Genomic DNA, 230,686 nt, shown 5'->3' on the forward strand with positions numbered 1-230,686 from the left:
TTATGAAATCGTGGATAATTCCGTCGATGAAGCACTCGGCGGATTTGGCGACCATATCATTGTCAAAATACATAAAGACAACAGTATATCTGTTACAGACAAAGGCCGGGGGATGCCAACAGGCATGCATAAACTCGGAAAACCAACGGCGGAAGTCATCATGACTGTTCTCCATGCAGGAGGGAAATTCGGTCAGGGAGGCTATAAAACGAGCGGCGGTCTTCACGGTGTCGGTGCATCGGTTGTAAATGCCCTTTCTGAATGGGTGACTGTCACCATTCACCGCGATGGGTTTACGTATCAGCAGCGGTTTGAAAATGGCGGAAAACCAGTTACAACGCTTGAGAAGATCGGGAAATCAGCCAAAACGGGCACAATTATTCACTTCAAGCCGGATCCCGTTATCTTCAGCACTACGACCTATAATGCCGAAACATTAAGCGAGCGCTTACGCGAATCAGCCTTTCTTTTAAAAGGCTTAAAAATAGAACTGATTGACGACCGGAACCAGACGAAAGAAGTCTATCATTATGAAACCGGAATTGAAGCCTTTGTATCCTATCTTAATGAAGAAAAGGATTCCCTTCATAACGTCGTATTCTTCGAAGGGATTCAAAACAGCATTGAAGTGGAATTTGCCTTTCAGTTCAATGATGGCTATTCGGAGAATATTCTCTCTTTCGTCAATAACGTGCGCACGAAAGACGGCGGCACACATGAATCCGGATCCAAGACTGCGATGACACGCGCTTTTAATGAATACGCCAGAAAGATAGGGATTTTAAAAGAGAAAGATAAAAACCTTGATGGGTCTGACATTCGCGAGGGCCTTTCAGCCATAGTTTCTGTCCGCATACCGGAAGAGCTTCTTCAGTTTGAGGGACAAACCAAAGGAAAGCTTGGAACGAGTGAGGCAAGATCAGCGGTAGATGCTGTTGTTTCAGAAAACCTTGCCTATTTCCTTGAGGAAAATCCGGAAACGAGCACGCTTTTAGTCAGAAAAGCCATAAAGGCCTATCAGGCAAGAGAAGCTGCCAGAAAAGCGCGCGAAGAAGCAAGAAGCGGGAAGAAACGAAAGCGGTCTGAAGCGACGCTGAGCGGGAAGCTGACGCCAGCACAGTCAAGAAACCCCCAGAAAAATGAACTGTACCTGGTGGAAGGAGACTCTGCGGGAGGCTCAGCAAAGCAAGGGAGAGACCGGCGCTTTCAGGCAGTTCTTCCTTTGCGCGGAAAAGTGATTAACACCGAAAAAGCGAAGCTTGCGGATATTTTCAAAAATGAAGAGATCAATACGATTATTCATGCGATCGGCGCAGGTGTCGGTGCAGATTTTCAGGTGGACGACTGCAATTACGACAAAGTTGTCATTATGACGGATGCCGACACAGACGGCGCGCATATCCAGGTGCTGATCCTGACTTTCTTCTACCGTTATATGAAACCGCTGATTGAAGCGGGGAAAGTGTTTATTGCCCTGCCTCCCCTGTACAAGGTGAGCAAAGGCACCGGAAAAAAAGCGGTAATCGAGTATGCCTGGTCTGATGAAGAACTTCAGGGCGTACTGAAAAAAGTCGGCCGGGGATATATGATTCAGCGCTATAAGGGTCTTGGCGAGATGAATGCCGACCAGCTCTGGGAAACAACTATGGATCCTGCGACAAGAACGCTTATCAGGGTGCGCATTGATGATGCTGCACGTGCTGAGCGCAGGGTGACAACCCTTATGGGTGATAAAGTAGAGCCAAGAAGAAAATGGATTGAAAGCAATGTCGCATTTGGTCTTGATGAAGAAACAAACATTCTTGAAAACGAAAACTTATCCGTCACAGAGGAGGAATAACAGATGACACAACAAGAAAAATACCGCGATCTCCCTCTTGAAGATGTGATAGGTGACAGGTTCGGCCGCTACAGCAAATACATTATACAGGACAGAGCGCTGCCTGATGCCCGTGACGGTCTGAAGCCTGTACAGCGCAGAATTCTGTATGCCATGCATGTTGACGGTAATACAAACGATAAAAACTTCAGAAAATCAGCAAAAACGGTCGGTAATGTAATCGGCAATTATCATCCTCACGGAGACACATCTGTTTATGATGCAATGGTGAGGATGAGCCAGGACTGGAAAGTGCGCAATCTCCTGATTGAGATGCACGGCAACAACGGAAGCAACGACGGTGACCCGCCTGCTGCGATGCGTTATACAGAGGCGCGTCTCTCACCAATTGCATCTGAGCTGCTAAGGGACATCGAAAAACGCACAGTCGAATTTGTGCCGAACTTTGATGATACAAGCAGTGAACCGCTTGTTCTGCCTGCCATGTATCCAAACCTCCTTGTAAACGGGTCCACGGGGATATCAGCAGGTTATGCAACAGACATTCCGCCTCACCATCTTGGAGAGGTCATTGATGCTGTGATGAAACGCATTGACAAACCGGATTGCACCGTTGACGAGTTGATGACTGTCATAAATGGCCCCGATTTTCCGACCGGAGGCATTATCCAGGGAATTGACGGCATTAAGAAAGCGTATGAAACGGGTAAAGGGAAAGTCATTATCCGTGGAAAAGCAGAGATTGAGAGCGTCAGGGGCGGCAAACAGCAGATTGTCATTACAGAAATTCCATTTGAAGTGAATAAGGCAAACCTTGTGAAGCGCATGGACGAGTTCAGGATTGAGCGAAAGCTTGACGGTATTGCCGAGGTGCGTGACGAAACAGACCGGACCGGAATGAGGATTGTCGTCGAACTGAAAAAAGACGCTGATGCACAGGGAATTCTGAATTACCTGTACAAAAACAGCGACCTGCAGGTTCCTTATAATTTTAATATGGTGGCCATACATAACAGACGCCCGACACTCATGACGCTGCCTGCGATTCTTGATGCATATATTTCGCATCAGAAGGAAGTCATTACAAACCGCTCCAAATACGATCTTGAAAAGGCAAGAGAGCGCCAGCATATCGTCGAGGGACTCATTAAAGCCCTGTCTATCCTCGATGAGGTGATTGCTGTTATCAGGGCATCCAAGGACAAGCGGGATGCAAAGGATAACTTAATTGCAAAGTTTGCGTTCACGGAAATTCAGGCTGAAGCTATAGTATCCCTTCAGCTTTACCGGTTAACAAACACGGACATCACGGCTCTTCAAAACGAAGCGAAAGAGCTTGATGAAAAAATAGCACAGCTTCTTGAGATCCTGAACAATGAGAAAAAACTGTATCAGGTGATTAAAACGGATTTGAAAAAAATCAAAAAAACTTATGCCGATGATAGACGCTCTGTCATTCAGCATGAGATACAGGAAATAAAAATCAATCTTGAAGTGATGATTCCGTCAGAAGACGTCATTGTTACAGTAACGAAGGACGGCTATATCAAACGTACGAGCAGCCGTTCATACTCAGCATCAAACGGCCAGGATTTCGGCATGAAAGAAACAGACAGACTGCTCGGGAAATTTGACATAAATACTACCGAAACCATTCTGCTGTTCACAAGCAAGGGCAATTATATATACTGTCCGGTGCATGAAATTCCTGACATCCGCTGGAAGGACCTCGGCCAGCATATTGCCAATCTTGTCAGCCTGGAGCGGGATGAACAGCTGATTAAGGCCATGCCTGTTAAAGATTTTGAAGCCGCGCAGTACCTGCTCTTTGTCACAAAGAACGGGATGGTCAAGAAAACCGAACTGAAATTGTATAAGGCCCAGCGGTACTCAAAAGCGTTAATGGCTGTCAATCTTAAAGGCGATGACGAGTTAGTCAATGTATTTATGACATCCGGAAACGATGATCTGTTTTTAGCAACGCAGTTCGGATACGGTTTGTGGTTTGCTGAAGAAGAAGTCAGCATTGTCGGTGCAAGAGCGGCAGGAGTAAAAGGAATGAATTTAAAAGAGGGAGATACAGTAGCAGGCGCTGCGGTTTTCCCAGCAGGAGACATTCCGCAGGTTGTCATTGTCACACAGCGCGGCGCTGCAAAGAAAATGTCGCTTAAAGAATTTGAAAAGACTTCAAGAGCCAAGCGCGGATTAATCATGCTGAGAGAGCTGAAGAACAATCCTCACAGAGTCGTTGGCATGCACCTTGTCGATCCGTCCAGCAAACTGATGCTGAAGACAGAAAAAGGGCATACAGAAGAAGTTCACGCAGCACAGCTGCGCGCAAATGACAGATACAGCAACGGATCCTTCTTTATCGATGAAGGAGACTCAGGGTCAGTTAAAGAAGTCTGGGTGCCGGTCACCCAATAAATGAAAAGACATCCCTAAAATAAAAGGGATGTCTTTTTTGCGTCTTATTTATTTTTAGAGAAGTATTCAGTAAACGCGTGCATAATCTCAATTCCCTGATACAAAAATAGACTGAAGGCTGTTAATGAAAAACCAGTCACCATAATAAGTCTCATCCAGAACATCGCAATTCCCTCCTTTTTTAAAGATTCTAGGGTCTTAGCGATGTATGGCCATAATAGGAGGACTGGTAAAAAACAGACAGCAGAAATTTCTTTAACAGGCCTGCTGAAGCTGACAAAGCAGCAATCACCGCGGCCGCTAAAAATACAGGTACCAAGCTTGACTCGCTTTGGTCCATGCTGAAAGGCATTTTCTCGTATTCAACTTTATCCGCTGAAAACAGCTGAACATGTTCTTCAACGTCAAAAGCCGGCGTCTTTACGGGATGATGCTGCACATGCGGCGAAACCCCGGTCAGGAGAAGGGCAATGAGAAATAGAAACATCGTGTGTCTCATAACATTCCTCCTTTTAAGTCGTGCAATCGAATATACATAATCATAACGCATTATAGCGGATTCGAACAGTGGAAACTTTTTTCGTTTTTACTGTGCAAATCGACAATTTCTGATATACTTTATCTTTGGAATGTTAGAAAACCTGACATTAATTCAGAAAATTCTTTACTTCGGAGGTTTTATATGGATTTTTTAAATGGAATAATTTCCGGCGGGAATACAATTTTGTGGTCATACTTGCTGATCTATATGCTTGTAGGACTTGGTTTGTATTTCACAGTCCGATCAGGATTTGTCCAGTTCCGCTACTTTGGTGAAATGTTCAGGCTTTTAAAGGAACCTGCAATGGTATCCAAAGAAGGAAAAAGAGGCATTTCATCTCTGCAGGCATTCTTTATCAGTGCAGCGTCAAGGGTTGGCACCGGTAACTTAGCTGGAGTAGCTATTGCCATTGCCGTCGGAGGACCGGGAGCGGTTTTCTGGATGTGGCTGATTGCGCTGGTCGGAATGGCTTCAAGCTTTGTAGAAAGCACTCTCGCTCAGGTATATAAAGTAAAAGACGGAGATCAGTTCCGCGGCGGACCCGCTTACTATATGGAAAAAGCGCTGAACGCCAGATGGATGGGCATCTTTTTTGCCGTTTTAATTACATTATGCTTTGGTCTGATTTTCAATGCTGTTCAGGCCAATACAATCGCTCTTGCATTTGACAGTGCCTTTCAAATTGATAAAACCGTCATGGCTATCATCCTTGCGGTCTTCACGGCCATCATTATTTTTGGAGGACTTAAGCGGATAGCCGCTGCTACTCAAATTATAGTACCTGTCATGGCCCTTATTTACATAGGCGTTGCGCTTGTTGTTGTGATTATGAACATTACTGAGGTGCCGGCAGTTATTGGTGTTATTTTTGCCAACGCATTCGGATTTGAGCAGGCAGTCGGCGGCGGTATTGGAGCTGCTGTTGAGAATGGCATTAAGAGAGGACTGTTCTCGAATGAAGCGGGTATGGGTAGTGCACCGAATGCTGCCGCTACGGCAAACGTTTCGCATCCTGTTAAACAAGGCTTCATTCAGACTCTCGGTGTCTTCTTCGACACGATTATCATTTGCAGCACGACAGCGTTCCTGATCCTGCTGTTTGACACGACTCCGGATTCTTCGCTTGATGGAATACAGATCACGCAGGCAGCCCTTCAGTCACATATAGGAGACTGGGCAGGTACGTTCCTTGCTGTAGCAATTCTGCTGTTCGCATTCAGTTCGGTTATCGGAAATTACTACTACGGGGAAACAAATATTGAGTTTCTTAACGGAAGCAAGACGGTGCTTTTTATCTACCGTTTAGCTGTAGTCGGTATGGTTATTTTCGGTTCTGTATCAGGCTTCCAGCTAATCTGGGATATGGCTGACCTGTTTATGGGTCTTATGGCAGTTACGAACCTGATCGCCATTGCCATCCTTTCAAAAATTGCTTTCGCTGTCCTGAAAGATTACAGCCGTCAGCGAAAAGAAGGCAAAAATCCTGTATTTAAAGCAAGCTCCATTAAAGGGCTAAAACATACAGAATGCTGGGAAGACGATGAGGTTTAACCCCTGAATAAGAAACATAAGAAAAAGCACACCTTTCAGTTTTTGAACGGTGTGCTTTTTCTTTTGAAAAGAGTAGGCCTGCAGACTAAGAGCAAGCCAATTTTTATTTAGAAGGAATAAGGGGCTTTGTCAAATGTCCTGCTGTGTAAATGGCGAAGAGTTTGTGAAAATGTGAACAAACTTTATCAATTTCATGATTTCTATCGTCCTGCGGATGAATTTGGGCTAAACTAATCAATAGAAGCAGTTCATTCCAATCTTGTATGTGAAAACATTCACAAACATTTGTTTTGATTATCCTGATTAGAGGAAAAGAATGGGTAAACTGCTATACATTGCGTGATGTAAGGGGGAAGGAAGATTGTTTGAGTATGATCCGGTATTATACAGCAGAATTTTGACAGGATTGACACTTGCATTTCACACGATTTTTTCCACACTTGGAGTCGGTGTGCCGCTGCTCATTGCTCTTGCAGAGTGGATCGGCATCAGAAGGAACGATGGCCATTATCATCTGCTTGCAAGAAGATGGGCGAGGGGCTACATCATCACAGTTGCTGTAGGGGTTGTAACAGGAACGGCAATAGCCCTTCAGCTAAGTCTGCTGTGGCCGAATTTTATGCAGGTTGCCGGTCAGACAATCAGTCTGCCGCTGTTTTTGGAAACCTTCGCGTTTTTCTTTGAAGCTATTTTTCTTGGCATCTACCTTTATACATGGGACCGCTTCAAAAAGAAAATCTACCATTTGCTGCTGCTGATCCCGGTGGCTCTCGGAGCGACGCTTTCCGGTTTCTTTATCACAACAGTAAATGCCTTTATGAACGCTCCGCTAGGATTTACGATGGAAAACGGAGTTCTGAAAGGCGTTAATCCTTTGCTTGCGATGTTTAACCCTGCAACGCCGACAAAAATGGCGCATGTGCTGTCTTCGGCTTATTTAACATCTGCCTGCGTGCTGGCAGCGATTGCCGCATTTATGATTCTCAGGGGCAGAGAGCATGTGTATTACAAAAAAGCACTAAGTCTCTCCATGACTGTAGCTTTTGTCTGTGCAATAAGTACGGCCGTCATTGGTGACTTATCAGGAAAATATTTAGCAGAATACCAGCCGGAAAAACTGGCTGCTGCTGAATGGCATTTTGAAACAGCGGAGGAAGCTTCTTTAATTCTCGGAGGAATACTCGATGAAAACAACGAGGTCAAATATGCACTTGAGATTCCGTATGCTTTGAGCATTCTTGCCCACGGAACGCCTGATGCAGAGGTTACGGGACTTGAAGAGTTTCCGGAAGAAGAATGGCCTCCGCTTGTCGTCCATTATTTCTTTGATCTGATGGTCGGAATCGGCATGTTTTTGGCGCTTGTATCCTTCGTGTTCATGGTCATGAAGTGGCGGAAGAAGTCAAATGAGCTGAACCGGGTCCTTTTATGGCTGATTGTCAGCACTGGTCCTCTTGCCATGCTTGCGATCGAAGCGGGATGGTTCTTTACGGAAGAAGGCAGACAGCCGTGGATCCTAAGAGGCTACATGACAACGGCGGAAGGTGCGACAACGTCAGGCTATGTTGATATCATGCTGTATTTGTTCATCGCCCTGTACGCGGTGCTTGCTGTCTCGGCAGCAGCTGTGCTTCGCCGCACATTTAAAGCAAATCCTGCTGAACGCGAGCTTGAAAAATTAGGAATGAAATAGGAGAGGACAAGATGGATTATGAACTGATTGGAATTACCGTGCTCTGGACATTTTTGTACGGTTACCTTATTGTCGCGTCCATTGATTTTGGTGCAGGCTTTTTTAATTACTATTCTGCACTGACAGGACGGGGGCCGATTGTAAAAAAAGTGATTAACCGGTATTTGTCTCCGGTCTGGGAAGTGACGAATGTATTTCTGATTTTCTTCTACATCGGACTGGTCGGATTTTTCCCGTCGCTTGCCTTCTACTACGGTACAGCCTTACTTGTGCCAGGGAGCATTGCCATCATTCTGATTGCACTGCGCGGTTCGTATTATGCGTTTCATCACTACGGAAACCGAGAAAATCTCTGGTATCAGTTTTTATATGGCGCGACAGGCCTGCTGATTCCGGCATCACTATCTGTTGTGCTTACACTGTCTGAAGGCGGCTTTATTGACGTCAGCGGGGATGAGGTGCAGCTGAATTATGCAGAGCTCTTTACGAGCACGTATGCGTGGGCCGTAGTCTTTCTGGCGATTGTAAGCGTGCTGTATATCTCTGCAAGCTTTCTGACGTTTTATTCTCATAAAGCGGGAGACAGCAGTGCCTTCAGCCTTCTGCGCAAATATGCGCTGTTCTGGAGCGGCCCGACTATTCTTGCAAGCTTGCTTGTATTTGTGTCCCTAAGAGAGCATAATCCGGATCATTTTCAGCGGATGCTGGATATGTCCTGGCTCTTCGGATTATCCCTTTTATTTTTTGCTGGTGCCGTGTATCTGATCTGGAAAAAGAAGCGTTTGGGCGTTTCGTTCATCTTGGTCATGCTGCAGTTTGCGGCGGCATTTTACGGGTACGGGGCATCCCATTTGCCGTATGTGCTTTATCCGTACGTCACGATCTACACAAGCTTTACAAACGACACGATGGCACTGGCGCTTATCCTTGCTTTTATCGCAGGATTGATGCTTTTAGTACCGTCTTTATACTTGCTGATGAGGCTGTTCCTTTTTGATAACGATTATGTGAAAGGCAAAAAATAGGAGGGATACCATGCAGACATTTTTGATCATGGTGGCACCGGTTCTAATTGTCGCAGTGACCGTTACAGGATTATTTGTCTGGGGTGCTTACGCAAAAGAGCCCTATGAAAAATAAAATGTGCAAAGGCTAATAACAGGCTTAAGACGCATAAAGGAGTCCGTGTCATGCAGCTGAAACATTTAGCTTCAAACCATAAAAAACATATCTGGCTACTCCGGGTGCATGCTGCATTAACAGGTGCAGCCATTATTGCACAGGCGTGGCTGTTCGTCAGTGTGACAGACGCCGTCTTTTTAAACGATGCGCCGTTCCGGGAAGTTGTTCCTGATCTATTTATTTTGCTCGCCGTGTCTCTATGCAGAGCAGGATTTATGTATTTCGGCAACAAAACCGGGGTTTCATTAGCGGCAGCTGTTAAGAAGGATGTTCGGTCATTGCTTCTCCAAAAGATGTCCAAAGAATCTGTTTTGAGCTCTTCGGGCGGACAGACCGGCAGAAAAGTAAACGTTCTGCTGGATGCCGCAGATGAAATCTCGCCTTATTTCAGCACCTATATTCCCCAGATGATCCAGACGGGAATCATTCCGCTGATGATGGCCGCTGCCGTGTTTACACAGCATGTTTATTCCGGCATCATTCTGCTTGTAACAGCCCCCTTTATTCCGCTTGCCATGGCACTTGCAGGCAGGAAGAGCAAGGATAAGGCAGACCAGCAGATGGAGAGGCTCTCGCAATTTTCCGGCCATTTTCTTGATGTTCTTCAGGGGCTTGTGACGCTGAAGGTGCTGGGACGTTCAAAAGAGCAGAAAGAAAAGATCGCAGAGAGCAGCCTTGAAATCCGTGACGCCACGATGCAGGTTTTGAAGGTGGCATTTCTTTCAGCGCTCTCCTTGGAGTTTATTTCAATGCTCAGCATTGGACTGATTGCCTTTGAACTTGGCCTGCAGATTGTTGTTTTTCAGACTGTGACATTCTTTTCTGCCTTCTTTATTCTCATACTTGTTCCTGATTTCTACCTGCTTCTAAAAGATTATGGAAGTGCTTTTCATGCAGGAAGAGGAAGCATGGGTGCTGCGAAGCTGATTGCGGAGGAGCTTGATGAGCGGGATGTTGCTTTAGAATGGGGAAATCAGAAGCTTGGTGATGGTCCGCCTGAGCTTCATCTGCAAAAGGCTTCTTACTCATATAAGAACAGTTCATTTGCCTTGAAGGACATTGATGTTCACCTTAAACCCTGTGAAAAAGCAGCGATTGTCGGGAGTAACGGTTCAGGCAAGACGACCCTGCTTCATATTATCGGCGGACTGATTCAGCCTGATGAAGGACGGATAATCATTAATGGCAAAGAGCGCGGAGCTTATGATGAAATGAGCTGGTTTGGTAGCATGGCTTACATCTCTCAGCATCCGCATATCTTCTCCGGGACAATCGCAGAAAACATAGCCATTGGTCAGAGGAAAAGTGCGTGCCGTCAGGAAATTGAGGATGCCGCCCGCAAAGCGGGTCTTGCTTCCATGATTGAAGCTCTCAATCACGGGTTTGATACGGTCATCGGCGAAGGAGGAAGGGGTCTGTCAGGAGGCGAAAAGCAAAGACTTGCTCTCGCACGGGCATTTCTGAAAAAACCTGCATTTATCCTGTTTGATGAACCGACTACAGGCCTTGACCTTCATACAGAAAAGATTCTCCAGCAGTCGATAAAAGAGATCGGGGAATGCGCGACCGTGGTTACCGTGGCTCACAGGCTGTACACAATAAAAGATGCAGACATTATTTATTATATGGAAAACGGAAGACTCGCTGCCCGGGGCACTCATTTGGAACTGCTGGACCGTTCCGAGTCTTACCGCAGCATGTTTCATATGCAAAGAAAGGAGGCTGCGGCCAAGTGAAAGACATTTCTCATATCGTAAGGTTAATGTGGAATGAAAAAAGGGATATATGGCTTACCGTCTTATTGGGCTTCCTTGCAGGTATAACGGGTATTGCCTTATTTGCATCAAGCGGCTATTTAATATCAAAAGCCGCTCTGCTGCCGCCTCTTTACACACTGACAGTTATGCTCGCGCTTCTGAAGCTTGCGGGTATTGCGAGAGCACTCAGCAGATATGCAGAGAGACTTGTCTCCCACAGGGCAACCTTTACCATTTTGAAAGATGTGCGCGCCTCCTTTTACGAAAAACTGGAACCAATGGTCCCGAGGATTTTCAATACGTACCGGAGCGGTGATTTGCTTTCAAGGATTGTTGGAGATGTAGAGAACCTGCAGAACTTTTTCCTGAGGGTGTTTTATCCGCCGGTTGTCTTTCTGTTTGTCTTTTTAAGCACGATTGCTTTTGTATCGTTTTACTCCGTCCCGATTGCCTTGATGCTTTTAGCGGGTATGGTGCTGACAGGAATGGTGATCCCGGCATACTTTGCTTATCGTCAAAAAAAATGGGATGACTCTGTCCGGGACATGAGAAGCCTGTTCTCATCAGAAGCGGCTGAATTTTACTATGGTTACAGAGATTTGAACATCTATGGCCAGACGGCAGAAAAAGAGGAAAAGCTCCGCAGGCTTTCTGATTTGCTTGCAGATAAACAGGCGATATTAGATAACAGGGTGAATCAGACACAATCAATTAACACTGCGATTACGGTCATTATAAACTGCGGAATTTTAGCACTCGGGGCTTACCAGGCAGCAGCGGGAGAGCTGAACGGTCTGTATCTTGCTATGCTTGTGATGATTTCACTCAATGTATTTGAGTTTGCTGTTCCGATGGCTGCCTTTCCAGTTTATTACGAGGAGAGCAGGCGCGCTTCTAAAAGATTGTACTCATTCCCAGAAGAGCCGGTCTTACAGGAAGAAAAGAAGCAGGCTGACATCACACAGGATGGGTTCTCTATTCACGTAAAGAATGTTCATTATTCTTACGGCTCAGCGGGTTCCGGTCTAAAAGGTGTTACTGTCGCGTTTCCGCAAGGTTCAAAAACGGCCGTTGTCGGACCATCCGGTTCCGGAAAATCGACGCTGCTGATGCTGTTAATGAAAATGTACGAACCGGAATCTGGAGAAATTACCTTGAATGAAAAGCCGCTTGCTGACATCATCAGTGAGAGCCTCTGGGAAGGATGCAATATTGTTCTGCAGGACAATCACTTTTTTTACGGAACCATCCGTGAAAATCTGCTGATCGCTGTCAAAGAAGAAGCAGAGGACGCAGATCTGCTTCACGCATTGAAGGAGGCAGGCCTTGAGAACAAGCGGCTTGATGATCTTGTTCTTGAAAAAGGCGATAACCTGTCAGGCGGTGAAAAACAGAAGCTTGCCATCGCAAGAATCCTGCTGAAGAAAGCGGGTCTGTGGCTGCTTGATGAACCAACAGCTTCAATGGATCTACTGTCAGAGCAGAGTATTCATAACACATTGTTTGAGCATGCCCGGAATCAAACACTCATTCTCGTCAGTCACCGTCTGACAGGCCTTGAGAAGATGGACCAGATCATTGTTATGGATCAGGGGTGCATTCTTGAAAAGGGACCTTATGAAGAACTCATGAGGAGAAAAGGTTATTTTTACGGTTTGAAGCAAATTGAACAAGAAGTACTCGTATAAAAGATAAAATCCCTCTCGGTTATGAGAGGGATTTTTTGCGTCCTACTGTCCTTTCGACAGCAGGCTGTCTTCTTGGAACTTCTCTGGAGGCGTTTCAAAACCGACAGAGGTCTGTAAATCAAGTATTTCAAAAGTAACTTCAAAGCTTGACGCAGCATCATTTAGCGGGAAAGTAAACGTTTCAGCACCACTAGAGGCAATAAACAGCTTCTCATCTGATGCCAGTTTAACTCCATCCTGGAAATAAGTGATTTGTGCTTTGAAGGCAACCTGTGATTGATCGGAAGCAGCAAAGGTGATTTTATCTTTTTGAATCGTTTTTAATTCAGGCCCTGTAAGAATTCTGTCACGGTCAGCCTTTATGCCTGTTTCTTTTTCAAGATAAGCAATCAGCTTTTTGTTCTCAAGCACATTAGGAAGCTCCTTGTTTTCATGCTGTGTCATTTGATAGAAGGGCTCATTACTTGATAGAACATCGCTTTTGCTCGTTTTTCTTCCTGAACCGTACAACAGCACATAGTCATCAGCCATAATTTCCTGCGGATACCACATATGATCTCCATCTGAATAATTCCAAAAAGCATCCCACCGTACAGGGGCATCTTCAAGACCTCTGAGTTTGCTCCACTCAGAGAATGGAAAGTGATGGCTTTTTATATAGTGATAGGCAAAATGATGCCCGTATTCATGTGAGAGAGTATCTCTGTAGGAGGAGGCATCGGTTTGTTTGTCGCCATGATAGAGAGTAATCGTGTCTGTTAACGCGCTAAATCTTCCTTTTGCCGCTGAACCGTTTAAAGAACCACCTTGAATTCGCACTTCCTGGAGGAGAGAAATTTCTTTTCCGTGTTTATTTTGAATCAATTCTTTATATAGTTCTTTCAAATTTTCTTCATCCCATTTTTCGCTGTAGCTTACAAACATAATACCCTCCGGAGATTGATAGCTTGCATGATAGTCTGAATCATAAACAAGCGGGTCAAGGCTTAACAGAATAGGGAGGGATAAGAGCAAAAGCACATACTTCATCATTGTGTTCACTCCTCTCTGACATGAGTGTATCACGTTCATTGCGGCCAGGGGATTTCCAATACTTGTATGTAAAGAAAACCATGATAAATTTCCCAGAAATCTTTATCTGTTTGATAAGAATCTGACACAGCATGTTTATACGGCATACATAATCATCCAGTAAAGTAAAAGTTGTGAATATGAGACATAAGAAGAAGGAGACGATGGAATGATGAAAAAATGGGCAGCCGGAGCGGGAATGGCTATCATGTTGCTTGGAGGGCCGCTGCTGCAGCCGACAGCAGCAGATGCTTCAGCAGTAAAAGTTGAAAATGTTGCACACAGGGGTGCGTCTGGCTATGCTCCTGAAAACACGATTGCAGCTTTTGACAAAGCGGTAGAAATGAAAGCCGACTATATTGAGATTGACGTGCAGCAGTCTAAAGACGGCGAACTGGTCATTATTCATGACACTACAGTAGACCGGACGACAGACGGAAGCGGTAAAGTGAAGGATCTTACATACGATGAGCTCAGCAGGCTTGATGCAGGCAGCTGGAAGGGCGAAGAATTTACCGGAGAAAAAATCCCCACGTTTGATGAAATTCTTGACCGCTACAGAGGCAAAACCGGCATCTTAATTGAGCTCAAAGCACCTGAGCTTTATCCGGGAATTGAAGAAAAAGTAGCTGAAGAGCTTCAAGAACGCAACATGGACAAGCCCCAAAATGAAAAGATCATTGTTCAGTCGTTTAACTTTGACTCGATGAAAAAGATGGATGCCTTGCTGCCTAAAGTACCAATCGGCGTGCTGACATCATCCATACTTCATACAACTGATACGGCTCTGAATGAATTCAGTACATATGCAGACTACTTTAACCCAAACTACGGCATCGTTTCGAAGGATTTAGTAGCAAATGTGCATGAAAAAGGCATGAAAATCCAGTCCTGGACCGTTCGCACACAGGAAACAGCCGATTTTCTGCTTGAGATGGGTGTAGACGGAATCATTACGGATTATCCTGACTATGTTGATCCAAGAAAGTAAGAAGATTAGCCGGCTCTCTAAAGAAAAGAGGCCGGTTTTTTGCTTTAGCAGAAAAAACAGCTGGAAGGGTGTGCAGATTATAAAAACTAATAAAACAATGTTCTAAATAATCAGTTTAAATTGACTCTAGCCAAGAGAGATGAAAACCATTAGTTTAAAGGCTTCAGCAAGTTGTAAAAAGCACCAGAAGAAACAATTCAATCATAAAAACGTTATGTAAACTGAGCTGGAATTAAAGAAGAGATACTTGGAATTAGCTCATTAAATAACGTGCATAATCAAGAGCTTAAATCCAACGAAAAAATAACATCAGCTGAAAATATGCTTAAAACATATGTGAATTGCATTAATTGAAATATTGTAGTGATCTGCAGAAAAAATCTTATGAATTTAAAGAGAAATGTGTGCAGCAGATACAATGAGTCAAAGACGTTATTTTTTCTTTCTGTCTCATTCACTTAAGTTTACTTGTTATTTGAGACTGGAAATAACACTTTATATGTAGCTGTCTATAATTTATATTATGTAAACCGGACAATTGTTAATTAAAAAGAGGTCAGAATCACCTCTTTCTAAATTTATATATTGTATTTTGTTCTCCAGTTCTTAATTGTTTGCGGTTTTACATGTAGGATGCTGCAGATTTCTTCTATTGATTTATTTTGTTCGTTAAGCTTTTTAAACAATTTTAGACGTTCGTTCACTGCTGTTTTTGTCATTTTAAGAGGCCGATCATTTAATTGTTCTAAAGGAATTTCATCTAATCTAAACTCGTTAAATTTCCTTGTTAAATATATGGTTTTATTCCTGTAAATCCATTCTCCGAACAATTGAATGGTTCTTGCACCAGTTAGAAAAAGTCTGCTGATATTTTCCTTATTAATCAAAAAGGGTTCAAAACCATTCTCTTCAAGTAAATCATTTAAACTAAAGATAAACTCTTTTGATCCGCTAACAAAGCTTATTTGTTTCTTTTCATGATTCACGTACCCATCTCCATCAAAATACCCTCTAATAAAATGACTTATGTACTCTTCTGGTACATAAGGGAATTTAACAGATCCGGACTTATTAGAAGTAAAACCGTGTAAATCAATCAGATCGGATTTCATTATTTTGCTGTTCAGATTTAATATAAACACCCCAGTTTTTTTATTTTGTACAAGAGGCTGATCGGTATTCAGTTCTTTTTTAATCAGATTTAAAATATAGCTCTCCTTTTGAGAAATACTGATTTGCTGCAGCTTATCATGAATGCATCCGTCAGCAGCAAAAAAACCGAGCAAATATGCCATTGTTGGACTCCATTGCTTGAAGTAATGCTCATTAAAGACATACTTCCTCTTCCAGCTCCCCCTCGGACGCATTTCAACGTCATGTTTTGAAAGAATATTGCGTATGCTGCCTGCTGTAACACCTGCCAGTTCGGCGATTTCCGAGGTGCTCTTGCCATCTTTGTAAAGCCTGATCACTTCTTCACTTTCAAGCAAACATTTCCTGTTTTTAGATGCTGACACGACATAACAGCCTCCAGTACAAATGGTTTTCGGTTCATTCTTATTATACCGAACATTTGTTCTTTGTGTCTATTTTTAGCATTTTTCTATGTAAACGACAGTTTTTTTATTATGGAAGTCGAACAAAACAGAGGTGATTTGTATGCTGTCAAAAAATAATCAAATGAACCGCGATCAGCTTGAGTTAAGCAATTGGAGCAGATACGCCATTGTTGGACTCCCTTGTTTGAAATAATGCTCATAAAGAAAAGAAATAGCGTCAGGAAAATGCGGCTTTACACCGACAAGGAAATTCCAAATTAAAAAGCCCAACTTCTCTACAATTCAAAACAGAGAAATTGAGCTTTTCAGTACCTTCATTTATTTATCGAATTCATTAACTGGAAAAAGTATTCAGATTGATGAGTCTTATTTAGGTTATACCAAGACTGCAATGCATCTGGTGTTAATACATCTAATTTTGTCAGTACCTCCATTGCAAATTCCAGAGGAGCTATTCCTGATGCCGTAACTAAATTCTCATCAGATACCGCAGATCCCAACTCATAGACCTTTTCTCCTTTATAGTTAGGACATATCATTTTAGTATATTCCAAGTTATTACTTGTATGCTTTCTGGCATCTAAGTATCCCATGTTCGCAAGGCCCTCAACTGCACCGCAAATTGCAGCAACAATCGTGCCAAGCTTTAAAGCTACTCCAACTCTTTCCAAGATTGGCTGATGTATATCTTCACTCCAAGTAGTTCCTCCAGGCAAGATTAAAAGGTCGTTACCCTCGAGTGTACATTCATCAAGGGAGATATCTGGTTTTATGCTCAGTCCTCCCATTGTAGTAATCACTTCTTTATTAGCCCCTACTGTCATTACTTTTAAAGGTGCTGCATCTTTTTTGAAATATCTTCCTGAGTTTAATTCAGCGATTAAATAGCCATATTCCCAGTCCGACATGGTATTAAATACATAGAGAAAAGCTCTTTTTGTTTGCATCGAATAACACTCCAATCACAGTTGATAGTGCCAGTATAAAATAACTTCCCTGACAGGTAGCGTCAGGGAAGTTATTAAACTTGATGAAATTCGATTAATTCCGTCAGAACTTCAATCAGTCTTTCCTTAAGACTCCTTGGCTCTATAACTTGAATTGATTTATTGTACGGTAAAAGTAAATAAGGTACATATGTATGGAGCACATCTTTTTCAAGAAGAAAGACGGCTTGATTGGAAGTCCGTTCTTGTAAATAATGCTCTAAAAACCAATGCTGGCAAATATCAGCCAATACACTTTTTTTTCCGCTAATAACCAAGGAAATGATTTCTTCCTTACCTTCTATCGTTGGAAGAAGGCCTTTTGTGAAAACGTCCCGTGCTGAAAAATTTTCTGGCCGGTTAAATTTATTTTCGGACAGCATTAGACTTTCCATTCGATCTACTCTAAAACTGCGTAGATCATTTCTAAGATGACAGAATCCAATCACATACCATTTAGTATTCCAATAAATCATTTTGTACGGATCGATCAATCGATCATTTAATTGCTTTTCGCCACTTTTACAATAAAGAAAAGTTACTGAGTACCCGTCAGCTACGGCCTGCTGCAGCTCCTTCAAAAAAGGTTCCATAGAGTGTGGACTTAATCGATTTATTACTTCTAGACTAGTTACATGCTGGTTTATCTTTGTTTCCTGCTCTTGATTTGAGTATTTCCTTAGTTTTGAAATGGCCCTATGTAGTGCCTCACCACCATAATATCCGGCTTCGTCTGCAAAAACACTAGCGTGAAAGAGTGATGTTTGTTCCTCAGAATCAAAAAAAAGAGGAGCCTCAATAAAGTTGTTTAATAAAGTGTACCCACCGTTATGTCCTGGTTCTGAAATGACAGGTACGCCACTTATTGAAATGGTATCCATATAACGATACACAGTCCTTATATTCATCTCTAACTTTTCTGAAATTTCTTTTGCAGTCACTTTTTTACCTGAGCGAAGCATCCATAGAATGGCTAACATATTGTCAGTTTTAGGCATGTGATTCCACCTCTATATAAAATTTTTTCCAATTATCGGTTCTTTTTTTAACGAACATTTGTTCTTATGTCCTATTTTTAGCACTTTTCTATCTAAACACAAGAAAAAAGCCCCTTCCAGGAGCTCTTTATCTCTTATCCCAAACCTCTTTCAGCATATCCCTGAAAAGTTCATTTAATTGGGCGGTGGGATCCTTCTTGACCGTCCTCCACTGCTCTGCAGCAAGCTTCAGCCGGCTTATTTCTGCATCAAGGAACGAATTGATCACATCTATTCTAGGTTCTTTATCAAGTTCGTCTCCTTTTATTTTTCTTGCAAGCAGGATGAGTATCTCCTGCTTAAGCGGACTTTCAGGCAGCAATTCAAGTAGAGTCTGGAATTCCATCGGCGGAAATTCATTCTTTTCTTCAATCCATTTGGCTGCAAGCACCGGGCGAAGCACATAAAAGTATTTTTTGATTTTAACGGTGCTTCCCTGCAAATAATCCCTGTAGTTCCCGCTTGCCATATTCAAATAATGATACATCGCAGACTGCGGGGTAAAAACGCTGTCCTGTATCTCAGCCATCCGCTCAAGGGCTGTATAGGCACGATAGTAGATAATCGGCGACTTCATCCATTCCATGAGCGGCGGATTGGATTTTCTGAATAGCTTCAGCGCTTTTGTCAGATCCCAGCCAGACACATCAAGAAGATCATTGATAGGTCTTTCAATCACGTCACGGTTTGAACCGACTCCGACCGGATCAATGCTTAAGTAATGCTCGGGCTTGTGTATGTAGAGAAACCGTACGTCATAATCACTGTCCTTTGAAGGGAATCCCCACGCTCTGCTGCCTGATTCACAGGCATAGAGGATTTTAACCTCATTTGTTTCCTCTATATCAAGTAAAACCTCAAGAATTTGTTCTCTCATTGCTGTTTCTCCTTATGTGTTTGTTAATAGTATACACCTTAAAAGGAAAGAGATGGAAACAAAAAAAGCCGCCGCAGCAGCTTTTTACACTGTTTATTTTAAAGTTGGCAGCAATTCATCGAGGCACTCAAACTGAGACGACATCCCTTCAACAACGCCCATTTCAGCAACTTTCTTAAGCTCTTCCTCTGTAGCGAATTCTGACACAGCAATTAATTTTGTGAGATCTCCGTGATCTTCAAAATACATCGTAATCACCATTTGCGGCATTTGCTCTGAAACGGCGCCTGTTTCATCTGAAAATGCATCCACATAAACAATCTTCTCAGGGACCGAGATTTCTTTGTAGGTTGCAATTCCCCATGATTCCATACCGTAAAAGTCACCCTGCTCTTTGTCTTCGCAGCGCATGCAGTAATGCCAGACGCCTCCAGGTTCAAATTCAAACCGTTTGTTTGCAGTACTCCACCCTTTAGGCCCCCACCAGGCTGCAAGCAGATCAGGTTCGGCGTATGCTCTGAAAACAAGTTCTCTTGGAGCATGAAACATTCTTTCAATAATCAGTTCTTTTCCCTCGACTCTTGAGACAACTGAAGCCGCACTCTTATTTACTGACATGGAAATTCCTCCTTTTTGTTGCATACCTTACTCACATTCGAGCTGCATAAACGAATTCCTGCACAAATATTTATGCGCAAAATAAAAAACCCTCCATGATCAGAGAGTTTTTGGAAAAAATGAATCAGCTTTCTTTTACTTGAACGGACGGCTTTGCAATCACGTGCTCTTCTTTTAATTTGAACAGCGGCATGATCAGCATCGTGCCAAGCAGGAACAAAACGCCGGATACGGTATAAACGCCTGAAAGACTCAGCGGATTTTTAAGGAGACCCGACAGCGACATGCCTGCAACCATCATCCCCATGAAGAGCGGGTTGAGAACCCCATTGACGCGTCCTACAAATGCTTCGTCTGTATTTTTTAGAATCAGCGTATTGATGCCGATGTGGATGCACGGGAAGAAAAATCCGTTAAGCAGCTGAAGGCCGATTGTCAGCGGGAAGCTTGTGGACCAGCCTATGCTGATGGTGAAAATCATGCTTGAGAAAATACCTAAAGCAAGCAGCTTTTGAGGTGAAATTTTCTTTGAGAAGGCAATGACAATTCCCCCTCCGGCAAGCATCCCAATTCCATTGGCCATGATCAGCCACTGCAGGTAGTCTTTCGTCAGACCGAGATTTTCAATCGTGATAAAAATCATCAGCGGCGAAATCAAGCCGACAGCAAGACCGCAAACCGCAAATACTCCGCCCATTGTCGTCAGAACTTTTTTGCCGATGACATAACGGAATCCGTCTGCAAGTTCCTTTTTAAAGCTTGTTTCGTCATCTGATTTGACTTTTTCAAGATCGCGGGGCAAAAACGTCAGAACAGCAGCGGACAGCAAAAACATGACTCCCATGACTATAATGGATGTGTAAATGCCGTATGACTGGTATACTATGGTGCCAATGACTGGGCCGATTACCATGAAAACAGCCATCAATGACTGGAAAATAGCCATTGCAGACTGCAGCTGGTCTTCAGGAACGTGCTGCTTCAGCAGTCTCATCGCTGAAGGCATCGAAAACTGTGACAGGATCGCTGAAACGAGCGTTGCAAAGAAAATAGCATGCCATGATCCGTATATAAGAGTTAATAAAACAACAAAGATAGATACAGCGGACAGTACGTCACACCAGACCATTGTCAGTTTCGGTTTCCACCTGTCAGCAAACGTTCCGCCTATGATGGAAAAAATAAAGATTGGTGCAAACTCGGCAATGGAAATAAGCGACACATAGACAGGATCGTTATTCGTAAGCTCTGTTACATACAGTAAAATGGCAAAGTTTCGAATCCAGATTCCAAGCTGCAGCAGGAAGTTGGATCCCATGATCGCAAGAACAATCCGGTTTTTGAATAAATTTCCTGAAGGGGTGCCTTTTGCGGGCATTGCTTCAGTCAAACTGTTTTCCATACTTATCATGCCTTTCAAGCTTAATGTAAGTCTTTTACATGATTTCCGTTTCTGCAGAAGCTAAGACAAGTGACGTCGTACTTATTCGCGCTTTAGTCTTAATCTCCCTTCAGATTTAATAAAGAATAATCACAATGAAGATTATATACGAAACTCATAACGTTTAGATACTAAATTTTTCAAAATAAAAAAAGGGACAAAGCCCTTATTTTACCTTTTTTACAAGTCCATGCCATACGCTGTGAACATCGGTGCATATCGCAGCGGCATCCTGCTGGATCCATCCGTTCACGTCTCTCAGGCGTCTTTCATTTTCTGAGACCGGCACAATCCCTTTACCGATTTCAAGCATAATGATGATGGTTTCTTGTTTCCGTTCAAGCAGTTCATTTAATAGTTCGCTGTATTGTGTTCTTACTGCCTTTAAATCTGTCAAATCCTCTGTCCCAATCCATTGTTCAAAGCCTTCAAGAACAAGAGGACCATCATCGATCTTTTTCCAATCAAGCAGATGGTTCCCGCTGTAAGCAGTAATCCACGCTGCATGGGGCCATCTGCTTTTCACATAGGCTTTTTTCCCGCTATAGGCTCCTCCGATAATGAGATGCACGTCCATCCCTCCTTCCTTTCTTCAGCCTTTAAAATAACTGCTTTACCAAATGGTGCTGAGATGTGCCAGAATTCAGGAGTGTTCAGAAAAGAAGAAACAATCTGTCTGATTACTCCTCCGTGTGTGACGATTACTGCTGAATCAAGTTCTCCTTCTAGAAGTTCTTCTAAAAAAGACGATACTCTCTCCTGAAATGAAATGCCTGTTTCTCCGCCTGGAGGGCCGGTGCTTTCCCAGTTGTCGAGCCATGAGGAATACATGCTGCTGTGTTTCAAGTCTTCATACGTCCTCCCTTCCCATTCCCCGAAATGAAGTTCTCTTATGCGGGCATCATATGTAACCGGCTGATGGGGAAAAAGAAAGGCTGCTGTCTCCCGGCACCTGAGGAGGTCGCTTGAATACACGTTTGCAGTGCTGTATTCATGTAGAAATGTTTTTAATTGAATATACTCCTCCAGAGAACCGCTGCTCACCGGGAGGTCGCTGTGTCCTAAATACCTTCTCTCTGCATTCCACTGCGTCAAACCATGCCGAATAAGAAAAAGCTGAACAGTACGCCCAGATTCCAAATCTCTGCCCCCTCAATAGAGGCACCGGCAGTGTCTCCGTTTATTCCTTGAAACTGCTTTTCTGACCACCGGCCGAAAAGAAAACAAAAAAGAATCTGCAGCAGAAACATCATGCAGAATATCCAATTGAAAACCATAAATGGCAGGAGCCAGCATGCGGCAATGATCAGTTCTTTCATGGAGAGATGCTGTTTCCAAAAAGAAGCCATTCCGCCAGTCTGAAAAGCTTTAAACCCATACAGATGCATTAATACCTGAAGTCGTGACAGCATGGGAATGACAATCAGATAGATTCCTGAATGGTCAATGGCAAGCAAATTGTGTACAAACGCCATTTTCCAGCCTAATAAAAAAATCACGGCCAGAACGGCAAAACTGCCTGCACGTGAATCTTTTAAAATCTCTCTCTTCTTCTTCACATCTCCATTTGATCCCGCTGCGTCTGCAACGTCCATAACGCCGTCAAGATGAAGGCCGCCTGATAAGTAAACCCAGACACTGATCAGCAAAAGTGACAGCATGGACGCAGGCAGGATATCGTTCAGCAGCTGGAAAAGCACAAACATGCTGGCTCCTATGACAAGCCCTGAAACGGGAAAGAAACGCAAAGCCCATTTTAGTGTTTTTTCATCCATGCCGTACTCGATCCTGAGGGGAATTCTTGTCAGAAACTGCAGAGCAAGAATTCCCCCATAAAAAACTTGTTTCATTGATTATTTCCTCCCCAGACCCCTTCAGGGTAATGACCATCTTTCTTCCAGACAACAGGCAGGCCGCATACGGCTTCATAAACATTATCCGCTGCATGGACGGCTAGTTTATGAACCGACTCAAGACATTGAATATAGTGGTCTGCAACTCTGTTTTTTAAAGGGATTCCTTCGTTTACATCATTTGATACTAAAAACAGATGAAGGTTTTTTCTTTTAGAGATGCTCAGCAGGTTTTTGAAACGGGCTGCTGTCTCCTGGGCAGACAATTGCTCTGAGAACATGACATTGCTTGTCCAGACCGTCAGACAGTCTATTAAAACAACTGCAGAATCGGGAATTCTTCCGGCTGCCACGTCTATGTGCAGCGGCTCTTCGATTGTTATCCACCTGTTTCCTCTGTCCTGTTGATGAATGGAAATACGTTCTGGCATTTCGCTTTTCCTTGCAGTGGCTATATAAAAAGGCTTCCTGTCCCCTGCGGCGTCCGCTGCCATTTGTTCTGCCAGTCTGCTTTTTCCTGAGCGCGCACCTCCTGAAATAAATGTCAGCACGACGCATTTCTCCATTTTCTTAACGCTTTAAGCAAAACCATGTTCTCCTCTCTCGTCCGGACAGCCAGCCTTATAGCGCTGCCTTCAATCAGCGGGAAATTAACGGTGTGCCGCACAAGTATTCCTTCTCCTGCTAGAAAAAGCAGAAGCTGTTCGTGATTCTGAAGGAGCGGATCACGCAGCAAATAGAAATTGACAGTTGTATCAGACACTTGGAACTTCATTTTCAGGAGTTCATTTCTTACGTACTGCCATTCTTCCGCGAGCCATTCTTTAGCTGCAATCAGGAAGTCCTTTGTATCCGGCAGCGCATGTATGACCGAAAGAGCCATAGCATTGACGCTCCAGGGGACTGAAAGGGACTCGAGCTTTCGTATGATTTGCTCGTGAGCAAGCACATAACCGAGCCTGATGCCAGGAACGGCAAAGATTTTGGTCAGTGACCTCAAGAGGATGAGGTTTGGAAATGCTCCCAGTAAATGAGCAAGGCTGGAGCCCGAAAAATGAACAAAAGCTTCATCAACGACTATATATTGACCCGCTTGTTTTGCTGTTTCAAGCAATCTGACAATCTTATCTTCAGGAAGCATTTCTCCTGTGGGATTATTAGGACGGCATAGAAATAATAAGTCGGTATCCTGTATGAAAGCTTCAGATTCTATTAGATCCTCATAGCTGAAGTGTTTTATGTGAAGCTGATGGATCCGGCATGCCCGCTCATACTCGCTGAAGGCCGGCTGAAAGATGCCGGCCCTCTTCCCTTTAAACATATGGGCAACTAAGAAAATAGCTTCTGCCCCGCCGTTTGCAAGCCAAATATTTTCCGTCTTTACGTCTTCAATAGAAGCAAGAATTCCCCGTTCCTCTATATAAGCAGGGTCAGGATATACTGAGCTTTTTTTAAGAAGGCTTTTCTGCATGGATTGCAGGACGGTGTCAGGGATGCCAAGCGGATTTAGATTGGCGCTGAAATCAAGCAAATCGCTGCCTTCGTCAATTCCTTTCATTGTCAGCAGATTCTGAATGGCAGTTGAATTCCCCCCATGCTGAGGCCACATATTATATCCTCCTTAACATGAACAAGCACAGATAGATTGCAAGAAACACAACCCATGCGCCGTTCATTATTTGTATTGATTGTTTGATGTGGACGGGCAAAAGACTTGTCTGCGCATCACCGAGCTTTGCACGATGTGAAACCGCTCCTGAATACGTATTCCTTCCTCCAAGCTGAATGCCCAGCAGTCCTGCAGTCATCGCCTCCGGCCAGCCGCTGTTTGGACTTGGATGCTTTTTGGCATCCCTCCATGTGATATGCCAGCCGTTTCGTCTTTTCATTCCCCTGATAAAAAAACTGCCTGCCCACATGCAAAAGGCGCATAGTCTTGCTGGCAGAAGATTCATAAGATCATCAAGTCTTGCGGAACCAAACCCAAAATCACGGTATCTCTCATTTTTGTAGCCAACCATTGAATCGAGGGTATTAACCGCTCTGTAGGCAAGGGCAAGCGGTGCTCCGCCAACAATAGCGAATACAAGAGGACTTATGATCGCATCAACTGTGTTTTCGGCTACTGTTTCCGCCGCTCCTCTTGTGATTTCACCTGAAGGCAAATCGGCAGTATCTCTTCCCACGATTTCGCTCAGTTTTTTCCGAGCTTTTGAAAGATTGCCTTCTGCAAGAGGCTTATAAACCTCCAGTGCAGCTGTCTTCAGTCCTTTAATCGCCATAGTTGTAGAAATCAAATAAACCTCTGCACATAAGCCTGCTGCGCAGTGGATGGAATAAAGCCACTTCAGGAGAAACATGGCTGTGATAAATACCGCTGCAGGCAGACAAATGGCAAGCAACATTCCTTTTCCTTTTTTCCAGTAACCTTTGTTCAGGATCCTCTCTGCTTTGCGGATGATCTTTCCAAAAAGAACGACCGGATGAGGCAGCCATTTAGGATCTCCGATGATCAAATCCAGCAGCACGCTCCCTGCCACCAGTAATAGAGTATGTTCAGCAAATGGCTGCAAAGGAATTCTCCAGTCTTTTCAGAGCCTTCATGATCAGCGCATCAGCAGCCTCCATGACGGAAGGGTCATCCGGTTTGCTGCTGCTATAAGCTCCTGCCGCAAGCTCAGGCTCTGCATTCGGAAACAGTCTTGTCATCCCGGCATTCATCTTAAGGGTGAGATTTATTAGTCCGATGTCGCTGACTGGAGCATCTGTTAAAAGGGCTGCACTCAGGATGCTGTCCGAATAGGAAAGGATGATGAAAAACGTGTTCATCGACTCATTTTTAATAAAATGATCAGGGATCCTGTTATGATTGCAGATGAAAATGTTGTTTCCAAGTGACCACAGGATAAGCTGTGCGGCTGTTTCTTTCTGTCCGCTGTTTACTTCCAGGCGGCTGGACCAGTGCAGGCCGCTGCCTTTTGGTCCTGTTGTCAGCATTCGAAATGGCTGTTCCATCGTGATGATTGGCGGAGTTCCCTGGTCAATATGCAGCGCCGAAAGCAAATCACTCCGTTTTCCTTGCAGGTAATCCGGCGATAAGGTAATATGCGGCTTTGGAGCAGCAGGATGGGACGAAAAGTGAAGAGAAAGGTCATAAACATCAGAGAATGTTTGCTCATTTTCTTTTTTCAGTCCGTCGTAGCATCCTGCAAGCACCCCCCGATTAAGCAAGGCAATTTGATCCGCATAAAGCGAGGCAAGATTCAAGTCGTGAAGGATGGCCAAAATGGTCAGGCTCATTTCCTTCTGCAGTGTTTTCAGCAGTTCAAGAAGCTCCTTTGTGTGTTTTATATCCAGATGATTTGTCGGCTCATCGAGCAGCAGAAGCTCAGGCTCCTGGGCGAGAGCTTTTGCGAGAAGCACCCGCTGTTTTTCTCCGCCGCTTAACGCATGAAAGGGTCTATTTCTGTACGGCCAGACAGCCGTCTGTCTCATCGCTTTTTCCGCCGCTTTCCTGTCTGCATCAGAATGTTCTTTAAAAAACATCCCTTTTTGATGTGGGTATCTTCCGAGCATCACGATTTCCTCTGCAGTGAAATCGAGCCCAGATTGATTTTCCTGCGTCATGACGGCCGTTTTTCTTGCAAGTTCCTTTTGCGAGTAGGAGGAAAGCTTTTTTCCATCTAAAAAGATGGCGCCATTTCTTACAGGCAGCGCTCCCATGATCAAGCGGATCACCGTCGTCTTTCCGCTGCCGTTTGGTCCTGCCAGCGCTAAGAAATCACCTTTCTTAATGGTGAAGGAAAGATCATGGATGACTGTTTTTTTAGCATCATAGCCCCCTGAAAGGTTTTTCACTTGCAGCATAGAGCCTCCTCCTTTCTCATCCGTGCTTTTGTCTCCGGTTCTTCACCAGCAAAAAGGTAAAGATGGGTGAGCCGATCAGGGCTGTGATCACACCGATCGGCAGCTCCTTCGGTGAAATGATGGATCTTGCAAGCAAATCCGCAAGCACCAGATATCCGCCGCCAATCAGCATAGACAGCGGGAGAACGTGCCGGTGGTTTGGCCCTGCAAGCAGTCTGACGAGATGAGGAATCACAAGACCGACAAAGCTGATGGCCCCGGAAACAGCAACGGCGCTCCCTGTAAGGATCGACGCGGCTATTAAAATAATCGTTTTTTTCGTTTTTACATTCATCCCGGCAAACTGCGCAGACTGCTCGCCAAGTGCCAGATTGTTCAGTTCCCTGTAATGATAGAGGATGATCAGTGCACCTATTATAAAAAAGGGGAAAATCAGCTGAACATGCCCCCATCCTCTCATTGAGACACTTCCCATGATCCAATAGAGAATTTGACTGATGTCCTCACGCGGAACAAGCGCGATTAGCAGCGAGATAAAGGCACTGATAAAGGAAGAAACAATAATGCCTGCAAGGATAATGGTTTCATTCGTCAGCTTTCCGCTTGCCAGCTGGGTGAGAGCAAAAACAATGAGCAGCGTGATCATTCCGAAAAGGACAGCTATGACCGGGAGCGTAAAATGGCCTAAAACCGTCAGCTGAATTTGGAAAAAGATAATGATGACTGCCCCGAGCGAAGCTCCTGACGAAACACCGATTGTATAAGGATCTGCAAGCGGGTTCTGCAGCAGCCCCTGGAAAGCCGCTCCCGCCAACGAAAGAGAGGCTCCAACAAAAAAGGCAAGAAGCACTCTTGAAAACCTGATTTCCCAGATAATCATTTCTGTGCTCTGCTCCCCGTTATAAAGAGGTACATGAAAGATCTTGCCGGCAAGAATGTTTAAAATATCAGGGACGGTCACTTGAACCGCCCCAGCCAAAACTCCTAAAAGGATGCTGCATGCTGCAAAGCAGACAGCGCCTATCATCAAGAGCCAATTTCTATTTCTTGAAGATGTCTGGATAGATAAGTCTGCCAAGCTCTTCAGCTCCATCCGCAAGACGAGGTCCCGGACGGGTGACCAGGTCACTGTTTACATCAAACACTTGTTTCGACTGAACGGCTTTAATGGAGTTCCACCCGCTTCTTGAAAGAACTTGCTCTGCTGGGTTTTCAACATAGTAGCCATACGTTGTGATGATGGTATCCGGATTGCTGCTGACGATCTTCTCTTCATCCATTTTGACCCAGCCTTCTTCAGAAGCCGCTACGTTCTCTGCGCCGATCATCTCAAGCATTTCGTTCATAAAGGTTCCTTTGCCTGTCGTGTAGATCTCAGGCTGAGGCGACACTTCAATCCAGACGCGTTTCGGATCTTTTACCTCTTTGGCTTTTTCTTTTATGGAAGCAACTTTCTTGTCCATATCATTTATGATGCTGTCTGCCATATCCAGCGTGTCTGTTGCTTTTCCGATAGTTCTGATAGCCGTGTAAACTTGATCAAATGAAGTCTGTGAACCAACGATGAAAACCTTTATGCCCGCAGCTTCATACTGCTTGATGATTTCGCCGTGATTTTGTGCATGGTAATCCTGCAAAAATGCGATATCAGGCTGAAGGGCAATGATTTTTTCAGCATTCATGTCCTGGGCACCGACTTTTTCTTTTTGTGCAGCTGCTTCCGGATAATTGTCATAGTCGGATACTCCGACAATTTCATCCCCGAGTCCAAGAGCGAAAAGGATTTCCGTCGTGCTCGGAAGCAGGGACACGATTTTCTCCGGCTTTTCCTCTAAGGTTATTTCATTTCCTGCATCATCTGTGACCGTTACTGGAAAAGAAGCTTCACTTTTTTCAGCCTGCTCTTTCTTTGTGCCGGCAGGCTGTGTTTGGTCTCCTTGTGCACAGCCGGAAAGGATGCCTGCAAGAAGCATCAGGATCAGGGTTATTCGAGTAAAATATGTAGGTAATTTCATAGGTTTTTCCGCCTTTATTCAATTTTTTAAATATGTTCTTTTGAAACACCTGCAGAATCAAACGTGGCCATGTTCTTAACCATGTCTGATGCTGCCTGGACAAAAGGGAAAACAAGGGCAGCCCCGGTCCCTTCTCCAAGCCGCAGTCCCATTGAAACAAGCGGTTTTTTGCCCAGCCTGTCCAAAATTAAAAGGTGCCCAGGTTCAACCGACAGGTGTCCTGCAATCATATAATCCTTAGCATGTTCCGTTAAATGTGCTGCCAATAGAGCTGCAGTCGTGCAAATGAAGCCATCGAGCAGAACAGGAATCCTGCGGTAAGCTGCAAAGAGCATGGCTCCTGCCATTGCGCCGATTTCAAATCCGCCAACCTTTGAAAGAACATCCAGCGGGTCATTTGGATTCGGCCTGTGAAGCTCGAGCGCCCTGCGGATGATCTCTGATTTAAACGAAATTTGTTTCGAATCAATGCCTGTTCCTCTTCCAGTCAGATCTTCCGGTTTGATTCCGGTCAGGGCAGCTGAAATGGCGCTGCTCGAAGTTGTGTTGCCGATGCCCATTTCACCGGGAATCAGCAGCTTTGCGCCCCTTTCAATGGTTTCTTCCGCGAGCCTCATTCCCATTTGAATGCTCCTAAGTGCATCTTTTCGCGACATGGCAGGCTCAGCTGCGAAATTTTTTGTGCCGTATCCGATTTTCTCGGTTCTTACACCGGGTATGTCTGCTTTAACGCCTGCGTCCACGATTTCAAGGAGTCCGTTTACGCGCTTTGTGAACACATTAATTGCAGCTCCGCCTGCTAAAAAATTTCTGACCATTTGACCTGTCACTTCCTGCGGATAAGCAGAGATGCCTTCTTCAGCAATCCCATGGTCCGCTGCAAAGACAATCACGCCAGGAGGTGAAACATCGGGTTTTACTTCTCCTGTCATTTCTGCTAACTGTACGGCTAATCGTTCAATTTCACCGAGACTTTGTAAAGGTTTGGTCAGTGTGTTTATGTATGCTTCTGCCTCCTGTCCCTTTGCTTTGTCTAACGGTTTTATCGCATCAATAATCTGATAAACATCAATCATTTTTTTCACCTCCTTTTCATGATTTCATAGATTCTATCTAAATCCAATGCAGCTCTTACATGATCTGCAAGCCTGTCAAATTCTCTTTCTTTCAATTCGCGAAAGAAGAGCGAGCGCTTAATCGGCTGCAGCCCTTTTTTGCTCCGGAGCCTGTTCAAAAAGCGCCATCTGAATGCGTCGTTGTGAAACACATCGTGCAAATAAGTTCCCATTGCGTGACCTTTTGTGTACCCTTCACCGGTCCCTTTCTGGATTGAAAATGGTGAAGGAGCATCAGACAGCAAAGTTTGTCCCATGTGAATCTCGTAACCTGAAAGAGTAAGGTCTTCATATCCTGAGACGGCACAAGGTCCTTCCGTCCGAATGGTTTTCTTATCCGCATACAGGACAGTTGACACAGGGAAAATGGCAAGCCCGTCCTGTTCTATAATGCCGGATTCGACGCCTACTGGATCAGACAGTTTTTCTCCCATCATTTGATACCCGCCGCATATCCCGATGATATGGGTTCCATTTTTATAAGCAGACAGCACTTTGTCAAAAAGTCCGGTCTCTTTTAAAAAATGAAGGTCTTCAGCTGTGTTTTTACTGCCTGGCAGGACAATAAGATCAGGCCGGCCAAATGCAGAGGCTTTTCTGACAAAGCGGATATTCACATCAGGCTCCAGTCTAAGAGGATCGATATCTGTAAAATTAGACAGTCTTGGGTAGGCAAGAACTGCAACATCCAAATCTCCCTCAAGATTTGTGCCTTGGGAGTACTGATTGAGGACGAGAGAGTCTTCGCCATCAATTTCAAGGTCCGGTATAAACGGGAGAACACCAACAACGGGTATTCCTGTGTACTCCTCAAACCATTGGAGCCCCGGTTTAAGCAGGTCAAGATCTCCCCTGAATTTATTAATAACAACTCCGGCAACCCGTTTGCGGTCTTTTTCCGCAACAAGCTGGAGCGTTCCGACAAGACTTGCAAATACCCCTCCTCTATCGATGTCTCCAACTAGTAAAACAGGGGCATCCGCAATCTCTGCAACGCGCATGTTGACAAGCTCACGGTCATTTAAATTGACTTCAGCAGGAGACCCCGCCCCTTCAATCACGACCGCGTCATACTTGCTTATCAGGTTGTGCAAAGAATTTTTTATCGCATTAAGACCAAGGTTGAAAAAATCCTGCCTGTATGCTCCGGCGTTCATGACTGCAAAGGGTCTGCCGTGAAAAACCACCTGGGATTCCATTTCACCTGAGGGTTTAATTAAGATCGGATTCATGTCAGTGTCAGCTTCTATTCCTGCTGCTTCTGCCTGAATACCCTGTGCTCTTCCGATCTCTTTGCCGTCTTTTGTTATGTATGAATTTAATGCCATGTTCTGTGATTTAAAGGGAGCCGTTTTATACCCGTCCTGACTTAAAATCCTGCACAGTGCGGTTGTCAGAATGCTTTTGCCTGCATCCGAATGAGTCCCCTGAATCATGAGTCGAAGCGCCTTTTTTTCCCCATTTTCATTAATATTCAATTCCATAAATGGCGTCGACACCTTCATCGTAATAATGCTTTTCAACGTCGATCACAGAGACGAGATCAGCTATTTCCCTGATTTCCTTTTTGGCGTTTCTGCCTGTCAGGACAAGGTGGACATGAGGGGGACGGTTTTGAATGGTCCAAATGACGTCTTCAAGAGGCAGAACATCGTCCACAGGAAAAGTCTGAATGGCAAGGGCATTATTGATTTCGTCAAGAATGACAACATCAGAGTCCCCGCTCAGAATGGATTCTTTTGCTTTTATCCAAGCCAGTTTTAAAGCTTCCCGGTGAATCTCGGGTGTTTTAGTCCAGGTAAACCCGGCCCCGAGCTGCTGAATACTGACTCCGGGCAGAGCATTCAGTATCGTTCTCTCGCCGTAAGTCCGCTCAGGTGATTTAATAAATTGCAGGATGGACACGTTCATTTGTCTTCCGGCAGCCCGCACGGCAAGACCAATTGCTGCTGTCGTTTTTCCTTTTCCATTGCCTGTATAGACCAGCACTCTTCCTTTTTCATTTTTTATCGCCATACATCCATCTCCCATCTTTTTTGCCAATATAAAAAGGCCCTGACTGAAGACAGTCAAGGCCTAAATAAGCATAGTGAACTAACGCATACAGGGGTCCTGACTCGTTCTTCCCACCGAAAAACAAGCAAAAATCAATTAAAGCAGGTCTCCTGGCTTTGCGCTTCATCTTGTTACTTGAGCCTTCCCGACATTAGAGTCAGTGGCGATTCAGTTCAATCTGCGCTTACAGTAGCGGGGGCTGCGCCGGATTTCCACCGGCTTCCCTATTATCCTGAGTATTCAGGCACTTTAAAAGAATCATATTTTTTGTTCATTGTAATCTATAAAACTGGAAAAGTCATCAAGATTTTTTTCATGTTGTTGTTTTTTCTCTTAATTCGGCTTTCTCAATCTCCAGTCTTTTTGTCGTTTCCAGTTGAAGAACGTTACCGAATGCAATCTGGATTTCCTTTTTGAACAGCGGCCCGTCATAGACGAATGTATGGTATTCACCTGCCTCGCCCATAGGGCATATCTCTGTTTCTAAGGCGCGGTCAATAAATCGCTGATTAACCTCCATTCCGAGCCAGGATGGATCAAGCTTGTCATCTCTAACTCTGATTACAGCGGCTTTATATCCGCTTTCCGCAAATTGCTGAAGGGCATATATGGCGTTCTCTTTTTCCATCCATAAAGGGTAAAGCGGTTCAAGGCCCGCTGCTTCAGAGGCTTTTTCGCCCCACTCCCGGTGCTCCTCCAAGTAAAGGTCGCCGAAAGCAATACTTGTCAGGCCGTATTGTTCCTTCAACTCTTTCAGCGCACCGATAAAGTGATCCGTATAGCTATCATAGGTGCATGATATAAAATGCACCGGTATTTCAAGCGCAAGACTTTGCTGTTTGATCGCATCTATTTTCTCTCCGTGCCCGAATGTTCTTCCTGTTTCAGCCGGAACCGTCGTTATAAGGCATGCGATTTCATGCCCCTCGGCTGCAAGTTTATGAAGGGCCATGCATCCGTCTTTCCCTCCGCTCCAGGATACAGCTGTTTTCTTTTTCATTCACGTCCACCATCCCATCAAGAGTATAGCCTTGATTATGATGGGTTCAGAATGTTTAGTCAAAAAGAAAAATAGACAGCTTTGTCTATTTCACTGCCAATTTTAAGGCTGTCCTGTACAGCAGCTCTGTTCCAAGCGATATATCTCCCATCGTTGAAAACTCCTTTGGATTATGGCTGATGCCGTCTTTGCAGCGGACAAAAATCATCCCGTAATCACATTCATAAGACATCGCGAGTGCATCATGAAAAGGTCCGCTCATCAGTTCAGGCGCATCCAGACCAATCTCCTTGCTCGCTGCCCTCATAGTATTCATAATGTCCTCCGAGCAATAGCGCGGTTCACTGTTTGTGTCTTCAGAAACCGTATATGTCAGTCCGTGATCCTCGCAGATCAAATGCAGCCGTTTTCTCAACTGATTTTCTATGATATTTCTTCTTTCCATTTGAATATCCCTGAGATCTACCGTAAACATCACTTTTTCAGGTATGATGTTCCGTGAATCAGGAAAAACCTTCAGGCTCCCGACGGTCCCCACTGTGGGTGCAGATGGATCTTCTGAAGCGAGATCATTCAGGGCAACTATGACCTTTGCCGCTCCAACTAAAGCATCCTGTCTCATGTGCATTGGCACAGAACCGGCGTGGCCTGCAAAGCCTTCAAGCTCAACTGTCAGCCATAGCGGTCCCGAAATGCCTGTTACAATCCCGACTGGTGCATCCTTCGCTTCCAGAACCGGTCCCTGTTCAATGTGCAGCTCAAGGTAGGCTGAAATGCTTCCAGGAGAGTACTCTGACTCCTTAAATCGCTCGGGATCACATCCGAACGAAAGCAGCGCATCCCGCCGTGTTATGCCATCTTTATCCTTCCGGTCAAGTTCTCCCTCTTCCAGTTTGCCGAGAATCCCTCTTACACCAAATAATCCTTTATTAAATCGCGCTCCCTCTTCATCACAAAAAGCAGCAACTTCAATTGGCATATCCGGTTTCACTGAATTCTCCTGCAGCGTCTGAACTGCTTCGATTGCCCCTAGAACACCGATGACTCCATCAAATCTTCCGCCATAAGGCTGCGAATCAATATGGGACCCGAGCATAAGGACAGGTGCTTCAGCTCTTTTTCCCTCAAGCCTGCCAATCAGATTTCCAAAGTGATCAATCCGTGCGGCAAGGCCTGCTTCCTCCATCCAGCCTTTGACTGTTTCCATTGCCTGTTTATCTTCTTTTGACAATGCGAGCCTTGAAACTCCGGTTTCGCCAATTCTTCCTATTTCAGCGAGTTTATGAATTCTTTCTTCTAATCGGGTTTTATTGATGGTCAGTGTCTGTTCAGGCATGTATGACCCTCCTTTAAAAGTAATAGAATATTCTGTCTTTATACTATAGGAAAACGGAGCTCTTTTCATTTTTCTAAATGTAAAAGGATTCAACCTAAGTTCTTACACTTTGTCCATTTCTGCCGTTCTATTGTGCTTTTCCGGTGAAACCGATAAACTATAAGAGATAACGAATATCGGCCACTGGAGGTCTTCTTTTCATGAAAGCAAGGTATGAACTTGATAAAATGCAAATTACATTAAGCAATGTGACTCTGAGGCATTTTGCGGACAGTTATGTTCTGCTGAAAGCAGCAGATGAAAATAAGAATGAAGTCACGATAAAGCTCTCTCACGATCAGGCTGATTTCCTTGAAGCTGAATTCAGAGAATTGAACCGCAGGAGAAGAACATACTCTGAAGTTTATCGGGAGATTGATGAGGAAGAAGATTCTTATAACTTGTTTTCACCGGAATTTTTAACTGAAGAATAACAAAAAGGATGTCTGGGGCCGGACATCCTTTTTTTGCGCTTAAAAACAGCAGACAAGTTTCCCCCGGACGGGCATATAGTATGGTAATCAACTGCTCTGGGAGGGAAAATATGAGATTTGTAGTTATAAGAAAAAAATGGATTGTGATTGCTGCTGTTCTTTTTGCGGTTATTGGCTCCGGAAGCTGGTTTTATCTGAATCAGGATGCAGCTGAGGTCATTTCCGCCCAGCATGCAGATGAGAAGGCAGAAATCCATATGGTGACCGGAGAATTCACATCTAAAACGGATGACGGGCGAAAAATTGAGGCGTACCGTTTTGATCCCGGCTCAATTACAATTCAAAAAGGTGAAGCCGTTACGTTGACCATCCACGGAGTAAATGGCGCGGAGCATCCCTTCAGGATTGAAGGAACAGACATAAAAGGTGTGGTCAAAAAAGGTGAAAAAGCGGTCATACCTTTAAAATTTGATGAAGAAGGAACCTACCGCCTAATTTGCGATACGCATTCCAGCCATGGCCAGGGTGCGCCGATGATTGCTTATATTGTTGTGGATTAATCCAGCACAAAAGAGAGCTGCGAAAACTACAGCTCTCTTTTTATTTCCAGGTAAAGGGCAGGTTCCGATTGTGTGAGTTTTCGATTCAGCTAAGTGCAGCAAAGCTGGTTTAACAACACAAACTCAGCTGCAGGAAGCCACGTAAGTGCTGCAAAGCTGGTTTAACAACACAAACTCTGCTGCAGGAAGCCGCATAAGTGCTGCAAAGCTGGTTTAACAACATAAACTCAGCTGCAGGAAGCCACGTAAGTGCTGCAAAGATGGTTTAACAACACAAACTCTGCTGCAGGTAGCCGCATAAGTGCTGCAAAACTGGTTTAACAACACAAACTCTGCTGCAGGTAGCCGCATAAGTGCTGCAAAGCTGGTTTAACAACATAAACTCAACTGCAGGAAGCCACGTAAGTGCTGCAAAGATGGTTTAACAACACAAACTCTGCTGCAGGAAGCCGCATAAGTGCTGCAAAACTGGTTTAATAACACAAACTCAGCTGCAGGTAGCCGCGTAAGTGCAGCAAAAACAGTTTATCAACAAAAACTCAGTTACAAGGAGTCACATAAGTGCTGCAACATTTATCTGTCTCCCGAAGCTAAACAGCATATTCCGCGTTTCTTACGTTTCCTCCCCAAACACAGCAATGCTCTGCCGGACTGTTTTAAAAGCAGTGCCGTCCCATTTCAGAACATTCATCATGTACCCCAGACCATCAGCGCTGTATCTGCCTGCGATGTTCTGATAGGTGTCCAGTTCGTAAATGCCGTCACGCTCAAAATCAACAGGATACAGTCCTGAAAGCGGGGCGACCCACCCTTCAACAGGCTTTTTCAGTGTCCCGTCACTGTTATAGATCTCGTTCAAGTACTCTTTTCCTTTATACTGCAGATCGAGCAGATACTTTTTTTGCGGATTTGCGCTTGTCACCTTTGCTTTAAATTGATCAAGGTAAGTAACGGTATAGGTGTTTGATTTGTTGAATGATTCATCATCGAAGATCAGTTTATATTGTCCTTTTTCATAGGTGTATATATAAGCATAAATGAGGCCTCCGCTTCCTCCTGTATTAATGATGACGAGGATATCGTCTTTTTTATCTCCCGTGAAATCTCCCAGAAATATGGTTGGATCATATCCTGCGTTTTCTTTTAGCGGGATTTTCTGAACTTTTCCCGTGGCGCCGTTTCTTATATTGAGGGTGATGTTTTGCAAAAACGGACTGTCCGGTGTTTGTGATGCTGTCAGAAAGACGGTATCCGGTATGCCGTCTCCGGTGACATCCCCAACTGCTTCTGCAGCAACAAATCTTGCTTCTTCTTTGTAAAAGTCCTTGAAATAACGGCTTCTCCCCTGAAAGTATCCTGCTGGAAACCAGCCATTAGCTCCATGTTTCAATACGAGCACATAATCATCGTTGTAGAGTCTATAGGCGGCTGCAACTTCCAGAGCATGGTCGCCATCAAAGTCAGCGGCAATCACTGCCTTCCGCATAGCTGGTTCAGATATTTCGAGCACGCAGGCGCCCAAAGGCAGAAATGGGAGAACAATCGCAGTATAGTCAGCTTGATACATGCTGCACCCCGCTTTTTTCAGATTTGATACTTTATCCTATGCTCTTTTATAATGAGATAGGTACATAAGTGGAAATGACGCAAAGGATGAGATTTATATGAAAAAGATCGTTGTGATCGGTGCAGGTATTTTAGGTGCATCGGCAGCTTATCATTTAACAAAGCTTGGAGCGCAAGTGACGATAATCGACCGGAAAGATGCAGGTCAGGCAACAGATGCAGCTGCAGGCATTGTCTGTCCCTGGGTTTCACAAAGACGTAACAAAGCCTGGTATCAGCTTGTCAAAAAGGGTGCCCGCTATTATCCCGAGCTGATTGATGCACTCGAGGAGGACGGTGAAACCGGTACTGGCTATAAGCGCGTAGGAGCTCTCGTTCTTCAGCAGGACCCTGAAAAAATGGAGAAAATCATCGTGCGTACGGAAAAAAGAAAACAGGATGCTCCTGAAATCGGTGAACTTATCCCGCTGACAAAAGAAGAAACAAAAGAGAAGTTCCCTCTTCTCTCAGAAGAGTATTCATCTGTTCATGTAGAAGGGGCGGCACGGGTAGACGGCAGAGCATTAAGAGATGCGTTACTTCATGCTGCTCAGAAAAACGGTGCAAAGCTTATTAGTGGCGATGCTGCCCTTATCTTTCAGCAAGGCAAGGTAACAGGAGCACGTGTAAAGGAAGAAGCAATTGAAGCCGACGAAATCATTGTCTGTGCGGGAGCCTGGGCGAATCAAGTGCTTCAGCCCCTCGGCATCCATTTTCAGGTTAGCTATCAGAAAGCGCAGATTGCTCATTTTAAAATGGAAGCAGAACACACTTCAGACTGGCCTGTTCTTATGCCCCCCGCCAACCATTATCTTCTTGCTTTTGATGATGGGAGGATTGTGGCAGGAGCCACACATGAGGATGATGTGAAAGGTTATGATACAAGAGTGACAGCGGGAGGAATGCTTGATGTTTTTTCAAAAGCCCTTAATGTCGCTCCAGGACTTGAAGAAGGCACATTTCTCGAAGCAAGAACCGGCTTCAGGCCGTTTACCCCCGGGTTCTTGCCTGTTATCGGGCGGATTCCTGAATGGTCCGGTCTCATTGTCGCAAATGGTTTAGGGGCATCAGGACTGACGATGGGTCCATACCTCGGGCTTGAGCTTGCAAGACTTGCTCTTGGTTTAGAACCTGAAATCGATTTAGCGGATTATCCAATTACGGGTGCATTGGAAGAGTGAAAAAAAATCCCCCAAAAAGTCATAATCGACTGCTTGGGGGATTCATTTTTTTATCGCTTTTTTTAGATCAGACCTACCAGCTTCAAACCGATGAAAACAAAGATCCAGCTGTCAAGACGATCAAGAATGCCGCCATGACCCGGAAGAAGCTTTCCGGAATCCTTCACTTTAAAGTGGCGCTTCAAAGCAGATTCGACAAGATCTCCTACCTGACCGGCAATGGAAACGATGAAAATCAGCAGAAGCGTTTCTCCGTAAGAAGCAAATGGATGGAAACTTGCCTGCATAACAAGACCAATGATAAGAGCAATGATAATTCCTCCGACAGACCCTTCGATGGTTTTATTCGGGCTCACGTTTGGCGCAAGTTTACGTTTGCCAAATTTTCTTCCGACAAAATAGGCGCCTGAATCCGTTGCCCAGATCGAAATCAGTACTGCAAGCGTCCAAATCAAGCCTTCATCAATTCTTGCCTCAGCTAAAAACACAAATCCAAATCCGATGTAGAGAACACCTATCAGGAGCGTGCCTGCTTTTTCAATGGAATATTCAATGTTAAAGATGGTTGAGGTTAAGAAAAACAAGACCAGTGCCAGCAGCACTTTAATCTGAATGATTTCAAATGTCACATTCAGAAACGGCAGCAGCGGCAGGAACAAAAGGACAATCCCGATAATCCCCACAAAATACTTCGTGCCGTACTTTCTGATTTTGATAATGGTCGTTAATTCATGAAAGGCGATAATGGCCAAAATCAGTGCCAAATAAGTAAACCAGAATGCCCCTACATAAAAGGGAATCATGAACAGAATTAAGATAATGATGCCTGTAATCACACGTTCTTTCATTCTTTGCTACACTTCCTTATCTTTTTTTCCATTAATTGATTGTACTATAAAGAAAGGAAAAACGAAAAACAATTCTTTGAAAAGGTCATATTAATTCGCTTTTCATTAATAATCATGCAGTCTGACCAATGAAAAAAACATGCAAGTGGATCTTTGCATGTTTAAGTCGCTTCATTTGAGCTTATAGGTAGAGTACCCGTTTTGCTTCCTTTATATTTACTTGCTGCACCGATGCTCCAAATTACAGCATTAACAGATAAGATTGCCAGGGTGATGATGCCGTCCCAAAATAGCCAGCTGTTTAACGAATAGACGGAAAGCTGCACCATTGTCTGCTTCAGAAGCACGTAAAGCCCCGGAAGACTGTACAAGAACAATAATCCTGCTGCTATGATGCCGCCTATAAGGTAACATGATGCAAAGCTTTTAACATAGGACATTTCTTTTACGGATAATTCTTCTTTCAGGCTTTCTCCACGATCTTTTTTCCTCATATACCCCGTCATTATTTCTTTTGCATAACCGTGGAGGCTTGGCATGTTCAGCTTGTTCATAATCAGGAAATAGATATCTGTCCGCAAAAAAATCAAAAGCTGCCAGGCAAATCTCATCACAAGAAGCAGCGTAATCATTTTCAGTAGCTTCAAGGCAAATCCTGCAGCTGCCATCTGACCGGCTAACGATAAAAAGAGAAGAAAAGAATCAACAGCCATTCCTGCAGCATAGGGCAAATACCTTTTCTGCTTGGAAACGGACCAGAGCCCCGTCATATCTGCTTCGACCACAAGCCAGTAAAATCTCAGGCTCAAATTAAATTTAACTGGTATGCCGAGTCTTAAAGCAGCTAAATAATGGCCCAGTTCATGAAGAATGGTCAGAGGCCAGGATATGAAAAATAATAACAATAGACTGAGCCCTGTTGCTTCTGCTGCCCAAAAATCTTTGTAGACAGGACGCAATTCGGGAATACCTGCAATCATACCTATACTGAGAAGAAAAAACAGGACATAACATACTTGACTGATCGGGTGAAAGATGACGGAGGCTGCAGCAGAAAGAGATTTGCTGACAGGTTTTTCATCTGGCGGTATTAAAAACACTTTCCCGTCAATCGAATAGATCAACTCAAGCTCATGAAGAGTTTCGACAAAATCTAAAACATCCGCATCCATTTGTTCGTTTCTCAGCTGTTCAGAGATTTCGTTCAGCGTTTTGACACCGTCCAGCAAATGGATGATGTGCACAGCTTCATAAGGGACCCGGATAAATGTACCGCTGACTGGGTCTCCTACTGTAAATTCTTCTCCGTCTGCCTGAACAGAAAGTTTAGCCGTTACTTTAGAATCTAATGTTATATTCATTCAGACCCTGCTTTCTTTAGATAATTCCAGAATCATATTCAGGTCTGCAGGCTCATCTGAGTTCATATCCCCATTGCACGTCGGGCAGCCTGATGCTTTTTTCCACTGAGTTTCAGATAATCGTTCAAATGAAAGACTGCTGATCTCAAGAGACGAAGATTGATTGTCGGCCCTATCATATCCCGCAATTTGTTTAGCCAGTTCATTTGTTACCAGACCGGTGATCATCGCGATATTAGGAGCAAATGCTGTGTTTCTCTTCTGAAAAGAAGCCCCATACACAGCTTTTAGCTGGTGGATAAATTCTGGCGCCTCCCGTAAACTGTTCAGCAAGTAGCAATCAAAGCACCCGTTTTCTTCACCAGGTACATATTTTTGGAGAATAATACTTGTGTGTCCAATGCCTCCAAGAATGTAAGGCTTGCCTAATTTGACACAGGCAAAATTCACCCATCTTGTAGATAATATGCTTGGCTGATCGATCCCGTTTATGACAATATCCGATTCCCTTATGACTGGCAGCAAACTCTTTGCATCTTCAATTTTCACATTATGTACTTCAATATCAATTTCACTGTTAATCTTTTTTAAGCGATCACTTGAAGCCTCTGTTTTAAGTTTTCCAATGTCGTCTTCACAGTATAGAAACTGGCGGTTAAGGTTGCTGAGTTCAACCGAATCATAATCAAGCCCAATAATTCTGCCTGTTCCCATTCCTGCAAGGGCAGCTGCTGTTAAACTGAAGCCTCCGAGTCCAAGCAAGGCAACCGTTGTATGTTTAAATGTCTCCTGGTAAGTGAATCTGCTTTTCTTTAGAGTTGAAAAATTGGAAAAGTAGTTAAGATTTGAACGATATCTTTCCCGTTCATTTTCATTTAGAGACGTGTATTTGACTGCAGAAGCATCTTCAACAAGTCCATATTCATCAAGGTCATTCAAAATTTCAAGCAAATCCGCATGATCTATGTTCATTTCATTTGCAAGCTCCACCGTATTTCGTGTTCCGTCCATCAGGTTCAGCAGATCCCGGACACTTCCATCAAGATCTTCAAGTTCAAGATTGCCATCCTCTTTGCCGATCTGGACTTTGCCGTCAAATACGATGATCGGGGTATATATTGTTTTTAAGACAGGGTTCATCTGCTTTTTCAGCTCCTTCATACTAAAAAAGGCTTTAGGGACTCTGATGCTTGTCCTAAAGCCTTTTATTCATTACGCGTGATGGTTTACAAGAGCAACCAGCTTTTCAACCTTTTTGATTTTAATTTTCTTCATCCTGACAGCCTCCCCTGTTTTTATTTAATCCATATTTATGTAAATATTGAATTATAATGTAATAGTAAAAAATAGTGGAAATTATGTCAATATTTGAATTATTTCATTTATAATGACTTTTTACCTGTTTGGAAAGCTTAAGAGAAAAGAAGAATAGAAAAAATTTTAATAATTACCATTTTCTTCTTGCAGGATGAATAGATCATGTCTAAATTAATTTATGTCAGTATAGTTGTTTTCTCATAAAAAATGATTCTTTTTTCCTGCGCCATTCCGACCTTTTTTGCATAAAAAAACCGCCTGCATTCAAGCAGACGGCTCCGGGTATGTATTAGTTTGACTCTTCTTCTTCCATCATCTGGTCAAATTCAGACGAAACTTTGTCGAATTCTTCGTCTGTTTCAATCGCAGAAAAATCGCCTTCTTCATCAACCTTCAAAAAGTAAATATCGATATCTTCATCTGTGTCTTCCTGAATTTCTTCAACAAACCCTACTGCCACGTACTCTGATCCTTCAACAGTCAGCACGCCAAGCACCTCTACCTCGTGCTCCTGATTGTTCTCGTCGCTAATTGTAAAGATTTCTCCAATTTCAATCGGTTCCATGTTTTTGAACCCCTTTCAAGCATTCTTCTTGCATTCATTTTATTATACCATTTGTTTCTTGCAGAAATACAGCTCAGACAGCCGCTCTTTTTTGAACCACAGTTGTTTTTTCTTCCTTAAACACGATGTAAAAGTAAATGGCGCCTGCTAGATAAATGATGCCGGTCAGGCTGAAAACATTGGCATATCCCCAATAGGAGCCATATTCAGCGACAACATAAGCAGACACAGGACCCATCGCCGCCCAGCCGAATGAAAAAGCCATCTGGCTTAAGGAATTTGCTATTCCTTTTTGATGATCCGGCACTTTTCTCATCATGAGGGAGGTTTGTATCGGATTGCCTGCGTTCATCAACGCCTGGCGGAATAGAAATCCGATGACGGCAAGATAAATGTTTGTTGTAAATCCAGTAATCAGCAAAAATGGCAGGGACAGCAGCTGCAGCAGGACAACCGCCTTTACTTCTCCCATTCTGCTGACAATCGCAGGTCCAATCAGCATTGCGACCGCGGTTGCGCCTTGACCGAGCGAGAGGATAATTCCAATGGCAGAAAAGGAAATGTCAAACCGGTCTGCAAAATACAGATTTAAATACGGGATGACAAGACCTGATCCAAGCCCGATGATGGCCTGTGCGCCAACAAAGAGGATGACCAGCTTCCAATTCTGATTGCCGTCCGCTGTTTCTTTTAGCTTTTTAGGTTTCTGCCGTTTTCTTTCTTCTTTCATCAGAAGAACAGGAAAAAGTCCTGCCAGGTAAACACCGCTTCCAATCAGCAGTGTCAGCCTCAAACTGTCTGTTGATTGCAATCCTGCAAACGTAAAGAGGTCAGTCAAAACTCCGCCGGCAAGATTGCCGATGACGCTTGCCGCCATCATCACCGCAAAGTGAAAACTGAAAAGCTTGCTTCTTTCCTTTTCAGTTGAATTTTCGGCAAGCCATGGAATCATGGACACCTGAATAAAAGACATGAAAATACCGCTGCCAAATGCGAATACAAGCAAAAGGAGCTCCCATTCTATTACTGACCTGCCTATCATCAGAACAGCAGAAAGAGCCGCCCCGACAGCCATCATATTTTTCCTTCCCTTTCGGTCACTTAAAAAACCTGCAGGAACAAGAAAAAACGTCTGAGCAAGAGCAGTCAGGGCAATGACGTTTCCATTGGTCTGTTCACTGTAGCCAAGATCTTTCAAGTACAGGTTATAAAGGGTCATAAAAATACCCATTCCAATCTGAATGAGAATATTAGCCATAAAGGCCAATTTGACGTTGCTGCTGTAAGAGCCATAATCTGTTTTAAAACCCCGGAAATAAGTGATCATCAAGATATTTCGCCTCACTAAATAGTTCATCTTCTATTATCATAAGACAATCTCCTGAAATCGCCTATCTTTATTTTCTTAAAAATAAAAAAACATCCAGCCCAGCCGGATGTCTGTTTTTCTTATTTATAAAAAACCTTCTCAACATTATATTTCGCCTGAAGCTCATTGATCAGATACGTTTCGTAAATTTCGCGTTCCATCGGGCTTTCAACGATGCAAACGGCAATTTCGTGCACTTCATCGCGGTGATTTTTGATTGGAGAAACCTGATCCTCAAAATGCTTTTTAATGCGCTGTCTAAGCTTGCGAGCTTTTCCTACAAACAAAAGCTCATCGTTAATATTAAAGAACATAAAAATTCCGCCTTTATCGCGGGGAATTTTATTGTAATCTGAAAAGCCGTATTCGCTGCTGAGAGGAGCTTCTACAGGCTGTCCTTTTACAGGGTTTCTTGTCAGTACAACGTCTGATCTTGGTATATCGATTTTTATCATTAATTACACTTCCTATATTCTTGTTTTTAAAACAACTTATGTATTATCTCATATTGGCGCATAGGATTGCTACCGTTTTTAATAAATGATTTTGCGGCCGTCAATCAGGTAAAAATGCTTGTCTTTTTCAGCAAACTGCACATTTTCTCCTTTTTCAACCCTTTCAAAAACAGATGACGAAACGGCAAACACCTTCCCGGTCGATAACCTTACTCTATACACGGCCTTTTTTTGAACATTGATTCCTGTTTCTGCTATGGAATCTTCCCGGATTTTTTCCATGATCTCTCCGCTGAGCGTGTTAACCGTCAATTCTTTTTCTATAAAGCCTGTCCACGCCAGATACAGGCAAAATCCAGTCAGAAACAGAACAGCTGTATGGAAGAAAACTCGCATGTATAATCACCTCTTTATAGTTATACCCAAAAAGAAACGCTGCAGACTCAGTCCGCAGCGCTCTTAAGCTTTATTTCTTTCACTTGCTGCCGGAGGTCATCCGGCCACCATGCACCGCAGTCATCCGAAACCACACAGGCAGCGCACTTCTCTAAATCGTACACTTTCATGCCCGTGATAGGCGGTGCGTAAAGGTGAAGAGTTATCAGGCCGGTATTGCCGGCTTCAGCCATTTTGTGGACGCCGAATTTGGGTGCAAAAAAGGTCTTTCCTTCTCTTTTCAGTTCCGTGAAGAGTTCAGAAGGAAGTGCTTCGCCTTTTACCTTATACACCGTATTTCTGGACACACCGTTTATAACCTGTATCCATCCGAATGAATACCCGTGGTCATGAGGTGCACACTCAAGGTCAGACCAGTTCATGACAAGCAGTTCAAGGTGTTCATTTTTATAAAGAAGTTTTCTGTAATATGGTTTGCTCCTGTCCTCTTTTATGAGAGGCATCAGCTCCTCTTTTTGAATGTTTAATCCAATCAGCGCTTTATAAAGCTCTTCCTTTGAAGCTGTTTTTACGCCATCCAGGATAAAGGTGATTCTTTCTGAAAGATTCAGGTGGCATCCCTCCCGCATTTTTAAGCCTTACTCCATTCCTATGCTCAGAAAACTTATCCTTATGAGGCTTCTGCATGTGATATGATGAAGGATGCAGAATATTTAACAGTTAGGAGCATGAACGTGAATTCGAAAGAAACGCAAGAACAAATCATCCGCAACTATCAGCGGGATGAGCAAATGATGGTCCTTGTCTTTGCCCAGTGGTGCGTAAATAATGACCTGAACCCTAAAGAGCTGTATGCGCGTGCCTACCCTGCCCAACTTGAAAATGCCGAATTAAAACAAGCAATCGAGCTCACTGTCCCGAAAGAGGAAGCAGGAGAAATAGCGGATCATACCCTGCTTGGCGTCCTGTCCCTATTCGGAAATGATGATTTGGCCTTTGTCGTAACAGATGAAATCTCAAAAAGAAAAAAAGGCTAAAAAAAAGATCCCGATTATTTCATCAGGGATCTGAACGTTGCATCTGCTTGTTTCTTCACTTCAGTCTGCAGTTTCTTCCATTGAAGAAAGACTCTGAATTCATCCTTTGTTTTTTCTGAACGCGAGGCGGTTATAACGAGCTCCCTCACTTCTTCATCTTCATGATGTTTGCCCATATTCTGTCCCTCCTGAAGCATGTTTCTAAATGATTCGTTTTAAAGAACGGTTTTATGGGCATATTTTTTTATCGAATGCTAAAAACCTGGAGCTGACAAAAGGCTCCAGGTTTTTTGGTTATTCAGTGATTTCAGAAACAAGGATGCTGCAGACCCTCTGGAACTGTCCCTCTTCGGCACAGCCCTTCCCCCGCTCAAGCTCATCAAGCATACTTTTAGCTTTAGAAAGATACGTTATTCCATCTTTCATTTTCTCTTTATAGGCTTGAGTCGTTCGGTCAATTTCAGCAGAAAAGGCCTCATCCGTTCCTGGTGCAATGCACAAATCATACATATCGACAATTTCATCCGACTCTTTTTCCGGTTCATATTCATGCGGGGCCGTACTGTCAAAAATCGCAAGGCCAAGCTCCCGCAAAATGACCATATCAAGACTGTTCGGATCAAAACCGCAGTGATAAATTTCCACATCGAACCCTTTGTCTGCTCCTGCAGCGGCAATTTTTTTCAGCATTGTTGATTTACCTGACCCTGCTCTGCCTTTAATAAAATAGCGTTTTTTAATGTCTGCTGTAAGATTTGGGATAAAATCTGCAGCTCCATCCGGGGTGGCTGCTCCCAAAAATCGATGTTTGACCACAGCGGTTTTACCAGCAGTCTGTTCTCCGTAAAAAGTTTGTATCAAACGCTGTGCCAATTGATCTGCTTCTGAAAAGTCCATTTGTGAAATGTAAATATCCTCTATATCATCATGAGCTTTTAGCGAGGCAGAAAAAGCGGCATAAGCCTTTTCATATTCAGCAGCCACTCTTGCTGTAAGGACCCCTTTGCGATCTGCAGGCAGCAATTGGTTGTTTTCAGTCTCCATAACAATCACCTGGATGGCATCTGCAGAAACAAATTTTCTGATTTCTGACACGTCGCAATCTAAAAGAGCAATACCCTTATCTGTCAAAAGCAGCCCTTCCAGCCAATCCGGATGAAATGGACAGTGGAGGATATCAAGTGATTCCCCGTTCGCTCTCAGAGTTTCGCTGACAGACTGAATACATAAAGACCTGGCTCCTCTTGACCCGCCTTCTAATAAGAACACCTGGTTTATGCCCTCCAGTACGGATTCGTACAGACTGTAGTAGCCCTTCGCTGTATTGCCGCAGGGGAAGTAATGATGCGGTTTTCTGCTCATCCAATCATCCTCTCACCTTTTCTGTTAACATATGTAACAGATTGGGATGGGTGAACGCCTAAAAACAAAAGTGGAAGCGCCTGCGCTTAACGAAAACTAACTTAAAGGTAATTCTACAATAAAGGCAGTTCCTTCATTTTCCTTACTATTCACATGAATCAGTCCGCCATGCAGTTCAACAATAGCAGCAACAATTGATAGTCCTAGTCCTGTTCCCTCAACTGAACGCGTCCGGGCGGTATCTGCTCGATAAAAACGATCAAAAATTTTTTCTTTCTCTTCATCATTCAATCCGATCCCCGTATCTTCAAAAGTGACCAAAACAGATTTTTCTTTCTCTTCAATCGATATCTCAATACTGCCATGGGTTTTATTGTATTTGACGGCATTGGTTAACAGATTATCCCAAACCGTATAAAGTAAAGAAGGGTCCCCGACAATTTCAACATTTGGCAATGTAAAACCGAGGCTAATCCCTTTTTCACCCATTAGCCACTTATAGCTTCTCACCAGTTCCTTCATTTGCTCGCCAACATTAAAGGATTTTCTTTTCATGATATCCTGATCGCGATCTAACGAAGCAAGAAGTAATAATTGTTTCGTAAGTGTAGAGAGCCTTTTAATTTCCCCATTGATGATAGAAATGTAATTGCTTTTTTCTTTTGGACTTATTGATTCACTTTCCAATAGGTTTGTATACCCTTTTATATTGGATAGAGGTGACTGTATATCATGAGAAATATTCGAAATGAACTCTTTCCTCATATCATCCATTTGTTCCAGTTTACTTGCCATTTGCAAAAAACTTCGTGAAAGCTCTCCTAACTCATCATCACGAGTAATATCAATGTCAACATTAAAATTCCCATCAGCCAGTGACTTTGTGGCTGTTGTAAGTTTTGAGATTGGATTCACTAAATATTTTGCAGTAAAAAGAACCATAACGATACTCATAACAATCATCAATGCAAGCAGCCACGCAAATAAAATGTGCATTTCGTTAAAAAGGAGCTTAATATCCGGTCTAAGGAAAAGAGCATACTTTTCCTTATTATGTGTTAACGGTACACCAATCGTATTCTTCAATTCGTTTGCAAAAAAACCTGTGACGAATGTTCCCTGTGGAAAATTTAGAATACCGTGAAAAATATCACCGTTTAACACTTGTTCTTTAGCGGAATTAGACAGAGTATTTTCCCTAAATGGTGCACCGAAATAAGATTCCTTTCCAGAAATGTCAACCAAGAAAATTTGATACCCGGTCGAAGAGATATTATTCAAATAATCCTTAAGATTTATATCAGGATGGTTCTCGGCAAATTCAGCAATATTTAACGCGATTTTTGTGTTTTTTTGATCATTGTAAGGTTTTAATTTTTGCTGATAATACGTATTGGAGATTAAAAAAGCAACTATCCCGCTAAAAATCATAATGCCAATAGTAATGACAACAAACTTCACATAGAGAGATTTCATCTGCGATTTGCCTCCAGCGAATATCCAACTCCACGCACTGTCTTAATTTGAACATCATCCGTCAATTTAGAAAAACGTTCTCTTAACCTTTTTACATGAACATCAACAGTTCGTTCATCCCCTTCATAATCCAACCCCCAAATATGTTCTATTAGTTGATGACGAGAAAATACTTGCATGGGATTTAAAGCCAGAAAATACAGCAGTTCGAATTCCTTTAAGGGTAAAAGAATTGTTCGATTCCCAATTTGAACCTCATAGTTTTTTTTATTTATCGCTGTATTACCTAAGTAAATTATAGATTCTTCTGAGTGTTTGTCGTATCGTCGCAATAAAGCTTCTATTCTAAAGTGTAATTCTTTTGGCTCAAATGGCTTGACCAGATAATCATCCGTCCCGGATCTAAATCCTTCTTCTTTATCCTCAATTTGATTCTTTGCTGTTAAGAGGATTACTGGTATATCATATTCCCTTCGAATCTCCCTTGTTAATGCATACCCATCCATAAAAGGCATCATCACATCCACTACTGCTAAATCACATGCTTCTCTATTAAGAACTCCTAATGCTTCAGTACCGTCTTTTGCCTGAAATACTTTATATCCAGCTTCGGTTAAGTGAATATTTACTAGCTGTAAAATATTGATATCGTCATCTGCAATCAGAATAGTTGTCATTCTCTATTCTCCTATTTTATTTTGATTAAATATTATTGCTTCATTTAAAAGGACATTTAGTAAATAATAACAAATAAACAGCCCAGCAGAAATATGCAGGCTGTTCCTTTGCATTTTACTTGCATTAAAGATTCTCTAGCTTTCAGAATGTTAATTTCCGCTCTGCAAAACCATTCCATCACTCATTTTGATGACATGGTCAACATATGAAAGCAATTCTTCGTCATGGGTAACCATCAATACAGTAATGTTTAATGATTTAGTTAAATCTTGAATTAACGACATAATGTCTTGAGATCTTTTTGAATCTAAACTTGCAGTCGGTTCATCTGCAAAGAGAATATTAGGTTTATGGATCATCGCACGAGCGATTGCCACTCGTTGTTTTTCCCCGCCCGATAATGAAGATGGATAAGCCTTTTTCCGATGATCCATTTCAACTAGTTTTAGGATTTTATTAACTTCTCTTTTTTGTTCATATTTCTTTAATTTAGATTCAGAGACCTCAAGCATCAGCATTAGCTGTTCTTCAACTGTAAGAAAAGGAACAAGATGTGCAAACTGAAAGACAAAACCAAATTTGCTTGCCCGTATTTTTCGAACCTGTTCAGAACTCATAGAAGTCATATTCTTACCATCAAATACAACGTGCCCATTTGATGGAGGCTGCAGTCCTGCAGCGATTGTAAGGAGAGTACTTTTACCAGAGCCTGAGGCACCCACTAATGCTGTTACCTCTCCTTCTTTAAGAGAAAGGTTAATTCCTTTTAGGATTTCTTCCTCTATCTCACCAGTAGTAAATGTTTTTCTTACTTCATCAAGTGTAAAGATTGTCATATTAAGCCTCTCCTTGCTGTATTGCCTGCAATGGTTCGATCTTTTTGATTTGAATACCTGATAGTGTAGCTCCAATAAATCCTATCATCAGGAAAATGACAGATAATTGTGCTGTTGTTTCAAAAGTTAAATGGAATGGCATTCCTTCAGGCGCAGCCATACTGAAAACTTGACTAAGAGTTATAGACATAATAAGTGCAATTGATGTAATAAAAAACATTTGTGTCCACATCATTTTAAATAGTCTGCTTGTTTTTATACCAATTGCTTTTAAAATACCGTATAAACCGATTTTCTGAACGTTCATCATGTAGAAAAAGATAGCAAACAGCATTCCGCTAATGACAACTAAAAACCAGACAATCATATTTAAAGACATCTGTTCTGCATTATAACTTGGAATTGTCTGGAGGAAATCTTTGTTTGAAAATGATTGTAAACCAGTGAATTCTTGTGAAGAATCTCCTCCCGGTATGAAAATCAATTGCATCTCCGTCATTCGATACATTTCTTGATAATTCTTCATCTGTATATATGCAACAGGGGTATGACTATATTTCTTTTGATCAACAAAACCCTTTACGATAAATTCACCGCTAAATTGATTATTAGTCAAGGTATCTCCAACCTTTATACCTTTATTCTTCAATGAGCTATCTACTATAATTTCCCCATCTTTAACATCTTCAAATAACTTTGAATCAGTGGATGCAACAAAGGCGACACTTTGTTGTTTATCATCTTTGTCATTTAGAAAACCCATTTGAATAGAAAAGGCCACAGCATCTTTTTGTTTGTTTAGTATTTCTTTTTGTATATCACTGTCTATTCTAGATAGGTTATAAGTTTCCTCAGCGTCTTTATTCATATAAAATTGCCCTTTTGGTAAATCTTTAATGAGGGCAGCATTGTCTTGCGATAGTCCATTTGCCAAACCAGATATGATAAATGTTAATAAACTTACGAGAAAAACAATTGAACCTAAAATCAAAAATCTCACTTTATTTTTCTTGATTTCTTTCCATGCAATATTCATCTTTCATTTCCTCCCATCTCTTCTTGACATCCATAGTTTATTATTCGAATATGAACGGAAGATGAACAGTAAATTACATTTGAAATGAATATTAATGAATAATGAAAAGAAAAAACCTGCATGGCTGCAGGTTTTAACAAAGTGTATCTATTCCGTTTTTTCTAATGCTTCTGCCAGCTGAAAAAGGAAGCTGTAGAGCTTTTCAAACATTTCTTCGAGTGCATCCTCTTCGCTGAAGTCCGCGAGCAAGGCGCTGTCAAAATTGACATCCCACATTCCGTCCTTATCATTGAAAAGAACCTCAAATTTCTCAGAATCACCACCGGCTTTTTGCAGGAAGTATTCTTTTAGCGCTGTTCCTTTTGCCTTTTTATATTTTAAACCAAGCAGGAACTTATAGGTTGAAAACACGTCATCATGCTCAAATGAAATGTTTTCTGCCCCGACATAGTCAAACCAGTCAGATTCAATATAGATGAATTCCGATTTGTTTATTTTCACATATGTTGCTTTTTCCTTAAGGAAGGATTCCGGATTCTCAGCAGAGATCAGCTCTTCTGTTTCCTTGTTTACGCGCTCAAGATACGCTTTTGCAAAACGCGGAAAATCGGGTTCCTCAACTTTTACGTTCTCTGGCAGAAAACCGTTCTTCTCTGCATACATTTTTTCTGTGGTATAGATTCCAATCGCATCCGTTTTTTCCTCGATCAGATGCTGGATATACGTTTTCATTTTATTTTGCAGCATAGTTCATATCCTCCATTACTTCCAATTCACTTCTTATCATAACCCAACAGCAGACAAGATGAAACAAAGAGAGAATCCTACCCGCGGATTCTCTCTTATGTGTAATTATCCTGAAGCGCTTTTCCGAGCAGTTTCTGGCATCTGTCAAGCTCGGTTTTCAGCTGCTTTTTATATAGCTTTGCTTTTTCGTAATCCTCGAATTGATAATATACGACCTCCTGAAGCTTCATCCCCTCTTTTTTCCGCTTGACCTGTTTTAAAATGCCGTCTTCGATCAGTTCGTGCAGGGACTTGTAAACCTCTGAATGATTTGGCCTGTATCCGTAAATTCTGAACTCATCGCGCAGAACATCAAGAAGCTTCAGGCCGTAGAGTCTGTCCTGCTCTGTCATACGAATCATATAAAGCTTTAAAAAGGCTCTTTGCTTCAGCAAAAAACCGCTGGCACTTCTCTTCTCGCCCATTGAAGACATCTCCTTTTACAGTTTTACATGTTCTAACTATTCAATGTTTTATAAGAAATTCCTGCATCTTAAGGGAAAATAAGCCTTTTGACCCTTTTGAAACCTGGGCGAGGTTAAAATTATAGGGATATTGGAATTTTGGTACGTGTTTTTATTTATCATTGATTATTTGGAACATAGTTTTAGAAGAATGATAAAGTCGGTTTTCTTTTACTTATGGTCGTTTTTATCCTAGTAATTTCTGAAGTAAAATAACTGTTGATTATTTAGAACATGGTTCAATTAATAAACGCTTACAAAAGAAAAGGACCTGATTGAATCATCAAGTCCTTGGTGTCTATTCGTTTTTTTCAATAAAGTATGGATTAAATCCGAGATTTTTTCTCATTTCATCGGTAATTTGCAGATCCTCTGCAGCAGCTGCTGATGCATTTTCATTTTCTGCCTGAATGCTTCCATCGTAATGCATAGGTTTTTGTTCCATAAGAATGACCACTCCTGCCCTTTTTGTGTAAATTATACCATGTTAACCCAAAAATATCCTTATTAATAAGTAAATATTCCTGAAAATGAACAGGGTATTCAAATTACTGTTAGAGTGCCCTCAGTTCGTTGTATCAATCAAAAAAAGACAGGGAAAAATTCTCCTGTCTCCTGCTTCTTATTCCAATGTGTGATCTTTGAACCTTGCCTGATCCTCTTTGCTCCTAGTCCCTTTCTCTACATGCTGCGTTTCTTCTCCCATTCCCTTTAAAAAGGTAATGAGCAGGGTCACTGCCCGGTTCACTTCAGGATCTTTGAGAGATTTCGCGAGATCGAAATAGCCTGTTTTTTCGTTCGTTTCTTTGTTTTCAGCCACTCTTGCAATTCCGGAGTTCACCTTCATTAAAAATGGTTCAAGCTGTTTGACGTTTATCATGCCGAGAACGCCGGTCATCAGAAGCAGATTTTTTATAGTATTTGCTGTTTCTTTGTTGTCAGCGGTTTTTACAAGAATGTCCAATACTTTGTCACCTTGCCCAAAAAGGCCATTCATAAGCGAGAGTATGCCTTTATCCTGCATATGATGAAGGATTTCAAGTGTGTCCTTAATCACTTCTTTATGAGTGATCAGGGCATCTTCGATTTCTCTTAAATCCCTGCTTCTTTTTTCTTCGTCCGATAATTCCTGCCGGACAATGGTTTTAGTTGCTTTTGCCACCGTTTTTCCCCTCCTTTTGAACGAGATCTCCCGGAAATACGTAATCTTTCCGCCCCCACTTTCGTTCAACTTCAACGCCTCTCTGAGGATTTGGATGACCGAAGCGGAAGTTGGTCCGCGGCAGAGGATTCACTCCTTCTGTCTCAAGAACTTCCAGTTTAGCCTTTACCTCTTTGTAGGCAGGTGTGTCTGTATCTTTGTCCGCATAGCTGCTTGTGATCAGATTGATCGCCGACTCACCTGAGTCATTCATAGGCAAATAAACTTCTTTCCCCTTCACCCTGTCTGTAACAACGCACTGCACTTTCACCTTGCCATATGGCGAAATGAGCCTTACTAGAGAGCCGTCTTTGATTCCGCGCTCCGAAGCGAGTTCTGGTGAAACTTCAAGGAAGGTCCGAGGTGTTTTGGATGTGATTCCTTTGGATTTGTATGTCATATTCCCTTCATGGAAATGTTCCAGCAGACGGCCGTTATTGACATGGATGTCATATTCATCGTCAAATTCAACCGGTCTTGTCCATTCCACCGGATGGAGGCGCGCCTTTCCGTCGGGAAAAGGAAACTCATCCAAAAAGAGGACGGGTGTATCTGTACCGTCGGGCTTTACCGGCCAGACGAGACTGCTGTAGCCTTCAAGACGTTCGTATGTGACCCCTGCAAAAAGAGGAGCAAGCTGGGCTGCTTCAGCCATGATGTCTGAAGGGTGATCATAGGTCCACCCTGCGCCAAGCTGATTGGCCACATCCATAATGATTTTCCAGTCAGGTTTGGAATCTCCGAGAGGTTCCAGCACTTCGTAGAGTCTTTGAACTCTCCGTTCTGTGTTTGTGAAGGTCCCTTCTTTTTCAAGACTTGGACTTGCCGGCAGGACAACATCTGCATATTCGGCCGTTTTTGAAAGAAATAAATCCTGCACAACAAAAAAGTCGAGCTTTTCATAAGCGGCATGAACATAGTTCATATTGGAGTCCACTATACCCATTTCTTCCCCTTTTAAATACATCGCTTTCACACTGCCGTCATGTATGCCGGCAACCATCTCATGATTGTTGAGGCCAGGCTCGGCCGGAAGCTCCACTCCCCAGGCTCTCTCGTACTTTTCTCTGACAGAACCGTCCGTTATTTTTTCGTAGGACGGAAGCCGGTCAGGCATGCTTCCGAAGTCGCTTGCCCCCTGAACGTTATTATGGCCTCTCAGCGGATATGCTCCTGTATGCGGTCTGCCGTAATTCCCTGTTACAAGAAGCAGATTGGAAATAGCCGTGCTTGTATCACTTCCTCCTGAGTGCTGCGTCACGCCCATGGCCCACAGGACTACCGTGCTTTCCGCTTCATAAATCATCTTTGCGATTTGAATCATCTGCTCTTTCGGAATTCCTGAAAGCTTTTCTGCTTCATCCAGTGTGAATTTCTTGATGCTTGAGAGATAGTTTTCAAATCCGTTGACTCTATTACTCAGAAACTGGTGGTCTTCCCATCCCTGTTCAATAATGTAATTTGTTACGGCTGACAGCCAGACAAGATCCGTTCCGGAAGCAGGCTGGATAAACAGATCAGACCGCTCTGCCATTTCATTCTTTCTGAGATCCGCGACGATCAGCTTTTGGCTGTTCAGCTTGTTGGCACGCTTTACCCTCGTTGATAGCACGGGATGAGATTCAGACGTGTTTGAGCCGATGATCAGGACCAGTTCTGCCGCTTCAATGTCTTTGATTGTCCCAGAGTCGCCTCCGTACCCGACTGTGCGGAAAAGGCCCATTGTTGCCGGAGTCTGACAGTATCTGGAACAGTTATCAATGTTATTCGTCCCTATGACTGCTCTTGCAAGCTTTTGCATCAAATACGATTCTTCATTCGTGCATTTGGAGGAGCTGATGAAGCTCAGGGCATCCGGCCCGTGCTCGTTTTTAATTTGAGTGAACTTTTGTGCAATCAGGGTAAGAGCTTCCTCCCATTGAGCTTCTCTGAAGTGGTTTCCTTCACGGATCAGGGGCTTTGTCAGCCGTTCTTCACTGTTTACAAAATCCCAGCCGAATTTTCCTTTGATGCACGTGGAGATTCCGTTTGCAGGAGCATCCGGATGAGGTTCCACTTTTAGGATCTTCCTGTCTTTTGTCCAAATGTCAAAGCTGCATCCGACTCCGCAATAGGTGCAAACCGTTTTGGTTTTTTTGATTTTTTCATCTCTCATGGCAGATTCCATGTCTGAAATGGCGAGGATCGAGCCGTAGCCTGTTTCCACATTTTTCGTCAGTTCAATCATGGGACGGAGAGTCTGTTTGCTGATTCCAGTCAAATATCCGGCTTCCCCGATCATGCCTTTTTCCATCATGGCATTGCACGGACACACGGTTGAGCAATGGCCGCATGAGACGCATGAAGATTCATTAATAGGCACATCACTGTCCCAAATGACACGGGGCTTCTCACGCTCCCAGTCAATGGAAAGCGTTTCTGTTACCTGAACGTTCTGGCACGCTTCAACACATCTCCCGCACAGTATGCATTGATCAGGGTCATATCTGTAAAACGGGTTGGACGTATCTTCTTTGTATGGTTTTTGGGAAAAAGGAATGCTCTGATGATTAATTTTCATCGCTTTTACCGTATTATGTATGTCGCATCCGCCATTGTTGTAGTCGCAAACCGTGCAGTACAATTCATGATTGTGCAGGATTCTGTCCATCGCGATGAGCTGTGCCTCTTTCACCTCAGGAGATTCTGTGTCCAGTACATCTCCGGGATGTACCTCAGTGGAACAGGCTCTTTTAAATTCACCGTTCACCTTAATAAGGCATGTATCACACGTCTCGATCGGCCCCAGACTCTCGTGGTAGCAAACGGCTGGAACGTCTGTCCCGTGACTTTTTAACAGCTTGAGAGCTGTTTGATTTTCATCAGCATAAACCGCCCGTTCATTTACTCGGATAAACTGTTTTTCAGGCAAAAGAACCTCTCCTTTCAAAGAAACATCTCCCTGTAATTCTTTCTCCATCGATTGAATTCCTTTTCGGTAACTTTTGAAAGCGTTTACTTAACAAAGGTAAACAAAACCCGGGCATGTTCCCGGGTTTATCCGCCGCTCACAGGCGGTATAAAGGCCACCGTATCTCCGTCTTTCAGCACGGTGCTTTCATCTGCAAATTCTTCATTCACTGCGATCATCGCCGTATGAATGCCCTTAAGCTTGTAGGTTTCAGAGATAGACTCTTTCATTTCACCTGCCGTCATGCCGGCAGCCTGAATCTGAACGGTGCTTTTTCCGGCCTGGTCCCCAAGATGGGCGAAAAGAAGAATAGTAATCATGCGAGCTCTCCTTTCCCGGGTTTGCCTTCCGGATAGGATTCCGTTTGCAGCTGGTTCCCGATCCATTCCGTGCCGTCATCCCAATGCTCTTTTTTCCAAATAGGGACAATTTCTTTAATCCGTTCAATCGCGTATTCATTGGCTTCATAGGCGGCCTTTCGGTGAGGCGATGAAACGGCAATGACGACAGCTGCTTCGGAAATTTCAAGCCTGCCTGTTCTGTGGGTAATGGCAGCTGCCGTTCCCGGCCACTTTTCACTTATTTCTTTTCCGATTTGCATGAGCATTTTTTCCGCCATCGGCTTATATGCCTGGTATTCAAGATACAACGTTCTCTTTCCATTTGTCATTTCGCGAACCGTCCCGATAAAAATGGTGATTGCACCGGCATTTCGGTTTGCTACTTTGTTTGCTGTATCTTCTGCTGATATCGGCTTTTCTGTCAGTTCAAATAGACTCTGATTCATATTGTTTTTTCACAACCTTCACTAAAAATTCCAAGTAGAGGTGTTCCTCATCATGAAAACTGAAAACAGGCACGCTGGTTTGAACCATTTCCTTCTTATCTGCAATAACGCAAACGATTCCATTCAGTTCAAGAAGACTTAGGTCTCGTTCGGTCCGTATGCAGACGGCTTTAGGATACGGTGCATGTTTATAGCCTTCAATTAAAATTAGATCCAAATCAAGCAGGCTGTAAATGTTCAGCAGTTCTTCAAGCGTCCATGATCCAGAACCTAGCGACAGCTGAAGAACGCCGCCTCCCTCAACTCCTGCAAGCTTTGAGCCTGCCTCTAAATGCTTTCCGCTGTCCTTTTCCATCAACGCCTTATCTGGCGCTCCGCCGTGGCCGTGATGCTTGATGGTGCCGGTTTTAAGAGATTCACGCTGCGCTCTCTTAATCAGCTTTTCCATCACAGCCGTCTTTCCCGAATTCTGAAAACCTGCTATCTGAAGGATGGCGCGGTGTTTTCCCACTGGCGTTCACTTCCTTTTTGATCGTCAAGTAAAAGAATGTCCGCCTTCATTCCTGCTTTGTACCCTCTCGTTCCGCCCGGAAGGACAATCAGGGCATTTGCATCTGCCAGCGAAGATACGGCGCTTGACTTGTCGAATCCTGATGGCACCGCTTTTATCACTCCGTCTTCATAGACGATGGTTCCGCGGACAAACCTTGTAAAGGGATTTGCCTTCTCAAAATCAGAGCCCAAAACGGCCTTTTCTTTTCTGATGTGGGGTCGGCTGCTGAAGCAGCAGAACCTGATCACAGGCCTTACAAACATTTCAAAACCGACGAAACAGGCTGAAGGATTTCCCGAAAGACCAAAGAGGAGCTTCCCGCGATGTTCAGCCACCGTCGTTACGCTTCCTGGTCTCATGGCGATTTTATTAAAGAGGACAGATGCGCCGATTCTTTTATATATATCAGGCAAATAATCATAGTCACCGACAGAAACTCCGCCTGTCGTCAGCAGCACATCTACTTTTGCGAGCGCGTGCTGAACGGCCTCTGTGCACTGATTAAGGTCATCGCTGAATTTGCCGAGGTAAAGAGGTACTCCTCCTGCCCGTTCAATTTGGGAGAGGAGCATATATGTATTGCTGTTGCGGATTTTCCCGTCCTCGAGGGGTTCATCAGGGTTCAGAAGCTCACTCCCTGTTGCAAGAACGCCTATAACCGGTTTTTTAGCAGCAGGAACCTCTGCATACCCGAACGCTGCCAGAAGGGCTGATAATCCAGGTGTAATAAAAGAGCCTTTTTCAGCTAGTACTGTACCGCTCCTGGTGTCTTCTCCCCGGAAGGAAATATTTTCGCCTGGTTTCATCTCTCTCTTTAATTCCACTTTTGACCCGGCAAGCGGTTTTGTCAGCTCAAGCATAACAACGGCATCAGCCCCTTCAGGGAGCTTTGCGCCAGTCATAATTCTTACTGCCTGCATGTATCCGATACTTCCTTCAAAGACAGATCCGGCACCGATTTCTCTGACAACTTGAAAGACTGCTCTCTTTTCTCCTGAGAGTCCTGCCGTATCAATAGATCTGACAGCATATCCATCATAGGGGGAACGGTCAAACGGCGGAACATCATGTTCTGCAACGAGATCTTGTGCAAGAAATCGGCCATAAGACTCCTCAAGAGGAATATGCTCCGCGCTGCCGCAAACGGCATGTCCCATCACTAGATTTACAGCTTCCGAGACTGGGATCGGGGTTCTTATTTCAATCATGGCTACCCTCCTATATGTGACATTTCAACCTTTTGTCTGGCTTCTTTCGTATTCATCCGTTCATCTGAGTAACGGTCATGGCGGAGATTCCAAACGTTCGCAATCTCTGCTTTTAGCATTGCGTCATCCATATCTGAACGAAGCAATGATCTTAAGTCATGCCCTCTTGAAGCAAAGAGGCATGTGTAAAGAGTTCCCTCAGCTGAAATCCTGGCCCTCGAGCATGATGAACAAAAGGAATCCGTTACAGATGAAATGACGCCGATCTCACCGGAACCGTCCATGTATTCGTACCTTGAGGCAACCTCGCCCGGATATGCCGGCGGTACAGCCTTTAGAGGGAATTTTGCATCAATGATCTTGATTATTTCCTGCTTTGATGTCACGTGGGAGAGCTCCCACCCGTTTGCATTGCCGACATCCATATATTCGATGAACCTCAGCGTGTGTCCTTTTTCTTTAAAAAAAGAGGCCATGGGCAGAATCTCCGTCTCATTTACACCTTTTTGGACAACCATGTTTATTTTCACCGAAAGTCCGGTTTCTGCCGCTGCCTCAATTCCTCTTAGCACCTGGGCTGCTTCGCCTCTCTTGCCGTTCATGGAAAAAAAGAGCTCAGGATCCAGCGCGTCAAGACTCACGGTTACTCTCTTTAACCCGGCTTCAGCAAGCTCAGAGGCAAACGTTTTCAACAAAGATCCGTTTGTGGTCAGTCCGATGTCCTCTATTCCGTCGACATTTCTGAGCATGGCAATCAAGACCGGAAGTTCTCTCCTGAGCAGAGGCTCGCCTCCCGTAAGGCGGATTTTCTTCGTACCGAGAGAAGCAAAGATCTCAGCCAGTCTATGAATCTCTTCAAATGAGAGAATGCGGTCGGATGACAAAAAAGGATAATCACTTCCGAAAAGATGCTCCGGCATACAGTAGCTGCAGCGGAAATTACATCTGTCTGTAACAGAAATGCGCAAATCTCTTAACGGCCTGTCCAATGAATCCAGGATCATCTCTTTTCCTCCTTTCTATGAAATCTTGATTCTATTGGAATGCGTATATATATTTAATGAACTGTTCCGGATAAACCCTACCGCTGTGATGCCAAGTTCCTCTGCCAGATTCAGTGCAAGCGTTGTTGGTGCTGATTTTGAAAGCACAATTTCACAGCCTATTTTTGCGGTTTTGAGAAGAATTTCAGAGGATATTCTTCCGCTGAAAACAAGAATTTTCCCTCTCGTGCTGATTGCGTTTTTTAAACAATAGCCGTACAGCTTATCAAGGGCATTGTGCCTGCCGATATCCATTCTGCTTACGATTATGCCGTTTTCGTCGCAAAGCGCTGCATTATGAACGCCTCCTGTACTTTGAAATATGTCCGCAGTGCGCTGCAGTTCATTCATCAGGGAAAAGCACGCATCCGCATGAATCGCTGTAGTCTGTTTGAGAGGTTTTACGACTCTGGCATCGTTTACAAAAACAAAGCCCGGCCTGCTCATGCCGCAGCACGATGTAAGATAGCGTTTGTTCTGCATATGGATGAAGCTGTTCTCTTTTGAAAGGGTGACATGGGCAAATCCCTCTTTTTCCTGAATCCATATTTCCTTGATGTCTTCAAGCTTTGAAATAAAGCCTTCAGATGCCAAATAGCCAATCACCATATCTTCGAGATATTCTGGAGAGCTGACCATTGTGACAGCCTCTTCCCCGTTCAGTTTAACAGTGAGGGGATATTCCGTCACAATCTCATCTTCTACCTGAGCCGCATTGCCGCGGGCCAGTTTTATGATGCTTCTGGTTTCCGTTACTGGCTTCATGCTTGTCCCCCCATTCCCTGCCATACTTTGTCCTAATGATAATCCAACAGCCTGTAATTGAAAAGCAGAAAGGGGTCTCCTTTTTAGGAAACCCCTGAAAAATCAACCTTTAAACGGCTTCATATTTTTCCCGTAAAAGATTTCATCCATTTCAATTTTCAGTCTGTCCGTTATTTCGTTCCGTTCGTTTTTCGTCAGCTTGTCCTTCGTATAGCCGAACAAATAGTTGTTCAGGTCAAACTCCTTCAGTTTGCATTTCGTATGAAAAATATTCTGGGGATACACGTTCACGTCGATCATGTCGTACGCCTCTTTTACCGATTGGGGTATGTAGTTCTGAATGGAATTAATGTCATGGTCGATAAACAGCTTTTCTCCATTGATGTCGCGCGTGAACCCTCTGACCCGGTAATCCATTGTCATAATATCCGTATCAAACGAATGGATCAGGTAGTTCAGGGCTTTCAACGGTGAGATTTCTCCGCAAGTAGATACGTCTATATCTGCTCTGAAGGTACTGATTCCTTCATTCGGATGATATTCAGGATACGTATGAACCGTTATGTGGCTCTTATCAAGCTGCATGACCACAGAATCAGGCAGCGGTCCCGGAGATTCGGCATAGGACTCTTCAGGCACTTCGACGACAGGTCCTTCAGATACAAGAATGGTCACACTTGCACCCTGAGGCACATAATTCTGCTGGGCAATATTCAGTACATGAGCGCCGATAATATCTGTCACATTCTTTAGAATCTTCGTCAGCCGTTCGGCATTATACTGCTCGTCTATATAGTTTATGTAGGCTTCCCGTTCTTCTTTTGTTTTCGTATAGCAAATGTCATACATGTTAAAGCTTAGCGATTTCGTCAGATTGTTGAATTCGTGGAGCTGGACTCTCTGCTCAGACACAGGCTTATTCCCCTTTCTTCGCTGAATCTCTGATGCACATACGTTTTTATATTACCCACTTTGCCATTCAGCAAACGAACTCTTTTTCATTTCATTTTTTAAAAGCGTGATGATCGCCAATGCTTGCAGGTGCAGATTTTCATATGAATAGTTATAGAAACACTAGATTGGAGATGGTGATGACGTGTCTAACCAAAGAAAAAGACAAAGAAGACCGCGCTGTATTTTTCCGGAATACAGATGGTGCGGCCCAGGGTGCAGCGGACCGGGTATGCCGATCAACGATGTGGATGCATGCTGTCAGAAGCACGACCTGTGCCTCGACAGCGGGCGTTCATCCTGTGATTGTGATCGCGCTTTTGTTGAATGCCTCCGCCCAAAAATGAACCGGGAAACGGAGAAAGGCCGCAACGCTGCATTTATGTATAAAATCATGAAGCTGAAAATGATGTTTACGTGCGGCAGATAAATTTCTTACTCAACAACCGAGGGATTTTTCATAGAATACAGTAATTGTGTCCGGAATGAGGTGATGGCATGAATGAAGAAAAAAAGAGCCTTGATGTTTTCGGCGCCTGGCTGATTGTAGCCGGCACCATGCTGAATGCTTCCCGTGAAACCATCGCACTTACCGGTGCTGAGCAGGCTGCACTTAGAGCAACGGGAGCAGGAAACGCCGTTGAAGCATCCGGCAACGCTCTTCAGGCAGCTGTCAGATCCGGTGATCCCGCCAATCGTTTAAGTGCTCTTGGTGCTTGGGTCCAGTCCGCAGGAAATACCGCCAATGCTGCAGCGAGAATCCCCCTCCTGTCAGGTGACCTGCAGGAAGGGTATCAGCTTGATGTGCTTGGAAATGCTGTTCAGTCAATCGGTGCCGCGACAGAAGCCATTGCTTCGTCGTCCGCCCAGGACCGCCTCTTTAGAGAACAGCTGACCGCAGGATATTTGCTGATAGCGGGAGGCGCGGTCATTGATGCCATAAGCGGCGTGTATTTTTTAAAAGAATTATCACAAAGAGGCCGGGCACTCGGCTGGTTTGGGGGATATCTGCAGGCAACGGGAGCTCTCCTTGCTGCCGATGCCCTGACAAATGAACCATAATGGAAACCGCTCTCTGGCATTCCATTATACATGCTTCAATAAAAAGGCTGTTTAGGAAAGATCATCCAGGGTAAAAGGAGAGTACAAACAACAAATTTAGGAGGAACTCCAATGAACTGGAAGAAAAAAGGACTAGCTGCAGGAATGACTCTCGCCATCATGCTAAGCGGACTTGCCGCATGCAGCGAGAGCGAACAGGATGAAATGGATAATGAAATGGAAGAAGAAGTAAACGAAGAAACTGACAGCGATGTCATTGATGAAGATAAAGAGGAAATGGAAGAAGAGGGGCAATGATGCCCCTCTTCTTTTTATTTGAAAGCTGCTGTGGAGTTCTGGGTGTATGCAGGAGATTGCGGCACTTTCGTGACTATATTGAACTGAGTTTGTGCTGTTAAACTGATTTTGTAACACTAAGTCGACTTCGCTTAACCTAGTTTATGTTGTTAACCAGAGTTTGCAGCACTAAGCTGACTTCGTTCAACCGAGTTTGTGCTGATAACCTGACTTTGCAGCACTAAGTCCACATCACTCACCTGAGTATGTGCTGCTATCCAGAGTTTGCAGCACATATGTGACTCCATTGATCAGAGTTTGTGCTGTTAAACATTTTACAGCACTCCTCCTCTCCTCCAATCCAGCAACCTCACTCCTCCCTGAAAATAGTCACATCCGAATGCCGCTTTTTCATTTGCGCGGCTTTTTTCCGGTTTTCTGCACTTTCAAACAGGATGTCGAAATCATAATCTTCCGGATACAGCTCGCTTGCGGCAATGTGGAGCTGAATGCGTTTGTGGTTTATGGTTTGTTTTTCCCCCTTTACAAAGACGATGTAGTTACCGGCTTTATCAGGGCCGCTGTGAACGATTGCGTAGTCCCCTGTTGCTTTAATCTGTACGTTGTCTCCCTGACTGTAGGTTTCATGAACAGGTTCATCCTTTTTTATACGCTTCGGCCTGTGCTTCAGGACGGACATTTGCTTTTCAAGCTCTTTGCGTTCTAAAAGATCATAGCTTTCCTTTGCATACTTTTTCTCTTCCTTGTATGTGATCTGATGGGCTTTTTCAATCAGCTCAGGATGCATGCCGAGGCGGAGTGCGATGGAAAATGCCTGGCTTTCTCCCCCCTGGCCGATTTTCAAGCGGTAGGTGGGTTTAAGAGTCTCCAGATCAAATTCCATAGATCCATTCATAAATCCATCTGTACTGTCAGCAAATTCTTTTATTTCGCTGTAGTGCGTTGTCGCAAGCAATGTTGCGCCTTTTTGATGAATTTTCTCCAGGATGACCTGCGCAAGGCCCATTCCCTCTCCCGGGTCTGTACCTGAACCAAGCTCATCAAGCAGAACAAGTGTGTATTCGTTTGTCTGCTTTAAAATTGAAATGATATTGGTCATGTGGGAGCTGAATGTGCTCAAGTTCTGTTCTATGCTCTGCCCGTCCCCGATATCAAGCAGAATCTGTCTGCAGATTCCGACTGAACTGCCTTTTTCTGCAGGGATGTGAAAGCCCGACTGAGCCATTAAAACGAGCAGGCCGACGGTTTTAAGAACGACCGTTTTACCGCCCGTGTTCGGACCCGTGATTACGAGAGACTGGAATTCACTCCCTATTTCAATTGTAAGGGGAACAGCACCAGAGCCAAGCAGGGGATGTTTTGCACGAATGAGAGAAATCCCCTTTTCTTCATGAATAGTCGGAGATGCCCCGTCTATTGATCTGCTGTACTTTGCTTTGGCAAACAGAGAGTCATAATGCACCATGACTTCAATGGACTGCAGCAGCTCTTTTTCACTTGCTTCTGCAAGTCCTGTTAAGTAGCTCAGTACCTTCTCTGTTTCGATTTCTTCCTGCGCTGTTAATAAATCAATGTGATCCTGCAGGGCTCCTGCCTCCTCAGGTTCAAGATAGATGGTTGATCCTGATGCAGATGTATCCAGAATCGCCCCCTTTATTTTTCCTTTGTATTCCCTTTTTACCGAAAGACACAGCCTCCCTCCGCGTTCACTGATCGTGCTGTCCTGCAAGTAGGTTTTGTATTTTGGCGATTTCACCATGCTGTTCAGTTTTTCTTTCAGTCTGTCAAGTGCGATTGATAGCTGCTTTCTTATTTTTAAAAGGTCTTTACTAGCAAGATCATCCACCATACCGTTTCGGATGCAGCGGGTAATCTCAGCAGCCAAATCCGGGAGTTCCTCAATTCCGTATACATAAGAAGCCACTCTAGGTGCGAGCGTTTCTTTATCTTTCATAAATCTTTTCATTTTCAGACAATCTTCAATGAAGGCAAGAAGCTGCGTCAAATGGTGAGGCCGGAAAGGTGTTCCTTTATGCAGCATGCCTGTGATTCCTTCTATCCCTTCAAGACCTGAAACCGGCACACTTGAGCTCTTTTCCAAAATGGCGCAGGCTTCATCCGTTTCCGCAAGCAGCGCGCGGATTTGCTTTGCATGAAACAGCGGCTGCAGACTCCTGATTCTTTTTCTCCCTGACTCTGTCATCGCAAAAGCAGCGGCTGTTTCCTTAATTGTTTCATAATTTAAAATGTCAAATGTATGCTGATTCAATGGGTTAACCTCCAAATAGTAAATGAACACAAAAAGCCGCAATGAACAAACCTGTTCATTGCGGCTGAAATGGTTAATGGAATGCTTTCATTTTCCATACTGCTCTCATCCTTTACTGGAAAAAAGAAAAAACTGTGCAAATAGACACAGCCCCTGAGCAGATCCCTCTCATATGCTATGATTTGTTCTTAACTTATCCTTCTTGCGCATACTTAAAGAAGCACAGCAAATTGTAAAAATTTGCGCGCCGGCGCATGAAAGACCGTATGAAATTACGGATTAGTTAAGAACGGCACCTAACATATAACAAAACCCCTTTTTGAGGATGATGGTATGGAAAATAAGAATAAAAGCTACTTATAATGTATGCCACAGAGCCACTTTTGTCAAACTCACTTACAACGGTACATTTGAAATGTTCCCTTTCTTATTATAAGATGAATGACATCTGCAAAAAAAGACTTCAGGAGGTGCAGAAATGGATTATACAGTGAATCATATGGGAGACAGTACGGTGGTCATTGAGTTTGGAAAAACGATTGATCAAAAAGTGCACGAGCACGTTCAGCAGGTGTTCTCATTCTTTGAAAAAAAATCGCCCGACTGGATGATTGAGTGCATTCCTGCTTTTACTACGGTTGCCATCCTTTATGACCCTGTCAAAGTGTTCAGCCATACGAAAAAAGCACTTCCCCATGAAACGGTAAAAGACTACATAACAGAAACATTAAGAAACGTAAGCACGCTGCAACCCGCTGATGGAAGAAAGGTAGAAATCCCTGTTTGCTACGGAGGCGAGTTTGGCCCTGATCTGGCATTCGTTGCAGAACATAACAGCCTGACTCAGGATGAAGTCATCAGGATTCACTCAGGAACAGAATATTTAGTCTACATGATCGGCTTCGCTCCTGGTTTTCCCTACATCGGCGGGATGTCAGAAAAAATTGCCGCACCGAGAAAAGATACGCCCAGATCGAAGATTCCTGCAGGATCAGTAGGAATTGCAGGAAATCAAACAGGCATTTATCCGATTGAAACGCCAGGAGGATGGCAGCTTATCGGACAGACTCCCCTCCCGCTTTTTCAGCCTGAAAGTGAATCTCCGAGTCTACTAAAAGCTGGAGATATAATTACATTTAAGCCTATTACAGCTGAACAATTCAAGGAGGAGAAGAGACCATGACCATGCTTGTTAAAAAGCCGGGTCTCCTCACAACCGTGCAGGACATCGGACGCTACGGCTATCAAAAATACGGAGTCATTGTAAGTGGATCTATGGATACCCTCTCCCACCGGATTGCTAATCTCCTTGTTGGAAATGATGAACATGAGGCTGTCATTGAAATGACGATGATCGGCGCGCGGTTTGAGTTTCAGGACGATGCACTGATCAGTATATGCGGCGGAGATTTTTCCCCGACCATTGACAGCAGGCCCGTAAAAATGTGGAGACCCGTTTTAATCAGAAAAGGAAGCATTCTCTCTTTTGGACATGTAAAAAAGGGCTGCAGAGCTTACCTTGCTGCTGCAGGCGGTTATCTTACACCAAAAATCATGGGAAGCAAATCAACTTATTTAAGAGCCGGAATCGGCGGTGTTGACGGCAGAGCACTGGAAACCGGAGATGTGATTGAAATCGGCGGAAGGTCACCGTTTGCTGACTTCTGGTTCTCACAGCTTCAGAAAAGAGAGCCTTATACAGAACTTCACTGGTCCGTTTCTCCGGAATTTCATCCTTTCGTCAGAGAAGAAGAAAAAGTACAGCTGCTGAAAGGAAGACAATACGGCGATTTTTCAGAAGAAAGCAAAAAAGCACTGTTTTCTGAACCGTTCAAAATCACGCCGCAGTCAGACAGGATGGGCTACCGACTGGAAGGTCCGAAACTCAGCCTCCAGAAAAAAGAAGAAATGATTTCTGAAGCCGTTAGCTTCGGTACCATCCAGGTTCCGTCAGATGGAAATCCAATTATCCTGCTTGCAGACAGGCAAACGACCGGAGGCTATGCGAAAATCGGCCAGGCAGCATCCATTGATCTTCCGTACCTCGCCCAGTTAAAGCCTGGAGATTCTATTCACTTTAAAGAAATTTCTATAGATGAAGCCCAGAAGCAATTGCTCGAAAGAGAAAAAATGCTTCATCATTTTAAAGAAGGACTGCATCTGAAATTACATGCCGGGAGATGAGACTATGCGGAAAGTAGATATTAACTGCGACATGGGAGAAAGCTTTGGTGCATACACCATCGGAAGCGATGAAGACATACTTGAATTTATCACTTCTGCTAACATAGCATGCGGTTTTCATGCAGGTGATCCCTCCACTATGAGAAAGACTGTGCAGCTTGCACTTAAAAAAAACGTGGCAATTGGAGCTCATCCCGGTTTTCAGGACCTTGCGGGTTTTGGAAGAAGAAACATGGATTTAACGCCGCAGGAAATTTATGATCTCGTCGTCTATCAAATCGGATCGCTTGCTGCTTTTACCGCTTCAGAAGGCGGAAGAATGCATCATGTTAAGCCCCACGGGGCACTTTATAACATGGCATCTGTAGACCGCCCTATTTCTGAGGCGATCGCTGAAGCTGTTTACAAAGTAAATCCTGAGCTTATTCTTTACGGACTTTCAGGAAGCGAGCTTGTAAAAGCCGGAGAAAGAATCGGGCTGAAGACGGCAAATGAAGTCTTCGCTGACAGGACCTATCAAGATGACGGCACTCTTACTTCTAGAAAAAATCCACAAGCACTTATAACAAATCATCAATCAGCTGCAGATCAGGTCATCCAAATGGTTCAGGACGGCACTGTGATTTCTGCTGCTGGAAATACCGTATCCCTGAAAGCTGATACAATCTGCATTCACGGTGACGGTACACATGCACTTGAATTTGCACGCTACATAAACGCAAGACTTTCTGAGTCGGGCATCAGGATTCTTTCCACATTAGACGTATTAACATAAGATTCTGGAGGTACAGCGATGAAACAACAATCGAATTTCAGCCTGCTTCTTGGAGCTGCATTCCTGATGGCGACATCTGCCATAGGACCAGGCTTTTTAACTCAGACCACCCATTTTACACAGGCCCTTGCCGCAAGCTTTGGTTTTGTCATTTTAATGTCCATCTTAATTGATATTGGGGCTCAGCTTAACATCTGGAGAATTATTGCGGTATCAGAAAAACCCGCACAGGAAATCGCGAATGCCGTCCTTCCAGGTCTTGGAACGTTTCTTGCCATTTTGATCGTTCTTGGCGGACTTGCTTTTAATATCGGGAATATCGGCGGTGCGGGACTTGGAACAAACGTCATCTTCGGCGTTTCGCCTGAACTCGGCGCCCTGCTCAGCGGAATTGTTGCCATCGGTATTTTTCTGGTTAAAGAAGCGGGGAAAGTGATGGACCGGTTCGCTCAGGCAATGGGCTTTATCATGATTGCCCTCACTGTATATGTGATGTTTTCTGCACAGCCGCCGGTCGGAGAAGCAGCCGTTAAAACGTTTGTGCCTGATGAAATCGATTTTCTAGCCATTGTAACACTTGTCGGCGGAACGGTCGGAGGATACATAACGTTTGCCGGAGGACACCGTCTTTTAGAAGCCGGAATTAAAGGAAGAGCTGCTCTTCCTCAAGTAACAAAGAGCTCGGTCTCTGCCATCGGGATTGCGTCCCTGATGAGGGTTTTCCTTTTCCTTGCGACACTTGGCATCGTTTCTCAAGGGCTTCAGCTGGATCCTGCAAACCCTCCTGCATCTGTCTTTAAATATGCTGCAGGCAACGTGGGCTACAAAATCTTCGGTGTCATCATGTGGGCAGCAGCCGTCACATCTGTCGTCGGCGCAGCTTATACATCCGTATCCTTCATCCGGACATTCAGCCCTGTTATTGAAAAATACCACAAATGGTTTATTGTCGGTTTTATTGCCATTTCAACTGCCGTATTTGTCAGCATCGGCCAGCCGGTAAAAATCCTGATTTTAGCCGGTTCCCTGAACGGATTAATCCTGCCTCTTGCCCTTGGCGTCATGCTGGTTGCGGCTCATAAAGTAAAGCTGGTCGGTGATTACAAACACCCTGTCTGGCTGACTATTTTTGGCGCTTTAATTGTTGTTGCCATGGCGATCATGGGAGGGTATTCACTCTTCACAGGACTTCCTAAATTGTTCTAAACAAAGAAAAAAGCCCTCACAGGCTTTTTTTCTTTGTTTATTTTCCGAGTTTTTTTTCAAATTAGATTTATTCCTCATGATCCGTTCGCCATTCATACGTTTTTGCAAGGCCATCTAGCAGAGAATGCCGGTTTTTCCATCCAAGTTCCCTTTCTATTTTCCCAGTATGAATGCATCTTCTTTGGACGGCATCTCCCCTTCGATCAGGTACAAACGTATTACCGAGTCTGTCTTTTGCTGCTGCTTTTTTTATATTCGCTGCCAGTTGTAAAATACTTGTTTCTGTACCTGAACCAACATTATATTTTTCACCAAGTGCAACATCTGATACAGCAGCTAGAATTGTCGCATCCATTGCATCCTCAATATACGTAAAGTCACCGGTCTGCTTTCCATCTCCGAATATTTCAAATGAGTGATCGTTTTTGGCTGCATCGATAAATTTAGCAATAACTCCGCAATATGGATTTGATATCTGCTGACCAGGACCGTAAACATTTGAAAAGCGGAGAGTTGTGACAGGCAATTGATACATATTAAAATATACGTCGCAATAATGCTCGACTGTAAACTTGCTTGCTGAATAAGGCAGTTTAATATTGTAATAGGTTTCAGGAGTAGGAAGAATCTCGGCATTTCCGTATACATAGGCTGTAGATGCATAAACAAACCTCTTCAGCTGCGAGGATAATTCTTTTGACTTTCTTAAAAGTGTGAATCCCCCAACGGCGTTTGTGTGAAAATCGGAAAAAATGTTTTCCCCAGAAAAGACAAGATTTGTGCAGGCAAAATGAAAAATATAGTCCACTTTAGGAAGAATTTCATCCAGCACATTTTCATCCGTTATACATGCATTATAAAAGGTGATTTGATTTGACTCAGGGATGGATGACAGCGAACCCGCAGACAGATTGTCCATAATAAATAAGTGATCTGAAGTTGGAAGCAGTGTTTTTACAAGCTGTGAACCGAGAAAGCCTGCTCCGCCTGTGACAAGGACATTTCCGAACATGTCAATCCCTCATTTCTTTTCACGACAATAAATTGGAGAAATAGTTGGCAGAGTGACACCTGAACAGTAAAATCGGACTTATAACGGGTAAAAAAGATTGCTTCAGCAATCCGCACTCCTTTCAATTTAGTGACGGACTTTTCACTCATTAGTATTTGATTTATGAATGAAATGGCGGTTTTATGTGATAATTTTTGCATTAATATCTTGGAAGTTATTAGTGCATCATAAAACAAAGTCTTACGTAACTGCTGCTGATATGTATGTAGATTTTAATATTATATAAAAAACACAGCCAAGTTTTTCTCTATTCCGGGTTTGGAAAATTTAAGCTGTCTGCTGAAAAAACAGTAAACCCCCGTCTGCCCAAGCAGTCGGGGGTTCATTTTTACAGATCTGTGACGACAATATAGGATGCTTTAATGGGTCCGTGCACACCAACAATTAAATTGAGTTCAATATCCGCACTGTTGCTCGGACCGGTAATAAAGTCTGCGCATGATGCTAAATGCTCCCCGTTTTTCAGGAGGTTGCGTATATGTTCAGCGGCTTGAGTCAGTCTTGGTACAAGTGTGCTCAGGGGCACAATACATAAATAGGTCTTTGGCAGAAGATGAATCGACCTGCCTTTATCTCTGCTGCTGAACTGGACAACTGTTCCGGATTCAGCAAGCGTTAGATCGCTGAAAGCAATCCCGATGTCTGCGCGTTCGCACGCAGTGATGTTTTCGTCACCAAGTTCATGGTTCCATTCATGAACGCTGATTCCCTTCTCCTTCCACAAAGCCATGTAGTCGCCCAATGATCCAAAGCGAGAATCCTTCGGAATAACTGCCGACTTTGCACCGTAGTCATTAATGACATGCAGCACTTTTTCTGAAAGACCTGCTGTGTCCGTTTCAATATACTGCGTATGAATAAGCAAACATTGTTTTTTCAAAACGTCCGCAAGCTCTTCTTGGCTGCTGTTTCGATATACATCCCATTGGGGATTCGTCTGCCAGTCCGGTTTCGCAACTCCGGACGATCTTCTGCTTCTGCCAAGCTTTGCTGCAACATTTTCAAGGAAAGAGTTCCGATTTTCAATGGTGCCTGTTTTCATCACGTTTCTCCTCCCTCTTTTTCATCCAATCTCTGAATCTTTCTTTGCTTGGTGCCGGGAAATCTCTCACATCCGTCCACGGCTTGATTGGACCCGGGCCTTTTTTGACCATGCCCGAGCTTGTAAATGGAGACATAACAGCAGATGCGGATTTCGTACCCGCGCTGTAAATGCCCGGAGAACTTGCGGCTAGCTGATAGCCTTTCATCGCAAGTTTTTCGCCGAACGCGGATCTGCCGTCCTCTTCTACCATTTTTCTTCTATGTTTGATTAATAGCTCATGCAGCGGTATTTTCACAGGACAGGCATCCGTGCAGGCTGCACAAAGCGAGGAAGCATATGGAAGTTCCTTATAATCGTCGTACCCTCCGAGCAGCGGCGACAGGACAGCTCCAATCGGGCCTGCATAAATCGATCCATACGAATGCCCTCCAATATGGCGGTAAACCGGGCATACATTGACACATGCCGCGCATCTTATGCAGTGAAGCGCACTCTGAAACTCGGTGCCGAGAATAGCAGATCTGCCGTTATCGACAATCACAAGGTGAAACTCCTCAGGTCCGTCGGCATCACCGTCATCTCTTGGCCCTGTCAAATTCGTGATGTAGCTCGTCAGTTTTTGACCGACAGCACTGCGGCAAAGGAGACTCACAAGCACATCCAGCTCCTCAAAAGTCGGGACAATCCGCTCCATTCCCATGACGGTAATCTGTGTTTTCGGCAGTGCCGTGACAAGGCCGGCATTTCCTTCGTTAGTGACAAGACAGATAGATCCTGATTCCGCCACGGCGAAATTGCATCCTGTAATTCCAAGATCTGCGCTCAGGAAATCCTTCCGAAGCTGTTCTCTTGCAAACAGGGCAAGCTCTTCAGGAAGCTCGGTTTTGTCGTATCCCCGTTTTTCTTTAAAGGTATCACGGATTTGTTCCTTGTTTTTGTGCAGGGCAGGCACAACAATATGCGAAGGCGGATCATGATCATCAAGCTGCAGGATGTATTCTCCGAGGTCCGTCTCAATAACCTCGCACCCTGCTTTTTCAAGCGCTTCATTCAGATGAATTTCCTCTGTGACCATGGATTTGGACTTCACGATTTTTTTTGCCTTTTTTTCTCGGGCTATTTTAGTCACATATTCGTTTGCTTCTTCTTTCGTAGAAGCAAAAAATACGTGACCTCCCCTTTTTGATACATTCTCGCTCAATTGCTCTAAATAGAAGTCAAGATTTTGAAGAGTATGTGTGCGGATCTCTTCACCAAGTTTTCTCCATTCTTCCCAGTTGCCGAGCTCTTCTGTTGCCTGCAGCCTCCGCCCCTGCATCCTCTCCTGGGCAGAAGCGACCGCTTTTCTCATAAACGGATTATTGACGCCGCTTTCAACCCGATTGAAAAAGGAGTCATTGCCTATTTTCATCGGCATTTCACTTCACCCCGCTGTTCAGCACTTCAGCTATGTGCATGACTTTAATAGGAATGCCTTTTCGGTTGATTCTTCCGCCGATGTTCATCAGACAGCCGCAATCAGCTCCAATCAGAACATCAGCGCCGGTTTCCTGAATATGAGTGACTTTCTCATCCACCATCTGTTCTGAAATCGGAACCATTTTCACCGAAAATGTACCTCCAAATCCGCAGCAGTCCTGGCTGTTTGGAAGTGGCGTCACTTCAAGGCCGTCAACATGCTGCAGCAGCTTGTCCGGTGCGTCTTTCACGCCGAGAAGGCGGGTCATGTGACAGGATTTGTGATACGTCGCATGTGCAGGAAGGCTCGCTTTTACATCTTCTATTTTCAGAACCTCTATTAAAAACTGCGTCAGTTCATAGGATTTCTTAGATAATTGCCGGGCCCGGTCTCTCCAGAGAAAATCCTCCTTGAAAAGCTCCTCATACTCATGCAGCATCGCCACACATGAGCCTGATGGACCGACAACATAATCTGAGGCCTCAAATACCGAGATCATATGCTTGGCGACTTCACGCGTTTCTTTATGATAGCCGCTGTTATAAGCGGGCTGGCCGCAGCACGTTTGTGCAGCCGGAAAATCAACCTCGCACCCTTGCTTTTCAAGAAGTTCGACCGTGTTTTTTCCTACGTTTGAATAAAAGACATCTGCAAGGCATGTGATAAACAATGATACTTTCACTGGTTCCCCACCTCATTTGCAAGAATTTTCTTACTTTTAGTATACATGAACATCGAGGTCTTAACGAAGGAAAAGCGAAAGCTGCCTGAGAAGGGCAGCTTTCTGATTGTTTATAATTTCATCGTTTTGCTGTCTGATAGCTCTGCAGCGCGCTTTTGCCCTGTAGCCACGATGTAAATCGCTGCCATCGCGATGGCGACGGCCACATAGGACCCTAAATTAAAGATGCCTTTTTGCGAATACCAGACGATTGAATACCCAACCGCCCCTGATAAAAGCGCGTAATACGTAAACGGGAAGATTGTTTTTCTGATGACAAGACCTTCTTTTCCAAACAAGCCGACGACGGCAGATGCTGCTACAACGTTATGTACGCAGATCATGTTTCCAGCTGCTCCTCCGACTGCCTGAAGCGCCACGATCCAAGTAGGATTCACGCCGATTTTCGAACCTACATCATATTGGAAAAGACTGAACATCATGTTGCTGACTGTGTTGCTTCCAGCGATGAACGCCCCGATTCCTCCGATAAAAGTAGCAAAGAACGGCCAGAATTCCCCTGCAATGGCAGCTGCCCCATTTGCAAGTTCAATCGGCATTTTATCAAATCCTGCAGCCCCGCCGCCTGAATTGATAAATACCTGAACCATCGGAACTGTAAATATAAGCGCAGTAGATGCGGCGAGAGTCGTTTTGGCGGATTGTGACCACGCACTTTTGTATGCGCTTCCATTCATGCCGTGCAAAAAGTACGTGATGAGTGATACAAGGATAAAGATCGTGCCAGGAAGATAAAGCGGCTGAAAGCTCGCGCTGACTTCAGAGCCGAACATGTTGGGAAACGCAACGACCCATGACTGGAGCCAGCCCATGATAGGAAGCGTTTTTAATCTTGAAAGAACAAGGAAAAGTCCAACTAGAACATATGGAGCCCAGGCCATCATCATGCTCATGCTTCCGCTTTTGTGTGAAATATCCTTGATTTCAAGTGATCCGCTCCACTCAGGATCCCACTTTGATTTCGCCTCAAAATCCCATGCTTCTTCTTTTGGAGGCATAAGAAACCCTTTTTTTGCTGCAAATACCACGATGGCAAGACCGGTCAGGCCTCCGATCATGGAAGGAAACTCAGGACCGAGAGTATTGGCAGTAATGACATATGGAATGGTCATGGCAAACGCCGAGAAAAGGGCAAATTTCCAGACCTTTAACCCTTCAGCAAACGATTTGTTTTTTCCAAAATATCTCGTCATAAGGGCAACGACAAACAGCGGAATCAGCGTACCCGCTATCATATGAAGAATGGCAACCTGTCCTCCAATTGCGGTAACAAGAGCGAGAAAGTCCCCGGTTATGGATGTGTCTGCAGAAAGTCCAGTTTGCACACCCACAAGCATTGGCGTGCCGACTGCACCGAATGAAACGGGCGTACTTTGGATCACCATGCCCGCAATAACGGCTGCCATTGCCGGAAATCCGAGACCGACCATGAGCGGCACTGCAACTGCTGCAGGCGTGCCAAATCCGGATGCTCCCTCGATAAAGGAACCGAACAGCCATGCGATGATAATCACCTGGATCCGTCTGTCAGCCGAAATATCTGTGAATCCCTGGCGGATCGTTTTTATTCCGCCGCTTTCCTGAAGTGTGTTCAAAAGCAGAATGGCACCGAAAATGATGTAAAGAAGTGTTCCTGCGACCACCAGTCCATTGACAGATGCCGCTGCAACTGTTGCACCAGGCACCTTCCACACGAACAACGCAAGCGCAATCGCGGTTATGTACGAAATTGGCATTGCTTTGCTTGCCGGCCATCTTAACCCTACGAGAAAAATTCCTACTACTAAAATCGGCAAAAGTGATAATAGTCCCAACATACCCGTGCTCACTGACATTCCCCCTTTTTCTGTTTCGTATTGCGCAACACAATTTCACTTCGTTTGCGAGGATGCAACATGTTATATAACAATAATTAAAATTGTTGTATAACACACGCCGCCTCACATCTATTATACAAACTGGACGCTTAATTACAATAATATTTAGAAAATTAACATAACTATTTTGATGCAAAAAAAGGGCCCGTTTTCGCTATAGTAAAAAAACGGGCAATCAAATGCTTACTTCTCATAACCTAATCTGGCTGAAATCAGTTTTCCGGTCTCAAGCATTCTTGGCACAAGCGTTTTCAGCCTGTCGTGAGACATTCTTGTCGTTGGTCCGGAAATGCTGAATGCAGCGATGACCTGACCTGAATGGTCAAAAATCGGAGCTGCAATACAAGTGATGCCGGATTCATTTTCTTCCAGATCAAGAGCAATTCCCTTTTTCTTTACTCTGGAAAGCTCCTGAAGAAAATCATCCCTGTCAATGATTGTATTCGGCGTATGAACAGGCAGACCTTTCCGGTCGAGGATATCCTGGACCGTTTCTGCAGGAAGGTGGGCAAGAATGGCTTTTCCGACAGACGTGCAGTGCATCGGTGCACGCTTGCCGACCTTAGAGTGCATTCTCAGCGTTTCACTCCCGTCAAGCTTCTCAATATAGACCACTTCACCCTGATCATATACGACAAGGTGGATCACCTCATTTGTTTCCTGCTCGAGCTTCATGAGGTGAGTTTTCGCTTCTGCTCTTAAATCAATGGAATCAAGCAGCTTTGTGCTGATTTCGAGAAATTTATAGCCGAGCCTGTACTTGCCGGTCTCCTCGTTCTGTTCGGCATATCCGTATTGGACTAAGGTCGCAAGAATCCGGTAGACAGAGCTCTTGTTAATATCCATCTGCCCGGCGATTTCGGTTACGCCAAGACCGCTCTTTTTCATGCTTATAAGAGCGATAACGTCCAGTGCCCTGCCGACTGACTTCACCATGTTTTCCCTTTCCATACTGTTCACCCCGGGTGCGCGTTTTCATTACGAAGACAGGAAATGTTAGCTTTTTACACTCTCACGTGCTTCAGAAAATGAGTTTCTCAGTGTGCCGATCCCCTCAATGCTGCATTCAATGACGGATCCCGCTTTAACAAATTCTGCTCCGACCGGACTGCCGGTCAAAATCACATCCCCCTCATTAAGCGTCATGACATTTGAGAGGTACGAAATCATTCTTTTTATAGGAATGATCATTAAATCCAGCGGGCTATCCTGCTTCAATTCCCCGTTCAGCCTGGCTTGTACATTCACAGTAAACGGATCGAGTTCCGTTTCAATCACAGGGCCAAGAGGTGTAAAAGTATCAAACGATTTCCCGATCGTCCAGTGTCCATCCCCATGGAAAAAAGCAGGCGCTGTCACATCATTTCCGACTGTATAGCCGAAAACATGGTCGAGTACTTCATCTTCTGACAGATTCTTTGCTTCTTTTCCAATAACAACGGCAAGTTCAGATTCAAACTTCACTTCCTCTGTGCCGGCCGGAATCACAATTTTTTCATCGGGACCGATGACAGATGAAACCGGCTTGAAAAAGAAGACGGGAATGTCAGGGAGTACTTCAGGCAGATCCCGCTGATCGGCAACAAAATTCGCACCGATGCCGATGATTTGGTTTGGTCGAAGCGGTGCAAGCAGCTGTACTTCTGATACATTCAAAACACGCCCAGTATACTCCCACTCTGAAAATAGGTTCCCGTTTATTTCTTTTATTTCTGAATCCAGCAAAACTCCTTGGCAAACAACGGAGTCAGCCGTATAACGGACAAATTTCATGATGATGCTCCTTTCTGTGAGAGAAGCGGGACAGATGCTGCCCCGCTTCAATGATTAGTTTTTAACAGCAAATTTCGCTTTTGCTTCAAGACGGCGGCGGTGAAGAATCGGTTCTGTATAGCCATTCGGCTGATCATATCCTTCAAACACAAGGTCACAGGCGGCCTGGAAGGCAACAGAGTTCCGGTAATCCGGAGCCATCGGCATATACAGCGGATCACCCGCGTTTTGTTTGTCAACAACTTTTGCCATGCGCTCAAGCGTTTCCTGCACCTGCTCTTTTGAACAAATTCCGTGGTGCAGCCAGTTGGCAAGATGCTGGCTTGAAATCCGCAATGTTGCCCGGTCCTCCATTAATCCAACATTGTAGTAATCAGGCACTTTTGAACAGCCGACTCCCTGCTCTACCCAGCGCACAACATAGCCCAGAATTCCCTGTGCATTATTGTCGAGCTCCTGCTGGATCTGCTCTTTGCTCCAGTCAGCCTGTTCGGCGACAGGAACTCTCAGAATATCATCACGCAGATCCTTTGCTTCTGCCTTCATCTGATCTTGCACGTCGGTCACATTTACCTGGTGGTAATGAAGGGCATGCAGAGTGGCGGCAGTCGGTGAAGGAACCCATGCAGTATTGGCTCCTGCTTTCAGATGGCCGATTTTCTGGTCCAGCATATCTTTCATCAGATCAGGCATTGCCCACATGCCTTTCCCGATTTGTGCCCTTCCCTGAAAACCGCTCTCAAGTCCTGTGAAAACATTCGACTTTTCATAGCCGGTCAGCCAGACGGAAGACTTCATTTCATTTTTAGGAATCATTGCGCCTGCTTCCATCGATGTATGGATCTCGTCGCCCGTGCGGTCAAGGAATCCTGTATTAATGAAGGCAATGCGGTCCTTCACCTCGCGGATGGCCGCCTTAAGGTTAAGCGAGGTGCGTCTTTCTTCGTCCATCACGCCAATTTTAAGCGTATGGCGCTCCATTCCAAGAAGATCTTCGGTACGGTTAAACAGCTCGTTTGCAAACGCCACTTCTTTTGACCCGTGCATTTTCGGCTTTACGATATAAACAGACCCTTTTGAGGAGTTTTGGTAGTTTCCGGTTCCTAAAAGTGAATGCTTTGCAAGCAGACCTGTCATCACACAGTCAAGAATTCCTTCCTGAATTTCATTCCCGCCGGCGTCCAGGATTGCATTATTCGTCATGAGGTGTCCGACGTTTCGAACAAACATAAGTGATCTGCCAGGCAAAGTGAATTCTTCCCCGGTGACAGATGAATACGTGCGGTCAGGATTCAGGGTGCGCGTCATCGTTTTGCTGCCCTTTTTAAAGCTGGCAGAAAGATTGCCGGTCATCAGTCCGTGCCAGTTGCGGTAAACAAGGACTTTATCTTCTGCGTCAACTGCCGTGACGGAATCCTCGCAGTCCATAATCGTTGTGAGAGCAGCCTCAAGAAGAATATCTTTTACGCCAGCCATATCCGTTTTACCGATGGAATGGCTTCTGTCAATCTGGATTTCAAAATGCAGACCGTTATTTTTTAACAGAACAGCAGACGGTGAATCGGCATTCCCCTGATAGCCTGCAAGTTTTTCAGAATCAGCGAGCGACGTTTTTGTTCCATTGCTTAATGTGACCAGCAGCTTGCCGTCTGAAATGGCGTATTCCGCTGCGTCTCTATGGGAGCCGTCTGCAAGTGGCACGGTTTCATCAAGGAAATTCCGGCCGAACTCAATCACTTTTTCGCCGCGAACGGGATTATAGCCGCCTTCTTTGTGTGCGCCGCCTTCTTCGCTGATGGCATCTGTTCCGTAAAGAGCATCATACAGGCTTCCCCAGCGGGCATTTGCCGCATTAATGGCATACCTAGCGTTGTTTACAGGAACGACCAGCTGCGGCCCAGCCTGTGAAGCAATTTCATCATCCACATTTTCAGTAGCAATCTTAAAATCAGGTGCTTCAGGTTCCAGATAGCCGATCTCATGCAAAAACGCTTTATATGTCTCAAAGTCAGCTTCTTTGCCGTTCTCTCTGTGCCAGGCATTGATTTTGTGCTGAATCTCATCACGGACTTTAAGAAGCTCGCGGTTTTTCGGAGTCAGCTCATCGATGATGTCTTCAAAGCCTTTCCAAAACGCCTCTTCTTCAACTCCTGTCTGAGGAAGTGCTTCTTTTTGAATGAATTCATACAACACCTCAGCGACCTTTAAATTCCCCTTTTGAACGTACCCTTCCATGATTTCTCCTCCTTTGATATCCTTTTCATCGTTTCGTATTGCGCAACGATGTTTTCTATTATGCTAAAAAAAGCATAGCATGATTGGGACAGCGCTTTCAATAGTTGTTAGAACATTCTGTTAAATAATCAGTTTGCCTTTCTATTAAACTCCAGCTGTTTTCATCTCTTTCATCTCTTTTTTCACTTCCGCACACCTGCCCGGGCTCGGGAAAAGCTTTCCTGCATTTAAGAGATTCTCAGGATTAAAGACGGCACGGATGTCTGTCTGGGCGGCAATTTCTTCATCTGTAAAAACAAACCTCATTTCCTCCCGCTTTTCGATGCCGACGCCATGCTCTCCGGTTATGGTCCCCCCTGCATCTGCACAAACCTGAAGACAGGCGCTTCCCGCTTCAAGCGCAAGCTCTGTCTGGCCCGGAATTCTAGAATCAAACAAAACCAGGGGATGAAGGTTGCCGTCTCCCGCATGGAAGATGTTGGCGATCCGCAGACCGGAATCCCGGCTGATAGCATTAATCTTTTCCAGAACTTCGGGTAATTTGCTTCTCGGGATGACGCCATCCTGAACAAGATAATCCGGTGAGATCGCCCCCATTGCCCCAAACCCTGTCTTCCGGTTTGCCCACCAGCGTGCGCGCTCGGCTTCACTTTGTGCGGCCTTGACCTCGCGTACGTTCCACTTTGTGCATACGGCCAGAATTTGCGCAATCTGATCTTCAATTCCGGCAGATATACCGTCTACTTCTATTAATAATACCGTTTCAATATCTTTCGGGTGGCCTACTGGAAACGCAGCCGCCTCTACCCCTTCGATCGCTGTTTTGTCCATCATTTCAAGTGCTGCCGGCACGATGCCTGCGGAAATAATATCTGAAACGGCAGCGCTTCCGTCTTCCACCCTATCAAAATAGGCAAGAACCGTTTGTTTGGCTTCAGGATTTTTCAGAATTCTGACCGTTATTTTTGTCACAATTCCAAGCGTCCCTTCTGAGCCTGTCAGCAAACCTAGCAGGTCATAACCCGGCGTATCAGGAATACCGTTATTCCCAATCTCCGTAATGTCACCGTTTGGAAGGACCACTTGGAGGCCGAGGATGTGATTCGTTGTTACCCCGTACTTCAGGCAGTGGGCACCTCCGGCATTCTCCGCTACATTGCCGCCAATCGTGCAGCAGTACTGGCTGGATGGATCCGGTGCATAGTAGTAGCCTTTATCTGCAATTGAGTTTGTCAGTTTGAGATTTACAAAGCCCGGTTCAACGACTGCTCTTCTGTTTTCAAGATCAACGCTGATCAGCTTTTTCATTTTCACAAGGCTGATGATCACTTCGCCGTTAATCGGAATGGCGCCTCCGCTGAGACCTGTGCCCGCGCCTCTTGCTAAAAACGGAAGGTTGTTCATGGAGCAGTATTTGACAACAGCCGCAACTTCCTCCGTATTTTTTGGAAAGACAACTGCTTTCGGCAGATGCTTGTGGATTGTAAATCCGTCGCAGTCATAGGCAATCAAATCTTCCTTCTGATAGAGAATATTGCCGGGGCCAGAGACAAGAGCAGCGAGGCTGACAATGTGCTTGTCCTTTGTCCTGATTTTTTTGACGGCCATTGTTTACTCCCCCTCGAGTTTTTCTTTTTGATACGCCCAGTCAAGAAGCTGCACGGTGTGTACGACCTTTTGGCTTCTTCCGTGTTTCTGAACACCCATTGCCATTTGCAGCATGCAGCCCGGGTTGCCCATAGAAATCATTTCAACATCTTCAGGTACATGCTCCATTTTGCTTTCAAGGACCGCACCTGCCATTTCAGGGTTTGTTATATTGTAGATTCCGGCACTCCCGCAGCATCTGTCGGCATTCGGCATGTGGACCATCTCTACCCCAGGGATGTTTAAAAGCAAGTCCCGCGGCTCTTCACGCACTCCTTGTCCGTGAGCCAGGTGGCATGCATCGTGATACGTAATTCTCGTATTCAGCTCTGCTTTCGGCTTTTCATACCCCGAATCATGCAGGTATTTCGAAACATCCACTACTTTTTCAGCAAAAGCTTCTGCTTTCTCGTGCCATTCTGTGTCTACTTCCCTGAAAAGCTCCCCGTATTCCTTCAGCATGCAGCCGCAGCCTGCGGCATTCACAACAACGGTTTCGGCATCTTTAAACGCTTCAATGTTCTGTTTGGCAAGCTTTCTGCCCGTGTCCCTGTCGCCCGCATGCACATGAAGGGCTCCGCAGCACGTCTGATTCTGAGGAATCGCTACATTGTTTCCGTTTCGGGTTAACACATTAACCGTTGATTGATTGATGTCTCCAAACATCACGTCCATGACACAGCCTGTCAGAAGGGCGACATCAGCTTTTGGGGTTCCTTCAGCTTGGACAACCGGCTGTTTTTTATATTTCGACCGGACCGGCTGTTTGATTTCGGGCATGATCGCTTCCATTTCGGCAAGATGTTTTGGCATGACGTTCAGCATGCCCGTCTTCCGGACCGCTTTTTGCAGGCCGCTTTTCTGGTAAAACTTCAGAAGGCTGCCGACAGCATTAAGCCTGTTTTGGTGAGGGAACAGGCCTTTTAAGAAGAATTGGCTTACTGCTCCTTTCGCACCTTTAAGCGGCATCGCCTGGCGAATCTGTCCTCTTGCTTCTTCAATGAGACCGCCGACATCCACGTCTGCCGGACAGGCAGTTGTGCATGCCCGGCAGTCAAGGCACGCAAACACCGGATCCATAAACTGTTCATTGACTTCAAGCTTGCCGTCTGCCACTGATTTAATAAGGTGTACCCTGCCCCGCGGCGAGTGCTGCTCCTGGCCGGTAATTTCATAAGTAGGACATGATTCAAGACACATTCCGCAGTGCACGCAGTCTGCCCACTTGCTCTCATCCGGATGATCTTTCCATAGGTAGTTGCTGAGACTGGCATCTGCACATGAAGGAGCGCCCTGCTTCAGATCGCTTTCTCTAATACTCACGTCAGATTCCTCCCAAATAGCGTTTGTCGTTTAAAACTGAATGAGGATCAACCGCTTTTTTAATGCCTTCGATGAGGAAAAAATAATCCGGCTTGCTGCCCCATACTTCTGTTTTGTGGCGCATAGCATAAGGCAAATGGGTAACGATGGCATAGCCTCCCAGTTCCTCTGCACCAGCTCTGATCGCTTCAATGGACGCAAGCACATCCTGGCTGCTTCCTCTCAGATGAACTTTTGATAATCCGTGGCCAAGACCTCCATGCGCTTCAGGTGAAGTTCCGTCTGCTTTCCCGCAGATGGCCATCAGGTTAAAAACATCCATGTTTTTAAGACCGACCTTAAGAGAGGCTTCTGTTACCGAACCCGGTTTGCTCGAATAGGCATTGGGCGCGGACGTACAGAAGCGTTCCCAAAATTTCACTGCTTCAACTTCAGGAAGTACGGACACCTGCACATGCTCTGGAACAATGTTTTTAAGAACACGTTCCTGATAACGGACAGAAGGCTCGAAATCTTCAAAACTGATGGCAAGTGTGTACGTTTTCAGACCTGTCAGCCGTTTGGATATTGCCGGATTCATTAATTCCAGTGCAACAGGCTCAAGCGCTGAATCGAGCAGCTGCACGGAAAACTGTTTCATGGCGTCTTTCATCTCCTCAGGATAAGAAAGGAGGACAAGGCTCTGACAGGCTGGCAAAGGCCTGAGTTTTAATGTTACCTCTGTTAAAACACCAAGAGTTCCCATTGATCCTACGAACAGCTTGTTCATGTCATATCCTGCCACGTTTTTTACGACCCTTCCTCCAGAGCGGATGACTCTGCCGTCAGGATAGATGATGCGCAGCCCGATGACAGAATCACGTGCCGACCCGTATCCGAGTCTTTTGGGACCGCTTTCATTTACGGCGACAATTCCGCCGATCGTTGCCTGTTCCGGCCAGGATGGGTCAAGTGACACCATCTGTCCGAATTGTGCCAGAAAACGTTGCAGCTCTTTAAACGGCGTTCCCGCTCTGACTGTCACGGTCATATCTCCCGGTGTATGTTCTGTTATCCCCTTGTATTTAGATAAAGAGAGCTGTATGTCTGCCGAATCTGACAGTCCCCCAAATCCTCTCTTTGTTCCCCCGCCGATAATGGAGATCTTTTTTCCATGGTTACTTGCAAAACGGACGACTTCTGAAATTTCTTCCTCTGTTGTCGGGAAAACGGTGATGTCGCCGTTATTTCCAAGCAAGTGGTTCCATTCTGTTTTATGAAGCACTTTTTCATCTGGCAAGATGGCCGTTAAGTCTGCCGGCATGAACCTTCCTCCTTCGTTAAATAAGTAATTGCAGCAAACAGGAACGGAATAAGGTTATTCTGCTGTCAGTCTAGGAAGAATGGTTCTGGTGCAGACTCTTGTGAAGGATGGATTCTACGAATGTTAAATGTTCCAGCATGCAGGCTTTTGCCTGACTGGAGTGCCCTGAAGAAATGCTCTCGAAGATTTGCTCGTGGTGTTTGGAAATCGTTTTGACGGTTTCCGGGCTGCTCTGTATAAACCGGTGGAAATCAATCATTGAGTGTTTAATCGTTTCAGAAATGAATGTAACGAACTGCATCAGAAGCGGATTGCCCGTCGCTTTTGCAATCGCCGAATGGAAACGGTAATCGTCTTCCCAAGGGGAATCTCCTTGAGATTTCAATATATGCTTCATTTCAGCAAGGTCACGTTCGCTCCTGCTGCCAGCGGCCATCTCAGCCATTCCTGTCTCCACGATTTTTCGCACTTGGAAAAGCTCAGTCACCTTTTTGGGGTCGGAAAAATAGAGATTCTGATTAAAGATCCTGGAAGAATCAAAAGGGGTTACATAAGTGCCTTCCCCTTGCTTGACAGTAACTAAACCCTTTCCTTTCAGGACTGTAATGGCGTCACGGACTGCAGAGCGCCCAACGCCGAACTGGTCGCACAGCTCTCTGACAGAAGGAAGCTTCTCTCCGGGAGTTATCACTCCTGATGCAATCATCTCTTCCAGCTGCTCGCTCACCGTTTCAGAAACCTTCTTTGTGACAATTTTTTCAATATGCACGTTTCGCCCCTCCTTCCTTTTCGGATATCACATATCAGACAAGTTATAAATCTATTAAAACACGCCATTCGACAAACTTCAATTATTTTTTGAATTTACTGAAAAAACAGCCCTAAGGCTGTTCTCAGAAATCTTGAAGAACGATTTTTCCAATTGTCTTTCCGGACTCAATCTTTTTATGGGCTTTTTTCAGGTTATCAGCATTAATAGGGCTTAATGTTTCGTTCACTGTTGTTTTTAATGCCCCTTCCTCAATCAGTTTGCTGATTCTGTTCAAGAGGACCTGCTGCTGATCCATATCTTCTGTTTCAAACATCGCTCTTGTGAACATAAACTCCCATACAAATGCAGCACTCTTGTTTTTAAGAAGATTCAAGTCAAGAGGCTCTTTATTTTCCACAATGGAGCAGACCGTTCCCTGGGGCTTAATGATTTCACTCATTCCTTCCCAGTGCAAGTCTGTATTGTTCAGGCAGAAAATATAGTCAGGATCAGCGATGCTGAGATCCTCAATCTGCTTTTTCATCGGACGATGGTGATTAATGACAACATCTGCCCCAAGTTCCTTTACCCACTTCACGGTTTCATCGCGTGATGCGGTTGCAATGACATGAAGCCCTGCCCATTTGGCCAGCTGAACAGCTATTGAGCCGACACCGCCTGCACCGCCGATAATCAGCACGGATTTCTGCTGATTTCTGCTGCGGTCATCCGGATCTATGCCCATTCTGTCAAAAAGGCCTTCATAGGCTGTAATCGCAGTTAAAGGAAGAGCTGCCGCTTCCGGAAACGAAAGATTAGCGGGCTTTCTGCCAGTTATCCGTTCATCAACAAGCTGAAATTCACTGTAAGATCCCTGCCTCGTAATGCTTCCTGCATAATACACTTCATCTCCGGGTTTAAAATCCGTGCAGTCTGGACCGCATTCGACGACGATTCCGCTCGCATCCCACCCAAGAATTTTAGGCGTTTCTTCTTCCTGCTCCTTTGGCGCACGGACCTTCGTATCAACCGGGTTAACAGAAATGGCTTTAACCTCCACAAGCAAATCTCTGCCCTGAGGTTTTGGTTTTTCCATTTCCAGATCAATCAGGCTTTCCTCATGCTCAATCGGCAAATACTTATACAAACCTACTGCTTTCATGCCCCTCACTCCTTCGCATCATTTAAGATTAAGTATGCTTGCCTTGAAAAAAATTATCAAATGATACGGTTTGTGAAGAGTTGTGGGATAAGTGCCTTCAGGAACAGAAATGTCAGGTTTGATGGTTCTTTTCTTCTTGATAAGTGCCATCAAGAAGTAAGATTCCAGTTTTGATGGTTTCTTTCTGCTGGATAAGTGCCGCCAATGACACAGATATCAGTTTTGGTGGTTCCTTTCTGCTGGATAAGTGCCACCAAGAACAGAGATTCCAGTTTTGATGGTTCCTTTCTGCTGGATAAGTGCCACCAATAACGCAGATTTCAGTTTTGGTGGTTCTAAACTGCTGGATAAGTGCCATCAAGAACAGAGATTCCAGTTTTGATGGTTCCTTTCTGCTGGATAAGTGCCACCAATAGCGTATTTTACAGTTTTGGTGGTTCCTTTCTGCCGGACAAGTGCCATCAAGAACAGTGATCCCAGTTTTGATGGTTCCATTCCGCTTGATAAGTGCCATCAAGAACGGAGATTCTACTTTTGGTGTACCTAAACCGCCTCTTATCATCATCAAGAACACATCAAAAAACACCCCTCCGCATCGTGAGGGGTGCACCATATTATGCAAAAACCGGAACCTTAATCTCCACTTCCCGCCCTTGTTCAGAGGAGCGCAGAATGCCGTCGATAATCGCCTGGTTAATTAAAATTTCCTCTGCAGGGATCGGGGCAGGACGCTGCTCAATAATTGCTCCTACAAAGTCTCTTACTTTTTCATGGAAAATATCAATCTTGTGGTCGATAACCGGGATTGTCGTCTCAGCATGCTGGCCGGCTATATCATGGAACATGGAAATGCTCCCTATTCCGCCGTCCCACACACCGCTCCACGGTCCCGTACCTGCAGGCGTAAGTTTGAGTCCAGCATCTTTGCCGAGAAACAGCGTCGGACCGAGTGAATCCATATGCATCGCCCAGGAAATTTTAAAATTCAGCACTTTTCCGCCTTCAAGTCTGACCATCGCGACACCAAAATCTTCTACTTCAAATCGATCTGCTTCATGATGATAAAGAGGATTTGTTCCGAAATGATTTGATGTGTAGGCTGAAACGGTCAGCGGCTTTGGATAATTCAGTGCATGCAAGGCAAGATCGAGTGAATAGCAGCCGATATCAGCCATGGCTCCTGCACCGGCAAGATCTTTGTTTATAAAGGTACCTCCAGGCATGCCTCTTCTTCTTCCGCCGCCAGTCTGTATATAGTAGACATCTCCGAGCTGCCCTGATTGAATGATCTCTTTAATATTTTTCATATTCGGATCATAGCGCGGCTGAAAGCCAACCGATAGCATTTTCCCCGTACGGCGTGCTGTTTCAACCATGTCAATCGATTGCTGGAGAGTGACTGCTAAAGGTTTTTCCACTAAAACATGTTTGCCGGCAAGCAGCGAATCAATGCTAGTTCGGTGATGTGTGACGTTCGGTGTGCAGACACTTACACCATCAAGATCAAGCTCCAATAGATCCAGGTGATTGTCAAACGCATGAGCACCTTCAATTCCAAGCATCTGGATAAATTCCTGCGCTTTTCCGGGAACAACATCAGCCACTGCTGCAATGGTTACATCTTTCATTTGCTGATAAGCTTTTGCGTGCAGGACGGCAATTCCCCCGCTTCCGATTATTCCAATTTTAATGGTTGACATTAGCGATTCCCCCAGTTTTTTCTTCTTGAAAAATTGTTTTTAAATAGTCTATGGCTGTTTTGATTCCCTCTTGTTCTTTTGCGAGCGACCCCCAGTAGTTGTGATCCTCGAGCTCTATGCTGACAGGACCCGTGTATCCAAGCTGTTCAAGTTTGGCAGCTGTTTTTTTCCAGTCAACTTCCCCTTCGCCTGGAATTGTGTATCGCCATGGCCCTTCTGAAAAATCATATTTAGCGCCAAAAACGGAAGGCAAGTGGCCGGAATCGTATTGCTCCTGCTGGAGAAGCAATGTATCTTTTCCATGACAGTAAAGCACCTTCGAGCCGAACTCTTCCAGGAACTTCAGAGGGTCAATTCCGAGCCTGACCAAATGCGAAGGGTCATAATTTATGCCGAAATGGTTTGAAGGAATTTCCTTAAACATATATCTGAGAACCTCAGGAGTTGCTCCAAGTGTCGGGAAAAGCGGTGCAGGTCCAGGCCATCCTTCAAGCGCGATGTATAAATCGTGTTCCTCCGCGAGCCTTACGACTTCAGGAAATGTCTGTTTCCAAATCTCAAGCGAGCGGCTGACAGGCTGGAGACTGTCTTCAGGGACTAGACACATAAATATGACTTTTCCGCCTAATGTCGAGATTTCCTGAAATTGATTCTTCAAGGCAATTACAGCTTGAGCGCGTTTTTCTTCATCTTCACTGAGCAAGGCTGTACCGCCTACTGCTCCTCTTCCATCAATGGAGCCTGCCTCAAGACCATGATCAGACAGAATGTTTTGGACATCTTCATCTAAATAAGGCAGATCAAGAACGCCGATTCCGTTTTCTTTTGCCCATTTCGCTGTGTACTCCAGTCCTTTTGTCCCGAAATGCGGAGGAATTCTCATGCCGATTTTATTCTTCATCATACTTCACCATTCCTTTATATTTGTGTTTTATCCTTTAATTCCGCTGAAGGTAATTCCTTTAATAAACGTTTTTTGCAGGAAGAAAAACAGCAGGATAATCGGCAGCGTCATTAATGTCGACACGGCCATCATTAATCCCCACTCTGTTCCCCGCTGGCTTTGGAATTGCTGCAGACCAAGAGACAAGGTATAGGAAGCTTCATCTGTCAAATACAGGAGCGGACCGAGGAAATCTGTCCAGCTGCCCATGAACTGAAACAATCCGACTGCGAGAACCGCAGGTTTTGCAAGAGGCAGCATAATCTGCCAGTAGATTCTGAACTCGCCTGCTCCGTCAATTCTTGCTGCGTCCATAAGCGTATCAGGAAGACCGAGAAAGAACTGCCTGAGGAGGAATATGTAAAAAGGTACCCCGAAAAAGACCGGAACGATTAAAGGAAGTGGGCTCCCCACCCATCCAAGCTTTTCAAATAGGATAAACAAAGGGATCATAGTCACCTGACCCGGAATCATCATCACCGCAATCGTGATAATAAACAGCACATTGCTGCCTTTAAACTTAAGCTTTGCAAATCCATAAGCAACAAGCGGACACGTAATCACTGCCCCGATCGTGCTGAACACTGTGATGACAACCGTATTTTTCAAATAAGTAAAAAACGGAATATATTCAATTGCATCCGCATAGTTGCTCCATTTAAGCGGCGATGGAAGCCATTCAGGAGGGAACGTGAAAATCTGCGTCTGATCTTTGAGAGAGGTCGACAGCATCCAGATGAACGGCACCAGGAAAAAGACAGACATGATAATCAGCACGGTATGCGCAAAAAGGCTTTTTGACGTTTTTTTCTTCATTTCATTCCCTCCTTATTTGCCCTGATAGTGAACCCAGCGTTTTGAGGTGGAAAAAATAACAGCTGTCAGAAGCATGATGATGGCAAACAAGATCCATGCCATGGCAGATGCATAGCCCATTTTGAAAAATTTAAACCCGTTGTCATAGAGATACATCACATAGAAGGTCAGCGAATTTGCAGGAGTTCCCTGCCCCCCGGTAAGAGCGTAAGGCAAAGCGAATTGCTGGAACGCACCGATGACACCCATCACAAGGTTAAAAAAGATAACAGGCGTCAAAAGCGGAAGCGTAATATGCACCGTTTTTTGAAACCAGTTTGCCCCGTCCACTTCTGCTGCATCATAATAGTCTTCTGAAATATCTGTCAGCCCTGCAAGATAAATGACGACCGCCTGACCAATGCCCCACAGGGACATGATCACGATGGAAGGTTTTGACCATGTTTCGCTTCCAAGCCATGCGGGGCCTTGAATGCCAAAAAGGTCAAGCATTCCGTTGACAAGTCCAAACTGCGGATTAAGCAGCCACATCCACAGAACAGCAAGCGCTACTTGAGGCACTAGAGTGGGGAGGAAAAAAATCGTTCTGTATACGGTCATGCCTCTGATCTTCAAATTCAGAATCATGGCAAGACAGACCCCGAAAATAATGCTTAAAGGAACATATAAAGCGGCGAAATAAATCGTATTGGCTACAGATTTCCAAAATAAATCATCATTCATCAAATCCCTGTAATTCTGAAGGCCGACGAACTCGCCGGGCTGAAGAATGCTGTAAGTCGTAAAACTGAAATAGATGGAAGACAGTAAAGGAAAAGCGTAAAAAATAATAAGACCAAGAAGCCACGGGGTGACAAAGAGCCAGCCGTACAAGGATGTTTTGTTTCTCCATTTTTTCTTTTTAACAGCTGCTGCCTTATTAGCGGTAACCGAAGTGCTCAGTTCGGGCTGCTGCATTCTTACTTCCCTCCTTAGCGGAGGGGATTCTTTGGAGCAAGAATCCCCCAGGCCAATTATTTCAATGCTTTCTCCACTTTTTCATTTACTTTTTTAAGAAGTTCATCAGGCTCGCCATTTCCCCGTGTCGCATTTTCCACTGCACTGGCTAATTCATTCCAGTAAAGAGTTCCCTGCGTCATGACCGGTCTGTGATTGCTTGATGGCAGGATCTCAACAAACTCATTTAGAATCGGGTCATCTTTATAGCCTAATTCTTCATTGACAGAATCTTTGATTGAGAAATCTTTGGCAATGCCGCTGAAGATTTTCTGCCCCTCTTCTCCACTGAAAAACTTAAGGAATTCCCACGCTGCTTCTTTCTCTTTTGCTCCTTTCGGAATGACGACCGACCAGCCTCCCGACCAAGTCGAGTAGTTATCGCCTGTCGGAGTTGGTATCGGGAATACGCCGTATTCAAGATCAGGCTTAAATTTGTTAATAGCCGAAACTGTCCATGGTCCGCTGATTTTCATGCTGATCTGCTCTGTCAGGAACGGATCCATCGCGCCTGTCCCTTGTGAATTCGTAAAAGCAGTAATGTCTTCAATGTTGTATTTTTTTGCATAATCGGCAATCCATTGAAGCGCTTCAACATTTTTTGGATCATCAGCTGTTACTTCTTTTGTTTCAGGATTGTAGAAATCTCCCCCGAAAGCCCAGCCCCATCCATAGAACCAGCCTTGATCAAGCCATGGAATGAAACCGATTTGGGAAAAGCGTTTTCCATCTTTAATCGTCAGTTTTTCAGCTGCATCTTCGAGTTCCGCGATTGTTTTTGGAGGATTTTCCGGATCAAGCCCTGCTTTTTCAAAGTGTTTTTTATTGTAGTAGACGAGCCTTGAATCTGTAGTTGTCGGCAATCCGTAAAGTTTATTTTCATATGACGCTTCTTCCCATGCAAAAGGGTAGAACTGGTCTTTTGTAATTTTATCTTTTTCAGCAAGATCACTTAAATCTTCAAGTGAACCCTGTGCGGCCCACGAAGCAATTTCAAAGCGGTCAAAGTAGGCAACATCCGGGGGATTTCCACCCGCAATAGATGACAGGAGCTTCTCATTAGATCCTTCACCCTGGTTGGCAATGTAAACGGACTTGATTTTAATATCCGGATGTTTTTTTTCAAATGCTTTTACAACCTCATTTACAGCATCACCAGTAATATCAGTCATCGGATGCCAAAATGTGATCGTCGTTTTTCCATCTTCGCTTTTACTAGAAGATGATTCAGAGCTGCATCCTGCTGCGACAAGCAAAAAACAAATCATTACTGCTGTAAGTAAACTTTTTACACACTTCATCAAAACTCCCCCTGTTTTAAATGAATGGAAAACGGTCAACATAACCTCCCTCCAAATTTATAAAAGCGCTTACAAATAACATAATGACTTGTCATGTTGATATGTTTTATAGTTAATATATTAATTGGTTAAGAATTTATAAGTCAACCTATTTTTTCTGAATTTTTAAAAATAAAAAAATAGGCCTGCATATTCAGGCCTAGTATATAACGCGGTGCATCGGTTTCTCTGTTTCCCCCTCAACGATCTTATGAGGAACAAAGATATGCTGAACGGCAAACTTGTGATCAGACATCTTTTCCATCAGAAGATTTACCGCATTACGGGAAATTGTCCACTCATCCTGCTTAATATGAGTGAAATGAATTCGGCCGTTGCCGGGAGAATCAAAGCAGACGACTGAAATATCTTCCGGGACTTTCCTGCCTGCTGCACGAAGTCTTTCAACCGCGAGTTCTGCGATCGAATGCTCGCACGCAGCCACGGCTGTAAGATTTTTATGCTTTGCAAAATAAGAATCAAGTTTAAGAATATCTTCCTTAAAAATATCAGGATCTCCTGCACTGTGAATAGGCATGCTGTTTTTTATTTCGGTCAGAATATACTCTCTGTTAAGCTTAACTCCGTACTCGGAATGCGCAAGCTGAAATCCCACGATGCGTTCTTCAATTGCTGTCGTGCCGTCCGGCGGCGGAGACAAAAAGCCGATTTCTTTATGGCCGAGGTCAAAGAGATGCGCAGTGAGCTCCCCTGCTGCTTTTTGATGGTCCGTGCAGACAAATGAGGCGGGTATCCCTTTAATAAAGCGGTCAATGAGAACAACGGGAAAATTTCTTGAAACAAGCTCAAGCAATTTGTTGTTCACATGCTCTCCATGAACAGGAAAAACGATCAGGCCCTCTGCCCCGATGTCAAGAAATTCATTCACGGCACGTTCTTCGATTTCTTTTTTCCCGTAACTCATTTTGAACAAAACCGTAAAACCATAGTCACTGCAATGTTTTTCAATCCCTTTTACAAGATCCATTCCGTAGCTTTCATCAAAGCCCGGGAGAATAAAACCGATCAATTTGCGGTCCTGACTTTTGCGTTCAGCAGGAGGTGCAGCATCCGTCCCCGTGCCAGCATACGTAACAAATGAACCCTTCCCCTGAATTCTTTCAATATAATGTTCTTCTGATAAGAGATCGAGTGCTTTTTTTGAAGTAATTCTGCTCACTTCAAATTGCTCTGCCAATTCTTTCTCAGAGGGAACTTTTTCACCATGTTTTAGGGTGCCGCTTTTTATTTGATTCAATAAAGATTGATACACCTTCAGATAAAGAGGGTTAAAAGTTGTCATATCGTCACCTTTCTATGGTTGTTATATTCAATATAACAACTTTCTTCGGGTAAGAAAAGTAATTTTTACCGAAAGATTACACCCGGATATGTTTAGCCCTCTGCGGGATGCTTACCCACTTTTTATCTATGGCTGATTGTTCGATTGCATCAAGAATGAGCTGATTTTGCAGGCCGTCAAAGAAATCAGGCTTTTGAGATTTCTTTTTTGAAATCGCTTCCATTAGTTCGGATATTAAATTGACGAACGTATGCTCATAGCCAATAATATGACCGGCCGGCCAGTAAGCATCAGCAAACGGATGTACTTCCTCTGTGCAATTGATGACCCTGAAGCCCTGCAGACCTTCGTCATCTTCCGATAAATAAACATGAAGATTGTTCATATTTTCAAGGTCCCATTTAATCGATCCATACTCGCCATTAATTTCAAAACAATTGCGGTTTCTGCTGCCTGCTGCAAACCGAGTTGCTTCAAAAACCCCCATTGCCCCATTTTCAAATCTTGCGATAAACGAGGCAGCATCGTCTACATCCACTACGCCCGTTTTTCCAGGTTCATTTTCAATGGGCCTTTCTTTTATAAAGGTTTCCATAGCCCCGACGACTTCTGTCATTTCACCTACTAAAAACCTTGTAAGGTCAATAATGTGCGCGCCAATATCACCGAGGGCTCCAGATCCTGTTATTTCTTTTTTCAGCCTCCATGCAATCGGAAAGTCAGGATCCATGAGCCAGTCCTGCAAATAGGTAGCCCTGACATGATAGATTTTTCCGAGCCTGCCCTCTTCAATCAGCTTTTTGGCATATTGAACGGCAGGAGCAAAGCGGTAATTATGGGAAATCATATGAATAACACCGTTTTTTTCAGCGGCTGCAAGCATTCTCTCAGCTTCCTCCGCATTTAGAGCAAGAGGCTTCTCGCAAATGACATGTTTTCCAGCCTCTGCCGCAGCTATCGCAATTTCAGCGTGTGAGTGGTTTGGAGTTACTATATCAATTAAATCAATGTCATCACGCTTAATCAATTCTCTCCAATCCGTTTCATAGCTCTCAAATCCAAGTTCTTTAGCGGCTTTCCTTACACCCTCTTCATTTCTTCCTGCGATTGCCTTCAGAACAGGTCTTGCTCTGTCAGGAAAGAAAAACGGCACATTTCGATATCCAAGACTGTGAGCCTTCCCCATAAATTTATACCCAACTAAACCTACTCTGATTTCTTTCAATACAATCACCAGCCTTCACTTATAGTTGATATAAAAAAACTGTCATTATATTGACTAATTAGTCTTCCGCATTGAAAATCCTTTTTTTAGACGTCGAAATTTTTTAAAAAACAGATAAAGGAAGCCCTGCAAGATATGCAAGGCTGTCTAAATACTATTCTGACAAAATGCTTTCAATCTGTGAGAGCTCGTCTTTAGTAAATTCAAGATGATTCAAAGCCGCTACATTTTCTTCAATCTGGCTGACTTTGCTTGCGCCAATCAAAGCTGAGGTTACACGTCCTTCCCGCAGGACCCATGCCAGTGCCATTTGCGCAAGATTCTGTCCGCGGTTTTCAGCCAGTTTGTGCAGCTTTTTAATTTTTCCGACAAGCTCTTCCGTTACGCGCTCTTGCGAAAGAGCTCCTGTTGCTTTTGCCGCGCGTGATTCCTGAGGAACGCCTCCGACGTATTTATTTGTGAGGATGCCTTGCTCAAGCGGACAAAATGCAATCGAACCTACCTTATTTTCCTGCAGCACATCCTGCAATCCGTCTTCAATCCAGCGGTTCAGCATGGAATAGCTTGGCTGGTGAATCAATAGCGGCGTTCCGAGACGGTTCAGGATTTTCACCGCTTCTTCTGTCTGCTCTGCAGAATAACTTGATATTCCCACGTACAGGGCTTTTCCCTGACGGACAATCTGATCGAGTGCTCCCATTGTTTCTTCCAGCGGCGTATGAGGATCCGGCCGGTGAGAATAAAAAATATCTACGTAATCCAGTCCCATTCTTTTTAAGCTTTGATCAAGACTTGAAATCAAGTATTTCTTTGAGCCCCATTCCCCGTAAGGCCCGTCCCACATCCGGTACCCGGCCTTAGATGAAATAACCAGCTCATCTCTGTATGGCGCGAAGTCCGTTTTAAGAAGCTGTCCGAACATTTCTTCTGCAGAACCAGGCGGCGGCCCGTAATTATTGGCAAGGTCAAAATGAGTAATCCCGAGGTCAAAAGCTCGTCGCAGCATGGCACGCCCATTTTCAAAAGAGTCAACCCCGCCGAAATTATGCCAAAGCCCAAGCGAGATTGCAGGCAGCATCAACCCGGAATTCCCGCAGCGGTTATACGTCATCGATTCATAGCGATCGGAATTAGCAAGATATGTCATATGTATTTCCTCCTTTGTCGTCTTCTTTAGTATCGTAATGGAAGAAAGCGGTTTCGTAAATGAAAAAGACTTCAGGCAAACCATATTCGATCGATTGAACTAAAAAAGAACTCTCAGAAATGAGAGTTCTCAGCAAATAGAATCTGTTGGTTTAGGGTTTTTCAGTCCGAAAATCGGCCTGATAAATAAGGCGAGGAATGTTCCAAGCATAGCCATGACCATCCACACCCAGCCATGAAGACTGAATGAAGCAATGCCTCCAAAATAGGCACCGATATTGCATCCGAAAGCAAGACGGGCGCCATAGCCCATAAGCAGGCCGCCGATAATCGATGCACCGGCTACACCGGGTTTAATTTTTCCCGGCTTAAACGATCCTTGCGCGGCAGCAGATATGAATGCGCCAAGGATGATGCCGAAATTCATGACACTTGTTGAATCCGCAAGAACGGTTTTTGTTAATGCCGCTCCGTTTGCACCGGTGAAATAACCCCATGATGACACGTCAATTCCTGCTGTCATCAATGCTTTTCCTCCCCAAAGGGCAAAAGCTGACGTGATGCCCCAAGGGTTTCCCCTGATAGACAGCGTCAATGCATTCAAAAGCGCGAGAATGATCGCTGCTGCAAATAGAGGCCATGATCCGCGGAGAATCTTTTTCCATCCCTTTACAGTCGGAAGCTGTTTCATCATAGGCGGATTTTTCTTTTTGGCTATCTGTATGGTGATCCAGTAAATAAGAGCAAATAATGCGAGCTGGACGATAAGTGCACCGCCATAGCCGAGACCCGTGGATGTTGCTAGAGAGACCGGCGGAAGGGCTGGCATATCTTCCATCCAGAAAGTAAAATGGTAGGCTCCAATGACAGATCCCGCAATAAAGGATACAAGTGTCAGGATCATGGATGATGATCCGCCGCCCACTGAATAAAGCGTTCCTGAAGCGCAGCCGTTGCCCAGCTGCATGCCGATGCCGAACATAAATGCGCCTACAATGACGCTTACTCCCACAGGAGATACGTATCCTGCAGGAGCTGTTCCTGTGAAACTGAAACCTGTGCTTAATATGATGGCAAATAAGACGGATGCAATGGCGAGCATCAGCATATGAGCCTGAAGCCCCTGAACATTTCCTACAGACACGAGTCGTCTGAATGCAGAAGTAAAGCCGAATCGTGCATGAAGCAAAGTGGCACCAAGAAGCAATCCGATTATATATAAAACGCTCTGTGTGCCTCCTGCTGCCAGTAAAATGGCTGCAAATAGCAGAACCGCTGCAAGCAATCCTGCGGCAACAAGCGGTTTTTGAACAGGCTTCATTTCGGATACAACGGTTGTTTTAGCCCGTGAAGGTGAATGAAATGCTGTTTCAGCCATATTTAAAACTCCTTTTCATATAAATTTAGTCGGAATAACATGTGCTATTACCATAACGCGTCTTCAATCATTTGTAAACCGGATTGCTCATAGTCAGAACATTATAATACCTGATTGGTTGAATGAAAAAATCCCAGGCGTGAATCTGGGATTTTAAACAGCTCCGGTGAATGGATTTTTCCATTCCATCAGGGCGGCAAAGTTGCATGATTCATCATCTTCAAGATAGTCCGGGATGACAGACAGCGGAGTTCTTCCGCATCGAAGCAGAAACGTCAGGACGGGGTCTTTCAGGTTTCCTTTCACTACTTCTTTTACATACTCATCCGGAGTGAGATGATCTGAGTGCTGTCTGTAACCCGGCATTCTCCCTCCGCCGACCAGCCGCTTCAGATTAAGCTTCACAACCGTTTCATACATGGAAAACATAAGCCATTTCCCAAGGCCCAGCTTTCTGTACTTTGGCCTGACGCTGATATCAACAACATAGAGCGTATCTCCGTCCCGCTTGTGACTGCGGGTGATATAGCCGCTGTCTGTTATGTCTTCCCACGTATGATGGGGCTTTTCAGGATCAAAATGAACGCGCAGAGCTGTCATTGATCCTGCGATTTCGCCATTTGCTTCTATACAGAGAGCGCCCTCCGGAAATAAATGCACATGCTGCTCAAGCTGTTCCTTTTTCCACCATAGATCAGGAGGAAACGGCGGCGGAAAACTTTCCTTTTGAACCTGAATCAGTGAATCAAAGTCATTTTTCTCATAGTTTCTTACGACTGCTTTAACAGGAACACTGTCTTCGAAAACAAAAAATTCTTTTCTGTACAAGGATTCTCCTCCTTACAGCAGCGTACGGTCCCCCTGCTTTGCTTCCCAATCGGGATATAAATCGGTGCGGCGGTCGCGCCACGTTGTAACCGATCCGCTTGCACGCACTTTGTAAAGAAGTTCTAAATCAAGGTCAGCGGTTACGATCATCGGCTGATTAATTTCGCCTTCTGCAGCAAGCCCCTTTGGAGGAAACGGAACATCATTCGGTGTAATGATGGCAGCCTGACCAAAATTCCCTCTCATGAAATCGACAGTCGGCAGTGAACCGACAGTCCCAGTCGTCACAACATACACCTGGTTTTCAATCGCGCGGGCATGGCTTGTGTAGCGGACGCGGTGAAATCCGTGGCGGTCGTCTGTACATGAAGGGCAGAAAATCACATCAGCACCCTTTGCTTTTGCGATCCGCACGATTTCAGGAAACTCAATGTCATAACAAGTCAGCATGGCAATGGTCCCTTTGTCCGTTTCAAACACCCGGAGCTCATCACCCGGCGTCATATCCCATTCATGGACTTCTGTCGGAGTGATGTGGAGCTTTGCCTGCTCTGCCACCCGTCCGTCCGGATAAAACAGATGAGCAACATTATAAAGACGCCCTTCTTTTTTAATTACATGTGTCCCGCCGATGATGTGCATGCCTGTATTTGCTGCGAGACCTTTAAAAAGCTCCAGATACTGCTCTGTATAATCAGGAAGTTCATCAATTGACAGTGCCTGTCCCTCAGCATTCCCGATAGACATTAGCTGAGTAGTGAAAAATTCGGGAAAAAGAACAAAATCCGTTCCAAATTCCTCTGCGGTTTTAATATAGTGCTCAACCTGATCTGCAAATTCTTTGAAAGAGTGAATGGTGCGCAAATCATATTGAACGGCAGAAACTCTAAGCTGCATGGAGTTCATCTCCTTTTCCTAAGTGATGTCAAAAACAAAGATATAAATATTATTAAGCATGAGAGAAGAACTTACAAGAAGAATGTCCTGACAAACTGACTGCATCAGATGACAATGCGGAGGGGAAAATAATGAAAATGACGGAAAATAGAGGGATTTCATGTTTTCGAAATATGATTTTACTAAAAAAAAGCTCTTTCTTTATATGATCCTTAACGTCCTGATGATCAGCCTTCTGGTTATTGAGTCCATGTTTGAAATCACTGCTTCCAGTATAATCATGATCACTCTCATTACAGCTGTCCTTGCTGTCTGTTATTATTTCCTGTTTGAATTTATCGTGGCTGTACCAAAAACAGAAGAAAGGCTGCAGAGCATTTTTATTGGTTCAGGTCTTCTTCTGATGCTCATCATTACAGGATATGCTAACCTTTATTTTCAAATTTATGGATTTTATGGTGATAAAGCCTTTAAATTTTCAGGTGAACAATTATCGGGGAACGACTTTTTATATTACAGCATAACGACCTTTACAACCACTGGTTTTGGGGACATTACCTCTATAGGGGTAATCTCAAATGCTGCGGCAGCTTCAGAAATGCTGATGGGGTTTATCGTAAGCACCCTGTTTATGGCGGTCATTACTTCAAAGCTCGTCACAAACCTAAAATAAGCCTGAAGAGATTCAGGCCTTTTAAGAAGCACTTATAGGGAGAGCAATCGTAAAAGTTGTCGTCATTTCATCAGACTGACACGAAATGCTGCCGCCGTGGCTTTCGATGATTTTTCTGCAAATATACAGGCCAATGCCTGTGCCCAATTCTTTTGTTGTAAAAAAAGGCTCAAAAATCGTTTCAATCTGTTTTTGGGGAATCATCGGTCCGTTATTTGAAATATGTACGTATGCCCTGCTGCTGTCTTCTTTAAAATCAATGGTTATCGTTCTGTTGACGTTCATCTTCTGAAGAGCGTCAATTGAATTGAGCATCAGATTTAAAAACACCTGTCTCAGTTCATCTCTGCTTGCATAAACGGATGAATTTTTTTTAGGACCCTCCTGCACTTTGACGCTTCCGTCCAGCAGACTGGGGTACATAAAGGCGAGAACTTCATCAAGCAATTCTCCAAGCTTTAAATATTCGCGCTTGCTTTCAATCGTCTCTTTTTTGGAAGCATGCAGAAACTGCGACACGCGGAAGTTAAGCTGGTCAACTTCATGGCTGATGATGTCAAGGTATTTCAGATTCGGATGATCGCTTTGCATGAGTTTAATAAACCCTTTTACAGCCGTCAGCGGATTACGGAACTCATGAACAAAGCTAGAAGACATCTGCCCGAGAATCGTCAGGCGCTCTTTATGGCTCTGATCGATAAATGAGATCTTCTCCTGAAGAATTTCTTCTTTTACCTCAGTGTACTTCTTTACGGCAAAATACGAAAACTGATCAAAAAGTATGTTGATTTCTTCAATAAAAGGCTGAAGTTCTTCCCTTGAGATGCCGGAACTCACAATGTAACGGATAACCTCGCGGCGGCCAAGGTTAACATTGTTGATAAAATCGCCGATATTAACATTAGCTTCCACTCTTTCAAGTGCGACCTTGCTGGCAAGAACATCAATTTCATCCGAACTCAGCGGCTGAACAATGGTCTTTTTCACAAGGTCGTACATTCTCATCCCGTTTTTTTCAACTTCTTCCTGATGCAAATCATCATCTGATATGGTAATTTTCTGCCGCCATGCAGAGATAAAAGTGGAGATGTTTTCATCTAGAAACCGGATTAATTCATCTGTAGCTGTCATGTGTAAAAGCACCCCTGATCATGCAAGAAAATCGTATCTATTTTTCCTTTCTTTAGGCTGATGAATATACAGGTCTAAAGTTTGGAATATTTCTTCTATACTATACAATTTACATTCTATCATAAGATGAAATGATTAGGTTAATACGAATTTCACTTTTATATCACTGCGTGAAAAAAAAGGCCGGTAACTAATTTGAAGAATTTCAGCTGGTGATCATAAAAAAAATGGCATCCGCTTAGGATCCCATTTCTTCATCTGGAGCTTTATGTTCCGCTTGTTTTACAAGTTCAATCAGTCCTCGAATTGCAAGCAGTGTAAACGTCACACAGCCGAACGTATGAAAAATCGTCCACTTTTTCCAGTGAAACAGGTTCGTCGTCCTTTCCAAATACCACTGCCCTATGGACATTGGCACACTCCAGGTAAGACTTTTCAGCAGAACCATCGGCAGTCTGTCTTTATAGCACTGTCTGATCCAAAAAACACTCAACAGCGGGAAAAAGAGAAAATCATATAAAATATTGGTTTTATAAATATGCGGTAATGGCCGGACAGGATAAGCAATCCGCTTTGTCCTGACATAAAACACATCCATCAGTGTCGAGATGACGCCTTTTCCGAGAAAGATAATCAGCACTTCTTTTAAAGCTGATCGTTTCATCGCAAAAGGAAATAATACCACACACAAACCAAAAAGGCCTTTCAGCATCTTTTTCTCCATTTAACGACCCTGCCCTTGCTCTTTTTGGTTAGTTTGAGCAAATCAGTAAAAAAGATGCATTTATTTCCTGCTAAAACTTAATAATCCTCATGACAGTCCTCCCAGGTACATCATTTGCAGAGGTTCCTCATGGATTCTGCCTGTGTTTTCAAATACAGAATAGACCTTCGCATTGGGCCTGGAACTGATGCATTTAAAAACTTGTCCGTCTTTAAAATGCACGGCTGCCCCATCTTCCATGCCGAATCCTGGCATCATGCTGCCAGAGCCCACGAGATCATGAAATGAGGGTCTTCTCTTTTCCTCGCCATCATAATGAGGACAAATACTTCCCTGAATAAATCCCAGTCCATTTATTTTGTACAGCGGAGCATTTAAAGGATCAGTCAAAACCTCTTCAAACCAGCAATTTGCTCCAGCACTTAGCCCTGCAAGGACTGTGCCGTTTTCATATGCTCTTTTAAATAGAAGATCGAGTCCCCATTCTTTCCATAAAACAAGCATATTCCGGGTACTTCCTCCGCCCACGTAGAAGATATCCTGGGACATGACGAAATCTTCAAGATCCTTAAAGTGCGGATCAAATAATGCAAGATGATCGGGTTTACAGGCCATTGAATGAAAAGTATGATAAAACCGTTGAATATACCCATCCTGATCTCCGCTTGCTGTAGAAACGAAACATATTCTCGGATTCGGTTTCAGTGATTGATTCAGAATATAGTGATCCAATAACAAATTATCAGGTTCCATTGAAAAACCCCCGCCGCCCATCGCAATAATCTGTTTCATCCTTTTCCTCCCTCTTTTTAAAGCAGCACTTCCCTCAAAAGCAGCCCCAAAGCTATGCCAACAAACATCGAAGTCAAAGTCCCAAGCAGGAAATACTCCGCCCAGTTCCGGTCATCCATCTGCTTAAAACGGGCAATTGATTTTGCCGTCACAATGAAACCAATGGCCGGATATGCACTGTAAAACGTCAAAATCAGCACAAGCAGCCTTTCAATATACCCGATCAGCTTTCCTCTGGACAAATCATGTTTATTGAATGTGAAATACGTATACTCCTCCGTCAATCCGCCTGCTGCATTCATCTTATCTTCTTTTCTCTCGTTCTTAAATGCGTAGCGCCCTTCAAACGACAAGAGCTGAGCAGGCAGCGTCCCGAGCACCATCCGGATGACATGACCGCTTACACTGGTAGTAACAATTAGGATAATGGCAATAAATAAAAGGGCGTTCGGTACACTCAGTGAAGATTTCTCCGTTATCAGCGTAATTCCTTTTTCGGCAATTGCGCTGAAGGATACATTTAAAAAGAACGAACATCCTAACACAATCATGGCAAGATGCAAAAACTGATCACCAAGAAAATAGAAAAGATTTTTCATATTTTGCTTGTCAGTCGTCCCGTCCAGCAGTTTCAGCTTAAGAAAATCTATGACACCATGAGTAGCGATAATAAAAACCAATGGCAGAACAACATTCTTCACCGGATTTGCCATCTCGAATTCGGTTAGCCAGAAACATAGCAAAACAGGCAGGAGAAGTAACGTATGGTGCAGCAAATGCTTCCTTAAATACTTCCTTTTTTCCCTGACCATCGCATCAGTCTGCAGCAGAAAATCAGCCGTTAAATGGGCAAGAATAAGACTGAGTACAATCATACGCTTTCATCCCCCTCCCTTTTCGAAAACCAATCGGATGACGAACTCTGCAAGCTTGAGCGAATTGACGTTATCAGCTTGTCAGTTGACGAATCATCAAATGCCTTATGTTCGATAGAATCAAGAACAGCCGTGACATTTTTGAAAATCATCACCAGCTCCTCCCCTTTTCCCTTTTTAAAATGGCTCGAAATTGTCGATGGCGACTTGCTCAGCATCGAAGCAGCCTTCCGCTGCTGACGGTAAATTTCCACTAGAGTATACACTTTCTTCTGCAGGTCCGTCTGGTCCTTAACGAGCGTATGCCTGACTTCCAGAAGAGAATTTAAGAGCAGCTGTGTTTCATACAGATCATCACGTAAGCGGAACGCAAACTGGGCTTTTCCTGCACCTTCACGTTTCAGTTCATCATTCGCCTCTCTGGCCTGCTTCATCAGCGGATGTATCCACGTTTCTACATTAAGATCCGCAGCCCTGCTGTCAACCTCGCCAAACGAAAGACCAAAATACGGCGGGTGCTCCGCCTTCGTCCAGCAGACACTAAGAAAATGTGCAGCCGCGTACGCCGAAGCATAGCCCTCCGATATAAAAATCACCTCATCCCCCCTGCGATGCTTTATAATTGCCTGATTACCAGTCCACTCCGTCAGCCAGGAAGTGATTTTATTCAAATAGGCAGATAGTTCTTTTCCTTTGCCTTCCAAAGAAGAATTTCTAATATCCATGATAAACACAGAGCACGGGTAACGATTCAAGGAACATGCCTCCAAAGATTCGATTATATGATCTAATGTAGCAGATGTTCGATTAAATGGTCAAACTCTTAACAGATTCTATCATTTTATCGAATTTTTTTATCAATTAAAATCTTTAATAGGACTTTATTTGTACGTTAAAAAGAACTATAATGATAGTTATAAAGAACTAAATGCTGGATGAAGCAGTCTTTGCTGAGATTACTTACCTCTTTTGTTCTTTATAAAGAAAATATCGGGAGAAGGTATGAATTATGAGCACATCTAATCGTCCAATGGTAGTAAGTCATCAGCCAATCGTGTTTGAAACGGCACAAAGCTGGAATAAGGGTCATGGGAACTTAGATCATCCTGGCAAGGGAAATGGCGGAGTTAATTATCCAAATCCCCCTTACACCGGTCCACGTCACGATAATGGCGGCGGAAAGGGAAAAGGCAAAGGAAATTAATTGAGTTTATGGAGAAGGTCAACCTGTTTGACCTTTTTCCCTAAGGAGAATCATAATGGTCCATTTAAATAAAGTTATTGGGGAACACATCTTTTCATTTCAATTTAATGATCGTTCATTGACTGCATTTTTTCAAAAACAATTTAAAACATGCGCAGATGGAAAGTCAGCTGATATAAATGTGGTTATCTGCAAAGGATACGGAAGACCATTTCTCAATTATGACGTGAAAGTCATGAAAAATGAGAAACAAATTGTTTTTAAACGGGCAGATTACAAAATTACTGCAGACCCCTCCTACTCCTATGCGGAAATTTCAGTTTACGATGAACTTGCATTAAAGCATGCACTTATGAACTTATACAGTTCATATATCGTTCATAAAAACTGGGGTATACTTCTCCACTCTTCCTGTGTTTTGGAAAAAAATCACGCTCACATTTTCACGGGACATTCCGGCGCCGGAAAATCTACGGCTGCCATGCTTTCCCATCCGCGTCCTCTCTTTTCGGATGAAGCAACTGTTCTGAAGATTGATGCCGCTCAAGTAACAGCTTTTGATTCTCCATTCAGAAGCGAGCTGCATGGCTCTGCACTAGTTCCATTTGCTGAATTAAAAAGCATTAACCTGCTTCATCAGTCTCTAGTTATTGAGCGGAATCAGATTTCAAAATCAGCTGCAATGATGGCACTTTTCGATAAAGTCTTCTACTGGCCAAGCGATAAATCAGAAACAAAAAGAATCCTTACTAATTTAAAGAACCTTGTTGAAAATACTGAGATTTTCAACCTCTATTTTCAAAAAAATAACCAATTCTGGGAGATGATTTTATGACGAAAATGTATAAGCAGGCGCCTGACTGTGAAACAGTTGAAGTGGATGGGGAATGGATTATTTTACATACAGAAAACTTTACCGTTACTAAACTGAACGAAAGCGGGGGACTCTGCTGGTCGCTCTTAAAGGAAAAGACTTCAGCTGGTGCTCTATTAAAATCCATTAGACCATTTTCTGCACACTACACAAAAACAGATATTCAACTATTTCTTGATGAATTAACTTCATGCGGACTGATAGAACATGCAAGTCAATGAAGCTACGATAATCTTATTAAAAAGGACCATTGAAAATCAAGGATGGATCGAGCTTCCCTCTGAAGGATTCAGTATGTATCCTTTTATCCTGAGAGGAGATGTATGCAGATTTGGTGTATTTGAAACCGTCAGTAAAGGAGAAATCCTGCTTTTTCACACAGCTGAAGGAAGGTTAGTTGCTCATCGCTACTATAAGAAAAAAGAGGAGCACTATTTTTTTAAGGGCGACACAAACGAATGCATGGATTCGCCCGTACAAAAAGGACAAATCATCGGAAAATTGATCTCCATTAAGAAGAAAAAGATGGTTGTCCAAATGGATCGATTCTTTCCGAAATCCTATGGCTTTGCCGTTTCATCAACACATTTAACTGCAAGGCTTTTTCGGTTTTTACTGAGGAGAAAGCTTGGAGATGACTCGTATGTTTAGCAGGCTTATAACTTTTAAAAAAATGTTCTTAATTGAAGACATCAAACGAACGTTTGCTCTTTTGGGCCCGTATCTTATAAAGTACAAAGCCTCTTATTTCGCACTCTTTACAATAACGATATTACAAATTTTTTTAACGCTTGGCTTTGCCTGGTTTTTCGGTACAATGACGGACGCGGCTGTTCAAAACAGGATGGATGTATTTAAATGGCTTGTTCCTGCAGGAATTGGATTATTAACTGCGAGTTTGACTCTTTCTTATCATTACACGATTTTAGAAAGCAAGACCATCAATGTTATAAAATTAGAATTAAAGGACAAAGTCCTTACTCATATTCTCCATATGTCCCCTTCAAAAATGAACAGCCTGCGTACTGGGGACCTGATGACACATTTTACAAACGACATTCAAAGCACAGAAGGAGTCATTGGAAGCAACTTGCTTTACCTCCTTCAGCTGCCCTTAACTTTTATTGCTGTAACTGTTTATATGTTTCAAATTAACTGGCAAATGTCTTTAATTGGATTTGCCGTCATACCTGCAGCCATTTTCGTTGGAGGATTTTTTGGGATTTTGCTTAGAAACAACAGCAGAACAATGTTTTATCAAATAAGCAGCATCAACAGCTCCCTGCACGATATTTTTCAAGGAATGCCAGTTATCCGTTCTTTTCTTCTCGAGAAAAAAATGGCTCACAAGCAGCAGCAATCTAATCGTGCTCTTTATCAGCTGGAGATGAAAAATGCAAAATTACGGGGCTCGTTTTATATAGGAGGAGAGGCTATTACTTCTATTACCTATGTAACTGGCCTATGTCTTGGAGCGTATTTCGTCTCTCAATCTATGATGACAGTTGGTTCGCTGCTGACATTCGTCACTCTTATGCAGCACTTAATTTCCCCTCTGACAGGTCTGGCAGGAACATGGGGAAATTTTCAAAGCTCTGCAACAGCTGTAGAAAGACTATCTGCCGTTTTAAGTGAGCCGCATAAAAGCCATGATGCTGTCTTGAAGCAATCACGATTTAGTGGAGATATCATGCTTAAAGATATTTGTTTTGCATATGAAAGAGAGGAAGTTATTCAAGACTTCTCACTAAACATCCCAGCGGGAAAAACAGTTGCAATAGTCGGGCCAAGCGGAGCGGGAAAAACAACCCTCTTTCAACTCATACAAGGGTTTTACGAGCCACTTGCTGGAGATATTTTGCTGGATCATATACCCTTCTGCAAACTGAATAAATCTGAGATTAGACGGGCATTTTCTTTTGTCGCTCAGGAAACCTTTCTCTTTTCGGGCACTATAAGAGACAATCTCCTTCTTGCTAGAAGTGGAATAACAGAGCAAGAAATGATCGAAGCAGCAAATACTGCCAATATACACGAATTTATCATGACACTGCCAGATCAATATGAAACGGAAGTCGGGGAAAGAGGAGTTCGCTTATCCGGGGGCCAAAAACAGAGGCTGTCTATTGCAAGAGCCATATTAAAAAATGCACCTATCCTGCTTCTTGATGAAGCTACCTCAGCCTTGGACACTGAGAGTGAGGAATATATAAAGCAAGCACTACTGGCCATGCCAAACAAAACAACTCTTATCATCGCCCATCGCCTTTCAACTATCCAGCATGCAGATTTAATCGTTGTAATGGATCAAGGCAAAATTGTGCAGAGCGGAACACATCAAGAATTATCATCCAAACCTGGGATGTATAAACGACTACTGGGTACTCAGAATGCAGTGGAAGATTATCCGCTCGCTAGGCAAATTTTTTCATAAGGATGAAATTCACATGATTATTCCATTTATAGAGTCCATATATAACCACTCTTCATTGAGACAGAACGACTTTGACTACCATAAGCTTAAGGATGATATTCAGCATTTTTCAATCGAGCCGCAAATCTATGCACTGTTAAACAAGAAGGCATGCTTAGATGACACACCCGCTTTTTTCGTGCATTTTTTGAAAAAAGGGAGTGAAACAGCATTTATTCAAAACCTTTTTCTAAAAAGTCAAATGGAAAAAGTTCTGTGCCGCTTTGAAGATCAGCAAATCGAAACAATTCCATTAAAAGGTGTCTACTTTTCAGAAACATACTTTGGCCATTTGGCTGCGAGATCAACATCTGATATCGACTTGCTGATCCGAAAAAAAGATCTAAAAAAAATTGACAATATTCTGAAATTGTCCGGATTCACACTTGAATCGGATGGACCTAAAAATCATTTCCATTGCAGCTACATAAAACATCTACCTGGCTCCGAAATCCCGCTGCAAGTGGAAATCCATTGGGACATTTTAAAAGAAAACACATCCAGTTTCGACATAAATACCTTTTGGGAGTCATCCATACCAATTTCTCCAAATCGGTACATTAAGCATCTCTCCCATCAGCATACATTTTACCTAATGGTCCTGCACGCCTGGCGCCACAACCTTGACTCGTTAAGACACTTCCTTGATATTCTGCAAGTGACAGAGTTCTTAGAAAATCAACTAAACGTAGCAGATCTCTACAGTCAGGCTAAAAAAGATGGAACTTTGAAAAGAGTACAAAGAACATTAAACATAACCAAACAACTATTTGACAAATGTTCATTGACTCATGCCTATGCGGTAAATAACAATTACGGTAAATGGTGGGAATATAAAAAAATCAGGGATCGTAACTACAGGAGTTTGAAGGTATATTTGGATTGGGTGGATTTTGTTTGGTTTGGGAGAGATCAGCATTTTCATATTAAAAAAAGGAAAGCTTCTTTTCAATAAGAGGCTTTCCTTTTTCATTAGACACTTGCGTCTCTTTGATAATTCAGTAGTTTTCCGAACAAATTCTTCTTGTCCTTCTCTAAATGTCCAAATTCACCTTTCTGGATGATGTTCCCGTTATCTAATACTACAACTTGGTCTGCGTTTTTAATGGTTGAGAGTCTGTGTGCTATCACTACAATTGTCATACTACCTTTTAATCTCTCTATTGCTTCCTGTATTCTAGATTCATTTTCTGTATCTAGAGCACTTGTAGCTTCATCTAGTACTAAAATAGCAGGCTTTCGTAAAATAGCTCTTGCTAAAACAACTCTTTGTCTTTCGCCCCCTGAAAGTCTCACTCCTCTATCTCCTAGTATTGCATCTAAACCGTTTGGAATTTTTTTAACGAAGTCAGCTGCTGAAGAAAATTCTAGAGCACTCCACATTTCTTCATCAGTGGCATGTTCTGCCACCATTTTTAAATTTTCTCTAATCGTCCCATTAAATAAGAACGGTTCCTGAGGCACATAACTCACAGATTGACGAAGAGACTGTAAATTTTCACTATTTAATGGCATTTTATCTATTAATACTTGACCGCTTTCAGGAATATTTAAGCCCATAAGAATGTCAATCAATGTGCTTTTACCAGCTCCCGACTTGCCAACAATTGCTGTCATTTTGTTTATAGGAATAACAATATTTATATTTTTCAAAGCGTATCTATCAGTATTTTGAGAGTATCTAAAAGAAACTCCTCTAAACTCGATATCGGATTTATACTCAAGAGAGGATTTTAGTTTTCCACTGAAGGATTGATGCTCTATGCACTCTCGACATTCTAACTGTAGGTTTTTTACAGCCTGAAAGGATGGAAGCATTGTAGCAATTTGCTCCAGAGAACTTTGAATTCCAGCAACTCTTGGCCACAACCTTGAAAAAATAACAATAATAAGCATTAATTGTCCTGTCTGTGCGTGAAAAAGATTAACCGCAATAAAAATAAAAAGGGCAATTAATACTGAAGAGGCAGTCTTATAATATAACTGAGAAGTTGCTCTTATTGTTGAATATTCGATTTGTTCTTTTTTCATTCCAAGGGTTATTGAATTAAACCAATTCAATTTCGACCTTTCGAGTGTATTACTCTTTATATCTTTTATTCCATTTATCTGATCAGTAATACCAGCTAAATATTCTTTACCCAAAGTGTAATTTCTCTTCCCCAAAGCTAATGAAGACTTTAAAAATTTTCTATTCAAAAAGACAATAACTGCACCGCAAATCAATAGGAATACAGTGATAATTGGAGAAAGAAGTAGAGCAAGTCCTATTTGTATTAATGTAAAAAAAAGAGATGCGAGAAATTGCAGTAAGGAGTGTGTACCTGCACTTGAACGGGCTATTTCCGTGGTCAAAATATTTATCAAATCAGATTTGCGATTTTTAATGAAGAAATTCCAGTTGGCATTTAGTAAGGATTTATAAGTGTCCACTCTTAATTGTCGAAAAAAACCTTGCTGGATCGTAATATTCTCAATTGTTATTTTTCGCTGCAAAAAGTTTTGCAATACTGAAATTGTTACAAAAAGGACTAGAACAATTGGCAACCCTAAACTTTTCGGCATAGAATGAAAATATGAAAGGAACCAGTTAAAAGGAGTATCCCCGAGCTGAATTTCAAAGAGACCAGTAAAACTTAGCATTGGAATCAGCAAGAGTATACCTATACCGTCCATTAAACTAATAAATACGGTGGCCAATAAATTTATATATAGTCGCTTCCCAGCAAAACCGTATATTTGCTTCAAGAAATACATAATAAGATTCAAGATTTTTGCCCCCTAAGATACCTTGTCTCTTTTAATGTTTTCCTCCAAGCCCACAAAAAAGGGTGTAAAATAAAATATAATGAGTGATATCGTAACGGCAGCGGCAACGTCTCTGCATCTTCTGGAAAAGGAAATAAGAAACTTATGATATAGTTTAATTTTTGAGTATTTGACATCATTGCAAAAATGTATTTTGCATGATATTTGCTTACGTAGTCCGGGACAGGATCTGTATGCAGATTCACTCTGTTTTCCAAGTAAAATATGGCTGACTGAGCGGTTTTAACGGATTTTTCTCTATTACTTATCTTGTTCAAATAAGGTGGAATTTTTGTGCTAAGTAATTCAGCAGCTAAAGTAATGGCTTGGACTCCTTCACTTTGCATATGATAGTTCTTTAGACTTTCATATATTTTACTCCAATCCAGGCCGCTCCCAATCAATTGCTGGATATCTGCAAGCCATCTGAGTCTGGACCAGCCATGTCTTGCTCCATGTGAAACAAGGAATAAAAATAAGTGTTCTTTTCCTAAAAGATAAATTGGAGAAGCAGCTAACTGACTTCTCTTTTTTTGGGTCCAAAGTTGTTCAAAACCAGGCTCAAATCCAGGTGCAGGATTTAAGCGCCAATGAACCTCTGCTTTTATTTTTTTCTCGGGATGAAAATAGGTGAAGTGGTGATGTCTCCATTTCCAATCACCGAGAATGGTCTTTATGTATTCGTTTTTCTTATATCCCATACTCTCTAGTAAAGCTTCGGTTTTATTAAGTTCTTCAAAAGGAACAATAAAATCAAGATCACTACTAGTACGTAATGAAATGTCTCCGTACAATTCATGAGCAAGGGCAGGACCTTTTAGAAAAAGAACACGTATTTTTTCGCTCAAAAGCTTTCTGCTTATTTGTTCCATTTCAGTACATAAAAAAAGCATTTTAAACGTATTGAACTTAAATTTGTCTTCCAAATAGCAAATAATATGTTCTGGTACAATGTCAACAGGAATCAATTTTAAACGCGGATAAATTAATGGATAGACACGATGATGAATACAGAGTTGTACAAAGTTTTGCCAATCAATTTTATGAAACAAATTCTTGCTTTTCTCTTTTAAGAGTTCAGGACTCTGATTCTTTAAGAGTTCAAGGATGATTTTCAATTCTCTAGGTAACTTGGATAAGTCTAGATTCATCATCCAATCCCCCCATTTCTTTTCGCGAATTTTGCAACAATCGTGAATTTCTCCATTCCTTCTGAACCTGTGACAATATAAGGTCCGCTTCTTAACCAAGCATGAGCAGAAAGGTTTCCAGATTCACTTCTAGCAGTCCCTAGATACAATGTACAATCAATCTTCCTCTTTTCAAGCATCTTCATTGCAGCAATAGCTTTAACAAGACATTGACTCTCCCAGAATGTGTATTTGCTCATTATTTGAATTGCCTGAGACACATTGGTTAAGGTTTTTTTATGAAAATCATTACAATCATAACTTGTTTCATCCATTTGCTCCCCTAATTTCGGAGCAATCTTTGAAAAAGGAATAAATTTCATAACGCGTCCGACACCTAAATAAAATACCGATTCCAATAACAGAGATTTTGTCTGGAAATTCAATGAATGGAACAGCAAGAACTTCTTCAACTTTGTTTATCCCTTTCTTAATAAAAATTAACTATAATTAAATTCTCTTTTTTCAAAGAATCAAGAAATGAAAGAACCTGTTTTTCACATTCTTCTCTGTCAACTTGATATTGTAAAATTAAAGCTTCAATTAAAGCAGAAAAAGATATCGGCTTTTTAAGCAAATCCCAAATAGCACCACCCGTTTCTCCGAAATTGTAGTACTTACCATTCTGGATGCTTAGCATTACTGTTTCGCCATTCATATTACTAACAATATTTCCTTCAACTTGGCATATTGTAAAATTAGTCGTAGATAATGAAGAATTAGCCATTGATGGTTTCCCCCTTTAGTGAAACTTCTACTATTTTTCTCGCCAGATCGTTAGCAGTGAAAAGGTCTGCTGGCCTATTAAGCTGGAAAATATTAATTTTTTCTGCAAGTGCTGCTGTTGTCTTAAAATGCCATTCAGTCAAACCCATCTGAGAAATATAAAAATTTCTATATGTATGATTGTATAATGTTTGCAAGCAACTCAACTTGTTTAATGGCTTTAAGATAACTTCTGAGCCATCATATTTGTTTAATTCAATAACACCTGAGAGCGGCAATGGGTTGTGAACAAATTGATTATTAACCGGAATAGAATATTTTGTTTCTCTATTAAAAATACTTTTATAGTTAGCAGAGTTCATCCCGAATGCATTAAGGCTTTCTAGCCAAAGCTTTTGATGAGGATATGCTGGAGTCACAATAGGGATATTGTCACTATTAAGGGTTACAGGAATCACATCGTCAGTTATGAGCTTACACCCCATTTTCATGAGCGCTGAAGCTAAAGTGGATTTTCCGGCACCGGAATCTCCAACTATTGCGTAGGCCTTCCCATTTACTTCAACTGCACTTCCGTGTAAAGGCAATATCTTTCTTTGCAGTAAAATAGCTCCCATACATGACCCAAGTAGATAAAGTCTTATAAGATCTTCATCCGCTTCTTCCAATGGCCAAAAACTTATTTGGCAGCCTTTCTCTACCATGAAAATTCCAACGGATTTAATTTGAAAACATATAAAATTTTCATTAATAAAAAAGGAATTTTTGTTGTTAATTAATTGCTCAGGATAGTCTTTAACGTTTTTTTTTATTATCTTTAAATCAGTATTACTCTCTATTCCTTTAACTTCCAGTAACTCCAAAAGGTCTATGTCTGATGTTAAGTTTAAACCGAATGCTCTGTACATCTTCACATTCTTTTTCTTTATCGTTATCAAAAGACCCGCTCCCAAAAGAAAAAATAGTTTCGAAAATATTACAAGAATGTATCCTTACACAAAATTGTGTAAGGATATTTTCTTGAAATTGGTATAATTAGCTATAATGAACCGTTTCATCTACATCATCTTGAACTGCATCTGGAGATTTGATTCCAGGTCCAGCCATAGTCATACTTACTTCCAACACTTCTAACTGTGGTGTTTGCCAAGTTTTCATATTTTCACCCCCTTTCAATTTTAATTAAAAATTTGTAAAGTATTAAAAAACGCATCAATATTCTAAACTCATAGTTAAAAACTAAATGTGGCGAAATATTCTTGATTTTTGAAAAGCAGTTAACCAACAATTTTTTGTCAACAAAATAATCTATTCTTGGGTCAATTAAAGCGTAGTTTAAATCTTCCAAGAATTCTTTCCAAACTCCTGTCATTCTGTGGACTCCATCCGCTCCCTGAACACCCCTTGATCTTTGATTCAGTCTAACGGTATCAGGTAACAATCCTCTCGTAGCATTTCTTATCAGTGCACGATCTAGTCCGTTTTTTACAAATAGATCGTCTGGAACAGCTAAACAAAAATCAACTACTCGCTTGTCATTGGTAGGGTCCCTTTCCCACAATGAATATTTTAATGATAACTTTGTTCCAATAGTCCCATTTATAGCCCAAGTATGTAATTGATTGAAGTGATTAATCTTTATTTGAAAGGCATCTTCTTTCCGTTGTCCATGAATGTCAATTTTATAATCAATTAATTTCTCGAACACCTTGGTTTGATTTGCAAAATCATTGTTAATCCATACTGGAAAATGATCATGATTGTTTTTATTGTTCATATTAGGTATTGGAAAAACTTTATTTCTGAGTAATTTCAGTATTCTTTTTTTATCGACACCAATATTCCTGCTGTATTGATTAATTTCCTTGTTTAAACTGCTAAATTTCATTTGTTTTAACATCTTGGCATAATGGTCTAATGCTGGTCCAAATGAAATTGTCCAGTTTCCTCTTTGACCATTTAAAAGAATACCTATCCCATGACTAGCAGCTTGTTCGTAAATTCCTTGAAGCCAGAAAGAGTTTTCAAAAAATTTGTAAGGCAGCTCCATAATTTCCAGAAGTTCATCAATGACCGAATATGGATTTTTTTCTGAGAAACTATAGTAGTTATCTGTAATGTTGCCAATATATTTAACAGTTTCTTTGATATACGGTTTCTCATTGGCGACTCTGTATCTGTGTGTCCAGTCAACGAAATCAGGAACAGGCACATAACTAAACGTGTGAAGTCTTTTTTGATTCGCTTTTAAAGTTTTTGCCGCAAAACTAGCAACAGATCCAGAATCCAATCCTCCGCTTAAATGAGATCCAATACCTTTAAAAGTTCTGACCCTATCCTCAACTGCTCTATTAAAAACGTCATTAAATGCTTCTATATATTCACCGTTTGAGTTTAGATGAAGCTTTTTAGAATGATCAAATGTAATGTATCTGCCTAGTGACAATTGACCATCTTTAATTTTTAAATAGTGGGCAGGGGGAATCTGAAAAATATCTTTATAGACAGTCTCTCTAGAAGAAACCGAATCCGCTGCAAATGGAATAGCAATAAATTCAGCTATCCAATCTTCGTTAATTTCTTTGTTAATATAAGGAATTGAAAAAAGCGGTTCTAAAATTGTGCTAAATACAAATTTAAATTGCTTTTTAGAATAATATAAGGTTCTAGTACCAGAAAAATCTCTAGCAGCGAATAATGTATTTTTATTATGATCCCATATAGCAAAAGCGAAATCTCCAATCAAATTCCCTGGAGTATCATCACCCCATTTTTTATATGCCATAAGAATCAGTTCACTATCGCTAATCTTGCAGAGAGCAGATCGATCTAAATTCAGCATTTCCAATAATTCAAGTCTGTTATCGATAATTGCATCAGCTGTAATGGTCATGTTAAAAGCTGAATCGTAATATGGCAGAACTTCTTGTGCCGATTCTGGCGTGATCCATTGAGCATGGCATCCGAGAAAAACATGTTCAGCATGCCATAATCTAACATCATCTGATGGAAACCTCTCTAGTACACGCATCATAGCATTAGCTTCTTCAAAACGAACAGGTTCATTGTTTAAATTCAATATTCCAACTATGGCGCTCATGGTCTCACTCCAAGGGTTAATTCTTTTATAAGAACTAAACATTCTATATTAAGAACGATACATTACTTTTGTACTCATTGCAATAAGTTTTGATATGGATATCATTAAATTTTTCTAATTAATTCCGACTTTTTGATTAATGTAACCTTCAGGATTTTTTACCTGCCAATTCCAAGAGTCTCTGCACATCTCCTCCAAATCTTTTTTAGCAGCCCAATTTAATTTTATCTGTGCCTTTGAACAATCAGCGTAACTAACAGCTAGGTCTCCGGGCCTGCGTTCAGCTAGTTGATAAGGAATCTTTCGACCAATTATTTTTTCAAAAACACGAACGATATCCAGCACGCTATACCCTTTTCCTGTACCTAAATTATATGCTCCTATCCCTTTGCTACGAGTAACCTCTTCCAATGCTTTTAAATGCCCTTTTGCAAGATCCACTACATGTATGTAATCTCTAACTCCAGTTCCGTCCTTTGTTTCGTAATCACTGCCAAATACCGATAAATATTCCCTCTTCCCAATGGCAACTTGAGTCACGTAGGGTATAAGGTTATTGGGAATCCCACTCGGATCCTCTCCAATTAAACCGCTTGAGTGTGCCCCTACAGGATTAAAATATCTCAGTAATGCAATACTCCAATTTGAATTTGCAGCAGATAAATCTCTTAAAATCTCTTCAATATAGAGTTTTGTTTTTCCATATGGATTCGTTGCACTTAGTGTCATTTCTTCTGTCAGTGGCATTTGATTATTAGCTCCATAAACAGTGGCTGATGAACTGAAAACCAAATTACGCACGCCATACTTTTCCATCAGATTAAAAAGAACTAAAGATCCAGTAATATTATTATGATAATATCTCAAAGGAACTGCCACTGATTCTCCAACAGCTTTAAGTCCAGCGAAATGAATGACTGCATCTATCCTCTGCTCCATAAAAATCTTTTCTAATTTTTTTTTGTCTGCTATATCAATTTTTTCAAAAATAAAATCTCTGCCAGTTAGTTCCTTTACTCGTTCTAAAGACATTTCATTTGAATTACTTAAGTCATCTACTACAATAATGTGATGACCTGAACTTAATAATTCTATACAAGTGTGTGAGCCAATGTAGCCTGCTCCTCCGGTTATTAGGATGTTCATAAAATCACTCCTTTTACTTATGTTCTTAATAAAGAACTAATTGTGTAAATAATACTAAAGTTTCCAATAGGAATCAATGATAAATAATATAAATTTTTCCTTTTTGTCCAAACAATTCTTGGAAGACCAGAATTAAATATAGTATAAAATTACTAAAGTTAATTTATAAAGGAGTTTACAATGTATAACACATCTCCATACTATGTTGTTGAATTAAATCGCTGGAATATAAAAAGTGATGGAACAGATGCAGTTAACACAGTTACAGGTATTAACCAAGCTTTCAAATGGGCAAATGATAATAACTTCCTAGAAGTCATTCTTCCAGCAGGAGTTTATCTTATTGCAATGAACGCTTCAGTTTTACTCCAGAGCAACACTCATTATAAGTTTTACGGTTGCCAGTTTATTATAGAGTCAAACAATTTGTCCGGTTATTCAATCATTAGCTGCGATGGCGTTAAAAATGTAACAGTTGAGGGAGCCATACTAAAGGGAGATAGAGAAACACATAATTATTCAAGCGGTGGAACCCATGAATGGGGTTATGGACTTGAGTGCAAAAACTCCTGCTACAATATAACAATCAAAAATTGTGAAGCCTTTGAATGTACAGGAGATGGTTTTGCTACCTCTATGGATTTTTCTGCAATTGGCGGTGTGCAGCATCCAGCTCATTTTGCAAAAGGTGACGTTGACTCCCAGGGAAATATTGATATTTCAAGAATAAACTACACCACAGTTACTAAGTATTTCGATGTAACTGCCCCTTTAGTTAAATCTGTTGGATATTTTTATTATGCGGGTGACGGTTATGGTGGTTATGGCACTGGCAGCAATTTAAATAAAACACCTATTAAAGTTCATTTTTACAAAGAAGACGGTAGCTATTTAGGTTTCAAAAACATTCGGTCCTATGAATTTATGTATCTTGAATCATTACCAGTTGGTACCGTAAAAGTCAGATTTTCTTTCCTTCAAAATTATGATGCAATGAATGGAAACCTTCACTACGTAATGTGTGCTAGAATCCCTCAATATATTTTTTTTATAAATTGTAAATCTTATCGAAACAGAAGACTCGGTGCATCAATAAATGGCGGGAGATTTATCACCTTTGAAAGTTGTGAAATTTTCAACAATAGCAATAGAATGCTTAATTCCAGCGGGACTAATCCAGGTTATGGTATTGATGTAGAAGACGGTTATATGACTAATCAAAAAATCACACTAAAAAATTGCAATATTTATGATAACCGAGCTGGTGCATTTATCTGTATTAGCACTAGAGGAGTACACATTGAAAATAATAAATTTAGAGGGTCATTCGTTTTTTCCGGAAGCGGTGATGATTATCTATCCATAAATAATACTTATTATGGAGGAATTTCAGGTAGATCCATTACGAGCGGTAATGAGTCCGACGGAACATTTTGTACTTTTAGAAATGATTCAATCTTTGGAGAAGCAATAACAATATTGTCAGGTAATACTACGTTAGATAATTGTGTTTTTTCCAAGTCAACACTTTCATTAAGTGGCGAGACAGTTAAATTATTTAATTGTAAGTTGACATTTGATGATCCGGATCGAAATGGGACGTTTACCTTTAGCAGTAAAAATGTAGAGATCCACGATTCAATATTTGATATTAGAAGATCAAATATTGGATTTACTGCTAATTACAATACTAGCGATAAAGTAACCCTATCCAATGTAAAATTCATCACTGTTGATGGCGGTGGAGGTCATTATGTTGGCACAAAAAAACTATTCATTGATCAATGTGAGTTTATTCATATTGGAACTGCTGCTAACTATAGTAGAATGATGGTTTCTGAGAATATGGTTATAAAAGATTCTTTATTTAAAAACCTATCTTTAAGAATTGATGGTGGAGACATATATGGTCCAGAAAAATTAGCACAAGACACCGGATATGTCACACATGTATTTAAAGATAATAAATTCATTTGGGATGTTCCATACTCAACATACACTCATGAAGCCCGCGGTCCTGGAATTGCCTTTCTATATATTCCAAGATTAGAAGTATCAAATAATATTTTTAGTGTCATTGATAAAGGAACTTCACTTGGATCAATGTATACATTGAGAATATTTACAGAAAACTATCTGAAATTGGTGAAAAATACAATTACCACATCTAAATCTATCTCTTCTGTCACCAAGGGAACCATTACATTAGATGGAGCATTTAGAAAAGCAAATTCAGTAATTAGTATACCTAAGACAAATTATATCAATTTAAATAACGAAGTAATAAACTCAGAAATTCTGCTAACGAATTCTTTTAATAAACAAACGTTATTACCATAAATTAAAAATGAGTATGTAATTTAATTGTAATAAACTAAAAAATCACATACTCTATCACTTAGTTAGGAAATTCTAGATATTAGCTTCCTAATAAATCTTTCAGCTCTTTTTGAGTTATATAAATTCAATCCAATCTCAAATAAGTAATCAATATTTTTAAACTTTATTGCATTAAGATACTCCATTTCAAAATATTTCATCGATCCTTGATTATCAATAGCTTCTAAAATTATACTATTATTAATATATTTTTTTATCTGGTTCTTAATTTGTAATTTACTAAAGTTGCTGCAAAATAAATTATGTAAGCATGTTTTAAATGTATTTAGAAGCATTATGCTTATTCCATTTAAATGAGCAGCTTTATTTTCAGTATAAAACTCATTGATAACTTCTTTTTGGATAGTATAGCCATTTATAATATCGTCAAAAAAATAAGGCATGTACTTGCTAGTATATCCACCGAGTCTATAATTGTAGAATGGTTTTGTAATAATTTTCAAGCTGTTGGCTTTCAACAAAACTTCCATATTAATATATAAATCATCACCTAAAAAGTGAATTTTTTTTGCATATTTTCCACTGTCTTTAAATAATTCTTTCTTATATAACTTTGCACATAATGACGGAGGAAATGGATGTCCATGAAAGTAAGCTGTTAATAATGTATTTTTTATATCTTCATTGTTATAAATTTTTTCTCTTCGAAAATATATGCTTTTGTTTTTACGCTTTAAATATAATTTATCGCTTAATACTTTTTGCATATTGCAAACCGTAACATCAACGTCACAATTAATTGTATTAGAATACATTACTTCTATGGTTTTCCTATGAATCCAATCGTCAGCATCAACAAACATCACATAGTCTGCTTTAGATACTTCCAATCCTTTTCTTCTAGTGATGACACTACCTTCGTTATCTTTATCAATCAGAACAATTCTATTGTCAATTGCCTTGTACTTTTTACAAATTGACAAAGTTTCATCTGTTGAACCATCATTAACTAAGATTATTTCTAGATCAAAAAATGTTTGATTTAAGATTGACTTTATACATTTTTCAATTTTTTTCTCAGCATTATATATAGGAACGATCACACTAACTTTACTCATTCTATGCACCCCATGTATTTTCTACTGAAGCTAGTTTACCTTTGTTAATTTTAAATACTAAGTCACAATTCTCAATGGTGCTCAACCTATGTGCAATAATGATAAGTGTTTTCTCTCCTTTTAATCTTTCTATTGACTTCATTATTCCTTTCTCTGTTTCATTATCTAACGCAGAAGTTGCTTCATCCATGAAAATTATTTCTGGATCATTGTATAATGCTCTTGCTATTCCGATCCGCTGTCTTTGACCACCTGAAAGTCTTACCCCTCTCTCTCCAACTTCTGTATTCAATTTATTTGGTAAAGAATCTACAAAATCTTTTAATTGTGCCTTTTCTAAAGCATTCCATACAGCTTCTTCATCAATATCATCTTTTGGTATTCCAAATGCAATATTACTTGATATTGAATCATCAGTTAAAAAAATATTCTGTGGAATGTACCCTATGTTCTTCTGCCAAATCAATATTTGATCCTGAATATTATGTCCATCGACTAGAACCTGTCCTTGCTCAGGCATTAATAACCCTAAAATAATATCAACGATCGTAGTTTTCCCAGCACCGGATTCTCCAATGAATGCTACTGAATTACCAATGGGTATAGTTAATGTAATATTCCTAATTGAGTAATCCTTTTGATTTGGATATTTAAAAGATACTTGTTTTAGACATATAGAATTCCTAAAAACCCTATTTTCTTTTCCTATAGGAGATGTATTATTATAAATTGTTGTACTATCGTATATTTTTTTTGTGTTTATCATGTCTTCGTTTATAACATTCAATGCTGGTTGACAATAACGGATAGTAGAAATCATTGCAACAACACGATTAATAGAGGGCATTAATCTAAATGCAGCCATTGCAAATAACGCCATGGTTGAGATTAAACTTGAAGCGTTATCTTTCTGCAAGACCACAACAACCATCGTAATTAATACAACAGAGACTAACAGAGTTTCTATAAAATACCTCGGAACATGATCTAACATTTTCATATATAAACTATTATTAGCTTTTTTCTGATTTTGCAGAGTGTATGAATCAATGAAGAAATCTTGTTTTCCTGATACTTTAATTTCTTTACTAGCTCCAAGTCCTTGGTTTATCCATTTGATTAAATTACCATTGATTTTTTGTTGTTCTGTACCAAGGTTGCTTATTTTTCTTCTAAAGTATTTAAAAAAAAGAAGGATATTACTAACCAATAAAATTGAACATACTATTGTTGGTATAGGGGCTGAAAACATCAATAATGATAGTATGCAAAATATTACTAGTATTTCTGTGAACAATTGAAAACTTGACATGATTATTCCTTGAAATATCTTAGGTACTTCTTCATTTACATTCCTAAGTAAATCTGCAGTATTTCTTTGAAGATGAAAAGTATAAGGTTTAGTTAAATATGATTTAAATAATTTTCTAGAAAGTTTAACTTGCTGATTTAAAATAAGTTTGTTTTGTATGTAATGGAAAAATAGAAGATAAGAGTTTTTCAGTAAGAATATAAGTATCAAACACATTGCAGAAAAAATGATAAAAGAAATTTGCGAATTAAAATTCATATTGTTATAAACCAATGTTAAAATTGGCTCCTTATTTATTGTATTTGGGTTAGTGACAATCCCAATAAAAGGAATTATAATACCTATACTAATAGTTTCTAATAAAGCAGCTAAAATCATCATGAAAAAAATAAGAATAAGTAACTTTTTTTCATTTTTATTAAATAGCACAATGATTTTCATCAAATTTTCCTTCATTATTTTCACACCTCTTTATAAACTTACCATCATATTATTGAGTCAGTTGGTTAACTTGTATATTTTTTCTATTTCATTCGATTTAAAAATTTCTTTTTCTAAATTTCCAGATAACTTATTCAACAGTTCCTTGTCGTTTACTAACTTTATAATAGCTTCATATATTTTTGATGGATCTACTGGGACGAGTAAGCCTGTTTCATTATTTTTTAATTGTCCTTTTGCACCTAGAGTATTAGTTGAAACAATGGGTTTTTTAAAAAATCTTGCTTCTCCTAGAGTGAGGCAAAACCCTTCGTGTCTAGATGGCTGCACATAAATATCACACTCTTTGATGTATGGGTAAGGATTTGGGTTATTTCCTAATAAGATAAATTTACCTTTTAGATTGTTTTCTTCTACCATCTTTTCATAATAGGATCTTGATACACCTTCTCCTAAGCAATACCACTTTACATTGTACCCGGATTTTATCAACTTTGATAAAGCTTCAATTGCTAAGTCCTGGCCCTTTTCAATAGTTAATCTGCCAACTGTCAGGATTCTAATTCCATCAAATTCGTCTAAATATCCTTTACCAACGTTAGCTAGGGTCGTAATGGATTTTGTAGGAATGATATTTTTAAAAACTTCTGTTTTAGAACTGAGATGGGGCATAATATTAATTAAATTGGTTTTTATTTCTTGTGAGACTACAAACACACAATCAAAAAAATTATACATTCTTATTTCAAAAGAATTTCTTATGCTTAATTTGGAAATATCAAAATGTATCCACTGAGCTTTTTTTTTCGCCTTAATCTTATTTAGAACAAAATAGCTAATAAAATCCATTGGCCCCGCATATGCCACTGCTAAATCGTATTCTATATTCTCCATTTCATATTTAGATAAGACCTTTTTAAAGTATATACTTCTATCATTTTTGACTTTTGCATATAGATGGGTAAAAATTAATTTAATACCACTTAAAATGTTTCCTTTTTTTAATAAGTTAAGTGAAGTCTGCAGCGGTGGATTATTAACTAAGTTCTTTATTTCATCATAATTTTTTACAATTTTAATTATTACGTGTTGAGGTATATGACTTAAAAAACCACCGTATTCTTCTAACATTAAAATTGTAATTTCATATTTTTCTTCAGGAATTTCTGCAATCATATTGAGTAAGGCCTTCTCAGTTCCACCTACATTCATATTGATAATCATAAAGATTATTTTCTTTTTCATATAACACCTCGAAACACATCTTGGTTAATAAATTGATCTATGGAAGCAAATTGATTGATTGCTACTTGACTTACTTGATCTAATTTCATGCAATTAGTCCATGTTTTTTCAATGGTTTCACAGTCGTACTGTAACGATAGCTCATCCATATTGATTATCACATCGGTATGTTTTAAGTCTTCTAACATATTTAATGTTTTGTTACTGTATATTATAGGCATCAATCCAATTCCAAGTAACAGTCCCAGTATATTGGCATGAAAACGAGCAGCAATCAACAATTTAAAAGAAGCTATTAAACTAATAGCTTCTTTTAAATTGCCCTTATATTCATAAATATGAACACTTTCTTTTACTTTTGGAGATAGATTCAATAAGATTTCTTTAATTACTTTTAAATCACCTTCTGAATCACAAAATGAAATCAAATAGCATTCAAAGCCTTTATCAACAAAATTTTGAATTGCTTTAACAGTACTATTTACATAGCTAACATGATAATCAGATAACCCATGTTTATGTCTTACGTCAATTATTGAAAAGCCGACTTTTTTCTCCATCTTAATATGCTTGTAATTTGAAATATCCATCTGGAACACTATATCAGGTGCGTATCTTACTTGCTTTAAATCTTTAAATAAATGAAAGGAATATTGATCTCTAAAACATACATCATCACATAACCTAAAAAATTCTTTGTAGTTTTGAAAAAAATCATCAGTCTTAAATGGTCCAAAATTAGCTCCAAGGACGAAAACTTTTTTATCTTGTTTTTTAAATTCATTAACCATTTTTAATCGTTCATTGTATAATGCATTATGATATGTTTCTTCTCTAAATATAGACCCGCCTATAAATAATAAAGCATCATGATTTTCTGCAACGTTATCATAATTTGATATAGAGTCTGAGATCTTTAAACGCTGCCCAATTTTATTAAGAAGTGTATACTTTCTTCTTTGTACGTTATGATAGTTTTGAAAAAAATTATCATAATTATTGCCGAGATAGTTTACCGTAAATAAGCAGTCTGGAAATTTCTTAGCAAGAATATCTAGAAATAAATCATCACCAAGATTAAATTGCAGATAAATGTCCACGAAGATTTTCTTCAAATTTCTCACCACATTTCAATTTTCTAATAAGGAATAAAATTTATTCAATTCAGATACTGAACTATATACTGCAGTTGATTCTAGTTGGTTAAGAATCTTCATTTTAAAGTTATTATCATTTAAAAATTTTGTTATACCATCGTAAATGCTCTTAACATCATGCTCAACTATAAGACCATCCTGCCCACTATTAATAATTTCACTAGCTGTAGAAAAATTTGTGCATATAATAGGTTTTTTTAGAATTTTTGCCTCACATACGGTAAGACCAAAACCTTCTTTTAATGATGGTTGGATATATAGATCACACATGTTCATGTATATATAGGGATTTAATCTTTTTCCTAATAAAAAAAAATGATTCTCTAAGTGGTTAGAAACAATCATTTTTTGAAGTTTCATTCTTTCTGGCCCATCACCGATTACGAACCATTTAAACTTAATTCCATTTTCTTTTAATTTTTTTGCCACTTGAATTGCCTTAGTATAACCTTTTGCTTCCACCAGTCTTCCAACAGTTAAAATATTTGTTTTGTCATATTCATATTCTTCAGCAGTACCCTCATTAGCCATTTTATTTATTAGGACAGGATCCACTATGTCAAAAATAATATCAATCTTATGTTGGTACTCTTTTCTTAAATTAGAAACAGAAGTTTTAATATGATCAGATACAGCTACTATCTTGTCAATTTTAGAGTAGGAATGAAAATCAAATTCTTTATCATAAAGTGTATTAGTATAATCAGTGTTAATCCATGCGATCTTTCGGGCAGCATTAACTTTATTTGCTACAATGTATGTAGGCATGCCTTGACTATAGGCGATTGCAAGATCATACGTTTTTTTCAGAGGCTGTATCAAATTCTGTATACTTTTATATACAATCTGTTCAGTGTGCAGTGGATTGGTTCTATATTCATTTGTTCTCAGAAGTATAGAAGTCTTTATTCGAGAAAATTTATATTTTAAGTTATGGGTATTTTTAAAGTATTCAGGCTCTGGCAACAAAGTTATATGTTCTGGAACGAATCTTTCTAAGTCTCCACCTCTTTTGATCTGTAGTAAATCAATAGAATAATTTTCCGCGTTAATTGTTTTAAGTAGAGACACTAAACTTTTTTCTGCTCCTCCAATAGTTAGTGAATCTATTACAAATAGAATTGTTTTTTTCACAGCTTTCACATGCCTTTATAAAATTAATTTCTTTTTTACGTTTTTTAAAGCATTAATACAATGTGTATAAATAATACTTAATCCAATTTTATTGTTTCTAATAAAGAACAGTAAAGGTTTATTAATGTGTGTTTTACAATAAAAATGCCTTATATGATTTTTTATATATGGTATTGCGAGGATTTTACTTATATTTTGTTTCGCTTGTTGAAATCCAGTTCGTTCCATATGAATACATTCAGATTCGATAACACTAATTATAAATTCTATAAGACGTCTGTTAATGATTTGCTCTTTTTTCCATTTATCCAATTGGACCGTCTTAAAAATTACTTCTAAATGTTTACAAACAGCTATATAATTATCTGCATATTCTAGGGAAATATTTGAACTGATGCTGCCTGGATTCATTCTATTATAATTATAAGGAAACTTTTTGATTGCACCAAACTTCTTACAGTTAATCACATATTGAAGTACAAATATTAAATCCTCGGACATGAATATGCTGCTATCCATTTTTAAATTATATTTACTAATTATCTTGTTTCTGAATATTTTACTCCAAAGAACTCCTCCAGTTCCTTGACAAATTAACTCAATAACATCACTTAAATGAACTACTTTATGGTCAAATATAAAATCCGTATGGTGTGTTGTTCCGTAGATAGAATAATCTTTATAGCCACAAAATACTATGTCAGCTTCTAAAGCAACTATTTCATTAACTAATATTTCGATATAATTATTTTCGATTGTGTCATCAGAATCTATGAATACCAAAAATTCTCCCGTAGCTACATTTAAGCCATTGTTTCTAGCTGCAGATGGTCCGCTGTTATCTTGATATAGATAGATAATACGATTATCTTCTGATTGGAATTTCTTAATTTCCTCTTCACTTTTGTCAAATGATCCATCGTTGATAATAATAACTTCAATATAGGTATAAGTTTGATTTAAAATGCTTTCTAAACATTGGGAAATATATTTTTCTGAATTATAAACAGGAACTATGACACTTACTAACGGCAACATCATAGCCTCCCTATCCGTTAATAGTCTGATATAATTTTTTAATTTCTTCATCGTTGTTATAAATTATATCCTGGCAGTTACTCATTAAGTAATATCTTTCTTCCAAATTCTCATATAGATTAATTATGCAATTAGCTATTCCATATTCTGACAATTCCGTAATTAAACCATCAATTCTATTCTTCACTTGGCTTTCAGCTGTTGGATAATCCGTTATAATAACGGGCTTACCTAAAATTTGAGCTTCTCCAACCGTAACAGCTTTTCCTTCATATCTAGAAGGCTGAACATATAGATCAGCATGTTTAATATAAGGATATGGATTAGTTTGCTTTCCTAAAAGAATAAATCTATTTTCCAGTTTAAATTCTTTAATCAGTTGTCTAATTTTTAGTTCCTCTCCACCATATCCCACAACATACCATGAAATATTCTCGTATCCCTTTTCTTTAATAACATTTAAGGCCTTTACAGCAAGATCAATTCCTTTTGCATGAGAAAGCCTGGCTACAGTAACAATCTTAAAACTTTTATCACTCATAAATGAATTTTCAATTAACTCATTTGACATATTCCTGATAAATTCTGGAGAAACAATATTTTCAATTACGCTAACATTGTCATAAAATTCACTGTATTTGTGTAGAAATGCATACTTACATGCCTCAGATACAGCAATTATGTGATCGAACTTTCTCCATACTTTTGTATCCATTTTTATATGTGTATTAATTGTTGAATAATCTGTATGAATCCAGGCAATTTTCTTTTTTGCATATACTTTTTCTGCAACAAAATCATGAGGCCACAAATAGCTAATTGCTACATCATATTTTTTTTCTATTTTTGGCAGAAATGGAAGAGCAAATTTCCACATTAACTGCATTTGAATGTACCCAGGTTCCTCTATTTGTTTCACATTTGCAGATATAGCTGTAATTATCCTTGCAAGAAGTCTTGATCCTGCAACTCCAAACATTTTCTCTTTTATTATTTGACTAATGGATTTTCTGAAGGTTGCATATTCTCCGACTTCACTTAGAATATTTACATTCTTATTTATAAGCCCTAAAAAATCTCCATGATGCCTATACAGCATTAAATCAACATTGTATTTCTTGTAATCAATATGATCTAACAGAGTAATGAGACTTCTCTCTACTCCTCCAACTTCCATATCGTAGGTAGAAATTAGTATATTTTTCATTTTTATCTCCTAAACTCTTGTTACTATCTTTCTTATTCTGTATATATTGTTTCCCCCAATAAGTTTTGCTGCAAAGCGTTTTGCATTCGCTTTTATTCTCGCTTTTGGAGGAAGCCAGCTTTTATAAAAATGGTGCATCGCATAAGTATTTTCAGTTTTAAATATTCTATAATTAATATAATCAAATGGTGAAAAATAGGTTTGTGGATAAAAAACACCTAACTTTTCAATTTCCTGGTATTTCCCATTTAATTTTACCCCGCCCTTACTCAGCAATTCCGAGACTATAGCGACGTTTGTTATCTGATCTAAAGTACCATCGTCATTTTTAAAATTTTTATGCTCATATGAATCTAGAAACATCTTAATAAAAGTATCTTTCTTAGCTGCACCTATTGTACTTGTTGCAATATAGTTTTCTTGTTCAAACCCCCAAAACAATTGATGATGCAAAAATGTATCAAAGGACTTAAATACCTCAACATCTGTATCAAGGTAAATTCCTCCATATTGATATAGTGCATATACTCTTACGTAATCACTAACAAATGCATATTTTTTCAACCGATAAGCTTGTTTCGTATAGGAATTACAATTCACGTCAAAATTTTGCTCATTCCACTCAATAATTTCATATTCAGATAAGTGATTACGCCAACTATTTATGCATTTTTTTACGATTTCCGGCTTCTCTTTATTTCCAAACCAACAATAATGGATAATTTTTGGTATTTTATGCTCAATTGGTGTCATACACATTTCACCTTAGCAGCTTTTTTAATGCAATTAATTACCCTCAATTGCTCCTTCTCTGTCAAGTTAGAGCCAGATGGTAAACAAACACCTGAATTGAATAGCTTTTCTGAGATGCTATCTGATTTATAATGTGAAAAATACTTTGCACCATGAAAGAGCGGCTGAAGATGAAGTGGCTTCCAAATGGGTCTAATTTCAATGTTTTCTTCTGCCATCATATTTATTAAATCTAGTATATCTATGTTAGATTCTTCTTCAATACATAATGCCGTCAGCCATCGATTTGAAAAAGTCTGATCAAGCTCTGGCAGCAAGTAAATTCCAGGTATATCACTTAGCTCCTTAAAATATCTCTCATAAACTGATCGTCTAGAATTTACCCGTTGATTTAATACTTCTAACTGTGATATTCCTATACCAGCCAAAATGTTGCTCATACGGTAGTTAAATCCTACTGAACTGTGTTGGTAATGCAACGCCGGGTCTTTTGCTTGAGTTGCCAAAAACCTTGCTTTTTCTAAAGCTGCAAGATTGTCCGAAACTAACATTCCTCCCCCGGAAGTTGTGATAATTTTATTACCGTTAAAAGAAAAAATACCGAAATCACCAAATGATCCACTAGCATATCCCTTATATGTTGAACCTAGGGACTCCGCAGCATCTTCTATAATCGGGACATTGTATAGATTACATAACGAAATTATTTCATCCATTTTTGCAACTTGACCATATAGATTTACAACTATAACTGCTTTTGGCATTTGTCCGGTTGCTTTCGCTTCTACTAAAGCTTTTTCAAGGGCAATTGGAGACATATTCCATGTCTCCGGCTCAGAATCAATAAAGACCGGTGAAGCGTCTTGGTATAGGATAGGATTTGCACTTGCAACAAAAGTCAATGTTGAACAAAATACTATGTCACCTTTTGTTACTCCTAAAATAGAGAGAGCCAGATGTATAGCTGCTGTACCTGAACTTACAGCAACAGCCCCTCTGACTCCCACATAACTAGCTATTTCTTTTTCAAACTCGTCAACGTTTGGCCCCAAAGGAGCAATCCAATTGCTTTCAAATGCACGATTAATATATTTTAATTCGTTTCCGCTCATATGAGGAGGAGAAAGAAAAATTCTGCTGCGAGTTAATTCATGTTTCATAATTTTACACCACCACAATTTAAAATCTAGCTGGTATTCCTACTGCTGTTTTACAAGCAGGTATATCCTTTGTTACAGTTGCTCCTGCACCAACTATTGACCAATCGCCTATTTTTACATTTGGCAGAATTGTTGCACCAGCACCAATATGGACTCCTTCCCCTACATATACATTTCCAGTTAATGTACTTCTGGGAGAAGTGTGAGAAAAATTTTTGATTTGATTATCATGTTCAACAATTGCTCCGGTATTGATAATTACTTGTTCGCCGATAATTGATTCTGCATTCAAGACTGCCTGTGCCATAACCACAGTACCGGCTCCCAAAGTGGCTGATTTACTAACAGTTGCTGACGGATGAATAACTGTGGCATAGAAATCTGAAGGTAGACATAAGTTTAAAAAAACTTTTTTTCTAGTTTCATTATTGCCTATAGCAATTACAAACTTTAATTCCTTATAGATATTTATTAAATGTTTGTAATAAGATATAGGGCCGTATAATATTTTATTTTCACTGAATATATCATCGTACATATCATCCAATTGAGCTAATAATTCAAAATCATTATTGTTAAGAACCATTTCTTTAATTACTTTACTATGGCCACCATTACCAATTATTACTATATTCATTGGGTTTACTCCGTTTCTGCTGGTCTCTCAAATCGTTCAACTGTAGCAACCCCCTGCTGATTTATACCCTGTGATCTAAATACTTTATAGACTGTAATCAATAATATTTTTATATCTAGGAGAAAAGAATGATTGTCCACATACCATACGTCAAGTTTAAATTTCTCATCCCAAGATATACTGTTGCGTCCATTTATTTGTGCCCAACCCGTAATTCCAGGTTTAACTAAATGCCGTTTACTTTGTTCATCATTATATAAAGGTAAATACTCCATTAACAAAGGTCTCGGTCCCACAAGACTTAAATCACCTCTAACTACATTTATGAGTTGCGGAAGCTCATCTAAACTTGTTTTTCTAAGAAACGTACCTAATGGAGTTAGGCGACTTTGGTCATCTAATAGATCACCGGCAGCATTTCTTTCATTTGTCATGGTTCTAAATTTGTAGAATTGAAATGGATCACCATTAAGACCTGGTCTTAGCTGCTTAAAAAGAATTGGAGAACCTAATTTCACTTTCACAAAAAAAGAAATTATAAGAAAAAATGGGGAGAAAAGTATTATTAATGAAAATGAAACAGTTAAATCAAATAATCGTTTCATCCTGTTCAACCTTTCATAGAATTATTTTGTATCAAACTCGATTAAATGTAACGTATATAACTAAGAAGATAGCTACTATTCAAATCCAATCTTATACGTTTTAAAAATTTATGTAGTTACTTCTGTATATTATCCCCAAAGATAAAACATGCTCGTAGTAGAAATAGATTAAATAACATACAACTAGCATGTAATAGACAAATTTCTTATTATTTTCCTTAAATAGTGGTATTAGCCATGAAATTAAAATTATATTATATAGACTAAAGTAAATATTAAACCTCGCAAAAATCCAATTTTGAGTTGCTACAATCATAAAGATGACACTGATCAATGCAAGATTAACTATAATGTCACTTTTTGGCCACAGTCTTCTGAGTTTGTCTCGTCCAAGAAATGCAAGAATCAATGGAATGGCTTCAATTACGACCCTTATCTTGTTGGCTCCGCCTTCAGCAAAATTTTCATATCCTCCATACTGTGTGTCCTGAATAGTTTTAAAGACTAGCTCTGAGAATTCGTTAAAGCCTAAAACCAATAAGATTGTACCCGTCAATAAAATGACAGTGACCTTAGTCCAAGCCTCTCGCCTTACAATAAAATAAACAGGGATTAGTATTAATGCACTCTGATGAAAAGCACTTGCAATTAGTATGATAATCAAGTATTTCTTTAGGTCTCCATTCAGCAAATACTTCAGACCCCAAAGTATAATTGAAGCAGCCAGGAATTGCCTAATTCCATTCATTGATACTGTATATAACCCAGACGTTATAAAGACGAACAAACTTAGTTCAAACATTTTAGTATGTTTAAATAAAGAAAATACAATAAAGAAATTTGTAACAATAGCTGTAACTAAAATTAATATTTGTGGATCATTAGAGAAACTTTTAAGAACCATCTGCAAGATCCCAAAAGCAGGATCCTTATTTTCAAAAATATATTTCCATGTGAAATCATTGGTTTCATATGCATGCATATAAAAATAGGTATCACCGATTGTATTTCGCAAGCCTGATACTAGGGCCAGTACTAAGAAAATGATAAACACAAAAAACTTATTCGGATAAATAAAGGTACTAATTGAGGATCCATTTGCATGAGCTGTATATCTAGCACAAAAACCTAATAATAATACAGAAAATAACGTAATCCATAAAACAGTCAATGATAAAACCTCTTCTCATGAAAACATGTTAAACCTCAGATGATGCAGTTTTCATCAAGATATGAAAATATAATGCCATACCAAAAGGCAATGCTAACAACGTTAGGAATTTATTTGGTGATTCGTTAATGAAATGGTTATTTTTATCTAGTAAACTGCTGGATACATAATGAATACACTGCCTGAATTTGAAAGATCTTGTTGCAAATTTCAATGTCATAAGTTCTTTTCTGTAAAAAGCAAATCCCTTTGGGTTCTTCCTGTATTGTTTTAGCATGTTTCTCGAAGAACCATCTTGAAGATATTCAACACAGCATAATACTTCATTCATTAATAGCAGCTTATAATCTTCATCAAGTTTAAAATACTTGTACGCAAGGCCAACATACTTCTCACCTTGAAACAGAGGGTAAGGATATTTTTTACTTATTTCAGTTCTATAGACCAGCTTTTTATCCCCGGTTACTTTATGTTTTTGATATAAGTCAAATAGAGTAGATTGTTCTAGGTTTTTAGGAAGGATTGTTCCTATAATTTCACCGTTAGTATTCGAATCTAAGCCGATAATTCCGCTGACTTCTTCTGAACGATGGATTGACCAGAAATTAACGATTTTTTCTACCGCATCACAGGGCATATAATCATCAGAATCTATACAGACATTTAATTCAGTTTTTATGTTAAGGTATGCCGTGTTATGAGCACCGTGCATCCCTTGATTAGACTGCTGGATATATTGGATTTCAATCTCATTCTCTTTGATCCAGTCTTTTACTAGTTGAGGTGTGTAATCAGTTGATCCATCGTCAATGATTAGCCAAATAAAATCCTTACAAGTCTGTTCTTTCAAACTTCTATAACATTGCTGCAGGCAATAAGCCCGATTATAAGTGGGAGTAAAAACTGTCAATATTTTCATTTATTTCACCTCGACAGCCCTAAGTAGTATTCTTTAGTCCATTCTGAAGTTTGATGAATATTGTAGCCTTCATCAGTTAATTTCCCAGCGGTAATAGTACGCTTCATTTGATTTACATTTAATTTAAATAGTTCTTCAAACCAATTATCCATTTTTGTGTTAGATACAAATTTAATAAGATTAAGCCCCATATCCACCTCTTTAGTTATACTGTCTGATATGACGCAAGGTAGTCCAGAAGCTTGAGCTTCTATTAATGTAACTGGCAGTCCTTCATGTAATGAGGGAAAAACAAACACATCGAAAGCTTGCAGCAGATGTTCAACGTCACTTCTTACTCCTAAAAAGATTACTCTGTCCTCGATTTTCAATCTTTTCGTTTTATTAATTATTATTGATTTAAGCGGCCCATCACCTACTAATACAAGTGTAGATTTAGGATTTTCTTTTAAGAAATTATGAAAAATATCTATCAATAAGGTGTGGTTTTTTTGGTGATTAAATCTGCCAATATGCCCTATGGTGATGTTGTCAGGATCAAGGTTCAATTCCCTTCGAATGTTTGCTCGTTTACTTTCTGAAAATGCAAATTTTGAAAGGTCTATTCCGTTTTTAACTACATCTATTGAGGTATGTTGTTTTTTAAAAAGCCACTTTCCTGCTGCATGTGAGCACGCTAAGAAATGTGTAGATGATCGGTTTATTTGATAACCTGCATAACTTTTATATACTCGTGCAGCAAAACCGCCCTCACTCTGCGTGTTATGACTATGAGCAATTCTAGTTGGTATTCCAGCCTTCTTTGCAGCCTGTAAGACAAAACCGCTCATTTTATCCATATGGGAATGGACAATCTTATACTGTTTATTCTCATAGAAAAACTGATTGAGGTGTCGGATATACTTTTTATGTCCAACATCCGTTACATATGGAATTCTGTGAATGACTCCTCCCATTTTCTTGATTTCTTCGTCAAAAACTCCAGGCTTGTTTGTTAGAAAATCGAACTGAATTTTTCCCCGGTCCATGTTTCTGTACAAATTCATAATCAATGTTTCTGCACCGCCGCGATTCATATTGACGACTGCATGCAATACTCTTATAGGATTGCCCATTTTAAGGCCTCCGTTTCTCCCATTTGCTCCATGTAGATTTTACTTTTTTGGCTGAGTACTCGATTGATACTGAATTCAGACTCTATAATTTTTCTTCCATTAGCTCCTAAATACGTACTAATTTTATTATCAGATGAGATTTGATTGATCCGTTCAGAAAGTGCTTCAGAGTTATTTGCTGCAACAATCCAGCCATTCACCCCATCCCCCACAAGCTCACGATGCCCCCTGTTGTCAGTCGCGACTATTGGGAGGGCGCATGCCATAGCCTCCATAATGTTGACAGGAAGTCCTTCACGTAAACTGGAAGCGACGGCCAAGTCGCACATGGGAAGAATGTCTGCGATGTCTTTTCTGAATCCAAGGAAATGGACCGTATCTTTCATTCCATTTGCTTCAGCAAACCGTTTACATTCAGCTAGAAGAGTTCCCTCTCCTGCCAGCAGCAATTTAGCGTTCGGTACTTTGTTTTTTAGGTGACACATCGCCTGAAGGAGAAGTTTTTGATTTTTGTTTTTATTGAATTCTGCTGCGTAGAACATAAGAAAGTCATCTTTTTGATAGCCGTAAAATTTTCTTCTCTGTTCTTTCTCCTCATTAGAAATGGGACAAAATTTTTCAGTATCGACTCCTACTCCATGTATGTGTTCAATAGATCTTGCTTTGAATCGGTGCTTTAAAGCGAGATGATAGTCCTCATTGTTAATTGTAAGCAGGCAGTCAGTATAAGAAGAAAGCCATTTTTCAACGGGATAATATGTTAGCCAGTTTTGAAAAGGGGCTCCTTTGCAGAAATGAAAACCATGTGCTGTGTAAAGGACTTTCGTGCCTTTTTTGCGTGCATCCCGTGCTGCAAGTCTTGTGAGAACCCCTCCAACAGGAGTATGGCAATGGATAATGCAGTAATGATTGTGATCAATAATCTTTCTCAGCTGCCTGTATGCATCCGTGTTTCTTCTATTAAATGGTGATCTTTTGATGGGCAAATTGAATTTAAAGTCAGTATAAGGCAGATCAATGGTTCCTTGAGCAGCTACATGAACTTCCCAGCCATTTTCCTGAAACCATTTAAGTACTGGAAGATGAAAACTTTTGAAATGGTAATCCACTGTTGCTGTAAATAGTATTTTCGGCTTCATTTTTTTCATCACCTGCTCAAAACAAAAAACCCGCTGGAGGCGAGTTTTATGCTGATTTTAGTTAACTTGAAATCGACAGAAGTTCTTCCGTTTTAACACGCTGATTGGCAAGGTCTAAAAGCCGCATTCGCAGTTCATCTTTCTGCATTTCAGAAAATGAGCTGATGATATCGTGAATTTCTTCGATATAAAGTGTGGCTGTTTTTCCTACATAAATTTTTGGATACACTTGCTTATCGTGAACTTCATCTTCTTTTAAGAGCTCCTCAAAAAGTTTTTCTCCCGGCCTCATTCCCGTTACCTCAATATCTATGTCGTCCAGCGTATGACCTGACATTTTGATTAAGTTTTTAGCGAGATCAATAATTTTGACTGGCTCTCCCATATCGAGAACAAATATTTCTCCGCCTTCTGCCAGCGCACCTGCTTGAAGAACCAGCCTTGAAGCTTCAGGGATTGTCATAAAGTAACGGACCATGTCAGGGTGAGTGATCGTTACAGGACCGCCTTTTTCAATCTGTTTTTTGAATAGGGGAATAACACTTCCTCTGCTTCCCAGGACATTGCCGAACCTGACTGCTACAAATTTCGTCTTGCTGATTGTGTCAAAGTGCTGTACCAGCATTTCTGCCAATTTTTTTGTAGCTCCCATTACACTCGTAGGATTAACTGCTTTATCAGTTGAGACCATGACGAAAGTGTCAACGTTTGCCCATCTGGCTGCACTGGCCGCATTTCTTGTTCCAATAACGTTATTTTTAACTGCTTCCTCCGGATTACGTTCCATAAGAGGAACATGCTTATGTGCGGCGGCATGGTACACAATGTTAGGTTTGTGAAAATCCATTATCTCGAACATTTTCTTCTCATCCTGCAGATCCGCAATTTCAGTAACAATCTTGATTCCGTTTGCGTCTGCATCACCTTTTAATTCCATCTCGATTGAGTAAATCGAGTTTTCTCCATGTCCTAAGAGAATAAGTTTCTCTGGCTGAAAAGGTATAATCTGTCTGCAGATTTCAGATCCGATTGATCCGCCGGCTCCTGTCACCAATACGGATTTTCCTGTAACATTATCAGATATACTTTTAAGATCAAGTTCCACCGGCTTTCTTCCTAAAAGGTCTTCCACTCTCACTTCCCGAATCTGATTCACAGACACTTTTCCTGAAATTAAATCTTCAAGCATTGGGATAATTTGTGTTTTAGCCGATGTTTTTAAACATTCATTAAATATATTCCTTAGACCCTTTTTACTTAGAGAAGGAATGGCAATGATGATGTTTTCAGCTTGAAGTTCCCTGACCTTTTGTTCAATGGACTTTACGTTGCCCACAACAGGTATGCCAAGGATGTCAAGCTTGTGCTTTGCAGCATTGTCATCTATAAATGCTACCGGACAAAGGTCTGTATCCGCACTTTTCAAAAGCTGTCTTGCTACCATTGTACCAGCAGATCCTGCTCCTATAATGATTGTCCGATTCTTGGTGATTGGTTTAGATATGTATGTATCACGAAGCATTCGCCATAAAAATCTCGATCCGCCTATAAGAAGCATGTGTATCATCCATGTTACAGCAAGCAGTCTGAAATGAACTTCCATTTCAATGATCTGCTGCATGACTCCCGTTACAAGAATAGAAAACGTAATCGCCTTAAAGATGATGATCAGTTCTCCTACGCTTGCGTACTCCCAGGCTTTGTTATAGAGCTTATAAATAAATGAAAAAAAATGATGACTGATTAATAAGGTTAGTGAGCTTATAACAAGCGGGACTGTAAGGACATGTATATCTGCTTCTAAGAGAAATCGGCTGAAAAAAATCGCAGACAAAACAATGATTGAATCAATGAAAACCAAGAGCGATACTCTCTTATGGTAGGTCATTTAACGTGCCTCCTGCCGATTTCTTTTTTCTGAGCAAGCGTCCTTGTTCTACTGCTGATAGATGAATTTAATAATTTCTGGATTTGCTTCAGCTGTTCAAGGCTTGCGTCCTGGCGGATGTATCTGATTGCTTTCTTAATTGACTTTGGAAAGTGCTCATCCGATTGCAAAATAAAATCTCCTTTCTTTATATAAATTTAAACGGATCGCTATCTTTATAACGAACCGTTTAAATTTATATAATTGGGCATTTAACCCCTCCTCACACCACACCAGCGACGACTTGCGTCTAAGGTTTCTACACCCACAGCATGACCGAGTGCCTCCATTGATAACGGCAAGGAGACATCGCCTTATTCTTAATAAAGAACATATTATGCAAAAAAATTACTTGAACTCATTTAGGACGATTCCAAGAAGAGACGCTCTTGCTGCTGTCAGGATTTTGTTAGCCTCTAAGGCTTTTTCTTTGTCTGTTTTTCCATTATTTACAACAAGCACAACGCCATCACATTCGTTAGCGAGGATCTTCGTATCTACTGCATTTAGTACAGGCGGACAGTCAAAAAGGATATAATCATACTGTTTTTGCATGTTCGACATTAAATCTCTCATCGCCTGTGATGCAATTAGTTCTGAAGGATTATGCGGAATTGATCCGCTCGTTAAAACGGCAAGTCTGCCGATTTCTGTCTGATGAACTGCTTCACTTAAAACGGCATTTCCAATTAATACATTTGTCAGACCGATGTTGTTCTCTAATTTAAACGAATCATGAATAGAAGGCTTTCTTAAATCACCGTCGATCAGCAGTACTTTCTCACCCTGCAGAGCCAGGGACACAGCCAGATTGGCTACGGTAGTCGTTTTCCCCTCGCCATATCCCGGAGAGGTGATAAGCAAAGACCTGTAGGACTGTTCAATAGAGGCAAACTGCAGATTGGTTATAATTGTCCTGTATTGATCAGAGAGAATGCTGTTTGGATTTAAATAGGTGATCAGACTTTTTTTCCTTTGCGGGACGTTGTTAAAAAGATTTCGAACCAAAGGTTTCACTCCTTACATGCTGCTTCTTCTTGAAAGTTCCTTTTGTTGTATTCCGTTTAGTCATTCTTGAAACAGTCCCTAGAATCGGTGCATCAAAGATCTCTTCAACGTCTCTCTTGCTGCGGATGCTGTCATCTAATGAATCAAGAAGAAAAACAAGTCCAATGCCAATGATGATTCCTGCAATTGCTCCCATCATGACATAGCGGGAATGATTTTCATTGATTGGATAATAATTTGGTTTGGCTTCTGCCATGACTTTCATTCCGTCGATGACTAGAAAATCCGGAATTTCATCTTTGAAAGTAGCGGCTGTTGTATTGGCAATTTCTGCAGCCAGGACTGGATCAGCATCTATCACTGAAATATTAATGACCTGTGAAGCTCCAATCGTCTCTACATTGATCTGGCCGCTCAGCGCTTCACCTGACCGGTTCAGTTTCAGCTCAGATGAGACCTTTTCGAGAACCGCAGGATCACGGATGATAACATTGAGAGTATTAAGTGTGTCTGCTGTTGTATTGACAGCAATTCTTGTTGAGGTTGCATAAAGCGGGCTAGTATAGAAGTAACTGTAAAATGCACCGAGGAATGTCGTCAGCACTGTAATAACGGCGATGATCCAAAACCTTCTTTTTATGATTGTGAAAATTTCCTTTAAATCGATTTCCTTTTCTTTGCCTGCTATAAGAGGTTCGTCGTGGAAATTGGGATTTTTCATATGCTCCACCTTTCAGTTTGTGCAGTTCTACATTAAGAACAGTTTATGTACTTAACCGTTTTCCATATTCTATGATTCTCATCATAGTTCTTTATAAAGAACGTGTCAAGCGAATAGTACAATATTATTATGAATTTTTCGTAAATATTAATCAATCATTCAGATTGTCTTTTTTATGCTTTAAATTTACTATAAGTGATTAGCCCTATTCATGAAAACTAGGAAAATATCCATATTTCGCTAAAAAGAACAAAAAACGCTTGATTTCTAACCTGTTCTCATTTTATCATAGAAATAAGATATTTTATAAAGAACAAACAGTTCCTTATAATGAAACAGTCTGTGCTACTATACTATCAGGATGATCTGATTAAGGAGACAGGAAATGGTTGGTGATCAAATAAGAGAATTGAGACTCGAAAAAGGATATTCTATTAGTGAATTAGCTGATCTTGCAGGGGTCTCAAAGTCGTATTTAAGTTATATCGAACGGAATATTCAAAAAAACCCCTCTCTACAGTTCTTAAAAAAGATTGCTTTTACTCTCGAAGTAGACCTTGATACCCTGATTGATGAGAAAGATCAGGAGACAATTCCAATTGATGATGAGTGGAAAGAGCTTCTCGGGCAAGCCATTGCAGAAGGCTTAAGCAAAGAACAATTCAAGGATTTCCAGGAGTATGTGAAATTCCAAAAATGGAAGCATGGAAAGAAACAGATAATTGAGTTTATGGATGACAATAAACCACAATAAGAAAGGCCTCTTATCTAAACCTGATAAGAGGCCTTCTATTTACATTCGTTTCATCCTCACCTTCCCGCTAACAACTTCCTCCCCTTTCTCATTCCTCGCACTTACTAAAAATGAAGAAGTATCTCCATTCATTTCTTCTGCAGCTGCTTCCAGTGTAAGCACATCGCCTAAAAAAACCATTCCTTTAAAACGGACAGAATAGTCCCTGATGAACCATTCGTCTAAATAAGGAGAGAACAGCTTCCCGAGGCTGCCCATTGTCCACATACCGTGAGCGATAACCCCCGGGAGTCCTGCTTTTTCTGCCTCTTCGTCTATGGTGTGAATGGGATTGTAGTCACCCGAGGAGCCGGCATATTTTATGAGAGTGAGTCTGTCGACGGGAGGAAGTGTGATGCTTCCTAGTTTTGTGCCCGACCGGAGATCAGCGATTGTCATACGGTTATCCCCTTTCTTGCGGCTTCCGTCATGATGACAGACTGCGTCATTGTGAAGATGACTTCTCCTTTTTCCGTTTCTCCCATTCTTTCAATTGTAAGGATGACCATGCTTCCGCCACTGCCAGTCCGTTCTTTACAGTTTGATAGTCTGGAAGAGCACCAGATTATTTCGCCTGCGTAAAGAGGGCGCTCGTAGTGGAAGGTCTGTTCGCCGTGGATTAAACCTTTGGACGGCAAGTTCAGGCCTCCTATTGTGCCGTAGTTCAGAGTGACGGGAAAGGTTACCGGTGCGATATTCCGTTTGAAAGCTGACGTTTCACCTGCATCTGTGTCAGTATATAGCGGATTGTCATCGCCGATTGCGAGGGCAAATCTGCGTATGGCTCCCGGTTCAACCGTGTTTTCCACTTTTTCGGAAGCGCTTCCAATTAAGTGTTTATACATTTGACCGTCTCCCTTAAATGAATTGTCCGATTTTTACGTTTCCTTTGATCAGGTTCCTTGAGAGGATCAGGCGCTGGATTTCATCTGTTCCGTCATAGATTCTCCACAGACGGGCTTCACGGTACCAGCGTTCGATCGGCAGTTCCCGTGTGTAGCCCATTCCTCCGTGGATCTGAAGGACGCGGTCAACTACTCTGTTGCCCATGTTGGAGCCGTAAAGTTTTGCCATGGATGCAAGATGCCTGTTGTCTTCTCCCTGGTCCAGTGTGAACGCGGCATTGAGCACGAGCCATTTCGCTGCTTCGATTTCAGTTGCAGAGTCTGCGATTTGCCACTGGATAGCCTGGCGGTCTGCGATTGGTCGTCCAAAGGTTTCGCGCTCTTTTGAATAATCGATGGCCATTTGCAAGAGACGTTCTGCTGCGCCCACTGCCGTTGCGCCTACGATCCATCTTGCAAATCCTATCCATTCGAGGCCGAGCTTATAGCCCCCATGAAGCTCTCCCAGAATGTTTTCTTCCGGAACACGCACGTTGTCAAAGATCAGGGCTGCAGGGCCCCATTCGCCCATTGTGTGAATGTATTCAGACTTCCACCCCATATCTCTGTCAACTATAAAGCAGGTCACCCCGTCACGGCCTGTTGCACGGTGTTTTTCTTTGTCGGTAATCGCAATGACCATAACGAAATCTGCTTCATTTCCACCTGTGATGAACGTTTTCTCGCCGTTCAACACCCATTCGTTTCCGTCTTTGACAGCGGTCATGCGGATATTGCGGGTGTCAGAGCCTGCTGCAGGCTCGGTCATTGCAAAACATGATTTTTTATCGCCATTAATCGTGGGAAGCAAGTATTTCTCTTTTTGCTCCTCGTTTGCGTAGTAAAGAATATTATCGGCCGATCCTCCAAACCTGAAAGGGACGAACGTTTTTGAAACTTCCATGTGAACGATGGCAAGCATCATTTGGCCGAGGTTAACACCGCCGTACTCTTCCGGTGTGTTGATTCCCCAGAAACCTGCCTTTTTGGCTTTTTGCTGAAGTTCTTCCAGTTTCTCTTTGGATAAGCTCGGACGTCCTTCCAGTTCATTTCTGAGGACTGTATTCTCAAGAGGCATTAATTCATTCTCTACAAATTTTCTGATTGTTTTCTGAACCATTCGCTGCTCTTCTGTTAAACGCAAATGCATGCCATTCACTCCGTTTCTTAAAAATACTAACCAGTTGGTATGTTTCTAGTTTATTTTGAAATTTCAGAAAAAACAAGTCTGAATTCAAAAAAAAGCCCTCTAATTTTCATAGAGGTGCTTTTCAAGAACATATCTGATGTCATCTGGAATGGATTCGGACTGTTTTTCATGTACATTGTAGTGGACATAAACAGCGGTCCCTTTTGCGCAAAGGGTACCCTCCTGGTGGATCTCTTCATATAATTCAAGGCTTGAATTACCGATCCGTTTAATCCAGCAGTATACGTCTGCCTTTTTTCCAAAATAAAGCTGACTTTTAAATTCAACATTCATGCTGAGTATAATCATTTTCCAGTCACTGAAAGAATGATCTGGATTAAATAACTGAAACAGGCCGTTTCGCCCCGCTTCAAACCAAACCGGTATGACGGTATTGTTGATATGCCCAACACCGTCGGTTTCTGATACTCTCGGTTCAATCACTGTATGAAACATGCTCTGACACCCCTTCTGCTTTCAAATTTCCATGAAAGGCAGAGGTATAAATCCGCTTTATGTCATCACGTAATAATGGCTTGGGACTTCTTGCAAGCAGTCTCGTCTGTTTTGCCCCATTGTCTGCAAGTCTGTCAAGATCCTCTTCTTTTATTCCATATTCTTTTAAGCTCAGAGGAAGCCCTGTATCGTGAATCAGGTGCTTCATTTCAAGAACAGCAAGGCGGGCAAGTTCTTCATCTGTCCGTCCGTTGTTTTCAATTCCCAGTTTCCCTGCTAAAACGGCCATTTTTCCGCTGCAGGAGTCTCTGATCTCATCCATCACATAGGGCAGAAGGACGGCATTTGACTCGCCGTGAGGAATGCTGAAAAGCCCGCCTAAAGGATAAGCTAACGCGTGCACTCCAGCTACACCTGCATTAAAAAAGCTTAATCCGGCAAGCATGCTTCCCCAGGACATGCTGTTTCTTGCTTCTTGATCTGAGCCATTCAGCACTGCAGTGCGAAGACTTGAAACAATTTTACCTGCAGCCTCCAGCGCGAGAGTATCTGTAAGAACTGTCGCATGAACGGACAGATACGATTCTATGGCATGTGTAAGGGCATCAATCCCGCTTGAAGCCGTTGCTCTTTTCGGAAGAGTATAAGTCAGTTCGGGATCAATGATGACCGCATCTGCAAGGAGAAACGGATGAGTGATGACATCCTTTGAATCCTCAAGGGAGAAAACGGAAATGTCCGTCATTTCCGCCCCGGTTCCTGAAGTTGTAGGAATTAATAGTTTAGGAAGTCCTTTAATTGACAATGATTTTGTTCCCGTCAGATTCAAGTAATCCTCGACGGCACCTTCATGGCATGATAAAACAGCAGCCGCTTTGGCAAGATCAAGACAGCTGCCCCCTCCTACTCCGATAACTAGGTCAGCGCCTGACGCAACAAGCGCTGCTTTTGCCCGGTTTCCGGCTTCAGAAGTCGGTTCAGGCTGGATATCAGAAAAGATTTCAAGTTCAATCTTTTCTTCTTCAAGTGCCTGCAAGAGCGGTTTCAGCACGTTTAATCCAATCAGCACCGGATCTGCAAAGAGATGCACTTTCTTCGCCTGATGCTGTTGAACCAGTTCAAGGACCTTCTGAAAGGATCCTTCACCTGTAATAATGATTGAAGGAGATCTGAACGTACTCACAATACCCCCTCCTTATTGCCGGAGAAAAAGGTTTGAATCTGCAGTCCATCTGATGAGATGTTTGTATATTCTCCGTCCGCAAACATGGAAATGGTCTTTTCCCAAAATATCCTGGCCGGCACGTTTCTTTCTATCTGAGTAACTTCCCATTTTCCGGGATGAAGCCTGAACAGATCATGTGCAGCAGTCGTGCCCAGGGAATTTCTTCTGAACTTTTTCAAAATGAAAAATTCCGCTATCGAAAACACGTTTTCGGACAAATCAAATCTTACGAGGGCAAATCCGGCATACTCGCCGTTATGCACGATCAAATACGGAAACCTTCCTTCTTCAACCCAGTATTTATCCAAATAAGCATACGGATCAAACAGACCTTTCACATTAACTGCCGCATCATTAAACTCGCTGAAATCATATAAATAGAACTGCATCAGATTTTCGAATACTGGTTTTTTCGAAACATCTGCCAATGATAGTTGATAAGACATAGATTCACCCCTTGTTAGGTGAAATTCTATTTAAACTGCGTTGTTCCTGCTTCAAAGCGGCAATTGGGCCAGTATTTGCCTGACTGTTTTCTCAGATTGAAGTCTTGCAGCTACATATGGCGGCTTTATGCGGCCTGCCCCTTCAAAAGGCTGTCCAATCCACATAACCGTGTCATCGATGGCTATGAACGGAAACGGGAGGTCTTCCTGAACCCATTCCCCTTTTATCGGCTGTTTTACAGAAGAAATAAATGTGACAGCTGCATCGGTCTTGTTCAGCTGATCTGCCCAGTCTTCGTTTAACCTTACTGATTCAGGAAGGCAAAGGACAATTTTTCTCCGGGCATTCTTAATGTCCTCAAAAACAGGCTCAAGCTTCAGAGCGTGCACCCATCTGAGCATGGGGTGCTGGTTTTTAATCCATGTCCCGATTTGCTGATGGGCAACAGTCTGCCCCTCTCTTATTTGATGATCCAAAAGCTGCCTGATTGCTTTTCCTGTGTAAACTTTCTCGCGAATGAATTGGGCATCACATACATGAATAAACTTACCTCTTGTCCTTGTAATGGCAACGTTTATCAGTCTCGAGCTGTCTTTGCCTGTCAGCAGCATGCCGGCTTTCTTTTCAGGAAAGCTGTCGACACTGTCAAAAATCATCACATCCCGCTCGCTCCCCTGAAATTTATGAACGGTAGCGGCCAAAATATCCGCGTGCTGCGCTTCAGCCTTATAAAGATCATCAAGAAGCAGCTGCATCAAGTGGGTCTGGGCTCTGTAAGGAGCTGCGTAACCAATCGATTCTGCTCCCGAGAGGACGGCTTCATGAATGCTTTGAAAAGAAAGCAAAAGCTGCCAGAGGTTAAATTTTGAGTGAGATGTCCGTTCTTTTAAACAATATTGGCCGGTGAAGCTTGCATCAAGGAGGATCGATGCTCTTCCCGGGAATGGAGCACGTTCTGAAAGACTGCTCCGTCTGCTCAGTACATCTGAGTGATCTCCTACTTTATTCTGATAGATATACCGGTTTGTAAAAGAGGATATTTCCGGATGCATTCTTCTCTGTTCGTTCAAGAGGAGCATATGGGGATGAAGGCCTCCGCTTATGTCTGAAACACCGGATCTTACAAAGATATCTTCCTTGAGCCATTTTTCAGTCAGTTCGTGACGCGATGAAGCGATTGGCGGAAGCTGTTTAAAGTCTCCGCACAGAATGGTCCTTTTTCCAAGCGACGCAGCAAATGCAGCCTGCGGAACATAGGCCATGCTCGCTTCATCCACAAATACTGCATCATAGTCGGCTTCATAAATGGCAGGATCACTTGCAGCTTTGGCAAACGTGGTTCCGATAATATTGGCTTCTTTCGCAAACTCGGTTTCCTGTCTGCGGATCTTCTCAAGCACTCGGCTGATTTTTGTTTCCAGATCAAGAAGCGCATTTGAATCTCTTTTACTGAAAGAATGGGACAAATCCGTTTTTAAAAGCTTCCTTTCGCTGAGAAGATTCTGTCTTTCTGCCGCAATGGCCGGAGATTGTTCTGCAAGCAGGTCACTCACTGTAAGAGGGACTTTAAATGAATAGCCGCTTCCGGAACCGTAGCGGACAATTTCACCCGTCTTAAATTTTTCCCGTTTCAGCACGAATTGGGCAAGCTCATTCATCAGAACATCAACTGCATTATTGCTGTGGGACAAGATCAGTACTCGTTTGCCTTTAAAATAGAGATTCGCCGCGGTTCTTGCAAGCGTATAGGTTTTCCCTGTTCCTGGAGGCCCCCACACAAACGTGATGGGGTTGCAGATCGCTCTTTGCAGCAGCTCATGAACAGCATTTTTAGCTTTTTCAGGATGTTTTGCAGGCATAGAAGGGTCCATAAGCTTTTTTATTCTAGCGCGCTTTTGTTTGCTTTTTTTCATTTCGTCAACTCTTGCTGCGAGTTCTTCAAGCAGCTCCCATGGATCGTGAAAGAGAAAAGCTTCCGGAATCAGGTCGCCAAATGTCCGTTCAAATGAAAGAATGATGCTTGTTCCTTCAGAAGACAGTACGCGGCCATTATGTTTCAAGCCGTCCCATTCAAGTTTTACCGACGAACCGACGGGAGCATTGATTTTCCCTGTGGCTTCAAAATAATAAGTAAAAGCATCTCCGGAAGAAAGCAGATGCCCGTTTATGACCCTGTATTTTGTACTGCCGTATTTTTTCAGGTAGCTGATTTCAATCCCGATGGCCTGAAGCCATTCTTTTATGTACTGTTTTGTTGTCATCATGTTTGTTTCTCTCCGTTCATGCAAAGAAGCAGGACTCTATTTTGAGCCTGCCTGTGTGAACCATTAACTATACATGATTTTTCATTCTTCGTCATGGTGAGGGTCGTATTTCCAGAAATTCATCAGGAAGATGCATGGTGTTTTTGAAAGATGCCAGGCGCACAGTGAAAAGCACTGCCCGTAACTGTGCAGTGCTTTCTTTGCTAAGCTAAAACCCTTGCAAAAAATTCTTCATACAGAGCCTGAACAGCCCTTTTTTCCTGAGTTTCTTTTACGCCAAACATCATGCTGACTTCAGACGAACCCTGATTGATCATTTCGATATTAACGCCCGCATCAGCAAGCGCCTTTGAAGCTCGTGCCGCAGTGCCGATATTGTGGCGCATACCTTCCCCTACCATCATAATCAGGGACAGATTGTGTTCAACCTTCACTTCATCCGGCAGCAGATCTGCCTCAATACGTGCAATAATTTGTTTTTCAGTATCCGGAGTCATTTGCTTTTGCCTCAGGATAATACTTAAATCATCAATGCCGGACGGACTGTGTTCATAGGTAAGGCCAAAGTCTTCCAAGATTGAAAGCAGTTTTCGGCCAAAACCGATTTCCTTGTTCATTAAATACTTGTTCACATAAATACTGCAAAAATCATCATCGCTTGCTATGCCAATGACCGGCCCGTTCGTGTTTTTGCGCTCATTTACGATGCGCGTGCCGGGAGCAGCTGGATTGTTTGTATTTTTAATTTGAACCGGAATGCCGGCTTCAAAGGCAGGAATTAATGCTTCGTCATGAAACACGGAAAATCCCGCATAGGACAGTTCACGCATCTCCCTGTATGTCAGCTCGCGGATCTCCTTTGGGTTTGGAACGGTATTTGGGTTAACTGAGTAAACCGCATCCACATCTGTGAAATTTTCATACAAGGCTGCTCCGGTCCCATTTGCGAGGATAGAACCTGTTATATCCGACCCGCTGCGGGAAAAAGTTACAACTTCGCCTGCCTCGTTGTAGCCGAAAAATCCCGGGAAAATAAGAATGCCGGGCCATTCACAAAGCGACCTGAGATTTGTGTACGCCTCTTTTAAAACAAGAGCTGTTCCTGCTGTTTCTTCGACAAGAAGACCCGCAGCTTTTGGATCTACATATGCTGCCTGAACTCCCCTGCTCTGAAAATAAGCAGCAATCAGCCTGGCGTTGCAGTCTTCTCCGCTTGCTTTGATGGCATCTATGTATCTCGCTTCATTTGAGCTGTCCTTGTGAAGCAGCTGCAGCAGATAATCTTTAATGCTGGAAACGATTTCACCAGGGAGTCTCAGCTCCTCTGCAATCTGAGCATACCTCAGGACAACCGCTGCCATGATTTCTGCTGTTTGGAGTCCCTTCAACTGTCTGTCTCCAAGCTCAATCAACAGATCCGTCACTTTGCGGTCATCTGCAAAACGTTTTCCCGGAGCAGATACAACAACAATTTTTCTGTCTGCATCTGACACCACAATGTCAAAAACCTTTTTCACCTGCTCGCCAGATGCAAGCGAGCTGCCTCCAAACTTCACTACTTTCACGCGAACATCCCCTAAAGTTTTATAGTTCAGCTGTGCTGATCATTCTTCTATAGAATCCATAACTGCCTGAATTTTAAATCTATTTTACTCCTTTTAAGCGAACAATCAAGGATTTCTTTTGATTCTTTTAAATTTTTTGATTTCAAGTGCCGTTTGATATGGTAAAATACATTTCGTCTATCGAAATATTACACAAAGAAGGGACTTGTCACATGCAAAGCGCTGCAGCTGTAAATAAACACTTACCTAAACCTTCAACGACTGTCTACAACATTTTATTCATCATCGGCTTATGTCATATGCTGAATGACGCCATTCAGTCTGTTATTCCCGCCATGTTCCCGGTGCTTGAAAAATCAATGGGCCTTACCTTTACCCAGCTTGGCCTGATTGCGTTCACCCTGAACATGGTTTCTTCTGTTCTGCAGCCTGTTGTCGGCTGGTATACAGATAAAAAGCCGATGCCTTATGCCCTGCCGGCAGGATTAACATGCAGCTTGCTCGGAATTCTGGGGCTTGCATTCGCTCCTTCTTTTCCGCTTATTCTGCTCAGCGTTTTCTTTATTGGACTCGGTTCTGCTGTCTTCCATCCTGAAGGCTCGAGAGTTGCTTATTTAGCAGCAGGAGAGCGCAGAGGTCTTGCCCAGTCGATTTATCAGGTTGGAGGCAACACAGGCTCTTCTGCTGCACCGCTTATTACCGCTTTGATTCTGGTTCCCTTAGGCCAGTTTGGGGCCATCTGGTTTACCATTGCTGCTGCTCTTGCCGTCTTGTTTCTTCTTTATATTGCACGCTGGTATTCAGCAAAGCTTGCCTTCATTCGAAAAACTGATAAGAAAAAAGGAATGGCGAAAAACAATGGCCGCCTGTCAAAGGGCGTCCTCTCGGCTCTGGCCGTTATCGTTTTCCTTGTTTTTGCAAGATCCTGGTATGGAAGTGCCCTATCAAACTTCTATACGTTCTATGCTATTGAAAAATACCATCTTAGTATTGCAGAATCACAGGTTTATATTTTTGTTTTTCTTGTGATGGGAGCACTTGGAACATTTGCAGGGGGACCTCTCGCTGACAGGTTCGGCAAACGGAACATTATCCTTTGCTCACTGATCGCCTCTGCTCCGTTTGCTTTGCTGCTGCCATTTGCTGGACCAAAAACAGCCTATGTGCTCATTGCGCTTGTCGGGTTTATACTCAGCTCTAGTTTTTCAGTTACGGTTGTTTATGCCCAGGAGCTTGTGCCCAGCAAGATCGGTACGATGTCAGGGCTGACTGTAGGTCTAGCCTTTGGAATGGGTGCCATTGGGTCAGTGGCTTTAGGCTCATTAATCGATGCCATTTCGTTAGCCGCTGTCATGACAGGCACCGCAGCCCTGCCTCTTTTGGGGATTCTCGCTTTCCTTCTTCCAAAGGATCAGACTCTTCTTGATTGGCAGCAATAATCGACAGCCTTTGGCGTTTTCGCCGGAGGTTTTTTTCTTGTTTTTGTCGCATTATGAATGATTTAACAGATTTGTAATCTAAAAGGCCCCGATTTTATGATATAACTATAGACAGAAAGGGGTTGTTTTATGAAAGTCTCGATGCGTATGATTGCCGCGCTTTCTGCAGGATTTGTCGCTTTATCATCCTATAGCCCTGCCTTTGCGCAAACAAGCGGGGATTCACTTAAACAGGCTGAAAAGCAGCTGAATGACAACAGTGAAGCTCTTGACAGGAAAGAGAAACAAAAGCAAGCAGTACATACCGCTGTACAGAAAATGGAACACGAACTTGCAAATACGGAAGCTCTAATCAAAAAAAATGAGAACGATTACGCTTCCATCCAGAAAAAAATCCAGGAAACAAATGAATTAATTGAGGAAAAGAAAATAGAAATTGTCGCACTTCAGGATAAAGTAATAAACCGCGAAGAAATTATGTACGCCAGGCTTACTGCTCTTCAGGAAAATGATCATGCCGATATCGTTATACATACGCTTGTTAATGCCGAAAGTTTTTCAAACCTTTTCGAGCGCATCGGTGCTGTTGCAACACTATTAAATGCAGACAATGATATTCTTGAACAGCAGGAAGCCGACCTGAAGCAAATTGAGGAAGACAAAAAAGAGATCGACAAGCAGGAAGCCCTCCTGAAAGAACAGCAGCTTGCGCTTGCATCAAGCGGCGCAAAGCTTGAGGAAGCTCTCCTTCAAAGACAGACGCAAATGGCTTCACTTAAAACCGAATATGAAAAGGTCTCAGCCGAGGTAACCCTTGCAGAACAGGAAAAAAGCGTCCTGCAGTCACAAGTGAAAGCGATTGAAACAAGCATTAAAAAAGAACAGGATGCAGCAAAAGCACGTGCGGCCAAAGCTCTTGCAGAACGGAAAAAAGAAGAGTCTGCACGGGCAGCTGAAGCAAGTGCGCGTGCGGAAGCCGAGAAAGCACGCAAAGCTGCACAGGCTGCTCCGGCAAAGAAGAAGGAGACCGCAGCAGTCCCGGCAGTGTCAAAGCCTGCTGAAAAACCAGTGCAGGAAAAGCCTGTCCAGGATGAAAGCAAGGTTTTCTATGTCACAGCTACTGCCTACAGTCATGAAGATACAGCAAGCGACTTCACGGCAATCGGCATTAACATTAAAGAAAATGCCAATATGAAGCTGATTGCAGTTGATCCGAAAATCATTCCGCTTGGCAGCAAAGTCTGGGTGGAAGGATACGGGGTAGCCATTGCAGGCGATACAGGCGGCGCCATCAAGAATCATAAAATTGACGTACTGATGCCTAACAGTGCTGAAGCGCGCAAATGGGGCCGGAAAACGGTAAAAATTGAAATCCTTGATTGAAAAAGAGAACCCGCGGGTTCTCTTTTTATTTGCTTCTTGTTCTATTGTAATAGCAATTAATTATTCTGCTAAATCTTTTCAGATAAGACGGGCTTTATGAGAAGATCTTTAATATAATCAGCCATTTCTTCATTATCAGTATGGGACTTGCTGTATAGCCTCCTCATTCTGAAGCCTGATGCCATAAGAACAAGAAATTCCGCTGTTTTTAATGCATCTACTTCGTCAGATATGACCCCGTTTTTCTGACCGGAAAGTATCCAGAACTTCGCGAATTCAACCATATAGTGGTCAAAGTCCCTGAGTGCGTTTCTGGCTGTCTTATGATCATAGCGTCCGATAAAATAGACTAGGATCCTGTTAACAACACCCTCCGGATCGTTCATCGCAGCAAAGCTCATAGAAATTACCTCAGCAGGATCCTTCATTTCCTCTTTGCTTTTCCCCATCTTCTCAAAAAAAGCTTCATTGATTTCCTGAATTTTTTCATCTAGGACCATTGCAAGCAAGTCATCCTTGCTCTTTATATAGTGATAGATGGCACCTTTTGATAATCCGGTTTTCTTCATAATCATTGCAAGAGTCGTTTTTGAACATCCTGCCTCATTTATGAGCTCTGCCGCGGCATGAAGCAGAGCTTTTTCAGAACGGACTCTCCTTTCAAACTGCTTCATTTATCGACACCTCCTTTCTACATAATAAAAACAGACCATTGGTTTGTAAAGTGGTTTATTGTCAGTTTCTGAGTTATTTTGCCGAGATTGATTGAGCATATCCTTTTTCTTTTTGGCCAAAGATTCTTAAAATGAAATGGACATTCTAAAAAGGAGATGATCGCATGACCGCACTGCTTCAACAAATCAAAGAGTACAAAGAACAGTTTAAGAAGAAAGCACCTGCCGAAAAACAGGAATTAATGAAAAGAGCAACAGAAGAGCTTCGAGCTTCAGGAACTGCTCAAGGCTTGAAAGTGGGAGAAAAAGCGCCTGATTTTACCTTGCCTGATGCTGCAGGAAAAAAAGTAACCTTATCAGAGGAACTAAAAAACGGACCGGTTATCCTTACTTTTTACAGAGGCGGATGGTGCCCGTACTGCAATCTTGAACTGAAGGCATATCAAAGAGAGCTGGATGCGATTAATGAAGCCGGCGCAAACCTGATCGCGGTAAGCCCTGAAACACCGGATGCATCCCTGTCCACGAAAGAGAAAAACGAGCTGGACTTCCTTGTATTAAGTGACGAAGGCGGGAATGCAGGAAAAGCATATGACCTGGTGTTTGACATGCCTGATTATTTAATTGAAGTTTATAAGGACTCTGGCCTGGATGTTGCCGCTCATAATGGAAATGATGATTGGCGGCTGCCTAAACCTGCAACCTTTGTCATCGGACAGGACGGAGTCATTCTATTTGCGGAAGTGGATTCAGATTACACAAAACGGACAGACCCGAAAAAGGTTGTCTCCGTTGTGCAGAATTTAAATAAATAATGAAAAAGGGCAGAATGTTCTGCCCTTTTTTCGTCTCTTTTTCTTTACGTATAATTATTTTTATAAAGCAATAAAAATAGCAATTTTGCCGATTTTTTTTGACAATTCAATTTTAATAGTAGTATTATTATACATGGTAAAAAGGAGGCTTCTTGTAACATGTCATCACTTGACAAAGACAAAATTGTACAAAGTGTACCGCAAAAAGGTTTTTTCGGTCATCCTAAAGGGTTATTCACCCTGTTCTTCACAGAATTCTGGGAGCGTTTTTCCTACTACGGGATGAGAGCAATTCTTCTGTATTATATGTACTACTCGATGAAAGACGGCGGACTGGGTCTTGATCAGCCGACTGCCCTTTCGATCATGTCCATTTATGGATCATTGGTTTATATGTCTGGAATTATCGGAGGATGGATTTCCGACCGATTGCTCGGCAATACGAGAACCGTTTTTTACGGCGGCGTTCTCATTATGCTCGGCCATATTATTCTTGCACTGCCAGGAAGCATTCCGGCATTTTTTGTTTCCATGTTCTTTATCGTAATCGGTACAGGTTTGCTTAAACCGAATATTTCGAATATTGTGGGTGATCTCTACAGCAAAGAAGATAACCGCCGTGATTCCGGTTTCAGTATTTTCTACATGGGGATCAACCTTGGCGGTCTGCTTGCACCGCTTATCGTTGGTACTCTCGGGCAGAAATACAATTTCCACCTAGGATTCGGAGTAGCAGCTGTAGGTATGTTCCTTGGACTTGTTGTGTTCATGCTCACTAAAAAGAAAAACCTTGGACTTGCCGGAACAAGCGTTCCAAATCCGCTTACTCCTGCTGAAAGAAAAAGTGTTTTCGGCAGATTGGCGATTGGCCTTGCCGTCATTCTTGTTTTAGGTGCTGTATCCATTTCTACCGGATTCCTGACAATTGACCGCTTTACATTCATGATCAGTATTCTTGGTATTTTGATTCCAGCAGCATACTTTATCGTGATGTACCGCAGCCCGAAATCAACAGATGTTGAGCGTTCACGCCTGATCGCTTATATTCCGCTGTTTATCGCGGCCATGATGTTCTGGGCAATTCAGGAACAGGGTGCGACCATTCTTGGCGCTTATGCAGATAAACGCACACAGCTGACGTTCGGAAACTTTGAAATTCAGTCGTCATGGTTTCAGTCGCTGAATCCGCTGTTTGTTGTTCTTTTGGCTCCGCTTTTTGCGTGGCTTTGGATTAAGCTTGGAAACCGTCAGCCGTCGACATCCAAAAAGTTTGCTTTTGGACTTTTCTTCGCCGGGTTATCATTCTTAGTCATGATTATTCCTGCATATACAAACGGCACAGATACTCTTGTTCATCCAATGTGGCTTGTGCTCAGCTTCTTCCTTGTTGTTCTTGGAGAGCTTTGCCTGTCCCCTGTCGGATTATCGGCAACGACCAAGCTTGCTCCGGCTGCTTTCTCAGCCCAGACCATGAGTTTATGGTTCCTGACGAATGCATCGGCTCAAGCAATCAATGCACAAATCGTAAAATATTACACACCTGAAACCGAAATCGCCTACTTCGGAATTATCGGCGGACTCGCCATTCTTTTAGGGGCAATCATGCTGATTCTTTCACCGAAGATTCAAGCGTACATGAAAGGTGTAAGATAATACAAAAAAGCCTGTCCTCACAATGGACAGGCTTTTTTTGCGTATTAAACAGTAGTCTCTTGAACGGCTTTCTCTCTGCATATCTTCGCTGCTCTCACCATAATCTTCAATGCCTCAACGGCCTCTTTTTCCCCTCTGGTTTTTAGTCCGCAATCAGGGTTTACCCAAAATTGGCCAGCATCCAGCACCTGCAGCGCCCTTTCAATATTACGGATCATTTCCGTTTCTGAAGGTATTCGCGGACTGTGAATATCATATACTCCAAGGCCTATACCCTTGCTGTAAGAGTATGTTTCAAACGAATGAATTAATTCCCCGTGGCTTCTTGAAGTTTCAATGGAGATGACATCTGCATCAAGCGCATCAATTGCTTCAATCATGTCTTCAAAGCTTGAATAGCACATATGTGTATGAATTTGCGTCTCAGGTTTCACAGAAGCTGTTGACCGTTTAAAAGCAGTGACGGCCTCGTCCAAGTATTGTTCCCTCATATTTTCTTTAAGCGGAAGGCCTTCTCTAAGCGCAGGTTCATCTACTTGAATCATGCCTATGCCTGCGTTCTCTAACGCCTCAACTTCAGCTCTAATTGCGAGAGATAGCTGATTTAACACGGCTGCTCTGGGGACGTCGGATCTGACAAATGACCAATTTACTATCGTAACCGGCCCGGTCATCATGCCTTTTACCGGCTTGTCAGTCAGCCTTTGGGCGAACAGGGTTTCTTTTAATGTCATCGGCTCCTCAAAAAACACATCCCCGTAGATAACGGGCGGCCTTACGCAGCGTGAACCATATGACTGCACCCACCCATTTGAAGTGATGGCCATTCCTTCAAGTTTTTCTCCGAAATATTCGACCATGTCTGTCCGTTCGAACTCACCGTGAACAAGGACATCAAGCCCCAGGTTTTCCTGGATATCAATCCACTTTTTTATTTCTCCTTCAATAAACTGAGAATAGTCCGAATCCGAGAGAGTTCCTTTTTTGTACTTCAGCCTTGCAGCACGCACTTCTTTCGTTTGCGGAAAACTTCCGATTGTTGTAGTCGGAAGCACCGGAAGGCTGAATTTTCTTTGCTGAGCCTCTTTTCTTTGAACTGCGCTAACTCTGTCAGTGCTGTACTCATCAAAAGAAGCGTGTACAAAATGCCTGTTCCTCAAGTCGGAAGCCGCAAGTTCTGATATTCCACGATCATAAGCTGAAAAAGTCTCTTCTTCGAAATTCATAAACTTTGTCAGCAGGGTGATTTCCTGCAGCTTTTCATCCGCAAATGCCAGCGCGTTTTTAACAAGGGGGTGTAAATCCCCTTCACTCTCTGCTGTGACAGGCACATGAATCAGGCTGCATGAAGGCTGAAGAATCAGCCGGTCTCTTCCGACCTTCTCCAGAATTCGGTTTACCAATTTGGCTGTTTTCTGAAGCTCTGCCTTCCATATATTGCGGCCGTCGATGACGCCTGCCGCAAGCACCTTGTCCTTTGGAAAACCGAATACATTCAAATGCTCCAGTGTTTTGCCGCTGTCATGAACAAAATCAAGGCCTATGCCGTCAACAGGCAGCTGAATGAGCTCTTCATATTGCTCTGGACATTCAAAGTAAGTTTGCAGAAGAAGTTTTGTGCTGCCTAACCCTTTTTTGATTGTTTCATAGATTTTTTTCGTTTTTTTCATAAAGGCCGCATCCGCTGCAGATGTAACGAATATTGGCTCGTCTATTTGTATCCACTCTGCACCTTCTTCTTCAAGCTCCTTGAAAACCTGAACATATAAAGGGACGAGTTTTTCGAGAATTTCTTCGTTCTTTTCTCCTTTTGAAAGGGCTGTTAGAGTCAGCGGGCCGACAAGTACCGGTTTCCCCGTAATCCCGGCCTCATCCTTTGCTTCTTTAAATAGCTCAAGCAACCGGTTATGGATAAGGCGGGGTTCTGCCCCGTCAAGCTCAGGAACGATATAATGGTAGTTTGTGTTAAACCATTTTGTCATTTCTGATGCGACTTTGTCTTTGCTGCCCCTGACAATCGAAAAATACGTTTGGAGTGATAACGGGTCCTGATCCCTGAATCTTTCCGGAATCAGTCCGAACATAACGGCCGTATCAAGTACATGATCGTAACAGCTGAAGTCGCCGACCGGCACAAGGTCAATCCCCGCCTCGCGCTGTTTGACCAAATGAGAGAGCCTGATTTTCTTCATATCCAAATGAAACTCCCGCTCCGTCAAATCTCCTCTCCAAAACGCCTCAAGAAGCTTTTTCCATTCTCTTTTTTCTCCAATTCTCGGATAGCCAAGGTTTGAATTTCTCATTTTCATTGCGGTTCCCCCGTTTTCATAGTTTCTCAGCTCTAAACGTAAAAAAACTCTCCTTTTTTAAAGGAGAGTTTACTGGACACAGCTAACTAGAGTTGAGACACAACAAAGGTTTCAACATACCGCATCACCCTCCCTATTTCGCGTAGGCTTAAAGTGCATACGACAGGCAGGTCTCCTGGCTCTGGTTCACTGCATGCTGCTGCCTTCCCATTCCATTAGAAACAGTGGCTTCGTGCAGAATGCTCCCCATTACAGTGGCGCGACCGCACCGGATTTTCACCGGCTTCCCTTTTAAGCTTCCGCGTATAGCGTCAGCACCCATCGCTTGTCAACATATTATGAATATTTTTGTGATTGTTTTTAACAATAGCTGATGTTTTTCAATCTTGCAAGACATTTCTTATTATTCAGAAAGAAATTCCGATTACTTTCCATTTGGCAGCCTCATAAAATCCAAGCTTTTTATACAGTTCTCCTGCATCTGGATTGTTGTAGAATAAATAGAGTTCTCTTTCATCTCCATAATCCCTGCATATTCTCTCAATGACTTTTGAGGCATATCCTTTTCTTCTGTATTTGGGAGGAGTTGCAACGCCGGCAATAACAGCAGTCTTTTCGTGGTCTGTATAAATTCCTGCAGTTGCTGCCATCGTGCCGTTTTCCTCAAAGTAATAGACACTGAGTTTTCCAGAGCGGATGCTTTCATACTGTTCACCCGCAAAAATTTCTTCATTTGGACCAGCCAGTTTATACTCTTCTACCTGCATAAATAAGCGGTAAAGCCTGCGGCATTCCTCAAGACTTGTGATCTTGCAGACTTCTCCGGATCCTCTTCCGGCTGCTCTATTGTCGTATTTCATCATAACTGAGTCACTTTCAATCTCGGTTTTCACAATCCTTTTAATTGACTCAATAAGCTCCTGTTTCCCGAAAATTCTCCTGATGCCTGTTTCCTGAATGACAGGAATAAAAGCCTCTACATCGGCAGGCATAACAGAACTGCAGCAGTACATTTTATCAGGATAAATGATAAGCAAAGCCGTTAATTCAGCATTTTGATACTGACCGAAAACCCTGACCTGTTCATCTTTCAGATCTTCTGCAATCAAAGCGTTTACATCATGGTTTTTATCTAAAAAAGCGACTGCCTGAGGATATTGGTCTTGTTTAAGCAATTTTATCGCCATTTTGCATCTCCCGGGAAAAATTTTGGCCAGTCTATAGAATATTCTAACATTCTCCGTCCATTTGATATATATTTTAATAGAGAAGAAATTTCACTATTTGGAGAATTAGGTGTGTGCCCATGGAAATGAAGGATGTACTGTTGAATTTAATGCTCGTTTTGTCACCGCTTCTCATCATCCAGTTATTGTATATGAGAAAAGAAACGAACAAAAAAATGAACAAATGGCTGTTTGCCCTTCTTCCTGCGCTTGCCATTGTCTTCAGCATGCTGTATCCCTTTATGATTGATAGAGAGTTTTTCTTTGATTTCAGACGGATTCCATATGTTATGGGGCTTTTGTACGGAGGATATCCGCTTGGAATCTTTTTATTTATCGTCACAGTCGGAACAAGGGTGCTTATTGGCGGCAGCGGCATTTATCCGACAATTGTCATGGCAGGAATACTCGTTTTGTTTGTCCCGATGCTGTCTTCGTATTATTTGAAAAGCAGGCTGAGAATGAAGCTCTCTCTTGTGACTGCATTTGTTCTGGGTTCTCTGCTGTTATCGATTATCCAGATTGAAATGATGTATAAAACGGCTTTTCATCCATCGCATTATTTGGAGCTGATTATCTTTCACATTTTTGCAGCGGTCATCGGCACGATTTTGTTTGAAACAATCATTCAAAATTTTTATTTGCTGAAAAGGGTTATAAAAGCGGAAAAGCTTGAAGTTGTCAGCCATCTTGCAGCAAGTATTTCACATGAAGTGCGCAATCCCCTGACAACAACAAAAGGTTTTCTTCAGCTGCTCAGAGATGATGAAATAAGCAGGGAGAAACGGGACGAATATATAAAAATCTCATTAGACGAATTGGACCGTGCTACGAATATCATTAAAGATTACTTAACCTTTGCAAGACCAGAGGCTGAACATCAAAATCCGATTTCCATACACAGCGAGCTGAAAAACTGCATGAACGTTCTGACACCGCTCGCCCAAATGGAAAATGTCCAGTTTAAAGAGGATTTCTGCGAGGAAGAGCTCTTTGTGCTTGGTGATTCGCTTAAATTCAAGCAATCCATCATCAATATTTTAAAAAATGGCATAGAGTCCTATCATGCCGGTGGCCTGATCCAGCTTTCTGCTGAAAAAGAAGATACATATGTAAAGATCACTATTTCTGATTTTGGAAAAGGCATGACGGAGGATCAGGTGCTGCGGCTTGGAGAGCCATATTTTTCTACGAAATCAAACGGTACGGGACTTGGCATGATGGTCACCTACAGCATTATCCATTCTATGAACGGGCATATTTATGTAAACAGCGCACCTGGTCAGGGCACTGTTTTCCGGATTTTTCTGCCTCTTCTAGTAAAGTGATTTGGGTCTGACATTGAAATGCGTGCGAAAGGCCGGCCTCCCGCTTGGGTGACCGGCCTTTTGCTCATACTGTTTGTTTTGAGTCAATTAATCGCTTGATTGCAAGCTCTACTCCGTCCTGATCATTCGTGAGGGTGATATCTGAACAGATTGCTTTAATTTCCGGACGCGCATTGCCCATGGCAATGCTTTTTCCTGCTGCCTCAAGCATCGACTGATCATTCATGCTGTCCCCAATTGCAGCGGTATCTGCAAGATCTATCCCTAAATGGCCGGCGAGTTTCTTCAAAGCAATGCCCTTTGAGGCCAGTTTATGTTCAAGTTCAAAGTTATGGTCTGCCGACGTAACCAAGGTAAGATTTTCACGGTCTTTAAACTTCTCCCATCCTGCGTCCAGCTTTTCCTGGTGGAATGAAAAGGCAAGAATATTATAAATATCCTCGTTTAAGATTTCCTTGAAGCTCTCAATAAAGACAAATCCTGACTGGCTGTACTGTTTGCTGGCAGCATGAAGGAGCTTTGAGCGGTCGGCTTCCCGATTTGCACTTTTGATCCGGTCTATTTCAATCGACAGAAGCTCTCTTCCGTGCTGCGGGGTGAAGATTGCATTTTGTCCGAAAACTTCATAGTAGTAGTCGTTTTCTTCAAGAAACTGCAATGCTTCTGCAGCCATTTCTTTTTCCATAGGCTGCGAATGAAACAGCGTTCCGTCAGGCTGGTGGATTGTCGCGCCGTTCGCAGCGATCACCCAGGTTTTCACATTCGCATTCCTGAAAATTTCCATCACATCAAAATGAGCTCTCCCTGTTGCAATGACCACTTCGATCCCTTTTTCCTGCGCAATTTTCAGGGCATTCAGGTTTTCCGCGCTCACTTTGTTTTCACTGTTCAAAAGTGTACCGTCAAGGTCAATCGCGATTAATTTTGTCATGTTGTTTCCTCCTCGGCTACAAGCAGCTCTACATTGTTTTTATCAAGCAGATCTCTAAATGATTTATCAGGCTCTTTGTCTGTAATTAACAGGTCGATCTCATGCAGATCGGCATAGAGAAAAAAATCGGTCACTCCAAGCTTTGAATGATCGGCAAGTGCAATTACCTGACTAGCCTGGCTGATCATCTTCCTCTTTACCATCCCGTCCTCCTCGTGTGCTATAGATAATCCCCTTTCAGAGATGCCGACAACTCCAATAAATACTTTGTCCACATGATATTTAGAAAGTTTTTCAACGACAGATGATCCGTAGAGAAAGCGGTGCTCCTTCTGCAGTTCTCCTCCAAGGAGATGAATCTGAATCCCGGGCTTTGATGAAAGAATATCTGCCTGATTGATTGAGTTTGTAATGACAGCTGCATTCGTGACATTCATAAATTCGGCGCATGCCTGAACTGTAGTGGAGGCATCAAGGATTATCCGGTCTCCTTCACGGATGAGACTTGCTGCTTTTCTGCCGATCAGCTCTTTTTCATAAGAAACGGTTTCAAGGCGGTTCTGATAATCTTTTATCTCTGTATGAGAGCTCGGCAGGATCGCTCCGCCCCGCGTCCGGATAATGAGCTTTTGCTCCTCAAGCTTTACGAGATCGCGCCTTGCCGTGTCCTTTGAAACATCATAATGCGAACAAATTTGATCAGCCGTAATTCGCTTATGTTCTTTTAAATAATCCAATATCGAAATCAAGCGTTCTTCCTGGTACAAATGACCCGCCTCACTTTTCAGAAATGTTTGTAAAATAACACCGGGTTCAAACCTTATATAAGTGATTATAAGTATTATACATCAACAATTCAAGTATTTATAAGTTTATACAATTTATTTTATGTGATTGTAAGGGATATGCAAGTTTTAAGAGGGCGTTCCGGCAGGTATACAAAAAGACGGCAAAATCATTTGCCGATTTTGCCGTCTTTCTATTAGATTATGATCGAAGCAGGCCTGACTGCAGAAAGCGGATTATTCACGCTGCCAAATTCAGAAGCGTGAGGTCTGTCGTCACCGTCACCATACCCATAGTCAATCATGCGGTTCCGGTTCAGACAAAGCTTTTTAAAAGTTGGCCTCAGGAGATCGAACAGTTCAAACCGGTCGTTCAGTTCAGGGAATTTTGCCTGATACGAGAGAATGGCATCCCTGAGCATGTTCCAGAAAACAGCTTCATCCAGTTCGCCGCTGCGGTGAAGAATGTCTGCAAAATATCTGAAGTGGCAAACGAACAAACCTGTAAAGATAAATTGACAGAGACCTTCCGGCGCTTCGCTTCTTAACACACTTCTCAGTTCCTCTGACAGGTGCTGAAGTTCAGGAAGCTTCTGGTCACTGATGTTTACATCGTCTACAAAATCTTTCACGGCCAGACGGTTCGGTTTACTGTCTTTCAGGATGAGCACTGTATTCTGTCCGTGCGGCGAAAAGACCGTTCCGTACTGATACAAATAATGAAGCAGCGGCGGAAGGATCACATCAAACATCTGTTTTATCCACTCTTCTGCTGTGAGGCCGGCCTTTTTCGCAAGTTCAAGAGCATAGGACTTACCGTCTTCACCGACATATAAAAGGGCCGCAAGAGTGATGGCCTCCTCCCCTTCCTCAAGAAATGAACAGAGGTTTTCTCTCCAGATAACCCCGAGCATCTCAAGAAATTGATATGGTGCCCCGTTCAGATTCGAATAATCCGGATGGTCGTAATTCATGCTTGCGATCTCACCGGGCAGAACGACTTTGCAAACATCCCGAAGAAAAGGGTCATTGTCCCTTATTCCCTGAATATGCCTGGTGATCTCAGGAGCCAGCACCACTCTCTCCGACGGGAGTCCTCTGTATACGAGAGTATTTAATATACTCATTGGAAGCTTAACGTGGTGTTTCTTTTCGTCATCCATGTTGACAAAGGTGCGGATTGATTGCTGAGGCAGGTATTCGTCCTCCCCTTTTCCCAGATACAAGATGTTCTGTTCAGCCAGCTCTTCAGCAAACTGCGGGACGAGCACATTGTCCCACTGCCATTCGTGCACTGGCATGAAGAAATAATCTTCAGGTTCAACACCAGCCTCGCTCAGTCTCCGGTTGAACATTTCCCAAGCATTCAAACCAATTTCATCTTTTATTAAATGCTCATATTCAACTTCTTCAATAGAATGAAACGTGCCTTTGCCTTTGGAAACAGCAATCCAGTCCAGGCGCACAGCCTTTTTTTGTTCCGGGGCATAATGAAGGTAATCAGAATAGGAAAATCCGATTCGCCCTTTGTTGTATGTGATCCATGGATGCCCTGTCATCTCCCCTTCCAGCTCGGCATATCCCAGTTCAAGCAGGGATTCTGTCTGTCTGTGTTCCTCTTTTGCCATAATGTGAACATCTGCAAGGAGTGTCCGTTTGTATTCTTCAATCAAATAAGCTGCTGTAAACGGCTTAATTCCAAGATCCTGCTGGATCATGATCAAGAATTCGACCGCGCTTACCGTTTCCACCCATTGATTACCAGATTGGACTTGTATAGATTCTGGATTCACCCAATAGCTGTCCATCAATCTTTCTTCAGCTTTGAACCTCATTTTCTTCCCGCCTGAACATTCAAGATAATAAAAGTCTTCCGATTTAACAGCAGCAATCATATCTTCATACAAAAACTCTGCAATCATTTTGGCGGTCAGCCGTTTATTGGCCTTTTCCCAATGTTTCTTATTAATGTTCGCTTCCATATCTCTCACTCTCCTAAACCAGTTGTTTCTTTCCGGCCACATGTTTTGTTCCAAAGTGCTGAAACACATTTTTGTCAGACAGATCAAAAACCGCTTTTCCAGCAATGGTATTAATGATATGTGCATTTCTGTAAGCTCCGAGGCCGAGGTCAGGCGCTCCTACTCCGTGCGTGTGAAGCTCTCCGTTTTGAATAAATACACTGTGCAGAGCCCGGGGCGTGTTCATCTCAGCCTGATAGTCCCTTGAAATGACCGGGCGCCCTGCCTTGTCCCATTTCATAGCTCCGGCAAGCCTTTTAAATGCTTTAGGCCAGACGGTCTTGTAGCCCGTTGCTGCAATTACGGTATCTGCTGAAAGAACAAACGATTCAGCCTGCTCTCGCTGACAGCAGGCAAGGACCAGTTCCTCCCCGCTGTATGAAATATCTGTTACAGCCGTTTTAGCGAGGAGCTGAACTTCAGGCTTGCTTCCGGCAATTGTTCTTTCATACAGCAGGTTATATATTTCTGCAATCGTATCAGCGCTTATCCCTTTATAAAGAGAATCCTGCGCCGGCACAATTTGATCCTTGAGATTCTGAGGCAGCTGATAAAAATAATCCGTGTAGTCGGGAGAAAAATGTTCAAGACCGAGTTTCGAATACTCCATTGGGAAAAAACCATCCGTTCTCGTCAACCAGTTCAGTTTATATCCGCCGGTTTCCTGACCTCTCAGAAGCTCAAGAAAAATCTCTGCAGCGCTTTGGCCAGATCCAATAACGGCAACAGATGATCCCATGTCTTCTTTTCTTCTGTCCATAAATTCAGAAGAATGATAAAGGTTCCTGCTTCCAGAAGCTGTCCAATCCGGCATAGAGGGGGCACTTCCCATTCCAAGCACTACATGTTTTGTTAAAAATGTTTCTGTTTCACCAGTTAAAACATCCTCAACAATCACTTCAAAGCCAGCAGGATGTTCAGCTGCATCGATCACTTTTTTTCCGAACCGGCACGATGAAAGCTGTTCCGACACCCACTTGAGGTAATGGCTGTATTCTCTGCGCGGAATGTGAAATGACTCCAGAAAGTAAAAATGATACAAGCGTTTCTGCTCATGCAGGTAATTCAGAAAACTGTATTTGCTTGCAGGATTCGCCATCGTCACGGCATCTGCCATGAACGGGACCTGCAGAGTCGTCCCTTCAATTAACATGCCTTCATGCCATGAAAATTCGGGTTTTTGATCAAAAAACAGCGCTTCAATACCCTCTGTTTCATCAAGCAGGGCTGCCATCCCAAGATTGAACGGACCGAGCCCTGCGCCAATTACGTCATAAATCACCGTTCATCCTCCGTTCAAATTCTTCTCTTGTACATACCATAAACAGCGCCTGTTTATCAGGCAGATCTAGCTTTCTTTCGGCTGAAAAACCGCACTTTTTGAATATATGAATCATTTTTTCATTGCGGATGTCAGGCTCTGCGACAAGACGTGCCGTTCTGCTGTCTGAAAACATTTGCTGCATGATGGTCACGAGCATTGGCGCTGCCAGACCCTTGCCAAGGTAGGACGGGTCACCAAACAGCAGATGCACGCCCTGGTCAAAGGGAGCTGCCTCATAGTACTTGCTGATGGGATCTTCCATTGCCCAGTACGTTTCAAAGTAGCTCATTTCGTTCCCGTTCACTGCGCCAATCCACAGTGTTTGATGTTCATCGGCAAGCAGGCCCTTTAGGTGCTTTGCATACTGACTGAAGGGGAAGTTCTGCTTCCAGTAAGGGATGACGTGCGGCTCATGATGCCATCTGTGCAGCATGACGGCATCTGTTTCAAAGTCCGCCTTGCGGAAAGTGATATTTGTCTTTTCTGAATGCTGAATCATGATGATGCAACTGCCTCCTTTTTTAAAAGTGGATTTACTACATTGACGTAGACAGACTGCGTTTCAAGCGGGCCGACAAGTTCATCCAAATCGTGATAGCCAGTCATGAGATTCGCCTTGCAGGGCAGATTTTCTTTTTCAAGAAAGTTCTTGATCAGCTGCGATGGATGGTCCTCGGAAACCTCCCAACCTTCCATTTCCTCCCGAATGATCTGCAGCAGTCTTCGTTCGTCTCCGAGACCCGCCGTTCCGAATGCATTGACCAGTCCAAACAAATGATTGAAAAAGAAATAATAGCTCAGTCTCTCATCTGCAACAGCATCTGAACACAGTGTCTCACTCTTCTTACCTGCTCCGGCAAGATAGGATTCAAGGAGGGTCTTTCTAGATTCAGTGAAGTAAAAACCTTGATTATCCCTGTAATAGAATCGCTCTGGATATCCTCCCTTCAGCTGCACAATGCTGTTTTGCTGATGAGCTTCAAGCGCAATTCCCTTTTCAAGATACAGCCAGAGGACAGGCTTCATGGAGATAGCGAGGTACTTTTTCAGCCATTTTTCACTCACTTCATTTGCAGAGCGCTTTTCTGCAGCGGCAAGATTCCTGATTACACTAGAAAGTCTTGAAGAGCCTCTTTTCAGCCCGTCCTGGCATAAGGAAACAACGGCAGCTGCCTGATTTGCGTTCTCACCGTAAAAAGGATTTTCCCGAAGAATGACCTCAAAGCCGGTTTCGTTTCTGTCCGGCAGTTTTAATGTTAAAAAGGCAGGATCATGCACAAAGCTGAAATTTGGAAACTTATCGGCCATTTCCTGCCCGAGGCGTGTCTCCATCAGTGCTTTCACTTCTGCCCCCCGTTCCAGTTCCTTCATTAAATTAGTCCGGACAGAATTCGTAATTTTGATGTTCAGTGAAAATTTCAGCATGAACGGGACATCCGGATGGTAAACCGTTCTTAATGAGGAGGTTGCATAGTAAGCACGTCCATGCTGCCCAAGGTTTTCTAAAATGCCCTGATCTGCAAGCTTTCTAATTTCAGCATCCTGCAGAACATAGTGAGCCTGCCATGGATGAAGCGGAAGTAATGCATACCCGTCCTCCTGTGCATATTTGCTTTTAAACGCCTCTGAGATTTCCGGATCATCAATTACCATCCTCTTTATTTGCTGAACGGCTGAATGCGGAAGCAGGGATCTGGAATAGACCAAATTGGCAGGAGCCCTGAAATAGTGAAGCGGAAATGCCCCCTTCAGTTCAGGTGAATATGTCCTGATGTCCTCATCGTTCATTCCTTCCCTGCTTTTTGGCGCGGGGTGAAGAAGGTGTCCGAAAAGCAGTGCCTGCTCGGCCTCAAGAAATTGAAAATCAGTCTTGTACAACTCCTCTTCATCCGATGATCTTTCGTAAATAAATTCCGCCATCAGCTTGCAGCTCTGTGAAATACGCTCAAGCAGATCGTTCTTTTTCCCGTCCTGCTCACCTATGTTCAATTCATCCAGTGTTTTTTCTGCGAACGCAAGAAAGTCAATTTTTTCAGATTGATCATAAACAGCATGATCAAATAGATGTCTGCCAGTCTCTGACACATAATCAACGGGAATGTACAGCTCCTCCTGCTTCTTTTTAAGAGTCAGATGAAGCCATTTTCCGGCATGGACACTTGCAAGTTCTGATGGCGCATCCGCTGTGAATATTCCCATCCCGGTTTCTCTTATGTAGCAATTCAAGTAGCTTTGCAGTGCAGCATGTTCTGCGGCTTTCCTAGCTTGTTCCCTGTTCATCCGTTAATCCTCCCTGATTCAATTCTTCCAATTTCTTTTATTCGCTGCAGTATATGTGAGAGATCATCTGTTTTTACTAGAGGGTTTAACAGCGTAAATTTGAGACAGACGCGGTTATTCACTTTTGTCCGGGCAATAACCGCTTCGCCGTCATTAAGCAGCCTGTCCCTGATTCGGCTGTTAAGAAAATCCTCTGTTTCACTTGAAAACCTGCCCTCACCCGTATATCTGAAAACAATTGTGCTCAGCTCAGGTTTATGCATTGGAGTAAACGCTCCATCACTCTTAAGCATCGTGTATGCCTCTTCTGCAAGGTAAAGTGTGCGGCAAATGATATCTGACCACTCTTTTTTACCGATAAGCTGAAACGATAAAAATGGTTTTAGGGCGTCAAACCTTCTTGTCGTCTGAAGAGATTTCCCGACCAGATTCGGCACTTCGTCTTCCTCTGGATTTAAGTAATCTGCATGGCGTTTCATATACGCAAATGAGCTTCGTTCTTTGACGAGAAACGCGCCGCAGCTGATTGGCTGATAGAACATCTTATGAAAATCGACCGTTATGGAGTCTGCCTCCTCAATACCGTTTAATTTATGTTTATGAAGCGCTGTCATGATGAGGCCTCCCCCATATGCTGCATCTACATGAAACCATAGGCCGTATTGTTTCGCGGCACGGCTCATTTCCATTAGAGGATCGATTGCTCCAAAATCCGTTGTTCCCGCTGTTGCGAATAAGGCAAATGGAAACTCCCCTGCGGTCCTCAGTTCCTTGAGCTTTTTGATTAAATCCTTCATGCACATTCTGTGGGCTTGATCCGTTCTAACCGGAACGACCGCATCCTCTCCGAGTCCCAATACGGCAGCTGACTGCTGTACAGAGAAATGCGCCGCATCCGAACAAAGAATTTTCAGCCGTTTCTGCTCCGGCGGGAGACCCTGCTTTTTGACGTCCCAGTTCCACAGCTTCATGCAGGCATGCTCTCTTGCAAGCATCAGTCCCATCAGATTGGATTGTGTTCCCCCGCTTGTCATGACCCCGTCACCTTCTGGAAGTCCAAAAAGGCGGCACAGCCCATCCATCATCATTTGCTCCACCATCGTTGCCGCCCCGCTTTGATCCCAGGAATCCATCGAAACATTTAACCCTGAGATCAGCGCTTCTGCTGCAAGACCCGGCAGCATGGGCGGACAGTGAAGGTGGGCGGCACATGACGGATGATGAACCGAAATGCTGTGCCTCCCGACAGCTGCGTTCAGCTTCTGAAACAGCAGTTCAGTGTTCATTGCCTCGTCAGGATGCACATTGGGGAAGTGAGATTGGATTGTTTCTTTTATATGCTGCGGCTCTGCCCCGCTAAAAGGTGTTTGTTCGAGAACAACAGATTTCAGTGTTTCCATTGCGTGATTCATGACTGACTGATATTCTTCAAGACTCTCCTTTGAGCTGGTCAGGAAATATCGGTCAAATGCCGTTTGTATGCTCGTTGTCATTAGTGTACTCCTTATACGAAACTTGGAATAAGTTCTTTTTCTGCTGCCAGGGCTGCTTCATAGAAAAGGCCGCAAACCGTTTCAAGCTGCTCTTTTGTGATAATGAGCGGAGGAAGGAAGCGTACAGTGCTGCCATGCCGCCCGCCAAGCTCCAGGATCAGCCCGCGTTTAAAGCATTCCTGCTGAATTCTTTTAGCAAGTTCAGGATAAGCAGGGTAGCTTCCCAACGCGTCAGCATCAGCCGTTTTATCCACGATTTCGGCACCGACCATGAGTCCAAGACCGCGCACGTCGCCAATACTTGAGAGCTCCTGTTTCATTTGCTTTAACCGGAGCATCAGAAAATCTCCAAGTACTGCTGCCTGTTCATCAAGCTTTTCCTTTTTAATAAACTTCATCGTTGCGGTTCCTGCTGCAATGGCCAGCTGATTCCCGCGAAATGTACCGGAGTGAGCACCAGGGCCCCATTGATCCAGATCTTTATGATAGACAACCACTGCTAAAGGAAGCGTTCCGCCAATCGCTTTTGACAGGACCACCGCATCTGGTGTAATGCCCGAATGCTCAAAAGCAAACATTTTCCCGGTTCTTCCAAAGCCTGTCTGAACTTCATCTACTATAAGCGGGATTTGCTGTTCAGCAGTAATCCTCCGCACTTGTCTTACCCATTCGTCAGGTGCAGGTATGGCCCCGCCTTCCCCCTGGACAATCTCCATGACCATGCCGGCCGGCTTAACGATTCCAGATTCAGGATCATTCAGTGTCCGGTCAATAAAGGTTGAACCGACTGCAGCTCCTTCATCTCCGCCAATGCCAAACGGGCAGCGGTAAGAATATGGATACGGCAGGAAGTGCACATCAGACATTAAATTTTGAATGCTGGACTTGGGTCCAAGATTCCCCATCAGGCTGAGAGATCCATTTGTCATGCCGTGGTATCCGCCCTGAAAAGAAAGCATGCCTCCTCTGCCTGTTGCCGTTTTAACCAGCTTCATCGCAGCTTCAACAGCATCTGATCCTGAAGGTCCGCAAAACTGAATCTTTGCATTTTCTGCAAATGAAGGCGGTAATGCATTGTAAAGCTCTTCAACAAATTCCTCTTTCATGGGAGTTGTCAGATCCAGCGTATGCAATGGACGCTTCCCTTTTATCACATTCTCGAGTGCTTGGATCACAACCGGATGATTATGGCCAAGGGCAAGCGTTCCAGCCCCTGCCAGGCAGTCTATGTAGGTTTTATTTTCAACATCTTTGACAAAAATGCCCTCTGCCTCACTGATGGCGATCGGTAATCTGCGAGGATAGGATCTTGCATTTGATTCTCTTTTGTTTTGACTGTTTAAATAGAATTCATTTGTCAGCATGAATAATCACCCTTTTACATTTGATAATAATTCTCATTCTCATTTAAAAAGAAAAACGGCACTTTCGCCGCTTCAAATATCTGAATACACTTGAATATTAATTGAAAATGATTATCAATGTCAATGGAGTTTGGATGATTCAGTTCATCCTGCCCAGATTTCAGGATTTGCTGTCTCGCTGAAATGGAGCCTTTTTCCTGCTTATTATCTGGCTTATACCTTCTATTAGGGTCATATAGCCCCATTGGCTGAAAGGTTTGTACAGAATTGAACGTTCTATATAGTTAACATAATGATATTATTATCCTTTTCTTTTATTCTGTGAATTTCCTCCCGCTCCTTATGAATCATCTTAATATTCCGGTAATCATGTATTAAATTTTAATTTACAAACCTACCATACTCGGTTAACGTTTAGCCGATATTCTTTACTTATACCAATTATTCGGGAGGCTAAATGATGACTTTAAACAAAAAAATCCTTGGCATTACCCTTGCCGGCACACTGGCTGCGGGATCCCTTGGATTCACGGCAGCCAATGAAAAAGCAGAAGCGAAGAAAGCCAAACCACAGGCTCAAAATGTGATTGTTCTTGTTATGGATGGCGTGAGTTCCTCGACTACTACTCTTTCAAGATGGTATAAAGGCGGACCTCTTGCAATGGATGAAATCCTGACTGGCGGCGTTCGTACATACTCAGCTGAATCTGCCATTACTGACTCAGCTCCTGCAGGCACTGCAATGGCGACAGGAAACAAAACGAATGATAAGTTTGTCGGCGTACTGCCTGAAACAGTTTCATCACCTGGCCTTGACAGTTCACTTGCCGATCAGCCGCACAAGCCTGTTGCGAATGTTCTTGAAGGTGCCAAGTTAAGCGGCAAAGCAACCGGCATCATCTCTACCTCTGAAATTCAGCACGCTACACCTGCTGCTTTTTCATCTCATGCTTCACACCGTGGTGAGTATGACAACATCGCAGAACAGCAAATCTATCAGGATATTGATGTTGTTTTAGGAGGAGGAAAAGATTCTCTGACAACAGGCATGGCTAAAAACAGCCGGAAAGATGGTGAAAATCTGGTTGAGGTTGCTGAAGACAGAGGCTATGACATCGTTGAATCCCGGGAGGAGCTTTTAAATTCGAGATCAAGCAAGCTTTGGGGGGCGTTCGCACCGGCTGCTCTTGCCTATGACATGGACCGTGAAACGACAAACCCGAATGAGCCGACACTTGCAGAAATGACGAAAAAGGGAATTTCAGCCCTTTCTAAAGATAAAGACGGATTCTTCCTGATGGTAGAAGGAAGCAAACCGGACTGGGCTGCCCATGCCAATGACCCAATCGGCATGATCAGCGATACACTTGCTTTTGATGCAGCAGTTAAAGAAGCTCTTGATTTTGCAAAGAAAGATAAAAACACAATGGTTATCGCACTTTCTGATCACGGAAACAGCGGTATTTCAATCGGCAACCAGAATACAAGTGCAGACTACCCTTCCATCCCAGTTTCTGAGTACATTGATCCTCTGAAAGAAGCAGAACTGACTCTTGAAGGAGCAATGAAGCAGCTAAAGCCGGATCAGTCAAACAAATTGGAAGTAGCAGCACTTTACGGAATTAAAAACCCAACACCAAAAGAAAAGAAAGCCATAAGTGACAGCAAGAATCTTGCAAAAACGCTGGGTGAGCTGCTTGCAGAGCGCGCAAACCTCGGCTTTACTTCAGGCGGGCATACTGGTGAAGACTTATTCATGTATTCGTATGGACCAGGTAAACCGATTGGCTTTATTGAGAACACTGACATTGCACACATTACAGCTTCAGCCATGGGGTTTGATTTAAAAGAGCTCGACAAAAAACTGTTTGTTGACGCAAAAACGGCATTTGAAGCAATGGGTGCAAAAGTATCTGTAAACGCTGAAGATAAAAACAACCCTGTTCTAGTTGTGAAAAAAGGAAAGACTGCAGCTGAATTTCCAGTGAATAAAGATCTTGCCATTGTGAACGGCAAAGTAATTGAGCTGGACAGTGTAACGGTCCTAACGAAAGACAAATTCTATCTTTCCAAGGAAGCTGTTCAACTGGTTAAAAAGGCAAAATAAACAAAACATCGGTCACAACCAATTGGATGTGACCGATGTTTTTTAATGAACAGATTTCAGTAACCCCTCCGCTGCTCTGCATGGATCTTCAGAAAGGCTGATGGCTGAAATCACGGAAACTCCGTCCCCTCCTGCTTCTATTACAGCACGGGCGTTGGCTGATGTTATTCCGCCGATGCCGACAATAGGAATGGTAATCCCCGCCTTTCTTACTTCTTCAATCAATAGTGTCCCTTTTACAGGTTCAGCATCTTCCTTCGTTTCAGTTGGATAGATGGGCCCTGCCCCAATGTAATCCGCACCATCTTTCATTGCCTTTTTTACCTCTGCCATCGTATGGGCAGAAACACCCAGTATCTTGTTTCCGATTCTTTCTCGCACCTCGCCCGCATCAGTGTCATCCTGTCCAATATGAACACCGTCAGCATCAAGTTCGACTGCAAGGTCAATATCGTCATTGACAATAAAGGGAACGGCATGCATTGCGCATATTTTTTGAAGGCTGCGCGCGAGCTCTCGTTTATCCATACCTGTAAGTGCATTCTTTCCTTTTTCACGGTATTGAAACATCGTGATGCCGCCTTTAACAGCAAGGAGAAGCACCTCTTCAGGTTTGTTCAGGCAATTGGTACTCCCCATAATAAAATACAGGTTCAGTTTCTTCCTAAGTATGCTGCTTTCCATATCGTCCCATCCTTCTTTCCTGATATGCCCAATGATTCGTCGGCCCGTGCCCGTTTCCAAGCTTTAGATCATCTTTTATCGCGGCATGAATAAAATCGGCTGCAAGCTGAACGGCATGTTGAACACTGCTTCCCTTAGCAAGCTCAGCAGTAATCGCAGCGGCAAACGTACAACCTGTTCCATGTGTGTTTTCAGTTGCAATACGATCATTTTCAAAAAAGAAGAATTCACTGCCGTCATAGAGCATATCGATTAACTGCTCAGTCTCATCTGCATGCCCGCCTTTGATCACCACATATCCTGCTCCAAATGCATGCAGCTTTTCTGCCGCACGTTTCCGGTCTTCAATTGTTTCGATTTTTATTCCTGAGAGAGCCTCTGCCTCAGGGATGTTAGGGGTAATAACAAGTGCGAGAGGCAAAAGATGAGTGATCAATGAGTCAATCGCTTCCTGCTGCAGGAGTGATGCCCCTCCTTTTGCGATCATAACAGGATCGACCACAACCTTTTCCCAGCCGAATCGTTTAATTTGGACGGAAACAGCTTCAATGATTTCACTGCTGAAAAGCATGCCTGTTTTCAGTGCATCTGTTCCAAGATCTGTCCCTATCGCTTCTATTTGTTTCATAACCGCCTCTGCCGAAAGCGGGTACACGCCGTGCACGCCAAGCGTATTTTGAGCTGTCACTGCTGTTATAGCTGACATGCCAAATGCACGGAGCTCCTGAAATGTTTTTAAATCAGCCTGTATTCCTGCGCCTCCCCCGCTGTCAGAACCTGCTATTGTTAATGCTCTTGCAACACTCATGCAAGCACCTCCTCAAGCTTTATGCGTTCTCTCAAATCTTTCGGTTCAAGATGATACAGTTCATTTAAAAACTCGATTTGAAAGCTGCCCGGTTCGAGTTTGTACAGCCTTTCTACTGCTGCTTCAGCAGCGCATCCATAGACAGCTGCAGCTGCAGCGGCGGCAAAAACATAGTCTTTTTCAATTGCACAAAACGCTCCGACAACTGAGCTTAACAAGCACCCTGTCCCAGTCACTTTTGTCTGAAGCTGGTGTCCGTTTTTGCAGCTGAATAGCCGTTCACCATCTGAAATATAGTCCGTTTTTCCTGTAATCACAACAACCGTCCTCAACTGCTTTGCAGCTTTAACGGCAAGCGCTGCAGCATCCCCTTCTCCTGCACCAGAATCGACCCCTTTTATTGCCCAGTTTTCACCTGCAAGACTTGCAACCTCTGCAGCATTGCCCCGGATTACGGCAATGTCCAGCTTTTCTGCAAGCATTTTAGCCGTCTCCGTTCTGTAAGGTGTTGCCCCTGAACCAACCGGATCTAAGATAACAGGAACATTGTGCTTATTGGCAGAAGCTCCGGCAATCAGCATCGACTCTACTATTCTTTCATCTAATGTACCGATATTCAGTACGACTGCACCCGCTATTTTTGCCATATCCGCGACTTCTTCTTTCGCATAGGCCATGACGGGAGAAGCCCCAAGAGCAAGAAGCCCGTTTGCCGTAAAATTTGTCACGACCGTATTCGTTATGTTGTGCACTAGCGGGTTTTGTTCTCTTACATTCTCCAATACTAATTCTGCTTGAATGGACATGATCGTTTCCCCTCCAATATAAATAAGCACTTTGCCGCGGCAAAGTGCTTACAGGTATCCCTATAATCTCCCTGCGCTGGCATTATCCAACAGGTTCATCCGGTCTGCAGCAGTTAGCCGCACTCTCAGCCTGATTCCACAAGCTCCCGTTTTGTTATGTACTTTGTTTCAAAGTCTACCCGTACAAGGGAGATTTTGCAACTATTTATCTTGGACAGCTGCTTTCTTTTTCTTAAGCTGGTTTTTTATCAGAAGAATAAAAAGGAGCAGCAGCGGAATTCCGAATTGAAATGGGAGATGAATATATTTAGGAACGATTTCAAGACCGGTTTTCGTATGCTCTACTATGCTTTTATCCATAAAAAAGGTGGATGCGAATCCAGCTGAAAGGACCCCGTATACGAGGTGATTATTTTTTACCCTGGGCATAATCTCAGACAGGCTTTTTATAGCGGCATAGCAGAGAAGCACCACTTTTATAAACCCTACAAAGAAAAAAACAATGACAGAAAGGATTTCGATATGCTGAAAAAAATCCAGCAAATCAATCGTTTCGATTGATTTAATGAGGGGATAGGAAAAATAGACCGCAATTTTCGCCCCTAGCATGCCGATGATGGATTCTGTTATGACAATAATAATGAGACCGCTGAATACAACAGCCATCCATCCTCTTTTAAGCAAATAGGACTGATTATTCACAGCGGGAAAAATCATGAGGAATGCAATCAGTTCTCCGAACGGAAACGTTATTTTTGCCGGAAAAACAGATCCTATCACGGACCTCCAGTCAGGCTTTATAAGAGGTAGAACATTTGTCCATTCGAACATTGGGTTCAAAATAGTTATGAGTGTAGTCAGCGCAATCATCATAACACTTCCAAAAAAAAGAAATTCCGATACTCTTGCAATCGCCTCTAATCCTAATATGCACGCATAACCTGTGAGCAGAATGAAAACAAAACCAATGACCCAGGTTTCAATGTTGTAAAAAAGGACCGTGCTGATGAAAAACTCAAAATCTTTCACTACTCTCATGCCGATATAAAGAAAGTAGACCGCGTACAGGCAAATGAAACATGTCCCTATCCACTTGCCGAAACTTGTCTTCAAAAGCTCTGTAAAGGTTTTTCTCCTGGGTTCGATGCGGAGTATCCATATATACATAAAATAAATGACTATACCTGCCGCCGTGGCTATCATATTTACAAGCCAGGCTTCTTCCTCAGAATCTAAGCTGAGACCTACTACCACTGTGCTGCCTAATAGAAAAAGAACCATTAAGGAAAAAACCTGATTAGGAGTAATCTGCTGATTCATCATTCATCATCCTTTGCATGAAAGGGTTACGGTATCCGGTTCACATCTCCAATATCTTCAATCTCCAAATCCACTTCTACTTCTACTGGAACCTCAGGATATAGTTCTTTCCATTTCTTGTTGATTTCCTGAAATTTATAGGGATTTCTCAAATAGACTTCTTTTAGAAAACCAAGAAAGTCATTGTTTTCTTCCTGACTTCTGGCAATCAGTCCTGCCATCTCATTTTTTATGGCTGTTTCAGCCTTTGATTCTAGATAAGGGAGATCATCCTTGCTGCATGTGCTTTCAAACAATTCCCCTTTCATCTTCCGTTTAACTTGAAATGAGATCATTCCGTTATTGAATACTGGTTTTACGCTGGTTTTTGACTTTTTAATGTGTACGGTAAAAAAACCAGCTCCGCATTTAGTCTCAATTGTCGTTGTATTGTTGGTAAAACCAAGAAAAATCTTGCTCTCATCCCTGCTTAAATAACCAGCAAGCTTGTCTTTTTTAAAATAAGCCATTCCGTTCAGGATCAAAAGAACCTCCGGCTCAGGTGAAGAAATGTTCTCTTGTGAGGAACCTATCTCCTGATCACTGCTGAGAGTGACATAGGGAATTGCTGCTGCTTTTATATTTCTGAGAAGATCGTTCATCACTTTAACAGGATATACACCCGACACAGATCCAAGGTTCAATTCATTGCTATGGACTATGTCGTTGATTCTTTTAGATGAGACCTTTTCAGCCGGGGTAATGGTTCTTATAATTCTGCTTGCCGGATAATCTTTTGTGACCATAATTTTTATGCTGGATGAAATTTCAGATTCTGTCAGAAACAAGGCCAGTATCTCATGAATCCCTTGTTCCCTTGCTGTTTGTTCTCCAATGACAATCAATTCGGCGCTGTCGAGAAAAATTTTCTTTGGATTGCGGTTTAGGATATTTTTGATAGCCTGAGAAATCGTTCTGCCTGATTGCTGGTAGATAATTGAACCCGGAACTTCTCCCGCTGAATCAGGTTTAGCTGCAGTATTTATCATCTGAAGGGTTACCTCATACCCTTCATCTCTTGAATCAATCCCAATGGCACTGACTATGGAAATCGATTTAATTAGGGTATCCTCTACATTTTTAGAAATAACCACACTGGATAAAAGAGTAATAATGACGAAAAATATAAGTGCCCATGCTTTTTTCTTCATTGTGTCCTCCTTACTCGTTTTTCAGCTGGTCTTTTTCTTCTTTCGTAAACGTTTTCTTATTATTCAGCTGTTCATAAATGGGAACCCTGAATGCAGCATCCTTCTGGTCTTCCAGTTTAAAAGGGGCCAACGGGGCAAGATACGGCACTCCGAATGATCTTGATGATGACAACTGGAGCAGATAATACATAATACCTGCAATAATCCCGAAAAAACCTAAAACGGATGCAAGAAACATAAAAACAATCGTCAGTTTTTGAGAAACTGCGGCAAGAGAATACACCGGAATGATGCTTGAAAAGATGTAGGATGCACTTAAAATAACAAGCGTAAATGGCTGAACAAGATAAGCTTCAACCGCAGATTGTCCAAGGACAATGGCCGCAAAAACAGTGACTGTAAACACAACGGATTGCGGAAGTCTAAGCGAACTTTCGGTAATTATCAGGATCAGAAAATAAAAGACAATGGTCTCAACAACTGTCGGAGCAGGCACAAGTTCCCTCTGTGTGACAATTCCAACGAGCAGATTTGTCGGAATCAGACCGGGATGATAAATCGTAAAGGCAATATACAGGGCTGGGAGCAGGATGGCAAAGCAAAAGATGAATATCCTTACAAATCTTTTTGCCATCAATTTTTTCGTCAGAAAATAATAATCATCCGGTGACTGAAACAGCTGCACAAACACAGTCGGCAAAGTAACCACGAACGGCGTTCCGTCAACAAGGAGAGCAATCCTCCCTTCCAGAATTTCGCTGCAGACAACGTCCGGCCTGTCAGTAGATAGCGTCAGCGGAAAGATCGAGTTTGAAGATTTTTGCAGGGTCTCTTCAAGATAGTTGCAATCAAGGATGACGTCCATTTTTATAGAGGACAGCTTCTCTTTCAGCTCTTTTAAAATTTCTTTATCAGCTTTTCCTTCCATGTAAATGATGCAGATTTTGGTTGTTGAATTAATTTCAGGAGACTCTATTCTGAGTGCAGGATTTCTGATCACTTTTCTAATTAATGCCGTATTCGATGAAATATCTTCATTAAACCCGATGTCAGGCCCTTTAAGTGTTCGCTGTGCTTTCGGATTTGAAATACTTCTTTCAGGAAACTTGTCTGTTCCGGCAGAAATACAGCTCGAGTGACCTTCAATAAGAATGACGGTATTACCAAAAAGAAGCTCATTTACTGCATCTTTCATGTCTGTAATCTTCCTGGTGTCCTTAAGGGCAATAACATGATTCAGGAGGAAATCAACAGTATCATCTGCTTCCTCGGCCTTTTCTGCATGAAATGAAGCAAGGGATGGAATTAGCAGATCCTCCAGCTGTTTGTTTTCAACAATCGTGCTGATATATACGATTAAAAAAGAAAACCCTTTATTTTTTATTTCTTTAAATTTCAAATCCGAACTGTCTCCAAGCATCTCTCTGAACAATGACTTGCCTGAACCCAAAGATTCAGGTACTTTTACAGGAGCAACCATTTTTGACATGCGCAGTCCCTCCCTTTCATTTTAGTCATGGATTAATATTCCTTTCTTACACCTGAAGTATACGCAAAAAGGACCCCGCAGCAGCGGAGTCCTTCCATTTTTATATAACAGCTTCCAAACACCCAATACATCAAGCAATACAAGGAAAATGGCAATTGGTGCCACATATCTCATAAGCAGGAACCACACATTGAACAGTCCTCTGGATAAAGAAGATCCTTTAGAAAGCTCTTCATAAAGTGCGGATTTTTTCATTTTCAGCGGAACAAATATAGAAATAAGCAGGGCTCCCACAGGCATCAGGATATTACTGACCAGATAATCCGCCGCATCAAAAATCGTTTTGCCAAAAATGCTTACTTCGCTCCAGACCCCGAACGATAAGGCAGATGGTATACCCACTGCAAAGATTAGTAGTCCAATTGTCCACGACCATTTTGTCCGTTTTTCAGCGTCGCTCTTTGATAACACAGATACAATAATTTCAAGCATGGAAAATGCCGAAGTTAAAGATGCAAACAGGAAAAGAAGGAGGAACGCCGCAAAGAATACCATTCCAAATGCCATTTGATTAAAAACGGTCGGCAATACGTTAAAGAGCAGCACCGGACCGGCATCAGGCTTCAGGCCGAAGGAAAAGACGGCCGGGAAGATCGCAAGCCCTGCAAGAACAACAATAAAGATGTTCATTCCGACAATCGAAAACGCAGATTGAGGCAGATTGGACTCTTTTGATAAATAAGAGCTGTACGTTACCATAACGGACACACCTACACTTAGGGTGAAAAAGGATTGCCCCAGTGCTGCCAGAATGGTTTCCGACGTTAATTTTGAAAAATCAGGCTGAAACAAAAAGCGGACTCCCTCCATCGCACCGTCTAAAGTAAGCGAACGGAAAATCAGTACGATAAACAAAAGAAATAAAACCGGCATCATAACTTTACTAGTGCGCTCAATTCCTTTTTGGACCCCTTTTGCAACAACCGCAATGGTTATTGCCATGAAGACAAAGTGCGCTCCGACGCTTAGTACGGGATCAGTGATCGTTTCCCCGAACAGCTGCCCATACTGCTCCTGACTGAGTCCGTTTAAATCTCCTGTCAGTGTTTTTACGAGGTAGAGAATAATCCATCCTCCAATGACACTATAAAATGACAGCAGAATAAAACAGGTTATCATTCCTAAATAACCGACAGAAAACCATTTTGTTCCCGGCGCGATTGCTTTATATGACTGGATCGCATCTTTCTGAGTGCTTCTTCCGACCGCAAATTCTGCCAGGAGCAATGGCAAGCCAAGCAATAATGTGAAGAGAAGGAATATAAAAAAGAAGGCTCCCCCTCCGCTGACTCCGGCTATATACGGGAATTTCCATATTGCCCCAAGTCCGATTGCTGATCCTGCTGCAGCTAAAATAAAACCCAGTTTTGAAGACCACTGCTGTTGTTCTCTCATTATGCACCTCTCATGATTGTGTCTTATATTAATGAAAACGCAAAAAAGCCGCCCCCTGTGTGTAGGGGCGACTGTTCATCGCGGTACCACCCTAGTTGAGAATACTTCTTCTCCGGCTCTTAAGTCGATATCGGGACAACCCGCTCATTCCTTCCGTCAGGTCGAAACAAAAACTCAGGGACCGAAATTCATACGCATTGTGTGTACTGACTTTCACCTAGCGTCAGCTCTCTATAACAGGGACAATGCGATTACTGTGTTTCCCATCAACGTTACGCTCCATTAATTTATAGATAATTTAAACATCTCATGACTGCTGATGTCAACCTGTTTTTTTAAAAATGGAACCTGTCCTCACTCATCATATAGGTCAGGCTCATTAAAGACAGTCAGCACTTTTGATGCGCAGTTCAGCTTGCAGTCGAGGTTCCAGACGGTTTTTTTGAAGCATATTACTTCCGGGCTCTCAAGGTAAAACTTTAAGAGGACGTCGGCTTCGGCATCGATAATTGCATAATTTTCCCTGCTTTTGAACAGCTCAAAATCCTTGTGCATCACAAGCTTCCAGCCGTCGCTCAGCGGAAATTCCTTAAAATCCTTAGTGAACTTTTTCAAATTCATGAAGCCCTGCCTCCCCTGCAATGATGTCATTTTAAAAATCATCCTTGTTTCTTTTCTTCATGCATGGTATATTACTAGAGCGATGAGCTGAATTGTGTAAGTCGAAGAACATGCGGAACTTCCGCACACATGATGTGGCATGTGGTTCTTCGCCTCAATACGCAAGGAGACGACTGGTTTACCAGCGTCTCCTTTTCTATTTTATTCCCCCTTGCTCTTGCTCAGCATCCATTTGTACAGCTCAGGATCATTGTATGCCTGGACCCATGAATCATGCTTGACCCCAGGATATGAGGTGAATGCTGCGGTTCCGCCCGCATGCCGGATAGCATTGACCATATCAACACTTTCTTTTATTGGAATCACGTCATCGTCTTCTCCGTGAAAAATCCAGACAGGGAGATCTTTCAGAAGGCCTGCATTCTCAGGGCAGCCGCCTCCGCATACTGCAGCCAGCGCTGCGAATGTTTCCGGCATTCTTCCTGCTAGTTCAAAAGCTCCATATGCCCCCATGCTCATGCCCGTCAAATAGATGCGGCTCTTATCGACTCTGTAAGTCTCCACAACCTCTTCCAGCAAAGCTTGCGCCCCGTCGAGTTCCATAATCCAGTTCGACCTTCTCGCCGTGGATACCGGACATTGAGGAGCGAGCAGGATGAAGGGGAAATCTTCTCTGTCTGCCACCTCCGGAAGCCCTATTTTTCTGACGTCTTCAGGATTTGTGCCCCGTTCGCCCGCGCCATGCAGAAACAGAACTAGCGGCACTTCATCGGTCCCTTCTTAATATCCTTCAGGAAGCTTCAGTAAATATGATAGCTTTGCCTCAATTTTTTTCGTGATAGTTTTTTCAAATACTCCGGACTTCATCTGCTATAACCCCTTTTTTAATCATCTTCTACATACATTCTTCTTTTCATGGCCAAATCCTTTTTTGAACAGATGAAAAAAGACCGGAGATCAAAGTCTCCGGTCTTATCTTGAAGAATATTCTTTTTAGTATTAAACGGGTGCTTCTGCTTTCCTGTTTCTGCTGCTGTCTGCATGAAACAATTTTTTCGTCAGGAGAGTCTGCAAAATGACAAAAATCCCTCCGATGGTCCAGTAAAGCGGAAGAGCTGCCGGTGCTGTCAGCGAGAACATGCCGATCATGACAGGCGACAAATAGCTGAACATGGCCATTTGTTTTTTCTGCGCTTCTTCAAGACCGACGAGCGATACTCTTGCCTGAAGAAAATAGATGCCTGCTGCGAGAAGTGTCAGGACAAGGTTCGGACTGCCGAGGTTAAACCATAAAAAGGAATGCTGGGCAATTTCAGGCGTTCTCTGAATGGCATAATAAAACCCGGTTAAGAACGGAAGCTGAATGAGAAGCGGCAGACATCCGCCAAGTGCAGCAAGCGGATTGATCTGGTGCTTCTGATACACTTTCATCGTTTCCTGCTGCAGTTTCGTCTTTGTTTCTGCATCTTTTGCTTTTTTCATTTTCTCCTGAATAACTGAAAGCTCAGGCTGCGCCTTTGCCATCTTCCCCTTCATGTGCATTTGGTCTTTCGACTGTTTAAGGGCAAATGGAAGAAGAACGAACCGGATCATCAACGTTACGAGAATGATTGAAAGCCCGTAGCTTCCCTGAAACCATTCGGCAAACGTTTTTAAAAGCAGTGAAAACGGATAAACAAAATAGTGATTAAAAAAGCCCGGGGTACCGCTCGTTATTTCCTGAATGCCACCGGTGCCTGCCTGCTGGCAGCCGCTCAAAAGAATAAGCAGGCCTATTCCAAGCAGTGCAAGGAATACGTTCCGAGAGGTGAATGCAGATTTCTTTTCCATGTAGATCCTCCTTGTTTTTCATTGAGTATGAAAGATTCAAGAAGGAAGCCGGACGGAGTATCATCTCCTGCATCATACCGTCTCATCTGCCTGATGATCCAGACAATGACCGCATTTGTTTCATTTTGTCTCCGCTGTGAAATCAGTCTGTCTTTATGCTCATGCCTTACTGCCATTTTCATAGACGGGTGTTTTTTAAAGGACTGATCCAGCAGATAGCCGCAGGCAAAGATCGCCGCTACAGTAAAGAAAAGGCTGATCAGAGTCAGATACGGTGTAAGTTCGTGTGAAAACTCCATCATCATGTGCTGCATTCACATCCTTTTATTACACTAAGTATAAACCTCATAAATAGAAAAAGAAAGCGGATGTCACTTCCATTGCATGGATGGGCAATAAAAAAGCCCGCCGGCTGGAAATTTGGCCGGCAGGCTCTGGTTATCCTTTTTTTACATACAGCGGCAGTTCAGTATGCCCGAGGAGACGGGCATATACAAACAAGTTGCCTTTGTGGTTTACTTCGTGCTCAATTCCCATCTTCACAAGAGATGCACCGGTAGTCTTGAATCCAAAAACGTTTGTCAGATCAATCTCGCGTGAAAGCTCATCATCAGTGAGTGATTCCAGCAGCTGAACGGTTTTTTCCGTATAGAGTTCAACAGCTTTTAAAGGATCTGATTCCCGGACATCCTCTTTTTCCATCAGCGGTCCCGGGCTTCCTGCTTTGGCAACAGCCGTAAATTTGTACATGGAAGTTGCCATATGAACAGCCAGTTTCGAAGTCGACATAGACGATTCGGCAGGCTTAAAATCCGGATCATTGTTTCTCATAATGGAAAGCAGTTCAAGCGTAACAGCTCTGTGCGACAAAAAATGATTGATTAATTTCGTGTTCATCGTTATCCTCCGCAGGTTAAGGTTATTTAGCAAATCCCATAAACTGCTTCAGCATGGAAAGGCCGTATTTGCGGTCTGCACGTTCCTCTTTTTCTTTTTGCTGCTGTACGAACGCAAGAAATTTTTGTTCTCTCTGTTCAATATACTGTTTGGCTAGCTCACGTTCATACTTGACCTCATCATGGAACATTTCCCGTTCACTGTTTGCAGATTCATGGATTACGTTCAGTTTATCATGAAGAGATGCATAATGTCCTTCCGCAGCATTCATGTGTGCTTCCTTCATTTCGCCAAGCTTTTCCTTCAATGCGGAAAACTGGCTTTTCGACATCGTCAGCTGCGTTTTTGCATGTTCGTTTACTTTGTTTTGAAGGCCGGAGAATTGGCCCAACTGCACTTTCGTCTGTTCATCCATTTTTGACTGAAGAGAAGCATATTGTTCTTTTGCTGCCTGCAGCTGTGTTTTGGCCTGTTCATTAAGCTTAGTGTTCAAAGCAGCAAACTGGCCTTTTACCGCATTGAACTGAGCTTCCTTCTGCTCATCAAGCTTTGTCTGCAGCGCGGCAAATTGGCCTTTTGATGTCTGCTGCTGGGATTTTGCCTGATCATTAAGTTTGCTCTGGAGGGCTGTGAAATGGGTTTTGGCCGTTTTCATTTGGGCTTTTGACTGCTCATTCAGCTTATGATGAATCGCCGTAAACTGGTTTTTAGCGGCATTCAGCTGCAGATCCGTCTGTTCTTCAAGCTTTTGCTGAAGCTCTTCCATCTGCTCTTTAGCGGCACTCAGCTGGGCTTTTGACTGTTCATTCAATCTGTGATGCAGGGCGGCAAACTGGCCTTTTGACGTTTGAAACTGTGTTTTGGTCTGCTCGCCAAACTCCTGCTTGACCGTTTTCTTCAGCTGTTCGATTAACGACAGCTCCAGCTGGTCCATTTTCAGCTCAAGTATATTTATGTCCTGTTTTCCTTTTTCTTCAATCAAACTGAAAATCTCTTCAAGCGCCACTTTAATATTTTTCTTTGCAGAAAGTTCTGCATCCGGATCCAAAACGGCAGATGAGGCTGCAGCTGCTTCGCCTTTTCCGTTCATAGCAAGCATTTGGACAATTGTCTCATGATCGAGCTGGCTGTCCTTCATATGTTTAATTTTTCTCAGCATTTCAATATTTTCGGGCGAGTACACCCGGGCATTTTTATGATCCCGTTCGATTTCAAGAATGGCTGTGAACTCTTCTTCCCACATTTTTAAAATGTAGGAGGACTCCCCAAGCATGGAAGCTACCTTTGAAATACTTACCTTTTTAGACATCTAAAACCCCGCCTTTTCTCATTTTTTTGTTGCCTACGTTTTCGAGGCGGGGATAAGGAAAATCCTGCAAGTCGACAAAGGTTCCAAAATAAAGTCAACATTTCATGAATTGGGTTGAATTTCGGCATTTTCCGCGAATAATTAAAATCCGTGAATCGTCATGCCTCCATCTACGAATAATGTCTGGCCTGTTATGTAGCTTGCTGCATCGGAGCCGAGGAACACGGCAGGTCCCACAAGTTCAGGCAGCTGCCCGATCCGCTTCAGCGGTGTTACGGCAAGAATATCAGAAACATACGCTTCATCCTGCAGGATTTTTTCAGTCAGCGGCGTTTCAAAATACCAAGGACCGATGGCGTTCACCTGAATATTATCCTGCCCCCATTCAAATGCAAGCACCTTTGTCATCTGAATCATGGCTGCTTTTGTCTGGGCATACACAACACCTGTTCTCAGGGCGGTCTTGCCTGCGACGGATGAAATATTAATAATTCTTCCGCCTTTCCCGTTTTTCTTCATCCACTCAGCTGCTTTTTGAGACATAAAAAAAGCAGATTTCATATTTGTACTTACAATCGTTTCCCACTCATACTCTGTCACATCAAGTGCTTTTGAACGGATATTCATTCCGGCATTATTTATCAGAATATCGACATTCAGCTGCTGCGCCTCAAGCTCAGCAAATACACTCTTAATGCTTTCTGTACTCGTCACATCTGCAGGGAACGGGTAGGCTTTTCGGCCTTTTGCCCTGATTTCTTCTGCAGCTGCCTGCAGCTCTTCTTCTGTTCTGGAGAGGAGAATCACATCAGCCCCCGCCTCGGCATACCCAAGGGCAAGTGCGCGGCCGATTCCCCTCCCTGCACCGGTAATAAGTGCTGTTTTATTTTTCAGATCAAATGATGGCAGATACATAATTGATGCCTTCTTTCTCTTTTTCTTTCATTTTATCATAGAAGTTTGAGTTTTCAGGAAATGATGCTGAAGGAGTAGACGCATGTGAAATTTCTTTGCATGCAGAACCTTTTCACATAAAAAAAAGAGCTGCCTGATCTCAGGCAGCTCCCGTTTATTTAGAATTTCCCTGCATTTGTGCCGGGGATTGACGTTTGATTTTGCGGTGTTTCCGGAGCTTTTTCTGTTTCAGACTCATTCCCGCCTGTCAGTTCAGCTCCTGCTTCCTTTACCTTGGAGCCGATGGCTGCAAGATCCTGCTGAGCATCCTTGGCCGTTGCCAGAGTTTCATTCGAAGCTTGAATGACATCGCTGACGTTGCCCTTTACATCTTCATTTAGGCGGTCATACAGTCGTTTCGCCTCGTTAATCGCATCTTTAAGTGAATCTGCTGCGGATTTAAACTGCGTGACAACCTGATTTTTAACTTCGCCTGGATTTTCTTTCACTTGAGTGAAAACCTCTGCAGAGGAATCTTTAATGCCCGCCGCTGACTTTTTCACTTGATTCCGCGTATTTTTATCAAACAATGTGACCAATCCGCCGATTACTGCTCCAGCGAGAATACCCGCAGCAAGCTTGCTGCCTTTCGACTTTGTTTTCACTTCCGGTGCTGCTGTTACAGCCGATTGAACTGCTGTGTTTGTTGTTTGAAGCGTGTTATCGTTCGTGCTTTGAATCGTCATCATGATTCCTCCCTGTAGATTAATGTCATATTGCGTACATACCCTTAATGATTTCTTTACGAAACATCATTTTTCCTTCTGTTTATTCAGAATAATCTGTTCATTTTTAAAAATAATCAGTATACTTATTTAGAAGCACGAAACAAGTTGATGGAAATCGGAGGATTATATATGGAAAAAGTGATCGAAAAGAGATTATCCAGAACAGAGGTGCCTGAAGCACTGACTTGGAATCTGGAAGATTTATTTGATTCTCAGGCTGACTGGGAAAAGGAACTCGCCGCAATCGAACATGATGCAGCTGAACTTGCAGCATATAAGGGCACTCTGGGAAATTCAGCCTCCTCCCTTCTTGCCTGCCTTGAAGCAGAGGAACATCTGTCTAAAAAGCTTGTCAGAGCGGGAACCTACATCAGCCTTCTTCAATCGGCAGATGGAACATGCCCTGATAACCAGGCGAACTCCTCACTGTTTGCAGCCCTGCTGTCAGGCGTTCAGGGAAAAACATCGTTCATTGAGTCAGAACTGCTCAGCCTTCCGGAGGAAACAATTGAAGCTTTTATAAAAGAAGAAAACAGGCTCGAGCCATTTTCAAGAAAACTGCAGGATTTAGGAGAATTAAGACCGCACCGTCTTTCAGAAGAATCAGAGCGAGTTCTGGCTTCACTCGGCGAGATTCACGGGGCACCTTACAAAATTTATCAGAACGCAAAGCTTGCAGATATGACATTTGAATCCGTCGAAGATGAAGACGGCAATCTTCTCTCGAATTCATTTGCACTCTATGAAGACAGATATGAATTTTCGTCAAATACATACGTTAGAAGAAAGGCCTACGACTCGTTTGTTTCTACTCTTAAAAACTACAAAAATACAGTCGCATCCGCCTATGCTGCAGAAGTAAAGAAACAGGTGGCCCTATCACGTCTCAGAAACTATCCGTCTGTAACTGACATGCTCCTTAAACCTCAGCATGTCACTAAAGAGATGTACAGCAATCAGCTTGATATTATTCAGGCAGAACTTGCTCCTCACATGAGGAAATTTGCTGCACTTAAAAAGCGTGTTCTGAAACTTGACGAACTGCGTTATTGCGATTTAAAAGCTCCGCTTGACACAGAATTCAATCCAAAAACAACGTATCAGGAGGCAAGCGACATCATCCTTGAAGCACTGGATGTAATGGGGCCTGAGTACACTCAGATCATGAAAAAAGCGCTGTCTGACAGATGGGTCGATCTTGCTGATAACGTTGGGAAATCAACCGGCGCGTTCTGTTCAAGTCCATATGGCGTACACCCGTATATTTTGATGACGTGGCAGGATACGATGAGGGGTGCTTTTGTACTTGCCCATGAGCTTGGCCACGCAGGGCATTTCTATCTGGCCAACAAGCATCAGCGGATCATGAATACACGTCCTTCCACGTATTTCGTTGAGGCGCCGTCAACTCTTAACGAAATGCTGCTTGGAAGACACCTGCTGAAAAAGACACAGGATAAGCGGATGAGACGATGGGTAATCCTGCAGCTTCTCGGGACTTACTATCATAATTTTGTGACTCACCTGCTTGAAGGCGAATTTCAGCGCCGGGTTTATGAATCCGCTGAAAACGGACAGCCAATTACGGCGAACATGCTTTCAAACCATAAAAGAGATGTCCTTTCATCATTCTGGGGAGAGGCAGTTACACTTGATGAGGGAGCATCGCTTACATGGATGAGGCAGCCTCATTATTACATGGGCTTATATCCGTACACGTATTCAGCAGGATTGACAGCCTCAACACTAGTCTCTCAATTCATTGAAGATGAAGGAAAGCCTGCCGTTGACAGGTGGATAAATGTACTGAAATCCGGCGGAAGCAAAAAACCGGTCGAGCTCCTTAAAGAAGCAGGCGTCGATATGACCAGCCCTGACTCGATCAGACAGGCAGTCGCTTATGCAGGTTCACTTATTGAAGAACTGGAAGAAAGTTTTCTCTCTTAAATAGGTCAAAAAAAAAGCTGACTGGTGTCAGCTTTTTTTGATCAATGAACTTCTTTCATGCTCTCTCTTTTTACAATGGCAGCTTTAATCATAAAATAGGTCACATCGTTTGGAAGACTTTCTTTAATGGGTTTCAGCACATCTGTGCCGTGTGCGTCAATCGCCGCTTCTATCTCCCCGGCATATTCATCCGGAACCCAGCTGTCCGTGTCGATATTCAGGCCTTCTTTTGCGCAGCGCAGCAGATGATTTTCAACTGTGACAGGAGACAAATCTCTCTTTCCGGCTATTTCTTTAACAGATAAACCTTCCTGATAAAGCTTTAGCGTATCAAGATGCGAAGATTCTTTTCGCTCTTTTTTTACGCGTCCGGGCTCTTCTTTTTCTGGAAGATCCTTTAAAAAGGCTGAAATCGCATCTGCAAAAATGCGGCCGTATTTTTGGTGTTTTACTTCTCCTACTCCCTGGACAGAGAGGAATGCTTCTTTCGTCTCAGGTTTCTGAAGACTCATATCCTTCAGCGTTTTATCCGAGAAGATAACAAACGGAGGAACATTTTCTTCTTCGGCCAGCTGTTTCCTTACAGCCTTAAGTACAAGGAAAAGCTCGTCATCAGGAGCCTTTTGCACAATCCGTGTTTGCTCTTTTCTAGTAACAGTTTCCAAGCCTTTTAAAACCTGCAGCCCCTTCTCCTCGATGATAAGCACCGGAAACTGTCCGCCTGTTATCGAAATAAACTGTTCTGAGGTCAGAAAATCAATAAATTCACTGACTTCTTTTGCTGTTTTATGTTTCAGGATCCCGTAAGTAGACAACTCGTGAAAGTTAAAATCCTTGATTTTTTTGTTAGATGAACCAGTCAGCACCTGGCTGATCATCGTCTTGCCAAATTTCTGCCCCATGCGGATCATACATGACAAGACCATTTGGGCTTCTTTTGAGACATCCTCGCTAGTCCGCTCATCTTTGCAGTTGCTGCATTTTCCGCATGGCTCAGCTGCTTCGTCCCCAAAATAGGACAGGATGTAGGATTGAAGGCAGCCTTCTGTGTAGCAAAAATCACGCATTTGATGCAGTTTAACGAGCTCTGAATGCTGTCTCTCCTTATGAAAGGATGATTGGTCGATCAAATACCGCTGAACCTGAACATCTTGTGCAGAGAACAAAAGGATGCATTCACTTTCAAGCCCGTCTCGGCCTGCCCTTCCCGCTTCCTGGTAGTAGCTTTCCATATTTTTTGGCATTTGAAAGTGGATGACATAACGCACATTTGATTTATTAATGCCCATTCCGAATGCATTTGTTGCAATCATGACCTGAACGTCGTCATTTAGAAATAGATCCTGGGCACTGGTCCTATCTGCATCGCTCATACCACCATGATATTTCCCCGCCCTGATCCCCTTCTTTGAGAGACGTTCATACAGCTGATCTGCAACTTTTCGAGTGGCTGTATAAATAATACCTGTATCTTCACTGCGGCCGGCAATGTACTTCTCTAAAAAGGGAATCCTGTCCCCGTCTCTGCTTACGCGAAACGAAAGGTTTTCTCTTTCAAACCCAGTTACAGTAGTATGCTCACCCAATATGCCGAGAGTGCTGCAGATGTCTTTCCTTACCTGGGGTGTGGCGGTTGCAGTCAGCGCAAGAAAAACAGGGTTTGAAGGAAGGGCTGTTTTCAAATCCGTTATTTTTAAATAACTTGGACGGAAATCATGGCCCCACTGCGAAATACAATGAGCTTCGTCTACAGCGACAAGCGAAACGTCCATCGACGTGAGCTGCTCCATAAAAACCGGGGATTCGAGTCTTTCAGGAGCAATATAAAGAATGGTATAAAGACCATTCCTTAAGTCTGCAAGCCTTGATGTTGTTTCCGAATGGGAAAGGGTGCTGTTCAGGAAGGTCGCTTTAATGCCTGCTTGGTCAAGAGAATCTACTTGATCTTTCATTAAGGAGATGAGCGGAGAAATGACGAGGGTAATTCCCGGCAGGATCAGAGCCGGAATCTGGTAGCAGATCGACTTTCCCCCTCCGGTGGGCATAATGCCTGCTGCATGCTTTCTATTAAGGACATTTGTAATGATTTCTTCCTGTCCCGGCCTGAAAGCTGAATAGCCGAAATAATGCTTCAAATGTTCTTTTGCCTGATCTAGCACCTTAAAATCACTCCAGTAAACGTTTTTTCTTATTATTTTACATGGGATCATTCTTTCTGGCTATGAAATTGGCGAAAATCAACTTTTGCTGAAATAAAAAAAACTCCGTTATGGAGTTCTTAATATTTTTTATGGTTATTAATGACTTCAAGTTCTTTTGTGCTTGATTTCATTTCGCTCTTGCAAAGCGGACAGACAGGAATCTCGCTTTCGCTGCTTTTGAAGTTGTCTCTGACCCAGCCTTTACAGCTGTCTGATGTGCAGATCCACACCTTCGTTTCTTCAGTAATAATTTCTTCAGGCTTTTTCCTGTACATTCATGACTCTCCTCTCTGATCTTATCAATGTTTACAGAAAATCATAAACGTGATGACAAAAAAAATTCACTGCTTATAAAAAGTACCCTTGACGTGATGACTCTTTATACCCAGTGAATAGCGTCTTTTCATTATAACAAATTTTTGCAGTTTTCGTCAACAGACCCTCTTGCTGCAGCTCTGCTTTCGTCCAGCATGCCTGACCTTAACTAAAAGGAATAGGCTGCCGTTATAGGCAGCCTGCACTTATTTACTGAAAGGATTATAATCCATTTTAATTTGGGGAAGTTCACGCACTTCTTCTGCCATAGTGCTTCCGCACATCGGACATGACAGATCTTCCGTTGAAAAATCTTTTCTCATCCAGCCGTTGCAGGACTCGGATTCGCAAGCGTATACAGTTGTATCTTCGATGATAGTAACTGGCTCTTCAGCACCCTTTTTAGCAAAGTACATGCGCATAACTCCTTTTTTTAACTAGTATACGCTTAAAATAGAATTTTATTTCTTTTTTTGACTGATCATGCACTTTGTTTTAGTATGTGCGAAAAAACCGGATTGCGGCACAATCCGGTTTTTTCTTATTTAACAGGGAGGGTAATGCTGAAAGCAGATCCATACCCTTCCTCACTGATGACATCAATATTCCCGTTATTGGCTTTAACGATTTCCATGCAGACAGAGAGTCCGATGCCGGTTCCCTGTTCTTTTGTTGTGAAAAAAGGCTTAAACAGAGAATTCAGGGTATCCTGGCTCATTCCGATTCCGTTATCTTTCACCTGAATTACGATTTTGCCGCTGTCAAGCCTAGTCGTAATGGATATGTTTCCGTTTTTTTTCTGCTTGCTGATCTGAATAGCTTCCATTGCATTTCGCATCATGTTCAGGAGTACTTGCTTCATCTGTTTAATATCAACATTCAGATAGACTTCCTCATCAATGATGCTGCACGTTAATTCGCAATTTGTCAGGATGGCTTCGCTTTTGCAGATCAGGACAATATCATTCAGAAGTTTGCTTAAAAGCACAGGCTGTTTCGTTTCAATCGGCGTTTTTGAATTATTGAGAAATTCGTAAATGATTTCATTAGCGCGGTTCAGCTCTTCAAGCGCAACATCGGCATAGTGCCCTTTTCCAATCTCAATTAAATGCGGCTTCAGGAGCTGCAGAAAACCTTTAACGCTTGTCAGCGGATTGCGTATTTCATGTGCGATGCTTGCAGCAATCTGACCTACGGTTGCCAGACTGTCCTGCTTAATGGCTATTTCTTTCATCTGCTGAAGAGACTTTTCGAGCTGTTCCTGTTTTTCCAGGAGATTTAAATTAGCATACAGCAAATCACCTTCAAGCGTTTTTACTGCCTGATAAATCTGATCGACACTTTCCTCTTTGTCTATGCAGAATATATGGATGAAATTTTTCCCCTCATATTGAATATAGACATCAAAAAGCGTCATCGGGTTTGACTTTGTTTTTAAATTCAGCTCTATTTTTGTAATCGACGGCGTGTCGAGAATAAATTTTGCCGCTTTTTTCTTGCTACCGATTCCTACAACATCAAGAAAGTTTAATTCTTCATCGAAAATAGTAAACGTACATCTTGATACTGAAACAATATTCAGCTTTCTGTCCACCAGAAAGTAAGGAAATGGGATTTTATCATATTTACTTGCGATTAATTGCATTTCCATGGCGTTCAGTCCTTGAATTAGAATTTTGAAGCCAGCTTGTCAGCTGGACTATGTTTTGAATCACCACGGTGTTTGGAGGGCAGTAATAATCGACATCAAAATCACTTGTCTGTTTTCCGCCAAGCATAACAGTTGGGGAAAATGACAGATTCTGCAATTGCGAGACGTATTCAATAACAGCTGGAATATTTGAAACAAGACTGGTTGTGAATCCAATCACATCAGGCTTCCAGCGTTCGGCGTACTGACAAATGTAATCCATCGAAACATTTGATTCAATGCAGCATGCTTCCCAGCCAAATTCTCTAAACAAGAAAGAAGTCATAATGCCTCCGACCGCATGATCTTCATTTCTCATAGAAAGCAGCATAACGCGCGGTTTAACTGCTGCAGGCAGTGATAAATTGGAGTGTGTATGTATTTTTTCAACTTTTTGGTAGTAATAGGTTGCAATCATCGATTTGCAGACAGCCGCTGCAACATATTCATCCGCTACTGTTGCGCGATTCATTTCCCAGAGTTCCAGTACATTGTCCATAGTATCTGATAAAAAGCCATACACCTCAGTGCTTGTCGTATCCGTTTCTAGCAGACTGTTCAATAAGCTCCACGAAAGGCCAAGTTCCCCATCAATAAACAATTGACTCATTTCTTCTACGGGATTCATAAAAATCACCTACCAATCGTTTGTATGTTTTTATCAGCCTGAGGACAACGGAAAAGGGATTGCGCAATATAAGATTGTTAGATTAAGCGTAACACATAACGTGTTAAGTAGATACAACAATTCCTTCGTATTGCTAATTTTTCTGAAATCTTAACAATCTTTACGCAAATTCACTCCGTTTTTGATAGAATGTAAGACATTCCACGACGAAAGGACTAACCTTTATGACTGAAAAGCTCTATTATACTTCCCCAAAAACGTTTGAATGGCAGACGGAGATTGTCCGCTGTACAGTTATAGATGGGAGAAAAGCTGTTGTTCTCAAAGAGAGCGCCTTTTATCCTGAAGGCGGCGGCCAGCCATCTGATATCGGGACGATCGCAGCGGTTCCAGTTCTTGATTTAATAGAAGATGAGAATGAACTTTACCATATTGTGTCTGAATATCCTGCAGGGATGTCTGCAAACTGCTTTCTCGACAGCCGCCGCAGAATAGATCACATGCAGCATCACTCAGGACAGCACCTTCTGTCGGCGGTGTGCCTTGAACTGTACGGTTATGAAACTGAAAGCTTTCATCTTGGATCAGAGACCGTCACGATCGATCTGAATACTCCGCACTTATCTGAAGATCAAATGACCGAAATTGAAAACAAAGCCAATCACTATATCTTTGAAAATCGAAAAATCCGTACCTTTTTTGCCGGTTCAGATGATCTTAAAAACCTGCCGCTGCGAAAGGTTCCAGAAGTGGATGGACCCCTTCGCATTGTTCAAATTGATGGGATCGATACCTCAGCATGCTGCGGTACACACACAGCAGGAACAGGTGAAATTGGCCTTGTGAAGCTCTTGAAAACGGAAAAACAAAAAGGAAGGATCAGGCTTCATTTTATATGCGGCTTTCGGGCTCTGTCAGAGTTTCAGGAAGCACATAGACTTGTTAAACATACAGCGCGCTTTTTTCAATCCTCACAGACAGAGATCCCTGAGCGGCTCCGTTCAATAGAACAGGAAATGAAACAGCTGCACAAAGAATTGGAATTTCTAAAAGCTGAGAATGCTTTATTGCTAGCAGAAAAAATGAACAATGACCAGCCTGGAAAAATGGCAGCAGTCCTCAAAGAAAGATCATCGCTGAAAGACCTTCAGTTCCTGGCGGCAGCATTTCATGAAAGCGGAAAGGATATTGTCCTGCTGGGTTCGAAGAGTGAACACGCAGTTCTGTTCAGTCAAAAAAACAGCATTCATGCCGGCCATACAATTAGAGAGTGCCTGAAAGCGTTCAGCGGCAAAGGCGGCGGAAGCGAAAATCAGGCACAGGCTAAATTAGCAGACAGCAATGAAACGGAATCATTCTTTCGAGCTATGAAAGAGCAGATCATACAAGCATCTGAGGATCGTCCGCTGAACTAAATGCCAAATGTGTGACCGCCATTCACTGTAATCGTTTGTCCTGTTATATAAGCTGACTCATCTGACGCCAGAAAGGCAACCGTCTTGGCTAGCTCCTCAGGTGTTCCCATTCTATTAAGTGGAACGCCTGATTTATAGGCGGCAAGGTCATCTGCCCCAACATCACGATGACGCTCTACCGGAATAAAGCCCGGATTGACTAAATTAACCCGGATGCCGTATTCTCCGAGTTCACTTGCCCATGACCTGGTCATTCCTAGCATGGCTGATTTTGCCGTTACATAACTTGAAAAATGAGAGTTTCCCAGAGTTATGACTTCACTGCCGATATGTATAACTGAACCGTTTCTTTTTTGCTTCATTCCAGGCAGAACTTTTTTCAGCAGAAGCAGCGGAGCTTTTACGAAAAAGACAAGCTGGTCTTCGTAGTCTTTCCATGTTGCCTCTTCCAATGACAGCTCCGGCTGAGGACCTGTGGCATTATTAACAAGTATGTCATACGTCCTTCCCCCGGCTGCCTGTCTGATTCCTTCCTCGGAAGTAAGATCTCCCTGGGCAAGATACGCTTTTCCCCCCTGCTCTCTTATCTGTGAAAGCACGTTCAGCGCCTGCTGCTCTGACGCAGCGTAATTCAAGTAAACTTCTGCTCCCTGGCGAGCGAGCTCCAAAGCAATAGCTTTTCCCAGTCCCCGGGAAGCTCCTGTCACCAGGGCAGATTTATTTGCTAAATTCATGATATCCTCCAAAGCGGTCATATAGTATGTATGTCAAATGGTAAACACATCCAGTTCCAAGTATAATCTCAAAATCCGTAAGATTCAATTAATATAGCTTGCACCCCGAGGTTCGATTAAAAAGGCCAACTTTAAAGCAGTTGGCCTTTTTAATCGAACATATTCAATCGGCTTTTGTGCCCCCATTGTTGACAAGAATGGCAAAATACCAGCCGCCTTCACGTATGATTGGTTTCAGGCTTTGAAGCCTCATGCCGGACTGTTTTGCAAGAGCATCCAGTTCTCTTTTAGTAGGAAGGGCGTACAAATTATCAAAAGCAGTAAAAAAACTATTAAAGACACTTGAAAACTGCTTTCCATGCTTCGGCTTTCGAATTGGCGTAATAATGGTAATCATTCCATTTGGAGAAAGAGAGCTGCTTAATCTGCTGATGACCTTCGGACGTTTTTCGGGAGAGAGATAATGCAGCAGATTATTCATCATGATCAGGTCTGCTTTATTTTCCGGCGACCATTCTTCAATATCCATACAATCAATTGAAATGTTTTTGAGCTCGCTGCAGCGATGGGCGGCTTCTTCTGCCACGTCCTTATTAACCTCAACACCTGTTAATGTTAAATCCGGAAAAGACTTGGACAGCTTCTGCATGTAGCCCCCGTGTCCGCAGCCTACATCCACAACCGTATGGATGCTGTTTTTCTTCAGGATCTGCACAAGCTTAGGATAAGCCAGCTGTTCCAGCATAGCAGAGGTTTCTGCAACCGTTGCACCGTGCTGCTTATGATCAAAGGTCTGGCGTTCATCTGTTTTCATAATGGAAGGGTAAGTCAACAGTGCGGGGATGTGCAGCTCCATCATTTCTTTCAGCAAAATGCCGACAGACTTTGGATCGCGCTTGCTGTCAGGCAGCATAAAGCTTCTGGAGGTTTTAAATTTATTTCTAGGAACCTTTTTTAGATATTTAATAGAAACCCCCACTTCCACCCAGCGTTCGAGAATCTCTGTTTCTAGTGAATGACTTGCTGCAACCTCTTCAATCGTTTTTGGTGATTTGAATATTTCAAATAGATCAAGTTCATACCCGACATATGCGTGCCAGCTGTATAAAAACGGCAAGTTCTTCTTCATCCAGCTCCTCGCTTTGAAAAGCCTTACATATTCAGCAATCATCAACGGCTGTACCTCCCTTTCGCTTCCCAAGGATAATCATTTTCATACGTGAACATGTAGCGGGTATGCAAAAATTCAATATTCTGGATTGATCTCGCCGGCATCAGGCCGATCTGAATCAGCCTGTCCACAAACGATTCCTTCCAAATTCCAAGCCCCGAAATGTTAAGCATTTGCTTTGTATGAAGCTTTTCATCATCTGTCATCTGTTTGAGGCTTCTGTTTCTGAGTGAACCAAAGTACCTGAATGGCTTTGAATAAGCGAGAGCTGACAGGTGGCTGAGGCTTAAAATGAAATCCACCCTTGATTTGCGAACTTTCTCATACCACTTTAAGTTATCCTGACTGTGTTCATTATGCCTGTACATCCAGCAAAGCAGCTCACCGAGGACATCTCCGTCCTGTATGGCAAGATTCATGCCTTCCCCTGCCATTGGATGCACGCTGTGCGCAGAATCTCCGAGAATCGCCATGTTCCCCGACACATATGAATCTGCGTGGAAGTGTACGGGAATCATCAGCTGTATTTTTTTCCACTCCCTTAGTTCGGTCACATAGCCATCAAGCTCGGGACACAACTCAATATACTTGCTGTGAAGATGTTCAATGCCCTTTGACTTGAGGGACTGATAGGCACCTGATTGGATGAGGTAAACCGTTCTGACTTCATTGTCGGGAAGGGGAAAGAGTCCGAGGAAAGCATGCGGCGTAGAGATGATCTTTCCTTCCGTCATATCTGCAGGCCTTTTGAACGTAACAGTTAAAAAGTGATGGTCATATGCATGCTCATTCAGGCTGACGTTCATCGCCTTTCTGACGTTGGATTTTCTTCCTTCAGCACCGATAAAATAATCAGCCTGAATTTCCGTTTCCTCTTTTCCTATTGATACAATCGCTGCGGAATTATCATTGAATGCCTTGAATCGTGCAGGCTGTATGTAATGGAAAGAAGGAAACTTTTTGGCTTCTTCAAGCAGCAGTTCCTTTAATTTTTCATGGGGGATCATCAAAGCAAAATTGTACTTGCTCTCAATGATTCCGTAACGCATGACAGCTGAACCAAGCAATCTATATGAACCTTTCTTCCGTTTCATTTCATTCATTTCAATTTCATTGATTCGGTGTCCTGATCTGAGAACAGGCTCTGCTAATCCGAGAGCATCAAAGATTTCAAGACTTTTTGGCTGAAGCAGCTCACCTTTATATAAATGCGGGGAGCCCTTTGTCTGTTCTACCACGCAAACATCTATCCCGCACTTGGCAAGCTTCAGAGCAGCGGTCAGCCCTCCAACCCCCCCGCCAATGACTAAAACCTGTGTTTTCATCCTCCCACCGCCTTTCACCTTTCATTTCCACAATTGGGAAACATTGAAACCATGGAATGCTCTCGGAAAAGCGGAATCAGCCGTTTAGCTCCGACAGGCAGAAAAGAAATTGACCAGAAAGGCCGGGTTTGCCTTTTTGGGCAATTTTGTTCTGACGGAGGAGTTGGCTGATGGAGGAGTTGGCTGATGGAGCTGGACAATGCGAAAAGCGGAGCCGACTATTCAACCCTTTCAGTCAGATGAAAAATCGCGTTATTCGCGCTTTTTATGAGGATACGTGTTGCCAGAATGGTACCCTTTATTCAGCCGTGAGCGATTTATAGGGTTGCATTTCGCCTGAATGGTAACCTATATTTCTGCGACAGCGTTTTATAGGGATGCATTTTGACAATATGGTACCTTCTATTCAGCCGCAACCAATTTATAGGGTTGCATGTCGCCAGTATGGTACCCTCTATTCAGCCGCAATCAATTTATAGGGTTGCATTTCGCCACTATGGTACCCTCTATTCAGCCGCAACCAATTTATAGGGTTGCATGTCGCCAGTATGGTACCCTCTATTCAGCCGCAATCAATTTATAGGGTTGCATTTCGCCACTATGGTACCCTCTATTCAGCCGCAATCAATTTATAGGGTTGCATTTCGCCAGTATGGTACCCTCTATTCAGCCGCAACCAATTTATAGGGTTGCATTTCGCCAATATGGTACCCTATGCTCACCCTCGAGCAATTTTTAAGGTGCCATTTTCCGCAAGAGCGTTGAATCACCAGCATTTCATGTAGTCATTGCTCCATCCAATCACAAAAAAAACCCAAGACTGCCGGTCAGAGGCAATCTTGAGTATAAGAGTGGATCGGAAGCATTCACACTGCCCCTTGATCTGTAAATGAAATCATCACAGAATCCTGGATCGGCTTATAGCCTATCTTCTGATAGATGCTGTTCGATGTTGGATTTGACAGGTCTGTATAGAGCGTGCAGAATGAATAATCCTTTAAAAGCTCAGTGCTCAGTGCAGCAACGCAGCTGCTCGCATATCCTCTTCCCCTGAATTTCACCGGTGTGTACACAAGGGATACCGTTATGCCGTTCTTAGTTGCCCGTGATTTTTTTGCCATCGAAACAGGCACTCCGTCAACAGACCAGATGTAAACAGAGTCCTCCGCGAGAAATTTCTTCATTCTTTCTGCTGCCTGGAGCGTCGTAATCGGAGGCTCGTTTGTAAACGTCATAAAGTCCGCCATCCACTCTGTTAAGAGCGGGAGGTGTTCAAGTTTTGCTTTATGAAAGCTTCCTTCACTGCCAGCAGCAGGCTGCACCTCATGAAGCTGATAAATTTTTTGTTCCATCACAATGTCGGCTCTACCCCCGGTCTGCACAGCCCACTCTTTGGCAAATCTCTCTGTCCAGTACCTTTCTCCGACAGCACCCGGCACAGAAACCCCTGCAGAGGTCAGCTGACTGACCATTTCAGCAATCAATCTTTCACTCATTACATCGTCATTATATGTAAGGATTAAATTATGAGGGGGTGTCATAAGAAGCGCTGACGCAACTGCCCCTTCTGTTTCCATCAGAGCCGTATATACCTCTGATGGCGGAACCGTCTTTTTGAAAACAGACAGAAGTCCGAGTGCCAAGTTATTCTCTGCTTCCTGTCTCATAAGCAGCGGTTCTGATTTTTCAATGTACTTGCGGCGGTCTTTGTATTCTTTAAGCATCATCCATTATCACCTCTAATCTTTTTATTAGATTCACCCCCTCGATTTCCCTTTAAAATTTATTATTTTCACAAAAAAAACTCCGCAGCCAATCCCGGAGTTTAGAAGGTTGTAAACCTGAAGAATTTCTGCAGAGCATAAATGCCCCTTTTGAATACCGGCATGTCATCTCTGTATTTTTCAACATTCAGCGTATATTCTGCTCCGTCATTCGTCCAGAGTTTTGTGAAATACGCTTCCACTTCTTTCATAACATCCTCATCCTGAGGGGCGGAAATTTTCAAGTCATTCTCAAGGTTAAGATCATCAAGATTACGTTTTGTGAAATTCGCCGAACCGCTGATGATCGTGGATTTCTTTTTCCCTTTAATATAAAGAAGCTTTGGATGATACTGTTCATTTGTTGTGTTATACCATCTGATACTCGCTTTGTTTTTCGTATCTTCCATCAGTTCTTCAGCAACAGGCCGGTTAGGCAGTCCGATTTTCTCCTGGCCGAAGGCATTTTGATTCGGATCAAGGATCATGTTCACCTTAACGCCGCGGTTAGATGCCTCAACGAGCGAGTTGATCACTTTTCTGTCAGCTAAATAAAACATACCCATCCAAATGACATCATTTTTTTCTGCAGCTCTGATTGACGACAGCAAATGCTCATATATTTTCCCTTCAGTCAGCACCTGCACATCTATATTCCCTTTTTCATTACCTGACTCAGTGTACTCAGGAAGCTTGGGCCCTCCGGAATAGTCCGATACAGCCTGTTCAGATTCGAGTACATCTGCAATGACATTTCCGCTTACCTGAAAAGCTGTATTGGAATGAAACCCGCTGGCATCGTGAGGATTTGCGGACGAGACTATTGCTATTTTCTCCGTTGCGACCGCCTTTCTGTGATTTGCCTTTACATTAAAGAGCTTTAAATAAGACCTTACCGTCATATCAGGAGCTGTATCTCCAAACGGATTAGTCACCCAGCCTTTTCCTGACTGGCCGAACCATTGAAAAAACGTTCTCCAGACACTGGAATACAGCGGATTTGAATCGCGGAGAGGCTCCATATCCGACAGAACGACATCTATGCCTGCATCCTTAAATGCTTCAAGCTCCTTTGATTTGTGTGACCCGTATGAGGTATTGATTTCATCTGTAATAAAGACAATCGGCATGTCGGGATTTTCTTTCTTTTTTTGAAGCAGCTTTTCTGTCAGCTGAGCACTGATATCGGGATATGATTCTCCCTTATTGTAATAGCCGTTAAACAAAAATAAATCAATCACAACAAATTCTTCAGCATCATCAATCGCTTTAAGCACAGCATCAAATATCATCCGGTCTGATTTGACCCTGTTTTCTTTATGATACGTCAGGTCATATAAAAAATCGACGTCCTCCACCTTGCGGACTTTCCCTTCATACGAAAGACCGTCTGGAAGAGGCTTATAGCTTTGATACATAACAGTACCTGTTAAAACAATAAAAATAAGCAGAATGACCAACAGGCGTTTCTTTTTATAGCCTGCAAATTTAGACCTTGACAATAAAACTCCCCCTACAACAAAATAATGGCTTTCTTTATATCCCCTTTTTCATTGATACAAAAACCTTTAACAAGAAAATAGACCGCAGACTGGCTGCGGCCCGTTCAATCAGTTATTTAGACTGGGGAAACATACGCTTCACCATTTCACCGAATTCATCTGCCAATCCTGAAACCGGCTCGCCGTTGCGGATTTTATCGCCGTAGTCTTTTACACGGTCAAAAAAGTCCGGATTTTCCGAAACAAACACGTTGTCCAAATCGCGGTCAGTTGATCGTACCTGATCGGCTACTCTGTTCTTTAAATCATCAGACAGTTTGCCTTTTGGATTGCCCTCAAGCATAACGGCTGCATAAGCCGTATTATCAAGAACAATGACATTCGCATATTTGATTTCTTTCATGTCTGCCACTTTTTTTGCTGCATCGTCGGCTACACTCATGCGGTTTTCGCGGTTTTCATTGGTTTGTTCGTCATATGTGACGTTCTTAAGCTCGTTGTTCATGATGTTGTCGTTTTCACGAGCATTGTTATCCATTCCGCATCCGGCTGCAATCAAAACAGAGAAGAAAATGGCTGTTCCTGTCATTAAGACCTTATTCATTCAGCATGCCTCCCAAATTTTTATTCACTTTATTTTCTGCAGTTGAGAACTGATTATGCAGGATGAATAAAAATTACTTAGACACAGAAGTTTTTATAGAAGACAAAAAGAAAAACAGCCCCATCAAGAAGGCTGTCCGGTAATTTTTTGGAGTGCATACCCTTTTTCTTTCCAGATATAAAAAATCCCCTGTTTGAAGGACTGAAACGTTTTTACATTCAGTGTATATCCCTGATGAGTGATATGCTGCACAAGCTTTGGGTTCATTCCTGCAAAGATGGATACGGTCCCAATAAGCCGCAGGCCTTCTGCAATTTGATTAAGATGAAACGCAATTGTTTCATCGAACGTCTCGCTTATGCCTGTAAAGTCGAAAATCATATATTCAGCTCTCCGCTCGGCGGCTTCCCTCAGGATCTTCTCTTTCATTTTTTCCATTCTTTCTTCTGTCAGAGTTCCAGTCAGAGCGATCAAAAGAGCAGAGTCGAGTGCAGTGCCGATGATGGGCGTATACATTTCCTCAAGCAGCGCTTTCCCCTCTTCTATCACATCTTCATAATCTGTTACATCACGCCATGTCAGGACAAATCCTGTCTGTTCTCCTTGAAGATTGGTCAGTTTGTCCACAACGATCTTAGCTGTGAACCGGTTAAACAGCCTGATCTGGGCACTGTGAGGAAACGGACCGTTTTGAAGAATGTCATTTTGCTTTTTCCCATGAAAGTGCCGGATATCAAATCCGATGAATGCTTCAGGATCAGCCATTCCGGCAAGCGGCCCCACTTTTGAGAGAATCTCTTTTGCCGCATGATTTATCCAGATAATGCGGTACTCATCATCTGCAAAAATTAGCCCTTCCCCTATCCGGTCCAGCAGAGAATAAACATTCATATCCTCTAAAATCGATGAACTCATTTTCACTTGCCTCTTCCCCCTAGAAGACTATTTTTCTGTATGTATTCACAATTATATCCTTTTCCACCATTTTGAAAAGAATAAACGTGCCGAGGGGTCAGTCCCGCTGTGCGTTAACACACAGCGGGACTGACCCCTCTTTCACCTTTTTTATCCTTTTCCAGCCTGGAAGCTCGGGTATTTTGTCATTCCGCCGTCTGCATAAAGGGTGATTCCTGTTACGTAGCTTGCCTCTGATGAAGCAAGGAAAGCTACACAGGCAGCGATTTCTTCCGGTTTGCCGATGTATCCCATTGGGATGAGGTCAATGACATCTTTTTTAATCTCAGGATCCGCAAATTTTTCGGCATTGATTGGTGTATCTATTGCTCCCGGCGCGATATTGTTGACGCGGATGCCGGATGAAGCGTATTCGAGTGCAAGGGTTTCAGTCAGAAGTTTAATTCCGCCTTTGCTTGCTGCATAGTGGGCAAAATGAGGCCAGGGAATCTGCTGATGCACAGATGACATATTGATGACCGATCCTTTAATATTGTGATCAAGCATATGCCTGATTGCTTCTCTGCTTCCTAAAAAACAGCCTGTCAGGTTTGTCTGTATGACTTTATTCCAGTTTTCAAGGCTCAGTTCTTCAGTGGGAATCTCAGCTTGTATTCCTGCATTATTGACCATAATATCAAGTGTGCCGTAAGTATCGACTGCAAACTGGACAATACGCTTCACATCATGCTCCTGTGAGACATCACCCTGAATTTTTGAAGCCTCGCCGCCGTTTGCCTTGATCTCTTCAATGACAAGGTCGGGCTTATCATCCTCTGTTAAGTAGTTGACAACGACTTTTACGCCCTCTTTTGCAAAGCGCTGCGCAATGGCTTTTCCAAGTCCGGATGATGCCCCGGTAACAGCAGCCACTTTTCCTTTTAAGCTTTCATACATTCTGCATTCCTCCATTTACCTTTTTGTATAGCCAAGCAGCACTCCGCCTCCGATAATCAGCACGCAGCCGATAATAACAAGCACAATCTGCTTTTTTGTCTTTTTTTCACCAAGCAGAAAGATTCCGCCAAGTGTGGAAATGATGATCCCTGTCTGGGATAAAGAAAAGCTTGTGGCAACTCCGATTTTCGGAAGCGAGAGCAGCAGTCCCAGGTTTCCTGCTGCCCACATTAATCCTGTCAAAATGTTCCGCAGCGCATATTTATCAAACGGCTTGTGTCTCGCTGTTAGAATAATGGCTGCGAGCACCATCCCGATCGCCTGCGGCAAAATGGCTGCCCAGCCGTCAATCTCAAAATAACGGATGATGATGACGTAGCCAATATACCCGATTGACGAAATGAACAAAATGAATAGTCCCCGCTTCAGACTCTTGCCGGCCCCTTCTTCATCCTTCTGTCCAATGGAGGTAAATACTACTCCCGTAATGATCAGGAGGATAGCAAGGCTTCCAAGGATAACCGTCATTTTAGTGTCCCATTCTTTAAAGAGCAGAACGCCGAACAGTGTCGTCCCCAGGAGCTGCATGCCTGTTGAGATCGGCACGGTTTTGGATACGCCGATATGCTTGACACTGGCAAGCTGATTCAGCTGCCCGACCGTCCAGAAAATACCCGAGACAATTCCAATCGACCAGACAACCGGAGTGAGATCAGGAGTTGAAAAAAAGAACATAACAATGGAAAATAAAAACGCTCCTATTGTAATACCAAGTGTTTGGCTGTATGCATTACCGCCGAGCTTGACACTCACAAGGACAAGACTTCCCCACGCAACAGCGGGAATTAAAGCAAGCAATATTCCAATCATGATGATAATCCTTTCTACTATGTAGTCGTGCTGCTATTTGGACATTTGAAAGTATTATTTCCCCTTATGCAGAAAATAACACAGCCTGCCTTACTTCATTCCACTAATAAGAAAGATTGAAACAGCATGTTTATAAATGGCGCCGCTTTTTTATACTGGGTAGAAAAAGGAGGGTCAAATATGGAAGATGTTTTTGCTGAATATGGTGTGTGGGACCTCTATCTTAGAGACAGATACCCTCTTGAAGAATCAGGGATTTTCAAGGATGCTGATGCAGATGAGCTCAGAGGTTTTTTTGAAACGTTTGAGTACGATTCATATGAACAGTTTTCAACCCTCTTTCCGCTCTATTTATTTCTCAAAAAGAAGAACCGGCACTTTTGGTAAGATGCCGGTTCTTCTTTTTATATTTATCAAACCTAAAAAAATTTGCATACAAAACCCTTATTTATTGTAAATTTTGAATTTTTGATATATTATTCTATTTGTAACCGCTTACATAATGGCAGGAAATGACCTGCATCTTGTCGGCGGGTCTTCAGCACGATTTTCTACATAGGTTTTCACCACAAATATTTAGGAGGCTGATGAAATGAGTCAAGCTACACTGAAGGCTGGAGAAAAACTGGAGAAATTTCTGCAGGGAAAGAAAAAACTGTTTATTAACGGGGAATTTGTAGAAAGCATTTCTAAAAAGACATTTAATACACCTAACCCTGCGACCGGAGAAACGCTCGCTTCCGTGTACGAAGGGGATAAAGCCGACATTGATCTTGCTGTTAAAGCCGCAAGAAGAGCGTTTGACAGCGGTCCATGGTCAAAAATGAGCGCGGCTGAGCGCAGCAGATTGATGTACAAGCTTGCAGACCTGATGGAAGCCAATAAAGAAGAACTGGCACAGCTTGAAACATTAGATAACGGAAAACCGATTAATGAAACAACTAACGCTGATGTTCCGCTAGCGATTGAGCATATGCGCTATTATGCCGGCTGGTCAACAAAAATTGTCGGACAGACGATTCCTGTCAGCGGACAATATTTCAACTATACAAGACATGAAGCATTAGGGGTTGTCGGACAGATCATCCCGTGGAATTTCCCGCTGCTCATGGCGATGTGGAAGCTTGGCGCTGCTCTTGCAACGGGCTGTACAGTGGTCCTGAAGCCTGCTGAACAAACACCTCTTTCTGCCCTGTATCTGGCAGAGCTCATAGCAGAAGCCGGTTTCCCTGAAGGTGTTGTGAATATTGTACCTGGATTCGGCGAGACGGCAGGAGATGCCCTTGTCATGCATCCTGATGTTGACAAGATTGCTTTCACAGGATCAACACCTGTCGGAAAAATGATTATGGAAAAAGCGGCAAAATCGTTAAAGCGCGTTACACTTGAGCTTGGAGGGAAATCTCCAAACATCATTCTTCCGGATGCTGACCTGTCAGCAGCAGTCCCAGGTGCGCTTACTGGAGTCATGTTTAACCAGGGGCAAGTCTGCTGCGCAGGCTCCCGCGTCTTCATTCAGAAAAAGCATTATGATAATGTCGTGGCAGACATGGTGTCGCACGCTAAAAACATCCGTCAGGGAGCAGGAATTGAGCCGGAAACACAAATCGGGCCGCTCGTTTCCGACGAACAGCAAAACCGCGTGCTGAACTACATCCAGCGCGGAGTCGAAGAAGGAGCCGAAATCCTGACTGGCGGAAGCTCACCATCCGAAAATGGATACTTTGTATCCCCAACGATTTTCTCTGCTGTGAAAGATGAAATGACGATTGCAAGAGAAGAGATCTTCGGACCGGTTATCGCCGCTATGCCTTATGATGATCTTGATGAAGTGATCAACCGCGCCAACCAGAGCGAATACGGCCTGGCCGCAGGACTCTGGACCCGCGACATTGCAAACGCGCATTATGTGGCAGGCAAACTGAAAGCCGGAACGGTCTGGGTTAACTGCTACAACGCATTTGATGCCGCTTCTCCATTTGGAGGCTACAAACAATCCGGTCTTGGACGGGAAATGGGCTCGTATGCGCTCGATAACTATACAGAAGTAAAAAGTGTCTGGATCAATTTGCAGCGTTAAATGCTGTTATCCTCCCCTGCCCGCTTGAGGTCTTATTGCCTCATCGGGCATTTTTTTTGCAAGCATGCTAAAAGCCAATAAAAAAACACCGCCTGATCAATCCAGACGATGCCGCTTCTTACTTTTCCTCGAAATAATCTTTGTAAAAACCGCTTACTTTCCCATTATTGTCGATAACAAAGTAAAATTCTTCTGTTTCATTTTTCACTTCATATGTATTTCCCGCCGTTAACACCCTGTTGACCATATACTTCTCGGCGTTTGTATGTTTGCAGGTAACCGTTTTGATTGTTTCTCTGTTAAGCCAGTCCTGATGAATCATCCGTGATTCTCCTTTGCGCATTTTGACCTCATTATACTATAGAAATGTAAGTGCCGCCACCCGCTGAGTCATAACCTTCGCTCTCCGAGAATAGGCTGATGAAGATGAGGTGAAACATATGAACCTATTAAAACGGACTGAAGATGCAGTGCAAAAGCGGATATCAGAGCTCAGAGGCGTTCAAAGGCCGGATGGTTCCTTTCGCTTCTGCTTTGAGGGCGGACCTATGACTGATGCGTTTATGATCATTACGCTCAGATCCCTTGGAGATCAGGATGAACAACTGATTGAAAAACTTGTCCGGAGGCTGTTAAGAATCCAGTCTGATGACGGCATGTGGAGACTGTATGAGGATGAACAGGACGGAAATCTGACAGCAACTGTTCAGGCCTATACGGCGCTGATTATTTCAGGACACTTCACCGCTGCAAGCCCTCAACTTCAGCGTGCAGAAGCATTTATTCTCGCAAATGGCGGACTGTCTGACGTACATTTTATGACAAAATGGATGCTTGCCGTTAACGGACTTTATCCATGGCCGAAACATTTCAGATTTCCATTGTCTTACTTGCTGCTCCCGGCATCTTCCCCCTTAAGTATGTATCAGCTAAGTTCCTACGCAAGAATCCATTTTATGCCGATGATACTCGCCATGAATAAAAAGTATATCCATAAGGGACTTGGAACAGCTGACTTTTCACACCTTTATGCATCTAAACCCAAATCAATCGACTGGCTGTCCCTGCACCGTGATGTGCGATCAGGCCCAAACCTTTTCTTGCAGACGATACGCTCCCTTGCAGCCTTTCCTGCCTATCTTCATAAATCTGGATATCAGGCAGCAGAAAGATACATCCTCGACCGGGTTGAAGCAGACGGAACACTTTTCAGCTATGCAAGCGCCACGTTTTTTATGATCTACGGATTACTCGCTTTGGATTATAGTGAACAATCATCGCAAATCCAGCGTGCCCTATCAGGATTAAAATCGCTAATCTATAAAAAGGACGATCTTGCCACTCTTGAAAACTCGACATCCACTCTGTGGGACACAGCCCTTCTGAACTACAGCCTTCAATCAGCAGGTCTCAGCTGTCATGACCCGATGATTGCGGCGGCTTCTGCCTATTTGCTGAAAAGGCAGCACATCAAAAAAGCTGACTGGGCGGTTCATAATCCCAGCAAAGAAGCTGGCGGCTGGGGATTTTCAGACATCAACACAAATCATCCGGATAATGATGATACAGCTGCAGCTCTTCGGGCGTTAACACCTGCAGCAATGTATGATCCCCTCATTTTTTCCAGTTGGAACAGAGGAACATCCTGGCTGCTTTCCATGCAGAACCGTGACGGCGGGTTTTCTGCTTTTGAAAAGAATACGGGCAGTGCCCTGGCAGCTATGCTTCCTCTTGAAAATGCAGCTGATGCTGCAGCCGATCCTTCTACGGCAGACCTCACAGGGCGCGTAATTGAATATTTTGGAACCTTTGCAGAACTTAGAAAAAATCATCTTTCAGTAAAAGCTGCGGTCGGCTGGCTCAAAAGCAATCAGGAAAAAGACGGTTCCTGGTATGGCCGCTGGGGAGTCTGCTACATTTACGGGACGTGGGCAGCCATTACAGGAATGAGAGCTGCAGGTGTATCTACTAAAAACGAGTCTATTCAGAAGGCCGCAAACTGGCTGCTGAGCATCCAAAACAGAGATGGCGGATTTGGTGAATCCTGCAGAAGCTGCGAGGTAAAATCCTATGTGCCTCTTGGGTACAGCACACCGTCTCAAACAGCGTGGGCGCTTGATGCCCTTCTCACCGTTCTTGATAAAGAGCATGAGGCTGTTCAGCTTGCCGTTAACCGGCTGCTGCAGCCATTTGATCAAAAATGCGATGAATATCCTACCGGCATCGGTCTGCCAAAACAATTTTACATTCGCTATCACAGCTATGGCAGAATTTTTCCGCTGCTTGCTTTAAGTCGTTACCTGAAAATGAAGTAAAAAAGGAGCCTTTTCCTCAAGGCTCCCAATTTCTATATTCAATATAGGCTGGTGACGCTGTAAGACTTCACTTAATTGCTGGATTAATCCGTTTTCTTAAATGATAAACCGGCCTCTTTCAATGCGCCGCTTAACTTTGGGATTGAACTGGGACCGACTCCATGCAGCTTCAAGATATCCGGTTCACTATACTCTGACAGGCGCTCAAGTGAAGTAATACTGTTGCGTTCAAGAGCTCTCCTGGCAGGTGCACTTATCTTTGAAAGAAAATCACTTTCAATCTCTCTTTCTGATTCACATTTAGGGCAAGTTGGACAATCCGAGCTTTTAAAATAATTGTGGCCCTTTTTACAAGTCCTCAATGTTTTATCCGCCATCGTCATTGACCTCCATTTCACGAGAATCCTTTATTACCGGTTCAATCCTGTTAAAAGAAATCATTAAAAAACGCTTTTCTGTCCGGAATCAGCCGTTCGAGACGGGCTATTGCCTCTTCACTGCCTTCCATTTCCCCAATTTCATAAAGATCCGACGGCCGCATATATCCAAATAAGGCTGCTGTCAGCGCATTAATGGAAAGGCTGATTTCGCCCTTATCAGCGTCTGTTTTCGTCACGTTTCCATCAGTAATCTCATACGTCCCATTGTTCCAGGGAGCATATTCATCCTTGATCGTGAGGACCGTTCGTTCTTGTGATGCAAATTCATAGTTTCTTAAAAAGGCTGCTGCATCTACAATTCTCGCCATAAAGTAAGGAGTCACTTCTGCTTTAATTCTTGGCTCTTTAAGTGAATAGAAAAGAGGATCACTTTCAAACGTAGTGATTTCAAGGTCTTTGATCATCGAATCATGCTGGCAGATGAAATTCCATAACCCTGTTCTCGCTGAAGGTGTCAGCGGAACAAATTCTTCCACAGTCATCTTGGAATCTTTCACTGCATATAGGAGATACCCTTCTGCCGCACCGTTTTCATTGTAATAGACTGCTGCATAGGTATCGTCGCTGTATATGGATTGCTGCCACCATCTTGTCTCCCTTTTCAGCATGCCAGTAAATCTCGAGGCGAACTGATCATAAACCTTCTCAATTTCTTCGGAATGGCCATCCTTTCCGGCATGACGCTTTACAGTTCCAAGATCCTGTTTTTTCATGACAAGACTCTCGGATTTTAAAGATGCTTTTAAATAGCTGCTGAAAAGTTCCCACCCGTATTTCCGGTAAAAAGGAACGGAAAAGGGATGAAGCATGGAAATCGTATAGCCTTCATTTTTCATCGTCTCCAATAGGTCCGTCAGCATTTCCCGGACAAACCCGCTTCTGCGGTATTCAGGATATGTCGCTACACCGGCGACTCCGCCCATTTTTACTGTCCGTCCTCCGATATACACCTCTAAAGGCAGCAAATGAAGCTTTGCTGCAAGCTCTTCTCCTGAAAAAACACCATACAGCTGATGATGTTTATCCATCAAATCCAGCCGTTCTTCCACCTTCTCCTCAGGTACTTTGTACTGAAAAGCATATTCTGATAATTTCATTGCTTCTTTGTAATGCTCTTTTGTCAGCTTCACGACTGTCATCTTGATAGTCCCCTCTTTCATGATCGGATAAATCCGCCTTCTGAATGGATCGTCTGGCCGGTGACCCACTCGCTTTGCTCACTTGCCAAAAAGGCAATAAGCCTTGCAGCATCCTGTGGCTTACCAATTCTCCCTGCCGGGAATTTCAAAAGCAGAGAAGCCTTTATTTCATCAGTCATCCACCCTGTATCTGTCGGACCGGGATTCACGGCATTGACTGTAATCCCCTTATGGCCGATTTCAGCCGCCAGCGTTTTTGTCATGTCAGGTATACACGCTTTTGTTGCAGCATAAGCAAGCTCACCCGGCATCGGGCCAAGCGACTGTCCGGAAGTGAGGGTGATCACTCTTCCTCCCCGTCCCCTTGTAAATCGCCGCGCAAACTCGGTGCTAAGCATGATTGGGGCCCGCACATTTAGGAGATAGTGACGATCCAGAATAGCTGATGTAAGTGTTTCTGCATCGCTGAAGACAGAGTATGCTGCATTATTAATAAGAATGGCTGCCTCGCCAAGCGTTCTCTCCGCCTCGTCAAACAGCATGGAAAAAGAAGCTGCATCTGTTAAATCAAGCTCCATGCTGGCGCAGCGGACTCCCTTTTGAAAAATGCTCTCTTCCAGTTTTTCTATGTCTTCCTCTAATGAGCCCCATGGCTGCTCGGAATCATAAGGTCTGTAATAAGTAAAAAAGATATCAATGCCTGCCTCAGCAAGCTCCAGGCATATGGCTGCCCCGATTCCTGATTGTCTGCTTGCTCCGGTCACAATCGCCATTTTTCTGCTAGTCATTCATTCACCTGCTTTTAGAGATGCTGATTCAAGAAATCAGCAATTGCTTTGTATACAAGAATCTCATTTTCTTTTTTTGAAAATCCATGCCCCTCGTCTTCAAGCACGATATAGTCTGTTTTTCTTCCTTTTTGCCGCAATGCCTCTACAATCTTATCAGACTCTGCTTTCACAACACGGGGATCGTTTGCCCCTTGAATCACGAGCATAGGCTTTGTCATGCCGTCAATATGGGTAATCGGTGAAAATTCGATCAGTTTTTCACGGTCGCGTTCAGGATTGCCTACCCACTGATCCATTGCAGGCTTCCAGAATTCCGGTACACTCTCAATAAACGAAAAAAGATCGCTCGGCCCGAAAATATCGACTACCGCTTTGAAGTAGTCAGAGTGACGTCCGTGCAGCAGCAGAGCCATATAGCCGCCGTAGCTTCCGCCCATCAGAAAGATTTTTTCTTTATCAGCAAGCCCTTCCCCGATCAGCCAGTCAATTCCGGCTGTCATGTCAAATCGCGGCCCATTCCCCCAGTCTCCTTCGACCAGTTTTGAAAATGACAGTCCGTATCGTGTTGATCCTCTGAAATTGGGAGCAAAAATGCTGTAGCCGCTTTTCAGAAGATATTGAAATAAAGCCCTGAACGCATTGGTCTCAGCAGATTGAGGACCGCCATGAGGCCAGATAATCATATGGTGGTTGCTTACATCCGCATGTGCCCTATAAAGAGAGGCTTCAATCGTCATGCCGTCAAAGGAAGAATAGGTAACCGTTTCCGGGTTCACCAAATCCTCCGGTGAGAGTCCGGGAACACCATGATTTGTTATTTGGTGCCATGAGTGGGACGGCGTTCTGCTGAAGATATTCAGCGGCATAATAGCAGACTGTCCAAGGAGGAACAGCTTGCCTTCCTTTGTAATTTGCAGTTTGCTGATGCGGTCGGCAGGCACGTCAAGCTGCTCATAGGACTGATCTGACAAATCAAAACAATAGAGCTCATCTTTGACGCCTTTTTCTGCAATGATATAAAACTTGCCTGTAAAAGAATCATATTTCAGAGTACTGCAGTCTTTCCCTTCAAGCTGCAGAACCTTTTCAAAACTCTTTGACGGAAGATGGAATTTTGCCAGATAGGAAAAGTCTGATTCATAGTTCGTCAGAAAATAGAATTCATCCTCAGATATGTAGACAGCATCACTCTGCGTATAAGAGACTTCACTTTCTGGTGCAGCGAGTATGTCTTCTCCGTCTTTTCTAACATAGAGGAGAGATGACGTATTGCTGAAATTCTTTATAAAGACAAAGCTTGTTTCTTGCGGTGATACAGCAAGCAAATAAATTGGCGCATCTGTGCCCTTATGCATCAGTTCCTCTTTTTCACTTTCGATTTCATAGCGGTATACTGCAAGGTTTGTTTCATGGCCATTTTTAGTTGAAGTGTAATACAGCGATGTTTCGTCCTTTGAAAAAAACGGCTGCATATGGCGTTCTCCTTCGGCAATGCGCAGCGGAATCTGCGCACCTCCCTTTTTTGACAAGGCATAAAGCTGCGTATTTTCGTCCCCGTCCCGGTCAAAGCCTGCAAGGATAAATTCCGCCCGGCTGTTATAAGCAAGGCTCCCGCATGCCTGGTTCACAGTGGTAAGTGGATATGGATATTGGTTTGGAAGATCCATCGCCCACAGATTGTAATGACCTCCAATATTTGTACTGAACACGAGCTGATTGGCATCTGGCGAAACGATGAAATCCTGAATGGAAAGCACGTTCAAAAATTGCTCAACATCCGGCTGTTTAAAAGTAATCATTATGTACACCCCTTAAAAAATCATTTCGTGTTCTTATTCGACAAAAAGAAATAAATCCCTCCATTGAATTAGTGTTCAATAACTTTATTATGTAAACTTTATAGACAGACTAAAAGGCCCTTTCCAGGACCTTATTTTTCTTTCATTTGAATAAATCGTAATCCAGTCTGCAAATTGGAAAATGTTTGGATACTGTCCATTGAAACACCGAGATTGATGAGCGTCTGGGCGATCTCAGGCCTGATCCCGACAATCATGCACTGTGCACCGAGGAGTTTTACCGCTTCAGCTGCCTGAATCAGATGATTCGCCACATATGTATCAACAACGGGAACCCCTGTTATCTCCATAATGACGTAACGGCATTGATAGGTTTTCACACTGTGGAGCAGATTTTCGATAATAACAGCAGCGCGTTCATCATGAACTGCACCGATTAACGGAAGGATGCAAACGTCTTTTGAAATAGGGATAATTGGTGCCGAAAGCTCATTAATCATGCTGTCCTGTTTTCTGTATGCTTCATGCCAGCAGTCCGTGCAAATATTCACGAGGTCGGCAATCATCGGATCAAACCAGCTGTCCGTTTTCTCATAGAGCTCATCTGCGATGGCCGAATCCTCCATTGCCTCAATAATTGTGCGTTTAAATTGCTGAATGGACGCGACCAAATACTTTAAGCACTCTTCTTCCCTGAAGTGCCTGTCAATCCACTCTTTAAAGAACTGAACAGCTTCGTTTTCCGATTGGCTGATTTGACTGAAGATGATCTGGAACGTTTTCCGCTTATCCTCTTCCGTTAAAAAATTCGGGCTCGCTACTTCACCTTCCCATCTCTGAAAAAGCAGCTCCTCGTTCCGGTTCATCATGTCAATTACTTGCTGCATATACATTCCCCCAACTTTCTTTGCTCTTGTACCGTACCCTTTGCAGCCTCTCTCTCAAACGCTATGTACAAGCTTTTTAGTAGGGAAATTCTAAATCTGTCTCGATTGTTCCTTTTATTTTCTTCAGGAAGCTGTCCCTTCCGTTCAGCCAATCTTTGAAGTCAATGGAAACAGGCTCCCTGTCTCCCCCTGCACCTATAAGGACCTGGAGTGTTTCAGGTACATATACAGCTGTATGAAGAGTTCCAGCCCAGTTGCCGTACTCTTTTTTGAATATTGCACCATCTGTACGGTTGAAAAAAGCAAAAGCTTCTCTCGGGGTCAGCTCTCTATGAAATTGCCCCTCGATTCTCTTCTTTCTTTGAATCGTTTCTTCAAGACGATGCCTGTTCTCAAAACGTTTATCACCCAATTCAAAATGATTGGTGCAGGCAAGCTTATGTCCTTTTTTAATCTCAACGCCTTTGCTTGAAGCTTCAGCAATAGCCGCATGTCCTGACGAGTCATAGAGGGAGTAATTAAATGCGTGCCGGTGAGGTATTTCTTTCAGCAGCCAAATGGCTTCTTCGGTTGATTTGCACGTATCGAGCACCATTCTTGCAATGCTGCAGCAAATAAACCCGTCTCCAGGCTTCAGACGGTTCACAAAATGATAGCCGACCGCAAGACCTTTATCATTCATACCGTCCATGCGTCCGATCATCCGTGTCGCAAACCCTATGCTTGCATAGGCGGTTTCCGGCTGCCAGATTAAAAACCTGCCTTCGTATGTTTTCGGATGATAATCGTAATTTCTCGCATATATTCCATCCTGCATCAGTGCGCTGCACCCTGACTTTTTCCAGTCTCCCTGATAGCCGCTGTATTCATGGATGACATCTGCAAGAGGCCACTCCATCCCCTCAGATAGTCCTTCAAGCTCCAGCCACAAACCTGGAGCAAAAGATTCCATAAGGCGCTTTGCCTCGCTTAATTCTGTACTGTAGGACTTTGCAGATTTCACGCGTCTCTTTTTATGATTTTCTGAAAGTTTTGATCCCCTGTGTATCTTTCCCTGTTTCATGCCAAGGTCAAAATAAGTGCCTCTTCCCTGGATGATATCCACTTCAATTTTTGTCATATCGATCACTCTCCGTTTCTCTATCATGAATGATTTTAAAAGGAGAAACAAATTCTAATGAGCAGATTTAATGAAATTGTGCTCCACCGCAAGTATCATGATAGATGTACGAAAACATACGGAGGTCGAGAATAATGAATTCAAAGTATAAGCAGCTCCTTCAGCCATTTCAATTTGAGAATGGCGTTCAGTTAAAGAACCGGATTGTGATGGCTCCCATGACAAACTTTTCCTCAAACGAAGACGGCACTGTGACAAAAGCAGAAACGGATTACTATAGCCGCCGTTCAGGCGGACCCGGAATGGTCATTACTGCATGCGCATATGTGACTCCAAGCGGAAAGGGCTTCCCAGGAGAATTCGGCAGTGACACTGACGACATGATTCCTTCTTTAAAACAGCTTGCTGAATCCATTAAAGAAAAAGGCGCAAAAGCCATCATGCAAATCTTCCACGGAGGACGAATGGTCCCCGCTGAACTGGTTCCAGGAGGAGATGTTGTGAGCGCAAGCGATGTGCCGGCCGAGCAGGGCCACCCATCCGGCGAGGCGCCTGTGCCCCGTGCTTTAACAATAGATGAGATCCACTCCATCATCGATGACTTTGGAGAATCAACGCGCCGCGCCATCCAGGCAGGATTTGACGGCGTTGAAATCCATGGCGCAAATGGTTACCTGATTCAGCAGTTCGTATCGCCGCACAGCAATCGTCGCGAAGACGAATTCGGAGGTTCACTTGAGAAGAGACTTGCCTTTCCTCTTGCTGTAGTTGATTCCGTTAAAAAGGCAGCCGCCGAATTTGGAGATGAGAACTTTCTTGTAGGGTACAGATTTTCTCCGGAAGAACCTGAAACGCCTGGGATTACGATGGAAGATACGCTCGCACTTGTTGATGCCCTGAAAGAGAAGAATCTTGATTATCTTCATATTTCATTAATGGAATACTGGTCAGCTCCAAGAAGAGGAATTGATGATACCCGCTCACGTCTTGAAATTATTCAGGAACGGGTTGGTGACAGTGTTCCACTAATAGGTGTCGGGTCCATTTACACTCCAGAAGATGCAGTTAAAGCAATGAATACAGGGGTACCCCTTATTGCACTAGGCAGAGAACTGATTATCGACCCTGACTGGGTACAAAAGATTGAAGAAGGCCGTGAAGATAAAATTGAAACCCGTCTTGATAAACAGGCACAAGATCGTCTTGTTGTTCCTGATCCGCTGTGGCAGGCGATAATAAACACACCGGGCTGGTTTCCTGTGAAAGAATAGAATGAACACAAAAAGAGCATCTTTTGCAGATGCTCTTTTTTGTGAAGTCTATATGGCTTTTCAGTGTTCAGGCTGATTCCGCTTTTCTTCTTAACCTTCGATCAGCAGCGACTCTGGATCTTCTAGAAGGTCTTTAATTGTAGCAAGGAAGCTTACGGCTTCTTTTCCGTCAACGATTCTGTGATCGTAAGAAAGTGCAATGTACATCATTGGGCGGTTTTCCATTGTATCCTTATCGATCGCAACAGGGCGAAGCTGAATTTTATGCATGCCCAAAATGCCAACTTGCGGTCCGTTAAGAATTGGTGTTGACATCAGGGAGCCGAAAACGCCTCCGTTAGTAATCGTAAATGTACCGCCTGAAAGGTCAGCAATTGTCAGCTTGTTTTTCTGTGCTTTACCGGCAAGATCACTGATATCCCCTTCAATTTGGGCGAATGACTTGCGGTCAGCGTCGCGGACAACCGGCACGACAAGGCCTTCAGGTGCAGAGACTGCAATGCCGATATCATAGAATTTTTTAAGGATCAGCTGATCTCCCTGAATCTCAGCGTTGAGAAGCGGGTATTTTTTAAGAGCTGCGATTACTGCCTTTGTAAAGAATGACATAAATCCAAGACGCACATCGTGCTGTTCGAAGAATTTGTCTTTACGGCGCTTGCGGATGTCCATCACAGCGGTCATGTCCACTTCATTAAATGTTGTCAGCATGGCTGCTGTCTGCTGAACTTCCACAAGGCGTTTTGCGATTGTTTGTCTGCGTCTTGACATGCGCTCAACTTCTACCGGCTTGTCAAAAGAATCTGCTGTAACTGCCGGTTTAGCTTCAGATTTAGGAGCAGCTGGAGCCTGCGGCTTAGCTTCAGGTGAATATGCTTCTACATCATGCTTGCGCAATCTTCCAAGCGGATCTCCTGATGGAACCTGGGAAAGGTCAATTCCTTTTTCCCGGGCAAGCTTGCGGGCAGACGGACTAGCAATCGGGCGCTGTGACTTCGCTTCCTGCTGTTCTTGCTTTACAGGTGCAGAAGGTTTCGGCTGCTCTTCCGTTTTCGCTTCTTGTTTAGGCTCTTCAGGTTTTGCCTCAGGAGCTTTTTGCTCATCACTGGCAGAAGCACCGCCGTTTTCATCAATCTCAGCGATCACTTCACCCACTTGAACAGTGTCTCCTGAATCTTTAACAACATCTTTCAGCACACCAGAATAATCAGCTGTCAGTTCAACGTTTACTTTATCGGTTTCAAGTTCAACCAGATATTCCCCTTTTTCAACGTAGTCTCCCGGCTGTTTCAGCCATTGTGCGATTGTTCCTTCTGAGATGGATTCAGCTAATTCTGGTACGATTACTTGTGCCATGATCAAATTCTCCCTTCGTTTTTCCACGTCAATGCTTCAGTCACGATGCGTTCCTGATCTTTTTTATGAACGTTTGGATCTCCCTCTGCTGTTGAAGATCTTCTCTTTCTGCCGATATATTTCACTTTTGTCTGTACTGGCGCCACTTCTCTGAGTTCCGGTTCAATGTATGTCCATACACCCATGTTCATAGGCTCTTCCTGTACCCATACAATCTCTTCTAGAGCTTCATATCTGCCCAAGATGGCTGATATTTCTTTTTTCGGGAAAGGATACAGTTCTTCCACTCTTACAAGGTGAATACTGTCAGCTTTGTTTTCCATTGCGTTCAGTTTGTCCGTTAAGTCTGTCGCAATTTTTCCGCTGCACAGGACAATGCGCTTCACTTCTGAATGGTTCAGGCCGAGTCCTGGCTGTTCAATAACAGAACGGAATCCCCCGCCGCTCATCTCATCTATAGATGAAACAGTCTGTGCGTTACGCAGCAGGCTCTTTGGCGTCATGATCACAAGCGGACGCACTTCCTCGCGCTTAAGCAGAGCTGCCTGTCTTCTTAAAATATGGAAATATTGCGCTGCGCTTGTCAGGTTGGCAACTGTCCAGTTGTTTTCAGCCGCAAGCTGCAGATAGCGCTCAAGTCTGGCACTTGAATGCTCTGGCCCCTGTCCTTCGTACCCGTGAGGAAGAAGCATCACAAGACCTGATTTTTGTCCCCATTTAGCTCTGCCTGCAGAGATAAACTGGTCAAAGAAGACCTGGGCTGCATTGGCAAAATCTCCGTACTGTGCTTCCCATAGCACAAGTGTCTCAGGAGCAAAAACATTGTAGCCGTATTCAAATCCGAGAACAGATCCCTCAGAAAGCGGACTATTATGAACGGCAAATGATACGTTTGATTTACTTAGTTTATGCAGCGGCGCATAAACATTGCCTGTCTCGCTGTCATGCAGGACAAGATGTCTTTGAGAGAATGTGCCGCGCTCGGAATCCTGACCTGAAAGGCGGATCGGTGTTCCGTCTTCAAGGATCGTTGCAAAAGCAAGCGTTTCAGCAAGGGCCCAGTCAGCCTTTTGCTCACCTGCAAAGATGTTTGCCCGGCGTTCTAAAATGCGCTTAAGTTTATCAAACACATGAAAATCTTCCGGCCATTTTACAAGTTCATCATTAATTCTGAGCAAAGCTTCTTTCTCGACAGCTGTTTCAATAGCCGGCAGCCCGTTGATAACGATTTCAGGAAGTTCTATATCATGTACCTGAGTGACTTTTTTAGAAGGCACTTTTTGGTACGCTGCATCGAATTTATCCAGTACTTGCTGATCAATTTCTTCTATTTTTTCTTTCGTTGCATATCCTGCTTCTTCAAGCTTCTTCGCATAAAGAGCCCGCGCAGTAGGATGCTTTCGGATTTTTTCGTAAAGCTGCGGCTGCGTCGTCATCGGCTCATCCATCTCGTTGTGGCCGAAGCGGCGGTAGCCGATCAGGTCGATCAGGAAGTCGCGGTTAAACAGTTTGCGGTATTCGATCGCCATTAAAACAGCTGCAAGACACGCCTCCGGATCATCTGCATTAACGTGAACGATTGGAATTTCATATCCTTTGGCAAGATCACTTGCATACTTGGTGGACCTGGAATCCATGCTTTCTGTCGTAAAGCCGATCATGTTATTTGCAATAATGTGAATGGATCCGCCTGTCTGATAGCCTTTCAGAGAGTTCAGATTCAGTGTTTCCGCAACAATTCCTTCTCCAGGAAACGCTGCATCCCCGTGAATGATAATCGCCATAGACTCTTTTTCGTCCTGTACAGGGTAGCCTGCTGTTTTGCGGTCATCCTGTGCAGCACGCGTATATCCCATGACAATAGGATCTACATACTCCAGATGGCTTGGGTTGTTTGCAAGAGTCAGTCTCGCTCTCTTCGTGCTTTCATCTGTAATCTGTCTGTCAGCGCCCAGATGATATTTCACATCTCCGCTCCAGCCATAGTTAATGCCTACAGAACCTTCTGACGGCACAAGCTCCTTGTTCGGAGAATGCTGAAATTCAGAGAAAATAATTTCATACGGTTTTTTAAGAACATGGGCTAGAACGTTAAGGCGTCCTCTGTGGGCCATCCCTATGTTTACATTGTGCGTGCCTGCGTGAACAGCACCCGAAATGAGTTCATCAAGCATTGGAACAAGCATATCAAGCCCTTCAATTGAGAACCGCTTCTGTCCGACAAACGTGCGGTGAAGGAATTTTTCAAATCCTTCAACTTCAGAGAGCCGGCGAAGAATGGAAAGGCGCTTTTCATTCGTGTGGCTTTTGAAGATTTCTCCTGATTCAACCATTTTTTTCAGCCAGTATTTCTCTTCAAAACGGTGAACATGGGAAAATTCAAACGCAATGGTTTTTGTATAAACTTCTTTTAAGTAAGTAATTGCCTGAAGTCCGTTCGTCACATCCTGCGGTGCATCCGCACACAGAATCGACGCTGGAATTTCTTCAAGATCTGCTTCTGTAAGCCCGTAATCCTTCAGCTTAAGAAACTCTTTTCCAGGGTTTTCAAAAGGATAAATAGAAGCGTTCAAGTGTCCGTATGTGCGGATATCATCAGCGAGCTTGACTGCATAGGCAATCTTCTTCATCTTGTCCGCACTAGGCACGCTCCCTTCAGCCTGAACAGCAACTGATGCTGTCTGCTGCGGTGATTCATCCCAGCCGTTAAACATTTCTCGCAATTCGGCGTCAACCGATTCCGGATCCTGTTTATACTGATCAAACAGTTCCAGGACATAGCCAAGGTTCGGGCCATGAAAATCTTCAAGTCGAATCTTGCGCTTTGTTGTAATTCCTGACATCTTACATTACCCCCAGCAATGGTAGTGAATCTGCTTTCGCGCAGACCCAAATGGATATTATTGTAATATACTATCCTTTCATTCAAAGAATGATAGGTTTGGATTAAAACGCTTCCATTTCCATTTTAACACTCCCTGGCTGTTTTATCAAAGGAGTATCATAAGAAAATTTAAAATAATAGTGAAAAACAAAAATTAATAATGATTCTTCATGAGAATGCAGCCCTAAAATTCGACTCAGGGCAAAAAAATAATCTGTAATCCGACAATAACCCCCATATCTTTTCCAATTTTCTTTTCTTTCAGCCAATTGCACCCTCATATTTAAACCGTTCTCTCTTTTATATGCTTTCCCTTCATAACAGATCCTCTATACAAGGATGAAAATTGTTTAGATTTGAGTATTTCATAATAATGTTTTAAAAAGCGCCTCATGACGAGACGCTTTTTCAGGCATGAATACTTTTTTGAAGCAATTTTTTCAAAACAGGGAACAAGACTTCAGGAAGCGTGTCAATATCAGGAACAACAATGCTGAACTTTCCGTATATGTTCTGTATTGTTTTCTGCTGTCCCTCATCAATTTCGCCGTTCGAAAGGAAAATATTTATTACTTCAATTCCGCGCTTTCTGGCTTGGAGCACCGCTTCATGTGTGTCGATGATCCCGTTCTGTTCATATCCTGAAGCTGCTGGTTCACCGTCTGAAAAAACAAGCATGAATTTTTGGTTCTCACTTCTTTGCATCAGCTGTTTTGTCATATGGCGAATGGCATAGCCGTCGCGGTTATCCTCTTCCGGCTGCAGCTGGAGGATCTCCGGCCCCCTCTTTTTTTGAAGAGACGAACCAAAATCAATGACCGTCTTAAAGTGGTTTGGCTGACTTGTTTCCGTGGCTTCATTTGTATCTTCCCAAAAACCGGTAACTTGATGAACAACAGAGACCGATTTCAGTGCTTCATGAAAAAGAGTAATGCCAAGCTTCGTCTGCTCCATTTTGTCAAACATAGAAGCAGAGCAGTCAACGAGCAGGCAAAAGGCAGCATCAATCTGTGCTGAAGGCTGATTTTTCTTATAGAACAGACGTGGATTATCATCGGTCAGGAGCTTCAGCAGTTTCTTGCTCAATCTCCCTGTATGCAAATCGCTTCTTGGGGAGATTTTTTTATGTTCCAGTGTTTTTTCAATCATTTGCTTTAATTTTTTTTGATAAGGAGCGATGATTTTCTTTTTCTCGCGGTAGGAGACCTGTTCATCAGCAGAAGGCAAGTCCGGGACTGTAAAAACAGGAAAGGCATATTTGTTTTCTTTGCCGAATGCTTCAATTCCGCCTTTTTCCTCTCTGTTTTCTGCATTCTCCAGGGCTTCGAGCTTGGAATAATCGTTTCGGGACGTCTTTTTGGATGACCCCTGGACCATTCCAAGTGCCTGATCTCCGTCATCCCCTTCCCTTACACCTTCGCCAAGCAGGTCTGTTTTCGTTCCCTGCTCAAGATCGAACTGCAGGAAACTTTTCGTTGCTTCGCTTGTTTCGCGGTGCCAGGTTGGAAGCTTGTCTTCATGGACATCTTCATCATCTTCTTCTTTTTCCTGCTTTAGGATATCATCGTTTTTGAGCTTGGATTTTCTCTTCATCTCATCAAATGTCAGCACGGCATCAGCTTCGGCATAATCAAGAACCGGCAGATGAAAGTACATATTAAGCATATCAGCCTCAAGAAGATCCTCGAGCACCTCTGTGACAGAGAGAACGATTTTGCTGATGTCTGCTGTTTCTTTTGCCTCGTAAAAAGAAAGGATCTCTCTTTCTAAAAAGGGAACGGCAAGGTCAATGGACTTGCTTAGAGACGGAAAAACCTCCAGCGGAGAACCTGACGTAGCCTTTAAATAAAATGCGCTGTAAAGAGCATCTGTTAAAATGGTCCGTTCCTGATTTATAATCAGCTGGCTTTTAAAAAACCGCCTGTACATTTCCCTTCTTGCCGCAAAGACACGCACAGTGCCGGGTCTTTCCTTTTTGCATGATTCCTCGAGTCGCAAATCCTCAAGCATGACGAAAAGCTGCTTGGCAAAGCTTGAAAGCGAAAGGTTCTGTGCAGCTTTTACAAAAGTATCTACTGCTTGATAATCCGTATGCCTGCTGCTGCCGATGCTCCGGAGAAATACATCGCTTTTCAGTCCGTTCACCATATCCTTGCGGGGACGGTTGTCCCAGAAATGGCTGATATGAACTTTTTTTGTAAAGGGATCAAAATAGGACTGCACAGCAAATTCAACTTCTGTCTCATCGCTGCGTGTCAGTGTTTTAGCAAGATCCGACAGCTCCATAAAAAGAAAGGAATCTACCCGTTTATCGTTGAATTTAATGTATTTCATGACAAATCCCCTTTATGCAAACAGCGTTTCTGCAATATTACGGATCGCTGCCTTTTCCCTGTCATCTTCAAGTTTTTCGGTAATTCCGCGTGAGATCGCACGCAAAGGCGGAAGATAGACGGCAAGGTCGCATGTATCAATCAAGGCCCGTACTGAAGCGGCTTCTTCTGAAATTTGGCCGTTTTGCACCTGGGACAGTAAATCAGCTGACAAAGTAACAAATTGGGACAGAAGCTTTTCATCAGTCAGCTTCGACTGTGTGCGAAGAACGGATTTCAGCTGTTCTCCCTGAATGTATGGAACTTCTATCACGACAAAACGGTTTTTCAGCGCTTCATTCAGAGGAACCGTGCCGACGTATCCTTCATTGATGGCAGCAACTGTTCCAAAGCCCCCTTCGGCCCGGATGACTTCCCCCGTAAACGGATTCGTGATCATTTTGCGGTAATCAAGCACCCCGTTTAAAATAGGAAGCGTTTCAGGCTTCGCCATATTGATTTCATCTATATAAAGAAGGTGGCCTTTTTTCATCGCATGAATGACTGGCCCCTCTATAAATTCAATCGATGTTTTCGCGCCCTCCTGCGAAATGGTTTTATAGCCAAGAAGTGCCTCGGCATCAAGATCGACACTGCAGTTGATGCTGTGCATCGGCTGTCCGAACAAATTGGAGAGGGTTTCGGCAAGCTTGGTTTTTCCTGAGCCGGTAGGCCCTTTTAATAATACGTTTTTCCCAAGTGCCAGAGCAATCATCGCATCAAACAGGACCGCATCCTCTGAAGGCAAATAGCCTCCTGTTCCGATCAAGTATGAGTCTCCGCTGTTTTTATAGGATTCTGCTCGCTTCCTGATATCTTCCAAAAGCTGCGGCGGAAGGTTCATGGCTTCTAATTGTAAGGTCATTGTAGGTTGTTCCCTTCTCTCGTTCAAATTTCTCTGCCCCAGTATACTAGAAAAAAACGCATGACTCAAAGGGATTGCCTTTTGCAAGCGCGTTCAAAGAAAAAACAGATTATAACTGGTGGATTGATGATCGGAAGTGCTACATTAAACTGTAAAGAAGAGGTGAATCTATGTTTAGTTTGTGGGCAGCCCTTATTGCTTATGCTGTATTTTTTGCGCCGGGAAAGAGCGGCGTGGAAGATGACATCATGAGAAACCTTTTGTCTGGTTCTTTTGAACAGGCAGATCCGCTGGTGGTTACGGTGTTTTCATTTTTGGGGATTTTCCCAATGATCTTTGCTTTATTGCTCTTGCCGAATGATACGCGGAAGCTTCCTGCATGGCCGTTTGTTATCGGATCATTTGCCCTTGGAGCTTTTTCGCTGCTCCCTTACTTCTTTTTGAGAAAAGAGCGTAAACATATGGAAAGGAAATTCTCAGAAAAAACGGAAAAGCTCCGTGATTCAAAATGGGTGATTTTGTTTCTTGCCGTGCTTACTGCCGGTCTATACCTTTTCGGCATCATTATGGGGTCAGTAGAGAGATATTCAGAGGCGTTTCAATCTTCGCAGCTTGTCAGTGTGATGACCGCTGACCTGTTTGTTTTAACATGGCTTTCGTGGTATGTGCTTAAGCATGAATACAAAATGGGCAGGAGAGCCTTTTATTGTTTTATTCCCGTTCTGGGTCCGCTTTGTTTGCTGCTTGCAAAAGCAAAAAAACAAGAGTGAAGATATTCCTTCACCCTTGTTGTAATAACTGATTTAACGGAGCAGTCCGGATACGATCTCGAATGAACGAAGACGTTCATGATGGTCGTAAATAGAAGCATTGACCATAATTTCGTTTGCGCCGGTTTCTTCTATGAATTTTTCCAGTTTCTCTTTGACCGTTCTTTCATTGCCGACAATAGATGAACCAAGCTGCTGATGAATGGCAGCTTTTTCATATGGCGTCCACAGCTCTTCCATATTTTCAACCGGAGGCTGCATTTTTCCTGGACGATTGCGGACAAGATTCAAAAACTGCTGCTGCATGGAAGTGGCAAGAAAAGCTGCTCTCTCATCTGTATCAGCAGCGATAACGTTGGCGCCAACCATTGCGTAAGGTTCGTCAAGTACCTCTGACGGTCTGAAGCTGCTTCTGTACAAATTCATTGCGGGCACCGTATGCTCTGGGGAAAAATGACTGGCAAAAGCAAACGGCAGGCCAAGTCTTCCTGCGAGCTGCGCGCTGAAGCCGCTTGAACCCAAAAGCCAAATTGGCACATTCAGACCTTTTCCGGGCACAGCTTTGACATGTGCTGCCTCTGTCGGGTTAAAGTATTCTCTTAATTCATCAAGCTGTTCAGGGAAGTCTTCCCCATTGCTCATGTTTTCTCGCCGCAGTGCACGGGCAGTGAGCTGGTCTGTTCCTGGAGCCCGTCCAAGTCCAAGATCAATTCTTCCGGAGTAAAGCGATTCAAGTGTTCCAAATTGCTCTGCGATCACAAGCGGAGAATGATTTGGAAGCATAATCCCGCCTGAACCCACACGTATGGTCGAGGTTCCTCCGGCAACATGGCCGATCAGCACAGCAGTTGCAGAGCTCGCGATTCCTTCCATATTATGATGCTCTGCCAGCCAGAAACGGTTATATCCCCATTTTTCGGCATGCTGGGCAAGATCCAGTGTGTTCTTAAATGCATCTGATGGTGTGCTTCCCTCTACAACGGGAGCAAGATCCAGAATAGAAAGCTTTACATCTTTTTTTGCATTGGACATAAAAAGTCCTCCTCCTGAGTACATCTTAAAGACGAATTTATAGAAACTTACAAAAAGTAAGCTTGTGATTGGCTTTTATTTTAACAAGGAAGAAGGATAAAAGAAACTAATTCGACTCCATTCAGCTATCCCCAATTTGAAAAGCTTCTGCAAGTAACCTGTACGACTCAAGTTTTTCTTTAATATCGTAAATGTTGGTCAGGATAAGGGCTTCATCTGTCTGATAATCTTCCGCTATCCGCTGCAGATCCTCCTTTATTTTCTCCGGAGTGCCGATCAGCATACGCTTGCGGTTCATTCGTATTTTGTTCTTTTGATCCTCATTGAACTTTATTTTTCCGGCTTGATCCGGAGAAATGATTCTTGTATCTCCCCCGCTTTCAACCTGAAGCAGCCAGGCATCCTGACTGCTTGCCAGATACTCGGCCTTCTCCTGAGATTCGGCACAGACTGCAAAAATGCAGAAATTTGTCTTCGGTTCTTTTAAGTGGCCGGCTGGCTTAAATTGCTCTCTGTAATCTTTCATAGCTTTTTTCCCGCTGACAGGGTTGATAAAGTGCCCGTATGTAAATGCCATCCCATGTTCAGCTGCCACTCTGGCTCCTCTGTGCGATATTCCGAGCAGCCACAAATCAGGTGAGGACGACAGTGGATCAGGCATCGCCTGTACCCCAGAAAAAGCATGCTCCGCAGGGAGGCCGCTGCTTAAGTACCCCTGTAAGTCCTTTAGCTGTCTTGGAAATTCGTTCATGCTCTTTCGCAGACCGTCTGTCAGTGCAAGACGTGTTTCTGCTGAACCTCCGGGAGAACGTCCAATGCCAAGGTCAATCCTGTTTGGAAAAAGCGTTTCAAGCGTACGAAACGTTTCAGCTACTTTCAGCGGACTGTACTGAGGAAGCAGCACACCGCCGGATCCGACTTTTATCCGTTCGGTATGAGAGGCGGCATGTGCCATCAAAATTTCCGGCGCTGTGCTTGCAAGACCGCTCGTGTTGTGATGTTCTGCAAACCAATACCGGCAATAGCCCAGCTTTTCAGCCTCTTTTACAAGGTGAAGAGATTGGGCAAGCGCATCTATGGCTGTAAACCCTTCTGAAATGGGCGACTGGTCTATTATACTAAGTTTCATTGCAACTGCTCCTCCCACTGGTGTAATTCCGCTTATGCCGAAGGAAAATGCCTTCTGCTTATAAGATTTATCTCAACCGCCTTTAAAAATCAAACAATTGAACTGCGGGAAAACAAAAACAGATCCCTCAGGACCTGTTATCTGCTATTCTTCCGGCTTCATGACAATTGACGTAACCAGCCCGATCACTGCGATGGTTATACAGGAAAAAACAAAACTCCTAAGTTCAAGTGTTTTATATCCCGCAAGAACGACAAGCCCGTCTACTAAAAGGATTGCGATGCCGATATTTAAGCTGGTATAGTCTGAAATCAGGCGTGCAAGCAGATCCGTTCCCCCGGTGCTTGTATCATTTCTGAGCATAATCCCGATTCCTATTCCTATAATGCATCCGCCTATTAATGAACTTAAAAAGATGGGCAGATCAAATGACGTCCTCAGAGGATCGAGCAGATCAATAAAGAACGCAGAAACGAGCAAACCATGAAAGCTGCTGTAAAAATACGCCGGCTTATAAAACCAGGCATACATGCATAGCGGAATACTGAACAATAAAATACATAATCCAGTCTTAAAATCAAAGTAATAATGCATAATAAGCGCCGCACCATCCACACCGCCGTCAATCAGATGGTGAGGGACAAGAAATCCGTTAATGCCTATGCCGATCAGCAAACTTCCTATTATAATGGCGGCTATCTTCTGTGTGATAAGCATCACCTTGCCTAAGAAAAGAGTCTTCTAACTATATGTCCAGGCATATTCTTTCAGAAGCATCTTTTTCAGACCGGCAAAATCAGCCGCCGCAAATCGTTACTTATTCCTTTCTGCACTCTTTTCGTACAGCACTTCCTTTGTGGAATAAATAGTCACCGTCACACTTGAGCTGTAAACAGCAGCCATGATCAGAACAGGCTCACTGTACTTGTTTGTGAACTTGAAATCAGGACCATACCAGCTGACGGTGGCATCCCGTCCCTTTGGCACATAGGGAACATTCCTCGAATGAGAAAACCGTTCAACTGTTTTCAAACCAGCATTGTCTGTCGCGTTAAATAAAGTAGACGAGACTTGGCAGATTCCGCCGCCAATTCCTTCCGCAAGCTCCCCTTTGATGATAATCGGAGCTTTCATATACCCTTTTGCAGCCGTTCTGTTCCCTACAACACCATTAAACGAGAAGGTTTCTCCAGGAAAAACAACTGTATTATTAATGGCTTCTGCTGCAAGGATTATGTTTTTAGTTCTTTGTACATTCCGTTTGTTGAAAAAAGTAGCATAGCTGCCGATCCGTGCTGAACGGATGCTAATTAAGAGATCACTGTCCACCCTGGGGTATAGATCCATTTTCGGCGCCTGGACTGTCATAGGCCCTTTCCCGTAAAAATAGGAATATAAAAGTTCGCGGAATTTTTCTCTGTGCAGCCTGTAGCCTTTTTTCTCCTGTATGATTGCCCCTGATTTACTTACCCAGGCATTTACAGGAGGCTTATACATTACGTTGTCCATTCGCGTTGACAGCTGATTAATTTTTTCATCGTTCATTATGTACATTTCTTCAGTAAGCTGCGCCAGGTCTTCCTTTGAAATGGTTCCAATAATCTTCGTCTGGTCTTTAATCAGCAGACTGTCATTCCCTGGCTGCTGAGTCAGCGCAATCAGCAAAGCGAAAATAGCCATTTTCATACACCATCACTCCCCTGCTTACTATTGGCTGCAGAGCATGACTTTATGTATGATTTACAAACAATTTCGCAAGAATTCATGATAGATTGTCAGATTGATTGAATTATAAGAAAGTTGACTTTTATACAGGGTATGCGTTATGATTTTTCTTATCTTTTGCTGAACAACTTAAACTTTTTCAAACTGACTGCTAACGATTTTTAAAAATGATACTAATTGATTACTAGAGGTGAAAAAAATTGAACAAATTACTTGCTAAGGGTTTTTTAAATAAGCATCTTGGCTTTTTTATTTTCGCGGTAGTATTACTGTGGATTAAAACCTACGCTGCTTATCAAACTGAATTTACATTAGGTATTGACAATGGGATTCAGCAGTTTCTTCTGTTCGTTAACCCGATCAGCTCAGCTGTTCTGTTTCTTGGATTAGCTCTTTTTGCAAAAGGAAAAAAGGCATTTATCTGGATGATCATTATTGATTTCCTAATGTCCTTCCTATTATATGCGAACCTTGTCTACTACCGTTTCTTTAATGACTTTATTACGGTACCAACTTTGACGCAGACGAAGAATGCAGGCGATCTTGGACAAAGTCTTGGAGCTCTTGTTAAACCATACGATGTCCTGTACTTCCTGGATGTTATTATTTTGATGATTCTTGTATTCGGTAAATTCGTCAAACCTGAAAATGTTCGAATGAAAGGCAAAAGAGTAGCGACTGTGATCGTTTCAGCTTTTGTTCTGTTCGGGGCAAATCTTGCTCTTGCTGAAATGGACCGTCCGCAATTACTGACACGGACATTTGACCGAAACTACCTTGTGAAATACCTTGGAATGTACAACTACACAATCTATGATGCAATTCAAAGTTCCAAGTCTTCTGCTCAGCGCGCACTTGCTGACAGCAATGACGTCACTGAAGTACTCAACTACACAAAAGCGACACAGGCCAAACCTAACCCTGAATACTTCGGCAAGGCTGAAGGCATGAACGTCATCTATATTTCACTTGAATCGCTGCAGACTTTTGCGATTGATTATAAAATAAACGGCGAAGAAGTAACGCCATTCTTAAACTCACTGACGAAAGATAAAAATACTCTTTACTTTGATAATTTCTTCCATCAAACAGGCCAGGGTAAAACGTCTGACGCCGAGTTTATGGTAGAAAATTCATTATACCCTCTTCCGCAGGGAGCTGTATTTACAACAAAAGCTGAAAACACGTATCAGGCAGCACCGGCAATCATGGATCAAAAGGGTTATTCGACCGGCGTATTCCACGGCAACTACAAGTCGTTCTGGAATCGCGATGTGATGTATAAATCACTTGGATATGAACAATTCTTCGACGCTGAGTATTACTCAATGAAAGAAGAAGATGTTGTAAACTACGGATTAAAAGATAAACCATTCTTTGAAGAGTCGATTCCGCTCCTAAAATCAATGGAGCAGCCGTTTTACACGAAGTTCATTTCATTAACAAACCATTTCCCTTATCCGATTGAAGAAGATGAGGCAACCATTGACCCTCATACAACCGGAGACGGATCTGTTGACCGCTACTTCCAGACGGCACGCTACATGGATGAATCTCTTAAGCAGTTCTTTGAAGACCTGAAGAAATCAGGCATGTATGACAATACAATGATCGTCATGTACGGTGACCATTACGGAATTTCAGAAAACCATAACAAAGCAATGTCTCAAGTAATGGGCAAAGAAATCAACGGCTTTGAGCACGCACAGCTGCAGAGAGTTCCGCTCTTCATTCATGCCCCTGGGTTAAAAGGCGGAGAGCAGCACCAATTCGGCGGCACAGTTGATATTCGCCCTACTGTTCTTAACTTGCTTGGCGTTGATACAAAAGACTATATCCAAATGGGTACAGACTTAATGTCAAAAGACCACCAGCAAGTTGTACCGTTCAGAAACGGAGACTTCGTTACTCCTGAATTCTCTTCTGTTGACGGCAAGTTTTACGATACAAAAACAGGAGAGCTTGTAAAAGAAAACAAAGAAATCAAACAAACGGAAGAAATGGTAGACAAAAAGCTGACAATCTCAGATAAAATCGTCTACGGTGACCTTCTCCGTTTCCACACTCCTGAAGGCTTTAAAAAAGTTGATCCTAATCAGTACCGCTACATGGGTCCTGATGAAAAAGAAGAGTAATCAAAAGCTGATGAGATCTCATTCTCATCAGCTTTTTTGTATTCAGTTCACGATAGCCCCGCAGGCAATCCGGTTTCCTGCATTTCCTGCCGGATCCGTCTGATAATCATCTTTCGACTCGTGGATAATCAGCGAGCTTCCATCCTCATCAAGCAGGGAATTCTTTTTCCCCTGCATCAAGGTAACATCCGCTGTCTGCAGTTCTACATCCACCTTCCCCTTCTCGTTAATTTCAATGTTAGGAAGATCTCCTGCATGATAGCCTTTTGGATTGTCGAATCCATGCTGTTTTTTCTTCGGATTAAAATGACCTCCCGCCGTTTTAAAATCTGGTTTATCGCACTTTCCCGTTTCATGGATGTGAATGGCTTTTATGCCTGGCGGCAGCCCTTCCGCCTTCAGCCTGATTGATACGCCTTTTCCCGTGTCAGCAAATACGGCCGTTCCAATTTTAATACCCTCGCTGTTTATCATCTCTGCTGTAACCGGAGCAGCAGTTCGCCCGCTCACAGGTGCTGACTCCTCACTTGAAGCTGTGCAGCCGCTAAGCGCCGTGACAGCAGACAGTAAAACCGCTGATACAATATGTTTTTTCATGATCCAGCCTCCATTTCAAAAAATTCTCTAGTAGGTTGTGCATAATGGTTGAATTTTAAAACGGAGTGAGTGATTATGTGAATCTTTCTTGAGTGTTTTCTTTCTCTGAATGGGGTTGTACCGGTTTATTGAGAGAACCATATGTATGGCTTTTTTTATGCTGGGAGGTTATATCATGTGGGTTTATGACCCTTTAGATACTCTCCTTCATGCTGAAGGGTTATATCATGGCTGCTTATGACCTTTCACACATTCTCTTCCATGCTGAAGGGTCATATCACGCGGGCTTATGACCTTTCACACACTCTCCTTCATGCTGAAGGGTTATATCACGCCTGCTTATGACCTTTCACACACTCTCCTTCATGCTGAAGGGTTATATCACGCGGGCTTATGACCTTTCACACATTCTCTTCCATGCTGAAGGGTTATATCACGCGGGCTTATGACCTTTCACACACTCTCCTTCATGCTGAAGGGTTATATCACGCCTGCTTATGACCTTTCACACACTCTCCCTCAATCTGAATGGTCATAACTTATTTCTGAAATGCAAAAATATAAGTCTTTTGCAAACAACGTCTTCATTATTAAAAACAAAAAAATCCGTCCCCTTTAAAAAGGAACGGATTTCAAACAGCTTCTTATTTTAAATATCTTCTAGCTCCCAGGTATCTTGCTTTCCAGTAGGAGTTGTCAAGCTTCGAAACGGTAACACCTGATGAGCTTGCGTGAATAAATTCACCATTTCCTAGGTAGATCCCCATATGGGATGGACCTGCTTTATAAGTAGTGAAATAAACGAAGTCACCTTTTTGCGGCGAGCTGACAGACGTCATTATGTCCCAGTAGCCTGCAGTGCTCAGGCGGGATACGGACGTTACTTTGTTCAGTACATAGTACATATAGCCGCTGCAGTCAAAACCTGACGGTGTATTGCCGCCCCAGCGGTACGGAACACCGATGTGTTTTTTGGCTTCGGCAATCATTGTGTCTATTTTACTGCTTGCAGATGGCTTTGTTTCTTCCACTTCTTTAGGCGGCTGTGCGCCTGAACCTTTAACTTTGAGAACCTGTCCTGCATATATGGTATCAGATTTCAGATTATTCATCGCTTTCAGTTCAGCTACAGTCAGATCAAATGCATTCGCAATTTTACCGAGATAGTCGCCAAGCTGAACCTTATATGTAGAAGTTTGATTCACCGGTGCTGCCGGTTTTGGACTCTGCACAGGGGCTGAAGGTGCAGCTGAAGGGGCTGATTTGCTGACCTTTAAAACCTGACCAGGCCGGATCAAATCGGATTTAAGACCGTTCCAGCTTTTCAGCTCGTTTACAGATACCTTATGTTTTGCTGCAATGACCCATAGTGAATCACCTGATTTGACAGTGTATGCAGCCGTTTCCGCAGGCGTTTGCACCGGAGCAGGTTTTGCCGCTGAGGGCTTAGAATTTTGAACACCTGAAATTTGAAGGACTTGTCCAGGGTAAATCAGATCACTCGTCAATTTATTTGTCTGTTTAATCGTTTGGATAG

At 42.7% G+C, this 230,686-nt stretch carries 215 protein-coding genes, 2 riboswitches and 1 other annotated feature (2 of these 218 cut by a window edge); of the genes, 43 read left to right on the forward strand and 172 right to left on the reverse strand.

The window, feature by feature from the left end:
- Both parE and parC read left to right on the forward strand, forming a co-directional pair.
- Nucleotides 1-1,840: the 3' portion of a DNA topoisomerase IV subunit B gene (gene parE / locus JOJ89_RS10095; protein ID WP_029565675.1), read on the forward strand. 125 nt of this gene lie to the left of the window's left edge; the window shows 1,840 of its 1,965 coding nt (coding positions 126-1,965); the start codon falls outside the window, past its left edge; its stop codon occupies nt 1,838-1,840.
- Nucleotides 1,841-1,843: 3 nt separating this feature from the next.
- Entirely contained in the window at nt 1,844-4,267 is a 2,424-nt protein-coding gene (gene parC, locus JOJ89_RS10100) for a DNA topoisomerase IV subunit A (RefSeq protein WP_029565676.1), read from the forward strand.
- A 190-nt stretch (nt 4,268-4,457) separates the two neighbouring features.
- Here the strand turns inward: parC and JOJ89_RS10105 are convergent, their stop codons facing one another.
- Complete coding sequence (locus JOJ89_RS10105) at nt 4,458-4,766, reverse strand: hypothetical protein (protein WP_029281079.1); 309 nt, start codon at nt 4,764-4,766, stop codon at nt 4,458-4,460.
- A gap of 183 nt (nt 4,767-4,949) precedes the next feature.
- Between JOJ89_RS10105 and JOJ89_RS10110 the strand changes: the two genes are divergently transcribed.
- From JOJ89_RS10110 to cydC, 6 genes are all read left to right on the forward strand, one after another.
- Nucleotides 4,950-6,359 carry an alanine/glycine:cation symporter family protein gene (locus JOJ89_RS10110; RefSeq protein WP_029281077.1) on the forward strand — a complete coding sequence of 470 codons (1,410 nt, stop codon included), beginning with the start codon at nt 4,950-4,952 and terminating at the stop codon, nt 6,357-6,359.
- Nucleotides 6,360-6,720: 361 nt separating this feature from the next.
- Complete coding sequence (locus JOJ89_RS10115; protein ID WP_203290196.1) at nt 6,721-8,052, forward strand: cytochrome ubiquinol oxidase subunit I; 1,332 nt, start codon at nt 6,721-6,723, stop codon at nt 8,050-8,052.
- 11 nt (nt 8,053-8,063) lie between these two features.
- A complete protein-coding gene (locus JOJ89_RS10120) occupies nt 8,064-9,077 on the forward strand; it encodes a cytochrome d ubiquinol oxidase subunit II (RefSeq protein ID WP_203290197.1) in 1,014 nt (337 codons plus the stop codon).
- 10 nt (nt 9,078-9,087) lie between these two features.
- Nucleotides 9,088-9,192, forward strand: a complete 105-nt coding sequence (gene cydS, locus JOJ89_RS21390; RefSeq protein WP_407656354.1) for a cytochrome bd oxidase small subunit CydS family protein — start codon at nt 9,088-9,090, stop codon at nt 9,190-9,192.
- A 50-nt stretch (nt 9,193-9,242) separates the two neighbouring features.
- The gene (gene cydD, locus JOJ89_RS10125) at nt 9,243-10,970 is read left to right on the forward strand and encodes a thiol reductant ABC exporter subunit CydD (protein ID WP_203290198.1); all 1,728 of its coding nucleotides are present in this window, start codon (nt 9,243-9,245) and stop codon (nt 10,968-10,970) included.
- Nucleotides 10,967-12,679, forward strand: a complete 1,713-nt coding sequence (gene cydC / locus JOJ89_RS10130; RefSeq protein ID WP_203290199.1) for a thiol reductant ABC exporter subunit CydC — start codon at nt 10,967-10,969, stop codon at nt 12,677-12,679. Before cydD ends, cydC begins: the two co-directional genes overlap by 4 nt.
- Before the next feature lie 42 nt (nt 12,680-12,721).
- Here cydC and JOJ89_RS10135 read toward each other — a convergent pair whose 3' ends face one another.
- Nucleotides 12,722-13,711 carry a hypothetical protein gene (locus JOJ89_RS10135; RefSeq protein ID WP_203290200.1) on the reverse strand — a complete coding sequence of 330 codons (990 nt, stop codon included), beginning with the start codon at nt 13,709-13,711 and terminating at the stop codon, nt 12,722-12,724.
- A gap of 208 nt (nt 13,712-13,919) precedes the next feature.
- On the opposite strand from JOJ89_RS10135, the gene JOJ89_RS10140 reads away from it, so the two are divergent.
- Nucleotides 13,920-14,741: a glycerophosphodiester phosphodiesterase gene (locus tag JOJ89_RS10140; RefSeq protein WP_029565684.1), complete on the forward strand. Its 822-nt coding sequence runs from the start codon at nt 13,920-13,922 to the stop codon at nt 14,739-14,741.
- 578 nt (nt 14,742-15,319) lie between these two features.
- Here JOJ89_RS10140 and JOJ89_RS10145 read toward each other — a convergent pair.
- The 20 genes from JOJ89_RS10145 to JOJ89_RS10240 form a co-directional block, all read right to left on the reverse strand.
- Entirely contained in the window at nt 15,320-16,258 is a 939-nt protein-coding gene (locus JOJ89_RS10145; protein ID WP_203290201.1) for an LAGLIDADG family homing endonuclease, read from the reverse strand.
- A gap of 356 nt (nt 16,259-16,614) precedes the next feature.
- Nucleotides 16,615-17,247, reverse strand: coding sequence for a type 1 glutamine amidotransferase family protein (locus JOJ89_RS10150; RefSeq protein ID WP_029565686.1), 633 nt, complete (start codon nt 17,245-17,247; stop codon nt 16,615-16,617).
- A 74-nt stretch (nt 17,248-17,321) separates the two neighbouring features.
- Nucleotides 17,322-18,284, reverse strand: a complete 963-nt coding sequence (locus JOJ89_RS10155) for a helix-turn-helix transcriptional regulator (protein WP_203290202.1) — start codon at nt 18,282-18,284, stop codon at nt 17,322-17,324.
- Nucleotides 18,285-18,411: 127 nt separating this feature from the next.
- Entirely contained in the window at nt 18,412-19,200 is a 789-nt protein-coding gene (locus tag JOJ89_RS10160) for a nucleotidyltransferase domain-containing protein (protein WP_029565688.1), read from the reverse strand.
- A gap of 93 nt (nt 19,201-19,293) precedes the next feature.
- A complete protein-coding gene (locus tag JOJ89_RS10165; protein WP_029565689.1) occupies nt 19,294-19,818 on the reverse strand; it encodes an SRPBCC domain-containing protein in 525 nt (174 codons plus the stop codon).
- A gap of 124 nt (nt 19,819-19,942) precedes the next feature.
- On the reverse strand, nt 19,943-21,220 hold the full coding sequence (locus JOJ89_RS10170) for an MFS transporter (RefSeq protein ID WP_203290203.1): 1,278 nt from the start codon (nt 21,218-21,220) through the stop codon (nt 19,943-19,945).
- Nucleotides 21,221-21,425: 205 nt separating this feature from the next.
- Nucleotides 21,426-21,830 (reverse strand): bifunctional adenosylcobinamide kinase/adenosylcobinamide-phosphate guanylyltransferase, encoded by a 405-nt coding sequence (locus tag JOJ89_RS10175; protein WP_203290204.1) that lies wholly within the window; start codon nt 21,828-21,830, stop codon nt 21,426-21,428.
- A complete protein-coding gene (locus JOJ89_RS10180; protein ID WP_203290205.1) occupies nt 21,782-22,399 on the reverse strand; it encodes a histidine phosphatase family protein in 618 nt (205 codons plus the stop codon). The genes JOJ89_RS10175 and JOJ89_RS10180 overlap by 49 nt, the downstream gene beginning before the upstream one ends.
- Nucleotides 22,351-23,109, reverse strand: coding sequence for an adenosylcobinamide-GDP ribazoletransferase (cobS, locus tag JOJ89_RS10185; RefSeq protein WP_203290206.1), 759 nt, complete (start codon nt 23,107-23,109; stop codon nt 22,351-22,353). The genes JOJ89_RS10180 and cobS overlap by 49 nt, the downstream gene beginning before the upstream one ends.
- The gene (locus JOJ89_RS10190) at nt 23,106-23,663 is read right to left on the reverse strand and encodes a bifunctional adenosylcobinamide kinase/adenosylcobinamide-phosphate guanylyltransferase (protein WP_051865246.1); all 558 of its coding nucleotides are present in this window, start codon (nt 23,661-23,663) and stop codon (nt 23,106-23,108) included. Before JOJ89_RS10190 ends, cobS begins: the two co-directional genes overlap by 4 nt.
- Entirely contained in the window at nt 23,657-24,721 is a 1,065-nt protein-coding gene (locus tag JOJ89_RS10195; RefSeq protein WP_029281046.1) for a threonine-phosphate decarboxylase, read from the reverse strand. The genes JOJ89_RS10190 and JOJ89_RS10195 overlap by 7 nt, the downstream gene beginning before the upstream one ends.
- 1 nt (nt 24,722) lies before the next feature.
- Nucleotides 24,723-25,685 carry an adenosylcobinamide-phosphate synthase CbiB gene (cbiB, locus tag JOJ89_RS10200; protein ID WP_029281044.1) on the reverse strand — a complete coding sequence of 321 codons (963 nt, stop codon included), beginning with the start codon at nt 25,683-25,685 and terminating at the stop codon, nt 24,723-24,725.
- Nucleotides 25,669-26,979, reverse strand: a complete 1,311-nt coding sequence (locus JOJ89_RS10205; RefSeq protein WP_203290207.1) for an ABC transporter ATP-binding protein — start codon at nt 26,977-26,979, stop codon at nt 25,669-25,671. The genes cbiB and JOJ89_RS10205 overlap by 17 nt, the downstream gene beginning before the upstream one ends.
- Nucleotides 26,980-26,995: 16 nt before the next feature.
- Nucleotides 26,996-28,006: a FecCD family ABC transporter permease gene (locus tag JOJ89_RS10210; protein WP_081870185.1), complete on the reverse strand. Its 1,011-nt coding sequence runs from the start codon at nt 28,004-28,006 to the stop codon at nt 26,996-26,998.
- Nucleotides 28,007-28,019: 13 nt separating this feature from the next.
- Nucleotides 28,020-28,994 carry an ABC transporter substrate-binding protein gene (locus JOJ89_RS10215; RefSeq protein ID WP_203290208.1) on the reverse strand — a complete coding sequence of 325 codons (975 nt, stop codon included), beginning with the start codon at nt 28,992-28,994 and terminating at the stop codon, nt 28,020-28,022.
- A 26-nt stretch (nt 28,995-29,020) separates the two neighbouring features.
- Complete coding sequence (cobT, locus tag JOJ89_RS10220; protein ID WP_029565696.1) at nt 29,021-30,070, reverse strand: nicotinate-nucleotide--dimethylbenzimidazole phosphoribosyltransferase; 1,050 nt, start codon at nt 30,068-30,070, stop codon at nt 29,021-29,023.
- A gap of 5 nt (nt 30,071-30,075) precedes the next feature.
- On the reverse strand, nt 30,076-31,593 hold the full coding sequence (locus JOJ89_RS10225) for a cobyric acid synthase (RefSeq protein ID WP_203290209.1): 1,518 nt from the start codon (nt 31,591-31,593) through the stop codon (nt 30,076-30,078).
- A complete protein-coding gene (locus JOJ89_RS10230) occupies nt 31,577-32,125 on the reverse strand; it encodes a cob(I)yrinic acid a,c-diamide adenosyltransferase (RefSeq protein WP_029281033.1) in 549 nt (182 codons plus the stop codon). The genes JOJ89_RS10225 and JOJ89_RS10230 overlap by 17 nt, the downstream gene beginning before the upstream one ends.
- A gap of 122 nt (nt 32,126-32,247) precedes the next feature.
- Nucleotides 32,248-32,431, reverse strand: a riboswitch (cobalamin riboswitch).
- A 46-nt stretch (nt 32,432-32,477) separates the two neighbouring features.
- Nucleotides 32,478-33,164 (reverse strand): Dph6-related ATP pyrophosphatase, encoded by a 687-nt coding sequence (locus JOJ89_RS10235; RefSeq protein ID WP_029281029.1) that lies wholly within the window; start codon nt 33,162-33,164, stop codon nt 32,478-32,480.
- A gap of 85 nt (nt 33,165-33,249) precedes the next feature.
- Nucleotides 33,250-34,500: a M20 family metallo-hydrolase gene (locus JOJ89_RS10240; protein WP_029281027.1), complete on the reverse strand. Its 1,251-nt coding sequence runs from the start codon at nt 34,498-34,500 to the stop codon at nt 33,250-33,252.
- Between the two features lie 200 nt (nt 34,501-34,700).
- On the opposite strand from JOJ89_RS10240, the gene JOJ89_RS10245 reads away from it, so the two are divergent.
- Nucleotides 34,701-34,973: a hypothetical protein gene (locus tag JOJ89_RS10245; protein WP_029281025.1), complete on the forward strand. Its 273-nt coding sequence runs from the start codon at nt 34,701-34,703 to the stop codon at nt 34,971-34,973.
- 110 nt (nt 34,974-35,083) lie between these two features.
- Nucleotides 35,084-35,533 (forward strand): cupredoxin domain-containing protein, encoded by a 450-nt coding sequence (locus tag JOJ89_RS10250; protein WP_029281023.1) that lies wholly within the window; start codon nt 35,084-35,086, stop codon nt 35,531-35,533.
- Between the two features lie 613 nt (nt 35,534-36,146).
- On the opposite strand, the gene JOJ89_RS10255 is transcribed toward JOJ89_RS10250, so the two are convergent.
- Nucleotides 36,147-37,100, reverse strand: coding sequence for an FG-GAP repeat domain-containing protein (locus JOJ89_RS10255; RefSeq protein ID WP_203290210.1), 954 nt, complete (start codon nt 37,098-37,100; stop codon nt 36,147-36,149).
- Nucleotides 37,101-37,197: 97 nt separating this feature from the next.
- On the opposite strand from JOJ89_RS10255, the gene JOJ89_RS10260 reads away from it, so the two are divergent.
- The gene (locus JOJ89_RS10260; protein ID WP_203290211.1) at nt 37,198-38,319 is read left to right on the forward strand and encodes an NAD(P)/FAD-dependent oxidoreductase; all 1,122 of its coding nucleotides are present in this window, start codon (nt 37,198-37,200) and stop codon (nt 38,317-38,319) included.
- 62 nt (nt 38,320-38,381) lie between these two features.
- On the opposite strand, the gene JOJ89_RS10265 is transcribed toward JOJ89_RS10260, so the two are convergent.
- The 8 genes from JOJ89_RS10265 to JOJ89_RS10300 all read right to left on the reverse strand — a co-directional run bounded on the left by JOJ89_RS10265 (nt 38,382) and on the right by JOJ89_RS10300 (nt 45,259).
- Nucleotides 38,382-39,167, reverse strand: a complete 786-nt coding sequence (locus JOJ89_RS10265; protein WP_029281018.1) for a phosphatidate cytidylyltransferase — start codon at nt 39,165-39,167, stop codon at nt 38,382-38,384.
- A 161-nt stretch (nt 39,168-39,328) separates the two neighbouring features.
- The gene (locus JOJ89_RS10270; protein WP_203290212.1) at nt 39,329-40,528 is read right to left on the reverse strand and encodes a hypothetical protein; all 1,200 of its coding nucleotides are present in this window, start codon (nt 40,526-40,528) and stop codon (nt 39,329-39,331) included.
- Entirely contained in the window at nt 40,529-41,668 is a 1,140-nt protein-coding gene (locus JOJ89_RS10275) for a HesA/MoeB/ThiF family protein (protein ID WP_029565704.1), read from the reverse strand. It lies immediately after the preceding gene.
- 466 nt (nt 41,669-42,134) lie between these two features.
- Entirely contained in the window at nt 42,135-42,410 is a 276-nt protein-coding gene (locus JOJ89_RS10280) for a DUF1292 domain-containing protein (protein ID WP_203290213.1), read from the reverse strand.
- Nucleotides 42,411-42,483: 73 nt separating this feature from the next.
- On the reverse strand, nt 42,484-43,737 hold the full coding sequence (locus tag JOJ89_RS10285) for an MFS transporter (RefSeq protein WP_029565705.1): 1,254 nt from the start codon (nt 43,735-43,737) through the stop codon (nt 42,484-42,486).
- A 122-nt stretch (nt 43,738-43,859) separates the two neighbouring features.
- Nucleotides 43,860-44,234 carry a nucleotide excision repair endonuclease gene (locus JOJ89_RS10290; protein ID WP_203290214.1) on the reverse strand — a complete coding sequence of 125 codons (375 nt, stop codon included), beginning with the start codon at nt 44,232-44,234 and terminating at the stop codon, nt 43,860-43,862.
- Between the two features lie 78 nt (nt 44,235-44,312).
- On the reverse strand, nt 44,313-44,630 hold the full coding sequence (locus tag JOJ89_RS10295; protein WP_203290215.1) for a hypothetical protein: 318 nt from the start codon (nt 44,628-44,630) through the stop codon (nt 44,313-44,315).
- A gap of 47 nt (nt 44,631-44,677) precedes the next feature.
- Nucleotides 44,678-45,259 (reverse strand): cysteine dioxygenase, encoded by a 582-nt coding sequence (locus tag JOJ89_RS10300; RefSeq protein WP_152554721.1) that lies wholly within the window; start codon nt 45,257-45,259, stop codon nt 44,678-44,680.
- 105 nt (nt 45,260-45,364) lie between these two features.
- Here JOJ89_RS10300 and JOJ89_RS10305 point away from each other — a divergent pair, with 105 nt between their 5' ends.
- Nucleotides 45,365-45,667: a hypothetical protein gene (locus tag JOJ89_RS10305; RefSeq protein ID WP_029281004.1), complete on the forward strand. Its 303-nt coding sequence runs from the start codon at nt 45,365-45,367 to the stop codon at nt 45,665-45,667.
- A 14-nt stretch (nt 45,668-45,681) separates the two neighbouring features.
- Here the strand turns inward: JOJ89_RS10305 and JOJ89_RS10310 are convergent, their stop codons facing one another.
- From JOJ89_RS10310 to speD, 18 genes are all read right to left on the reverse strand, one after another.
- A complete protein-coding gene (locus JOJ89_RS10310) occupies nt 45,682-45,843 on the reverse strand; it encodes a hypothetical protein (RefSeq protein WP_161781197.1) in 162 nt (53 codons plus the stop codon).
- 118 nt (nt 45,844-45,961) lie between these two features.
- Nucleotides 45,962-47,029: a hypothetical protein gene (locus JOJ89_RS10315; protein ID WP_051865254.1), complete on the reverse strand. Its 1,068-nt coding sequence runs from the start codon at nt 47,027-47,029 to the stop codon at nt 45,962-45,964.
- A 96-nt stretch (nt 47,030-47,125) separates the two neighbouring features.
- Nucleotides 47,126-48,505, reverse strand: coding sequence for a sensor histidine kinase (locus JOJ89_RS10320; protein ID WP_029281002.1), 1,380 nt, complete (start codon nt 48,503-48,505; stop codon nt 47,126-47,128).
- The gene (locus JOJ89_RS10325) at nt 48,502-49,182 is read right to left on the reverse strand and encodes a response regulator transcription factor (protein ID WP_029281001.1); all 681 of its coding nucleotides are present in this window, start codon (nt 49,180-49,182) and stop codon (nt 48,502-48,504) included. The genes JOJ89_RS10320 and JOJ89_RS10325 overlap by 4 nt, the downstream gene beginning before the upstream one ends.
- Before the next feature lie 150 nt (nt 49,183-49,332).
- Complete coding sequence (locus JOJ89_RS10330) at nt 49,333-50,019, reverse strand: ABC transporter ATP-binding protein (RefSeq protein ID WP_029281000.1); 687 nt, start codon at nt 50,017-50,019, stop codon at nt 49,333-49,335.
- A gap of 1 nt (nt 50,020) precedes the next feature.
- Nucleotides 50,021-51,055 carry an ABC transporter permease gene (locus JOJ89_RS10335; protein WP_029280999.1) on the reverse strand — a complete coding sequence of 345 codons (1,035 nt, stop codon included), beginning with the start codon at nt 51,053-51,055 and terminating at the stop codon, nt 50,021-50,023.
- Nucleotides 51,056-51,202: 147 nt separating this feature from the next.
- Nucleotides 51,203-51,802 (reverse strand): hypothetical protein, encoded by a 600-nt coding sequence (locus JOJ89_RS10340; RefSeq protein ID WP_029280998.1) that lies wholly within the window; start codon nt 51,800-51,802, stop codon nt 51,203-51,205.
- 95 nt (nt 51,803-51,897) lie between these two features.
- A complete protein-coding gene (locus tag JOJ89_RS10345; RefSeq protein ID WP_029280996.1) occupies nt 51,898-52,266 on the reverse strand; it encodes a replication termination protein in 369 nt (122 codons plus the stop codon).
- A gap of 337 nt (nt 52,267-52,603) precedes the next feature.
- Nucleotides 52,604-52,750, reverse strand: a complete 147-nt coding sequence (locus tag JOJ89_RS10350; protein ID WP_168713762.1) for a hypothetical protein — start codon at nt 52,748-52,750, stop codon at nt 52,604-52,606.
- 177 nt (nt 52,751-52,927) lie between these two features.
- Nucleotides 52,928-53,467, reverse strand: coding sequence for a helical membrane plugin domain-containing protein (locus tag JOJ89_RS10355; protein WP_029280994.1), 540 nt, complete (start codon nt 53,465-53,467; stop codon nt 52,928-52,930).
- Nucleotides 53,451-56,417, reverse strand: coding sequence for a formate dehydrogenase subunit alpha (gene fdhF / locus JOJ89_RS10360; RefSeq protein ID WP_203290309.1), 2,967 nt, complete (start codon nt 56,415-56,417; stop codon nt 53,451-53,453). Before fdhF ends, JOJ89_RS10355 begins: the two co-directional genes overlap by 17 nt.
- A 125-nt stretch (nt 56,418-56,542) precedes the next feature.
- Entirely contained in the window at nt 56,543-56,776 is a 234-nt protein-coding gene (gene moaD, locus JOJ89_RS10365; protein ID WP_029280990.1) for a molybdopterin converting factor subunit 1, read from the reverse strand.
- The gene (locus JOJ89_RS10370) at nt 56,773-57,243 is read right to left on the reverse strand and encodes a molybdenum cofactor biosynthesis protein MoaE (protein ID WP_203290216.1); all 471 of its coding nucleotides are present in this window, start codon (nt 57,241-57,243) and stop codon (nt 56,773-56,775) included. The genes moaD and JOJ89_RS10370 overlap by 4 nt, the downstream gene beginning before the upstream one ends.
- Nucleotides 57,224-57,754, reverse strand: coding sequence for a molybdopterin-guanine dinucleotide biosynthesis protein B (mobB, locus tag JOJ89_RS10375; protein WP_242524684.1), 531 nt, complete (start codon nt 57,752-57,754; stop codon nt 57,224-57,226). Before mobB ends, JOJ89_RS10370 begins: the two co-directional genes overlap by 20 nt.
- Nucleotides 57,724-59,001 (reverse strand): molybdopterin molybdotransferase MoeA, encoded by a 1,278-nt coding sequence (locus JOJ89_RS10380; protein ID WP_277987886.1) that lies wholly within the window; start codon nt 58,999-59,001, stop codon nt 57,724-57,726. Before JOJ89_RS10380 ends, mobB begins: the two co-directional genes overlap by 31 nt.
- A 5-nt stretch (nt 59,002-59,006) precedes the next feature.
- Nucleotides 59,007-60,008, reverse strand: coding sequence for a GTP 3',8-cyclase MoaA (gene moaA / locus JOJ89_RS10385; RefSeq protein ID WP_203290218.1), 1,002 nt, complete (start codon nt 60,006-60,008; stop codon nt 59,007-59,009).
- Nucleotides 60,009-60,023: 15 nt separating this feature from the next.
- Nucleotides 60,024-60,812, reverse strand: coding sequence for a formate dehydrogenase accessory sulfurtransferase FdhD (fdhD, locus tag JOJ89_RS10390; RefSeq protein WP_029280980.1), 789 nt, complete (start codon nt 60,810-60,812; stop codon nt 60,024-60,026).
- Nucleotides 60,813-60,914: 102 nt separating this feature from the next.
- Entirely contained in the window at nt 60,915-61,724 is an 810-nt protein-coding gene (speD, locus tag JOJ89_RS10395) for an adenosylmethionine decarboxylase (RefSeq protein WP_029280978.1), read from the reverse strand.
- 179 nt (nt 61,725-61,903) lie between these two features.
- Here speD and JOJ89_RS21345 point away from each other — a divergent pair, with 179 nt between their 5' ends.
- The 3 genes from JOJ89_RS21345 (at nt 61,904) to JOJ89_RS10410 (ending at nt 63,122) form a co-directional block, all read left to right on the forward strand.
- Complete coding sequence (locus JOJ89_RS21345) at nt 61,904-62,110, forward strand: hypothetical protein (RefSeq protein WP_203290219.1); 207 nt, start codon at nt 61,904-61,906, stop codon at nt 62,108-62,110.
- A gap of 151 nt (nt 62,111-62,261) precedes the next feature.
- The gene (locus JOJ89_RS10405; RefSeq protein ID WP_203290220.1) at nt 62,262-62,825 is read left to right on the forward strand and encodes a DUF6944 family repetitive protein; all 564 of its coding nucleotides are present in this window, start codon (nt 62,262-62,264) and stop codon (nt 62,823-62,825) included.
- Nucleotides 62,826-62,936: 111 nt separating this feature from the next.
- Nucleotides 62,937-63,122 (forward strand): hypothetical protein, encoded by a 186-nt coding sequence (locus JOJ89_RS10410; protein ID WP_203290221.1) that lies wholly within the window; start codon nt 62,937-62,939, stop codon nt 63,120-63,122.
- A gap of 349 nt (nt 63,123-63,471) precedes the next feature.
- Here the strand turns inward: JOJ89_RS10410 and JOJ89_RS10415 are convergent, their stop codons facing one another.
- A complete protein-coding gene (locus JOJ89_RS10415; RefSeq protein WP_242524685.1) occupies nt 63,472-65,391 on the reverse strand; it encodes an endonuclease MutS2 in 1,920 nt (639 codons plus the stop codon).
- Between the two features lie 478 nt (nt 65,392-65,869).
- On the opposite strand from JOJ89_RS10415, the gene pxpB reads away from it, so the two are divergent.
- The 4 genes from pxpB to JOJ89_RS10435 are packed head-to-tail and all read left to right on the forward strand — an operon-like array spanning nt 65,870 to nt 69,556.
- Nucleotides 65,870-66,574 (forward strand): 5-oxoprolinase subunit PxpB, encoded by a 705-nt coding sequence (gene pxpB, locus JOJ89_RS10420; protein ID WP_203290222.1) that lies wholly within the window; start codon nt 65,870-65,872, stop codon nt 66,572-66,574.
- Nucleotides 66,571-67,575, forward strand: coding sequence for a 5-oxoprolinase subunit C family protein (locus JOJ89_RS10425; protein ID WP_203290223.1), 1,005 nt, complete (start codon nt 66,571-66,573; stop codon nt 67,573-67,575). The genes pxpB and JOJ89_RS10425 overlap by 4 nt, the downstream gene beginning before the upstream one ends.
- Before the next feature lie 4 nt (nt 67,576-67,579).
- Nucleotides 67,580-68,350 carry a LamB/YcsF family protein gene (locus JOJ89_RS10430; RefSeq protein WP_029280970.1) on the forward strand — a complete coding sequence of 257 codons (771 nt, stop codon included), beginning with the start codon at nt 67,580-67,582 and terminating at the stop codon, nt 68,348-68,350.
- Nucleotides 68,351-68,368: 18 nt separating this feature from the next.
- Entirely contained in the window at nt 68,369-69,556 is a 1,188-nt protein-coding gene (locus tag JOJ89_RS10435; protein ID WP_203287211.1) for an NRAMP family divalent metal transporter, read from the forward strand.
- A gap of 67 nt (nt 69,557-69,623) precedes the next feature.
- On the opposite strand, the gene JOJ89_RS10440 is transcribed toward JOJ89_RS10435, so the two are convergent.
- From JOJ89_RS10440 to JOJ89_RS10560, 25 genes are all read right to left on the reverse strand, one after another.
- Nucleotides 69,624-70,568, reverse strand: a complete 945-nt coding sequence (locus tag JOJ89_RS10440; RefSeq protein ID WP_203287213.1) for an NAD-dependent epimerase/dehydratase family protein — start codon at nt 70,566-70,568, stop codon at nt 69,624-69,626.
- A 388-nt stretch (nt 70,569-70,956) separates the two neighbouring features.
- Complete coding sequence (locus tag JOJ89_RS10445; protein WP_203290312.1) at nt 70,957-71,670, reverse strand: LutC/YkgG family protein; 714 nt, start codon at nt 71,668-71,670, stop codon at nt 70,957-70,959.
- Nucleotides 71,651-73,090, reverse strand: coding sequence for a LutB/LldF family L-lactate oxidation iron-sulfur protein (locus JOJ89_RS10450; RefSeq protein WP_203287215.1), 1,440 nt, complete (start codon nt 73,088-73,090; stop codon nt 71,651-71,653). The genes JOJ89_RS10445 and JOJ89_RS10450 overlap by 20 nt, the downstream gene beginning before the upstream one ends.
- Before the next feature lies 1 nt (nt 73,091).
- Nucleotides 73,092-73,814, reverse strand: coding sequence for a (Fe-S)-binding protein (locus tag JOJ89_RS10455; RefSeq protein ID WP_203287217.1), 723 nt, complete (start codon nt 73,812-73,814; stop codon nt 73,092-73,094).
- A 110-nt stretch (nt 73,815-73,924) separates the two neighbouring features.
- Nucleotides 73,925-75,703 carry an L-lactate permease gene (locus tag JOJ89_RS10460; RefSeq protein WP_029565732.1) on the reverse strand — a complete coding sequence of 593 codons (1,779 nt, stop codon included), beginning with the start codon at nt 75,701-75,703 and terminating at the stop codon, nt 73,925-73,927.
- Between the two features lie 231 nt (nt 75,704-75,934).
- Nucleotides 75,935-76,702 (reverse strand): IclR family transcriptional regulator, encoded by a 768-nt coding sequence (locus tag JOJ89_RS10465; protein WP_029280951.1) that lies wholly within the window; start codon nt 76,700-76,702, stop codon nt 75,935-75,937.
- 45 nt (nt 76,703-76,747) lie between these two features.
- A complete protein-coding gene (locus tag JOJ89_RS10470) occupies nt 76,748-77,524 on the reverse strand; it encodes a fumarylacetoacetate hydrolase family protein (RefSeq protein ID WP_203287219.1) in 777 nt (258 codons plus the stop codon).
- Nucleotides 77,525-77,578: 54 nt separating this feature from the next.
- Nucleotides 77,579-79,759: a malate synthase G gene (locus JOJ89_RS10475; protein WP_203287221.1), complete on the reverse strand. Its 2,181-nt coding sequence runs from the start codon at nt 79,757-79,759 to the stop codon at nt 77,579-77,581.
- Nucleotides 79,760-79,903: 144 nt separating this feature from the next.
- Nucleotides 79,904-81,367 (reverse strand): FAD-binding oxidoreductase, encoded by a 1,464-nt coding sequence (locus tag JOJ89_RS10480; RefSeq protein WP_029280948.1) that lies wholly within the window; start codon nt 81,365-81,367, stop codon nt 79,904-79,906.
- A 3-nt stretch (nt 81,368-81,370) separates the two neighbouring features.
- Complete coding sequence (locus tag JOJ89_RS10485; RefSeq protein ID WP_029280947.1) at nt 81,371-82,729, reverse strand: (Fe-S)-binding protein; 1,359 nt, start codon at nt 82,727-82,729, stop codon at nt 81,371-81,373.
- Between the two features lies 1 nt (nt 82,730).
- Nucleotides 82,731-84,032 carry an FAD-binding oxidoreductase gene (locus JOJ89_RS10490; protein ID WP_029280946.1) on the reverse strand — a complete coding sequence of 434 codons (1,302 nt, stop codon included), beginning with the start codon at nt 84,030-84,032 and terminating at the stop codon, nt 82,731-82,733.
- Between the two features lie 70 nt (nt 84,033-84,102).
- Nucleotides 84,103-84,801 carry a FadR/GntR family transcriptional regulator gene (locus tag JOJ89_RS10495; protein ID WP_029565738.1) on the reverse strand — a complete coding sequence of 233 codons (699 nt, stop codon included), beginning with the start codon at nt 84,799-84,801 and terminating at the stop codon, nt 84,103-84,105.
- Between the two features lie 124 nt (nt 84,802-84,925).
- Nucleotides 84,926-85,945, reverse strand: a complete 1,020-nt coding sequence (locus tag JOJ89_RS10500) for a zinc-binding alcohol dehydrogenase family protein (protein ID WP_203287223.1) — start codon at nt 85,943-85,945, stop codon at nt 84,926-84,928.
- A gap of 112 nt (nt 85,946-86,057) precedes the next feature.
- A complete protein-coding gene (locus tag JOJ89_RS10505) occupies nt 86,058-86,531 on the reverse strand; it encodes a hypothetical protein (RefSeq protein WP_203287225.1) in 474 nt (157 codons plus the stop codon).
- A gap of 28 nt (nt 86,532-86,559) precedes the next feature.
- Complete coding sequence (locus JOJ89_RS10510; protein WP_203287227.1) at nt 86,560-87,645, reverse strand: Gfo/Idh/MocA family protein; 1,086 nt, start codon at nt 87,643-87,645, stop codon at nt 86,560-86,562.
- The gene (locus JOJ89_RS10515; protein ID WP_242524588.1) at nt 87,632-88,549 is read right to left on the reverse strand and encodes a sugar phosphate isomerase/epimerase family protein; all 918 of its coding nucleotides are present in this window, start codon (nt 88,547-88,549) and stop codon (nt 87,632-87,634) included. The genes JOJ89_RS10510 and JOJ89_RS10515 overlap by 14 nt, the downstream gene beginning before the upstream one ends.
- 27 nt (nt 88,550-88,576) lie before the next feature.
- Complete coding sequence (locus JOJ89_RS10520) at nt 88,577-89,404, reverse strand: carbohydrate ABC transporter permease (protein WP_203287229.1); 828 nt, start codon at nt 89,402-89,404, stop codon at nt 88,577-88,579.
- A 12-nt stretch (nt 89,405-89,416) separates the two neighbouring features.
- A complete protein-coding gene (locus JOJ89_RS10525; protein WP_203287231.1) occupies nt 89,417-90,361 on the reverse strand; it encodes a carbohydrate ABC transporter permease in 945 nt (314 codons plus the stop codon).
- Nucleotides 90,362-90,417: 56 nt separating this feature from the next.
- A complete protein-coding gene (locus JOJ89_RS10530) occupies nt 90,418-91,701 on the reverse strand; it encodes an ABC transporter substrate-binding protein (protein ID WP_203287232.1) in 1,284 nt (427 codons plus the stop codon).
- Between the two features lie 199 nt (nt 91,702-91,900).
- Nucleotides 91,901-93,043 carry a GntR family transcriptional regulator gene (locus tag JOJ89_RS10535; RefSeq protein WP_277987822.1) on the reverse strand — a complete coding sequence of 381 codons (1,143 nt, stop codon included), beginning with the start codon at nt 93,041-93,043 and terminating at the stop codon, nt 91,901-91,903.
- 76 nt (nt 93,044-93,119) lie between these two features.
- Nucleotides 93,120-94,274: a Gfo/Idh/MocA family protein gene (locus JOJ89_RS10540; RefSeq protein WP_203290314.1), complete on the reverse strand. Its 1,155-nt coding sequence runs from the start codon at nt 94,272-94,274 to the stop codon at nt 93,120-93,122.
- 148 nt (nt 94,275-94,422) lie between these two features.
- Nucleotides 94,423-95,415, reverse strand: a complete 993-nt coding sequence (gene mgrA / locus JOJ89_RS10545; RefSeq protein ID WP_203287236.1) for an L-glyceraldehyde 3-phosphate reductase — start codon at nt 95,413-95,415, stop codon at nt 94,423-94,425.
- A gap of 129 nt (nt 95,416-95,544) precedes the next feature.
- Nucleotides 95,545-96,792: a YeeE/YedE family protein gene (locus tag JOJ89_RS10550; protein ID WP_203287238.1), complete on the reverse strand. Its 1,248-nt coding sequence runs from the start codon at nt 96,790-96,792 to the stop codon at nt 95,545-95,547.
- A gap of 153 nt (nt 96,793-96,945) precedes the next feature.
- Nucleotides 96,946-97,620, reverse strand: a complete 675-nt coding sequence (locus JOJ89_RS10555) for a GNAT family N-acetyltransferase (RefSeq protein WP_203287240.1) — start codon at nt 97,618-97,620, stop codon at nt 96,946-96,948.
- Nucleotides 97,621-97,632: 12 nt separating this feature from the next.
- Entirely contained in the window at nt 97,633-98,517 is an 885-nt protein-coding gene (locus JOJ89_RS10560) for a carbon-nitrogen hydrolase family protein (protein WP_029565749.1), read from the reverse strand.
- A gap of 160 nt (nt 98,518-98,677) precedes the next feature.
- On the opposite strand from JOJ89_RS10560, the gene JOJ89_RS10565 reads away from it, so the two are divergent.
- Nucleotides 98,678-99,190, forward strand: a complete 513-nt coding sequence (locus JOJ89_RS10565; protein ID WP_051827124.1) for an ion channel — start codon at nt 98,678-98,680, stop codon at nt 99,188-99,190.
- A gap of 21 nt (nt 99,191-99,211) precedes the next feature.
- On the opposite strand, the gene JOJ89_RS10570 is transcribed toward JOJ89_RS10565, so the two are convergent.
- The 5 genes from JOJ89_RS10570 to JOJ89_RS10590 form a co-directional block, all read right to left on the reverse strand.
- Nucleotides 99,212-100,321 carry a sensor histidine kinase gene (locus tag JOJ89_RS10570; RefSeq protein WP_203287242.1) on the reverse strand — a complete coding sequence of 370 codons (1,110 nt, stop codon included), beginning with the start codon at nt 100,319-100,321 and terminating at the stop codon, nt 99,212-99,214.
- A gap of 238 nt (nt 100,322-100,559) precedes the next feature.
- Entirely contained in the window at nt 100,560-101,045 is a 486-nt protein-coding gene (locus JOJ89_RS10575; RefSeq protein ID WP_029280930.1) for a CBO0543 family protein, read from the reverse strand.
- Nucleotides 101,046-101,132: 87 nt separating this feature from the next.
- Nucleotides 101,133-101,837, reverse strand: a complete 705-nt coding sequence (locus tag JOJ89_RS10580; protein WP_203287243.1) for a Type 1 glutamine amidotransferase-like domain-containing protein — start codon at nt 101,835-101,837, stop codon at nt 101,133-101,135.
- Nucleotides 101,838-101,854: 17 nt separating this feature from the next.
- Nucleotides 101,855-102,712 (reverse strand): DUF3307 domain-containing protein, encoded by an 858-nt coding sequence (locus JOJ89_RS10585; protein ID WP_029565750.1) that lies wholly within the window; start codon nt 102,710-102,712, stop codon nt 101,855-101,857.
- Nucleotides 102,709-103,308, reverse strand: coding sequence for a hypothetical protein (locus tag JOJ89_RS10590; protein ID WP_203287245.1), 600 nt, complete (start codon nt 103,306-103,308; stop codon nt 102,709-102,711). The genes JOJ89_RS10585 and JOJ89_RS10590 overlap by 4 nt, the downstream gene beginning before the upstream one ends.
- 413 nt (nt 103,309-103,721) lie before the next feature.
- Here JOJ89_RS10590 and JOJ89_RS10595 point away from each other — a divergent pair, with 413 nt between their 5' ends.
- The 6 genes from JOJ89_RS10595 to JOJ89_RS10620 are packed head-to-tail and all read left to right on the forward strand — an operon-like array spanning nt 103,722 to nt 108,218.
- Nucleotides 103,722-103,916 carry a hypothetical protein gene (locus JOJ89_RS10595; protein ID WP_029565752.1) on the forward strand — a complete coding sequence of 65 codons (195 nt, stop codon included), beginning with the start codon at nt 103,722-103,724 and terminating at the stop codon, nt 103,914-103,916.
- 55 nt (nt 103,917-103,971) lie between these two features.
- Complete coding sequence (locus tag JOJ89_RS10600) at nt 103,972-104,751, forward strand: hypothetical protein (RefSeq protein ID WP_203287247.1); 780 nt, start codon at nt 103,972-103,974, stop codon at nt 104,749-104,751.
- Nucleotides 104,748-105,011 (forward strand): PqqD family protein, encoded by a 264-nt coding sequence (locus JOJ89_RS10605; RefSeq protein ID WP_203287249.1) that lies wholly within the window; start codon nt 104,748-104,750, stop codon nt 105,009-105,011. Before JOJ89_RS10600 ends, JOJ89_RS10605 begins: the two co-directional genes overlap by 4 nt.
- Nucleotides 104,998-105,441, forward strand: a complete 444-nt coding sequence (locus JOJ89_RS10610; protein ID WP_203287251.1) for a S24/S26 family peptidase — start codon at nt 104,998-105,000, stop codon at nt 105,439-105,441. The genes JOJ89_RS10605 and JOJ89_RS10610 overlap by 14 nt, the downstream gene beginning before the upstream one ends.
- Nucleotides 105,425-107,224, forward strand: a complete 1,800-nt coding sequence (locus JOJ89_RS10615) for an ABC transporter ATP-binding protein (protein WP_203287253.1) — start codon at nt 105,425-105,427, stop codon at nt 107,222-107,224. Before JOJ89_RS10610 ends, JOJ89_RS10615 begins: the two co-directional genes overlap by 17 nt.
- Before the next feature lie 13 nt (nt 107,225-107,237).
- Nucleotides 107,238-108,218, forward strand: coding sequence for a nucleotidyltransferase family protein (locus tag JOJ89_RS10620; protein ID WP_203287256.1), 981 nt, complete (start codon nt 107,238-107,240; stop codon nt 108,216-108,218).
- A 17-nt stretch (nt 108,219-108,235) separates the two neighbouring features.
- Here the strand turns inward: JOJ89_RS10620 and JOJ89_RS10625 are convergent, their stop codons facing one another.
- The 8 genes from JOJ89_RS10625 to galE all read right to left on the reverse strand — a co-directional run bounded on the left by JOJ89_RS10625 (nt 108,236) and on the right by galE (nt 116,233).
- Nucleotides 108,236-110,032 (reverse strand): ABC transporter ATP-binding protein, encoded by a 1,797-nt coding sequence (locus JOJ89_RS10625; RefSeq protein ID WP_203287258.1) that lies wholly within the window; start codon nt 110,030-110,032, stop codon nt 108,236-108,238.
- Nucleotides 110,029-111,225, reverse strand: coding sequence for a nucleotidyltransferase domain-containing protein (locus JOJ89_RS10630; RefSeq protein ID WP_481825255.1), 1,197 nt, complete (start codon nt 111,223-111,225; stop codon nt 110,029-110,031). Before JOJ89_RS10630 ends, JOJ89_RS10625 begins: the two co-directional genes overlap by 4 nt.
- The gene (locus JOJ89_RS10635; RefSeq protein WP_203287260.1) at nt 111,222-111,674 is read right to left on the reverse strand and encodes a lasso peptide biosynthesis B2 protein; all 453 of its coding nucleotides are present in this window, start codon (nt 111,672-111,674) and stop codon (nt 111,222-111,224) included. Before JOJ89_RS10635 ends, JOJ89_RS10630 begins: the two co-directional genes overlap by 4 nt.
- Nucleotides 111,675-111,691: 17 nt before the next feature.
- Nucleotides 111,692-111,988 (reverse strand): lasso peptide biosynthesis PqqD family chaperone, encoded by a 297-nt coding sequence (locus JOJ89_RS10640; RefSeq protein ID WP_203287262.1) that lies wholly within the window; start codon nt 111,986-111,988, stop codon nt 111,692-111,694.
- Nucleotides 111,981-112,925, reverse strand: a complete 945-nt coding sequence (locus JOJ89_RS10645; RefSeq protein WP_242524590.1) for an HPr kinase/phosphorylase — start codon at nt 112,923-112,925, stop codon at nt 111,981-111,983. The genes JOJ89_RS10640 and JOJ89_RS10645 overlap by 8 nt, the downstream gene beginning before the upstream one ends.
- 97 nt (nt 112,926-113,022) lie before the next feature.
- Entirely contained in the window at nt 113,023-113,145 is a 123-nt protein-coding gene (locus JOJ89_RS10650) for a paeninodin family lasso peptide (RefSeq protein WP_203287263.1), read from the reverse strand.
- A 4-nt stretch (nt 113,146-113,149) separates the two neighbouring features.
- On the reverse strand, nt 113,150-115,087 hold the full coding sequence (locus tag JOJ89_RS10655; protein ID WP_203287265.1) for an asparagine synthase-related protein: 1,938 nt from the start codon (nt 115,085-115,087) through the stop codon (nt 113,150-113,152).
- A 114-nt stretch (nt 115,088-115,201) separates the two neighbouring features.
- Nucleotides 115,202-116,233: a UDP-glucose 4-epimerase GalE gene (galE, locus tag JOJ89_RS10660; RefSeq protein WP_203287268.1), complete on the reverse strand. Its 1,032-nt coding sequence runs from the start codon at nt 116,231-116,233 to the stop codon at nt 115,202-115,204.
- A 180-nt stretch (nt 116,234-116,413) separates the two neighbouring features.
- Here galE and JOJ89_RS10665 point away from each other — a divergent pair, with 180 nt between their 5' ends.
- Nucleotides 116,414-118,573, forward strand: a complete 2,160-nt coding sequence (locus JOJ89_RS10665; RefSeq protein WP_203287270.1) for a right-handed parallel beta-helix repeat-containing protein — start codon at nt 116,414-116,416, stop codon at nt 118,571-118,573.
- 62 nt (nt 118,574-118,635) lie between these two features.
- On the opposite strand, the gene JOJ89_RS10670 is transcribed toward JOJ89_RS10665, so the two are convergent.
- The 18 genes from JOJ89_RS10670 to JOJ89_RS10755 form a co-directional block, all read right to left on the reverse strand.
- Nucleotides 118,636-119,691, reverse strand: coding sequence for a glycosyltransferase family 2 protein (locus tag JOJ89_RS10670; RefSeq protein ID WP_203287272.1), 1,056 nt, complete (start codon nt 119,689-119,691; stop codon nt 118,636-118,638).
- Between the two features lies 1 nt (nt 119,692).
- Nucleotides 119,693-121,459: an ABC transporter ATP-binding protein gene (locus JOJ89_RS10675; RefSeq protein ID WP_203287274.1), complete on the reverse strand. Its 1,767-nt coding sequence runs from the start codon at nt 121,457-121,459 to the stop codon at nt 119,693-119,695.
- 42 nt (nt 121,460-121,501) lie between these two features.
- Nucleotides 121,502-122,689 carry a glycosyltransferase gene (locus JOJ89_RS10680; RefSeq protein WP_203287276.1) on the reverse strand — a complete coding sequence of 396 codons (1,188 nt, stop codon included), beginning with the start codon at nt 122,687-122,689 and terminating at the stop codon, nt 121,502-121,504.
- Nucleotides 122,686-123,789 carry a polysaccharide pyruvyl transferase family protein gene (locus JOJ89_RS10685; protein ID WP_242524591.1) on the reverse strand — a complete coding sequence of 368 codons (1,104 nt, stop codon included), beginning with the start codon at nt 123,787-123,789 and terminating at the stop codon, nt 122,686-122,688. The genes JOJ89_RS10680 and JOJ89_RS10685 overlap by 4 nt, the downstream gene beginning before the upstream one ends.
- A 30-nt stretch (nt 123,790-123,819) precedes the next feature.
- Nucleotides 123,820-124,980, reverse strand: coding sequence for a glycosyltransferase (locus JOJ89_RS10690; protein WP_203287280.1), 1,161 nt, complete (start codon nt 124,978-124,980; stop codon nt 123,820-123,822).
- A 15-nt stretch (nt 124,981-124,995) separates the two neighbouring features.
- Nucleotides 124,996-126,021, reverse strand: a complete 1,026-nt coding sequence (locus JOJ89_RS10695; RefSeq protein WP_242524592.1) for a glycosyltransferase family 2 protein — start codon at nt 126,019-126,021, stop codon at nt 124,996-124,998.
- A 7-nt stretch (nt 126,022-126,028) separates the two neighbouring features.
- Nucleotides 126,029-127,225, reverse strand: coding sequence for a glycosyltransferase (locus JOJ89_RS10700; RefSeq protein WP_203287282.1), 1,197 nt, complete (start codon nt 127,223-127,225; stop codon nt 126,029-126,031).
- A gap of 9 nt (nt 127,226-127,234) precedes the next feature.
- Nucleotides 127,235-127,978, reverse strand: a complete 744-nt coding sequence (locus JOJ89_RS10705) for a glycosyltransferase family 32 protein (protein WP_203287284.1) — start codon at nt 127,976-127,978, stop codon at nt 127,235-127,237.
- Complete coding sequence (locus JOJ89_RS10710) at nt 127,975-129,138, reverse strand: DegT/DnrJ/EryC1/StrS family aminotransferase (RefSeq protein ID WP_203287286.1); 1,164 nt, start codon at nt 129,136-129,138, stop codon at nt 127,975-127,977. The genes JOJ89_RS10705 and JOJ89_RS10710 overlap by 4 nt, the downstream gene beginning before the upstream one ends.
- A 19-nt stretch (nt 129,139-129,157) precedes the next feature.
- The gene (locus tag JOJ89_RS10715; RefSeq protein WP_203287288.1) at nt 129,158-129,775 is read right to left on the reverse strand and encodes an acetyltransferase; all 618 of its coding nucleotides are present in this window, start codon (nt 129,773-129,775) and stop codon (nt 129,158-129,160) included.
- A gap of 5 nt (nt 129,776-129,780) precedes the next feature.
- Nucleotides 129,781-130,380, reverse strand: coding sequence for a sugar transferase (locus JOJ89_RS10720; protein WP_203287290.1), 600 nt, complete (start codon nt 130,378-130,380; stop codon nt 129,781-129,783).
- A 100-nt stretch (nt 130,381-130,480) separates the two neighbouring features.
- On the reverse strand, nt 130,481-131,551 hold the full coding sequence (locus tag JOJ89_RS10725) for an EpsG family protein (protein WP_203287292.1): 1,071 nt from the start codon (nt 131,549-131,551) through the stop codon (nt 130,481-130,483).
- A 28-nt stretch (nt 131,552-131,579) separates the two neighbouring features.
- The gene (locus tag JOJ89_RS10730; RefSeq protein WP_203287295.1) at nt 131,580-132,470 is read right to left on the reverse strand and encodes a glycosyltransferase family 2 protein; all 891 of its coding nucleotides are present in this window, start codon (nt 132,468-132,470) and stop codon (nt 131,580-131,582) included.
- Between the two features lie 5 nt (nt 132,471-132,475).
- The gene (locus JOJ89_RS10735; protein ID WP_203287297.1) at nt 132,476-133,585 is read right to left on the reverse strand and encodes a glycosyltransferase family 1 protein; all 1,110 of its coding nucleotides are present in this window, start codon (nt 133,583-133,585) and stop codon (nt 132,476-132,478) included.
- Entirely contained in the window at nt 133,570-134,724 is a 1,155-nt protein-coding gene (locus JOJ89_RS10740) for a glycosyltransferase family 4 protein (protein ID WP_203287299.1), read from the reverse strand. The genes JOJ89_RS10735 and JOJ89_RS10740 overlap by 16 nt, the downstream gene beginning before the upstream one ends.
- Before the next feature lie 61 nt (nt 134,725-134,785).
- The gene (locus JOJ89_RS10745; protein WP_203287301.1) at nt 134,786-136,612 is read right to left on the reverse strand and encodes a nucleoside-diphosphate sugar epimerase/dehydratase; all 1,827 of its coding nucleotides are present in this window, start codon (nt 136,610-136,612) and stop codon (nt 134,786-134,788) included.
- Between the two features lie 387 nt (nt 136,613-136,999).
- Nucleotides 137,000-137,668, reverse strand: a complete 669-nt coding sequence (locus tag JOJ89_RS10750; protein WP_081414089.1) for a CpsD/CapB family tyrosine-protein kinase — start codon at nt 137,666-137,668, stop codon at nt 137,000-137,002.
- On the reverse strand, nt 137,640-138,380 hold the full coding sequence (locus tag JOJ89_RS10755) for a YveK family protein (protein ID WP_051827136.1): 741 nt from the start codon (nt 138,378-138,380) through the stop codon (nt 137,640-137,642). The genes JOJ89_RS10750 and JOJ89_RS10755 overlap by 29 nt, the downstream gene beginning before the upstream one ends.
- Before the next feature lie 385 nt (nt 138,381-138,765).
- Here JOJ89_RS10755 and JOJ89_RS10760 point away from each other — a divergent pair, with 385 nt between their 5' ends.
- Nucleotides 138,766-139,134, forward strand: coding sequence for a helix-turn-helix domain-containing protein (locus JOJ89_RS10760; protein WP_029280892.1), 369 nt, complete (start codon nt 138,766-138,768; stop codon nt 139,132-139,134).
- 39 nt (nt 139,135-139,173) lie between these two features.
- Here the strand turns inward: JOJ89_RS10760 and JOJ89_RS10765 are convergent, their stop codons facing one another.
- From JOJ89_RS10765 to JOJ89_RS10800, 8 genes are all read right to left on the reverse strand, one after another.
- On the reverse strand, nt 139,174-139,572 hold the full coding sequence (locus JOJ89_RS10765; protein ID WP_029280891.1) for a MaoC/PaaZ C-terminal domain-containing protein: 399 nt from the start codon (nt 139,570-139,572) through the stop codon (nt 139,174-139,176).
- Nucleotides 139,569-140,018, reverse strand: a complete 450-nt coding sequence (locus JOJ89_RS10770; RefSeq protein ID WP_203287303.1) for an FAS1-like dehydratase domain-containing protein — start codon at nt 140,016-140,018, stop codon at nt 139,569-139,571. The genes JOJ89_RS10765 and JOJ89_RS10770 overlap by 4 nt, the downstream gene beginning before the upstream one ends.
- A 13-nt stretch (nt 140,019-140,031) precedes the next feature.
- The gene (locus JOJ89_RS10775) at nt 140,032-141,207 is read right to left on the reverse strand and encodes an acyl-CoA dehydrogenase family protein (RefSeq protein ID WP_029280889.1); all 1,176 of its coding nucleotides are present in this window, start codon (nt 141,205-141,207) and stop codon (nt 140,032-140,034) included.
- A gap of 99 nt (nt 141,208-141,306) precedes the next feature.
- The gene (locus JOJ89_RS10780; RefSeq protein WP_029280888.1) at nt 141,307-141,702 is read right to left on the reverse strand and encodes an acyl-CoA thioesterase; all 396 of its coding nucleotides are present in this window, start codon (nt 141,700-141,702) and stop codon (nt 141,307-141,309) included.
- Complete coding sequence (locus tag JOJ89_RS10785) at nt 141,683-142,885, reverse strand: iron-containing alcohol dehydrogenase (protein ID WP_203287305.1); 1,203 nt, start codon at nt 142,883-142,885, stop codon at nt 141,683-141,685. The genes JOJ89_RS10780 and JOJ89_RS10785 overlap by 20 nt, the downstream gene beginning before the upstream one ends.
- On the reverse strand, nt 142,882-143,373 hold the full coding sequence (locus JOJ89_RS10790; protein ID WP_203287307.1) for a GNAT family N-acetyltransferase: 492 nt from the start codon (nt 143,371-143,373) through the stop codon (nt 142,882-142,884). The genes JOJ89_RS10785 and JOJ89_RS10790 overlap by 4 nt, the downstream gene beginning before the upstream one ends.
- 51 nt (nt 143,374-143,424) lie before the next feature.
- A complete protein-coding gene (locus JOJ89_RS10795; protein ID WP_203287309.1) occupies nt 143,425-145,638 on the reverse strand; it encodes an AAA domain-containing protein in 2,214 nt (737 codons plus the stop codon).
- 203 nt (nt 145,639-145,841) lie between these two features.
- Nucleotides 145,842-147,203, reverse strand: coding sequence for an aspartate kinase (locus JOJ89_RS10800; RefSeq protein WP_203287310.1), 1,362 nt, complete (start codon nt 147,201-147,203; stop codon nt 145,842-145,844).
- A gap of 212 nt (nt 147,204-147,415) precedes the next feature.
- Here JOJ89_RS10800 and JOJ89_RS10805 point away from each other — a divergent pair, with 212 nt between their 5' ends.
- Together JOJ89_RS10805 and JOJ89_RS21270 are read left to right on the forward strand one after the other, a co-directional pair.
- On the forward strand, nt 147,416-148,642 hold the full coding sequence (locus JOJ89_RS10805; RefSeq protein WP_203287312.1) for an MFS transporter: 1,227 nt from the start codon (nt 147,416-147,418) through the stop codon (nt 148,640-148,642).
- A 129-nt stretch (nt 148,643-148,771) separates the two neighbouring features.
- A complete protein-coding gene (locus JOJ89_RS21270; RefSeq protein ID WP_277987823.1) occupies nt 148,772-150,025 on the forward strand; it encodes a 3D domain-containing protein in 1,254 nt (417 codons plus the stop codon).
- 68 nt (nt 150,026-150,093) lie between these two features.
- Here the strand turns inward: JOJ89_RS21270 and JOJ89_RS10815 are convergent, their stop codons facing one another.
- Nucleotides 150,094-150,699, reverse strand: coding sequence for a TetR/AcrR family transcriptional regulator (locus tag JOJ89_RS10815; RefSeq protein WP_203287313.1), 606 nt, complete (start codon nt 150,697-150,699; stop codon nt 150,094-150,096).
- 164 nt (nt 150,700-150,863) lie between these two features.
- On the opposite strand from JOJ89_RS10815, the gene JOJ89_RS10820 reads away from it, so the two are divergent.
- Both JOJ89_RS10820 and JOJ89_RS10825 read left to right on the forward strand, forming a co-directional pair.
- Entirely contained in the window at nt 150,864-151,514 is a 651-nt protein-coding gene (locus JOJ89_RS10820; protein WP_203287315.1) for a peroxiredoxin-like family protein, read from the forward strand.
- Nucleotides 151,515-151,673: 159 nt separating this feature from the next.
- A complete protein-coding gene (locus tag JOJ89_RS10825) occupies nt 151,674-153,167 on the forward strand; it encodes a peptide MFS transporter (RefSeq protein WP_203287317.1) in 1,494 nt (497 codons plus the stop codon).
- Between the two features lie 44 nt (nt 153,168-153,211).
- Here JOJ89_RS10825 and metE read toward each other — a convergent pair whose 3' ends face one another.
- Nucleotides 153,212-155,476, reverse strand: coding sequence for a 5-methyltetrahydropteroyltriglutamate--homocysteine S-methyltransferase (metE, locus tag JOJ89_RS10830; protein ID WP_203287319.1), 2,265 nt, complete (start codon nt 155,474-155,476; stop codon nt 153,212-153,214).
- A 148-nt stretch (nt 155,477-155,624) separates the two neighbouring features.
- Nucleotides 155,625-155,813: riboswitch (cobalamin riboswitch) on the reverse strand.
- Between the two features lie 70 nt (nt 155,814-155,883).
- A complete protein-coding gene (locus JOJ89_RS10835) occupies nt 155,884-156,663 on the reverse strand; it encodes a GNAT family N-acetyltransferase (RefSeq protein ID WP_203287321.1) in 780 nt (259 codons plus the stop codon).
- Between the two features lie 119 nt (nt 156,664-156,782).
- Here JOJ89_RS10835 and JOJ89_RS10840 point away from each other — a divergent pair, with 119 nt between their 5' ends.
- Nucleotides 156,783-158,030 carry a sensor histidine kinase gene (locus tag JOJ89_RS10840; RefSeq protein ID WP_203287323.1) on the forward strand — a complete coding sequence of 416 codons (1,248 nt, stop codon included), beginning with the start codon at nt 156,783-156,785 and terminating at the stop codon, nt 158,028-158,030.
- A gap of 64 nt (nt 158,031-158,094) precedes the next feature.
- Here the strand turns inward: JOJ89_RS10840 and JOJ89_RS10845 are convergent, their stop codons facing one another.
- The 8 genes from JOJ89_RS10845 to JOJ89_RS10880 all read right to left on the reverse strand — a co-directional run bounded on the left by JOJ89_RS10845 (nt 158,095) and on the right by JOJ89_RS10880 (nt 168,228).
- Nucleotides 158,095-158,961 carry a Cof-type HAD-IIB family hydrolase gene (locus tag JOJ89_RS10845; protein ID WP_203287325.1) on the reverse strand — a complete coding sequence of 289 codons (867 nt, stop codon included), beginning with the start codon at nt 158,959-158,961 and terminating at the stop codon, nt 158,095-158,097.
- Nucleotides 158,958-159,728 (reverse strand): transcriptional regulator GlcR, encoded by a 771-nt coding sequence (locus tag JOJ89_RS10850; protein WP_029280874.1) that lies wholly within the window; start codon nt 159,726-159,728, stop codon nt 158,958-158,960. Before JOJ89_RS10850 ends, JOJ89_RS10845 begins: the two co-directional genes overlap by 4 nt.
- A gap of 215 nt (nt 159,729-159,943) precedes the next feature.
- Nucleotides 159,944-161,728, reverse strand: a complete 1,785-nt coding sequence (locus tag JOJ89_RS10855; protein WP_242524593.1) for an IucA/IucC family protein — start codon at nt 161,726-161,728, stop codon at nt 159,944-159,946.
- 13 nt (nt 161,729-161,741) lie between these two features.
- Entirely contained in the window at nt 161,742-163,001 is a 1,260-nt protein-coding gene (locus JOJ89_RS10860) for a lysine N(6)-hydroxylase/L-ornithine N(5)-oxygenase family protein (RefSeq protein WP_081870188.1), read from the reverse strand.
- Nucleotides 163,002-163,038: 37 nt separating this feature from the next.
- A complete protein-coding gene (locus JOJ89_RS10865) occupies nt 163,039-163,590 on the reverse strand; it encodes a GNAT family N-acetyltransferase (RefSeq protein WP_203287326.1) in 552 nt (183 codons plus the stop codon).
- Nucleotides 163,587-165,371: an IucA/IucC family protein gene (locus JOJ89_RS10870; RefSeq protein ID WP_203287329.1), complete on the reverse strand. Its 1,785-nt coding sequence runs from the start codon at nt 165,369-165,371 to the stop codon at nt 163,587-163,589. The genes JOJ89_RS10865 and JOJ89_RS10870 overlap by 4 nt, the downstream gene beginning before the upstream one ends.
- Nucleotides 165,368-166,864 (reverse strand): pyridoxal phosphate-dependent decarboxylase family protein, encoded by a 1,497-nt coding sequence (locus JOJ89_RS10875; RefSeq protein WP_203287331.1) that lies wholly within the window; start codon nt 166,862-166,864, stop codon nt 165,368-165,370. The genes JOJ89_RS10870 and JOJ89_RS10875 overlap by 4 nt, the downstream gene beginning before the upstream one ends.
- 11 nt (nt 166,865-166,875) lie before the next feature.
- Nucleotides 166,876-168,228 carry an aspartate aminotransferase family protein gene (locus JOJ89_RS10880; protein WP_203287333.1) on the reverse strand — a complete coding sequence of 451 codons (1,353 nt, stop codon included), beginning with the start codon at nt 168,226-168,228 and terminating at the stop codon, nt 166,876-166,878.
- A 457-nt stretch (nt 168,229-168,685) separates the two neighbouring features.
- Here JOJ89_RS10880 and JOJ89_RS10885 point away from each other — a divergent pair, with 457 nt between their 5' ends.
- A complete protein-coding gene (locus tag JOJ89_RS10885; RefSeq protein WP_203287336.1) occupies nt 168,686-170,335 on the forward strand; it encodes an alkaline phosphatase in 1,650 nt (549 codons plus the stop codon).
- Between the two features lie 42 nt (nt 170,336-170,377).
- Here JOJ89_RS10885 and thiE read toward each other — a convergent pair whose 3' ends face one another.
- The 15 genes from thiE to JOJ89_RS10960 all read right to left on the reverse strand — a co-directional run bounded on the left by thiE (nt 170,378) and on the right by JOJ89_RS10960 (nt 184,387).
- Nucleotides 170,378-171,019: a thiamine phosphate synthase gene (gene thiE / locus JOJ89_RS10890; RefSeq protein WP_203287338.1), complete on the reverse strand. Its 642-nt coding sequence runs from the start codon at nt 171,017-171,019 to the stop codon at nt 170,378-170,380.
- The gene (gene thiD, locus JOJ89_RS10895) at nt 171,000-171,827 is read right to left on the reverse strand and encodes a bifunctional hydroxymethylpyrimidine kinase/phosphomethylpyrimidine kinase (protein WP_203287340.1); all 828 of its coding nucleotides are present in this window, start codon (nt 171,825-171,827) and stop codon (nt 171,000-171,002) included. The genes thiE and thiD overlap by 20 nt, the downstream gene beginning before the upstream one ends.
- Nucleotides 171,824-172,633 carry a hydroxyethylthiazole kinase gene (gene thiM, locus JOJ89_RS10900; protein ID WP_203287342.1) on the reverse strand — a complete coding sequence of 270 codons (810 nt, stop codon included), beginning with the start codon at nt 172,631-172,633 and terminating at the stop codon, nt 171,824-171,826. Before thiM ends, thiD begins: the two co-directional genes overlap by 4 nt.
- Before the next feature lie 201 nt (nt 172,634-172,834).
- Entirely contained in the window at nt 172,835-173,956 is a 1,122-nt protein-coding gene (locus JOJ89_RS10905) for a GerAB/ArcD/ProY family transporter (RefSeq protein WP_203287344.1), read from the reverse strand.
- 23 nt (nt 173,957-173,979) lie between these two features.
- Nucleotides 173,980-175,143, reverse strand: coding sequence for a Ger(x)C family spore germination protein (locus JOJ89_RS10910; protein ID WP_203287346.1), 1,164 nt, complete (start codon nt 175,141-175,143; stop codon nt 173,980-173,982).
- A 10-nt stretch (nt 175,144-175,153) separates the two neighbouring features.
- Nucleotides 175,154-176,632 (reverse strand): spore germination protein, encoded by a 1,479-nt coding sequence (locus JOJ89_RS10915; protein ID WP_203287348.1) that lies wholly within the window; start codon nt 176,630-176,632, stop codon nt 175,154-175,156.
- A gap of 21 nt (nt 176,633-176,653) precedes the next feature.
- Nucleotides 176,654-178,087, reverse strand: coding sequence for a sodium-dependent transporter (locus JOJ89_RS10920; protein ID WP_203287350.1), 1,434 nt, complete (start codon nt 178,085-178,087; stop codon nt 176,654-176,656).
- Between the two features lie 60 nt (nt 178,088-178,147).
- Nucleotides 178,148-178,366: a binding site (T-box leader), on the reverse strand.
- A gap of 75 nt (nt 178,367-178,441) precedes the next feature.
- Nucleotides 178,442-178,708 (reverse strand): hypothetical protein, encoded by a 267-nt coding sequence (locus JOJ89_RS10925; RefSeq protein WP_029280858.1) that lies wholly within the window; start codon nt 178,706-178,708, stop codon nt 178,442-178,444.
- Nucleotides 178,709-178,909: 201 nt separating this feature from the next.
- Nucleotides 178,910-179,473 carry a carboxylesterase family protein gene (locus JOJ89_RS10930; RefSeq protein WP_242524594.1) on the reverse strand — a complete coding sequence of 188 codons (564 nt, stop codon included), beginning with the start codon at nt 179,471-179,473 and terminating at the stop codon, nt 178,910-178,912.
- A 234-nt stretch (nt 179,474-179,707) separates the two neighbouring features.
- Complete coding sequence (gene yidC / locus JOJ89_RS10935; RefSeq protein WP_203287352.1) at nt 179,708-180,538, reverse strand: membrane protein insertase YidC; 831 nt, start codon at nt 180,536-180,538, stop codon at nt 179,708-179,710.
- Nucleotides 180,481-180,843, reverse strand: a complete 363-nt coding sequence (locus tag JOJ89_RS10940; RefSeq protein ID WP_152554724.1) for a hypothetical protein — start codon at nt 180,841-180,843, stop codon at nt 180,481-180,483. Before JOJ89_RS10940 ends, yidC begins: the two co-directional genes overlap by 58 nt.
- A gap of 133 nt (nt 180,844-180,976) precedes the next feature.
- Entirely contained in the window at nt 180,977-181,435 is a 459-nt protein-coding gene (locus JOJ89_RS10945; RefSeq protein WP_029280854.1) for a DinB family protein, read from the reverse strand.
- A 22-nt stretch (nt 181,436-181,457) separates the two neighbouring features.
- Nucleotides 181,458-182,744: a helix-turn-helix domain-containing protein gene (locus JOJ89_RS10950; RefSeq protein WP_203287354.1), complete on the reverse strand. Its 1,287-nt coding sequence runs from the start codon at nt 182,742-182,744 to the stop codon at nt 181,458-181,460.
- A gap of 141 nt (nt 182,745-182,885) precedes the next feature.
- Entirely contained in the window at nt 182,886-183,659 is a 774-nt protein-coding gene (locus tag JOJ89_RS10955) for an SDR family NAD(P)-dependent oxidoreductase (protein WP_203287356.1), read from the reverse strand.
- Nucleotides 183,660-183,817: 158 nt separating this feature from the next.
- Nucleotides 183,818-184,387, reverse strand: coding sequence for a YtxH domain-containing protein (locus JOJ89_RS10960; RefSeq protein WP_203287358.1), 570 nt, complete (start codon nt 184,385-184,387; stop codon nt 183,818-183,820).
- A 168-nt stretch (nt 184,388-184,555) separates the two neighbouring features.
- Here JOJ89_RS10960 and pepF point away from each other — a divergent pair, with 168 nt between their 5' ends.
- The gene (gene pepF, locus JOJ89_RS10965) at nt 184,556-186,373 is read left to right on the forward strand and encodes an oligoendopeptidase F (RefSeq protein WP_203287360.1); all 1,818 of its coding nucleotides are present in this window, start codon (nt 184,556-184,558) and stop codon (nt 186,371-186,373) included.
- A gap of 41 nt (nt 186,374-186,414) precedes the next feature.
- Here the strand turns inward: pepF and recQ are convergent, their stop codons facing one another.
- From recQ to JOJ89_RS10990, 5 genes are all read right to left on the reverse strand, one after another.
- Nucleotides 186,415-188,532: a DNA helicase RecQ gene (gene recQ / locus JOJ89_RS10970; RefSeq protein ID WP_203287362.1), complete on the reverse strand. Its 2,118-nt coding sequence runs from the start codon at nt 188,530-188,532 to the stop codon at nt 186,415-186,417.
- 119 nt (nt 188,533-188,651) lie between these two features.
- The gene (locus JOJ89_RS10975; protein ID WP_029280848.1) at nt 188,652-188,849 is read right to left on the reverse strand and encodes a cold-inducible protein YdjO-related protein; all 198 of its coding nucleotides are present in this window, start codon (nt 188,847-188,849) and stop codon (nt 188,652-188,654) included.
- Between the two features lie 246 nt (nt 188,850-189,095).
- Nucleotides 189,096-189,305: a cold-inducible protein YdjO-related protein gene (locus JOJ89_RS10980; RefSeq protein WP_029280847.1), complete on the reverse strand. Its 210-nt coding sequence runs from the start codon at nt 189,303-189,305 to the stop codon at nt 189,096-189,098.
- Nucleotides 189,306-189,430: 125 nt separating this feature from the next.
- Nucleotides 189,431-190,540 carry an ATP-binding protein gene (locus tag JOJ89_RS10985; protein WP_051865306.1) on the reverse strand — a complete coding sequence of 370 codons (1,110 nt, stop codon included), beginning with the start codon at nt 190,538-190,540 and terminating at the stop codon, nt 189,431-189,433.
- The gene (locus tag JOJ89_RS10990) at nt 190,515-191,207 is read right to left on the reverse strand and encodes a cobalamin B12-binding domain-containing protein (RefSeq protein WP_029280845.1); all 693 of its coding nucleotides are present in this window, start codon (nt 191,205-191,207) and stop codon (nt 190,515-190,517) included. Before JOJ89_RS10990 ends, JOJ89_RS10985 begins: the two co-directional genes overlap by 26 nt.
- 224 nt (nt 191,208-191,431) lie before the next feature.
- On the opposite strand from JOJ89_RS10990, the gene JOJ89_RS10995 reads away from it, so the two are divergent.
- Nucleotides 191,432-192,622 (forward strand): alanyl-tRNA editing protein, encoded by a 1,191-nt coding sequence (locus JOJ89_RS10995; protein WP_203287364.1) that lies wholly within the window; start codon nt 191,432-191,434, stop codon nt 192,620-192,622.
- Here JOJ89_RS10995 and JOJ89_RS11000 read toward each other — a convergent pair.
- From JOJ89_RS11000 to JOJ89_RS11040, 9 genes are all read right to left on the reverse strand, one after another.
- A complete protein-coding gene (locus tag JOJ89_RS11000; RefSeq protein WP_203287366.1) occupies nt 192,619-193,356 on the reverse strand; it encodes an SDR family NAD(P)-dependent oxidoreductase in 738 nt (245 codons plus the stop codon). The genes JOJ89_RS10995 and JOJ89_RS11000 overlap by 4 nt on opposite strands.
- A 163-nt stretch (nt 193,357-193,519) precedes the next feature.
- A complete protein-coding gene (locus JOJ89_RS11005; RefSeq protein WP_203290320.1) occupies nt 193,520-194,527 on the reverse strand; it encodes a class I SAM-dependent methyltransferase in 1,008 nt (335 codons plus the stop codon).
- On the reverse strand, nt 194,527-195,852 hold the full coding sequence (locus tag JOJ89_RS11010; protein WP_203287368.1) for an FAD-dependent oxidoreductase: 1,326 nt from the start codon (nt 195,850-195,852) through the stop codon (nt 194,527-194,529). The genes JOJ89_RS11005 and JOJ89_RS11010 overlap by 1 nt, the downstream gene beginning before the upstream one ends.
- A gap of 866 nt (nt 195,853-196,718) precedes the next feature.
- Nucleotides 196,719-197,579, reverse strand: coding sequence for a GNAT family N-acetyltransferase (locus tag JOJ89_RS11015; protein WP_203287370.1), 861 nt, complete (start codon nt 197,577-197,579; stop codon nt 196,719-196,721).
- 98 nt (nt 197,580-197,677) lie between these two features.
- Nucleotides 197,678-199,117, reverse strand: a complete 1,440-nt coding sequence (locus tag JOJ89_RS11020) for a phospholipase D family protein (RefSeq protein ID WP_242524595.1) — start codon at nt 199,115-199,117, stop codon at nt 197,678-197,680.
- Between the two features lie 112 nt (nt 199,118-199,229).
- The gene (locus JOJ89_RS11025) at nt 199,230-199,721 is read right to left on the reverse strand and encodes a YhcN/YlaJ family sporulation lipoprotein (protein ID WP_203287372.1); all 492 of its coding nucleotides are present in this window, start codon (nt 199,719-199,721) and stop codon (nt 199,230-199,232) included.
- 123 nt (nt 199,722-199,844) lie between these two features.
- Nucleotides 199,845-200,636, reverse strand: a complete 792-nt coding sequence (locus tag JOJ89_RS11030) for an STAS domain-containing protein (RefSeq protein WP_203287374.1) — start codon at nt 200,634-200,636, stop codon at nt 199,845-199,847.
- A gap of 150 nt (nt 200,637-200,786) precedes the next feature.
- A complete protein-coding gene (locus JOJ89_RS11035; protein ID WP_029280834.1) occupies nt 200,787-201,572 on the reverse strand; it encodes a glucose-1-dehydrogenase in 786 nt (261 codons plus the stop codon).
- Nucleotides 201,573-201,587: 15 nt separating this feature from the next.
- Nucleotides 201,588-202,439, reverse strand: a complete 852-nt coding sequence (locus JOJ89_RS11040) for a GRP family sugar transporter (RefSeq protein ID WP_029280833.1) — start codon at nt 202,437-202,439, stop codon at nt 201,588-201,590.
- Between the two features lie 183 nt (nt 202,440-202,622).
- Between JOJ89_RS11040 and JOJ89_RS11045 the strand changes: the two genes are divergently transcribed.
- Nucleotides 202,623-202,829, forward strand: a complete 207-nt coding sequence (locus tag JOJ89_RS11045) for a hypothetical protein (protein WP_029280832.1) — start codon at nt 202,623-202,625, stop codon at nt 202,827-202,829.
- A gap of 205 nt (nt 202,830-203,034) precedes the next feature.
- On the forward strand, nt 203,035-204,522 hold the full coding sequence (locus JOJ89_RS11050; RefSeq protein ID WP_029280831.1) for an aldehyde dehydrogenase family protein: 1,488 nt from the start codon (nt 203,035-203,037) through the stop codon (nt 204,520-204,522).
- Between the two features lie 118 nt (nt 204,523-204,640).
- Here the strand turns inward: JOJ89_RS11050 and JOJ89_RS11055 are convergent, their stop codons facing one another.
- Nucleotides 204,641-204,844 (reverse strand): DUF6501 family protein, encoded by a 204-nt coding sequence (locus JOJ89_RS11055; protein WP_029280830.1) that lies wholly within the window; start codon nt 204,842-204,844, stop codon nt 204,641-204,643.
- A 118-nt stretch (nt 204,845-204,962) separates the two neighbouring features.
- Here JOJ89_RS11055 and JOJ89_RS11060 point away from each other — a divergent pair, with 118 nt between their 5' ends.
- Nucleotides 204,963-206,837 (forward strand): terpene cyclase/mutase family protein, encoded by a 1,875-nt coding sequence (locus tag JOJ89_RS11060; protein ID WP_203287376.1) that lies wholly within the window; start codon nt 204,963-204,965, stop codon nt 206,835-206,837.
- Nucleotides 206,838-206,920: 83 nt separating this feature from the next.
- Here the strand turns inward: JOJ89_RS11060 and JOJ89_RS11065 are convergent, their stop codons facing one another.
- The 6 genes from JOJ89_RS11065 to JOJ89_RS11090 form a co-directional block, all read right to left on the reverse strand.
- Nucleotides 206,921-207,220, reverse strand: a complete 300-nt coding sequence (locus JOJ89_RS11065) for an RNA polymerase alpha subunit C-terminal domain-containing protein (protein ID WP_029280827.1) — start codon at nt 207,218-207,220, stop codon at nt 206,921-206,923.
- Nucleotides 207,221-207,264: 44 nt separating this feature from the next.
- Complete coding sequence (locus JOJ89_RS11070) at nt 207,265-208,416, reverse strand: GNAT family N-acetyltransferase (protein ID WP_029280826.1); 1,152 nt, start codon at nt 208,414-208,416, stop codon at nt 207,265-207,267.
- A gap of 17 nt (nt 208,417-208,433) precedes the next feature.
- Nucleotides 208,434-209,204, reverse strand: a complete 771-nt coding sequence (locus tag JOJ89_RS11075; protein WP_203287378.1) for an SDR family oxidoreductase — start codon at nt 209,202-209,204, stop codon at nt 208,434-208,436.
- Between the two features lie 14 nt (nt 209,205-209,218).
- Nucleotides 209,219-211,006 carry a S9 family peptidase gene (locus JOJ89_RS11080; RefSeq protein WP_029566356.1) on the reverse strand — a complete coding sequence of 596 codons (1,788 nt, stop codon included), beginning with the start codon at nt 211,004-211,006 and terminating at the stop codon, nt 209,219-209,221.
- 131 nt (nt 211,007-211,137) lie between these two features.
- On the reverse strand, nt 211,138-211,893 hold the full coding sequence (locus JOJ89_RS11085; RefSeq protein ID WP_203287380.1) for an STAS domain-containing protein: 756 nt from the start codon (nt 211,891-211,893) through the stop codon (nt 211,138-211,140).
- 76 nt (nt 211,894-211,969) lie between these two features.
- On the reverse strand, nt 211,970-213,013 hold the full coding sequence (locus tag JOJ89_RS11090) for a C45 family autoproteolytic acyltransferase/hydrolase (RefSeq protein WP_203287382.1): 1,044 nt from the start codon (nt 213,011-213,013) through the stop codon (nt 211,970-211,972).
- A gap of 134 nt (nt 213,014-213,147) precedes the next feature.
- Between JOJ89_RS11090 and JOJ89_RS11095 the strand changes: the two genes are divergently transcribed.
- Entirely contained in the window at nt 213,148-214,284 is a 1,137-nt protein-coding gene (locus JOJ89_RS11095) for an NADH-dependent flavin oxidoreductase (RefSeq protein ID WP_203287384.1), read from the forward strand.
- A gap of 90 nt (nt 214,285-214,374) precedes the next feature.
- Here the strand turns inward: JOJ89_RS11095 and odhB are convergent, their stop codons facing one another.
- The 5 genes from odhB to JOJ89_RS11120 all read right to left on the reverse strand — a co-directional run bounded on the left by odhB (nt 214,375) and on the right by JOJ89_RS11120 (nt 221,761).
- Nucleotides 214,375-215,640: a 2-oxoglutarate dehydrogenase complex dihydrolipoyllysine-residue succinyltransferase gene (gene odhB / locus JOJ89_RS11100; RefSeq protein ID WP_029566361.1), complete on the reverse strand. Its 1,266-nt coding sequence runs from the start codon at nt 215,638-215,640 to the stop codon at nt 214,375-214,377.
- A 2-nt stretch (nt 215,641-215,642) separates the two neighbouring features.
- On the reverse strand, nt 215,643-218,483 hold the full coding sequence (gene sucA, locus JOJ89_RS11105) for a 2-oxoglutarate dehydrogenase E1 component (protein ID WP_203287387.1): 2,841 nt from the start codon (nt 218,481-218,483) through the stop codon (nt 215,643-215,645).
- A gap of 103 nt (nt 218,484-218,586) precedes the next feature.
- Nucleotides 218,587-218,793, reverse strand: a complete 207-nt coding sequence (locus tag JOJ89_RS11110) for a hypothetical protein (protein ID WP_029280816.1) — start codon at nt 218,791-218,793, stop codon at nt 218,587-218,589.
- Between the two features lie 139 nt (nt 218,794-218,932).
- Complete coding sequence (locus tag JOJ89_RS11115; protein ID WP_203287389.1) at nt 218,933-220,858, reverse strand: vWA domain-containing protein; 1,926 nt, start codon at nt 220,856-220,858, stop codon at nt 218,933-218,935.
- Nucleotides 220,859-220,870: 12 nt separating this feature from the next.
- Nucleotides 220,871-221,761 (reverse strand): ATP-binding protein, encoded by an 891-nt coding sequence (locus tag JOJ89_RS11120; RefSeq protein WP_029280813.1) that lies wholly within the window; start codon nt 221,759-221,761, stop codon nt 220,871-220,873.
- A 170-nt stretch (nt 221,762-221,931) separates the two neighbouring features.
- On the opposite strand from JOJ89_RS11120, the gene JOJ89_RS11125 reads away from it, so the two are divergent.
- Nucleotides 221,932-222,531 (forward strand): hypothetical protein, encoded by a 600-nt coding sequence (locus tag JOJ89_RS11125; protein ID WP_203287391.1) that lies wholly within the window; start codon nt 221,932-221,934, stop codon nt 222,529-222,531.
- A 33-nt stretch (nt 222,532-222,564) separates the two neighbouring features.
- Here the strand turns inward: JOJ89_RS11125 and JOJ89_RS11130 are convergent, their stop codons facing one another.
- From JOJ89_RS11130 to JOJ89_RS11145, 4 genes are all read right to left on the reverse strand, one after another.
- Nucleotides 222,565-223,563 carry an LLM class flavin-dependent oxidoreductase gene (locus JOJ89_RS11130; RefSeq protein WP_203287393.1) on the reverse strand — a complete coding sequence of 333 codons (999 nt, stop codon included), beginning with the start codon at nt 223,561-223,563 and terminating at the stop codon, nt 222,565-222,567.
- Between the two features lie 121 nt (nt 223,564-223,684).
- Nucleotides 223,685-224,692, reverse strand: a complete 1,008-nt coding sequence (locus JOJ89_RS11135; protein ID WP_203287395.1) for an LLM class flavin-dependent oxidoreductase — start codon at nt 224,690-224,692, stop codon at nt 223,685-223,687.
- 144 nt (nt 224,693-224,836) lie between these two features.
- Nucleotides 224,837-225,409: a YitT family protein gene (locus tag JOJ89_RS11140; RefSeq protein WP_029280808.1), complete on the reverse strand. Its 573-nt coding sequence runs from the start codon at nt 225,407-225,409 to the stop codon at nt 224,837-224,839.
- Nucleotides 225,410-225,505: 96 nt separating this feature from the next.
- Nucleotides 225,506-226,378: a VanW family protein gene (locus JOJ89_RS11145; protein ID WP_051827197.1), complete on the reverse strand. Its 873-nt coding sequence runs from the start codon at nt 226,376-226,378 to the stop codon at nt 225,506-225,508.
- Nucleotides 226,379-226,617: 239 nt separating this feature from the next.
- Between JOJ89_RS11145 and ltaS the strand changes: the two genes are divergently transcribed.
- On the forward strand, nt 226,618-228,552 hold the full coding sequence (ltaS, locus tag JOJ89_RS11150; protein ID WP_029566369.1) for a lipoteichoic acid synthase: 1,935 nt from the start codon (nt 226,618-226,620) through the stop codon (nt 228,550-228,552).
- Nucleotides 228,553-228,594: 42 nt separating this feature from the next.
- On the opposite strand, the gene JOJ89_RS11155 is transcribed toward ltaS, so the two are convergent.
- Nucleotides 228,595-229,149 carry a superoxide dismutase family protein gene (locus JOJ89_RS11155; RefSeq protein ID WP_203287397.1) on the reverse strand — a complete coding sequence of 185 codons (555 nt, stop codon included), beginning with the start codon at nt 229,147-229,149 and terminating at the stop codon, nt 228,595-228,597.
- Nucleotides 229,150-229,793: 644 nt separating this feature from the next.
- Nucleotides 229,794-230,686, reverse strand: the 3' portion of a protein-coding gene (locus JOJ89_RS11160) for a C40 family peptidase (protein ID WP_203287399.1). Its footprint extends 136 nt past the window's final position; 893 of the gene's 1,029 nt are visible here — the last part of the coding sequence; the start codon falls outside the window, past its right edge — the gene reads right to left on this strand; its stop codon occupies nt 229,794-229,796.

The sequence above is a fragment of the Metabacillus sp. cB07 genome (assembly GCF_016839225.1).
GTDB lineage: Bacteria > Bacillota > Bacilli > Bacillales > Bacillaceae > Bacillus_P > Bacillus_P indicus.

Coding starts and splice junctions, on each gene's coding strand:
- JOJ89_RS10600 (WP_203287247.1), top strand. CDS start 103,972: ATGGTCCATTTAAATAAAGTTATTGGGGAACACATCTTTTCATTTCAA.
- JOJ89_RS10120 (WP_203290197.1), top strand. CDS start 8,064: ATGGATTATGAACTGATTGGAATTACCGTGCTCTGGACATTTTTGTAC.
- JOJ89_RS10170 (WP_203290203.1), bottom strand. CDS start 21,220: ATGGAAAACAGTTTGACTGAAGCAATGCCCGCAAAAGGCACCCCTTCA.
- JOJ89_RS11000 (WP_203287366.1), bottom strand. CDS start 193,356: ATGAATTTAGCAAATAAATCTGCCCTGGTGACAGGAGCTTCCCGGGGA.
- cydD (WP_203290198.1), top strand. CDS start 9,243: ATGCAGCTGAAACATTTAGCTTCAAACCATAAAAAACATATCTGGCTA.
- JOJ89_RS10330 (WP_029281000.1), bottom strand. CDS start 50,019: ATGACAATCTTTACACTTGATGAAGTAAGAAAAACATTTACTACTGGT.
- JOJ89_RS11025 (WP_203287372.1), bottom strand. CDS start 199,721: ATGAATAAGGTCTTAATGACAGGAACAGCCATTTTCTTCTCTGTTTTG.
- JOJ89_RS11095 (WP_203287384.1), top strand. CDS start 213,148: ATGAATTCAAAGTATAAGCAGCTCCTTCAGCCATTTCAATTTGAGAAT.
- metE (WP_203287319.1), bottom strand. CDS start 155,476: ATGAAAATGAGAAATTCAAACCTTGGCTATCCGAGAATTGGAGAAAAA.
- JOJ89_RS11145 (WP_051827197.1), bottom strand. CDS start 226,378: ATGAAAATGGCTATTTTCGCTTTGCTGATTGCGCTGACTCAGCAGCCA.
- JOJ89_RS11005 (WP_203290320.1), bottom strand. CDS start 194,527: ATGATTGCTGAATATGTAAGGCTTTTCAAAGCGAGGAGCTGGATGAAG.
- JOJ89_RS11060 (WP_203287376.1), top strand. CDS start 204,963: ATGAACCTATTAAAACGGACTGAAGATGCAGTGCAAAAGCGGATATCA.
- JOJ89_RS11125 (WP_203287391.1), top strand. CDS start 221,932: ATGTTTAGTTTGTGGGCAGCCCTTATTGCTTATGCTGTATTTTTTGCG.
- JOJ89_RS10500 (WP_203287223.1), bottom strand. CDS start 85,945: ATGAAAGCAGTAGGTTTGTATAAGTATTTGCCGATTGAGCATGAGGAA.
- JOJ89_RS10405 (WP_203290220.1), top strand. CDS start 62,262: ATGAATGAAGAAAAAAAGAGCCTTGATGTTTTCGGCGCCTGGCTGATT.
- JOJ89_RS10550 (WP_203287238.1), bottom strand. CDS start 96,792: ATGGCTGAAACAGCATTTCATTCACCTTCACGGGCTAAAACAACCGTT.
- JOJ89_RS10445 (WP_203290312.1), bottom strand. CDS start 71,670: ATGAAAACAGGCACCATTGAAAATCGGAACTCTTTCCTTGAAAATGTT.
- thiD (WP_203287340.1), bottom strand. CDS start 171,827: ATGAGTGTTGCAAGAGCATTAACAATAGCAGGTTCTGACAGCGGGGGA.
- JOJ89_RS10695 (WP_242524592.1), bottom strand. CDS start 126,021: ATGATGTTGCCGTTAGTAAGTGTCATAGTTCCTGTTTATAATTCAGAA.
- JOJ89_RS10610 (WP_203287251.1), top strand. CDS start 104,998: ATGCAAGTCAATGAAGCTACGATAATCTTATTAAAAAGGACCATTGAA.
- JOJ89_RS10630 (WP_481825255.1), bottom strand. CDS start 111,225: ATGATGAATCTAGACTTATCCAAGTTACCTAGAGAATTGAAAATCATC.
- JOJ89_RS10345 (WP_029280996.1), bottom strand. CDS start 52,266: ATGGGCGAGAAGAGAAGTGCCAGCGGTTTTTTGCTGAAGCAAAGAGCC.
- JOJ89_RS10615 (WP_203287253.1), top strand. CDS start 105,425: ATGACTCGTATGTTTAGCAGGCTTATAACTTTTAAAAAAATGTTCTTA.
- JOJ89_RS10845 (WP_203287325.1), bottom strand. CDS start 158,961: ATGACAAAATTAATCGCGATTGACCTTGACGGTACACTTTTGAACAGT.
- JOJ89_RS10790 (WP_203287307.1), bottom strand. CDS start 143,373: ATGTCTTATCAACTATCATTGGCAGATGTTTCGAAAAAACCAGTATTC.
- JOJ89_RS10910 (WP_203287346.1), bottom strand. CDS start 175,143: ATGAAGAAAAAAGCATGGGCACTTATATTTTTCGTCATTATTACTCTT.
- JOJ89_RS10770 (WP_203287303.1), bottom strand. CDS start 140,018: ATGTATAAACACTTAATTGGAAGCGCTTCCGAAAAAGTGGAAAACACG.
- JOJ89_RS10960 (WP_203287358.1), bottom strand. CDS start 184,387: ATGATGACGATTCAAAGCACGAACGATAACACGCTTCAAACAACAAAC.
- JOJ89_RS10730 (WP_203287295.1), bottom strand. CDS start 132,470: ATGAAAATATTGACAGTTTTTACTCCCACTTATAATCGGGCTTATTGC.
- JOJ89_RS10835 (WP_203287321.1), bottom strand. CDS start 156,663: ATGGCGATAAAATTGCTTAAACAAGACCAATATCCTCAGGCAGTCGCT.
- odhB (WP_029566361.1), bottom strand. CDS start 215,640: ATGGCACAAGTAATCGTACCAGAATTAGCTGAATCCATCTCAGAAGGA.
- JOJ89_RS10675 (WP_203287274.1), bottom strand. CDS start 121,459: ATGAAGGAAAATTTGATGAAAATCATTGTGCTATTTAATAAAAATGAA.
- JOJ89_RS10715 (WP_203287288.1), bottom strand. CDS start 129,775: ATGAATATAGTAATAATTGGTAATGGTGGCCATAGTAAAGTAATTAAA.
- JOJ89_RS10640 (WP_203287262.1), bottom strand. CDS start 111,988: ATGGCTAATTCTTCATTATCTACGACTAATTTTACAATATGCCAAGTT.
- JOJ89_RS10430 (WP_029280970.1), top strand. CDS start 67,580: ATGCGGAAAGTAGATATTAACTGCGACATGGGAGAAAGCTTTGGTGCA.
- JOJ89_RS10275 (WP_029565704.1), bottom strand. CDS start 41,668: ATGAACCCTGTCTTAAAAACAATATATACCCCGATCATCGTATTTGAC.
- JOJ89_RS11135 (WP_203287395.1), bottom strand. CDS start 224,692: ATGAAACTTAGTATAATAGACCAGTCGCCCATTTCAGAAGGGTTTACA.
- JOJ89_RS10300 (WP_152554721.1), bottom strand. CDS start 45,259: ATGCGGGAGGGATGCCACCTGAATCTTTCAGAAAGAATCACCTTTATC.
- JOJ89_RS21270 (WP_277987823.1), top strand. CDS start 148,772: ATGAAAGTCTCGATGCGTATGATTGCCGCGCTTTCTGCAGGATTTGTC.
- JOJ89_RS10705 (WP_203287284.1), bottom strand. CDS start 127,978: ATGACACCAATTGAGCATAAAATACCAAAAATTATCCATTATTGTTGG.
- JOJ89_RS10210 (WP_081870185.1), bottom strand. CDS start 28,006: ATGATAGGCGCTGTCTGCTTTGCAGCATGCAGCATCCTTTTAGGAGTT.
- JOJ89_RS10425 (WP_203290223.1), top strand. CDS start 66,571: ATGACCATGCTTGTTAAAAAGCCGGGTCTCCTCACAACCGTGCAGGAC.
- JOJ89_RS10955 (WP_203287356.1), bottom strand. CDS start 183,659: ATGTATCTGCCATCATTTGATCTGAAAAATAAAACAGCACTTATTACC.
- JOJ89_RS10805 (WP_203287312.1), top strand. CDS start 147,416: ATGCAAAGCGCTGCAGCTGTAAATAAACACTTACCTAAACCTTCAACG.
- JOJ89_RS11035 (WP_029280834.1), bottom strand. CDS start 201,572: ATGTATGAAAGCTTAAAAGGAAAAGTGGCTGCTGTTACCGGGGCATCA.
- JOJ89_RS10310 (WP_161781197.1), bottom strand. CDS start 45,843: ATGGGCAAACATCATGAAGATGAAGAAGTGAGGGAGCTCGTTATAACC.
- JOJ89_RS10530 (WP_203287232.1), bottom strand. CDS start 91,701: ATGAAGTGTGTAAAAAGTTTACTTACAGCAGTAATGATTTGTTTTTTG.
- JOJ89_RS10795 (WP_203287309.1), bottom strand. CDS start 145,638: ATGATGACAACAAAACAGTACATAAAAGAATGGCTTCAGGCCATCGGG.
- JOJ89_RS10195 (WP_029281046.1), bottom strand. CDS start 24,721: ATGTGGCCTCAGCATGGGGGGAATTCAACTGCCATTCAGAATCTGCTG.
- JOJ89_RS11130 (WP_203287393.1), bottom strand. CDS start 223,563: ATGTCCAATGCAAAAAAAGATGTAAAGCTTTCTATTCTGGATCTTGCT.
- JOJ89_RS10155 (WP_203290202.1), bottom strand. CDS start 18,284: ATGCCTAAAACTGACAATATGTTAGCCATTCTATGGATGCTTCGCTCA.
- JOJ89_RS10560 (WP_029565749.1), bottom strand. CDS start 98,517: ATGCAGCTTAGAGTTTCTGCCGTTCAATATGATTTGCGCACCATTCAC.
- pxpB (WP_203290222.1), top strand. CDS start 65,870: ATGGATTATACAGTGAATCATATGGGAGACAGTACGGTGGTCATTGAG.
- JOJ89_RS10340 (WP_029280998.1), bottom strand. CDS start 51,802: ATGCTGCAAAATAAAATGAAAACGTATATCCAGCATCTGATCGAGGAA.
- JOJ89_RS10515 (WP_242524588.1), bottom strand. CDS start 88,549: ATGATGAAGAATAAAATCGGCATGAGAATTCCTCCGCATTTCGGGACA.
- JOJ89_RS10135 (WP_203290200.1), bottom strand. CDS start 13,711: ATGATGAAGTATGTGCTTTTGCTCTTATCCCTCCCTATTCTGTTAAGC.
- galE (WP_203287268.1), bottom strand. CDS start 116,233: ATGAACATCCTAATAACCGGAGGAGCAGGCTACATTGGCTCACACACT.
- JOJ89_RS10150 (WP_029565686.1), bottom strand. CDS start 17,247: ATGCAAACAAAAAGAGCTTTTCTCTATGTATTTAATACCATGTCGGAC.
- JOJ89_RS10945 (WP_029280854.1), bottom strand. CDS start 181,435: ATGAACACGAAATTAATCAATCATTTTTTGTCGCACAGAGCTGTTACG.
- JOJ89_RS10440 (WP_203287213.1), bottom strand. CDS start 70,568: ATGTTCGGAAATGTCCTTGTCACAGGCGGAGCAGGCTTTCTCGGTTCA.
- JOJ89_RS10290 (WP_203290214.1), bottom strand. CDS start 44,234: ATGATAAAAATCGATATACCAAGATCAGACGTTGTACTGACAAGAAAC.
- sucA (WP_203287387.1), bottom strand. CDS start 218,483: ATGTCAGGAATTACAACAAAGCGCAAGATTCGACTTGAAGATTTTCAT.
- JOJ89_RS10925 (WP_029280858.1), bottom strand. CDS start 178,708: ATGAATTTGAAAAAGTTCACTAAGGATTTTAAGGAATTTCCGCTGAGC.
- JOJ89_RS10920 (WP_203287350.1), bottom strand. CDS start 178,087: ATGAGAGAACAACAGCAGTGGTCTTCAAAACTGGGTTTTATTTTAGCT.
- JOJ89_RS10470 (WP_203287219.1), bottom strand. CDS start 77,524: ATGAAATTTGTCCGTTATACGGCTGACTCCGTTGTTTGCCAAGGAGTT.
- JOJ89_RS10655 (WP_203287265.1), bottom strand. CDS start 115,087: ATGAGCGCCATAGTTGGAATATTGAATTTAAACAATGAACCTGTTCGT.
- JOJ89_RS10680 (WP_203287276.1), bottom strand. CDS start 122,689: ATGAAAAAGAAAATAATCTTTATGATTATCAATATGAATGTAGGTGGA.
- moaD (WP_029280990.1), bottom strand. CDS start 56,776: ATGATTACTATTCTTCTTTTCGCCCATCTTGGGGACCAGGCCGGAAAA.
- JOJ89_RS10905 (WP_203287344.1), bottom strand. CDS start 173,956: ATGATGAATCAGCAGATTACTCCTAATCAGGTTTTTTCCTTAATGGTT.
- JOJ89_RS10605 (WP_203287249.1), top strand. CDS start 104,748: ATGACGAAAATGTATAAGCAGGCGCCTGACTGTGAAACAGTTGAAGTG.
- JOJ89_RS10565 (WP_051827124.1), top strand. CDS start 98,678: ATGTTTTCGAAATATGATTTTACTAAAAAAAAGCTCTTTCTTTATATG.
- JOJ89_RS10570 (WP_203287242.1), bottom strand. CDS start 100,321: ATGACAGCTACAGATGAATTAATCCGGTTTCTAGATGAAAACATCTCC.
- JOJ89_RS11115 (WP_203287389.1), bottom strand. CDS start 220,858: ATGAAATACATTAAATTCAACGATAAACGGGTAGATTCCTTTCTTTTT.
- JOJ89_RS10225 (WP_203290209.1), bottom strand. CDS start 31,593: ATGGAATTGAATATTAATGAAAATGGGGAAAAAAAGGCGCTTCGACTC.
- JOJ89_RS10670 (WP_203287272.1), bottom strand. CDS start 119,691: ATGAGTAAAGTTAGTGTGATCGTTCCTATATATAATGCTGAGAAAAAA.
- JOJ89_RS10475 (WP_203287221.1), bottom strand. CDS start 79,759: ATGGAAGGGTACGTTCAAAAGGGGAATTTAAAGGTCGCTGAGGTGTTG.
- JOJ89_RS10435 (WP_203287211.1), top strand. CDS start 68,369: ATGAAACAACAATCGAATTTCAGCCTGCTTCTTGGAGCTGCATTCCTG.
- JOJ89_RS10215 (WP_203290208.1), bottom strand. CDS start 28,994: ATGAAATTACCTACATATTTTACTCGAATAACCCTGATCCTGATGCTT.
- JOJ89_RS11140 (WP_029280808.1), bottom strand. CDS start 225,409: ATGCTTATCACACAGAAGATAGCCGCCATTATAATAGGAAGTTTGCTG.
- JOJ89_RS10585 (WP_029565750.1), bottom strand. CDS start 102,712: ATGATTGTACTCAGTCTTATTCTTGCCCATTTAACGGCTGATTTTCTG.
- JOJ89_RS10620 (WP_203287256.1), top strand. CDS start 107,238: ATGATTATTCCATTTATAGAGTCCATATATAACCACTCTTCATTGAGA.
- JOJ89_RS10740 (WP_203287299.1), bottom strand. CDS start 134,724: ATGAAGCCGAAAATACTATTTACAGCAACAGTGGATTACCATTTCAAA.
- JOJ89_RS11045 (WP_029280832.1), top strand. CDS start 202,623: ATGGAAGATGTTTTTGCTGAATATGGTGTGTGGGACCTCTATCTTAGA.
- JOJ89_RS10840 (WP_203287323.1), top strand. CDS start 156,783: ATGGAAATGAAGGATGTACTGTTGAATTTAATGCTCGTTTTGTCACCG.
- JOJ89_RS10255 (WP_203290210.1), bottom strand. CDS start 37,100: ATGTATCAAGCTGACTATACTGCGATTGTTCTCCCATTTCTGCCTTTG.
- pepF (WP_203287360.1), top strand. CDS start 184,556: ATGGAAAAAGTGATCGAAAAGAGATTATCCAGAACAGAGGTGCCTGAA.
- JOJ89_RS10410 (WP_203290221.1), top strand. CDS start 62,937: ATGAACTGGAAGAAAAAAGGACTAGCTGCAGGAATGACTCTCGCCATC.
- JOJ89_RS10205 (WP_203290207.1), bottom strand. CDS start 26,979: ATGCTGCAAGTGAAAAACCTTTCAGGGGGCTATGATGCTAAAAAAACA.
- JOJ89_RS10510 (WP_203287227.1), bottom strand. CDS start 87,645: ATGTCAACCATTAAAATTGGAATAATCGGAAGCGGGGGAATTGCCGTC.
- JOJ89_RS10820 (WP_203287315.1), top strand. CDS start 150,864: ATGACCGCACTGCTTCAACAAATCAAAGAGTACAAAGAACAGTTTAAG.
- JOJ89_RS11010 (WP_203287368.1), bottom strand. CDS start 195,852: ATGAAAACACAGGTTTTAGTCATTGGCGGGGGGGTTGGAGGGCTGACC.
- JOJ89_RS10295 (WP_203290215.1), bottom strand. CDS start 44,630: ATGCGAGTTTTCTTCCATACAGCTGTTCTGTTTCTGACTGGATTTTGC.
- JOJ89_RS10240 (WP_029281027.1), bottom strand. CDS start 34,500: ATGCCTGAACAGACACTGACCATCAATAAAACCCGATTAGAAGAAAGA.
- JOJ89_RS11055 (WP_029280830.1), bottom strand. CDS start 204,844: ATGATTCATCAGGACTGGCTTAACAGAGAAACAATCAAAACGGTTACC.
- JOJ89_RS11070 (WP_029280826.1), bottom strand. CDS start 208,416: ATGACAGTCGTGAAGCTGACAAAAGAGCATTACAAAGAAGCAATGAAA.
- JOJ89_RS10815 (WP_203287313.1), bottom strand. CDS start 150,699: ATGAAGCAGTTTGAAAGGAGAGTCCGTTCTGAAAAAGCTCTGCTTCAT.
- JOJ89_RS10265 (WP_029281018.1), bottom strand. CDS start 39,167: ATGAAAGAACGTGTGATTACAGGCATCATTATCTTAATTCTGTTCATG.
- JOJ89_RS10450 (WP_203287215.1), bottom strand. CDS start 73,090: ATGCCGATGAAAATAGGCAATGACTCCTTTTTCAATCGGGTTGAAAGC.
- JOJ89_RS10595 (WP_029565752.1), top strand. CDS start 103,722: ATGAGCACATCTAATCGTCCAATGGTAGTAAGTCATCAGCCAATCGTG.
- JOJ89_RS10335 (WP_029280999.1), bottom strand. CDS start 51,055: ATGAATATTGCATGGAAAGAAATCAAGAAAAATAAAGTGAGATTTTTG.
- JOJ89_RS10885 (WP_203287336.1), top strand. CDS start 168,686: ATGATGACTTTAAACAAAAAAATCCTTGGCATTACCCTTGCCGGCACA.
- JOJ89_RS10980 (WP_029280847.1), bottom strand. CDS start 189,305: ATGTACTTTGCTAAAAAGGGTGCTGAAGAGCCAGTTACTATCATCGAA.
- JOJ89_RS10825 (WP_203287317.1), top strand. CDS start 151,674: ATGTCATCACTTGACAAAGACAAAATTGTACAAAGTGTACCGCAAAAA.
- JOJ89_RS11065 (WP_029280827.1), bottom strand. CDS start 207,220: ATGACGATGGCGGATAAAACATTGAGGACTTGTAAAAAGGGCCACAAT.
- cobT (WP_029565696.1), bottom strand. CDS start 30,070: ATGATTGATGTTTATCAGATTATTGATGCGATAAAACCGTTAGACAAA.
- JOJ89_RS10990 (WP_029280845.1), bottom strand. CDS start 191,207: ATGAATCCCGTAGAAGAAATGAGTCAATTGTTTATTGATGGGGAACTT.
- JOJ89_RS10160 (WP_029565688.1), bottom strand. CDS start 19,200: ATGAGAGAACAAATTCTTGAGGTTTTACTTGATATAGAGGAAACAAAT.
- cobS (WP_203290206.1), bottom strand. CDS start 23,109: ATGAAACAAGTTTTTTATGGGGGAATTCTTGCTCTGCAGTTTCTGACA.
- JOJ89_RS10735 (WP_203287297.1), bottom strand. CDS start 133,585: ATGGGCAATCCTATAAGAGTATTGCATGCAGTCGTCAATATGAATCGC.
- JOJ89_RS11155 (WP_203287397.1), bottom strand. CDS start 229,149: ATGAAAAAACATATTGTATCAGCGGTTTTACTGTCTGCTGTCACGGCG.
- JOJ89_RS10270 (WP_203290212.1), bottom strand. CDS start 40,528: ATGAATATAACATTAGATTCTAAAGTAACGGCTAAACTTTCTGTTCAG.
- JOJ89_RS10865 (WP_203287326.1), bottom strand. CDS start 163,590: ATGATTCAGCATTCAGAAAAGACAAATATCACTTTCCGCAAGGCGGAC.
- JOJ89_RS10235 (WP_029281029.1), bottom strand. CDS start 33,164: ATGAAAAAGAAAACAGCTGTATCCTGGAGCGGAGGGAAAGACGGATGC.
- JOJ89_RS11080 (WP_029566356.1), bottom strand. CDS start 211,006: ATGATTACTTTTAAACAGCCGGATGTTGAGCAATTTTTGAACGTGCTT.
- JOJ89_RS10480 (WP_029280948.1), bottom strand. CDS start 81,367: ATGGCCGTCAAAAAAATCAGGACAAAGGACAAGCACATTGTCAGCCTC.
- fdhD (WP_029280980.1), bottom strand. CDS start 60,812: ATGAAGCCAGTAACGGAAACCAGAAGCATCATAAAACTGGCCCGCGGC.
- thiE (WP_203287338.1), bottom strand. CDS start 171,019: ATGGAAAGCAGCATACTTAGGAAGAAACTGAACCTGTATTTTATTATG.
- JOJ89_RS10760 (WP_029280892.1), top strand. CDS start 138,766: ATGGTTGGTGATCAAATAAGAGAATTGAGACTCGAAAAAGGATATTCT.
- JOJ89_RS10245 (WP_029281025.1), top strand. CDS start 34,701: ATGAAAGCAAGGTATGAACTTGATAAAATGCAAATTACATTAAGCAAT.
- JOJ89_RS10855 (WP_242524593.1), bottom strand. CDS start 161,728: ATGGAAGCGAACATTAATAAGAAACATTGGGAAAAGGCCAATAAACGG.
- JOJ89_RS10320 (WP_029281002.1), bottom strand. CDS start 48,505: ATGAAATCTCTCTATGTGAAGTTTGTTGTCATTACTATTGGCATTATG.
- JOJ89_RS10940 (WP_152554724.1), bottom strand. CDS start 180,843: ATGATGATGGAGTTTTCACACGAACTTACACCGTATCTGACTCTGATC.
- JOJ89_RS10765 (WP_029280891.1), bottom strand. CDS start 139,572: ATGACAATCGCTGATCTCCGGTCGGGCACAAAACTAGGAAGCATCACA.
- JOJ89_RS10775 (WP_029280889.1), bottom strand. CDS start 141,207: ATGCATTTGCGTTTAACAGAAGAGCAGCGAATGGTTCAGAAAACAATC.
- JOJ89_RS10995 (WP_203287364.1), top strand. CDS start 191,432: ATGACTGAAAAGCTCTATTATACTTCCCCAAAAACGTTTGAATGGCAG.
- JOJ89_RS10665 (WP_203287270.1), top strand. CDS start 116,414: ATGTATAACACATCTCCATACTATGTTGTTGAATTAAATCGCTGGAAT.
- JOJ89_RS10575 (WP_029280930.1), bottom strand. CDS start 101,045: ATGGAGAAAAAGATGCTGAAAGGCCTTTTTGGTTTGTGTGTGGTATTA.
- JOJ89_RS10720 (WP_203287290.1), bottom strand. CDS start 130,380: ATGAAACGATTATTTGATTTAACTGTTTCATTTTCATTAATAATACTT.
- JOJ89_RS11030 (WP_203287374.1), bottom strand. CDS start 200,636: ATGAGTTCATCGATTTTAGAGGATATGAATGTTTATTCTCTGCTGGAC.
- JOJ89_RS10985 (WP_051865306.1), bottom strand. CDS start 190,540: ATGGAAATGCAATTAATCGCAAGTAAATATGATAAAATCCCATTTCCT.
- cydS (WP_407656354.1), top strand. CDS start 9,088: ATGCAGACATTTTTGATCATGGTGGCACCGGTTCTAATTGTCGCAGTG.
- moaA (WP_203290218.1), bottom strand. CDS start 60,008: ATGATCCTGGATTCATTGGACAGGCCGTTAAGAGATTTGCGCATTTCT.
- JOJ89_RS10700 (WP_203287282.1), bottom strand. CDS start 127,225: ATGAAAAATATACTAATTTCTACCTACGATATGGAAGTTGGAGGAGTA.
- JOJ89_RS11090 (WP_203287382.1), bottom strand. CDS start 213,013: ATGACAAAAATTGAAGTGGATATCATCCAGGGAAGAGGCACTTATTTT.
- JOJ89_RS10650 (WP_203287263.1), bottom strand. CDS start 113,145: ATGAAAACTTGGCAAACACCACAGTTAGAAGTGTTGGAAGTAAGTATG.
- JOJ89_RS10465 (WP_029280951.1), bottom strand. CDS start 76,702: ATGGAAAGGGAAAACATGGTGAAGTCAGTCGGCAGGGCACTGGACGTT.
- JOJ89_RS10280 (WP_203290213.1), bottom strand. CDS start 42,410: ATGGAACCGATTGAAATTGGAGAAATCTTTACAATTAGCGACGAGAAC.
- JOJ89_RS10490 (WP_029280946.1), bottom strand. CDS start 84,032: ATGCCGGCAGACTTAACGGCCATCTTGCCAGATGAAAAAGTGCTTCAT.
- JOJ89_RS11015 (WP_203287370.1), bottom strand. CDS start 197,579: ATGATGCTTAAAGAATACAAAGACCGCCGCAAGTACATTGAAAAATCA.
- JOJ89_RS10520 (WP_203287229.1), bottom strand. CDS start 89,404: ATGAAGAAAAAAACGTCAAAAAGCCTTTTTGCGCATACCGTGCTGATT.
- JOJ89_RS10915 (WP_203287348.1), bottom strand. CDS start 176,632: ATGTCAAAAATGGTTGCTCCTGTAAAAGTACCTGAATCTTTGGGTTCA.
- JOJ89_RS10525 (WP_203287231.1), bottom strand. CDS start 90,361: ATGCAGCAGCCCGAACTGAGCACTTCGGTTACCGCTAATAAGGCAGCA.
- JOJ89_RS10710 (WP_203287286.1), bottom strand. CDS start 129,138: ATGAAACATGAATTAACTCGCAGCAGAATTTTTCTTTCTCCTCCTCAT.
- JOJ89_RS10875 (WP_203287331.1), bottom strand. CDS start 166,864: ATGACAACGAGCATACAAACGGCATTTGACCGATATTTCCTGACCAGC.
- JOJ89_RS11075 (WP_203287378.1), bottom strand. CDS start 209,204: ATGACTAGCAGAAAAATGGCGATTGTGACCGGAGCAAGCAGACAATCA.
- JOJ89_RS10105 (WP_029281079.1), bottom strand. CDS start 4,766: ATGAGACACACGATGTTTCTATTTCTCATTGCCCTTCTCCTGACCGGG.
- JOJ89_RS10110 (WP_029281077.1), top strand. CDS start 4,950: ATGGATTTTTTAAATGGAATAATTTCCGGCGGGAATACAATTTTGTGG.
- JOJ89_RS10870 (WP_203287329.1), bottom strand. CDS start 165,371: ATGAACAGGGAACAAGCTAGGAAAGCCGCAGAACATGCTGCACTGCAA.
- JOJ89_RS10950 (WP_203287354.1), bottom strand. CDS start 182,744: ATGTCTAAAAAGGTAAGTATTTCAAAGGTAGCTTCCATGCTTGGGGAG.
- JOJ89_RS10285 (WP_029565705.1), bottom strand. CDS start 43,737: ATGATCACTTATTTCCGGGGTTTTAAAACAGATTATGGCTCTTACAGC.
- JOJ89_RS10315 (WP_051865254.1), bottom strand. CDS start 47,029: ATGAGCAGAAAACCGCATCATTACTTCCCCTGCGGCAATACAGCGAAG.
- JOJ89_RS10370 (WP_203290216.1), bottom strand. CDS start 57,243: ATGAATCAGAGTCTATTTGAACTGACAGAAAAGCCGATATCAGCAGAA.
- JOJ89_RS10975 (WP_029280848.1), bottom strand. CDS start 188,849: ATGTACAGGAAAAAGCCTGAAGAAATTATTACTGAAGAAACGAAGGTG.
- thiM (WP_203287342.1), bottom strand. CDS start 172,633: ATGTCCATTCAAGCAGAATTAGTATTGGAGAATGTAAGAGAACAAAAC.
- mgrA (WP_203287236.1), bottom strand. CDS start 95,415: ATGACATATCTTGCTAATTCCGATCGCTATGAATCGATGACGTATAAC.
- JOJ89_RS10860 (WP_081870188.1), bottom strand. CDS start 163,001: ATGGCAGCCCTGCTTGATGAAACAGAGGGTATTGAAGCGCTGTTTTTT.
- JOJ89_RS10880 (WP_203287333.1), bottom strand. CDS start 168,228: ATGCTGACAAATGAATTCTATTTAAACAGTCAAAACAAAAGAGAATCA.
- parC (WP_029565676.1), top strand. CDS start 1,844: ATGACACAACAAGAAAAATACCGCGATCTCCCTCTTGAAGATGTGATA.
- JOJ89_RS10755 (WP_051827136.1), bottom strand. CDS start 138,380: ATGAAAAATCCCAATTTCCACGACGAACCTCTTATAGCAGGCAAAGAA.
- JOJ89_RS10165 (WP_029565689.1), bottom strand. CDS start 19,818: ATGTCAGTAAATAAGAGTGCGGCTTCAGTTGTCTCAAGAGTCGAGGGA.
- JOJ89_RS10745 (WP_203287301.1), bottom strand. CDS start 136,612: ATGACCTACCATAAGAGAGTATCGCTCTTGGTTTTCATTGATTCAATC.
- JOJ89_RS11085 (WP_203287380.1), bottom strand. CDS start 211,893: ATGCAGCAAGTAATTGACATGATGAACCGGAACGAGGAGCTGCTTTTT.
- JOJ89_RS21345 (WP_203290219.1), top strand. CDS start 61,904: ATGACGTGTCTAACCAAAGAAAAAGACAAAGAAGACCGCGCTGTATTT.
- JOJ89_RS10250 (WP_029281023.1), top strand. CDS start 35,084: ATGAGATTTGTAGTTATAAGAAAAAAATGGATTGTGATTGCTGCTGTT.
- JOJ89_RS11050 (WP_029280831.1), top strand. CDS start 203,035: ATGAGTCAAGCTACACTGAAGGCTGGAGAAAAACTGGAGAAATTTCTG.
- JOJ89_RS11120 (WP_029280813.1), bottom strand. CDS start 221,761: ATGACCTTACAATTAGAAGCCATGAACCTTCCGCCGCAGCTTTTGGAA.
- JOJ89_RS10780 (WP_029280888.1), bottom strand. CDS start 141,702: ATGTTTCATACAGTGATTGAACCGAGAGTATCAGAAACCGACGGTGTT.
- JOJ89_RS10140 (WP_029565684.1), top strand. CDS start 13,920: ATGATGAAAAAATGGGCAGCCGGAGCGGGAATGGCTATCATGTTGCTT.
- yidC (WP_203287352.1), bottom strand. CDS start 180,538: ATGGAAAAGAAATCTGCATTCACCTCTCGGAACGTATTCCTTGCACTG.
- JOJ89_RS10325 (WP_029281001.1), bottom strand. CDS start 49,182: ATGACAACTATTCTGATTGCAGATGACGATATCAATATTTTACAGCTA.
- JOJ89_RS10580 (WP_203287243.1), bottom strand. CDS start 101,837: ATGAAACAGATTATTGCGATGGGCGGCGGGGGTTTTTCAATGGAACCT.
- JOJ89_RS10230 (WP_029281033.1), bottom strand. CDS start 32,125: ATGGCGATAAAAAATGAAAAAGGAAGAGTGCTGGTCTATACAGGCAAT.
- JOJ89_RS10260 (WP_203290211.1), top strand. CDS start 37,198: ATGAAAAAGATCGTTGTGATCGGTGCAGGTATTTTAGGTGCATCGGCA.
- JOJ89_RS10535 (WP_277987822.1), bottom strand. CDS start 93,043: ATGACAACTTTTAACCCTCTTTATCTGAAGGTGTATCAATCTTTATTG.
- JOJ89_RS10350 (WP_168713762.1), bottom strand. CDS start 52,750: ATGGAACAAAAACCTATGCATTACGATGGAAGCATTCAGGCAGAAAAT.